Here is a 225,259-nt window from a genome sequence, read left to right on the forward strand (position 1 = left end):
CGGCATGCACGACCAGCCCCGCCCCCGCGGGCAGCAGCGCGATGTCGCGCACCAGTTCCTCACGCCGCGCGGCACGGGCGCCGGGAATGTCGATCATCTTGTTGCCCTTGCCCTTGGCCAGCTCGGGCAGTTGCTCCAGCGGGAACAGCAGCAGCCGCCCCTCGTTGGAGACCGCCGCCACCCAGATGTCCTCGCCCTCGGGCACGCGTACCGGCGCCATGACCCGGCAGCCCTTGGGTACCGAGAGCACCGCCTTGCCCGACTTGTTCTTGCCGATCAGTTCCTCGAGCCTGGCCACGAAGCCGTAGCCGCCGTCGCTGGCGAGCAGGTAGCGACTCTCGGGCGGGGCCAGCATCAGCCCGGCCATATGGGCGCCGGCGACCACGTTGACCCGCCCGGTGACCGGCTCGCCCTGGCTACGGGCGCTGGGCAGGTTGTGGGCGGCCAGGGTATAGGCACGCCCGGTGTCGTCGAGCAGCACCAGCGGCTGGTTGGTCTTGCCGCGGGCGGCCAGGGCGAAGCGGTCGCCGGACTTGTAGGAGAGTCCTTCCGGGTCGATGTCGTGGCCCTTGGCGGCACGGATCCAGCCCTTCTCGGAGAGCACCACGGTGATGGGGTCGGCGCCCATCAGCTCGACCTCTGAGAGTGCCTTGGCCTCCTCGCGCTCGACGATGGGCGAACGGCGCTCGTCACCGTGCTCGCGAGCCGCCTCGCGCAGCTCCTCCTCGATCAGGTCGGTGAGCTTGGCCTCGCTGCCGAGCAGCGCCTTCAAGCGCTTGCGTTCGGCTTCGAGCGCGTCCTGCTCGCCGCGGATCTTCATCTCCTCGAGCTTGGCCAGGTGGCGCAGACGCAGCTCGAGGATGGCCTCGGCCTGGCGGTCGGTGAGCCCGAAGGCGGCCATCAGCGCGGGCTTAGGCTCGTCCTCCTCGCGGATGATGCGGATCACCTCGTCGATGTTGAGGTAGGCGGCGAGCAAGCCTTCGAGGATGTGCAGGCGGTCCTCGACCTTGCCCAGGCGATGCTCCAGGCGCCGACGCACGGTCTTGCGCCGGAAGGTGAGCCATTCGCCAAGCAGCTCGGGCAGCGGCATCACCCGCGGCCGGCCGTCGAGGCCGATCACGTTGAGGTTGACGCGAATGTTCTTCTCGAGGTCGGTGGTGGCGAACAGGTGCGCCATCATCGCCTCGATGTCGACGCGGTTGGAGCGCGGCTCGATCACCAGCCGGGTCGGCTCCTCGTGGGTCGACTCGTCGCGCAGGTCGTCGACCATGGGCAGCTTCTTGGCCTGCATCTGGGCGGCGATCTGCTCGAGCACCTTGGAGCCGCTGACCTGGTAGGGTAGCGCGGTGACCACCACCTTGCCCTCCTCCATCACGTAGCGCGCGCGCAGCTTCACCGAGCCGCGTCCGCTCTCGTAGAGTTTGCGCAGGTCGTCGCGGGAGGTGATGATCTCGGCCGCGGTGGGGAAGTCCGGCGCCGGCAGATGTTCGACCAGGTCGGTGGTGGTGGCCTCGGGATGGCGCAGCAGGTGGCAGGTGGCCTCGACCACTTCGTGCACGTTGTGCGGCGGGATGTCGGTGGCCATGCCCACGGCGATGCCGGTGCCGCCGTTGAGCAGCACGTGGGGCAGACGCGCCGGCAGCACCACCGGTTCGTTCATGGTGCCGTCGAAGTTGGGGGTCCAGTCGACGGTGCCCTGGCCCAGTTCGGCGAGCAGCACCTCGGCGAACTTCGACAGCCGCGACTCGGTGTAGCGCATCGCCGCGAATGACTTGGGATCGTCGGGGCTGCCCCAGTTGCCCTGGCCGTCCACCAGCGGGTAGCGGTAGCTGAACGGCTGGGCCATCAGCACCATCGCCTCGTAGCAGGCGCTGTCGCCGTGGGGGTGGAACTTGCCCAGCACGTCGCCGACGGTACGCGCCGACTTCTTGTACTTGGCGCTGGCGTTCAGCGCCAGTTCGCGCATGGCGTAGACGATACGCCGCTGCACCGGCTTCATGCCGTCGCCGATGTGGGGCAGCGCCCGGTCGAGGATGACGTACATCGAGTAGTCGAGGTACGCCTTCTCGGTGTATTCGCGCAGCGAGAGGCGCTCGACGTCGCCCTCCGCCACCTGGATATCCATGGTCATACGATATGCCCTTGGTCAGGGTTCAATGTCTCTCGTTCCCGCCGCGGCTATCCCGGCGACAGGCCTTCGCGGAGGCGCTGTGAACCCATCCCTGGGCGCTACATTTGCCAGCCATGGCAAATGACCTCCGCTACGGCCTGCCCCCGGCGCCGCTCGTGCTGGCGCTATACTTCGATATCCGCCAGGTTGCCATAATCTTCGAGCCAGCTCTTGCGGTCGGCGGCGCGCTTCTTGGCCAGCAGCATGTCCATCATCTCCATGGTGCCGTCGCCGACCTCGCGGGTGAGCTGCACCAGGCGGCGGGTCTCCACCGCCATGGTGGTCTCGCGCAGCTGCAGCGGGCTCATCTCGCCGAGGCCCTTGAAGCGCTGCACGTTGGGGGTGCCGCGCTTGCCCTCGAGGCGGCGCAGGATCGCCGCCTTCTCGCTCTCGTCGAGGGCGTAGTGCACCTCCTTGCCCAGGTCGATGCGGTAGAGCGGCGGCATGGCGACGTAGACGTGGCCGGCATCGACCAGCGCCGGGAAGTGGCGCACGAACAGCGCGCACAGCAGCGTGGCGATGTGCAGGCCGTCGGAATCGGCGTCGGCGAGGATGCAGATCTTGTGGTAGCGCAGCTGGCTGAGGTCGTCGCTGCCCGGGTCCATGCCCACCGCCACGGCGATGTCGTGGACCTCCTGGGAGCCGTAGATGTCGTGGCTATCGACCTCCCAGGTATTGAGGATCTTGCCGCGCAGCGGCAGGATCGCCTGGGTCTCGCGGTTGCGCGCCTGCTTGGCGCTGCCGCCGGCCGAATCCCCCTCGACCAGGAACAGCTCGCCCTGGGCCGGGTCCTGGCCGGAGCAGTCGGCCAGCTTGCCGGGCAGCGCGGGGCCGGCGGTGACCTTCTTGCGCGCTACCTTCTTGGCGCTCTTCTGGCGCCGCTGGGCGGCGCTGATGACCAGCTCGGCCAGCGCCTCGGCCTGGTCGACGTGATGGTTGAGCCACAGCGAGAAGGCGTCCTTCACCACGCTGGAGACGAACGCCGCCACCGTGCGCGAGGAGAGGCGCTCCTTGGTCTGGCCGGCGAACTGCGGGTCGAGCATCTTCACCGAGAGCACGTAGGCGACCCGCTCCCACAGGTCCTCGGCGGTGAGCTTGACCCCCCGCGGCAGCAGGTTGCGGTACTCGCAGAATTCGCGCAGCGCCTCGAGCAGGCCCGAGCGCAGGCCGTTGACGTGGGTCCCGCCCTGGGGCGTGGGGATCAGGTTGACGTAGCTCTCCATCAGCGTCTCGCCGCCCTCGGGGAGCCACTGCACCGCCCAGTCCACGGCCTGCTCGTCGTCGGCGAAGTGGCCCACCAGCGGCGAGGCGGGCAATACCTCGAAGCCGTCGGTGGCCTGGGCCAGGTAGTCGCGCAGGCCGTCCTCGTACTGCCACACGCTCTCGGCGCCGTCGGCCTCAACCAGGGTGACCTTGAGCCCCGGGCAGAGCACCGCCTTGGCCCGCAGCAGGTGCTTGAGCCGCCCCAGGGCCAGCTTCGGGCTGTCGAAATAGGATTCGTCGGGCCAGAAGCGCACCAGGGTGCCGGTGGTGCGCTTGGCCACGCTGCCGATCTCGGCCAGCTCCGAGACCTTGTCGCCGTGCTCGAAGGCCATGGCGTGGCGGGCGCCGTCGCGCGACACCTCGACCTCCAGACGCCGCGACAGGGCGTTGACCACCGATACCCCGACGCCGTGCAGGCCGCCGGAGAAGCGGTAGCTGGACTGGGAGAACTTGCCGCCGGCGTGCAGCCGAGTGAGGATCAGCTCGATCCCGGAGACGCCATGCTCGGGATGGATGTCGATCGGCATGCCGCGGCCGTCGTCGGCGACCTCGATCCCGCCGTCCTCGAGCAGGCGCACGATCACTTCCCGGGCGTGGCCAGCCAGCGCCTCGTCGACGCTGTTGTCGATGACTTCCTGGGCCAGGTGGTTGGGGCGGGTGGTGTCGGTGTACATGCCGGGGCGCTTGCGCACCGGATCGAGACCGGAGAGTACTTCGATTGAGCTGGCACTGTACTGTGTCATGCGTGTCCCAAAGCCGTTACGAATTCGATGGCGCTCCCAGCGGTGTTGTCGCCTCTTCCCTGATGCCGCCCCGCGCCGGCGGGGTCAATCCGACGCCGGGATGGTCACGCGCCCCGGCGCCAGGCGGTGCCCCCCATGGGCGAGCACCGCCGGCAGGTACGCTTCCAGCATGCTGAACACGTGATCCCCGCCGGGATGCAGCAGGGTCCGGGCGCCGCGGTAGAGGGCGAAGGCGTCCGCCGGGTCCAGCGTCTCGTCGGCGGTCCCCAGCAGCAACAGGTAGCGCTCGGGGGTGACACGCCGCGGCGTCAGCGCTGTCAGCTCCTCGCGGTGCGCCGTCTCGACGACGAAGCGCTCGCCGGTGTGCTCATTGATGAAGGCCTCGCCGACCCACTCCGACACCAGCCTGGCCGGCCGCACCGCCGGGTTGACCAGCACCGCCGGGTGGTCGTGTCGCTCGGCCAGGCAGGTGACCAGGAAGCCGCCCATGGAGCTGCCGACCAGCAGCGGGTTCGGCCCCAGCGCCTCCAGCAGCGCCTCGGCCAGCTGCAGGGCCGCGGCAGGGCGGTGCGGCAGCTGCGGCGTCTCGCAGGGCAGTGCCAGCGCGGCACAGGCGGCTCGCATCAGCGCCGCCTTGGGCGAGCCATGGCCGCTGTTGAAGCCGTGCAGGTAGAGCAGGCCGCTGGCGGGCCGCGCTGCCAATGGCGCACTCAGCATACCGAACCCACTGTATACATTGCCAGCCCTTCCACGCTAACCCGTTTCTCCCTGCTTCAACGATCGCTCTCCCGCTCGGCCTCCCAGACCGCTTCGAGCAGCGCCCGGGTGGAGGCATCCATCTTCTCGTGGCCATGGTGGTCGGCCAGCATGCGCTCGGTTTCGCCGGCGATCTGCTTGCCCAGCTCCACGCCCCACTGGTCGAAGGGGTTGATGCCCCAGATGGTGGCCTGGACGAATACCTTGTGCTCGTAGAGCGCGATCAGCGCCCCCAGGGTGGCCGGGGTCAGGCGGTCGAGCAGCAGCGTGGTGGAGGGCTGGTTGCCGCGGTAGCGCTTGTGGCCGGGGCGCTCGCCCGGTTCGTCGATGGCGTCGTCGCCGAGCATCAGCAGGCGCGACTGGGCGAAGCAGTTGGCCAGGGTCAGGCGATGCTGCCCCATCAGGTGCTGGCGGGTCGCCGCATCCTCGACGTCGTCGTAGCGCTTGAGCGGGGCGATGAAGTCGCATACCACCGGCTGGGTGCCCTGGTGCAGCAGCTGGTAGAAGGCGTGCTGGGCGTTGGGGCCGAGCTGCCCCCACAGCACCGGGCAGGTGGAGTAGCTCACCTGGCGCCCGTCGTGGGTGGCCGACTTGCCGTTGGACTCCATCTCGAGCTGCTCGAGGTAGGCGGCGAAGTGCTCCAGGCGGCCGTCGTAGGGCAGGATCGAGTGAGCGCGAATGTCGAGAAAGTTGACGTTCCAGATCCCCGCCAGCGCCAGCAGCACCGGCAGGTTGTCGCCGAGAGGCGCCTCGGCGAAGTGCTTGTCCATGGCATGAGCCCCGGCGAGCAGTTCGCGGAAGTTGGCCATGCCGATCACCAGCGCGATGGGCAGGCCAATCGCTCCCCACAGCGAATAGCGGCCGCCGACCCACTCCCAGAACAGCAGCTGGTTGGCCTCGGCGATGCCCCACTCGCTCATCTTGTCGGGCTTGGCCGAGACGCCGACGAAGTGCTGGCGCATGACCATGTCCTCGTCGACCCCCTGGATGCCATCGTTCACCAGGCGCGCCATCAGCCAGTCGCGGGCGGTGCGCGCGTTGGACAGGGTATCGATGGTGGTGAACGACTTGGATGAGATCACGAACAGCGTGGTCTCGGGGTTGAAGCGGGTGAGATAGTCGGCGAGCTGCGAGCCGTCCATGGTGGAGGCGAAGTGCACCTCGACATGGTGGGCATCGGCGGGTCGGTAGTCGGCCAGCGCATGGGTCACCATCAGCGGGCCGAGGTCGGAGCCGCCCACGCCCAGGTTGACCACGTCGTGAATCGGCCGACCGGTGGCGCCGCGCCACTGGCGGGCGTGCAGGCGCGCGACCATGGTCGCCATGCGGTCCAACGTGGCGTGGACGCCCGGGACCACGTCCTCGCCGTCGACGGCCAGGGAGGCCTCGGGGGGCAGGCGCAGCGCCGTGTGCAGCGCCGGGCGATCCTCGCTGACGTTGACGTGCTCTCCCGCCAGCAGTGCCCGGATGCCCTCGGGCACGCCGGCTTCACGCGCCAGGTCGAGCAGCAGCGCAAGCGTCGTGTCGCTCCAGCGCTGTTTCGACAGGTCGAGGGTCAGCCCCGCCGCCTGCTGGGTGAAGGCGCGCCCCCGCGCCTGGTCGAGGAACAGTTCGCGCAGGTGGGTGGGGCGCATCTCCTCGGCGTGTTCCATCAGCCGCTGCCAGGCGCCGGTCTGGTCGATTGGGGCGTGGTTCATAGCAATCCTCCTTGACGTTGCGGGAACACCGCGTCGTTGACGGCCAGCGTGAGACGGGCGACATCCTTCGCCCACAGGCTAGCCTTGTATCCGCCTGTAAATCCACAGCGCAAATGCATCGCGTGGCGATGCACGGCAACGGCGCTGTCTCGCCGCCGCGCGGCGCGCCAACCGTGCAGGCGGCCGGCGGCCGGCGTAGAATACCGGCCTGATCCACGTAACCGGCCTGCTCATGAGTGACGCATCTTATCGCGACGCGATCTTTTCCACACCCCTGGACCGGGTCGCGCGCTTCTCCTTCGACGAGCGGGTGGTGGCCTGCTTCCCCGACATGATCCGCCGCTCGGTGCCCGGCTACGGCCAGATCCTCGGCATGCTGGGGCTGATCGCCGGGCGCCACCTGCGCCACGGCGCCCATGTCTACGACCTGGGCTGTTCGCTCGGCGCCGCCAGCCTGGCGCTGGCCGGCCAGCTGCCGCCTGACGCTTTCCGTCTCACCGCGGTGGACCTCTCCCCGGCCATGGTCGCCCGCGCCCGCGAGACGCTGGCGGCGGAGTGCCCACAGCATGCCATCGAGGTCATGGAGGGCGATATACGCTCCCTCGACTACCGGCCCTCAGGCATGGTGATTCTCAACTTCACCCTGCAGTTTCTGCCGCCGGAGGATCGCGAATCGCTGCTTGCACGTCTGTACGCCGCACTGGAACCGGGCGGCGTGCTGGTGCTCTCGGAGAAGGTGATCGACCCGGACGAGCGTGACAACGCCTGGCGGGTGGAGCGCTACCACGACTTCAAGCGTGCCAACGGCTACAGCGAGCTGGAGATCAGCCAGAAGCGTACGGCGCTGGAGAACGTGCTGGTGCCGGATACCCTTGAAGCCCACCATGCACGCCTGGCCCGGGCCGGCTTCCCGCGCTCGCTGACCTGGTTCCAGTACCTGAACTTCGCCTCGCTGATCGCGTTCAAGGAGGCCTGAAGTGGCGATTCCTCGTGAACAGCGCCCTCTTTATCGCGCCTTTATCGACCAGGGGCTGGAGAGCTGGCTGGCCCGCCTGCCGGAGCAACTGGCCCGCGGGCTAGACCGCCAGCGCCACGGCGACCTGCCGGCCTGGGAGAAGGCGGTGGCCAAGCTGCCCGCCCTGCCCGAGGCACGCGACGTCCAGTTGGATGTCGACACCGTGACGGTGGATTGCGCGCTCGACGACAGCCGGCGGCGGCAGTGCGAGAACCTGCTGAGGAAGCTCTCGCCGTGGCGCAAGGGCCCCTACCGGCTCGCCGGCATTCATATCGACACCGAATGGCGTTCCGACTGGAAGTGGCAGCGGGTCTCCCCCCACCTGGCCCCGCTGACCGGCAGGCGGGTGCTCGACGTGGGCGGCGGCAGCGGCTACCACGCCTGGCGCATGGCCGGCGCGGGGGCCGCCTTCGTGCTGGTGATCGACCCCTCGCCGCGCTTCTATTACCAGTTCCAGGCGCTGCGTCACTTCGTCGGCGACGCCGACGGCGGGCGCACCCACTTCCTGCCGGTGGGTATCGAGGACGTGCCCGAGCGGCTCGCCTTCTTCGACACGGTGTTCTCCATGGGCGTGCTCTACCACCGCCCCTCGCCGCTGGAGCATCTGCTGCAGCTGAAAGACGCCCTGCGCCCCGGCGGCGAGCTGGTGCTGGAAACGCTCGTCGTCGAAGGCGACGAGACCACCGTGCTGCTGCCCGGCGAGCGCTACGCCGCCATGCCCAACGTCTACTTCCTGCCCTCTGCCGCAGCGCTGTGCCAGTGGCTCGAGCGCTGTGGCTTCGTTGACGTGAGGGTGGTCGACGAGGCGGTCACCACGCCCGACGAGCAGCGCGCCACCGAATGGATGACCTTCCAGTCGCTGGCCGACTTCCTCGACCCGGCCGACCCGAGCAAGACCCGCGAGGGCTATCCCGCGCCGCGACGAGCGGTGGTGATGGCGACGAGACCGACGTAGCGTGCCGATGGCGCGTCAGGGAGTCCCGGCTTCCAGTTCGAGGCTCTCCGCCGCCAGGTCGCCGAGAATCGGGCACTCCGGGCGCTCGTCGCCATGGCAGTGCTTCACCAGGTGCTCCAGGGTACGGCGCATGCCCTGCAGCTTCTCGATCTTGTCATCCAACTCCTCGATGTGCGCCTGGGCGACGGCCTTGACGTCGGCGCTGGCCCGATGGCGGTCCTGCCACAGGGCGAGCAGGTTGCCCATCTGCTCCACCGAGAAACCCAGGTCACGGGCCCGGGAGATGAAACGCAGCGCGTGCACGTCCTGTTCACTGAAGATCCGATACCCCGACGCCGTGCGTCGCACCGGGGCAATCAGGCCGATGCTTTCGTAGTAGCGAATCATCTTTTCCGAGATGCCGGATGCCTTCGCCGCTTGGCCGATGTTCATCGATTACCTCCTCTTTCAGGAACGTGGCGCGAGAGATGCCCCGATTGCCGGGGGGCTCACGTCAGCGCTTGACCTTACAATAATGGGAAGGTTTATGCTGTTCAACACACCCACCACGAGGAAGCGCTCATGCCGAAATTCAACGTGCCGGACATGTCCTGCAACCACTGCGTCTCGGCGATCTCCACCGCCATCGAATCCGTGGACAGCGGGGCCAGCCTGGAATTCGACCTGGCGAATCGCCAAGTCAGCGTGGACAGCAGTGCGCCGGTCGAGGCGATCCAGGCAGCCATCGAAGCGGCCGGCTACCCCAACCAGGTGGTCTAGCGCCACCACCTTCCCATGACTGGAAGGTTTGAGACATCCTACTCCTCATCGTAACGGAGGCACAAGTCATGTCGAGCAACGAAGCCGCCCTGGCGGTTCGCAGTGATTCCAGCGGCAGCGAAACGTATTCCGTGGACATCGCAGGCATGAGCTGCGCCTCCTGCGTGAGCCGGGTCGAGACGGCGATCCGCGGTGTGCCGGGCGTCGTCGACGCCAGCGTCAACCTCGCCACCCAGCGCGCCCGGGTAGCGTTCGGCACCGGCCAGGCGGACTTCGCCGCGGTCGTGCAGGCGCTGGACGGTGCCGGCTACCCCGCCGTGACCGAGACCCTCGAACTGTCGGTCAAGGGGATGACCTGCGCCTCCTGCGTGGGCCGCGTGGAGCGCAGGCTCGCCGGCGTGCCCGGCGTGCTCGAGGCCAGCGTCAACCTCGCCACCGCGACGGCGACCCTGAAGGTGGTGGCCGGGGCCGTGACCCCGCAGCGCCTGATCGAAGCGGTGCGGGCCGCTGGCTACGAGGCCGAGGCCGCCAGCGACGCCGCGGATCGCAGCGACCGCGAGCGCGAGGCCCGCGAACGGGAAATCGCCGAGCTGAAGCGCGCGGTCACCCTCGCCGGGGTGCTCACCCTGCCCCTCGTCGTGCTGGAAATGGGCTCCCACCTGTTTCCGTGGCTCCATCACTGGCTGCGCATGAGCCTGGGGCAGCAGAACCTGTTCTACCTGTTCTTCGTGCTGGCCTCGGTCGTGCAGTTCGGCCCCGGCCTGCGTTTCTACCGCAAGGGCTGGCCCGCCCTGCTGCGCGGCGGCCCCGACATGAACTCGCTGGTCATGCTGGGCACCTCGGCCGCCTGGGGCTATTCGGTGGTGGCCACCTTCCTGCCGCAGGTGCTGCCGGCCGGCACGGTCAACGTCTACTTCGAGGCCTCGGCGGTGATCATCACGCTGATCCTCGTCGGGCGCTATTTCGAGGCGATCGCCAAGGGCCGCACCAGCGAGGCCATCAAGGCGCTGATGAAGCTCCAGGCCAAGACCGCCCGGGTGGTCCGCGACGGCCGTGAAATGGAGGTCGGCATCGATGAGGTGCGCCAGGGCGACGTGGTGCGGGTGCGACCCGGCGAGAAGGTGCCGGTTGACGGCGAGGTTATCGACGGCAGCTCCTACGTCGACGAGTCGATGATCACCGGCGAACCCGTCCCGGTGCTCAAGGAGGCCGGCACGGAGGTGGTGGGCGGCACCCTCAACAAGGTGGGCAGCTTCAGCTTCCGTGCCACCAAGGTCGGCGCCGACACCCTGCTGGCACAGATCGTGCGCATGGTCGAGCAGGCCCAGGGCTCGAAGCTGCCGATCCAGGCCTTGGTCGACAAGGTCACCCACTACTTCGTCCCGGCGGTGATCGCCGCCGCCCTGGCCACCATCGGCGTGTGGCTGCTCTTCGGCCCTGCCCCCGCGCTGACCTTCGCCCTGGTCAACGGCGTGGCGGTGCTGATCATCGCCTGCCCCTGCGCCATGGGCCTGGCCACCCCCACCTCCATCATGGTGGGGACCGGCAAGGCGGCGAAGATGGGGGTGCTGTTCCGCAAGGGCGAGGCGCTGCAGTCGCTGCGCGACGCCAAAGTCATTGCGCTGGACAAGACCGGCACCCTGACCAAGGGCCGCCCCGAACTCACCGACCTGGTCGTGGCCGATGGCTTCGACGAGGCCGAAACCCTGCGCCTGGTGGCCTCCGTCGAGCGTCAGTCGGAACACCCCATCGCCGAGGCGATCGTCAACGCGACCAAGGCTCGCGGACTGGAGCCTGGCGCCATCCAGGCCTTCGAAGCCGTCCCCGGCTACGGGGTCGCGGCCCGCGTCGAAGGCCACCGGGTAGAGGTCGGCGCCGACCGCTACATGCGCCAGCTGGGGCTGGACGTGGAGGCCTTCGCACAGGCCGCGCAGCGGCTGGCCGACGAGGGCAAGTCGCCGCTCTACGCCGCCATCGACGGCCGCCTGGCCGCCATCATCGCCGTCGCCGATCCGATCAAGGCATCCACCCCGGCCGCCATCCGCGCGCTGCACGCCGAGGGCCTGCAGGTCGCGATGATCACCGGCGACAACCGGCGCACCGCTGAGGCCATCGCCCGCCGGCTCGGCATCGACAAGGTAGTGGCCGAGGTGCTGCCCGACGGCAAGGTAGATGCGGTGAAGCAGCTACAGGCCGAGGGCAGCCTGGTGGCCTTCGTCGGCGACGGCATCAACGATGCCCCGGCATTGGCCCAGGCCGACGTGGGGATCGCCATCGGTACCGGTACCGACATCGCCATCGAGTCCGCCGAGGTGGTCCTGATGTCCGGTGACCTGCGCAACGTGCCCAACGCCATTGCGCTGTCCCGTGCCACCATCCGCAACATCAAGCAGAACCTGTTCTGGGCCTTCGCCTACAACACCGTGCTGATCCCGGTGGCCGCCGGCGCGCTCTACCCCGCCTTCGGCATCCTGCTCTCGCCGATCCTCGCCGCCGTGGCGATGGCCGCCTCGAGCATCTGCGTGCTGACCAATGCGCTGCGCCTCCGTGGCTTCCGGCCGCCGCTCGCGCTCGATGCGGATGAGGCCGCAGCGCCGCAGGTGGAGGTCGCTAGCCGGGCTGGCGCGTGAGGCATCACGGCGCGTCCTGGGTGGCCAACGGCTCTTCGACGGCTCGCCTGGTCGCCCAGGCGAAGCCGAGCAGCCCGACGATGGGGCCGGGAACAAGCAGCCAGGCGGCGCTCAACCCCACGTGCTCGAACAGCGCCGTGGTGGCGGCAATCGAGACCACGGTGATGGCAAAGCCGATGGAGTTCTGGATGGCCAGCGCGGCGCCGACCAGCTCGCGCGGGCAGGCCTGCGCCGAAAGGGCGGAGAACTGCGGTGAATCCGCAACCACGGTGGCGCCCCACAGCAGCAGGAGCAGGCCCAGCGCGACGGCCGGCAGCGCCTGCCAGAACAGCGCGAACACCACGGCGCAGGCGCCCGAGGAGGCCAGGGCGGCCAGCGCCACCCTGGCGCTGCCGTAACGCCGCGACAGCCGCCCGCCGATCACGCAGCCCAGCGCCCCGACACCGATGATGGCGAAGGCCATGCCGGACACGCCGAGGGCGCTGTAGCGGCTGGCCAGCACCGTCTGCGACACCAGCAGCGGCACCACCGTCCAGAAGGCGTACAGCTCCCACATGTGGCCGAAGTAGCCCAGAGCAGCCGCGCGGAAGCGATGGATCCGGAATGCGTCCAGCACCGTGGGCCGTCCTGTCGGGGAGTGAGCCGCTGCCCTGCGCTGGCGGGCGTCGGGAAGGTGGGGGCCATCGCCCAGGCGGTGGATCATCGCCGCGCCGAGCAGGGCGAGCCCGGACGAGGCGAGGATGACATATTGCCAGGGCAGATCGGCCCCTACCTGCCGCAGCCCGTGGGGCAGCGCCGTGCCCAGCGTCAGCATGGCGACCAACTGGGCCAGCGCCTGCCCGGTACGCTCCGGCGCCCAGCTGACGATCAGCTTCATGCCCACCGGATAGATGCCCGCCAGCGACAGGCCGACCAGGAAACGCAACACCAGGGCGCTGGCCAGGCCCTCCGGCAGCAGGGCGAAGCCGGCGTTGAACAGGGCGCCGGCCAGCGCGCAGCAGACGAAGATCCGGCTGGCGCGATAGCGATCCGCCAGGCCGCCGAGGGCCATCGTCAGGGTGCCGAGGATGAAGCCGACCTGCACCGCGCTGGTCATCCAGCCGATGTCCGCGGCGCTGACGTGCCAGGTGCGCATCAGGTCTTCCGCCGCGCTGTTGGCGCTGAACCACAGCGAGGTGCCGAACAGCTGGGCGATGGCGATCGTCGCCACGGGCCAGGTATCGCTTCTGGGGTTCCTCTCGTCGCAGCCGGACGTCATGACGGCACTCCGGTTCGTCAGGGACAGCGTGGAGGCCGCCCAGCCCGCGTGAAGGCGCGTCGATGCGATACGACAATCCCGCACTCCGCGCGCCCAATCGATCGATACACTATTGGCCGCTGCGCGGATGTCGTCAATGCCCGCCAGGCGGCGCAAGGGGCGCCACCGCCTGCCGGGCCACCTCAGACCCCGAAGGGATAGGTGTCGGGTGTCTCCTCCGGGTGCCACTGCTCGCCCGTGTCGAACGGCTCCACGGCGCGGGTCTCGTCGACATGGAAGACGGCGTCGAACTGCCGGGCCATGGAGGCCTTGAAGTAGTGGCTGATGCGCTCCGACTCGGGGCGGTAGATCACGCCGATGGCGCGCTCCCACAGCGGCTCCTTCAGGGGCGCCGCACCCTCGCCCAGCGGCAGGTAGAAGTCACCGAGGCCGCTGTCGTGGAACAGCCGCTCGACACTGCCCGCCATCGAGGGTCGCACCCGGCGATGTTCCACCGGGCCGTCCCAGTCGCGGGCCGCCGAGACGAAGCCGGTGTGGGTGGTGAACCCCACCAGCAGCGCCTGCTCCTCGCCGAAGCGGTGGCGCACCAGCTGACCGACGTTGTGCTGGCCGCGATGCCAGCCCATGTCGGTGAAGGCGGCATCGCCCAGGTGCGAGTTGTGTGCCCATACCACCAGCTTGCCCCGCCCGCCATGGCGGCGCAGGTGCTCGCGCAGCTCGGCGATGGTATCGGTCATGTGCTCGTCGCGCAGGTTCCAGGTGTCCACTCGCGAGCCGAACATGGCACGGTAGTAGTGCTCCGCGTTGACTACCACGCGGGCATTCTGCTCGGCAAAGAACTGCTCGTCCCGCGAACGACGGCCATCGCCGCGCAGGTAGCCGGTGGACTTCTCGAGCAGGTCGGCAAGCAGGCGCACGGCGGCGTCCTCGCAGATGCGGCTGAGGCCGAAGGCGGCATCGTGGCCGTAGCGCACCGGATCGCCGCCATGGTCGAGGCAGGCGTAGCCCTCGCGGGCGGTGCGCGCCTGCTCCGGGTCGATGCCTTCGAGGTACTCGATCACCGCGTCCGCCGAGCGGTGCAGGCTGTAGATGTCGAGGCCGTAGAAGCCCACCTGCTTCTCGATCTCCTTGCCGGCGTTGTGCTCCTCGAGCCAGCCGATGAAGTCGCGCACCTCGGTATTGCGCCACATCCACTGCGGGAAGCGCTGGAAATCGTCGAAGGCGGTCTTCAGGGTGTCGTCGCCTTCGCCGCGGACGTAGCGGTTGAGGCGCAGGGCATCGGGCCAGTCGGCCTCGACGATCACCGCCTCGAAGTCTTTCTCGCGAATCAGGCGCCGGGTGATCTCGGCGCGCATGCGGTAGAACTCGGCGGTGCCGTGGGACGCCTCGCCGAGCAGCACCAGTGAGCGCTCGCCCACCTGATCCAGCAGGTCGTCGTAATCCACACTGCGGCCGTCGAGCGGCCTGGCGTTACTGCGAATGTAGTCCTGGGGAGTCGTCATGATCGCACCTCCTCCATGAAGGCCCATGGTTACTCCCTGAACTCTAGAAACCCCTTCCGCTTGCACTCAAGGTCTGGTGGGGTCAGCGACGCAGGATCACCAGCCAGCGCCCCAGGTTCAGGATGCTCGCCAGCGAGGCGGCCACGTAGGTGAAGGCGCAGGCGGTCAGCACGTGGCGGGCGCCGGGCAGGTCGTAGGGCGGCACGTACTCGCGCAGCAGCGGAAGGGCGCGATTGAAGCTGGCGTCAAACTCCACCGGCAGGGTCACCAGGTGCACCAGCGCCGCCGTGCCGAAGCTGATCACCGCCGCCACGATGACGATGGCGAGCCCCCCGGGCAGGCGGGTCAGGATGAACAGGAAGGGAGCGGCCATCATCAGCAGCGCGCCGACCTTCTCGGCCCGCTGGGCCACCCCGACCATGCGCGCACGGGCCATCAGCGGTGCGTACCCCTCGTGGTGCTGGATGGCGTGGCCGACCTCGTGGGCGGCCACGGTCACCGCCGTCAGCGAGCGCCCCTCGTAGTGTTCGCGGGAGAGTCGCACCCGGCGCGCCTCGGGGTCGTAGTGGTCGCCCTGCTCGGTCAACTCCACCTTGACCCCCTCGATGCCCAGGCGGCGCAGCAGGTGGTCGGCCAGCTCGGCGCCGGTGCCGGGGTAGTCGTCGCGCCCGCGGGCATGGCGCGCCAGCACCCACTTGGCCCACGCGTTGGGCAGCACGAAGATGGCCAGCAGGAAGACGATCAGCAGCACGATCATGGCGTTCGGGGTCTCTTTGGGCGTCTTGAGGTTGGACGTAGCGTACCCGCTTCGGGTTCATGCTGTCGCGCTGCGCCCGACGCACCAACGACGCAGCCCCGGCCAGTTGGCCGGGGCTGCGCGGGGTCCAGCCGATATCAGGTCGTTGCGGGTTCCGGTTCTGCCTCGACATCCCGCATCATCGCCGCGAAGGGCACGCCGGCCCGGGTCGCGGGCGTGACGGACTGTACCTCACCGCCGCTGTCATGGTCGCGGGTCTTGGCATACTCCACCGCTTCGACGGCGCTCTTGCCATGGTCGATGGCCGCCAGCGCCCACTTCCAGCCGGTACCGTAGGCGACGGGGCCGTTGACCGGGATACGCACCAGCTTGTTGAACATCTCGTAGACCCCATCGGGGCCGGCGATGATCATCTCGACCCGCGTCACGTGGGGCTTGTCGTTACGTGGCGCCCCGGCATTGAGCCACTCCATGACCTCCCACCACTCCTGCTGCTCGCCGGCGAAGGCCACCCACTCGCCGTTGTCGAGCCGGAACAGTTTCTGCGCATGGTTGTAGGTCGAGCCATTGACACTGATCAGCGAATCCGTCGCGAGCGTCGTTCCGTCCCATACGATTGTGGTCATGTGAGTACCTCGGTGTAGATCGGGCGCAGGCCTCAACGAAAATTGGACGAGGCCCCTTGCGTCAGGCGCAGACTAAGATCGAAAAACGCAAGAAATCGACACACAGCCTAACGGTTTTGTAACCCGATCCATCCCTTCGTCAGGCGCCGGGGCCGGCGCCAAATCGAGCTATCGGAGCAGCGCCCGGCGCACCTCCTCCAGCCCTTCCTCGCCGATCAATCCCTGGTGCATGGCGTGCTCCGCCATGGCCAGGCTGTCGTCGGCCAGCACCAGGTCGCAGCCGGTATGGCCGATCTCGTCGCGCAGCAGCTCGATGGCGTGCTCGCGTTCGGGCTTGCGCTCGACCCGGCGGATGTACACCGCGCGGATGCGCTCGGGAAATTCGTGCACGATGCGGGCGTAGACCTCGGGATCGTGCTGGCCGCTGTCGCCGATCAGCACGCAGGGGAGCTCGTCGCGCATCGCCAGCATGTGCTGGATCATGTCGTACTTGTGGTCTTCGGCGCGGCGCGGCCAGGGCTTGCGCCAGGAGATGCCCCACTCGCGCAGGAACAGGATGGGCCCCACGGGGATGCGGTTGAGCTGGAAGAACTCTTCCAGCATCTCGTAGATGCTCCAGGGGCCGCGGGAAACGTAGAGGATCGGCCGCCTGGCGTCGCCGCTCCTGCCGTCATGCAGCGCCTGGTAGAACTCCGCCACGCCGGGGAAGGCCATGCGCTGGTGCGCCCGCTTGACGAACAGCCGGTGGAGCATGCGCAGCTTGTTGGCCACCCCGGTGTACATCACGGTGTCGTCGATATCGCTGATGATCAGCAGGTCGGCCTCGGCCGGCGGGATGTACACCTCGGTGAAGGAGTGCACCGGCTCCACGTCCGGCAATACCACGTGCAGTTCGGCATGGTGCCAGGTGGTCTCCCCCGGCAGGGGATGCTCGATGGCCATATGGACGTCGAAGTAGCCGTCACGATCGGTGGTCACGGTGGCCACGTTCTCGCCCAGGCTGACCCTGACGTCCACCTGGGGCAGGCCGTGGCGGAAGATGCGCCGCACGACGTCGGCCAGGTCGCGCAGCACGCCATAGCGCGGTATCACCTCGCCCAGCGTGGCCTGGCGGAATACCCGCCCCATGAGGAAAGCCTCGTGGCGGGAGCCGTAGCCGCGATAGGGGTGCACCACATAGCCGCCGCGCCCGCGGTCGCGCTGCATCGGGCGGGCGGCGATACGCAGCAGGCGCCTGACGAATCCCGTCATTCGCCCACCTGCCCGGCGTGCTCCAGCGGGCAGGCGTTGGTGCCGTGCACTCTCGGCCACTCCTGGCAATGCGCCATGGTCTCCTCCCTGACACTCGACAGGGCCCGGCAACTGCCGAGCCCTGTCCCTAGTGTGGAGGATGCTGTCGCAAGATCAACCGTCTATGGTTCGCCTGGCCCCTCGCCCCTAGCGCAACAAGTCGCGAACGTCCTTGGCCTGCCAATGCGGGAAGTGCTTGCGAATCAGGGCATTGAGTTCCAGCTCGAAGGCGGCCCAGTCGACCTCGCCACGCGCCTGGCCCGAGGCATCGGCGGCAGCGCGCACCATCCCCGCGCCCACGGTGACGTTGGTGAGCCGGTCGATGACGATGAAGCTCCCGGTGCCGGGGCTCTGGTCATAGGCGTCGAGCGGCACCTCGGCGGTCAGCTCGACCCGGCAGCGGGCGATGGCGTTCAGCTCCAGGCGCTCGGCCGGATGGCGCTCCAAGGTGTTGACGTCGATCTGGTGGTGGATGGCGTTCACCTGCCCCGCCACCGAGCGGCCGGCCAGGCGGATGTCGTACTGACGCCCCGGCACCAGCGGCTGCTCGTGCATCCACACGATGTCGGCATCGAAGGCGTTGGTCAGGGTGACCTCGGCATCCTCGGCGACGATCCAGTCGCCGCGGGAGATGTCGATCTCGTCCTCGAGCGTGACGGTCACCGCCTGGCCCGGCCAGGCCGCCTCCAGGTCGCCGTCATAGGTCACCACGCGCGCGACCCGGCTGCTCTTGCCCGAGGGCAGCGCCTTGACGGCGAGGCCGGGGCGCAGCACGCCGGCCTCCAGGGTGCCGGCGTAGCCGCGGAAGTCGAGGTTGGGGCGGTTGACGTACTGCACCGGGAAGCGCAGGTCGACGAGGTTGCGGTCGCGGGTCACCTCCACGGTTTCCAGCAGTTCCAGCAGCGCCGGGCCGGGCTCGCTCGCCTGGCGGTACCAGGGGGTGCGGTCGCTGCGGTTGACCACGTTGTCGCCCTCCAGCGCCGAGATCGGCACGAAGTGGAGGTCGCGCACCGAGAGCTGTTCGGCGAAGCGGCGATAGTCGGCAACGATCTCCTCGAAGCGCGCCTGGGAGAAACCCACCAGGTCCATCTTGTTCACCGCGATGACCAGGTGCTTGATGCCCAGCAGGTCGGCGATGAAGCTGTGGCGTCGGGTCTGGGTCTGCACGCCGTAGCGGGCGTCGATCAGGATGATCGCCAGGTTGGCGGTGGAGGCCCCGGTGGCCATGTTGCGGGTGTACTGCTCGTGCCCCGGGGTGTCGGCGATGATGAACTTGCGCTTGTCGGTGGAGAAGAAGCGATAGGCCACGTCGATGGTGATGCCCTGCTCGCGCTCCGACTGCAGGCCGTCGACCAGCAGCGCCAGGTCGACGGCGTCGCCGGTGGTGCCGCTCTTCTTCGAATCGCGGGTCAGTGCCGCCAGGTGATCGTCGAAGATCATCTTGGAGTCGTGCAGCAGCCGGCCGATCAGGGTCGACTTGCCGTCGTCGACGCTGCCGCAGGTGATGAAGCGCAGCAGGTCCTTGTTTTCGTGCTCGTGCAGGTACTGCTCGATGTTGTCTGCTATCAGAGAAGACTGATGGGCCATGATGACATCCCGAAAATCATTGATCAGACGCTGAGCGAAAGTCAGCCAGAGGCAGCGAGTTTTCGCCAGCGGCTAGAAGTACCCCTCGCGCTTCTTCTTCTCCATCGAGCCCGCCTGGTCGTGGTCGATGGCCCGGCCGCTGCGTTCGCTGGTGCGGGTCAGCAGCATCTCCTGGATGATCTCCGGCAGGGTGTCGGCCCGGGACTCCACCGCGCCGGTCAGCGGGTAGCAGCCCAGCGTGCGGAAGCGTACCCAGCGCTCCTCGGGTACCTCGCCGGGTTCGAGCGGCAGGCGCTCGTCGTCGACCATCACCAGCATGCCGTCGCGCTCCACCACCGGCCGCGGGGCGGCGTAGTAGAGCGGCACGATGGGAATCTGCTCGAGGTGGATGTACTGCCAGATGTCCAGCTCGGTCCAGTTGGAGAGCGGGAAGGCGCGGATCGACTCGCTCTTGTTGATCCGGGCGTTGTACAGGTTCCACAGCTCGGGGCGCTGGCTCTTGGGGTCCCAGCGGTGGTACTTGTCACGGAACGAGAACACGCGCTCCTTGGCGCGGCTGGCCTCCTCGTCGCGGCGGGCACCGCCGAAGGCGGCATCGAAGCCGTACTTGTCCAGCGCCTGCTTGAGCGCCTGGGTCTTCATCACGTCGGTATAGCCGCTGGAGCCGTGGTCGAAGGGATTGATGCCCGCGGCGCGCCCCTCCTCGTTGATGTGCTCGATCAGCTCCATGCCCACCTCGCCGGCCATGCGGTCGCGGAAGGCGATCATCTCGCGGAACTTCCAGGTGGTGTTGATGTGCATCAGCGGGAACGGCGGCGGCCCGGGGTAGAAGGCCTTGCGCGCCAGGTGCAGCATCACCGAGGAATCCTTGCCGATCGAGTAGAGCATCACCGGGTTGCGGAACTCGGCCGCCACCTCGCGGATGATGTGGATCGACTCGGCTTCCAGCTGCTGCAGATGGGTCAGCCGGTGCGGCGACAGGGAGGTCGGCGAACCGGCAAGCTGGGAGGCCGGCTGTTGCTCGGGAGCTTTGAGACTGGTCATCGGCCCGGGTACCTCGCATGACGATGGGCAGTAAGGATCATGCGCTACAGGTTAAGCCGTGACGGTAATAACGTAAAAGAATGATTACCTATCTTTTTAGATCGAAATCGAATCGTAGATCAGAGATCGATGCGCTCGACCCAGGTCAGCCACTCGTCGCCGCGCAGGTCGAGGATGCGAAAGCCCGGCCTCGACGCCTCGTCGATGGCGAAGTCGTCGGAGCCGGCCAGGAACTGGTCGGTGGTCGAGGGGCAGCCGTAGACCATGACCTCGCCGTGCTCGAGCCGCTGGCGCCCGGCGAAGGCCTGGTGGATGTGCCCGCAAAGCACGGCCTTGAGCTGCGCAAACGGCGCCAGCGCCTGCCACAGGGCATCGCGATCCTTGAGCCCGATCTGGTCGAGCCAGGCCGAACCGACCGCGAGGGGAGGATGATGCATGACCAGCAGCGTGGGGCGCTCGTCCTGCCGCAGCCGCTCGACCAGCGCGCCGATACGCGCCTCGCCAAGCTCGCCATGGGCATGCCCCTTGACGCAGCTGTCCGCGACCAGCAGCCGCCAGTCACCCAGGTCGATGTCATCGTGGATGGCCTTGACGTCCTTCATCAGCTCCTGCTGATCGTGGTTGCCGCCCAGCCAGAACCAGGGGCAGCCCAGCGTCGACAGGACCCGATGGGCGTGCTGGTAGGAAGCCGCCGTCTCGTCCTGGCTGACGTCGCCGCTGACGATCACCAGGTCCGGGCGCTCGGCGCGCACGGCCGCCACCACGGATTCGAGCTGGCGCAACGGGAAGCCGGCCCGGGAGCGGGCGGCGGGATCGGCATGCAGGTGGCAATCGCTGAGCTGGACCAGCCGCGTCATCCCGGCAGTTCCGTCACATTGGTGGGATGGCCGTGCTCCAGGCCGTGGGCCAGCCACTCCCCCAGGAAGCGGTTGAGCTGGAGCTTCTCGTCGGGCTGGAACATGCGCACGTTGGGGTAGCGGTAGCGCCCGTTGAAGTGGCGCTCGCGCTGGAAATCGGTGACCTCGGCCATGCGCACGTCGTGGTAGAGGTGCACGCGCATGCAGGGCGGCTCGATGACCGCATCCATCAGGCCGCTCTGGCTCACGCGGGCGATGGTGGTATAGGGCGCCCGCTCCAGCACCGACAGCCACAGGGTGCCGAAGCGGCCCCGCCCGCCGGAGAGCTCGAGTTCGCGCGTCTCGCCCGCACCCAGATCGCCCAGCAGCCGAGTCAGGCGCAGGTAGTTGGCGCTGCATTCACCCTGCAGGCCCTTGAGATCGGTGACATAGGCGGTTCTCGCCACGCTACCCCCTTGCTCGTAGAGAAGCTCGTTCGGACGCCAACCAGTAGAAGGCGATCAGACACATGGCATTGTCGAGTCGTCCAGCCTGCAAGAGTTCCCAGGCCTGATTGAACGGTAACACGTGAACGCGGATATCCTCATGCTCTTCGTCCAGGCCATGCACGCCGCCCAGCCCGCCGCAGTCGACCAGTGCGCAGAACAGCGTCACTCGCTCGGAGCAGGCGCCGGGGCTTGGGTAGTAGGTGTGCAGCTCGATCAGCTCACCGACCTCGCAGCCGGCCTCCTCCATGGCCTCGCGCCGGGCCACCTCGGCCGCGCTCTCGCCCGCGTCGACCAACCCGGCGACGATCTCGAGCTTCCACGGCGAGGCGGGGTCGTCCAGGGCGCCGGCACGGATCTGCTCGACCAGGGCCACACAGTCGCGCTCGACGTCGTAGAGCAGCACGCCGACGGCGTCATGCCGCACGTGCACCTCACGCACCATCTCGGCGCTCCAGCCGCCCTCGAAGAGGCGATGGCGAAGGTGCACCTCGTCCAGGCGAAAGAAGCCCTGGTGCAGGCAGCGGCGCTCGATCAGTTCGGCATCGGCCGCGCCGAAGCTGGGCAGGCGGGCGGCATCCCGGCCGCCATCATGGGTGTCGGACATGCCAACCTCCGAGTCTGCGAATGGCGACCATTATCATGACCGGAGCCGGCGATGCCAACCGCCGCAGGCGAATCCGTGCGCTGCATGCAACCAGGCGCACGGCGGAGCGGCCCTACAGCCGGGACAGCAGCGCCCTCGCCTCCTCGCGCAGCGCCTCGTCCGAGCCCTGGCGATCCTCGCGAGCGGTGCCGTCGACGGCACGCTGGGCATGCTCGCGCGCCTCGTCGCGGCGCCCCTCGTCCTCGAGGAAGGCGGCATAGTAGTAGTTGACGTCGATACCGTCGGGGCGAATCTCCAGGGCACGCTGGAACATGCGCTCGGCGGTCTCGCTGTTGCCGAAACCGATGGGCCTGCCCGGGGCGCGGTCGTAGAGCGCGCCCAGGGTCACGTAGGCCGAGCCGTTGCCGCCTTGTGGGTCAAGCTCGATGGCCCGCTCCAGGGCGGCGCGCGCCGAGCGGGCGCTGCTGAGCGCGCCCAGGCCGCTGCGCTCGCGGGCATGCGACGCCTCGATGATGCCGTACCAGATGAGCGGCTGTGCCTCGCCCTCATTGTTCTCGCTCAACTGTTCGGCTTCGCCGGCCAGCGACTTGAGCGCACCGCGGCGCTGCCCCTCGGCCTGCTGCGTGTTGATCTGTTCCCAGCGCTGCTTGAGGGACTGCACCTCCTCCTCCCAGGCCAGGGCGCCTGCGAACGGGGCGATGAGCAGGCCGGCCCCCAGGGCGGCGGCAAGTAACTGACGTCGTGGCATGTCCAGACTCCTTCCTTGCATTGAGCGGTTGTTGTTTGGCGGCGGCGAGGCCGCCCTCCAAAATGTAACGAACGTTTGAATGATACGCCAGTCCGATTGCCGCCCCCTGGCCTCGCGGCGACGAAATGGCGTATGTTGCCTCTCATGCAACCAGCTCGGAGGAGCGCGATCCCATGAAGGGCCGCAACATGACGCGCTGGCGCGATCCGGCCAAGGACCCGCGCCAGGAACCCAGGAGCAACCTCATCACCGCCGAGGGCGCGGCGCGCCTGCGCGGCATTCTCGACCATCTTTCCCGGGTCAAGCGCCCCGCCCTCTCGGCCAAGGTGGGCGAGGCCGCGGCGCTCGGCGATCGCAGCGAGAACGCCGACTACACCTACAACAAGAAGGAACTCAACCGGGTCATCGCGCGGATCCGCTACCTCACCCAGCGCCTCGACGAACTGCAGGTGGTGAACCGGCTGCCGGCGAATACCGACAAGGTCTACTTCGGCGCCTTCGTCACCCTCGAGGACGAGGAAGGCGAGGAGATTCACATCCGCATCGTCGGCCATGACGAGACCGACACCGCCAGGCGCTGGATCAGCATCGACGCTCCGCTGGCCAAGGCGCTGCTGGGCAAGTCGCTGGACGACGAGGTCACGGTCAAGGCGCCGGCGGGCGACACCACCTATATCATTACCGAAATTGCTTACCGGGATCCGCAGCAATAGCGAATGGAGGCAGTACTATGCCCGTCGTATTCCGCTACAAGGGAATTCGTTTCTTCTTTTACTCGAACGAAGGCAATCCCCTGGAGCCCATGCATATTCATGCAGAGAGCGGAGGCGGCGAGGCCAAGATCTGGGTCATGCCAGCTTGCGCAGCTCATGCAGTTGATAGAAGAAGAACACCGCAGCGAGATCGAGAGGGCCTGGAATGAGCATTTCTGCCAAGACCGTCAGCTTTGACGAACACACCATGTGGGCCGAGCTCAGCGATGGCCGGACGCTCGGCGTTCCCCTGGCATGGTTCCCCCGCCTGCTCCATGCCAGCCCTGCAGAGCGCGAGCAGTGCCGTATCAGCTATTCGGGTAAGGGACTGCATTGGGATGACCTCGACGAAGACATCTCCATTGAAGGACTCATTGCCGGTCGAGGAGACGTGGCCCGGCACCACGGACGAGTCGCCTGAATTTTTGTGTCCTCAGCCTCCTGCACTCCGAGACTTGTACACCCGAAACCGCCGGTCATCGGCCAAGATATCGAACCCACCGAAGGCGCTTTCCAGCAGGTCCGGATAGGGCAGGAAGGCGTTGGCCACGAGCAGCAGCGTCCCACCCGGCAGCAGATACGCCGGTGCCTCGCGGATCAGGCGCCCGGCCGGGCCGTAGTCGATGCTGCGCTCCTGGTGGAACGGCGGGTTGCTGACGATGGCGGCGAAGCGCCGGCCGTCGAGCGCCGAGTAGACGTCGCTGGCCAGCGCCTGCCCCGCCAGCCCGTTGGCCGCCAGGGTGCGCCGGGTGGCTTCCACCGCGAAGGCGTTGACGTCGACTGCCGTGACCCGGTGACCACGTCGCGCCAGCCAGGCGGCGAGGATGCCGTCGCCGCAGCCCATGTCGAGCACGTCCGGCGCCTTGTCAGGCCCCGGCAGTTCCGCTTCGAGCCGCTCGAGCAGCAGCCGCGTGCCCTCGTCCAGCTTGCCGTGGCCGAACACGCCGGGGTGGCTGACGAGCGTCAGCCCCTCGGCTTCGAAGGTGGTCCAGGCGGCCTCCGGGTCGATGCCGACTTTGCCGAGGCGCGTCTCGAACAGGATGCTGCGCCGCGCGCTGTCGCGCTTGCGACAGCCCAGCCCCAATGCCGCCAGCACCTTGAGCACGCGCTTGATGCCGCCCTGGTTCTCGCCCACCAGTTGCAACGGCGTGCCCGGCGGCAGGTTGGCGCACAGCCACAGCAGCCACCACTCGCCGAGTGCGTGGCTCTTGGGCCAGAACAGCACCGCCCCGGGCGGCTCCCCAGTCGGCAGGGCTTCGAACGGCGTGAAGGCCGGGCGGCCGTGTTCACGCCACGCCTGCAGCACGCCATGGTCGGCGCTCAGCACGCGGCCCTGCCCCGCCTCGAGCCAGGGATCGCGCGGCGGCGCCACCCATAGCCAGCCGCGATAGTCGGCGTCCTGGCGTTCCAACAACTGGCAGACCGGCGTTTCGGCACTCATCGGGTGCTCTCCTGGGACGGCGGCTCGCCCTCCTTCACCAGCGTGTAGAGCAGGTAGCGGCCCAGGCGCCAGTGCGGCTCGGCCCGGCAGTAGCGCCGCTCCAGCGCCACCAGGCGCTGCCAGTCGGCCTCGTTCGCCGGCGGCTGGCGCAGGTAGTCGTGGAACACACGAATGCCCGCCACGCCGCGGATCGACAGGCCGTGCTCGTGGCTCCAGGCGGCGATCTGGTCATGGCACAGCGGCGAGATCGGGGTCAGGCGCTGGCGCTTGCCGGTCCCCTCGAGACGGTCGTCCAGCGCCTTCTGCAGGTTGCCCTTGACCACGTTGGAGAGGCGCAGCGCATCGCGGTTGAACACCATCAGCGACAGCTGGCCATTCGGGGCGAGCCCCTCCGCCAGGGTGGCGAAGGCGCCACGCGGGTCGCTGAGCCATTCCAGCACGGCGTGGCAGGCGATCAACGGCCAGGGGCCGGGCGCACGCTCCGGCAGCGCCTGCAGCGGGGCCTGAACGAAGCTCACCGGCAAACCGCCCAGTGCCTCTCGAGCCTGGTCGAGCATGTCGCCGGCCGGCTCCAGCAGCGTAACCGCGTGGCCGTGCCGGGCGAACCAGGCGGAGAGCTGCCCGAGCCCGCCGCCGACGTCCAGCAGCGGCTGGCCGTCGAGTTCGAGCATGGCCGGCAGCAGCTCGTCGAGCATGGCCAGGCGCAGCGCGCCGCGCGGCCCACCGTAGAGGCTGCCGGCGAACTTCTCGGCCAGGCCGTCGAAATGGCGGTCACCGGCGGCGGAAAGAGGCGTGGGATCGGTCATGGCTGGGCTGCTTTCACGGGGTGTGGCGCGCATTCTACCCGTCTTGCCAGGGTCTGGGCAGGTGTCGGCCCCAGCCCACCTCGGCTTCGACCTGCGCCGCCAGCGCCAGCAGGCGCCTCTCGTCGCCCATGGCACCCAGCACCTGCACACCGACCGGCAGCCCTTGCGCGGTCATGTGCAGCGGCAGCGACATGGCCGGCTGACCGGTCAGGTTGGCCAATTGGGTGAAGGGCGTGCGGGCCAGAGCATCACGCGCCAAGTGTCCGAGCATGCCCGCCTTGAGCGCCAGTGCCGGCAAACCGGGTATCGCCAACAGCGACATCAGGCGCTGGTGCGCCGGCGGCGGATAGAGCTCACCCAGGCGTGGCGCCGGCGCCGCGGTCACCGGCATCAGCAGCACGTCATAGCGGCGGTGGAAGGCGCCCATGGCGCGTGCCGCCGAATTCCAGTCGCGCTTGGCCAGCTCGTAGTCGCGTACCGGCAGGCGCCGCCCCAGGCGGGCGATGGCGCGCGTCGAAGGCTCGATTTCTAGACGCGTGACGGGCACGCCGGTCTCGCGGGCGATCCAGGCCAGGTCGGCGCTGAGATGCCCCAGGTAGAGCGTCAGGTAGGCGGCCGCCAGGCGCTCGCCATCGACCGGCGGGTCGGCCCACTCGACGTGATGCCCGAGGTCCTCGAGCGTTGCGGCCGCTGCTTCCACCGCCTGGCGCACCTCGGCGTCGAGCACGCTGCCGAGCGGCTTGCCCAGCGGCTCACCCAGCGAGAGCGCCACGCGCAGCGGCTCGGGCGGGCGCTCGAGCGCCGCCAGATAGCCGGTTTCGCGCCTGACCGGATACGGCGCGCCCTCGTCCATGCCGTTGGTGGCGTCGAGCAGGGCGGCGCTGTCCCGCACCGAGCGGGTCACGGCGTGCTCCACCACGGCGCCCTGCCACACCTCGGCGTGGAGCGGGCCCAGCGGCACCCGCCCGCGCGAGGGCTTGAGGCCGAACAGCCCGCAGTAGCTGGCGGGAATGCGGATCGAGCCGCCGCCGTCGCCGGCCATGGCCAGCGGCACCAGGCCCGCGGCCACCGCGGCGGCCGCGCCGCCGCTGGAACCGCCGGGCGAATGCGACGGCCGCCAGGGATTGACGGGATGTGGAAAGGCGCGAGGCTCGGTGATCCCCATCAGCCCCAGCTCGGGAGTGGCCGTCTGGCCGAGGATGGCGAATCCCGCCTGGCGCAGGCGGGCAACCAGTGTCGAGTCCACCGGCGGCCTCCACTCCGCCAGGGCCGCGCTGCCGAAGGCCAGCGGCTCGCCCTCGATGGCCATCAGCAGGTCCTTGGTCAGGGTCGGCACCCCGGCAAACGGCGCCCTCGGGTCACCGGCCTCCACCTCGCGCCGAGCCCGCTCGAAGCGGGTGCGTACCACCGCCTGCAGCGAAGGATTGCCGCCCTCGATGGCCCGGCGAGCGGCGTCGAAGACCTCCTCGCGGCTCACCTCCCCCCGGCGAATCAGCTCGGCCAGGCCCAGGGCATCGTACCGACGGTACTCCTCGCTCTCCATTCGTCCCCCTTCCCCAACGATGACCCCGATGATGCCGGGGGAAGCCGTGCGAGGCAACGCAGCCCGGTGCGGTTTATCTCGACGCCACAAGCGCTTATAATGCGCAGCCGTGCGCCCCCTTAGCTCAGCTGGATAGAGCGTCCCCCTCCTAAGGGGAAGGTCTCAGGTTCGAATCCTGAAGGGGGCGCCAATCCTCAGGCTCTCGCAAGTGCCCTCCGCCGACCGGATTTCCCCGCCCCTGCCAGTCCCCCCGAGCCTTGTATCCCCGCAGCGTGCCATCTACCTTCTAGTGGCTGATGCTCCACGACGACGAGGCAACGGAATGCCCATGCCCATCGATGCTTCTTCCCTGGCCGCCGCCACTGCCCTGTTCGGCGCCTGCACGCTGGTGATCGGCATCGTGGGGACCCGGCTGGCCAGGATCGTCGACCAGCTCGCCGATCGCACGGGCCTGGGGGAAGCCATGGCCGGGGCGGTATTGCTGGGGATGGCCACCTCGCTTTCAGGCATCGTCGTATCGGTCTCGTCGGCCTGGACCGACAAGCCCGAGCTCGCCATGAGCAACGCCCTGGGCGGCATTGCCGTCCAGACGGTGTTTCTCGCCATTGCCGACATCGCGCACAGGCGGGCCAACCTCGAGCACGCCGCGGCCTCCCTGGGCAACATGATCCAGGGCGGGCTGCTGCTCTCCCTGCTCAGCCTGCTGCTGGTGGGGCGCTACGCCCCGCAGTGGACCTTGCTGCAGGTGCACCCGATCACGCCGCTGCTGTTCCTTGCCTACCTGTTCGGCCTGCACCTGGTCAGGTCGTCCCGCTACCGCCCCATGTGGAACCCCGCGAAGACTCGCGAAACGCGCGCCGACGAGCCGGAGGCGTCCTCCAACGAGCGCTCGCTGACGTTCCTGTGGCTGCTCTTCCTGCTGCTCGGGGCCAGCATCGGCATCGCCGGCTGGCTGCTCGAACGCAGCGCCACGGTCATCTCGGAGGAAACCGGCCTCAGCCAGGCGGCCGTCGGCGTGCTGCTCACCTCGGTGGCGACCTCGCTGCCCGAACTGGTCACGACGGTGGCGGCGGTTCGCCAGGGGGCGCTGACCCTCGCCGTGGCCGGCATCATCGGCGGCAACGCCTTCGACACCCTGTTCGCCGCCGCCTCGGACGTGGCCTACCGCGGCGGCTCGATCTACCACGCGATACCCGATCACGTCGCGCTGTGGATTGCGCTGTCGATCCTGATGACCAGCGTGCTGCTGCTGGGGCTGCTGTTTCGCCAGGAGCAAGGGCCCGGCCGCATCGGCTTCGAGAGTCTCCTGATCATCGCCCTGTACCTGGCCGGCATCGTCATGCTGATCGCCGGCTGATGCGCATCGAGACGCGCTGCCGCTGGGGCAGAATTCACGCCGTCCTCTCCTGCAGGTGCAGGTAGAGCGGGTCGAACTCCCCCGCCTGCTTCAGCCTCTCCCGGTCGAGCACGGCGAATCTCGTTTTCCTGCTCTCCACCAGCCCATCGGCACGCAGCGCCTGGAGCGTGCGGCTGACATGCACCGCGCTGATGCCGATCGCGTCTCCCAGCTCCTCCTGGGTGATCGGCAGCTCGAAGGCATTGCCCTCGACCAGCCCCACCGCCTCGAGTCGGACCAGTAACTCGCACAGCAGGTGGGCCATCCGGGTATAGGCGTTTCGCTGCCCGATGTTGAGCAGCCACTCGCGAAAGATCGAGGCGTCCACCAGGGTCTCGCGCCAGAAGGCGGCGGTGAGACGGGGATGCCGCTCGCAGGCCCGGCGCAGGTCGTCGTGCTGGATGAGCCCCACCGTGCACCGGCTGAGGCTGGCGAGGCTGCTGTCCATGACCGCCAGGTGCAGGCTCTGCAGGTCCGGTATGTCGCCGGGGACATGCAGTGCCATGATCTGGCGCCGGCCCTCGTAGCTCAGCTTGAAGACGCAGGAAAATCCATCAAGGACCAGGCAGCACTGGTGCGGCCGATCGCCGATCTGCACGATAGGTCGGTCGGGCTCGAGGTGCACCACCCGAACCGGCAACTCCCTGAGCGCCTGCCGCTCGTCGGCGGACAGGGGGAAGATGCTCTGCAGCTTGCGAATCATCAGGGTGTCGGGCCTGTGCGCCTCGGCGTTCATGCATCGCTCCGTGAAGGTCCAGAATCCACTGCCTTCACCCTAGTTCAAATGGACGCCGATTCGAGCGAAGGGGTCGAAGGCATTTCCCCCGGCCCGGCGTCATCGGCGGCAACGGGAAACGCGCGCGGACGGGAGCACGATACGTGGATCATGCACCGTAACACGCCGGCCACCACTTTCGTGTTAGGCTGGGATTCGCCAAACCGGCGAACTTTCAGGCAGGAGGCCAGAATGTTTCAACGCACAAGGAAAGTCGCGTGTCCCCACTGCAACGGCGCCAACTTCTGGCACGGCAACCCCAGGCCCACCGACGTGCTTCATTGCCGCTACTGCGACGCCGCCGTCATCCGCTACGACGATTATGTGGAGCAGGCCGCCCGGCGCGAGGCCGAGCGCTTGATTGCGGAATTCGTCGAGACCGACGTTTCCCGCGAACTCGCCCATCTCAAGGCCGTGCTGGCGGCCCCCGAGGGCCGGCCGGGCCAGTGAGCCGAGCCCTTCGCTCCACCCCGTCCCCCAAGCCATAGGCTTGAACGGCCACCCAGCGGGTGGCCGTCGCGTCGGCGCCGGCTGAGCCCACTGGCCGCGCCGTCCCGCCGAACCGGCCCCTCATCGAAGCTGTCGCTAGCGCCATGCCGCGGGGACGACACCGGCGCCAGGGCGAACGCCAGGCGTAAAAAAAAACCGGCCCCGAAGGGCCGGTTCTGTCGTCGATGACTCGACGTGTCGACTTGCTGTACCGCCAGGCTCGCTTAGAAGTGGTAGCGAGCGCCAACCAGCCAGTACATGTTGTCGCTGTTCTCTTCGACGTCGACGCCATCGGCAGTGCTGACGGTGATGTCACCCTGGTCGGCACGGTTCAGCTCACTGAACACGTCGAAGTTGCTGGACACCTTGTAGTAGGCGCCGGCGGCCCAGGCGGTACGATCGTCGCCGTTGTCCGGGCTGACGCGGTAGACGTCGGCGTTGAAGGCCCACTGACCCAAGGAGTAGGTAGCACCCAGGCCCCAGGTGTCATAGCCAGAGTACTGCTCTACGTCGCCGCCATCATCGATAGCGCCATCGTTGGTATCCTGGGTCTCGTAGCCCAGACGAGCAGAGAAGCTGTCGTTGAAGGCGTAGGAAGCAGTGGCACCGTAGATGTTCTCGTCGGCACCGCGCAGGTCCGCGCCAGTGTAACGATGACGGGTTTCGCGACCGCTCAGAGCATAATCATCGCTGTCCTCAGCGAAGCCGAGTGCCAGGCGCAGGCCAGCCATTTCGTACTTGACGCCACCCTGAACATTGATTTCAGAGGAGCGGCTCTCGCCATTCTCTTCCAGACCGTTGCCGGTGTAGTGCTTGCCCATCAGGAAAGCCTGGAAGCCGGACAGGTCGGGAGTGATATAGCCGAGAGAGTCGCCGCGGGCCTGCAGGTCGCCGCCGGCACCCTTGGAGAACTCGAGGCCGCGGTCGATGTAGACATCGAACGGGGCAGCGACTTGGCTGTTGTAGAAGCTGTCGAAGTTACCCGCCATCACGGTACCGAGGCCGGCACTCTCGAGGCCGATATAGCTGTGACGAACTTCCTGGAAACCAGCGTCCAGATCGCGCTCGTCGCCATTGAAACGCCACTCGATGCGACCGAAGGCCTTGAGATCGCTGTTGATCTGCTGGCTCATGGAGAGGCCGAGGCGCGAGTAGATGTTGCGGAACTCGGTACCGCCGGTCTTGGCTTCACCAGCCTCTGTGTCAGGCTCGCCGCCGCCGGAGATACCCAGGGCGATACGGCCGTTGACGATCAGCTGGGTGCCGTCCTGGTCGTAGACGGTGGCGGCCTGAGCGGCAGCGGAGGCGCCCAGGGCACCGGCAATGGCAGTCGCTAACAGTGTCTTTTTCATCGCGATAGTTCCTTTCACTAGCTTACTGTTTCGATCGTTGCTGCACGGATCGGTGATCGGTGCAGGTAGCTTGCCGGGCATGGGTCCCGCCGCGCTTGGCTCGGTTCCTTCTCAGGAAGCGCCTGGGCCGGTCATGACCTCAGCGAAGCCTTGTTATAGTCCAATGCTCGCAGGTAGAACTCTATACCGGGGAAAATCGGAACGCAATAAGAAAAAACACTGTTTTCCTTCGACGCCCGCCCCCCCGCCGGAACTTTTCCCTGCCGATGCGGTCCCGGGCGCTCCCGCCCCAGGGCCGCGTGCCGCAGGCAATGGCAGCAAGCTTGCCTGGCAGCGATGAGCCCGCACATCATGCCCCGCTCATTTAGCAGTGGCAAGGCCGGTTTTTTAACGCCGCAACGGCCGCAGCCCTCACTGCCCCTTCGCCTGGCCGTTGTGCTTGGCCAGCAGGGCCGAGAGCTTGGCCTCCATGCGCGCCTCGGGATCGGCCGGTGCGGCGGGCGGGTCGGTGGGTGCCGCCTGGGCCGTCGGAACGGCTCTGGCCTTGCGCGGCTGGCCCTTGGCGCCCTCGCGGCCGCGAACGGCCTTGTCGTTGCGTCGCGGGGGGCCGCCCGCCGTGCGGCCGCGCTCGCGCCGCTCGCTCTGCAGGCGTTCCAGCTTGCGCCTGGCGTGTTCGGCGGCCTGGGCATCGACGCTGCCGGCGGGCGCGCCGTCGAGATCGATGCGCTCGGCGCCCTCGCGCACGGCCTTGAGATAGCGCGGCAGGTTGACGTAGCCCGCCAGGGCCCGGCGCACCAGCTTTTCGGGCCAGGGCTCGCGGGCGGCGAGGTCGTGATGGATGCCCACCTTGAGCGGCCGGGTGTGGCCCTTGAAGAAGGTACTGGGATAGCGCTGGTACCACTCCCTGAGCAGCGCATCGGCGGAAGGCGCCTGTTCGATGGCAAGCCGCCCCTGGCGCGCGTCCGCGGTCGACGCGCCCTGCTGCGTCGAATCCTGCCGCTCGTGCCCCTCGTGCCGCCCTGGCTCGGGCTGGCCCGAAGGCTCGTCTGCCGCCGGTGCCTCCCGCTGAGCCGCGGATGCTTCGGGGGCCGCCTCGCCCGGCGAGGATTCGCTCGCAGGCGCCGCCTCGACCGCCGCGCCGCCAGCCGTTTCACGCGCGGTGCCGGCATGGTGGGCGTCGTCCCGCGGGCGCTGGCCCATCAGCGCCGCTAGCCCCTGGGCGCGCCGGGTCGCGCCGGGGAACACCGGGGCCGGCTCGCCCTTGCGCAGGCGCTCGCGCAGGCGGGCGTTGTCCTCCTCGAGTTCGCGATTCTGCTCGTCGAGCTCGCGGTTCTCCTCCATCAGCTCGAGGCGGGCCGCCTCCAGCTCCTGCCGCGCCGCCTCGGCCTCGCCCAGCTGGGCTTCCAGGCGTTCCAGCTGGGCGCGGCAGCGGTGCAGCTCCTCGAGCGCGCTGGCGGCACGCGACTCCAGGGCACTCAACAGGTGACGTGAACGTTGTTCGGTCAAACCAGCATCCTCCTGGCAGGCTCACGTGACGACACGGCGAGGGACACAGGTTGGTCAAGCGTCCATGATCCAGCAAGTGTGTGCCACAAGCGAGGCGCTGACAAATCTCAATCCGCCCGGCGCCGGTATTCGACGAAGCTGTAGGCCGGCTGGCCCGGGGCGGGCGTGCCCGGCACCCGCTGCACCTCTTCCCACTCGCGCTCGTCGAGCTCGGGGAAGCGCGCGTCGCCCTCCACCTCGACCGCCACCTCGGTCAGGTAGATGCGGCTGGCATGGCGCAGCGCCTGGGCGTAGATCTCGCCACCGCCCATCACCATGATCTCGTCGACGGCGTCGATGGTGGCCTGCTGATCGGCCAGGAACAACGCCGACTCGAGGTCGTGGCAGACCCGGACGCCGTCGTGGTGGAAGGTCTCGTCGCGGGTTACCACGATATTGAGCCGGCCCGGCAGCGGCCGACCGATGGAGGCGAAGGTCTTGCGCCCCATGATCAGGGGCTTGGCCTGGGTCATGCGCTTGAAGAACTTGAGGTCCTCGGGCAGGTGCCAGGGCAGCTTGTTGTCGATGCCGATCACGCCGTTGCGCGCCACCGCGGCGATCATCGCCACCGGCACCAGGGTCTCGTCCGTCATACCGCCACCTCCGCCTTGATGTGCGGGTGGGGGTCGTAGCCTTCGATGGCGATGTGCTCGAAGCGAAAGTCGAACAGGTCGTCGACCTCGGGGGCGAGCACCAGCCGGGGCGCCGGTCGCGGCGTGCGCGACAGCTGCAGCTCGGCCTGCTGCAGGTGGTTGAGGTAGAGGTGCGCGTCGCCCAGGGTATGCACGAAGTCGCCCGGCTCGAGCCCGCAGACCTGGGCGATCATCCGGGTCAGCAGCGCATAGCTGGCGATGTTGAACGGCACGCCGAGGAAGATGTCGGCGCTGCGCTGGTAGAGCTGGCAGGAGAGCCGCCCCTGGGCCACGTGGAACTGGAACAGGCAGTGGCATGGCGGCAGCGCCATCTCGTCGACCAGCGCCGGATTCCAGGCGGAGACGATCAGCCGCCGCGAGTGCGGCTGGGTGCGGATCTGCTCCAGCAGCCTGGCGATCTGGTCGACGTGGCCACCGCGGGGATCGGGCCAGCTGCGCCACTGGTAGCCATAGACCGGGCCGAGGTCGCCCTTCTCGTCGGCCCACTCGTCCCAGATGCTGACCCCGTTCTGCTTGAGATAGGCGATGTTGGTGTCGCCGCGCAGGAACCACAGCAGCTCGTGGATGATCGAGCGCAGGTGCAGCTTCTTGGTGGTCACCAGCGGGAAGCCGCGCGCGAGGTCGAAGCGCATCTGGTGGCCGAACAGCGAGCGTGTGCCGACCCCGGTGCGATCGGCACCGTCCACGCCCTGCTCGAGCACCTGGCGCATCAGGTCCAGGTACGGCTGTTCGAGAGCGGGCGGTTCGTGAGGGGACCTGGCGAGCGCGGTCTGGGCGTTGTCGTCAGACATCGTTGGCGAACTCTTCGAATAGGTGGGCGACAGGGCTGGGAGTTTACCGCTCTCTTCGGCTCACGTCCCATGCCCGCTCGTATCACTTCGTGAGGGCGTTCCCGACCCGCGGCTGGCGTCGCGACCAGGCGATCAGGGCAAGGCCGAAGGCGATCATCGGCAGGGTCAGCAGCATGCCCATGGTGAACCAGCCGAAGGCGAGATAGCCGATATGGGCATCCGGCAGGCGGAAGAACTCGACCAGGAAGCGGAAGGCACCGTAGAGCAGCAGGAACAGGCCGGACACCAGCCCACGGCGGCGCGGCGCGGCCGACACCCACCACAGGATGGCGAACAGCACCGCGCCTTCGAGCAGGGCCTCGTAGAGCGAGGTGGGGTGGCGCGGCTCGGGGCCCATGCCGGGAAACGGCATGCCCCAGGGCAGCTCGGTGACCCGCCCCGGCAGCTCGCGATTGATGAAGTTGCCGATGCGCCCGGCACCCAGGCCGATCGGCACCATGGGGGCGAAGAAATCGGTCAGGGTGAAGAAGGCCATGCGCTTCTTGCGCGCGAACCACAGTGCCGCCAGCAGCACGCCGATCAGCCCGCCGTGGAAGCTCATGCCGCCGTCCCACACGCGGAATACCCACAGCGGGTCGGCGGCCCACTGGCCCAGGCCGTAGAACAGGGCGTACCCCAGGCGACCGCCCACCACCACGCCGACGGCGGCGTAGAACAGCAGGTCGCCGACGTCGTCCCGGGTCAGGCCGAAGCGCTCGGCGCGCAGCCGTCCGAGCCACCAGGCACCGACGAAACCAACGACGTACATCAAGCCGTACCAGTGGACCTGGAAGGGACCGAGGGAGATGGCCACCGGGTCGATATCGGGATAGTTCATGCTTACCTCAGAACAGGAAACGGAGCCCCACGACCAGCAACAGCGCCGCGAAGGCGAGCCGCAGGACGCGGGCCGAGAGCACGTGGGCGAGGCGTACGCCCAGCCGGGCGAAAGGCACGCTGGCCAGCACGATGCCGAGGAAGGCGGGCCACATCACGAAGCCGGTGGCGCCCACCGGCAGCGAGGGGTGGTGCCAGCCCACCGCGATGAAGGTCAGCGCACCGAACAGGGCGATGGGCAGGCCGCAGGCGGCGGAGGTGCCCACCGCCTGGGTCATGCTGGCGCCGCAGCGGGACAGCCAGGGCACGCAGAGGGTCCCGCCGCCGATGCCGAACAGTGCCGATACGCCACCGATGACCGCTCCGGCGAGGCCCATGGCCAGCGGCCCCGGGGCCGCCCGGCCCGCCCTGGGGCCGACGCCCAGCGACAGCCGGAGCGCCACCAGCACCACGAAGACGCCGAACAGGGTGCCCAGCAGGCCGCCCGACAGCGCGCCGGCCACGAACACCCCGGCGATGGCACCCAGCACGAGACCGGGCAGCAGGGCGAGGAACCACTCGCGGCGGACGCTGCCACGCTGGTAGTGCGCCCAGGCCGAGGAGGCCCCGGTCACCAGGATGGTGGCCAGCGAGGTGCCGATCGCCAGGTGCAGGGCGACGCTGGGGTGCACGCCCTGCAGGTCGAAGGCGAACACCAGGGCCGGGACGATGATCAGGCCACCGCCGACGCCGAACAGCCCCGCCATGGTGCCGGCCGCCGCGCCCAGCGCCAGGTAGCCGAGTAGAGTGAGGAGGACGCTCATGTCGGTGAGGATTCCTCGAACGCATCGGGTCGCCAGCGCCGCAGGAGCTGGATCAGTTCGCGCGGACCGTAGGGCTTGGCCAGGTAGTCGTCCATGCCGGCCTCGTCGAAGCGGCGCCGGTCGCTCTCGCTGGCGTTGGCCGTCAAGGCCACCAGGATGCTGCGCCCGGCATCGGGCCGCTGCGCCTCCTGCTCGCGCCAGCGGCGGGCCGCCTCCACGCCGTCCATGCCGGGCATGAAGATATCCATCAGCACCAGGTCGTAGGCGTGCCGATGCTGCTGCTCCAGTGCCTCCAGGCCGCTGGCGACGCTGTCCACGCGCAGCCCCTGGCGCTCCAGCACCTGGCTCGCCAGCATGCGATTGACCGGGCCATCGTCGACCACCAGCACGCGCAGCGGGCCCGCCTGGCCGGAGGCGAGCCGCATCTCGCGCAGCGCCGTTTCGCCCTGCTCGCCGGTCAGGCTGCTGATCAGCAGCTGGATATCGGCGATGCGCTCGTTCAGGTGGGCGCTGCGGTGCGGGTCGACGCGAACCTCGTCGCTCTTCAACTCGCGGGCCAGTTCGGAGAGCAGCGGCTCCAGCTCGCGCTGCAGCAAAGTCAGGTAGCGCGACTTGAGGCGGGAATCCTCGCGGGCGCGCTCCCGGGCCGCCAGCAGCCCGCCGAGGTCATCGGCGCCGGCGCGGGCGAAGAGCAGGAGCTGGTAGGGGGACGCCTCGAGCCACTCGACCCGGAAGGAGCGCCAGCGGCCTTCCGCATCGAGCACCTGCACCTCGACCGGCTTGCTGCCGCTCGCCTCGCCGGCGACCAGGCGGGTTGCGGGGTCCTGCCCGGCCAGTGCCTCCTGGCTCTCCCCCAGCAGCTGCTCCATGGCCAGGTTGGCGCCGACGATGCGGCCGTGATAGAGCAACAGCGCGGGGCGCGGGCTGGCCATCAGCAGGTCGGCCGGGTTCGGCACCAGCCCGAGCCGGGACTGCAGCTCGAGCATGCCGTCGTGCAGCCGCTCCAACCGGTCGATCACCGTGCCCTCGCGGCCGGACGGCTGGCGGGGATCCCCCAGCCAGCGCGGCAGGCACTGCTCGGTTTCCTGCAGCAGCCGTTCGATGCGGGCGAGGCGGCCTTCGATCTGGCCCTCGCATTCGCGCAGGGTGTGCCGCAGCTGCAGGAGGAAGGCCGAGACGGTCAGGGTGGTGCCCACCAGCAGCGCCAGCAGCAGCCAGGCGGCTTCGGCCCAGGAGGTCGGATCGGGCGTGGCCAACCACAGCACCGCCCCCACCAGCAGGCACAGCAGCACCAGGGCGGCCTGGGCCAGCAGCAGCGGCCAGAGAAGCGGCCAGATCAGGTACGACCAGAAGCGGTCCTTGCGAGTTCCGACAGGCATTCGCATCCCTGTGCCAAGCAGTGTGGCTGTGAGTTTACGCCGACGGGCCCCGGCTGTCATGGCGGTGCGTGGCGCGTAAGTACGTGCGTTGCAGAGAGATTCCCTGGCGTGTCACGCCCTGTGAGGCGCCGCCGGGACCGTAGCGATGCTCCTCGAGCAGGATGACGCCCGCCTCGTCGTTCCACTCCAGCCAGGTCGTGGCCCGGGTGCCGTACTGCTCGCCGACGATGAAGGGCGCCGACAGCCGGCGCTCCAGCGCCAGGCCGACGCCGGTGTCCGGCAGCCGTTCGTCGTCGGCCGCTCGGTCGTCGGCCAGCGCCGCCAGGGCATCTTCCGGCCAGCGGCGGCGCAGTGCCGTCGCCAGCCCCTGCCGGGCGGCGATCAGCTTGGGCCAGGGGGTGTCGAGGGTGGCGTTCGACAGGCCGTGAATGCCGGGCGACACCGCCGCCAGCTGCAGCCGTTCAAGGCTGCGGTGCAGGTGCCACAGGCGATGGCCGTCGCCGGCCAGCAGGTTGAAGCCGGCATAGCGACAGCCGCCACCCTCGGCGAGCCCGGCCAGCCACCCGGGCAGGTCGTCGCACTCCAGTGCCTCGCGCACCAGCTGCCCCCGGCTCGGGGCGCCCGGCGCCACCCGAAGCCCCGGATCGCGCACGTTGGTCACCGCCGCGACCCGCCCGCGACGATGCGCCGCCAGCCAGCTGCCGCCGGCCTCGAGGTCGCGGCCGCCGACGATGTCGGGGGCGTCCTCCCACGCCTGGAGCGGTGCCGTCGCTCGCTGGTGGAATTCGTCGCGGTTGGCCACCAGCCGCAGCGGCAGCGGCGCCCCGGGGCGGAAGTCGAAGGCGATGAGGCACATGGGCTGGCGTTCAGTCCCGCGGCGGCAACAGGTGCGCCAGCTGCCACTCGCTCAGTCGCTCGAACAGGTGGCTGCGCACCGCACCCGGCGTGTTCAGCGCCAGGGTCTCGCTCACCAGGGCCTTGGCGGCTGCGAGGGAGACCCGGCGGATCGCCGCCCTGACCCGCGGCAGGCTGGGGGCGTTCATGGAGAGCGAGTCGAAGCCCATGCCCATCAGCAGCAGTGCCCCGGCCGGGTCCCCGGCCATTTCGCCGCATACGCATATCGGCTTCTTGAGCCGCTTGGAATCTTCGGCCAGCCTTGCCATGGCGCACAGCACGGCGGGATGGCAGGCGTCGTAGAGGCTTGCCACGCGAGGGTTGTTGCGGTCCACCGCCAGCAGGTACTGGGTCAGGTCGTTGCTGCCCACGGAGAAGAAATCGACGCGCTCGGCCAAGGCGTCCAACTGGTAGAGGGTGGCCGGCACTTCCAGCATCACGCCGACCTTGGGCCGCGGCGAGACGATGCCCTCCTCGCCCAGTTCGCGAATGGCGCGGTCGAGCATGCGCAGCGCATCGTCGACTTCGTCGACGTTGGTCACCATGGGCAGCAGGATCTGCATGTTGTCGAGCCCCTGGGAGGCGCGCAGCATGGCGCGCAGCTGCACCATCAGCACCTCGGGGTGGTCGAGGGTGACGCGGATGCCGCGCCAGCCGAGGAAGGGGTTGGCCTCCTCGATGGGGAAATAGGGCAGGTCCTTGTCGCCGCCGATATCCAGCGTGCGCATCACCACCGGCAGCGGCGCGAAGCTCTCCAGCTGGTCGCGGTAGAGCCGCGCCTGCTCCTGCTCGCCCGGGAAGCGCTCGGCGATCATGAACGGCACCTCGGTGCGATAGAGCCCCACTCCGCTGATGCGCTTCTTGAGCGATACCGTGGTGTCGATCGCCAGGCCGGTGTTGACCATCAATGGCATGACATGGCCATCCGGGGTCTCGCTGGGCAGGTCCTGCTCGTGCTCGAGCACCTCGACCAACGCCGCCTCTTCGGCGATCAGGCTCTCGTAGCGGGTCTTGAGCTCGTCCGAGGGCCGCACGAACAGGCGGCCGCGGTGCCCGTCGAGCACCACCTCGGCGCCGGAGAGCCGCGGCAGCGGCAGGTCGACCATGCCCAGCACGGTGGGCACCCCCATGGCGCGGGCGACGATCGCCACGTGGGAGGTGCTCGAACCGCGCACCGACACCAGCCCGGCAAGCCGGTCCCGCGGCACCTCGCCCAGCGTGGCGACGCTGATCTCGTCGCCCACGAGGATGGTGCTCTCGGGGAAGACATCGGGCACCTGCGGCGTCTCCTCCTGCAGATGGGCCAGTACCCGCCGGCCCAGGTCCCGCACGTCGGCGGCACGTTCGCGCAGGTAGTCGTCGTCGACCCGCTCGAGGTACTGCACGTGGCGGCGCACCACGTCGGCCAGGGCGCCGGGCGCCCACTGCCCCTCGCGGATGCGCTTCTCCACCTCGTGGGACAGCGCCGCCTCGCTGAGCATCTGCTGGTAGACCTCGAACAGCGCCAGCTCCTGGGCCGAGATGCGGTTGGCCAGGCGCTCGCCGGCGGCGCGGATCTCCTCGCGCACGCGCTCGATGGCCTCCTTGAGGCGCACGATCTCGTACTCGACGTCGGTCGGAATCAGGTCGGGAACGCTGTCCAGGTCGGCCAGCGGCGCCACCACCACCACTTCGCCGATGGCCATGCCGGGGGAAGCGGCCACCCCGGTGAACATCGCCTGGCCGCCCGGCAGGGCGGGCCGGCTGAGGCTGCCGGTGGCCAGCGCATGGGCCAGTACGCCGGCGAGCTGCGCCCCCATGGTGATGAGGAAGGCCTCGTCCTCCTCGTCGTAGCGGCGCTTCTCCGCCTGCTGTACCACCAGCACGCCGAGCATGCGGCGCTGGTGGATGATCGGCACCCCGAGAAAGCTGGAGTAGCGCTCCTCGCCGGTGGCCTCGAAGTAGCGGAAGCGCGGGTGCGAGGGGGCATCCTCGAGGTTGAGCGGCTCCTCGCGCTCGGCCACCAGGCCGACCAGGCCCTCGCCCACGCGCAGGCTCACTTGCCCCACCGCCTGGCTGTGCAGGCCGATGGTCTCCATCAGCACGAGCTCCTGGGTCTCCAGGTCATGGAGATAGAAGGAGCACACGTCGGTGTGCATGGCCTTGCGGATACGCCGAACCATGGTCGCCAGCGCCGCATCGAGATTGCGGGCCCCGTTGACCTCCTGAATGACCCGGCGCAGCACCTCCAGCATCGGCGTCTTGCTTTCCATTGTTCTGTTACCTCGCCTGGCTGAGGAATCAAGACCGAGCACCGTCACCCGAGGAGGACGAGGCTGCGTGACGGGGCCCTGCGCTGCCCCTCGTATCGTGTCCAGCCACCATGCCGTCGGTGGATGCCGGCAATCGGCGGATGCCTTCGATCAGCGGCCTTCGAGCGCCAGCCGCTGGGCACGCGGGGAGAGTTCGCTCAGCGCGCGGCGATACACCTCGCGCTTGAAGGGCACCACCTGGCCCAGCGGATACCAGTAGCTGACCCAGCGCCAGTTATCGAACTCGGGTTTTTCCGAGCCATCCATGCAGATGCGGTTCTCCTGGCAGCGAATCCGCAGCAGGAACCACTTCTGCTTCTGGCCGATGCAGACCGGCCTGGAATTCATGCGCACCATGCGTCGTGGCAGGCGATAGCGCAGCCATCCCCGGGTACAGGCCAGTAGCTCGACGTCATCGGCGGTCAGGCCGATTTCCTCCTCCAGCTCGCGGTAGAGCGCCTGCTGCGGTGTCTCGGTTGACTTGATGCCTCCCTGGGGAAACTGCCACGCATTCTGTCCCACCCGACGCGCCCAAAGCAGTTGCCCGCTGGCGTTGGCGATGATGATGCCAACGTTGGGGCGAAAGCCGTCAGCGTCGATCACGGACGTCACCTTGTGAAATTCGTCATTGCCTGCATTCTTCCACAATGGCGCGAAGCGCATCAATACAACGATCAGGGGAGCGGCCTCGCGCGGCCATTCCGCGGCACCGGAAAAAGCGCGACGGGGCTTAGCAGCGCAGGGCGTTGTCTGACATAATCGCCAGCTTTCACGCAATGCAGCATGACGTTACGACAATTCACCACAGCGCAAGGGGAAAGCCGTGAGTCTGGCCATCTTCGACCTGGACAACACCCTGCTCTCCATCGACAGCGACCACGCCTGGGGCGAGTTCCTGCTCGAGCAGGGGGCGGTGGATGCCGAGGCCTACCGTGAAGCCAACGATCGCTTCATGGCCGACTACGAGGCGGGCACGCTGGACATCCATGCCTTCCTGTCGGTGGCACTCCGGCCGCTGGCCGAGAACAGCCCCGAGCAGCTCGCCGCCTGGCACCAGCAGTTCATGGCCAGCAAGATCGAGCCCAGCATCCTGCCCAAGGGCGAGGAGCTGCTGGCGCGCCACCGCAGCCGCGGCGACACCCTGCTGATCGTCACCGCCACCAACCGCTTCATCACCGGCCCCATCGCCGAGCGCCTGGGCGTGGACCACCTGATCGCCGTGGAGCCGGAAGTGCAGAACGGCCGTTACACCGGCCGGGTCAGCGGCACGCCGAGCTATCGCGAAGGCAAGGTGAAGCGCCTGGAGGAGTGGCTGGCGGACAAGGACCTGACCCTTGACGACGCCTGGTTCTACAGCGACTCGCACAACGACCTGCCGCTGCTGCGGCTGGTAGAGCACCCGGTGGCGGTCGACCCCGACCCCACCCTGCGCGAAGAGGCGGAGAAGCGCGGCTGGCGCATCATGAGTCTGCGCGACTGATCGGCTACGGGCTACTGACTACGAGTTATGAGCTACGGGCGATCAAGCCCCCGGTCCAACTGGCTCGACAAAAGAACCCCCGCCAGGCGCGGCCTGGCGGGGTTCTTGTCGCTCGAAGCTCGTGGCACGCAGCCCGCGGCTGCTTCGCCTTAGTTCGATCAGCCCAGCAAATGCTCGACGGCGGCGCGCTCCTGGCGCAGCTCGTCTTCCGTGGCCTGCATCTTGGCACGGCTGAACTCGTCGATCTCGAGCCCCTGCACGATCTCGTAGTCGCCGTTCCGGCAACGCACCGGATAGGAGTAGATGATGCCCTCGGCGATGCCGTAGCTGCCGTCGGAGGGAATCGCCATGCTCACCACCTGGTCGGTACCCAGCGCCCAGTCGCGCATGTGATCGATGGCGGAAGAGGCGGCGGAAGCGGCGGAAGAGGCCCCGCGCGCCTTGATGATCGCCGCGCCGCGCTGCTGCACGGTGGGAATGAAGTCGTTCTCGTACCAGTCGCGCTCGACCAGGTCGAAGGCCGCCTGGCCGGCCACCTTGGTGTGGGCCAGGTCGGGGTACTGGGTGGCGCTGTGGTTGCCCCAGATGATCATGTTCTCGACGTCGGTGACGCGCTTGCCGGTCTTCTGCGCCAGCTGGGTCAGGGCGCGGTTGTGGTCCAGGCGGGTCATCGCGGTGAACTGGCGCGGGCTGAGGTCCGGCGCGTTGCACGAGGCGATCAGGGCGTTGGTGTTGGCCGGGTTGCCCACCACCAGCACGCGCACGTCGCGGCTGGCGTTGTCGTTGAGCGCCTTGCCCTGCACCGAGAAGATCGCCGCGTTGGCTTCCAGCAGGTCCTTGCGCTCCATGCCCGGGCCGCGGGGACGGGCGCCCACCAGCAGGGCGAAGTCGGCGTCCTTGAAGGCGACGTTGGGGTCGTCGGTGGCGACGATGTCCTGCACCAGCGGGAAGGCGCAGTCGTTCACCTCCATCACCACGCCGTTCAGCGCGTCCATCGCCTGGGGAATCTCGAGCAGCTGGAGAATCACGGGCTGATCCGGCCCCAGCATGTCGCCCGCCGCGATACGGAAGATAAGGGAGTAGCTGATCTGGCCGGCACCGCCGGTAATGGCAATACGTACGGGATCTTTCATCGTTGCTCCTTCGATTGAGCCGCCGTGAGGGAAACACTGCACGAAAGCCTGCGCGAGCGAATCGCCCAGCATTTCCCGAGGATGAGCCTTGCGAGCGCCTGCCCGCCCTGGCCGGGATTCGGACCGCAAGATGGTATGCTTGCGATGCACAAAACTCAATCCGACCTCCGGTTAGGGGGCGTGGCCGCACGCTGGCGACCCCAAGGCGACTGCTAGCTGCCGCTTCATGCGCTATCATGCTGTGCCGAATCAGCTAATGCAGGAATTTACCAGGGAAGGCCGCATGTCGAGACGTCCCCCCATTTCCGTCCTGTTGGCCGCCCTGGTGCTGCTGGCACTCCTGCTGTGGCTGGCGCTGGGTGACTTCCAGCGCTTCCAGCCACAGGCCCCGCCTGCCGAAGCCCCCCAGGAGGAGCGCCTGCCGAGGGTCGAGTATCGGGTCAGCGAGGCCGCCGCCTACCGGCCCCAGCGGGTGGTCCAGGGCCAGCTGCAAGCCTACCGCGAGGTCGAGCTGCGCAGCCGCCATGCCGGGCGGGTCGCCGAGCTGCCGGTGACGCAGGGCTCCGCGGTGGAAGCAGGCACGCCGCTGCTGGTGCTGTCACGCGACGCCCTCGAGGCCCAGCTCGAGCGCGCCGAGGCCCAGCTCGAGCTGGCCCGGGCCGAGCTCGCCGGCGCCGACGAGCTGCGCCAGCGCAACCTGATCTCGAGGCCCGAACAGCTGCGCCTGCAGAGCAGTGTCAGCGTGGCGGCGGCCGAGGTGGCCGAGCTGCGCCAGGCGCTCGACGAGACCCGCCCGGCGGCCCCCTTCGACGGCGTGCTCGACCGCCTCCACGTGGAACTCGGCGAGGTGCTGCAGGTGGGTGAAGCCTACGCCAGCCTGGTCGACGACCGGCGCCTGACCGCCAGCGCCTGGGTGGCCCAGCGCGAGGCCCAGGACCTGCGCCCGGGGCTGCCCGCCGAGGCCAGGCTGCTGGACGGCAGCCGGCTGAGCGGAGAGCTGACCCACGTGGCCAGCCGCGCCGACGAGGCCACTCGCTCCTTCTACGTCGAGGCCGAGTTCGACAACCCGGAGCGCCGACGCCTGGCCGGCGCCAGCGCCACCCTGGCGATCACCCTGCCGGAGCGCGAGGTGCACCGTTTCTCCCCCGCGCTGCTCGAGCTGGACGCAGAGGGACGGCTGCGGGTCAAGCACCTCGACGAGGACGATCGCGTGGTGAGCACCCCCGTCGGCCTGGTCAGCGCCGACGCCACGGCGGCCCGGGTCACCGGCCTGCCCGACACGATCCGCCTGATCACCCTGGGCGGCGGCTTCGTGGCGCCCGGCGACCGCGTCGAGCCGGTCGCCGAAGCGGACGCGGGCAGCGACGCCGCCGAGGAGTCGCCCTGAGATGCGCACCCTGATCGAGGCCGCGCTGGACCGCTCGCGCACCACGCTGCTGCTGCTGCTCGCGTTGCTGCTGGCCGGGATGGCCGCCTGGCAGGCGGTGCCCAAGGAGGCCAACCCCGACGTCCCCATCCCCATGATCTACGTCTCGCTGTCGCTCGAAGGCGTGAGCCCCGAGGACGGCGAGCGGCTGCTGGTGCGCCCCATGGAGCAGGAGCTGCGCACCATCGAAGGGGTGCGCAAGATGACCGCCCAGGCCACCGAGGGGCACGCCGCGATCACGCTGGAGTTCGACGCCGGCTTCGATGCGCGCCAGGCGCTGGCCGACGTGCGCGAACGGGTCGACATCGCCAACGCCGAGCTGCCCGAGGAGGCCGACGAGCCGCGCGTGGTGGAGGTCAACGTCGGCCTCTTCCCGGTGCTGACGCTGGGACTCTCCGGCCCCCTCGAGGAGACCCGGCGGCTGGCCATCGCCCGCCAGTTGCAGGATGCCATCGAGGGCCTGCCGGAGGTGCTCGAGGTCGAGATCGGCGGCGAGAGCGAGGAGCTGATGGAGATCGTCGTCGACCCGCTGGTGCTCGACAGCTACGGCGTCGATTTCGACGACCTGTTCGCCCTGATCACACGCAACAACCGGCTGGTGGCCGCCGGCAGCCTGGACACCGGCGCCGGGCGCAGCCCGGTGAAGGTCCCCGGCGTCATCGAGACCCTGGAGGACGTCTTCGAGATGCCGGTCAAGGTCGACGGCGACCGGGTGGTGACCTTCGCCGACGTGGGCTGGATCCACCCCACCTTCAAGGACCCCGAGGGCTACGCCCGCATCGACGACGAACCGGCGCTGGTCCTGGAGATCTCCAAGCGCGCCGGGGCCAACCTGATCGCCACCATCGAGGGCGTGCGCGAGATCCTCGCCGAGGCCGCCCCGCTGCTGCCCGAGGAGCTCTCCACCACCACCATCATGGACCAGTCGGTCACCGTCGAGCAGATGCTCTCGGAGCTGCTCAACAACGTTCTCACCGCCGTCGCCCTGGTGCTGATCGTGATCCTGGCGGCGATGGGGGTGCGCTCGGCCCTGATGGTGGGGCTGACCATTCCCGGCGCCTTCCTCACCGGGATCCTGCTGATCTGGGCGATCGGCTACACCCTCAACATCGTGGTGCTGTTCGCGCTGATCCTGGTCGCGGGGATGCTGGTGGATGGCGCCATCGTCGTCAGCGAACTCGCCGACCGCAACCTGCGCGAAGGCCAGCCGCCCCGCGCGGCCTGGATCCACGCCGCCACCCGCATGAGCTGGCCGGTCATCGCCTCCACCGCGACCACCCTGGCGGTGTTCTTCCCGCTGCTGTTCTGGCCCGGCGTGGTGGGCGAATTCATGAAGTACCTGCCGGCCACGGTGATCCTCTGCCTGCTCGCCTCGCTGGCCATGGCGCTGATCTTCCTGCCGACCCTCGGCGGGGTCTTCAGTGCGCGCACCGCCCGCCCCCAGCGCAGCGAGGAGATGGTGACGGCGGGCGGCCGGCTCTACCGCGCCACCCTCGCCCGCCTGCTGGCCCACCCCGGCATGACGCTGCTGGTCGCGCTGATGCTGATGGCCCTGATCTTCGTCGGCTACGGCCGCTTCAACCACGGCGTGGAGTTCTTCCCCGCGGTCGAGCCCGACAGTGCCCAGGTGATGATCCGCTCGCGCGGCGATTTCTCCACCGCCGAGAAGGACGCCATCGTGCGCCGGGTCGAGGCCCGCCTGGCCGGCATGAGCGAGGTGAAGGCGCTCTACGCGCGCTCCTACGGCGTGGCCAACGAGCAGATCGGCGGCGACGTGATCGGCGTGGTGCAGTTCCAGTTGATCGACTGGCAGCAGCGGCGTCCGGCGCGAACGATCATGAACGAGATGGCCGAGCGCACCGTCGACCTGCCCGGGGTGGTGCTGGAGTTCCGCGAGCAGGACATGGGGCCCGGCGCCGGCAAGCCCATCGTGCTCGAGATCAGTGCCGGCGACGAAGCCGCCGGCGAGGCCGCGGTGGAGACCATCCGCGCGCAGATGGAGCGGCTCGGCGGCTTCCGCGACATCGAGGACAACCGCAGCCTGCCGGGCATCGAGTGGCGGCTCAACGTGGACCGCGCCGCCGCCGCCCGCATGGGGGCCGATGTCGCCGCGGTGGGCAGCGCAGTGCAGCTGGTCACCACCGGCCTGCAGGTGGCGACCTACCGCCCCGCCTACGCCACCGACGAGGTCGACATCCGCGTGCGCCTGCCCGAGAGCTGGCGCAGCCTCGACCAGCTCGACCGGCTGACCCTCAACACGCCCCGGGGCCAGGTGCCGATCTCCCATTTCGCCAGCCTCGAGCCGGCGCCCAAGGTCGACACCCTGCACCGCATCGACGGCCGCCGCGCCATCACCCTGGAGGCCGACGTGGCCGAGGGCTACCAGCCCGACGAGCGCCTGCGTGCCCTGCTGGAAAGCCTCGGGCCGCCGCCGGAGGGCGTGCGGGTCGACGTGGCCGGCGAGCAGGAGGATCAGGAGCAGGCCAGCCGCTTCCTGGTCACCGCCTTCCTGGTGGCGATCGCGCTGATGCTGCTGATACTGGTCACCCAGTTCAACAGCCTCTACCAGGCCCTGCTGGTGCTCTCCGCCATCGTGTTCTCCACCGCCGGGGTGCTGATGGGACTGCTGGTCAACGGCCAGCCGTTCGGCATCGTCATGGTGGGCATGGGGATCATCGCCCTGGCGGGCATCGTGGTGAACAACAACATCGTGCTGATCGACACCTACAACGAGCTGCGCCGGGCCGGCCTGACGCCCCACGATGCCGCCCTGGGCGCGGGCGGCCTGCGCCTGCGCCCGGTGCTGCTGACCGCCATCACCACCGTGCTGGGTCTGATGCCGATGGTGCTGGAGATCAACGTCAACCTGTTCGCCCCGAGCCTGGGCATCGGCGCCCCCTCGACCCAGTGGTGGACCCAGCTCTCCAGCGCCATCGCCGGCGGACTGGTGTTCGCCACCGGGCTGACGCTGCTGCTGACCCCCTGCATGCTGGTGCTGTGGCAGCGCCGTTCGCGGGGTGAGGCGGCCAGGCCGGCCGAGGCGTGAGCGCCCCGGGGCGGCCCCCGGATACAGCGACGCCGCCCCGAACCTTGGCCCGGGGCGGCGTCGGAAAAAATCGGCCAGGCGGCTAGTCGGCCTGGGCTTCCTTCTGCGGCGTGTGGGCCGCGTGCAGGCGGGCGATCAGCTGGTCTTCCAGGGCGAAGCGCTCGGTCAGCCCCTTGGCCAGGCGATCGAGCCAGGCGGGCAGGCGCGGCAGGAAGTGCTGGCAGCGCACCGGGGTCGAGTAGTCGGCGTCGAAGGCCAGCACCAGCTCGGTGGAGAGCTCCAGCCGCTCGAGCAGCTTGCTGGCGATCTCCAGCGCGTCGTGATCGCCGAAGGCGTTGGCCTCCTCGCGCAGCTGCGGGTAGATCTCGAAGTGGCCGGCGCTGATGTAGTCCATCAGCAGCTCGCTGAAACGATCGATCTGCGGCTTGCTCACGGCCTCCAGCTCGGTGTCGCAGGCCTCCTTGAGCTCGATGAAACTGACCAGCAGCTCGCGACGCTCATCGAGCCATCGGTCGATGAGCTGATGCACGCCCCCCCAGCGCTCCCTGGCCGTCTTGCACTGTTCCAGCATCGTGAGCCTCCTTCCCCTATGAAGCCTGTTGCCGCTCGTCGGCCATTACCGAGCTCCGAGCCTGAAGCCCCAGACTCGCCGTTGCCAACCTGACTGTCAATCCTTGGAGCGGGGAAAAATTTCACTTCCGGCAATAAACTTCAAGCTTGAAATTTTAAGCTTGAACTATCTTCGTCGCGGGTCTAGCCTTCGTACAGGACAACAACGACAACGGTTCCTGCCCATGAGAATCGCCTGCCTCGGCGGTGGCCCCGCCGGCCTCTACTTCGCCATCAGCATGAAGCTGCGTGCGCCCTCCCACGACGTGGTGGTGCTCGAGCGCAACCGGCCCGACGATACCTTCGGCTGGGGCGTGGTGCTCTCCGACGAGACGCTGGACAACCTGGCCGCCAACGATGCCGTGAGCGCCGCGCGCATCCGCGAGCACTTCGCCTACTGGGACGACATCGCCGTGATCCACGACGGGGTGCGCACGGTCTCCACCGGCCACGGCTTCTGCGGCATCGGCCGTCACCGGCTGCTGCTGCTGCTGCAGCAGCGCGCCCGCGAGCTCGGCGTCGAGCTGCGCTTCGAGAGCGACGTGGCCGAGACGGACATCGACGCGCTGCGCCGCGAGTTCGACCTGGTGCTGGCCGCCGACGGCCTCAACTCGCGCACCCGCCAACGCTACGCCGAACACTTCCAGCCAGACATCGAGGTGCGCGCCTGCAAGTTCGTCTGGCTCGGCACCCACCAGACCTTCGACGACGCCTTCACCTTCATCTTCGAGAGGACCGAGCACGGCTGGGTGTGGGCCCACGCCTACCAGTTCGACGCCGACACCGCGACCTTCATCGTCGAGTGCAGCGAGCCCACCTGGCGCGCCTTCGGCTTCGGCGAGATGAGCAAGGAGCAGTCGATCGCCACCTGCGAGAGGATCTTTGCCCGGCACCTCGGCGGCCACGCGCTGATGAGCAACGCCAACCACATCCGCGGCTCGGCCTGGATCAACTTCCCCCGGGTGCTGTGCCAGCGCTGGAGCTTCGACAACGTGGTGCTGATGGGCGACGCCGCCGCCACCGCCCACTTCTCCATAGGCTCGGGCACCAAGCTGGCGCTGGAGAGCGCCATCGCGCTGGCCGACTACCTGCACAGCGAGCCCGACATGGCCAGCGCCTTCGCTCGCTACGAGGAGGAGCGTCGCACCGAGGTGCTGCGGCTGCAGTCGGCGGCGCGCAACTCCACCGAGTGGTTCGAGCAGGTGGAGCGCTACCTCGACCTCGACCCGGTGCAGTTCAACTACTCGCTGCTGACCCGCTCCCAGCGCATCAGCCACGAGAACCTGCGCCTGCGCGACCCCGAGTGGCTGGAGAGCGCCGAGCGCTGGTTCCAGGCCCGGGCCGGCAACGAGGGCTCGCGTCGCGCGCCGATGTTCGCCCCCTTCCGGCTGCGCGACATGACACTGCCCAACCGGGTGGTGGTCTCGCCCATGGCCCAGTACAAGGCGCTCGACGGCTGCCCCACCGACTGGCACTTCGTGCACTACGCCGAGCGCGCCAAGGGCGGAGCCGGGCTGGTCTACACCGAGATGACCTGCGTCTCGCCGCAGGGGCGCATCACCCCGGGCTGCCCCGGCTTCTACGCACCGGAACACGAGGCGGCGTGGAGGCGGCTGTGCGACTTCGTTCACGCCGAGACGCCGGCCAGGCTGTGCGCCCAGATCGGCCACTCCGGGCCCAAGGGCTCGACACAGCTCGGCTGGCAGGAGATGGACGCGCCGCTGGCCGAGGGCAACTGGCCGATCCTGGCGGCCTCCGCCGTGCCCTGGTCGGCACGCAACCAGGTACCGAAAGCGATGGACCGCGCCGACATGGAGCGCGTGCGCGACGAGTTCGTCGCCGCCGCGCGGATGGCCGAGCGTGCCGGCTTCGACATGCTCGAGGTGCACGCCGCCCACGGCTACCTGCTCTCCTCCTTCATCACGCCGCTGACCAACCGCCGCGACGACGAATACGGCGGCTCGCTGACGAATCGCATGCGCTATCCGCTGGAGGTGATTCGCGCGGTGCGCGCCGCCTGGCCGGCCCACAAGCCGCTGTCGGTGCGTATCTCGGCCAACGACTGGGTCGGCGACGAGGGGGTGACGCCCGACGAAGCCGTCGAGATCGCTCGCCTGCTGCAGGGCGCCGAGGTCGACATCGTCGACGTCTCGGCCGGGCAGACCTCGACCCGCGCGCGACCGCAGTACGGGCGCATGTTCCAGACGCCCTTCTCGGACCGTATCCGCAACGAGACCGGCATGGCCACCATGGCGGTGGGCAACATCTACCAGGCCGACCACGTCAACTCGATCCTGATGGCCGGCCGCGCCGACCTGGTGTGCCTGGCCCGGCCGCACCTGGCCGACCCCTACTGGACCCTGCACGCCGCCGCCGGCATCGGCGACGGCGAGTGCCACTGGCCGGCCCCCTACCTGGCCGGACGCGACCAGCTGCAGCGGCTGGCCGAGCGCGGCGAAGGATGGATGTGACCATGAGCCAGCTCGATGGAAAGCGCGTGGTGATCACCGGCGGCGGCAGCGGCATCGGCGCCGACATGGCGCAGGCCTTTGCCGAGGCGGGCGCCGACGTCGTCATCACCGGGCGCCGGGGCGGACCGCTCGAGGAGGTGGCCGCGCGGCATCCGTCGATCAGCTATGCCGTCGCCGACGTCACCCAGGAAGACGACATGGCATCACTGTTCGAGCATCTCGGCGAGGTCGATATCGTCATCGCCAATGCCGGGGCGGCCGAGAGCGCCCCGCTGATCAGAACCGAGCTGGAGCAGTGGCAGCGCATGCTCGAGGTCAACCTGACCGGCGTGTTCCTGACCCTGCGCGAGGGCCTGAAACGGCTGCGCGACGGCGGCCGGCTGATCGCCGTGGCCTCCACCGCCGGGCTCAAGGGCTACCCCTACGTGGCGCCCTACTGCGCCGCCAAGCATGGCGTGGTGGGTCTGGTTCGCGCCCTGGCCCAGGAGGTCGCGGGCCGCGACATCACCGTCAATGCGCTGTGTCCCGGCTTTACCGAGACCCCGCTGCTCGAGGCCAGCGTCGCCACCATCGTGGCCAAGACCGGCCAGACAGCGGAGCAGGCGCGCGCCCACCTGCAGTCCACCAATCCCGGCGGCCGGCTCGTGCAGCCCGCCGAGGTCACCGCCACGGCGCTGTGGCTGTGCGGCCCTCATAGCGGTGCCATCCACGGCCAGGCAATCTCGATCTCGGGAGGCGAGACATGACGGCGCCACGGTTGAAACCGGAAACCCTGAGCAAGGAGCGGCTGCGCCTGTGGCTGCGCATGCTGCGGGTCACGCGCCAGGTCGAGGCGGCGCTGCGCGAGCGGCTGCGCCTGGAGTTCGACTCCACCCTGCCGCGCTTCGACGTCATGGCGGCGCTGTTCCGCGACCATGACGGGCTCAAGATGAACGAGCTGTCCCGGCGGCTGCGCGTCTCCAACGGCAACGTCACCGGCATCGTCGACCGCCTGGCGGAGGACGGCCTGGTCGAGCGCATCGCCATCGAGGGCGACCGCCGCGCCACCCTGGTGCGCCTGACCGCCCACGGGCGCGACGCCTTCGGCCTCATGGCAAAAGCCCACGAAGGCTGGGTCGACGAACTGCTCGACGGCGTCAGCGCCGAGGATGCCCATCATATCGGCGAGCTGCTGCATCGCTTGCCGTCCGACACGGGAGCACAACGATGAAACTGGCCGACCTGGCGCCGCGCCATTTCCTGTGGCGCATGGAGGGCGAGGTGGCGGTGATCCGCCTGAATCGCCCCGAGCGCAAGAACCCGCTCACCTTCGACAGCTACGCCGAGCTGCGCGACACCTTCCGCGACCTGGTCTATGCCGAGGACGTCAAGGCCGTGGTGTTCGCCCCCAACGGCGGCAACTTCTGCTCCGGCGGCGACGTCCACGAGATCATCGCCCCGCTGGTCGGGCGCGACATGAAGGGCCTGCTCGCATTCACCCGCATGACCGGCGACCTGGTCAAGGCAATGCTCCAGTGCACCCGGCCGATCATCAGCGCGGTGGACGGCGCCTGCGTCGGCGCCGGTGCGATCATCGCCATGGCCTCCGACATCCGCTTCGCCACGCCCCGGGCCAGCACCGCCTTCCTCTTCACCCGGGTGGGGCTCGCCGGCTGCGACATGGGCGCCTGCGCCATGCTGCCTCGCCTCATCGGCCAGGGCCGTGCCGCCGACCTGCTCTACAGCGGGCGCAGCATGAGCGCGGAAGAGGGCCATCAATGGGGTTTCTACAACCGTCTGGTCGAGCCTGACGCGCTGGAGGCCGAAGCCATCGCCTACGCCACCCGCCTGGCCCAGGGGCCCACCTTCGCCCACGGCATCACCAAGACCCAGCTCAACCAGGAATGGTCGATGAGCCTGGAGCAGGCCATCGAGGCCGAGGCCCAGGCCCAGGCGATCTGCATGCAGACCCGCGACTTCGAGCGCGCCTACCGCGCCTTCGCCGCCAAGCAGAAGCCGGTCTTCGAGGGGGATTGATGAGCGATACGAGCTTTCTCGACTGGCCGTTCCTCGAGGCCCGCCATCGCGACCTGGCCAAGCGCCTGGAGGCGTGGTGCCGGCGTGAGCTGCCCCGCGACCACGCCGATGTCGACGCCGCCTGCATCCGGCTGGTGCGCGACCTGGGCAGTGCCGGCTTCCTCGAGGGCACCGCGGGCGATGCCATCGACGTGCGCAGCCTGTGCCTGATCCGCGAGACCCTGGCCCGCCACGACGGCCTGGCCGACTTCGCCTTCGCCATGCAGGGGCTCGGCACCGGGGCGATCAGCCTGTTCGGCAGCGCCGAGCAGAAGCGGTGGCTGGACAGGACCCGCCGCGGCGAGGCGCTGGCCGCCTTCGCCCTGAGCGAGCCGCGCTCGGGCTCCGACGTGGCCCAGCTCGACACCACCGCCGAACGCGACGGCGACGGCTACCGCCTCGACGGCGAGAAGACCTGGATCTCCAATGGCGGCATCGCCGATCTGTACACCGTGTTTGCCCGCACCGGCGAGGGGCCGGGAGCCAAGGGGCTCTCCTGCTTCCTGGTGCCGGTCGACACGCCGGGTCTCGAGATCCGCGAGCGCCTGGAGACGATCTCGCCGCATCCGCTGGCGCGGCTCGGCTTCAATGGCATGCGCCTGCCGGCCAGCGCCATGATCGGCCGGCCCGGACAGGGCTTTCGCATCGCCATGTCGGTGCTCGACGTGTTCCGCTCGACGGTGGGCGCCGCTGCGCTGGGCTTCGCCCGCCGCGCGCTGGACGAATCCCTCGACCGCGCCCGCAACCGCGAGCTGTTCGGCGCCAGCCTGGCCGACCTGCAGATGGTCCAGGGCCACCTGGCGGAGATGGCGCTCGACGTCGACGCCGCCGCGCTGCTGGTCTACCGCGCCGCCTGGACCAAGGACATGGGCGCCGAGCGCGTCACCCGCGAGGCGGCCATGGCCAAGCTCTTCGCCACCGACCGCGCCCAGGACGTGATCGACAAGGCGGTGCAGCTGCACGGCGGCGACGGCGTGCGCAAGGGGCACATCGTCGAGAGCCTCTATCGCGAGATCCGCGCGCTGCGCATCTACGAAGGCGCCTCGGACGTGCAGAAGGTGGTCATCGCGCGCAGCTGCCTGGCACAACAGGAGGGCATCAGAGACGTACAAAACGGTTAGAGAGACGCCAGCCCCGTATCCCCCTGTCGACGCACCAGCGCCGAACAACAACAACGACGTACGGAGAATGGTCATGAACGCACCGTCGGCCCACGCCGATACCTTCGCCCGGGACAACCTGCCGCCCGCGCAGGAGTGGCCCGAGTTCAAGCTCGACGGCTTCGACTATCCCGCGCGGCTCAACGCTGCGGTGGAGCTCTGCGACCGCTGGGTCGAGCGCGGCCACGGCGAGCGCGTGGCGCTGGTCGGCAACGGCCGTCGGCGCAGCTACCGCGAGCTGGCCGAGTGGACCAACCGCCTGGCCCATGCGCTGGTCGACGAGCTCGGCGTGCGCCCGGGCCACCGGGTACTGATCCGCTCGGCCAACAACCCGGCCATGGTGGCCTGCTGGCTCGCCGCCACCAAGGCCGGCGCGGTGGTGGTCAACACCATGCCGATGCTGCGCGCCGGCGAGCTGGCGCAGATCGTCGACAAGGCCGAGATCGGCCTGGCGCTGTGCGACACCCGCCTGCTCGAGGAGCTCGAGGCATGCGCGGCGGAGAGCGCCTACCTGAAACGCGTGGTCGGCTTCGACGGCACCGCCAACCACGACGCCGAGCTCGACCGCCTGGCGCTGGACAAGCCGAGCGACTTCACCGCGGTGGCCACCGCCGCCGAGGACGTGGCGCTGCTCGGCTTCACCTCCGGCACCACCGGCAAGCCCAAGGCGACCATGCACTTCCACCGCGACCTGCTGATCATCGCCGACGGCTACGCCCGCGAGGTGCTGCAGGTGACGCCGGACGACGTCTTCGTCGGCTCGCCGCCGCTGGCCTTCACCTTCGGCCTCGGCGGCCTCGCCATCTTCCCGCTGCGCTTCGGCGCCAGCGCCGTGCTGCTGGAGAAGGCCACGCCGCCCAACATGCTCGAGATCATCCGCGAGCACCGCGCCACCGTCGTGTTCACCGCCCCTACCGCGTATCGCACCATGCTCGCCTCGCTGGAGAGCGGCCAGGAGCTCGACAGCCTGCGTGTGGCGGTGTCGGCCGGCGAGACGCTGCCGGCACCGATCTACCACGACTGGATCGCCAAGACCGGCACGCCGATCCTCGACGGCATCGGCGCCACCGAGATGCTGCACATCTTCATCTCCAACCGCCTCGACGACCACCGCCCCGCCTGTACCGGCAAGCCGGTAGCCGGCTACGAGGCGAAGATCGTCGATGCCGAGATGAACGAGCTGCCGCGCGGCGAGATCGGCCGCCTGGCGGTGCGCGGCCCCACCGGCTGCCGCTACCTGGCCGACGCGCGCCAGCGCGGCTACGTGCAGCAGGGCTGGAACCTGACCGGCGACGCCTTCACCCAGGACGACGAGGGCTACTTCCACTTTGCCGCACGCAATGACGATATGATCGTCTCGTCCGGCTACAACATCGCCGGCCCCGAGGTGGAGGCCGCCCTGCTGGCCCACGAGGCGGTGGCGGAGTGCGCGGTGATCGGCGCACCGAATGGAGAGCGTGGGCAGATCGTCGAGGCCTTCGTGGTACTGTCTCCCGGTGTCGAGCCGGACGCGGCCTGTGTCGAGCGGCTGCAGGCCTTCGTCAAGCAGCGCATCGCGCCCTACAAGTACCCGCGTTCGGTCCGCTTCGTCGAGACGCTGCCGAAGACGGCGACCGGCAAGGTGCAGCGCTTCCGCCTGCGCCAGGAGCATTATCCTGACGGCGGGAAGGGCTGACAGCAGGGCATCACACGGCAGCAACGGCACCAGCGCCGGGCACGGCGCCAACGACCACAACAAACGAGAACGAAGAGGGTACATCCATGAAGAGACTAGCCAGCGTTGGCCTCGGCCTGCTGATGACCGCCACCCTGTCGGCGGCCCAGGCCCAGGAGGTCAAGATCGGCATGATTACCACGCTTTCGGGGGGCGGCTCGCACCTGGGCGTGGACGTACGCGACGGCTTCCAGCTGGCCATCGAGCGCGCCGGCCGCGACGACATCGAGGTGCTGGTGCAGGACGATGGCAACCGCCCCGACCTGGCGCGCAGCCTGGCCAACGAATTCATGCAGCGCGACGAGGTCGACATCCTCACCGGCATCATCTTCTCCAACCTGGCCATGGCGGTGGTGCCGGCGGCGGTGCGCCAGGGCACCTTCTACATCTCGCCCAACGCCGGGCCGTCGGACCTGGCCGGGCGCATGTGCCACGAGAACTACTTCAACGCCGCCTACCAGAACGACAACCTGCACGGCGCGATGGGCGCCTACATGCGCGAGCAGGGCTTCGAGAAGCCGATCATCATGGCGCCCAACTACCCCGCCGGCACCGACGCCCTGGCCGGCTTCAAGCACCTCTACGAAGGCGAGGTGGTCGACGAGATCTACACCCAGATGGGCCAGACCGACTACGCCGCCGAGATCGCCCAGATCCGCGCCAGCGACGCCGACAGCCTGTTCTTCTTCCTGCCCGGCGGCATGGGCATCTCGTTCATGAAGCAGTGGGACAGCTCCGGCATCGACATGCCCGTGTTCGGCGCCGCCTTCTCCTTCGACGAGACGATCATCAAGGCGGTGGGCAGCGCGGCGATCGGCGCCATGAACACCTCGCTGTGGGCCTACGACCTCGACAACGAGGCCAACCACGCCTTCGTCGAGGCCTTCCGCGAGACCTACGACCGTATGCCGACGCTCTACGCGGCCCAGGGCTACGATACCGCCAACCTGATCCTCAGCGCGCTGGAGAAGACCCACCCGGACGACCAGGACGCCTTCCGCGAGGCGCTGCGCGAGGCTGACTTCGACTCGGTGCGCGGCGAGTTCCGCTTCGGCCCCAACCACCACCCGATCCAGGACATCTACGTCCGCGAAGTGGTCGAGGGCGACGACGGCCAGCCCACCAACCGCCTGGTCGGCATCGCCGTGGAGGACATCCAGGACGTCTACCACACCCAGTGCGAGATGTGACGCCTCGCCGCCGGGCCATGCGGCCCGGCGGCGCTACTGCAACGCGCGACGGTTATCCATGACATGACGCTCTTCATCGAACAGCTCTTCAACGGCCTTCAGCTCGGCACCATGCTGTTCCTGATGGCCAGCGGCCTGACCCTGGTGTTCGGCGTGATGGGCCTGATCAACCTGGCCCACGGCTCCTTCTACATGGTCGGTGCCTATGCCACGGCGCTGGCCACCGCCGCCACCGGCTCCTTCCTGGTCGGCCTCGCCGCCGGCATCGCCGCGGCCGCCGCGGTCGGCGCCCTGGTCGAGCTGATCGTGATCCGCCGGCTCTACCACCGGCCGCACCTCGACCAGGTGCTGGCCACCTTCGCCCTGATCCTGATCTTCTCCGAAGGCACCCGCTGGCTGTTCGGCTCCTCGCCGCTGTGGCTCAACCCGCCGGCGCTACTGGCCGGTTCGGTGACCCTCCCCGGTGGCCTGCGCTACCCGCTCTTCCGCCTGGTGATCATCGCCGTGGGCGTGGCCGTGGCGGTGGGCATGTACTTCCTGATCTCGCGCACGCGGCTCGGCATGCGCATCCGCGCCGGCGAGAGCGACCGCGAGATGATCGGCGCGCTGGGCGTCGACATCGCCCGGCTCTACACCCTGGTGTTCGCCATGGGCGCAGCGCTGGCCGGCCTGGCCGGGGCCCTGGTCGGCGCCCTGCAGTCGGTGCAGGTGGGCATGGGCGAGCCGGTGCTGATCCTCGCCTTCGTGGTGATCGTGATCGGCGGCATCGGCTCGATCAAGGGGGCCCTCTACGGCGCCATCCTGGTCGGCGTGGTCGACACCCTGGGGCGGGTCTTCCTGCCGCTGTTCTTCCGCCAGTTCATGCCCTCCTCGGAGGCGGCGGGCGTCGGCGCGGCGATTGCCGCGATGCTGATCTACATCCTGATGGCCGTGATCCTGGCCTTCAAACCCAAGGGACTGTTTGCCGCCAATGAATAAGCCCGACACCCCGACCCTCGCCCCGCAGCCGGGGCTGCCGACGCCCGCGGCCAGCTGGCACGACCGCAAGGGGCTGGTGCAGATCGGCCTGCTGGCGCTGCTGCTGCTGGCGCCGCTGGCCGCCCACCTGCTGGGCCACGTCTACTACGTCAACCTGGCCTCGCGGGTCACCCTGGTCGCCATGGCCGCGGTGGGCCTCAACCTGGCCATCGGCTACGGCGGCATGGTGAGCTTCGGCCACGCCGCCTATTTCGGCCTGGGCGGCTACGTGGCCGGCATCAGCGCCTATCACGCCTTCGACTTCACCCCGGTGATCGCCTGGCCCATTGCCATCCCCGGCAGCGACAGCATGCTGGCGATCTGGCTCGCGGCGCTCGTGCTGTGCGGCCTGCTGGCGCTGGTCATCGGCGCCATCTCGCTGCGCACCACCGGGGTCTACTTCATCATGATCACCCTGGCCTTCGCCCAGATGATGTACTACTTCGCCAACTCCTGGCCCACCTACGGCGGCGAGGACGGCCTGCCGATCTACCTGCGCAACTCGCTGCCGTGGGTCGACACCAACGACGCCCTGACCTTCTTCCTGATCTGCTTCGCCGGTCTCGTGCTGTCGCTCGCCCTCACCTCGCGGATCATGAAGTCGCGCTTCGGCGCCGCCCTGACCATGGCCCGGCTCAACGACACCCGGCTCGCCACCGCCGGCATCGCGCCCTACCCCGTTCGCCTGGTCGCCTTCGTCATCTCGGCGATGATCACGGGGCTTGCCGGGGCGCTCTACGCCGACCTCAACGGCTTCGTCAGCCCCACCATGCTGAGCTGGCACATGTCGGGGGAGCTGATGGTGATCGTCATCCTCGGCGGCGTGGGGCGGCTCTACGGGCCGCTGGCCGGGGCCATCCTGTTCGTGATGATGGAGACCCTGCTGGGCGGGCTGACCGAGTACTGGAAGCTGTTCCTCGGCCTGGTGCTGCTGTTCGTGGTGCTGTTCGCCAAGCACGGCGTGATGGGCTGGCTGGCCGGGAGGGAACGCCATGAGTGACGTCGTGCTGAGCCTTGCCCACCTCAACAAGCGCTTCGGCGCCCTGCAGGCGACCCGCGACGTGTCGCTCGACCTGCGCCCGGGCGAGATCCACGCGCTGATCGGCCCCAACGGCGCCGGCAAGTCGACCCTGATCGGCCAGATCGCCGGCAGCCTCAGGCCCGACACCGGCAGCATCGTGCTGGCCGGCCAGGAGATCACCTCGCTCAGCGTGGCCCAGCGTGCTCGACTGGGGCTGGGCCGCAGCTTCCAGATCTCGTCGCTGGCCGAACCGCTGTCGGTGAAGCGCAACGTGATGATCGCCGTGCAGGCGCTGCAGGGGCACAGCTTCCGCTTCTGGAAGCCGGTGCACCGCGACGAGAGCCTGCTGGCCCCGGCCATGGCGGCACTCGAGCGCATGGCCCTGGCACACCGCGCCGACACCGCCGTGGCCGAGCTCTCCCACGGCGAGCGGCGCCAGGTCGAGGTGGCCTGTGCCCTGGCGCTCAAGCCGCGCGTGCTGCTGCTAGACGAGCCCATGGCCGGGCTGGGCCCCGAGGGGTCGGCGCGCCTCACCGAGCTGCTCGAGGCGCTCAAGCGGGAGGTGCCGATCCTGCTGATCGAGCACGACATGGACGCCGTGTTCCGGCTCGCCGATCGCATCTCGGTGCTGGTGGACGGGGCCGTGATCGCCCACGGCGACAGCGCGACGATCCGTGCCAATCCGCAGGTCCGCGAAGCCTACCTGGGGGAGACGACATGCTGAACGTCACCGCGATCGAGACCTTCTACGGCCCCTCCCAGGCGCTGTTCGGCGTCGACCTCAGCGTCCGGTCGGGCGAGATGGTGGCGCTGATGGGGCGCAACGGCATGGGCAAGACCACCACCATCCGCTCGATCTTCGGCCTCACCCCGGCGCGCAGCGGCAGCATCACCTTCGACGCCCACGACCTGCGGCGCCTGCCGTCGTACCGCATCGCCCAGGCCGGCCTCGGGCTGGTACCCGAGGGGCGGCGCTGTTTCCCCAATCTCACCGTGCGCGAGAACCTGATGGTCACCGCGCGCCCCGGCCACTGGACCCTGGCGCGCGTCGAGGCCCTCTTCCCGCGGCTGGCGGAACGCCGCCGCCAGCTGGCCCGCACCCTCTCGGGCGGCGAGCAGCAGATGCTCGCCATCGGCCGGGCGCTGATGACCAACCCCCGCCTGCTGGTGCTCGACGAGGCCACCGAGGGCCTGGCGCCGGTGATCCGCCAGGAGATCTGGGCCGCCATCCGCACGCTCAAGGCGCAGGGGCAGTCCACGCTGATCGTCGACAAGTCGCTCGCCGAGCTGCTGCCGCTGGCCGACCGCTGCGTCATTCTCGAGAAGGGGCGCACGGTCTGGTCCGGCGAGCCCGGCACACTCGACGATGCCACCCGCGACCGCTACCTGGGCGTATAAGAGGAAGCCGCCATGCCATTCATCACCCAGCGCAAGGTGCGCTTCCAGCACTGCGACCCGGCGGGCATCGTCTTCTACCCGCGCTACTACGAGATGCTCAACTCGGTGGTCGAGGACTATTTCGCCGAGTCGGTGGGCCACGACTTCAACCGCCTTCACGTGGAGACGCGCACCGGCGTGCCCACCGCACACATCGAGACCGATTTCCATGCCCCCAGCCGGCTGGGCGAGACGCTCACCTTCGAGCTGACGCTGCGCGACGTCGGCCGCACCAGCCTGACCCTGCGCACCGAGGTCCACTGCGGCGGCGACCCGCGCCTGACCAGCGACTCGACCCTGGTCTTCGTCGACCTGGGGAGCGGTCGCCCCCTGCCCTGGCCAGAGGCCATGCGCGCCCATTTCGCCAAGGACTGCCAACAAGGATAATCCGATGAACGACGCCACCCTGCACGAGCTGCTCCACCCCTCCCACTGGAAGGCCGCCGTGGGCTACGCCAACGGCGTGCTCGCCTCCGGCCGCACGATCTTCGTCGGCGGCCAGATCGGCTGGAACGGCGACCAGGTCTTCGAGAGCGACGACTTCGCCGCCCAGGTGCACCAGGCGCTGGCCAACATCGTCGAGGTCCTGAGGGAGGCCGGCGCCGGACCCGAGCATGTGGTACGGCTGACCTGGTACGTCACCGACAAGCGCGAGTACCTGGCGCGGCTGAAGGAGGTGGGCGCCGCCTACCGCGAGGTGATGGGCAAGCACTTCCCGGCCATGACCATGGTGCAGGTGGCCGACCTGATCGAGGACCGGGCGAAGGTGGAAATCGAGGCCACGGCGGTACTCCCCGAGGCCCGGTAGAGGGCGATCGAGCTCAGCGGCCGTGGAAGGCGGCGATACGCGCAACGAAGCGACCGCCCGGCGCGTAGTGATCGAGGATCGAGAAGTGGTCGTCGCCGGGCATGAGCTCATGGCTGACCGCCGCGCCCTGGGCCTCGAGGTGCTCGGCGTGGGCCTGCATCTGGCGCGCGAACTCGACCGACTCCTCGCCGCCCGCCACCAGCTGCACCGCCGCGGGTACCCGGCAAGGCTGAAACAGCGGGCTGTAGTCGGCGACGTCGCGCCCGGTGAGCTGCAGCTTGGGCTGCAGCCACGACCAGGGGAAGGGGCGCAGGTCGTAGAGCCCGCTGACGCATAGCGCGCCGCGGACCAGTTCGTCGGGCAGGCCGTACACGCCCGGCCAGTCGGTGGCCAGCAGCATGGCGCAGAGATGACCGCCGGCCGAATGCCCGGAGACGCTCGGCCGCGTCGTGTCGACGCCCAACGTTTCCCCCCGGGCATGCAGCCAGGCCAGCGCGGCACGGGCCTGGCGCACCACTTCGCCGAAGGTCACCGTGGGGCACAGCGCATAGTTGACCACTGCGACGCTGATGCCCGCCTCCACCAGTCCCTCGGCGACGAAGCCGAACTCCCGATGCCCCAGCGAACGCCAGTAGCCGCCGTGGAAGAAGACGTGCAGCGGCGCCCCCTCGTCCTCGGCGTGGTAGAGGTCCAGGCGCTCGGCGAGCGTGGGCCCGTAGGCGACATCCAGGGATACCCGGTGGCGCTCGCGCACCGCCTCGCTGCGCGCCTGCCAGCCGGCGATCAGGCCGCCCGGGTCGCGACCGCGCATGGGGTCGTACTCGCGGTCGATCGCTTCCTGGCTGGCGAAGTCGCGGTAGAGCATGCTTCCTCCTCTCGTCGGCAGGCTCAGGGCCTCAGCCCGCGCACGGCGCGGTACAGGATCCCCAGCGGGGCCAGCGCCAGCACGATGAAGCCGATCAGGGTCCAGCCGGGCAGCGAGATGCCGAGCAGCAGGAAGTCGATCTCGGCGCACTCGCCGGAGCCTGAGAGCACCGTGGCGACCACGTCGCGCATCGGCAGGATGTCCATCATGTAGTCGAGCCCGGGGCCGCAGCTCGGCACCTGGTCGGGCGGCAGCGACTGCAGCCACAGGTGGCGCGCGGCGACGCCGATGCCGACCCCCACCGCCGTCAGCGACAGCCCGCCGTAGACCACCGGCCCCAGCCGCCCCCGCGGGTTGTGGATCGCGGCGACGAGGAAGACTGCGGCGGCGGCGAGCACCGCCACGCGCTGGAAGATGCACAGCGGGCAGGGCTCGAGCCCGCCGATATGCTCCAGCCCCAGGGCGACCAGCATCATGAGGACAGAGAAGGCCAACCCGGCCAGGCTCCACTGGCGCACGGAAAGGCGCCGAAGTCCCGCTGCGCTCATCGCACGCCCCCCTGACCGGCCATGACCACACGGGGCTCGCGGGCGCTGGCGAAATAGTGCTCGAGGAACTCGTCGAAGCGCTGGGTATCGGCGGCCTCGATGTCGCGCTGCTGCTGGTGCGAAGTGCCGACCATCTGCTCGAAGGTCGCCTGCCGTGCCGGGTCGACGGGTTCGCGGCGCAGCCGCTCGGCATGCTCCTCGGCCAGGCTCAGAGTGGCCTCGACGAACTCCTCGCCGCTGGACTCCAGCCGGGCGAGCAGGCGGCCGGAGGGCGTCAGTGCCGGATCGGCGAGCCACGGCGTGAACGCCGCCACGGCATCGGCGTGGGGGCTGCCCTGCTCCAGCGCATCGAGCACTGCGGCGGCGCGGTCGAGTTCGGCGAAGATCTCGCCGCCCCAGTCGGCCACCGAGCGGCGCCGGCCGTCCTGCAACAGCCTCAGCGCCGGGTCGCGACCGCGCTCGACGACCAGGCGCCGGTTGTCGTCCAGCCGGTCACACTCTTCGTCGGGGATCCAGGGGCTCTCGGCGAGCAGGCACCACATCAGGAAGGTATCGATGAAGCGCAGGCGCCTCTCGTCGATGCCCAGCGTCAGGAAGGGGTCGAGGTCGAGGCAGCGCACCTCGATGTACTCGACGCCGCGCGCCTCGAGCGCCTGGCTCGGCGTCTCGTTGTGGCGGGTGACGCGCTTGGGCCGGATGTCGCTGTAGTACTCGTTCTCGATCTGCAGGATGTTGGCGTTGAGCTGCTGCCAGTCGCGCCCGTTCCTGACCCCCAGCGCCTCGTAGGCGGGCCAGGGCGTGGAAATGGCGTGGCGCAGGGTGCCGACGTAGTTGGAGAGCGAGTTGAAGCAGATCTTGAGCTGCTCCTGCACCTTGTTCTGGTAGCCGAGGTCGGACATGCGCAGGCTGGTGGCGTAGGGCGAGACCAGGGTATCGCGACCGTGTGCGTGCAGCTTGTCGGGGATGGTGCCATCCGGCAGAAAGCTGCGGTCCAGTGCCGGCGAGGCGCCGAACAGGTAGAGCAGCAGCCAGCTGTGGCGGCGGAAGTTGCGGATCAGGCCGAAGTAGCGGCTGGAGCGGTAGTCGTCGAGCGACATGTCGTCGGCAGCGTCGCGCTCGCGCAGCCGCTCCCACAGGTCGTCCGGCAGCGAGACGTTGTAGTGGATCCCGGCGATGGACTGCATGATCCGGCCATAGCGCACGTCCAGTCCCTTGCGATAGACGTGCTTCATGGTGCCGACGTTGGAGCGGCCGTAGTCGGCGATGGTCACGCTGTCGTTGCCGTCGAGCCTGGCCGGCATGCTGGCCGGCCAGATCAGCTCGTCGCCCAGGTGGCGGTAGCTGAAGCGATGGAGGTCGGCGAGGAAGTCGACGGCGTCGCCGGGGCGGCAGTAGACCGGCGTGATGTACTCCAGCAGCGCCTCGGAGTAGTCGGTGGTGATGTGCGGGTGGGTCAGCTTCGAGCCCAGCGCGTACGGATGCGGCGTGGCGGCGATCCGCCCCCGGCGGTCGACGCGCAGCCCCTCCTTCTCGAGGCCGCGGCGAAGGCGCCCGAAGCGCCCCTGGGCCGCCATCCCGGCGAAATGCGAAACGGTGGCAGAGTATGAATCAGACAAGGCGTGGACCCCATGTCTCGAAGGCCGTCGACGGGCCTCCCGGTCGATGCGTGCCGGCCGCCCGTGGCGGCCGGTCATGCGGTTTGTGTCGAGAGTATGGCGAGAGCCGCTCCGGGATCAAGATTTGCTCTTCTTCGCCGCCAGCAGGGCGGCTCCGAGCGCCCCCATCTGGCCGGGCTGAGACTGCTCGCGAGGGGCGCCCTTGCGCTGGGCCTTGCCCTGCCCGCCGCGCCGTTCGCCGCCGGCGTCGCGCGACGACTTGCCGCGGCTCCTGCCGCCCTCGGCCTCGCCCGGCTGGTCGTCGAGCCGCATGGAGAGCCCGATGCGCGCGCGCTCGAGATCCACGCTCATCACCTTGACCTTGACGATGTCGCCGGCCTTGACCACCGAGCGCGGATCCTCGACGAACTTGTCGGAGAGCGCCGAGATGTGCACCAGGCCGTCCTGGTGCACGCCGATGTCGACGAAGGCGCCGAAGTGGGTGACGTTGGTCACGCTGCCCTCGAGGATCATGCCCGGCGCCAGATCCTTGAGCGTCTCCACGCCCTCGCGGAACTCGGCGGCCTTGAACTCGGGGCGCGGGTCGCGGCCCGGCTTGTCGAGCTCCTTGAGAATGTCGCTGATGGTCGGCACGCCGAAGCGCTCGTCGGCGAACTCGGCCGGCTTGACCGCCTTGAGCGTGGCGCTGTCGCCGATCAGGCTCGCCACCGGGCGGCCGCTGCGGCTGGCGATGCGCTCCACCACCGGATAGGCCTCGGGATGCACGGCGCTGCCGTCGAGCGGGTTGTCGCCGTTCATGATGCGCAGGAAGCCGGCGCACTGCTCGAAGGTCTTGGGACCCAGGCGGCTGACGTCCAGCAGCTGCTGGCGGCTGGTGAAGGCGCCCTCGGCGTTGCGCCGCGCGACGATGGCCTCGGCCAGCGCCGGGTTGAGCCCGGCCACGCGCGACAGCAGCGCACTCGAGGCGGTGTTGAGGTCGACCCCCACCGCGTTGACGCAATCCTCGATCACCGCCTCCAGGCTCTTCGACAGCTGCAGCTGCGAGACGTCGTGCTGGTACTGGCCCACGCCGATGGACTTGGGCTCGATCTTGACCAGCTCGGCCAGCGGATCCTGCAGGCGCCGGGCGATGGAGACCGCGCCGCGGATGGTGACGTCGAGGTCGGGCAGCTCCCGGGAGGCGTACTCCGAGGCGGAGTAGACCGAGGCGCCGGCCTCGCTGACCATCACCTTGGAGAGCGCTCTTCGTCCGGCGAAGGCCTTGACCAGCTCGCCGGCCAGCTTGTCGGTCTCGCGGCTGGCGGTGCCGTTGCCGACGGCCACCAGCGCCACGTCGTGCTTCTCCACCAGCCTGGCCAGCTGCGCCAGGGACTCGTTCCAGGCGTTGCGCGGCGCATGGGGGAAGATCGTGGCATGCTCGAGGAACTGGCCGGTGGCGTCCACCACCGCCACCTTGCAGCCGGTGCGCAGGCCCGGGTCGATGGCCAGCGTGGCCTTCTGCCCCGCCGGGGCGGCCAGCAGCAGGTCCTTGAGGTTGGCGGCGAAGACCTCGATGGCGTCGAGCTCGGCACGTTCGCGCAGTCGCCCCATCAGTTCGGTCTCGAGATGGGTGTAGAGCTTGACCCGCCAGGTCCAGCGCACCACGTCGGCCAGCCACCTGTCGGCGGCGCGGCCCTCGTCGCGGATGTCGAAGTGCCTGGCGATGGCCACCTGGGCCGGATGGATCGGCGCCTCGTCCTCGCCGGGCAGGCGGATGGCCAGGGTCAGCACGCCCTCGTTGCGGCCGCGGAACATCGCCAGCGCGCGGTGCGACGGCGTCTTGGCCAGCGCCTCGTCGTGCTCGAAGTAGTCGGAGAACTTGGCGCCCTCGCGCTCCTTGCCGGCAAGCACCCGGGCGCTGAGCTCACCCTCGTTCCACAGCCGCTCGCGCAGCGCGCCGACCAGTTCGGGGTCCTCGGCGAAGCGCTCCATCAGGATCTGGCGCGCGCCGTCCAGCGCCGCCTTGGCGTCCTCGACGGCCGGGATGTCGCCCTCGGCGGGCCGCAGGTACTTGGCCGCCTCGGTGTCGGGGTCGAGGGCGGGATCGGCCAGCAGCGCCTCGGCCAGCGGCTCGAGGCCCGCCTCGCGGGCGATCTGAGCCTTGGTGCGGCGCTTCTTCTTGTAGGGCAGGTAAAGGTCTTCCAGGCGCTGCTTGGTGTCGGCGGCCTGGACCTGGCCTTCGAGCTCCGGCGTCAGCTTGCCCTGCTCGTCGATGGCGGCGAGCACGGCCACGCGCCGCTCCTCCAGCTCGCGCAGGTAACGCAGGCGTTCGTCGAGGCTGCGCAGCTGGGTGTCGTCGAGCCCACCGGTGACCTCCTTGCGGTAGCGGGCGATGAAGGGCACGGTGGCGCCGCCGTCGAGCAGCTCCACGGTGGCGGCGACCTGCTGCGGGCGAACGCCGAGTTCCTCGGCGAGGCGGGAAATGATCCGGGTCGTGGCGTCCATGGCTTCCTTGGTAGTGCGACAACGAAAGATCGCGCCAAGGTACCACAAACGCCACGCCGTCGCCGCCGCGATCAGCGTCGCCAGCCGACGTCGTCCCAGAAGTGGCGGCGCGCCTCGCGAACCGCCTGCTGGCGGGTCAAACCGATATCGCGCAGCTGTCTGTCGCTGAGTTCATGCAGTTGGGCGCGCTCGCGGCGCAGCTGCAGCAGATGCTTCACGCGACGTATCCAGGTCCAAGGCAGCGAGGTGGACAGCCAGGCTCGCCGGCCGCCTTCAGGCGCAGCACAGGATGACGAGTCGCAGCAAGTAGCGGGGGCTCTCATGGCACACTTCCTCCAGGTCATGTCGGCAATGGAGAAAGTCTCGACGGGACGCTAGAATCAATCCAACGAATACTTCTTATAACAAGCATCACCAACCATGATGGAATCGACCATGCTGCATACCATCGATCATGAGCTGCTGCGCACCTTCGTCGCCATCGTCGACCATGGCGGTTTCACCCGCGCGGCCCAGGCGGTCAATCGCACCCAGTCGGCGGTCAGCATGCAGATCAAGCGCCTCGAGGAGGACGTGATCCAGCGCCCGCTGTTCGAGCGCCAGGGGCGCCAGATGCACCTGACCAGCGAAGGCACCACGCTGCTCGGCTATGCTCGCCGGATCCTCGACCTGCAGGGAGAGGCGCTGAACCTGCTGCGTGAGCCGGAGATGGTGGGCAGGGTACGCATCGGTGTTCCCGACGACTTCGTCATGCGCTTCCTGCCCGGCATTCTCAAGTCCTTCTCACAGACCTGGCCGCTGGTCGACGTCGAGGTGCAGTGCGCCCCCTCCTCCGAACTGCTCGGTCGTCAGCAGGGCAGCCTCGACCTCAGCATCGTGACCCGCCAGGTCGGCCAAGAGATCGGCACCATCCTGCGCCGCGAGGAGACCGTGTGGGTGGTGGCGGAAAGCCATGCCATTCATCGCCAGTCGCCGCTGCCCCTGGCACTGTTCGAGGAACCCTGCTTCTGTCGTCAACACGCCTGCAACGCCCTGACCCGTGCCGGGCGTCCGTACCGCATTGCCTATTCGAGCCCCAGCCTGGCCACCCTGCAGGCGGTAGTGGGCGCCGGGCTCGCCGTCTCGGCGCTGATGAAGAGCCTGGTCACACCGGGCATGCGCGTGCTTGGCGAAGCGGATGGCTTCCCCCCGCTGCCGGACGGTTCCATCGTGCTGCTGCGCTCGCCCGAAGCCACGTCTCCCGCGGTGGACGGCCTGGCCCAGCATATCGTGGAGGGGTTCAGGTAGCCGCCGGCACGAAGGTCAGCGCCAGGCCGTTATTGCACCAGCGCAGGCCGGTGGGCTCGGGGCCGTCGCTGAAGACATGGCCCTGATGGCCGCCGCAGCGGGCGCAGTGATACTCGCGCCGCGGCCAGACCAGGCTGAAGTCGAGCTGGCTGAGCAGATGCCCCTCGATGTGATCGAAGAAGCTCGGCCAGCCGGTGCCGGAGTCGTACTTCATGGCGCTGTCGAACAGCGGCAGGTCGCAGCCGGCACAGTGGTACTCGCCATCGCGGGTCTCCTCGTCCAGGGGGCTCGAGAACGGTGGCTCGGTGCCGTGATCGCGCAAGATCTCGAACTGCTCGGGCGTGAGGCGCTCGCGCCACTCGTCGCGTGACAGCTCGAGGCGCTCGAGACCCGGCGCCGCTTCCAGCGACAGTCGCGGGAATCCCCAACCGACGCCGGGCACGAGCCCCGCCGCCCCGCCGACACCCAGCAGCCCCAGGAAAAGACGTCGTTTCATTGGACCCTCCCTCCTGGTCAGTCAACCGACATGCCAGGCCCACAATGAGAACGGGGAAGAGGCTTGCGCCCCTTCCCCGTTCAGACCGCCGCGGCAACCGCGGGTTCACCTCAGGTCAGGCTGGGCCCGGCCTTGACGATGGCCTCGCTGACGCCGTCGAACTTCTTGAAGTTGTCGACGAACTTGGCCGCCAGGTCGCTGCGCTTGCGGTCGTAGGCGGCCTTGTCCTCCCAGGTCTCGCGCGGGTCGAGCAGCCGGGAGTCGACGCCCGGCACCGATACCGGCACGTCCAGGTTGAGCCCCTCGATGCGCCGGGTCTCGATCTCGCGCAGCACGCCGGACTGGATGGCGCTGATGATGGCGCGGGTGGTGGGGATAGAGAAGCGCGAGCCGCCCTCGCCGTAGGCGCCGCCGGTCCAGCCGGTATTGACCAGGTAGACCTGGGCGTCCTTGGCCTCGACGCGCTTGATCAGCAGGTCGGCGTAGACCCGCGCCGGACGCGGGAAGAACGGCGCCCCGAAGCAGGTCGAGAAGGTCGCCGAGAGGCCTTCGGAGGAGCCCATCTCGGTGGAGCCCACCTTGGCGGTGTAGCCGGAGAGGAAGTGATAGGCGGCCGCTTCCTTGGACAGCACCGACACCGGGGGCAGCACGCCGGACATGTCGCAGGTCAGGAAGATGATGGCGTTGGGCTCGCCGGCACGGTTCTCCGGCACCCGCTTGTCGACGTGCTCCAGCGGATAGGCGGCACGCGAGTTCTGGGTCAGGCTGTCGTCGGTGTAGTCGGGCTCGCGGCGGTCGTCGAGCACCACGTTCTCCAGCACGGTGCCGAACTTGATGGCATTCCAGATCACCGGCTCGTTCTTCTCGGAGAGGTCGATGCACTTGGCGTAGCAGCCGCCCTCGATGTTGAACACGGTGCCGGGGCCCCAGCCGTGCTCGTCGTCACCGATCAGGTAGCGCGCCGGGTCGGCCGAGAGGGTGGTCTTGCCGGTGCCGGAGAGACCGAAGAACAGCGCGGTCTCGCCATCCTCGCCGACGTTGGCGCTGCAGTGCATGGGCAGCACGTCGGAGGCCGGCAGGAGGAAGTTCTGTACCGAGAACATCGCCTTCTTCATCTCCCCGGCGTAGCGCATGCCGGCGATCAGCACCTTCTGCTGGGCGAAGTTGAGGATCACGCAGCCGTCGGAGTGGGTGCCGTCGCGATCCGGGTCGCATTCGAAGAACGGCGCATTGAGGATGGTCCACTCCTGCTTGACCGAGGGGTTGTAGCCCTCGGGGCGCACGAACATGGTGCGGCCGAACAGGTTGTGCCAGGCCGTCTCGGTGGTCACCCGCACCGGCAGGTAGTGGGTCGGGTCGCTGCCCACGTGGAGTTCGGAAACGAAGCGCTCGCCGCTGGCCAGGTAGTCCTCGACACGCGCCCAGAGGGCATCGAACTTGCCGGCATCGAAGGGACGGTTGACGCTGCCCCAGTCGATATCGCCGCTGGTGGAGGGCTCGTCGACGATGAAGCGATCCGTGGGCGAGCGGCCGGTGCGCTGGCCGGTGTTCACCACCAGGGCGCCGTTCGCGGCCAGATGGCCTTCTCCGCGTGCCACGGCACGCTCGATGAGTTCGGCGCTGCTGAGATTGACGTGTGCTTGAGGAGCGGCTTGGGATGTGGTCATGTCGTTTCCTGGGCCTTGCGGCCGGTTCTCTCTCGTGTGCCAGGCGTCGTACGCCGTTGCGTTGCATTTCCGATCGTCCGTGTGCGGATGAATGCCGTCTTGTCGTCAGGCGATCGGCCTTGAGGCGGCGCCATTATGGCAAAAAGGGGGCCGCCAGGAAACGTTAACTTTGACCGAAGTTCTTGTAGTTTTACTACTACATCGAGGCATATCGCCGCAGGTTGACGTTGATCGGACTTGTGCATTGCAGCAATTCCAGGCACACGCACGAGCCCCCCCCCCGGGGCGCCTCGTGCGCTCCCGCGGGTGCCGGCCTCAGTGCAGCGTGGGGGGCGTTCCGTCCTGGCTGTCGAGCAGCGCCTCGATTTCGCGCCGGGAGAAGCGATAGTGGGTATGACAGAAATGGCACTGGGTCTCGATCTCGCCCTGCTCGGCCAGCACCTCGCGCAGTTCGTCGCCCCCCAGCGTCAGCAGGGCATCGCCGATGCGTTGCCGCGAGCAGGTGCAGCCGAAGCGCAGCGGCTTGGGCTCGAAGACCCGCACCGTCTCCTCGTGATATAGCCGCTGCAGCAGCTCGCGCTGGTCGAGCCCCAGCAGTTCCTCGGTGGTCAGCGTCCTGGCCAGCTGGACGGTGCGCTCCCAGGCATCGTCGTCCTGGTTCTGCGACGCGTCCGGCAGCCGCTGCAGCAGCAGCCCGCCGGCACGCCGCGCGTCGGCGCGCAGCCACAGCCGCGTGGGCAGTTGCTCCGACTGCGAGAAGTAGGCCTCGAGGCAGCCGGCCAGGCTGTCGTGGTCGAGCGCCACGATGCCCTGGTAGCGATTGCCCTCGCGCGGGTCGAGGGTAATCACGATGTGGCCGTCGCCGACCAGCTCGCGAAAGCCCGCCTCCCCGGCGGGCAGCGTGGCATCCTCCGCCACGCGGGCGATGGCGCGCAGCTCGCCGCCCGGGTTGGATTCGGCCATCAGCAGCGACAGCGCGCCCTGGCCACGCACCTCGATGCTGAGGATACCGTCGAGCTTGACGGTATCGGTGAGCAGCGCCACGGCGGCCAGCAGCTCTCCCAGCAGGCGATTGACGGCCGCGGGATAGCCGTGGCGGTCGAGCACGTCGGCGTAGGCGCGCTCGAGGGTGACGATCTCGCCCCGCACGTTGGTGCGGTCGAAGAGGAAACGCTGGATCTGGTCGGTCATGATCGATTCCGGAAGAGGTCGTTCAGGGTGGGCCGAGAGGCGGCATCGCTCACTCGTCTTGCTGGCGCTGGAAGCGCTGGATCTCGCGACGCTGCTTCTTGTCGGGCCGCTTGAGCGGATGCTGCATGGCCTGCTGGGTCAGGCGCCGACCCTCGGCCTCGCGCGCCCGGCGCTCGGCGCTCTCGGCCGTCTCGCGGTAGAGTTCGCGGGCCTGCGGGGCACCGCGACGCTGGTCGGAGAGGGCCACCACCTCCACCTCCCATACGTCCCAGCCCTGGGGCACCCGGATCAGCGCCCCCACCTCGACGTTCTTGCTGGTCTTGGCGCGCGCCCCGTTGTAGTGGACCTTGCCGCCTTCGATGGCCTTCTTGGCCAGCCCGCGGGTCTTGAAGAAGCGCGCCGCCCACAGCCACTTGTCGAGTCGTACGCTATCCAATCTCGCCTCCCTCCTCGCCGTGCACTCCGCTGTCGCTGCGTACCTCCGAGGGTAGCTGCTGGGGCAGGATCGTGGCGAAGCGGTCCAGGGCGATGAACTCCTCGAGCTCCTTCTCGGGCCGCGTGCTGTCGGGCTGCTTGATGCCGAGCAGATGTCGGATGCCGAACTCCCGGGCGCTCTCCAGCACCTCGGGGTTGTCGTCGATGAACAGGGTCCGTGCCGGGTCGAAGGGCTCGACCTCCTGCAGCGCGAACCAGAACGCCTGGGCCTCCTTGGGCACGCCGAGGTCGGCCGAGGAGACGATGGCATCCAGGTAGGCCTCGAGGCCGGTGAGCGGCAGCTTGAGCTCGAGGCTCTCGCGGTCGGCGTTGGTCGCCAGTACCACCCGGGGGTGGGCCTTGCGGAGCCACTTGAGGAAATCCAGCGCGTCGCTGCGCAGGCCGATCAGGTGCTGGATCTCGCGCTTGAGGGCCACGATGTCGACGCCCAGCTCACGGCTCCAGTAGGCCAGGCTGTACCAGTTGAGGGTGCCCCGCTCGCGCAGGATGCGCGCACGAATCTGCTCTTGGGTGGCCTCGTCGAGGCGATGCAGCTCGACGTAGCGCCGCGGCAGGTGCTCCAGCCAGAAATGGCTGTCGAAGTGCAGGTCGAGCAGTGTGCCGTCCATGTCCAGCAGGACGGTATCGATGGCGCGCCAGTCGATCATGGCGACTCCCGGTGGCATCTGAGCGGTGGCAGGCGTGGTATTGTACTCAATGGATACCGGCGGCGCATTCCCGGCACGCCCATGCCGACGCCCGCCCGCACGAAACGGAGCTTCCATGGCCGAGAAGAAGATCTTGCAGAAACCCCAGGTGCTGGCGCGTCAGTCCGTGGCCAGAAGCCGCCTGTTCCACATCGAGGCGCTGGAGCTGCGCTTCGCCAACGGTGCCGAACGCACCTTCGAGCGCCTGACCGGCAGCGACCAGGGCGCGGTGATGATCATCGCCATGCCCGACCCGGACCACGTGCTGCTGATCCGCGAGTACGCCGCGGGCTTCGAGGACTATGTGCTGACCCTGCCCAAGGGACTGGTGGATCCCGGCGAGGACATCGTCAGCGCGGCCAACCGGGAGCTGATGGAGGAGTGCGGCTACGGTGCCCGGCGCATCGAGCCGCTGGTGGAACTGTCGCTGGCGCCCAACTACATGCGCCACCGCATGCAGGTGCTGCTCGCCACCGAGCTCTACCCCAAGCGCCTGCCCGGGGACGAACCCGAGCCGCTGGTGGTCGAGACCCACGCCCTCGAGGAGCTGCCGGCACTGTTGATGCGCGACGACTTCCACGAGGCACGGGCCATCGCCGCGCTGTTCATCGCCCGCGACACCCTGCGCGAACGCCGCGGCAAGGAAGCCCCGCTGAGCTGGTAGCCGTGCCGCCACACGTGCTCAGCCGTGGCGATGCAGCTGTCGCAGGTTGCCGTTGCCCTCCTTGAGACGGATCCAGCGGCTCTGGCGATAGCTGTCCAGCCCGGCCTCCAGCAGGCTCATGACCTCGATCCCCTCCTCCACGCTGACCGGCACCGCTGCGCCGTTCGCGAGCGCCTCGACGACTCCCGCATAGTACGCCAGGTAGTCGCCGGGAAGCCCCGGGTACTCACGGGTGACCAGCCGGCCGTCGTCGCCTTCGGCCAGCGTCAGCTGACCGGGACGCGGGTCCACGCCCCAGTCCCGCGAGGGGGTACGCCCCTCTCTCAGCCAGTTCTCCTGCGGGTCGCGGCCATACTTGACGAAGCTGCCTCGGGTGCCGTGCAGGGCCTGCTGCGGCGTCGCCTCCGCGACCAGCGAGCTGGCTCGCAGGGTGACCCGCAGCGCGTCGTATTCGAGCAGCGCGTGGAACTCGTCATCGACCTCGGCGCCGTCGCGCGCCGCCATCAGGTCGAGCAGGATCGCCCGCGGCATGCCGAACAGCGTGCGGGCCTGGTCGAGCAGGTGCGACCCCAGGTCGTACCAGATGCCGCTGCCCGGCTTGTGCTGCTCGCGCCAGCGATCGGCCACGGCCGGCCGGAAACGGTCGAAGCGCAGCTCGAGCGAGACGGGCCGCCCCACGCCGCCCTCCTCGACCAGCGCCTGCAGGGTACGGAAATCGCAGTCCCAGCGACGGTTGTGAAAGACGCTGACCCGGCATTCGGCCTTGTCGGCCTCGGCCTTGAGCAGCCGTGCCTCGGACAGCGACACGGTGAAGGGCTTGTCGACCACCAGATGCTTGCCGGCGGCGAGTGCCGCCTTGGCCAGCGGGAAGTGGGTCGCGTTGGGGCTGGCGATGACCACCAGGTCGATATCGGGCCGGGCGAACAGCGCTGCGGCCTTGGGAAGCACCTCGACCTCGGGCAGGGCGTCATGCACCCGCTCGGGCGAGCTGCTGACCACGGCCAGCAGTTCCAGCCCAGGCGTGGCCTGGATCAGCGGGGCGTGGAAGATACGGCCGGCAGTGCCGAAACCGATCAGGCCGACACCGAAGGTCTGCTTGCGCATGTCGTGGTTCCTTACTGCTGCATGGAAAAGGCCCGCAACGACGAACCGGGCCTGGGCCCGGTTCGTCGATCGCGTCAGTCGAGCTTGGAGAGGTCGCGCACCGCGCCCTTGTCGGCGGATGTCGCCAGCAGGGCATAGGCCTTGAGCGCCGCCGAGACCTTGCGCAGGCGCTGGATGCGGGGTTTCCAGGCCTGGCTGCCGCGCGCCTCTTCCGCCTCGCGGCGTGACGCCAGCTCGCCATCGGAGAGCTTGACGTCGATACGGCGGTTGGGAATGTCGATGCGAATGACGTCGCCGGAGCGCACCAGGCCGATGGCCCCGCCCGCCGCCGCCTCGGGCGAGACGTGGCCGATGGAGAGGCCGGATGTGCCACCGGAGAAGCGCCCGTCGGTGAGCAGCGCACACGCCTTGCCCAGGCCCTTCGACTTCAGGTACGAGGTCGGGTAGAGCATCTCCTGCATGCCCGGCCCGCCCTTGGGCCCCTCGTAGCGGATGACGACGACCTCGCCCTCCTTCACCTCGCCCGCGAGGATGTGCTCCACTGCCTGGTCCTGGGACTCGACCACGTGGGCCGGCCCCTCGAAGACCAGGATGGCGTCGTCGACACCGGCGGTCTTGACCACGCAGCCGTCCACGGCGATGTTGCCGTAGAGCACCGCGAGGCCACCCTCCTGCGAGAAGGCGTGCTCGAGGTCACGGATGCAGCCGCCCGCGCGGTCGCCGTCGAGGCTCGGCCAGCGTGCGCTCTGGGAGAACGCCGTCTGGGTAGGAACGCCGCCGGGGCCCGCCTTGAAGAACTCCACCACCTCGGGCGTGGGGTTGCGCATGATGTCCCACTCGTCCAGCGCCGCCTTGAGGGTGTCGCCATAGACGGTGGGCACGCGGGTGTCGAGCACGCCGGCGCGGTCGAGCTCGCCGAGGATCGCCATGATGCCGCCGGCACGATGCACGTCCTCGATGTGGTACTTCTGGGTGTTGGGGGCCACCTTGCACAGCTGCGGCACCTCTCGCGACAGCCGATCGATATCGGCCATGGTGAAGTCGATCTCCGCCTCCTGGGCGGCGGCCAGCAGGTGCAGGATGGTGTTGGTGGAACCGCCCATGGCGATGTCCAGGGTCATGGCGTTCTTGAACGCCGCCTTGGAGCCGATGGCGCGCGGCAGCAGGTGCGCCTCGTCGCCCTCGTAGTAGCGCTTGGCCAGCTCGACGATGCGGCTTCCTGCGGTCTCAAACAGGCGGCGGCGGTCGGCGTGGGTGGCCAGCACCGTGCCGTTGCCCGGCAGTGCCAGGCCCAGCGCCTCGGTCAGGCAGTTCATCGAGTTGGCGGTGAACATGCCGGAGCAGCTGCCGCAGGTGGGGCAGGCGCTGCGCTCGACCTCGGCCAGGGTCTCGTCGTCCACCGAGTCGTCGGCGGCCATGACCATGGCGTCGACCAGGTCGAGGCCGTGGTCGAGCAACTTGGTCTTGCCGGCCTCCATCGGTCCGCCGGAGACGAAGATCACCGGGATGTTGAGGCGCATGGCGGCCATCAGCATGCCCGGGGTGATCTTGTCGCAGTTGGAGATGCACACCAGGGCGTCGGCACAGTGGGCGTTGACCATGTACTCGACGCTGTCGGCGATGATGTCGCGGCTCGGCAGCGAGTAGAGCATGCCGTCGTGGCCCATGGCGATGCCGTCGTCCACGGCGATGGTGTTGAACTCCTTGGCCACCCCGCCGGCCTTCTCGATCTCCCGTGCCACCAGCTGGCCCATGTCCTTGAGGTGGACGTGGCCGGGCACGAACTGGGTAAAGGAGTTGGCCACGGCGACGATCGGCTTGTGGAAATCCTCGTCCTTCATGCCGGTGGCACGCCACAGGGCGCGGGCGCCGGCCATGTTGCGGCCGGCGGTGGTGGTACGGGAGCGATATTCGGGCATGATGTCCTCTTTCTGCGCTGCTGCGCGATACGATTCGCGCCGTCTCGGGCCGCCTTGGGCAGCGACGGTCTCGGTGTCCAGATGAACCGTTGATTCTGTCATGCGGCTGGCTGCCAGGCTAGTAAGCCGATCACAGCACCAACGGGCTGCCGGCGGGGAGCGGCTCGGTGCCATAGAGCACCCAGACGTCCAGCGCCGGCCCCAGCGCCTCGATCAGGCGCAGCTCTCGCGGATGCTGCTCGAGCACCTCGAGGGCACAGATGCCCGCCTCGAAGCGTCCCGCCAGCAGCCCCTCGGCCACCGCGACGGTGGTGGCGGCATCGATCTCCTCCTCGAAGCCCGAGAGGTCGGTGTAGTAGCGGGTCGCCGGCTGGCGCGCCACCCGCCGCGGCGAGTCGACCCCGCGTCGCGCCAGCAGGGCCAGCGGATGGCTGCCGGCGACGAAGACGTCCACCGGAAAGGCACGATGCATGTAGCGCCCCACGCAGTCGGCGTGGCTGAAGTGGGCCGTGCACTGCAGCACCCGATCCACCTCCCCGGCCACCAGCGCCGCGAATGCCGCCGGGAAGTCGGCGAACGGCCTGATCTCGGCCCCGGCGGGTCCGCGAGCGTCGAGATAGCGGCGCAGCACCAGCAGGTGGTTGCTGCCCTCGGGTCCCAGCGTGGCAACGATCATTCCGTTCTCCTCCAGAGGGTCGGCTTACAGGGCGAAGATCACCAGCGCCCCCGCCCCCACCAGCCCCAGCCGCAGCCACACCGGACGCCGTGCGATCACGCCGTAGGAGATGGCGGCGAGGCCGAACGCGATCTTGAGCGCGTCGAACACGGCCCAGAGCGGGTCGAAGGCGAGGCGGATCACGTCGGGGTTGGCAACCATGGCCAACGGGATGAGGTAGAGCCCGATACCCAGCGCCATGGCCTTGAAGGCCACCTTGAGCCAGTTTTCCCCGACCATGCCGGCGGCGATGAACACACCCCCGCACACCGGCGGCGTGATGGTCGAGAGCAAGGCGAACCAGAACACGAACAGGTGGGCCAGCAGCGGCTCGAGGCCGAGCGAGGTGAGCGCCGGCCCCGCCACCGATACGCAGATCACGTAGGCGGCGGTGGTCGGTACCTCCATGCCCAGCACCAGGCAGGCGAGCGCGGTGAGCAGCAGCGCCGGCCACAGCATCTCGCCCGACAGCGAGAGGATGCCGGAGGTGATCTTGACCCCTAGCCCCGTCAGCGAGAGCACCCCGATCACCAGCGAGGCACAGATGATGATCGCGCCGATCACCGCCACCTGGCGACCGGCGGTGACCGCCGCCTCGGCCATGCGCGAAGCGAAACCGCGCAGGGAGAAGGCGAGGGTCACGTCGAGGAACAGCAGCAGCATGCCGGCGAAGATGGCGACGCTGGCCGCGTACTGGGGCGTGTAGCCGCCGAGGAAGATGCGCTCGAGCAGCAGCACGAAGGGCACGGCGAAGAACAGCGAGGTGATCGCCACCTCCTTGCCGCCGGGCCGGTCTGCCGCGGCCATGGGGCGCAGATCGTGGCGCGTGGCGTAGGCGTTGATGCCCATCCACACGGTAGCGAAGTAGAGAATCGCCGGCAGCAGCGCCGCGGCCATGATCTGGGTGTAGGGGGTGCCGGTGAGCTCGACCATGACGAACGCTCCCGCCCCCATCAACGGCGGCATGATCTGTCCGCCCGAGGAGGCCACCGCCTCGACGCCGCCGGCCAGGGCACGCGGATACCCCAGGCGCACCATGGAGGGAATGGTGATGGCACCGGTCGACGCCACGTTGGCCGAGGCCGAGCCCGAGATCGAGCCCATCAGCGCCGAAGAGATCACCGCCACCTTGGCCGCACCGCCGGTCAGGCGCCCGGCGCAGGCGCTGGCCAGGTTCATGAAGCCGCGCCCCGCCTCGCCGGCGTTGAGCACCGCGCCGAAGATGACGAAGATGGCCACCACGCCCACGCTGACCCCGGTGAGCGAGCCCCACAGCCCGCTCTCGGCGATGGTCAGGGTGCCGACGAAGCTCTCCATCGGCAGCCCCGGGTGGCCGAACTGGCCGGGGATGTGCGCGCCGAACACCGCGTAGGCCAGCGCCGTCAGTGCCACCAGGGGCAGCGGCCAGCCGATCGCCCGGCGCGCCGCCTCCAGCGTCAGCACGATCAGGAACACCCCCAGGGCCATCTGGTAGCCGTTGTCGATGAAGCCGTACTGGTCGGCCAGCGCCTCCTCGTTCCAGGCGATGTAGCCGCAGGCGGCCACGCCGAGCGCGGTCAGCAGCCAACCGCTCCAGCGCTCGAAGGGGGTGCGCGCCGGGAGGATCAGGATCCAGGGCAGTGCCAGCGCCATGTGGATCGGCCGGCTCACCAGCGCCGGCGCCAGGCCGTAGAAGATCAGCCCCAGGTGGAAGGTGACCGTGAGCGCACCGAGGAGCACCCAGGCCGGGTGGATCCGCGGCACGTCATTGCCCACGGTCGAGCCGGCCGTGGGTGAAGCGGAACATGTCGATAGCATAGATCAGGGAGCCTGTGACGCGGGGCCGGCACGGCGTGCGCCGTCACCGGCCCGGCAAGCCGGGGTTAACGCAAGTCGTCGGGGAAGTCGATTCCGGCTTCGTCGTAGTAGCGCACGGCACCGGGGTGCAGCGACCCGGCGATGTTGCCGATCATGTCCTGGGTGATGCTGCCCCACCAGGGAGACTCCTCGGCCATGGCATCGCGCCGTTCCCAGAAGGTCTTGGTCAGGGTGTAGGCGGTCTCCTCGTCCATGTCCGCGGTGGTGTAGGCGATCACCGGCAACGAGGTGGTCTCGACATCCTCGTCGACGCCGTTGTAGGTGCCGGCCGGGATGGTCTGGCGCGCCGCGCCGGTCCGCTCGATCTGCTCGTCGCTCAGGCTGACCAGGCTGATCGGCATGCTGGCGGCGGTCTCGATCACGTTGGGCGTGGGGAAGGAACTCGCCGTGACGAAGGCATCGATCTGACCGTTCTTCAGCGCATCGGGGCCGCTGCCGACCTCGGCATTGGCGACACGCACCCGCTCCAGCATGTCGAACAGCTCGAGATAGCGCTCCGCCTCGCGGGCACCGAAGGTACCGCGGCCGATCAGGATGTGCTTGTCCTCGAGATCCTCCAGGCCGATCACGCCCTCGTCGCCCGCCACCACGAAGTGCATGGTGATGGCGGGAATCGGGAACAGGCCACGAATCTCCTCGAAGCGCGGGCTCTGGCGCTCGGCGAAGGGCCCTTCGCCGGCCATGGCCTGCTCGACCAGCCCTGGCGGGGTGGTGAAGACATAGTTGCCCTGCCTCGCCATCACCTCCATGACGTTCTGCACCGAGCCCTGGCTCTCTTCCAGGGTCAGCTCCACCTCGCCATCGGTGCCCCGGCGAATCGCCTCGGAGAGCTCGACCCCCATCTGGTAATAGGCGGTACCGGCCGAGGCGGACTTGTAGGTCACGCGGGTCTCGGCCTGGGCGGATAGCGCGACGCTGCCCAGCAGCACGGCGGCAGCCGATGCCAGCAGGGTGCGGGTAAAGGCGTGCTTGGGATGCGGCATGTGATTCTCCCTCGAATGTCCAGCAGTCGTTGACGATGCACTTGTTGTAGTGATCCAGGATGACGCATTTATTAGGAAACATCCTGCAAAAGACTATAATGCCGATTTTTTGGCGCAAGGGAAATTAAGGATCAGCCATGCGTACCACGGCCGTACTGGGCGGCGCCGGAGGAATCGGCAGCGCCATCGTCGAACAGCTGCTCGCGGCGGGCGATTTCGTTCATGTCCTGGACCGCGAGGAGCGACGCACGACCGCGGCGCCCCTTGTCGACGCCTGGCCGCAGCGATGCGCCTTCGTCGGCTGCGACCTGGCCCGCCCCGAGGATATCTCCGCCGCCTTCGCCGGGATCGAGGCGCGGGGCGCCGGGCTCGAGGTGTTCGTCAATGCCGCCGGCGTGATCCAGCGCGGGCCTTTCGTCGAGGTGTCGGCCGACGCGCTCGACGCCATGCTGACGGTCAATGTCCGCGGCGCCTACCAGGCGCTGCAGGCCGCCGCCCGACTGATGCTCGCCCAGGGTGGCGGGCGCATCGTCATCGTCGCCTCGGCCCACGGCCTGCGAACCACCGCCGAGCGCTCGACCTACGCCATGTGCAAGGGCGCCATGCTGGCGCTGAGCCGGGCATTGGCGGTCGAGCTCGGCCCCCACGGCATTCTGGTCAATGCCGTGGCGCCGGGCCCGGTCAGTGCCGGCATGCAGGATGCCGGGGCGGAGTCGCGCCGCCGCTGGCAGGCCGCCACGCCGCTCGGCCGGGTCGCCGGCGCCGACGAGGTGGCCCGCGCGGTGGCCTTCCTGGCCGCGGCGGGCAACACCTTCGTCAGCGGCGAGACCCTGGTGGTGGACGGCGGCGCCAACGTCGCCCTGTAGCGCCGCCAGGCCGGCTTCAGAGGCCGAACGCCACCTTGGCCACGTCGCGATAGCGCTTGGCGAAGTGCACGTTCATGCCCGCCTTGAGGAAGTCGGGCAGCTCGTCGTAGTCGCGGCGGTTGGCCTCGGGCAGGATCACCTCGAAGATCCTGCTGCGCCGGGCGGCGATGATCTTCTCGCGAATCCCGCCCACCGGCAGCACCTTGCCGGTCAGGGTCAGCTCGCCGGTCATCGCCAGCGGCCGGTCGATGCCCTGGTGGCGCGCCAGGGACAGCAGCGCCGTGGCCATGGTCACGCCCGCCGAGGGACCGTCCTTGGGGGTGGCGCCCTCGGGCACGTGCAGGTGCACGAAGGCCGAGTCGAAGAAGTCGGTATCGACCCCGTACTCGGCGAGGTGCCCAAGCGTGTAGCTGTAGGCGATGTTGGCCGACTCCTGCATGACCTCGCCGAGCTTGCCGGTGAGCTTGAAGCCGCGGGTCAGCGAGTGCACCTTGCCGGCCTCGACGGGCAGGGTGGCACCGCCCATGGAGGTCCAGGCCAGGCCGGTGACGACGCCCTCGCCGCGGAGCACCTGCTCCTGGCGGAACAGCGGCGCGCCGAGGTATTCCTCGAGGTTCTTGACCGAGATGCGTACCGACGCCTGCTCGCCTTCGAGCAGCTTGACCGCGGCCTTGCGCACGATGCTGTGCAGCTGCTTCTCGAGCTGGCGCACGCCGGCCTCGCGGGCGTAGCCCTCGATCACCTGGCGCAGCGCCGCGTCGGTGAGGTTGATGCGCTTCTTCGGGATCCTGTCGCGCTCGAGCAGCTTGGGCCACAGGTGGTGCTTGGCGATGGCCACCTTCTCCTCGGCGATGTAGCCCGACAGGCGGATCTGCTCCATGCGGTCGAGCAGCGGCCCGGGGATGGTGTCCAGCGCGTTGGCGGTGCACACGAAGAGCACCTTGGAGAGGTCCAGGCGCACGTCGAGGTAGTGGTCGAGGAAGTCGACGTTCTGCTCGGGGTCGAGCACCTCGAGCAGGGCCGAGGCCGGGTCGCCCTGGAACGACTTGCCCAGCTTGTCGATCTCGTCGAGCATGATCACCGGGTTCTCGACCTCGACCTCCTTGAGCGCCTGTACCAGCTTGCCCGGCATGGCGCCGATGTAGGTGCGACGGTGGCCCTTGATCTCGGCCTCGTCGCGCATGCCGCCCACCGAGAAGCGGTAGAATTCGCGCCCCAGCGCCTCGGCGATGGAGCGCCCCACCGAGGTCTTGCCCACCCCGGGCGGGCCGACCAGCAGCAGGATGGAGCCGCCCACGTCGCCCTTGAAGGTGCCCTCGGCGAGGAACTCGATGATACGCTCCTTGACGTCCTTGAGGCCGTCGTGGTCGCGATCGAGGACCGTCCGGGCGTGGGCCAGGTCGAGCTGGTCCTGGCTGCGCACGCCCCACGGCATGGAGGTGAGCCAGTCGAGGTAGTTGCGCGTGGTGCCGTACTCCGGCGAGCCGGTCTCCAGCACCGAGAGCTTGTCGAGCTCCTCCTCGATGCGGGTCAGCACCTTGGGCGGCACGGTCAGCCCCTCGAGACGGTCGCGGAAGGTGTCGACGTCGTTCTCGCGGTCATCCTTGGAGATGCCCAGCTCGCGCTGGATCACCTTGAGCTGCTCGCGCAGGAAGAACTCGCGCTGGCGCTCCTGCATCTGGGCATTGACCTGCTCGCTGATCTCGGTCTGCAGCTGGGCGACGTCGATCTCCTTGCGCAGCAGCGGCAGCACCTTCTCCATGCGCGCCTGCACCGGCAGGGTCTCGAGCACCGTCTGCAGCTCGCGCCCCTTGGCCGAGGTAATGGCCGCGGCAAAGTCGGTCAGCGGCCCCGGCTCGTGGGGGCTGAAGCGATTGAGATAGTGCTTGAGCTCCTCGCCGTAGAGCGGGTTGATCGGCAGCAGCTCCTTGATGCCGTTGATGATCGCCATGGCATAGGCGCGGGTCTCGTCCTCGTCGGTCTTGACCGGCTCGCGCGGATAGCTGACCTCGACCAGGTAGGGCGGGGTCTTCGACAGCCAGCGCTGGACGCGGAAGCGACGCAGGCCCTGGGCGATGAACTGCAGCTGGCCCTCCTCGCCTTGCATCTTGTGCACCCTGACCGCGGTGCCGATCTCGGGAAAATGTTCATGACCGAGTTCATCCACCGACCTGTCGCCGACGTAGGCCACCCCCAGCGTCTGGTGCGGCGTGTTGCCCACGCGGCGCATGGTCTCCTCCCAGCGCTCGCGGTTGATGACCAGCGGCTGGACCTGGGCGGGAAAGAAGGGGCGATTGTGGATCGGCAGCAGGTAGATGCGCTCGGGCAGGTAGTCGCTGGCCGGAATCACCGCGTTGGCGACCTCGTCGACCTCGCCATCGGAGCCCAGCGCCTCATCGGCCTCCTTCCTCGCCCGCTGCCAGTTGTGTTCGTCCTGATCATGCTCGCTCATGAAAACCTCGTCCTGAAGCTGGGAAAGCCGGATACACACTGAGCTGAGCAATGCGGGCGACAGCGACCAACTTCAAGTCGGAGAGGTCATTTGCAGGCGAAGAGAGGCGTCGCGGCGCCCGTTCAGCGCCACAGCGGCGGCAGCGGACGACCGTTGACGCGGACCTGGCCCCGCCCGATGTCGACCTCGAGCGTGCGGGTATCCAACGGCAAGCCGAGCCACAGCGCGACGACCGTGGGCAGCTCGTGCCAGGTGAAGTCGCCATCGAGACGCTGCCGCCAACGCTCCTTGACGGCGGGCTCGTCGAGGTCGACCAGGCTCAGTGCCTCCACCCGGCGACCGTCGAAGAACAGCGCGCCGTCGACCCGGGCGGCCAGCCCCAGCATCGGGCTGTCCAGTTCGAGGCGTTTGAGGTCGAGGCGCGGCGAATCGCGCAGGGTCGCCAGCAGGTCGGGTTCGAGCTCGGCCAGCAGCGCATCGCGCCCGTCGCCGTGACGACCGCCGGCGGCCAGCTGGCGCAGTCGCGACATGGTGCCGCGAATCGCATCGGCGTTGAGCCGCGACAGCTCGGCTTCCACCTGACCGGTCAGCAGGAGCTGCTCGGCGGTGTGGATCTCGCCCAGGTCGAGGTCGAGCTGCATGCGCAGCTCCTGGTCGTCCAGGGTGATACGGTTCGCCAGGCGCAGGGCGCTGGCGTCGAGCTTGAGCTGCGGCTGTTGCCAGGAGAGCGACTCGACCTGCAGGCGATCGACCTGGGTGAAGGCGTGCGCCCCCTCGGTATAGGCGTACTGGCTATGCAGGATGGCGGGGCCGATCTCCAGTCGGGCGTCGCCGTCGCTGAGCGTCCACGCGTCCAGCTGGCCACGCAACCGCCAGTTGCCCTGCTCGCCCCTGAACCGCAGCCGGCCGCCTTCGAAGCTGAGTTCACGCTGCTGCTGGGTGATGCGCAGCGGCGACAGCTGGACACTGCCCTCGATGGTACCGCTCAGGGTGTGGTAGCTCGCTTCCCACTGGGGCGGAGAGGAGACCAGCGAATCGGCGAACGGATTCTCCCCGTCGGTGCCGTGACGCAGCATCGCCTCGCCGTCGAGATGGGTGCTGAGCACGCCGTGCCGGGCCTGATAGGTCAGCTCCAGCTGCCACGCCCGGCCGAGCAGCGGTGCCAGGCGAATGCGACCGGTCGAGGACCACCAGCCCTGCTCCACGTCCCCCCGCTTGATGTCGAGTTCCCCGCGCGCCTCCAGGTCGGCGAGCGTGCGCCGCATCTCGCGCTCGAACAGCCAGCTCGAGACGGCCTGCCCCGTCAGCCAGGCCAGCAGCAGCACGACCAGCAGCGGGACGATGAGCCGTTCCTTGCGCATAGCTTTCGCCTCCCTGTCCGTTTCCTTGCCCCGCCCGCTCTACAATATGCAACTTAGTGCAACCAGAGCCACAGGTGCATCGTGCTCCAGGCGTAGATGGCGGCGAGGACGTCGTCGATCATGATGCCGAACCCGCCCGCCACGCGCCGGTCGGCCCAGCGGATCGGCCACGGCTTGAACACGTCGAAGATACGGAACAGCACGAAGCCCCACAGCGCCGCCTCCCAGGAGAACGGCACGGCCGCCATGGTGATCCAGTAACCGACGAACTCGTCCCACACGATGCCGGAGTGGTCATGGACCCCGAGATCCCGCGATGTCTTGTCGCACAGCCACACCCCCGCCAGGAAGGAGACCGAAACCAGCGTCAGGTACCAGGTCAGCGGCAGTTCCGAGAGCAGCCAGTAGAAGGGGATCGCCGCCAGGGTTCCGAAGGTGCCCGGCGCCCAGGGCACGCCACCGCTGCCCAGGCCGAAGGCGAAGAAATGGACGGGGCGTCGCCAGACGCTCGGCGGACAGCGGTTCACGACTCGCCTCCGCGGAAGTGCTGCCAGCCATGGGTGCCATCGAGGTCGACCCCCGAGATCCCGGGCTCGCCACACACCGTGCCGACCTCGGTCAGCGCCAATCCTTGTGCCGCCAGGCGCCGCCTGGCTTCCTCCAGGGCGCTGCGAGGCAGGCTGACGAGCAGCTCGTAGTCGTCGCCACCGCACAGCGCGGCGCGATGTGCCGCCGCTTCTCCCAGCGCCGCGACCAGCCCCTCCGCCAGGGGCAGCGCCTCGGGCTCGAGCCTTGCCCCCGTGCCCGACGCCGCCAGGAGATGCTCGAGGTCCGCCAGCAGCCCGTCGGAGAGGTCGATGGCGGCGTGCGCCAGGCCGCGCAGCGCCAGGCCGGCGTCGAGCCGCGGGGCCGGCTTGAGGTAGCGCTTCAGCAGGGGGTGGCCGAGGTCGCGCTCGCCGCGCTGCCACAGCGCGAGCCCGCCGGCTCCGCCGCCGAGGGCACCGGTGACGGCCAGCACGTCGCCGGGGCGCGCGCCGCTGCGGCTGAGCGCCTCGCCGGCAGGGACCTCGCCCATCACCGTGACGCCGATGGCGAGCTCGCCTCGGGTCACGTCCCCTCCCACCAGGGCGACACGGCTGGCCCGGCACAGGGAGTGGAAGCCGCGTGCATAGGCCGCCAGCCAGGCATCGTCATCGCGCTCGAGCGAGAGCGCCATGAGGCACCAGCGCGGCTCGGCCCCCATCGCCGCCAGGTCGCTCAGGCTCACCGCCAGCGCCCGGTAGCCGATCGCCTCGGCCGGGGCATCGGCAGGAAAGTGCACGTTGGCGACCGAGGTGTCGACGCTGACCGCCACCTGCTTTCCCGGTCGCGGCGCGAGCAGCGCGCAGTCGTCGCCCACCCCCAGCGGCACGCCGGCCTCGGGGCCGGGTACAGCGGGGGTGAAATGGCGGGCGATCAGTTCGAATTCGCTGGCCACCGGAGGCACCTTCAGCCGCGACGCGCCCTGACCTCGGCGCTACGCAACCGGGCGGCCAGCTTGTCGAGAATGCCGTTGACGTACTTGTGCCCGTCGGTGGCGCCGAACGACTTGGCCAGCTCGACGCCTTCGTTGATCACGGCCCGATAGGGCACGTCCAGCCGGCGACTGAGTTCATAGGTGCCGAGGCGCAGGATGGCCAGCTCGATGGGGTCGAGGTCTTCCAGGCGGCGGTCGAGCAGCGGCTTGATGGAGGCGTCCAGGTCCTCGCGAAAGCGCACCACGTTGTGGAACAGCTCATGGAACAGCGCCAGGTCGGCGATCTGCATCACCTTGGTCCAGTTCTCGTGGTCCTCGAGGTCCTCGTCGGGCTGTTGGCTGCGAAACTCGGCCTCGATGGCGGTGGCCGACTTGCCGGTCATGTGCCACTGGTAGAGCCCCTGCACCGCCAGTTCACGGGCCGCTCGTCGCGCTTGCTGGCCCGCGGAGGGGGACCGCTGCGGGCGCGATGCACTCATGAGTCCGCTCCGCTCTGGTGGTCGCCGAAGCCGCGCAGCAGCGAGACCATCTCCATCGCGGCCATGGCCGCCTCGGCGCCCTTGTTGCCGGCCTTGGTGCCGGAGCGCTCGATGGCCTGCTCGATCGAATTGACCGTCAGCACGCCGTTGGCGATGGGTGTGTCGAACTCGAGCTGAAGGTTGCCGAGCGCCGCGTTGCAGCCACCCGCCACGTACTCGAAGTGCGGCGTGCCGCCACGGATCACCGCGCCCAGCGCGATCACCGCGTCGGGGCGTGCGACCTGCAGCGCGCGCTTCACCGCCAGCGGCAGTTCCCAGGCGCCCGGCACGTGGACGATATCGATATGCTCGGCATCCACACCGTGGCGCACCAGGCTATCCACGGCGCCTTCGACCAGGCTGTCGACGACGTGATGGTTGAAGCGCCCGACCACGATCACGTAGCGGCCGTCGACGTCGACGAAGTTGCCTTCCAGTTGAGACAGGGTATGCATCGTTGATTCCTGATGAAAATGGTCCCGCTGAAAACGCTAGGGATCCTGCTGAAGTCGAGCGGGCCGGCAGCTCGTGCCGGCCCCTTGCACAAGCGAAGAGGCGTCGGCTCAGCCCTCCTCGGCGCCCGCCCCCTCTTCGCCCGGCGCGATCAGCTCGACCACCTCGAGGTCGAAGCCGGAGAGCGCCGAGAACTTCCACGGCGAACTGAGCAGACGCATGCGCCCCACGCCGAGGTGGCGCAGGATCTGCGAGCCGGTGCCGATGGTCAGGTAGTTGCCCGCACCGTCGGAGTCGCTGGTCCGCGGCAGGCGACGGCGCTCCAGGAACACTTCCAGCTGATCGCGGAAGTCCTGGTGCGGGCGGCCGTCGTCGAGCAGCACGAACACGCCGTGCTCGACCCGGGCGATCTCCTCCAGCGCGCTGTGGGTCGTCCAGTTGCGACCCTCGCTCTTCTGCAGGCCCAGCAGGTCGCGCATGGTATCGGCCAGGTGCACGCGCACCGTGGTCAGGGCGTCGGGCCGCGGCTCCCCCTTCACCAGTGCCACGTGGTGGGCATTCTGAATCCGGTCGTGGAAGACGTGCAGGGTCAGCTTGCCCACGGCCGTATCGACCAGCGTGGACTCCACCGGCTCCACCGTCTGCTCGTTGTGGATCCGGTAGTGGATCAGGTCGGCGATGGTGCCCATCCTGATGCCGTGCTCGGCGGCGAAGCGCTCGAGTTCCGGGCGCCGCGCCATGCTGCCGTCGTCGTTCATGATCTCGCAGATCACGCCGCTGGGATCGAAGCCGGCCAGGGCGGCCAGGTCACAGGCCGCCTCGGTGTGCCCGGCGCGCCGCAGCACGCCGCCCGGCTCCGCCATCAGCGGGAAGATGTGGCCGGGCTGGACGATGTCCTCGGCACGCGCATTGCGCGCTGCGGCGACCCGCACGGTACGCGCGCGGTCGGCGGCGGAGATGCCGGTGGTGACGCCCTCGGCGGCCTCGATGGAGAGCGTGAACTTGGTGCCGAAGCCGGAGCCGTTGTCGCTCACCATCAGCGGCAGCTTGAGGCGCTCGCAGCGTTCGCGGGTCATCGGCATGCAGATCAGGCCGCGCGCGTGGCGCGCCATGAAGTTGATATGCTCGGCCTCGACCTTCTCGGCGGCCATGATGATATCGCCTTCGTTCTCGCGATCCTCATCGTCCATGAGGATCACCATCTTGCCCTGCCGAATGTCCTCGATCAGGTCTTCGATGGGAGCCAGGCCCCCGGGGGAAGATTGCACGCTGGAATCTCCGAATGTCGATCGACTTCCTGGGCGATAGTGCACCGCGGCACAACACTGCCGACAATATCGCACCACGTTGAATGGGCGTCAGAGTACATTGGCGCGGCGTCGGGCGCCAGTAGCGAGTACATTGGCGCGGCGTCGGGCGCCAGTAGCGAGTACATTGGCGCCCGGGGCCGCGCCATTCACTCCTGCCTTCGTCCCGGCCGCGCCGTGATCCGCCAGTCGCGCCCGACGGCGCGGATATCGAGGATCTCCAGAGGACGCTGCTGGGCCATGCGCGTCAGCCCCGGCAGGGCGAACAGCGGGCGCGCCTCGCCGCCGAGCAGCGTCGGCGCGACGAACAGCTGCATCTCGTCGACCAGGCCGGCGTCCAGCATGGCCCCGGCCAGCGTGGCCCCGGTTTCCAGCAGCACCTCGTTGACCAGTTCCTGTTCGGCCAGGTAGTGCATCAGCGCATGCAGGTCGACGCGCCCGTCGTCGCCGGCGCGCAGCACCACCACCTCGGCACCGGCCGCTTCCAGGCGCGCCCGCCGCTGCCTGTCGTGCCCGGGCACGGTCGCCACCAGGGTGCGTCCCGGCTCGCGCAGGCAGGCCGCGGCCTGGGGCAGGCGCAGCCGGGTATCGACCACGACGCGCAGCGGCTGGCGCGCGGCGATGGCCTCGCCATCGTCGAGGCCGAGCTGCGACGCCCGCACCGTGAGCCGCGAATTGTCGAAGATGATCGAGTCGACGCCGGTCATGACCGCACTGGCACTGGCGCGCAGCCGCTGTACCTCGGCGCGGGCATGCGGCCCGGTGATCCACTGCGATTCGCCCGACGGCATGGCGGTGCGGCCGTCCAGGCTCATGGCCATCTTCAGGCGCAGGTAGGGGCGCAGCCGGGTCATGCGCGAGATGAAGCCCGGGTTGAGGGCCCTCGCCTCTTCCTCGAGCAGCCCCACCTCCACCTCGACGCCCGCCTCGCGCAGCATGGCGACACCGCGTCCGGACACCTCGGGATTGGGATCCTGCATGGCCACCACGACCCGCCTGACGCCGGCTTCGATCAGTGCCACCGCACAGGGGCCGGTACGCCCCTGGTGGGAGCACGGTTCCAGGGTCACGTAGGCGGTGGCGCGACGGGCCGCCTCGCCCGCCATGCGCAGCGCATGGACCTCGGCATGCGGTTCACCGGCCCGCAGGTGCCAGCCCTCGCCGACCAGGCGACGGTGCTTGACCATCACGCAACCGACGCGGGGGTTGGGGTGGGTGGTATAGAGGCCGCGGCGGGCAAGCTGCAGCGCACGGGCCATCCAGGCGGCATCGGTCGGCTTGGCCATGGGACTCCTGCTGGCTAGTCGTCGGCGGTACCGGGGGGGAAACCGGGCTCCTGGGCGAGACGATCGATCTCGGCACGGAACTCATCGATATCCTGGAAGCGGCGATAGACCGAGGCGAAGCGGATGTAGGCCACCTGGTCCAGGCGCTTGAGCGCCTGCATCACGACATCGCCGATGTCGCGCGCCTGCACTTCGCGCTCGCCGCTGGCTCGCAGGCGATGACGAATCCGCTCCACGGCCGCCTCGATGGCTTCGGCGCTCACCGGCCGCTTCTCCAGCGCGCGCAGCATGCCGGCGCGCAGCTTGTGCTCGTCGAAGCTCTCGCGGGAACCATCGGACTTCACCACTCGCGGCATCACCAGCTCGGCGGTCTCGTAGGTGGTGAAGCGCTCGCCGCAATCGGTGCACTGACGGCGTCGGCGCACCTGATCGCCCTCCGCCACCAGGCGGGAGTCGGTCACACGGGTATCATGGGCGCCGCAAAAGGGGCAATGCATGGTATCGGTCCGAACGTGAAGCGGGGCGACCGCAGGGTCGCGCATGGTCACTGGTTGACCCGACATTGTACCCGCTCGCCCCTCCCCCGCCCAGCACAGCCGATCGCGCCTCGCGCTGGTGTCAGTGGCCGTGTCCCTGCCCATGGCTCCCCTCGTCGTCCACGACGATGCGCCTGACCGGGGCCTCGAGGCGCTGGGTATCGCCCGAGTCGAACCTCAGCTCGATCTCGACGGGCTCGCCTTCCGCCAGCGGTGCGGTCAGGCCGATCAGCATCATGTGCAGGCCGCCGGGAGCCAGCGAAGTGCTGCCACCCGCCGGCACGACGATCTGCGCCACCTGGCGCATCTGCATCACGCCGTCCGCGTCCTGGTGGTCGTGCAGTTCCGCCGCCTTCGCCACCGGGGTCTCCGCCGCCACCAGCACCACGTCACGCTGCCCCGGGTTGCGCAGCGTCATGAAGGCGGCGGAGGTCTGCGAGCCGGGCGGCACGGCGCGCACCTGCGCCTCCTCGACGACCAGCGGCTCGGCGGTAGCCGGCAGCGACACCAGCGACAGCCCGGTGGCGACAAGCAATGCACGGGGCAGCATCATAACGGGACTCCTTGTTGTATGGTTGGCAGGCACCAGGCTTGGGCAGCGAAGCACAGCATACTATGTGCTCCTCCTGGCGTATTCGATTGCGTCAACCCGACACGCTGCCCGTCCCCTGGCAGCCCGTTAATGGAACTCGCTCAAGGACACATACATGGGACTTCGTTTCACGCGGCTTGCGGCGGCGCTGGTTACCCTCGCCACAGCCACGGCCACCCTGGCAGAGGAGTGGCCGGCGCCCGTACGAGCGCTGATCGCGGAAGGGATCGAGATTCACGGTGAATTCCAGGCGCCAGGCGGCCTCACCGGCTATGCCGCCACCCATCAGGGCCGCGAGATGATCGTGTACGTGACCGCCGACGCCAAGCACGCCATCGTCGGCACCATGATCGATGCCGAAGGCAACGACCTCTCCGAGGCTCCGCTGGACGAGTTGATTCGCGCCCCGCAGGAAGGCGAGCTATGGCAGCGGCTCGAGGAGAGCCACTGGATCGCCGACGGCAGCGCAGACGCTCCCCGCATCCTCTACACCTTTACCGACCCGAACTGCCCTTACTGCCATCGTTTCTGGGAAGCCACGCGGCCCTGGGTGGAGGCGGGCGAGGTGCAGTTGCGCCACGTCATGGTAGGCGTATTGGAACCCGACAGTCCGGCAAAGGCCGCTGTCCTGCTGGGTGCCGAAGATCCGGAGGCCTCCCTGCAGCGTCACAACAGCGGTGATGACATTGCCGCCGAGGCCCAGCCCCGAGACATCGAGGACCAGGTCTACCGCAACAACCAGCTGTTCGAGGAACTGGGCTTCTACGCCACGCCGAGCACCCTGTACCTGCGTGATGGTCGGCTGGAACGGGTGGATGGGATGCCCGGCGAGGAGCGTCTGGTGGAGATGATGGGCGGCGAAGCACCTTGAGCAGGGCCGCAGGACGCCGCGTGGTTGACGCCGCGGCGACCTGCGGCGGCGCTCACGCTCGGGAGGGAATCGCCCTGGCCAGGAACCAGCCGGCGACCATCGCCACCAGCATGGCCAGCAGCGGCGCCGTCAACCCGACGACGGAGGCAAACGCCGGCCCCGGGCAGTAGCCGGAGAGCCCCCAGCCGACACCGAACAGCGCAGCGCCGCCGATCAGGCGGCCATCCAGGTCCTGGCGGGTCGGCAACTGGAAGGTCTCGCCCACGAGCGGGCGCGCCCGGCGCAGCACCAGCCGATAGCCGATGAAGGTGGTCGTCACGGCGCCGCCGAGGACGAACACCAGCGTGGGATCCCAGGCGCCGGCGAGGTCCAGGAAGCCCAGCACCCGGGCCGGATCGGTCATGCCCGAGACACCCAGGCCGAGGCCGAACAGCAGGCCGGCCACGTAGCCCATCAGCGTCCTCATGCGCCACCTCCGAACACGTGTCGAACCAGATAGACGGTGACGATCGCCGTCCCCAGAAAGGTGACCGTGGCCACCATCGAGCGCGGCGACAGCCGCGCCAGCCCGCAGACGCCATGGCCGCTGGTGCAGCCGCTGCCGAGCCCCGTGCCGACCCCCACCAGCAGGCCGGCGACCAGCATCAGCGCCACGCCACCGGCGGGGGCGCCGACCACCTCGCCCGGGAAACCGGCGACGTTGCCCAGGCTGCCACCCAGCAACAGCAGCAGGGCGGGGCCGCTGATCAGCCCGAGCAGGAAGGCGAAGCGCCAGGCGCTGTCGCCCCTGGGGCGCGCGGTGATCAGGTTGCCGATGATGCCGCTGATCCCGGCGATACGCCCCAGCGTGGCCATCAGCCAGGTGGCGGAGAGGCCGATCAGCACGCCGCCGATCAGTCCATGCAGTGTTGCGTTCCCGTCCACGTCTCTCTTGCTCCTCTTGCAATGTCGTCAGATACCATTCACCAGGCGGCCGCAGCGTTCCGCGGCGCCAGGCAACCTCACGCCGCCGGCTTCAGCGCAGCGGCAACCCGATGGCGCCGGGAGGCGACGGCGTGCCGTCGCTTTCGCCATGCAGCGCGCGCCAGGCGTCGTAGGTACTCAGGAACACCCGGCCGCTCATCTCGCGGCAGAACTCGGTATGCTGCAGGCGGTCCATCACCGGCCCCTTGACCTCCGCCAGGTGCAGCCGCACGTCGGCATCCCTGAGCCTGGCGTTGATCGCCTCGAGGCTCTCCAGCGCCGAGGCGTCGATGACATTGACCGCCTGGCAGGCGAGCACGATGTGGGCAAGCCCCGGCCGGCGTGCGGCCAGCTCCATCACCGTGTCCTCCAGGTAGCGGGCATTGGCGAAATAGAGGCTCTCGTCGATGCGCAGGATGGCCAGGCGCTCGTCGGTCTCCACGGCATGACGTTGCACGTTGCGAAAGTGCTCGGTACCTGGCACCCGGCCCACCACGGCGCTGTGGGGACGGCTGGTGTTGTAGAGATGCAGCGCCAGTGACAGCCCCACCCCGGCGAGGATGCCGCTCTCCACCCCGTGGCCGAGCGTCACGCCGATGGTGGCGATCATGGCCAGGGCATCGGAGCGTGAGTAATTCCAGGTGTGCCGGATGGCCTTGACATCCACTAGGGAGAGCACGGCCACGATAATGGTCGCCGCTAGCGTGGCGATCGGCAGGTAGGCGAGCAGCGGGGTCAGCAGCAGCGCGGCGATGGCGATGCCTACGGCGGTGAACGCGCCGGCGGCAGGCGTCTCGGCGCCGGCATCGAAGTTGACCACCGAGCGGGCGAAGCCACCGGTCACCGGCATGCCCCCGGTCAGGGAAGCCGAGATGTTGGAGGTGCCCAGGCCCAGCAGCTCCTGGTCCGGGTCGATGCGCTGGCGCCGCTTGGCGGCGAGGGTCTGGCCGACCGAGACCGATTCCACGAAGCCGACGATGCTGATCAGTAGCGCCGCCACCCACAGCTCCCGCCACAGGCCGACCTCGAAGCCTGGCAGGGACAGTGGCGGCAGGCCCGCAGGCACCGCTCCCACCACCGCCACGCCCCGCGCCTCCAGGTCCAGGCCCCAGGTGGCCAAGGTGGTGACGGCGACGGCCAGGATCGGCGCCGCCCTGGTCAGCATGTCCGCGGGCCGTGCGGACACGCCCAGTTTCCCAAGGCCGGGCTTGAGCCAACGGCGGGCGACATGGAGGAAAGCCAGCACGCAGAGGCCGATGACCAGCGTAGGCCCATTTACCCCCTCCAGGCTGCCACCCAGGCTGACCAGCAGCTCCAGCAGGTTATGACCGCGGGCCTCCACGCCCAGCACATGCTTGAGCTGGCTGATCGCGATGATCAGCCCCGAGGCGGTGATGAAGCCCGAAATCACCGGATGACTGAGAAAGTTGGCCAGAAAGCCCAGCCGTGCCAGCCCCATCAGGGTCAGGATGAGCCCCGACAGCAGCGTCAGCGTCAGCGCGGCGCCGAGGTACTCCGGCGAGCCCTGGGGGGCGACCTGCTCCACCGCCGCCGCCGTCATCAGCGCCACCACCGCCACCGGCCCCACCGCCAGGGTGCGGCTGGTGCCGAACACGGCGTAGACCATCAGCGGCGCGATGCTGGCATAGAGCCCCACCTCGGGCGGCAGCCCCGCCAGCATGGCATAGGCCAGCGACTGCGGGATCAGCATGACGGTCACGATGGCCGCGGCCAGCAGATCGCTTGCCAGGGTGGCGCGGCCATAGCCCGGCAGCCACTGCAGGATCGGCAGATAGCGCTTGGGACTCATCGCGGCGGCTCTCAGAACTTGTTGATCGGCACCTTGAGGTAGACCTGGCCGTTGTCCTCGGGCGGCGGCATGTGGCCGGCGCGCATGTTGACCTGTACCGACGGCAGGATCAGTCGCGGCATGTCGAGGGTGGCGTCGCGCTCGGTGCGCATGCGGACGAACTCCTCCTCGCCGATGCCTTCGTGAACGTGGACGTTATGGGCACGCTGCTCGGCCACGCTGGTCTCGTGCCGGTACTCCTCGCGCTCCGGCGCCTTGTAGTCGTGGCACAGGAAGAGTCGTGTCTCGTCCGGCAGGGCGAGCACCTTCTGGATGGAGCGATAGAGCGTGCGCGCGTCACCGCCCGGGAAGTCGCAGCGAGCGGTGCCGTAGTCGGGCATGAACAGGGTATCGCCGACGAAGGCCGCATCGCCGATCACATAGGTCAGGCAGGCCGGGGTGTGGCCCGGGGTGTGCAGCACGTATCCTTCGAGGTGGCCGATGGCGAAAGTGTCGCCCTCCTCGAAGAGACGGTCGAACTGGCTGCCGTCGCGGGCGAACTCGGTACCGGCGTTGAACGCCTTGCCGAAGATCTCCTGCACCTCGACGATGCGGGCACCGATGCCGGTCCTGCCGCCCAGCCTGTCGTGCAGGAAAGGGGCCGCGGAGAGGTGGTCGGCGTGCACGTGGGTCTCGAGAATCCACTCCACGGTCAGCCCCTCGCGCTGGATGAAGTCGACGATCGCCTCCGCCGAGCGCGTATCGGTGCGCCCCGCGGCGTAGTCGAAGTCGAGCACCGAGTCGAGGATCGCACAGGCGTGGCTGTCGGGATCCCTGACCACGTAGCTGAAGGTGTTGGTGGGTTCGTCGAAGAAGTGGGTCACGATGGGCTGGGACATGGGCCATGACCTCCCTTGGGTGTCGTTGGCTGTCAGATGGGGGCAGCATACCTCCTTTTCAGTTCTATCGTTAGATCTTTTTGTGATATAAAGTCGACCGTCTTGAAGCCAACGGCGATAGCCCGGCGAGCGGGGCGAGACGCGAGCCGAACCTTCAGCGCACCGCCTCGCGTCACCGCAGCCGATGACCTGTCTAGAGCTCGACGCGGTCGCCGTAGGCGGGAATCTCGGCCTCGATGCCGCTCGCGGCCAGGGCCGATTTCAAGATCTTCTGGGTGTCCGGCTCGCCGTGCACCAGGTAGAAGCGAGGGCGCTCTCGGAAGGCCCCGGCCCAGCCGATCAGCTCGCTCTGCCCGGCATGGGCGGAGAACCCGCCGATGGTATGCACCCTGGCCCTCACCGCCAGCTCCTGGCCCAGCACGCGCACCCGCTCGGCACCGTCGACGAGCTGACGGCCCAGGGTGCCGGCGGCCTGGAAACCGACGATCACGAGGCGGGTGCTGGTCTTCTCGAGGTTGTAGCGGAAGTGGTGGACAATGCGCCCGCCGGTGCACATGCCGGCCCCGGCGATGATGATCGCCCCGCCGTGGATGCGATTGATGGCCATGGACTCCTCCACCGAACGGGTCATGCGCAGGATCGGCAGGTAGCGGCTGGTGTCGCCGCTGGCGGCGACGTTGAGCACCTTCAGGTCGTCGGCATCCAGCGACTTGCGTGCGCGGTGGTAGAGTTCGGTGACCTTGATCGCCATCGGGCTGTCGAGGAACACCATCTGCTGGCGCAGCCGCCCCTCGTGATAGAGCACGCTCAGGTGATAGAGGATCTCCTGGGTGCGGCCCACGGCGAAGGCCGGGATGAGGACGTTGCCGCCGTCGGCATGGGCCTCCTCCAGCACCCGGGCGAACTCCTCGAGCGTCTCCTCGAGCGGCCGATGGTCGCGGTCGCCGTAGGTGCTCTCCATCAGCACCAGGTCGGCCTCGTGGAGCTTCACGGGCGCCTTCATCAGCACCGAGCCGGGGTTGCCCAGGTCGCCGGAGAAGACGAGGCGCTTCGTCAGCCCGCCGGAGGGGATCGCCAGCTCCACGATGCCCGAGCCCAGGATGTGACCGGCATCGTGGAATACCACGGTTGCGCCGCCCGGCAGCGCAACAGGCTGGCCGTAGCCATGGGACTTGCACAGCGCCAGCGTGCGTTCGACGTCCTCCAGCCCGTAGAGCGGCTCGGCCAGCGGCTTGTCGTTGCGCTTGCGCCACTTGTTCTCCCACTCGACGTCCTTGGCCATGATGAAGGCCGCGTCCTCGAGCATGATGTCGAGCAGGTCGCGCGTGCCACGGGTACAGTGGATCGGGCCGGCGTAGCCCTCGCGCACCAGCTTGGGCAACAGCCCAGCATGATCCAGGTGTCCATGGGAGATCACCACCGCATCGAGCTGCTTGGCCAGGGCGCCGAAGGGCGCCGCGTTGGCGCTATCCGCCTCCCTGCCGCCCTGGTGCAGTCCGCATTCGAGCAGGATGCGATAGCTGCGATCGGCGCCCTCCACCTCGATCAGGTAACGCGAACCGGTGACTTCCCCCACCGCCCCCTGGAACGTCAATGTCGACATCTGAGCTTGCCCCTTCGCCGTGGCTGTCCTGCCTTCAGCATAATGGAAGGCGGGCCCTGGGAGGCAGGCAAAACATGGATCTCGGTCAGCTCTGAGTCAAAAAGCCGATGCAAAACGCAGCGCCCTGCGCCGTCGTGTACGGCACAGGGCGCAAAGATGGAACCATTCCAGAGACTTTTTACCCCACGGGGCTCAGCGGTAGACCGGGAAGCGTGCGCAGACGCTCTCGACCTTGTCCTTCACCTCGGCCTCGATGGCGGCGGTGTCCTCGCCCTTGGCCATGGCGTCGAGGATGTCGCAGATCCAGCCGGCCAGTTCGCGGCATTCGTTCTCGCCAAAGCCGCGCGTGGTCACCGCCGGGGTACCGATGCGCAGGCCGGAGGTGACGAACGGGCTCTGCGGGTCGCCCGGCACGGCGTTCTTGTTGACGGTGATGTGAGCGCGGCCCAGGGCGGCGTCAGCATCCTTGCCGGTCAGGCCCTGCTTGATCAGCGAGAGCAGGAACAGATGATCCTCGGTGCCGCCGGAGACCACGTCATAGCCGCGCTCGATGAACACCCCGGCCATGGTCTGGGCGTTCTTCACCACCTGCTGCTGGTAGGCCTTGAACTCGGGTGCCATGGCTTCCTTGAAGCACACCGCCTTGGCGGCGATGACGTGCTCCAGCGGGCCGCCCTGGCCACCCGGGAAGACGGCGGATTGCAGCTTCTTCTCGATCTCGGCGTCGCCCTCGGCGGAGAGGATCAGGCCGCCGCGGGGGCCGCGCAGGGTCTTGTGGGTGGTGGTGGTGACCACGTGGGCGTGGGGCAGCGGGCTCGGGTAGTTGCCGGCGGCGACCAGGCCGGCGATGTGGGCCATGTCGACCAGCAGGTAGGCACCGATCTCGTCGGCGATCTGGCGGAAGCGGGCCCAGTCGATGATCTGCGAATAGGCGGAGAAGCCGGCGATGATCATCTTCGGCTGGTGCTCGCGGGCCAGCCGCGCCACCTCCTCGTAGTCGATGCGGCCGCTGTCGTCGATGCCGTACTGCACCGCGTTGTAGTGCTTGCCCGAGAAGTTGGGCTTGGCGCCGTGGGTCAGGTGACCGCCCGCGTCGAGGCTCATGCCCAGCACCGTGTCGCCCGGCTTGACCAGCGCCTGGAACACGGCGCTGTTGGCCTGGGAGCCGGAGTGAGGCTGGACGTTGGCGTAGCTGGCGTCGAACAGCTGCTTGGCATAGTCGATGGCCAGCTGCTCGACGATGTCGACGTACTCGCAGCCGCCGTAGTAGCGCTTGCCGGGGTAGCCTTCCGCGTACTTGTTGGTCAGCTGGCTGCCCTGCGCCTCGAGCACCCGGGGGCTGGCGTAGTTCTCGGAGGCGATCAGCTCGATGTGCGCCTCCTGGCGAGCGACCTCCTTCTGCATCGCATCGAACAGGGCGTCATCGAAACCGGCAATCGTCATGTCACGGCTGAACATCGGCGGCAAACCTCGCATCACGGGGAAAATCGGGATGCGCCATGATACCCCAGCCCCTGACGGCTTTCACATGAAAGGCCGTCATGGAGTGGTGCAGAAATTCTCATGCCGGGTTTAGCGGGTCTCGACTTTTATGTTGAGCTTCTCCGCCACCCCCAGCGGATCGGCCTTGTAGCTGCCGACGCTGCTCTCCGCAGGCAGGCTGGCGCGCACCTCCAGCTCCTCGGCGCTGCCTTCCAGCAGCTCCACCAGCCCCAGCAGCACCGCCTGCGCCTCCGGGCCGAACATCATGCCGATGCCCTGGGCCTGGGTGCGGGCCTGCTCGACGTACTGTGCCTCGGTGATACCCTCCATCGCCGCCCCGAGGGTGGCCATCCGCGCGAACAGGCCCTCGTCGGACAGGTTGAGACGCATGTCGCCACCCAGCAGGGTCGCGCGCTCCAGCCACGCGGTATCGGCAAAGGCGTCGGCGGGCGTCACCCCTGACGGCAGCTGCACCGGCAGGTTGACGTCGAACAGCAGGCGCAGCGCGTCCTGCACGTCGATCTCGCTGTCGCTGACCAGCACACTGTGGTCGCCCTTGTCCTGCCAGCTGCCGAGCAAGGCGGCATCCAGCCGCAGCTCGCCGCTGCCGTCGGTGAGCACGTTGCTGGCCATTCGCAGTTCGCTGCGCTCCTCCTCGGGCGCCAGCTCGATCATTCGCGCCAGGTCGACGTAGAGCCCCTCGAGCCGCAGGCCACCCTTGCCGTCGTCGAAATCGCCGTCGACGTCGAGCAGGTCCAGGCTGCCCACCAGCTCGCTGGCGTCCACGTCGAGGTCGTGCAACCGCAGCGAAGCCAGCGTCTCCTCGCCCTCGGTATCGATGCCGGTCAGGCCCTCGAGACGCAGCGAGGCCAGGGTGAAGGAGCCCGAGCCGATCTCGTCCAGCTCTTCGGCGGTACCTTCGATGCCGGTCAGCTCGAGCATGCCGATGGCGTCATGGGTCAGCGACTCGCCGCGGACCCGGTCGATGGTCATGCGACCCCGGCCGCGTTGCAGCGGCGTGTCGAGGAAGAGCTCCTCGGCCAGCTCGGAGGCGAGTTCGAGCACGATGCCGTCGATGGCGAGGCTGCCGACGCTCACCTCCTCCGGCGCCAGGTCGGCGTGCAGCGGGAACACGGCCCGCGAGGGCTCCCCCAGCACGATTCGCTCCGCGCTCATCAGGGTGAGATCGGTGAGACTGTCCTCGATGCGAATGCCCTCCAGGGTCACCTCGTCGGGCGCCTCGTAGTCGCCGCTGACGACATAGCGATCGATCAGCAGGCGCTCGCCCTCATCGGCCTCGAAGACGATCTCCTCGGCGGTCACGCGGGAGCGCAGCATGGCGCGCGAGACCTCGCCCAGCGAGAGGCTGCCGCCCTCGCCGAACAGCGCCCGCAGGTCGGCCTCGAGCCGCTCGGCGTCGTCGGCGGTAGCGATACCGCAGGCGCCCATGAGCGCGGCGAAGGCCACAAACTGACCCCAGCGAATCGGCCGGGAGCGGGGGGCGTGCATCGACATCACCTCCTGTGACGGGCTATGGGGATGGGCAGGCTGGCGGCGATGCCGCCAGCGCCCGATTGACACAGTGTAACCGCAAAGGCCTCGACGCCGCGGCCGAGGCATCGGCGCCGGCCAATGGCGATTCAACGCAATGGCCGGCGCCGCGAGCGAGGGGTCAGGCCTCGCCCAGCAGGCCGAGGCTCGCCGCCGGCGCCTGACGGCGCAGGCCGCGCGACAGGGCGTGGCCGATCGCCCCGACCAGCAGCGCACCGCCCACCGGCAGTACCAGCCATAGCCAGGGATGCAGCCGCGGCGCCAGGTCGAGCCAGGCGACGTAGATGCCGGCGGTGGCCAGCTCGGCCAGCAGCGCGCCCATCAGCCCGCTGGCCAGCCCGAGAATGGCGAATTCCGCCCCCTGCACGCGGGAGATCAACCCGCCCCCGGCGCCGAACACCCGCAACAGGCCGCTCTCGTGGGCCCGCGCGGGCCGGCTCGCGGTCAGGGCCGCGTAGAGCACGCTGACCCCGGCCAGCAGCACGAAGGCGAGCACCAGCTCCACCGCCCGGGTGACCTGGGTCACCACCTCGCGCACCTGGGCGAGGATGGCGTCGACGTTGAGCAGCGAGACCCCGGGGAAGCGCTGCACCAGCTGCCGAAGCGTCTCGCCCTGCCCGGCGTCGAGATGGAAGGCGGTGATGTAGCTGTGGCCGAAGCGTTCCAGCACGCCGGGCGGGAAGATGACGAAGAAGTTGGGACGGAAGCTGTCCCAGTCCAGGTTGCGCAGGCTCGCCACCTCGCCGACGATCTCCTCGCCGCCGATGGTGAAGCTCAGCCGGTCGCCCAGGACAAGGCCCAGGCGTTCGGCCAGGCCATCCTCCAGCGAGATGGGCACCGCATCGTCAAGGGGCTCGGCATCCACCGCGCCGAGCCAGCTGGACGACGCCTCGGTCGCTGCCAGCTCGTCGAACCAGCGACCGGCCACCACGCGATTGCCCTCCGGCAGGTCGGCCTGCCAGGTGAGGTTGAGCTCGCGCCGCAGCGAGCCGTCGCCGCGGGAATCCACCGGTACCGCGTCGCGGGCCTCCTCGCCGTTGATCGCGGTGAGGCGCCCGCGGACCATGGGGTAGAGCGCCGTGCGGTCGTCGGCGTTGGCCTCGAGGGCCTCGACGAACGCCTCGCGCTCGCCCGGCTGGATGTTGATGGCGAAGTAGTTGGGGGTCTCCTCGGGGAGCTGGGCCTGCCAGGTGGTGAGCAGGTCGCCGCGCACCAGGGCGATCATCGCCATGGCGAAGAAGGTCACCGCGAAGGCGAGCAGCTGGCCCAGGCTGGCGGCCCGCCGCCTGGCCAGCTGGCGCCCGCCCAGGCGCAGGGCGCGGGACAGCTGGCCCTGGCCGCCGCCGCCCTGGGGCAGGCGCGCCGCCAGGCGCAGCACCAGGCCGAGCAGCAGCGCCCCCAGGCCCCACAGCACCACCAGCATGACCAGCCCGCCGACCAGCAGCGCGGCCGCCAGGCCGAAGTCGCCGGAGTAGAGCCACAGCAGGCCGCCGAAGACCAGGCTGGCCACCAGCACCACCAGCCAGGCCGCGGCCGGCAGCGGATCGAGTTCGCGGCGCAGCACCTTGAGCGCGCTGACCCGCTTGAGGCGCAGCAGCGTGGGGCCGGCGAAGCCGACCAGCACCGCCAGTGCGGTCAGCACGCCAAGCCACAGCGGCAGCCAGCCCGGCGGCGGCAGAGCGAGTGGCAAGAAGGCGGTCAGCAGGGCCAGCAGCACGGCCTGCCCGGCCAGGCCCAGCAGCGCGCCGAGGAGCGAGGCCGCCAGCGCCAGCCACAGCAATTGCAGGGCGAACAGCCAGGTGAGGTCGCGCTGGGTGGCGCCGAAGCAGCGCAGCAGGGCGGCGGTGTCGAGGTGCCGCTCGACGTAGCGCCGCGTGGCCATGGCCACCGCCACCCCGGCCAGCAGCACGGCCGCGAGCCCGGCCAGGCTGAGGTACTTCTCGGCACGCTCCAGGGCGTTGCCGAGCCCCGGGCGGTCGCGGCGAACGTCGCGCACCTCGACGCCGTCGCGACGCAGCCGTTCGAGCAGCGGGCCGAGCGACTCCAGCGCCTGGGGCGGGCCGGCGGCGAGCAGCTCGAACTCCACCCTCGCGCCGGGCTGCACTAGGTCGGTGGCATCGAGATCGTCGACGTGGAGCATCAGGCGCGGATTGAAGTTGCCGAACCCGGCGGACTGGTCCGGCTCGCGCTCGATCAGGCCGGCCACGGTGAGCTCGCCCTCGCCGACCTGGACGCGGTCGCCCAGCTCGGCCTCGAGCAGCAGCGCCAGGCGCGGCGCCAGCCAGACCTCGCCGGGGGGCGGGCCGTGGGCCACGGTCTCGAGGCCCTCGCCGCGGTCGACCTGGATGCCGCCATAGTGGGGGTAGGTGTCGTCGACCGCCTTGAGGCTGGCCGGCTGGAAGGCGTCGCCGAGGCTGACCATGGTCACCATGTCGACCTGGTCGCTCAGCGTCATGCCGGCCTGCTCCAGGGTGCGCCGCAGCTCGTCGTCGAAGGGCCGGCCCTGCTCGAGCACCAGGTCGCCGCCGAGCAGCTGGCCGGCCTGGCGGGCCAGGCCGCGGTCGAGGCGATCGAGAAAGAAGCCGATCATGGTCGAGGCGGCCACCGCCAGCGCCAGCGCGACGAACAGCGCGCGCACGTCGCTGGCACGCAGGTCGCGCCGCAGCCCCCGGGCGGAGAGTCGCAGCAGGTCGGCCGCGGCCGCCTGCTGAGACGGACGGCTCATGCGTCCACCTCGTCGCGCACCAGTTCGACCAGCCGCCCCTCCTCGAGCCGCAGGCAACGGTCGCAGCGGGCCGCCAGGGCGTGATCGTGGGTCACCAGCACCAGGGTGGTGCCGGCCTCGCGGTTGAGCTGGAACAGCAGGTCGATGATGCGCCCGCCGGTGGCCTGGTCGAGGTTGCCGGTGGGCTCGTCGGCGAAGACCAGCTCGGCGCCGGTGACGAAGGCCCTGGCCAGCGCCACGCGCTGCTGCTCGCCGCCGGAGAGCTGCTTGGGCAGGTGCGCCATTCGCTCGCCGAGGCCGACCCGGGTCAGCCAGTCACGGGCCCGCGCCGCGGCATCGGTCAGCGGCGAGAGCTCCAGCGGCAGCAGCACGTTCTCCAGCGCCGTGAGGGTCGGCAGCAGTTGGAAGTTCTGGAACACGAAGCCCACCCGACCGGCCCGCAGCTGTGCGCGCCCGTCCTCGTCGAGCCGGTCGAGCGATTCGCCGAACAACGCCAGCTCACCGCCGCTCGGCTGGTCGAGGCCCGCCAGCAGACCGAGCAGGGTCGACTTGCCCGCCCCGCTCTGCCCGAGGATCGCCACGCTCTCGCCGGGGAACACTTCGAGTTCCAGACCACTCAGAATGGTGAGCCTCCGTTCGCCGCTCACGACCTGCTTGCTCAGCTGTCGAGCGTGTAGAATCGGTCGGAGTTCGCGCCCGGGAGCGGCGGCAAGCGTCACAGCGTCAGAAGTCGAGGAGTCGGTCATGGTGAAAGATGTCCCCAGTGGTCTGGTAAGAGAGTGTCACGCGCGCCTCGCCCGCTGGCGTTCCCGCCCCGTCGGCCTGGCCGGCACGCTGCTGCTCATGCTGTGGCTGGCGGCCTCGCCCGTCCCGGCCGACGAGCGGCCGGTGCTGCTGGTGATGGGCGACAGCCTGAGCACCGCCTACGGCATCGAGCGCGAAGCCGGCTGGGTCAGCCTGCTCGAGGAGCGGCTGGAGGGCCGCGCCCGCGTGGTCAACGCCAGCATCAGCGGCGAGACCAGCAGCGGCGGTGCCAGCCGCTTTCCCGAGCTAATCGGACAGCACGAGCCCGACATCGTTCTGCTCGAGCTGGGCGGCAACGACGGCCTGCGCGGCCTGCCGCCGGGCCAGCTCGAGACCAACCTGGCCGGCATGATCGAGGCCAGCCAGGAGACCGGTGCCGAGGTGCTGCTGCTCGGCATCGACATCCCGCCCAACTACGGTCCGGCCTACCGCCGTGCCTTCTCCGAGGTCTTCACGCGGCTGGCCGATACCTACGATACGCCACTGGTGCCCTTCCTGCTCGAGGGCGTGGCGCTGGAGGAGGGCCTGATGCAGGACGACGGCATCCACCCCACCGACGACGCCCAGCCGATCATCCTCGACAACGTCTGGCCGGCGCTCGAGCCGCTGCTGGAGAACAATGGCGCGGAACTCGCCGAATCCGCTCACGACTGATCCGCCGCGCTCGGGTTCTTCTGCCACTGCTGCAGGCCGAGTCCACCGAGGATCAGCACCAGCCCGACCAGGGTGGAGGCCAGGATCGGCTCGCCCACCACCATGTGGAGCAGCAGCAGCGACACCGGCGGCGACAGGAAGATCAGGTTGGAGACCCGGGCCGTGCGCGACACCCGATGCATGGCCAGTTGCCACAGCACGAAGGCGATCCCCATCTCGAACAGGCCGACGTAGACACCGGCCCCCACCGCCGCCCAGCCGGGCCAGGCGAAGCCCGGGCCGAACAGCATCAGCAGCGTGAGCACCGGCAGGCCGACGCCGAAGTTCTGCCACTGGGCGACCAGCGGCGGCCGCCGGTCGCGCACGTTGAGCAGCCAGTAGAGCGCCCACAGCAGGGTCGAGGCCAGCGCCAGCCCCACCCCCAGCGGGTCGGCGAAGGCCACGTCGAAGACCTGGCCGCGGGTGGCGATCACCCACACGCCCGAGTAGGCGATCAGGCCCGCCAACACGTCGACCCGCGTCAGCCGCTGGCCCAGGATGGGCACCGCGAGGAACGCCATGGCCAGCGCCCAGGTATAGTTGAGCGCCATGGCCTCCTGACCGGGCAGCCGGTCGTAGGCCCCGAACAGCACCAGGTAGTAGGCCACCGGATTCATCAGCCCGGCCCAGGCGGCGGTGCGCCAGCCTCGGCGCAATGCCGCGCCCAGCAAGCCCTGGCGGATCACCAGCCCTCCCATCAGCAGCCACGACACCAGCGACGCCAGCCACATCAGCTCGAGCGGCGACATCTGGCCCAGCGCCACCTTGAAGGCGGTGGCCACGGTCGACCACAGCGCCACCGCGCCCAGGCCGAAGAGAATCGCCTGGCGGTCCTGGCGGGGCACCGCTGCGCTCGCCGCCTCCGCCCTCATCGGTCGATGTGCCCCAGGTCGCGGTCGGGCGCCAGGCGGTCGCGTACCCGCCGCTTGAGCTGCTTGCTGTCGGGGAAGCCACCGTCGCGCTTGCGCTCCCACAGCGACTCGTCGTCGTAGAAGATCTCGAAATAGCCCCCGTGGGAGGGCACCAGGGCCACCTCCTCCAGCTCCTCGCCGAAGGTCGAGAGCAGCTCCTGGGCCAGCCAGGCGCTGCGCAGCAGCCACTGGCACTGGGTACAGTAATGGATGCGGATACGTGACATGGGGGCACCGTGTCGCAACAATGAAAACCCGATGATAGCAGCCCAGGAGCCCGAATTGGCCGAGCGCGAGATCAGCCAGACGCGTCTCTATGAATGGCTTACCGGCGACGAGGACAGTCGCCTGTGCCAGGACATCGCCGACGACGCCTGCCAGGAGCAGCCGCGAAACTTCTTTCTCCACCTGTTCGCCGCGCTGGGCAACAAGCTGGCCGACGAGCTCTCGAGCGCGCGGCTGGTGCTGCCCTGGCTGCTCGGGGTGATCGGCGCCCCGCTGTGGATGGTCGGGCTGCTGGTGCCGATTCGCGAGGCGGGTGCCCTGCTCCCGCAGCTGTTCGTCGCCGGCTTCATCCGGCTCAAGCCCCGGCGCAAGTGGGCCTGGGTGGCGGGCGGCTGCCTGCAGGCACTCGCCGCCGCGCTGCTGGCCCTGCTCGCGCTGTTCGGCCAGGGCGGACCCGGCGGCGCCCTGGTGCTGGCGACGCTGGTGGCGCTGTCGCTGGCCCGGGGGATCTCCTCCATCGCCACCAAGGACGTGCTGGGCAAGACCATCGCCAAGGGCCGCCGCGGCAACCTGATGGGCTGGAGCGGCAGCGTCGCCGGCGCCGTCACCCTGATCGCCGGCGGCGTGCTGATGCTGTTCGAGGAGCGCCCGGGCGAGCTGGCCCTGGCGACGCTTCTGGGCGTGGCGGCCCTCGGCTGGGCACTCAACGCCCTGTGCGCGGCACGCATCGCGGAGGTACCGGGCGCGGTGGAGGGCGGCGAGAACGCCTGGCGCAGCCTCCGGCTGGGGCTGCGCCTGCTGCGCGACGACCGCGATTTCCTGCACTTCAACCTGTCGCGCTCGCTACTGCTGGCGAGCGCCCTGGCGCTGCCCTACGTGGCGCTGCTCGGCCAGCAGCAGAGCGGCACCGAACTGGGCGGCCTGGGGGTGATGATCGTGGTGTCGGGGCTCGCCGGGATGGTGGCGAGCCCGATATGGGGCAAGCGCTCCGACGCCTCGAGCCGCCGCGTGCTGCGCGACACCGGCCTGGGCGCCGCCGCCGGCTGCCTGCTCGCCGCCGTCATCGCCTGGCTGCCCGGCGCCTGGAGCGCCAGCGTCTGGCCCTACGCGGCGGCCTATGCCCTGCTCACCATTGTGCACGCCGGGGTGCGCCTGGGCCGCAAGACCTACCTGGTCGATATGGCGGGCCAGGACCGGCGTGCGCTCTACGTGGCATTGTCCAATACTCTCACCGGCGCCATGATGCTGCTGGTGGGTGGGGCAACGGGCCTGCTGGCCCAGTGGCTGGGTAGCGACGGGCTGCTGGTGGCCCTGGCCGTCATGGCGCTGGCCGCCGCCGTCTCAGCCGCGCGCCTGCCGGAAGTCGAACGATAGCGGGCCGCCGGTGCGCGTGGGCGTTGTCAACGTGGCGCGGGCTGGCCATGATGTAGCATAGTGACATCGCGTTACCGCCAAGTCCCAGCCAGGAATACCTTGAATGAAACGCGCCCCATTGATCAGCCCGGAACTGCTCGAGCGCATCGTCGATGCCTCGGAGGATGGTATCGTGGTCGCCGAACAGGAAGGTGACGAGAACATCCTCATCTACGTCAACCAGGGCTTCGAGCGGCTCACCGGCTACAGCACCGACGAAATCCTCTACCAGGACTGCCGCTTCCTGCAGGGGCAGGATCGCGACCAGCCCGCGCTGGTCAATATCCGCAAGGCCCTCAGCGAGGGGCGCCCGTGCCGCGAAGTCCTGCGCAACTACCGCAAGGACGGCACCATGTTCTGGAATGAGCTGTCGATCACGCCGGTCTTCGATGCCGACGACAACCTGACCTACTACATCGGCGTGCAGAAGGATGTCACGGAACGCGTCGAGGCCCAGATGGAGCTGGAACGTCTCAAGCGCGAACGCGGGATCACCCGCTAGGTCTCGAGTGGCGCAAAAAAATTGCCGCAGGGACTTGCCCTCGGCTCCTCCCGGATATATATAGCCGTCAGGTACCGACCATCGGTGCCGATGGCGCTTCAGGTCCGTCGCTTCGGACGCGAAGCGGATGTGCGACACGTCGATCGCCGAGCGGTCGACACCGGGCCATGGGAGGATTCACATGAGCCATGAACCCCTTGTCAACGACACTCACGACGACGACCAGGACTTTCTCGAAGCGGTGAACGACGACGAGTACGTTCGCCCCCGCGCCTCCAGCCGCGCCGACACCCTGCGTGCCCGACGCCGCGTCGAGGCGCTGCTGGAAGAGCGACGCCTGCAGCGCGCCATCGAAGACGACTGGATGCTGCTCGGCGAAGAGGAGGAAGAGGAGGAGGAGTAGTCTCCCTCTCCCCTCGGTACGAGGCATCCGCGGATGCCTCGTGTCGCCAGCCACGCCATGGTTCCCCGCCCGAGTCTCCCGCATGGCGGCAGGTATCGCAGCGCTGGCCTTTGCCCGGCACGGCCACTATCATCGGGGCCACTGAAACCCTCAACTCCAGTGGAATTCCATGGCGCAATACGTCTTCACCATGAATCGGGTGGGCAAGGTCGTTCCGCCCAAGAAGCAGATCCTCAAGGACATCTCGCTGTCCTTCTTCCCCGGCGCCAAGATCGGCGTGCTGGGCCTCAACGGCGCCGGCAAGTCGACCCTGCTGCGCATCATGGCCGGCGTCGACAAGGAGTACGAGGGCGAGGCGCGGCCCATGCCCGGGATCAACATCGGCTACCTGCCCCAGGAGCCCCAGCTCGATGACGAGAAGAGCGTGCGCGAGACCGTGGAGGAGGCGCTGGGGGAAATCAAGGAGGCCCAGGCCAAGCTCGACGCCGTCTATGCCGCCTATGCCGAGCCGGACGCCGATTTCGACGCCCTGGCCGCCGAGCAGGCACGCCTGGAGAACATCATCGAGGCCGCCGACGCCCACAACCTCGAGCGCAAGCTCGAAGTGGCCGCCGAGGCGCTGCGCCTGCCCGCATGGGAGGCGCGGGTGGGCAACCTCTCGGGTGGCGAGCGCCGCCGCGTGGCGCTCTGCCGCCTGCTGCTCTCGGGCCCCGACATGCTGCTGCTGGACGAGCCCACCAACCACCTCGACGCCGAGTCGGTGGCCTGGCTCGAGCGCTTCCTGCACGACTACCCGGGCACCGTGGTGGCGATCACCCACGACCGCTACTTCCTCGACAACGTGGCCGGCTGGATCCTCGAGCTCGACCGCGGCCACGGCATCCCCTTCGAGGGCAACTACTCGCAGTGGCTGGAATCGAAGGAGAAGCGCCTCGAGCAGGAAGCCAAGCAGGAGGCCTCGCGCCAGAAGGCGATCAAGCACGAGCTGGAGTGGGTGCGCAGCAACGCCAAGGGCCGCCAGGCCAAGAGCAAGGCACGCCTCAACCGCTTCGAGGAGATGCAGTCGGGCGACTTCCAGAAGCGCAACGAGACCAACGAGATCTACATTCCGCCCGGCCCCCGCCTGGGCGACAAGGTGATCGAGTTCCACGGCGTGTCCAAGCGCTTCGAGGACAAGCTGCTCTACGAGGATCTCTCCTTCAACGTGCCCAAGGGCGCCATCGTCGGCATCATCGGCGGCAACGGCGCCGGCAAGTCGACCCTGTTCAAGCTGATCACCGGCAAGGAGCAGCCCGACAGCGGCGAGGTGGTGATCGGCGAGACCGTCGACATCGCCTACGTCGAGCAGCTGCGCGACGCGCTCGACGACAAGCAGACGGTGTGGGAGGCGGTCTCCGACGGCCAGGACATCCTCAACATCAACGGCTATGAGGTCTCCTCGCGCGCTTACGTCGGCCGTTTCAACTTCAAGGGCAACGACCAGCAGAAGTTCCTCAAGGACCTCTCCGGCGGTGAACGCGGCCGCCTGCAGCTGGCCCAGACCCTCAAGCAGGGCGCCAACGTGCTGCTGCTCGACGAACCGTCCAACGACCTCGACATCGAGACCCTGCGCGCACTGGAAGAGGCCCTGCTCGCCTTCCCCGGCTGCGCCCTGGTGATCTCCCACGATCGCTGGTTCCTCGACCGGATCGCCACCCACATCCTGGCGTTCGAGGGCGACTCCCAGGTGGTGTTCTTCGAGGGCAACTACACCGACTACGAGGCCGATCACCGCAAGCGGGTCGGCAGCGATACGCCGCATCGCATGAAGTACAAGCGCATCGACGCCTGAGGGGGACCAAGCAAGAGGCCTCGCCATTGGCGAGGCCTCTTGTCATTGTGCCCCACTCACCGCATCGGAGCAGGTCACGGCCGTCGACCGGTGACCAGCGAGACGATGAACAGCACGATGAACAGGAAGAACAGGATCTGGGCGATGGTGGTGGCCGCCCCGGCGATACCGGAGAACCCCAGCACACCGGCGATGATCGCAATGATCAGGAACAGCATGGCATTGCCGAGCATAGAAACCTCCTTGGTCGTGTCATGGCGCCATCCTTCGGCACCGCGTCCATGTCTCCCTTAGCGTTGCGTGAGCCCGGCGCAGCGTCAAGTTACAGAGGGTGAGTCGATGTAACTCGCACTCGTCCCGCCGCCCTCAATAGAGGCCCGGCTCCCCCCGCGGGCGCGTCTTGAAGCGGCGGTGGAGCCACAGGTACTGCTCCGGATGCTTGCGTATCGCCTCCTCGATGAAGGCGTTGATCCGCGTGGCGTCGGCCACCTCGTCGCCGCTGGGGAAATTCTCCAGCGGCGGGCGCCACTCGACGGTGTAGGTGCGCTCGTCGGGGTTGCGATGGAACATCAGCGGCACCACCGGCGCGCCGGTCATGCGGGCGATCTTGGCGGTCAGGCGGATCGACGCCGCCTGGACGCCGAAGAACGGGGCGAACACGCTGGCGTCGCGGCCGAAGTCCTGGTCCGGCGAGTACCACACGCTGTGACCCGCCTTGAGCCGGCGCACCACCCCGCGCAGGTCGTGGCGGTCGATCGCCTCGCCGAAGATCCGGCTGCGTGCCCGGGTCATGAAGCGATCGAACAGCGGGTTGTTGTGCGGCCGGTAGACGACGTCGGCGGGAAAGAAGAGCGAGTGCAGCGCTCCGCCGAGATCGAGGGTCGAGAAGTGGATTCCCAGGATCAGCACGCCCTTGCCCCGGGCCTGGGCTTCGGCCAGGTAGTGGGGGTTCTTGCCGGCGACGCGATGGCGCAGGTGACGGGGGTCGCGGCACCAGGCGGTGGCGGTCTCGAGAATGCCGATGCCGTTGGCGACGAAGGTCTGCTTGACCCGTTCGCTGCGCTCGCGTTCGTCGAGCTCCGGAAAGCACAGCCGCAGGTTGGTGTCGACGATATGCCGGCGGCGCGGGATCAACCGCCAGGCCAGCAGCCCGATGCCGCGCCCGATGGCGAGCTTCAGGCGCCATGGCAGCCAGGCGCCCACCCACATGGCGGCAATGGCCAGCCAGGCCGGCCAGTAGCGGGGGTGGACAAAGGAAGCGGGCCAGTTGCGCTTTGACATGCAGGATTCCGTTCGGCTCGTGTTGGGCGAAGACGGCCGGCGCTCAGGCGCGCTGCGCATGGCGTCGGGGCACTCGCGGCAGAACGCCGGTCAGCAGCGTATAGCTGATGGTGTCGCAGTGCCGGGCGACCTCGTCGACAGAGAGTACCGCGCCATGACGAGATCTTCCCCACAGCACCACCTCGGTGCCGATCTCGGCCTCGGGGATGTCGGTGACGTCCACCGTCAGCATGTCCATCGAGACCTTGCCGGCAATGGCCGAGCGCTTGCCGGCGACCAGTACCGGGGTGCCGTCGACGGCATGCCGATCATAGCCGTCGCCGTAGCCGCAGGCCACCACCGCGATGCGCGACGGCCGCGGCGCCCGCCAACGGCCGGCATAGCCCACCGGCTCGCCGGCGGCCAGGTCGCGCACGGCGATGATCTCGGAGCACAGCGTCATCACCGGCTGGAGACGGCGGCTCGCCTCGCTGGGCCGCTCCAGCGGATCGCTGCCATACAGCATCACGCCGGGGCGGACCCAGTCGCCGTGGGCCTGCGGCCAGGCCAGGGTCGCCGGTGAATTGGCCAGGCACAGCGGCGCATCGAGTCGAACGGCCAGCGCCCTCATGCAGGCCAGCTGGCTGTCGAAATAGGCGGAATCGACCGCGTCGGCGGTGGCGAAATGGCTCATCAGCAGAAGGCCGGTGGCGCATTCCGGCGCCGCCGCCAGTCGCCTCCAGACCGACTCTGCCTGCTCGGGCGGAAAGCCCAGCCGGTGCATGCCGGAATCGATCTTGAGCCAGACCGGGATCGGCCGGGCCGGCCGGTACGCCAGCAGTGCCTTCACCTGCCATTCGCTGTGCACCGCCATCCACAGGCCCAGCGCTTCGACACGCGCCAGCTCCTGCGCCTCGAAGATGCCCTCGAGCAGCACGATCGGCGCCTCGATCCCGCCATCGCGCAGGGCTTCGGCCTCCTCCAGGCAAGCCACGGCGAAGGCCGGTGGGCGACGGTCGGCCGGCAGCGACGCCAGGGCCCTGGCGCAGGCCACGGCACCGTGGCCGTAGGCATCCGCCTTGATCACCGCCAGGGCTCGGCTGTCGCCGGCCAGTTCACGGGCCAACGCGTAGTTGTGACGCAAGGCGTCGAGATCGATATCGGCAATCAGCGGCCTGGCCATGGCAACCTCATCACAGCGGTGAAATTACGCAAGATTATCTTGCATCGACAGCGTCATTTCACGAAGAAAACCACCGATTTCTCGGTGGCTTCTGGGGTATTTCACCAAAAAAACTTGTAATTTCAGCACATCAGGAAGGCGCCCGGGGACGCTCGCCGATGTTCATGACGGGGTTGTCGTTGGCCTCGTCGGGCAGTTCCAGCGATACCCGCTCCTCTTCGGAGAGCCAGGCGTTGACGGCCTGGATCGAGTCCGGACCGAGCAGCCCCGCCTGCTGCTGCAGCTGCAGCAGTCCAAGGATGTAGTCGTAGCGCGCCTCGGCATGCTCGGCGATGGCGTTGAACAGGCTCTGCTCGGCATTGAGGACGTCGACGATGTTGCGCGTGCCCACCTCGTAGCCCGAGCGCGTCGCCTCCAGGGCGCTCTGGTTGGAGACGATCGCCTGGCGCCGCGCCTCGACGGTCTCGACGTCATTGTTGACGCGGGTGAACAGCGAACGCACCTGCTGGATGGTATCGCGCCGCTGGGCCTCGAAGTCGTACTGGCTTGCCTCGAGCAGGAAACCGCTCTGGCGGATCTGCGCCTGGGTCGAGCCGCCGGTGTAGAGCGGCACGCTGGCGCGCAGGCCGACCTGACTCTCCGACTGGTGGTTGGTGCCGTCGCGGTCGCTGTCCGACCAGCCGTAGTTGGCGAAGGCCGAGAGCGTCGGCTGGCGCGCGGCGCGCGAGATGTCGACGCCGCTGCGCGCCACCTCGATGCCGGCCTCGGCCGACAGCACCAGGGGGCTGTTGTCCATGGCCAGCGCTACCCACTCCTCACGATCCGCCGGCTCGGGGCGGGCGATCGGCACCTCCTCGTCCAGCGCGTCGATACTGTCGTAACGGTGCCCGGTCAGCCGTTCCAGGGCCTCGAAGCTGACCTGCATGGCCCCTTCCGCGGCCAGGCGCTGGGCGCGGGCCAGGTCATAGGAGGCCTGGGCCTCGTGGACGTCGGTGATCGCGATCAGGCCCACCTCGAAGCGCTCCTGCGCCTGCTCCAGTTGACGCTCGATGGCGGTTTCCTGGGCGCGCCGGGCGCTCAGGACATCATGGGCACGCAGGATCTCGAAGTAGGCGTTGGCCACGTCGAAGAGCAGCTGCTGGGCTGCCGCATCGACTCCCAGCGCGTCCCGGTCGATCTCGCGCTCGGCCTGTTCCAGCTGAGCACGACGGCTCGGGTCGTAGAGCGCCTGTTCGGCATCCAGGTTCAGGCCGACGCTGTTGACTTTGTCCTCCTGCGACTCGCCCTGCTGAGGGAACGGGGCGCCCTGCTGGGCCTCGAAGGAGCTCGAGTAGACGCGCGAGTGCGCGGCCTCCCCGCCGATCGAGAGCTGCGGCAGCAGGGTGCCACGCTGCACGTCCCGAGCGGCCTCGGTAGCCCGGAAACCGGCCTGGGTGGAGGACAGTTCGGCATCGTTGGCCAGTGCATCCTGGGCGATGGTCCAGAGGTCGGCGGCCTGGGCATTGCCGAACACCAGGCAACCAACGAAAGCGGCCAGTCCGCGACGAGGAAGGCGACGTGCGAAAGGTGGGCGAAGCATGTGGTCTTTTCCCTTTTTCATCCCTGCATGGTAAGGAGGCTAATGATATCCGATCAGCATGCAGAAAATATGCAGCCGACCTGAAGGTCGGCTGCCTGTCTCCGGACGCAGCGGCTACTCGTTGAAGATGCTGTCCATCGAGAGTCCCTGCTTCTCGAGTACGCGGCGCAGCTTCTTCAGCGCCTCCACCTGGATCTGGCGCACCCGCTCGCGGGTCAGGCCGATCTCGTCGCCGACCTCTTCCAGGGTGGCCGCCTCGTGGCCGCGCAGCCCGAAGCGGCGTACCACCACTTCCATCTGCTTCTCGGTCAGCTCCGCCAGCCACTCGTCGACGTGTTGCTTGACGTCGACGTCGACCAGAGAAGACTCGGGGCCCTGCTCGTTGTCGTCGGCCAGGGTCTCGATCAGCGGCTTGTCGCTGTCGCCGCCCATGGGGTAGTCCACCGAGGAGACTCGCTCGTTGAGCCCCATCATCTTCTTTACCGCCTCGACCGGCTTGTCGAGATGGTCGGCGATCTCTTCCGGGGTCGCCTCGTGATCCAGCTTCTGGGTCAGCTCCCGGGCCGCCCGCAGATAGATGTTGAGTTCCTTGACGACGTGGATCGGCAGCCGGATGGTGCGGGTCTGGTTCATCAGCGCCCGCTCGATGGTCTGGCGAATCCACCAGGTCGCGTAGGTGGAGAAGCGGAAGCCGCGTTCGGGGTCGAATTTCTCCACCGCGCGGATCAGACCGAGGTTTCCCTCCTCGATCAGGTCGAGCAGCGTCAGCCCCCGGTTGAGGTAGCGCCGGGCGATCTTGACCACCAGGCGCAGGTTGGACTCGATCATCCTCGCCCGGCCCGCGGGATCGCCCTTCTGGGCGAGGCGGCCATAGTAGACCTCCTCCTCCGGGGTCAGCAGGGGCGAGAAGCCGATCTCGTTGAGGTAGATCTGGGTGGCGTCGAGACTATGGTGGTAGTGCTTGTCCTCGCGGCTCAGCGCCTTCTCGAAGGCGGCGTCTTCATCGTTGGCCGAATTGTCCGAATCCGTCTCGAGGTCCTGATCGGCCTCGGTGACGTCATCGAGATCCACATCCTGAAGGTCCCGTTCAAGCATGCTCATCGGTTGCTACCCCGTGGTTTCGTCCTGAAATGCCTGTTGCTCTGGCATGGCTTGCAGCACGCAGAGTTCTATTTGTTATGACTCCTCATGGTACCCTTCGGTACCAAACCCCTCCCGTGAAGCCCCGTCGGCGACTGCAGTACGGCTAGCGTTCCGGCAGGAATTCCAGGGGGTCCTGAGGCTGGCCATCCTTGCGCACCTCGAAGTGCAGCCTGGCGCTCTCGGCATCGCTGTCGCCCATCGTGGCGATCACCTGGCCGGCTTCGACCACATCGTTCTCCGTCACCTGGAGGCTGTCGTTGTGGGCATAGGCGCTCAGGTACTGGTCGTTGTGCTTGAGCAGGATGAGGTTGCCGTAGCCCCGCACCCCGCTGCCGGCATAGACCACGATACCGGGTCCGGCTGCCCTGACAGGTTGCCCCTTTTGCCCGGCGATATCAATGCCGGCGGTGATGCTGTCGCCTTCACCGAAACGGCCCACGAGTTCGCCGTCGGTGGGCCACTGCCAAGGCACCTCGTCCACCGGCGTATAGCTACGACCGTTGCTCTCGGGCTGGCGTTCCGGCTCCCCGGCCACCTGGGTACCGGCATCCGCCTGGGGTTCGGCTTCCGGCTCCTGCCGGGCCTCAGGCTCGGCCTCGGAATCAGGCTGGGGCTCGGTCTGCACGGCCGCGGCCGCGTCGGGATCCACGCCGGGTTCGGGCTCGGGTTCCGGCTGGGACTGGGACTGGGACTGGGACTGGGACTGGGACGGAGCCTCGGCGACACTCTGCGCCCCCTCGATCGCGCTACCGCTGGGAGCGCCCGCCTCTGCGGAGAGCGGTTCGGCCGTCAGCCGCCGGTTGCGCTCGATGGCCTCCTCGTCGGGCAGCAGCCAGTCGTCGTCACCCGACGGGCTCGCGCTGCCGCCGCCGAGTGCCGTAGCCGTCGCCACCTGGCCCTCCCCCAGTTCCTGCGAGCGGGACTGGCCGGACGGCGCTGCCCCATCGTCGCTCAGGCGCAGCTGCTGGCCGGGCTGGATGCGATAGGGCGGACCGATCTGGTTGAGCCGGGCCAGGTCGCGATAGTCCATGTCATGGCGCCAGGCGATGCCATACAGGGTATCGCCCTCTTCGACCGTGTACTGGCTGGCCGCATCCCGCTCGCGACTCGCCGACAGGTCACGCACCTGGGGCGAGGAATAGTCCTGCTGGGCGGCACAGCCGGCCAGGGTCATGGCGATGGCCGAGACGAGAAAAACCTTACGCATTGGAGCCCTCCTTCTTGTCGGATGATTTGCGAGAGCCGTTTCTCGCCTGCCCCCCCGAATGGCGCCCCAGCGCCAGCACCAGCGCGCCCCCTGCCAGCATGGCGATCGCCACCGGCACCAGCAGCCCGGGCTCGCCGGTCAGGTTGGCGTAGTCGCCGGGTGACAGGTAGCGGTACTCGAGCGGAATCAACTGGTCCTGGGGCCCGAGCTGATAGCGTATCAGCTCTCGCCAGGGCCACAGTACCGGCAGCGAGCCGACGATGAAGCCGATCAGCAGCTGCAGTGTCGCGGCGTGGTAATGACGCAACAGCCAGGAGAGCAGCCGCGAAAAGCCGAACAGCCCGATCAGGCAGCCCACCGCGAAGGTCGAGAGCAGCCCCAGGTCGAAGCTGCGAATCGCCTGCATCACGGTGCCGTAGAGCCCCATGGTCAGCAGCAGGAAACTGCCGGATACGCCGGGCAGCAGCAGGGCGCTGATGGCGATCGCGCCGCCGACGACCAGCACCAGCGAGGGGCTGCCCAGCTGAGTGACCAGCGGCATCAGCGATGGCAGCCCGTGGGCCAGCAGCAGCCCCACGATCAACGGGACCAGGTGCCACAGCTTCCAGTCGGCCGGGTGACGGCTCACCACGATGGCCGAGGCCGCCACCAGGCCGAAGAAGAAGCCGTTGAGCAGCAGCGGGTAATCCTCCATGAGCCAGACGACGAGATGCGCGACGCTGACCAGGCTGGCGCCGATGCCGAGCAGCAGCGGCAGCACGAAGGGCAGGTTGAGGTGGGCGACGAGCCCCGCCAGCCCGCCGCGGCGCCAGGCCGTGAAGGCACTCGGACCGAACTGCTTGATGGTGTGAATCAGCTCCTCGTAGATCCCCGTGACGAAGGCGATGGTGCCGCCGGAAACTCCGGGCACGGCATCTGCCGCCCCCATCCCGGCGCCCTTGAGGAAGACACTGAGTTGTCGCTTCAACGAATCACTCCTTGCAGCAGCGGCACGAAGCGCACTCGCTCCAGCCGCTGGACATCATGTTGAGCACCTGCGCGACGCACCCGGGTCAGCCACTGCTCGCCGTTCGGATCGGCCAGGGGCAGGATCATCACGCCCGTCTCGGTGAGCTGCGAGATCAGCACCTCGGGGAGCTCATGGGCACAGGCGGTGAGCAGCACGACGTCGAACGGTGCCGCCTCCTGCCAGCCGTGGCCGCCATCCGCCAGGCGCAGGCGCGCATTGTGTGCCCGCAACAACCGCAGCCGCTTGGCTGCCCGGTGGTGCAAGGCATTGATTCGTTCGACCGACCAGAGTTCCGGTACCAGGCGCGACAGGATCAGCGTCTGGTACCCCGATCCGGTGCCGATCTCCAGCACGCGTCCCGGTGCCTCCTGCATCACCAGCTCGGTCATGCGCGCCACCATCCACGGCTGCGACAGGGTCTGGCCATGGCCGATGGGCAGCGAGGTGTCCTCGTAGGCGCGGTGGGCCAGCGCCTCGTCGAGAAAGAAATGGCGCGGCTCGGCAGCCATCACGCGCAGCACTCGCTCATCGCTGATGCCTTGCCTGGCAAGGCGGGCCACCATGCGGTCGCGGGTTCGCTGCGAGGTCATGCCGACCCCGCGCAGCAGTTCAGGTAATCGTTCAGGTAAATGCATCCAGCCAGCCCTGCACATCCGCAATGGCCGCACGCTGCGTCAGGTCGGTCTGCAGCGGCGTGATCGAAACGTAGCCGGCCTCGATGGCGGCAAAATCGGTATCGGGCCCATCATCGGCATTCTCCCCCACGGCCGCAATCCAGTAGCGCAGTCGGCCCCGCGGATCGCGCACTTCCATCGGCCGTGCCGCCGGGCCGCGGTAGCCCATGCGGGTCACGCGAAAGCCCTGGATCTCCTCCCAGGGAAGGTCGGGCACGTTGACGTTGAGCAGGCTGCGCGGCGGTAGCGAGAGCTGGTCGGCCGCCCCCACCAGGCTCGCCGCCACGCGGCCGGCGGTATCGAAGTGGCGCGAGCCGACCAGCGACATGGCGATCGCCGGCATGCCCAGGTTGCGGCCCTCCATGGCCGCCGCCACGGTGCCGGAGTAGAGCACGTCGTCGCCCAGGTTGCCGCCGTGGTTGATGCCCGAGATGACCAGGTCGGGGCGCTCGTCCCACACCCCGTTGACGCCCAGGTAGACGCAGTCGGCCGGCGTGCCGTCGACACAGTGGAAGCCGTTGTCCAGTGCCGTCAGCGCCAGGGGGCGATTGAGGGTCAGCGAGTTGCTGGCACCGCTACGGTCGCGGTCGGGCGCCACCACGCGCAGCCGGGCATGGGGCTCCAGGGCCTCGTACAGGGCACGCAGGCCCGGTGCATGCACGCCGTCATCGTTGGAAAGCAGGAGTCTGCGCATTCGGTTAGCCCTCTACCGGAAGCGTCAAGGTGGGATGGTCGATGAGTTCGCGCAGCACCGCCGTGGCGAAGCTGCCGCGAGGCAGGTGGAAATCGAGCTGCGCCACGCCTTCGGCGCTTTCGAGCCGCGGCTGTCCCAGGCGCATGCGCAGGGCGCGCCGCGCCATGCGTACCCCGGCCTGCTCCAGCCCCTGGCAGAGATCGGCATGACGCTCGGCGAGGGCGCGTTCGTACTCCAGCGCCTGCCCCGAGGCCAGCGAGTCGCCCGTTCCCCACAGCACGCCGGAGGGGTGGAGGTCGAGGCGGTCGGCCCGCTCGCTCAGCTCGGCATCGACGACGACCACGCTGAACTGGCTTGCGCTGCCGTCGAGGATCACCACGTCCCCTGCCACCAGCCGTCGCCAGTTGCCATCGATCAGGCGCATGGCCGTCAGTTCGTTGAACAGGTAGCTGCGAGCCGCCGAGAGCAGCATGCCCTCGCGGTCATCGCGCTTGCGCCAGCCGCGCGCCAGCAGCGCCCTGGCCCGCGCCAGGTTGCGCCCCGCCGGGCCGAAGCGCTGGGGACCGAACAGGTTGGGCACACCACGACGGCACAGCCAGGCCCAGCGCGCCTCGAGGTCGTCGCCGATCGCTTCCCCCGAGAGGCGCAGCTGGAAACGGTTGGCCCGGTGCACGCCGCGCTTGAGCTTGCGCGGATGACGGACCTGCTCGTGGACATTCACGCCGCAGTCGGCCAACCGTGCAGCCAGGTCGTCCGGTGCCGACTGGCCCGGCAGGTGGACCGAGAGCCACTGCCGGGTCACGGCGATGCGATCCTTCATGCCCGAGTAGCCCACGGCACGCACCGGCACGCCGCAGGCCCGCGCCAGGTGGCGCACCGCCTCGAGGGTGGTGAGCCCGCGCTTCTCGATCCAGAGCCAGAGGTGCTCGCCCTGCCCTTCGGGCGCGAAGCCGAGGATCTCCTCCACCACGAAGTCCTCGGGCGCGGCGCGGAACTCCCCCCTCCGCGGGGGGCCGAACTCGGCTTCGGTGGCGCGCGGCCAGTCGCCCGGGCGGGTGAATTCGCTCACACGACGGCCTCCTCGTGGACGAGCAGCACCACGGCCTCGGCGGCAATGCCCTCGCCGCGGCCGGTGAAGCCCAATCGCTCGCTGGTGGTGGCCTTGACGTTGACCGCATTCAGGGCGAGCTCGAGATCCTCGGCGATGTGGATGCACATGGCGGCGACGTGGGGCGCCAGCTTCGGCGCCTGGGCGATCACCGTGGCATCGACGTTACCGACCCGGTAGCCGGCCTCGCGCACCAGCGCCAGCACGTGGCGCAGCAGGGCGCGGCTGTCGGCTCCGGCCCAGGCGGCGTCGGTATCGGGAAAGTGGCGGCCGATGTCGCCCAGGGCACAGGCGCCGAGCAGCGCATCACAGATGGCGTGCAGCAGGACGTCGCCGTCGGAATGGGCGACAAAGCCGCGGTCGAAGGGCACGGCAACGCCACCGATCATGAGATGGTCGCCGTCGCCGAAGCGGTGGACATCGAAGCCATGGCCGATGCGCAGCATTCAGGGTCTCTCCTCGTGCTCGTGCCCGGGACGCGAGCGGGGCTCGTCCCGCTGGGCGGCCAGGATATGGCCCGCCAGTGCCAGGTCTTCCGGGTGGGTGATCTTGATGTTGTCGCGCCGGCCGGGCACCAGCCGCGGCGTCAGGCCCAGCGCCTCCACTGCCGAGGCCTCGTCGGTGATCTCGCGCCCGAGCGCTCGTGCCTCGTCCAGCGCCCGGCGCAGCAGGCCCAAGCGAAAGCCCTGCGGGGTCTGCGCCTGCCACAGCCCGTCGCGCGGCTCCGTGCGCACCACATGGCGCTGGCCATCGTCGCGTTTCATGGTATCGGCCACGGGAGTCGCCAGCAGCCCGCCCACCGGGTCCTGCCGCAAGGCCGCGAGTAGCCGCATCAGGTCGTCGACCCTCACGCAGGGGCGCGCCGCGTCGTGGACCAGCACCCAGTCGTCATCGGCGGCCTCGTCGGCGATGGCCTCCAGCGCACGGCGCACCGAATCGGCGCGCTCATCGCCGCCCGCGCTGCGCCGCCAGCGCGCGAAGGGCACCCAGGCGGGATCGAAGCGGTCATCCTCCGGGTCGAGGCACAGGCACAGCCGAGCCTCCGGGAAGGCCTGATGCAGCCGGGCCAGGGTATGCGCCAGCACCGGTCGACCGGCCAGCGCCAGGTACTGCTTGGGCAGCGCGGCGCCCATGCGGCGCCCGCGCCCCGCTGCCGGCACCACCAGCCACAAGCGTTCACTCATTCGAGATTCCTGCCTGCCCGACGCCCTCGGTCGCGACGCCGGGCACCCAGTAGAACTGCTCATCGGTGCGCACCATGCCGATATCGCTGCGTGCGCGCTCCTCGATGGCATCGAGCCCCGTCTTGAGGTCGACGACCTCGGCGGCCAGGCGTTCGTTGCGGTCGCGCAGCGGTTTGTTGGCGGCCTCCAGGACCGCCACCCGTTCGCGGATGTCGCGCAACTCTCGAATGCCGCCGTCGCCGAGCCACAGGCGATACTGCAGCAGCGCCAGCAGCAGGAGCAGGGCGATGGCAAGCCACTTGAGCATCGACTGGCGTCCTCATGATTCTGAATGGCCGGCATTATGCCATCATCCCCCGCGCGGCTCACGCCCTGAACGCCTCATCGATTGAGCTCATCCCCCCTCATCTCCTGAACGGCAGGGCGGCCTCGGCGGCCCGGCAGTAGGCGTCGACGTGGCGACGCTCCTCGTCGCAGAAACGTGACAATGCCTCGCGCAGCCTCGGGTCGGCGATGTAATGCAGCGAGCGCAGCCGGCGAGGAGCGAAGCCGCGCGTGAGCTTGTGCTCGCCCTGGGTGCCGGGGTCGAAGCGGGTGAGGCCGTGCGCCAGGCAGTGCTCGACGCCCTGGTAGTAGCACGCCTCGAAGTGCAGGCAGTCGGCCAGCACCTCGCTGCCCCAGTAGCGGCCGTAGAGGGTGCGCGAGCCCTGCAGGCAGAGCGCGGCGGCCACCGGCTGGCTGCCGAGGTGCGCCTGGATCAGCACCAGCGCGTCGGGCATGCTGCGGCGCAGGCGACGGAAGAAGTCGAGATTGAGGTAGCCGTGGCGGCCGCGCTCGAGGTAGGTGATCTCGTAGCAGCGGAAGAAATGCTCGAGCTCGCGTTCGCCGATCGCCTCGCCCACCAGCCGGCGCAGCGCCAGACCCTGCTCGACCACCCGGCGGCGCTCGCGGCGGATGGTCTTGCGCCGCTTTGCCGTCAGGGCCCCGAGAAAGCCCTCGAAGTCGCCATAGCCGCGATCCTGCCACTGGAACTGCACCCCGTGCCGCTGCAGCAGGTCGGGCCGCGCGGCGAGCCACCCCTCGACCTCGGCGTCCTCGGCGAAGAGCAGGTGCCAACTCGACAGCGTGCTCTCCTCCCAGCCCGCGGCCAGCACCCGGCGCGCCAACAGCGGATCGACATCCTCGGCCAGCGCCAGCCTCGGCCCCGGCACCGGCGAGAACGGGATCGCCGTGAGGCCCTTCGGGTAGTAGCGACCGCCGGCGCTCTCCCAGGCGTCGGCCCAGGCCCAGTCGAAGACGTACTCGCCGTAGGAGTGGAACTTGCGGTAGTGCGGCATGATGCCGACCAGGCGCTCGCCGCGCCACAGCGTCAGGTGGTCCGGCACCCAGCCGGTCGAGCGTCCCACCGCCCCGCTCGCCTCCAGCGCGTGGAGGAACTCGTGGCGCAGAAAGGGGTGATCGTCGTCGACCAACGCATTCCATGGCGTCGCCGCCACTGCCTCGATGGCGGGCAGCCGCTTCAGAATCAGCTCGGACATGGTGTTCCCGTAAGGCAGGTGACCGAAGCGCCGGCTGACAACTGGCCGACGGCCGCCTACATTGTGCGCAGACCTACCAATCCTTTTCCATCGCCGTAATAAAACTACATACTTTCGGCCAGGCGCCTTCAAATTTGCCATGCGATGGGAGACAATTGTGTAAACTTACATTCATCGCCCAACGACGCGAGGTGCTTCCATGGCTCGCCCCACCGCACTAAACCCCACCGTCGAGCAGGTCACCGGTCGCATTCGCGAGCGCTCGCGCCAGCGCCGCAAACTCTACGAGGCGCACATGGCCGCACAGCACCAGCAGGGCGTGCATCGTGGCGAGCTCTCCTGCGGCAACCTGGCCCACGGCTTCGCCGGCTGCGACCACGCCGGCGACAAGGATCGCCTCAAGCTGACCAACAGCGCCAACCTTGGCATCGTCTCGTCATATAACGACATGCTCTCGGCCCACCGGCCGTTCGAAGACTACCCCGCCATCCTCAAGGAGGCCGCACGCGGCATGGGCAGCACCGCCCAGTTCGCCGGCGGCGTGCCGGCGATGTGCGACGGCGTCACCCAGGGCATGCCGGGCATGGAACTGTCGCTGTTCTCGCGCGATGTGATCGCCATGGCCACCGCCGTGGCGCTCTCCCACAACATGTTCGACGCCGCCCTCTACCTGGGCATCTGCGACAAGATCGTCCCGGGGCTGTTCATCGGTGCGGCGCGCTTCGGCCACCTGCCGGCGGTGTTCATCCCCGGCGGCCCCATGCCCAGCGGCCTGCCCAACGACGAGAAGGCCCGCGTGCGCCAGCTCTACGCCGAGGGCAAGGTGGGCCGCGAGGAGCTGCTCGAGGCCGAGTCGCGCTCCTACCACAGCCCGGGCACCTGCACCTTCTACGGCACCGCCAACTCCAACCAGCTGATGATGGAGATGATGGGCCTGCACCTGCCCGGGGCCTCCTTCGTCAACCCGGGCACCCCGCTGCGCGAGGCCCTGACCCGCTACGCCGCGGAGCAGGCGGTGCGCAACACCGAGCAGAGCGGCAACTACCGTCCCTTCTACCGGCAGATCGACGAGCGCGCCATCGTCAACGCCATGGTCGGCCTGCTCGCCTCCGGCGGCTCCACCAACCACACCCTGCACCTGGTGGCAATGGCCGCCGCGGCCGGCGTCACCATCGACTGGGACGACTTCACCGCGCTGTCGGCGGTGGTACCGAGCCTGACCCGGATCTACCCCAACGGCAGCGCCGACGTGAACCACTTCCAGGCCGCCGGCGGCATGAGCCTGCTGATCCGCGAGCTGCTCGGCGCGGGGCTGCTGCACGGCGACATTCCCACCGTGTTCGGCACCGACCTCACCGCCTATACCCAGGAACCCTTCCTCGACGACGGCAAGCTGGTGTGGCGCGAAGGGCCGACCGAGAGCCTCGACCGCGAGGTGCTGCGTCCGGTCGACGACCCCTTCGCCCCCACCGGCGGCCTGGTGGTGCTCGACGGCAACCTGGGCCGCGGCGTGATCAAGGTCTCCGCGGTCAAGCCGGCCAACCGCATCGTCGAGGCGCCGGTGCGCATCTTCGACGACCAGAACCAGGTCAAGGCCGCCTTCGAGTCGGGCGAACTCGACCGCGACGTGGTGGTGGTGGTGCGCTTCCAGGGCCCCAAGGCCAACGGCATGCCGGAGCTGCACAAGCTCACCCCCTTCCTCGGCGTGCTGCAGGACCGTGGCTACCGGGTGGCACTGGTCACCGACGGCCGCATGTCCGGCGCCTCGGGCAAGGTGCCGGCCGCCATCCACGTCACGCCGGAGGCCGTCGACCGCGGCCCGCTGGCACGCCTGCGCGAGGGCGACGTGGTGCGCCTGGACGCCGAGCGCGGCGAGCTGACCGCCCTGGTCGATGCCGCCGAGTTCGCCAGCCGCGGCATTATCGAACCCAACCTGGAGCGCTACCACTTCGGCATGGGCCGCGAGCTGTTCGGCGGCTTCCGCCACCTGGCCGCCGGCGCCGAGCTGGGCGCCGGGGTGTTCGGCGGCTTCGAGGCCGAGGTCCTGGCGCGGGAGCTGGAGAAGATCGGGCAGGAGGATCAATGACGCGACCGGCCCTGATCGGCGACATCGGGGGCACCAACGCCCGCTTCGCCCTGGTCACTCCCGGCGAGTTCGCGCCCCATGACATCCTCGCGCTGCCCTGCGCCGACTACCCCGGCCTGGTCGACGCCGTGCGCGACTACCTGGCCCGGGTCGGGCTGGACGCCGAAGCGGCACCGCGGGAGGCGTGCCTGGCCTTCGCCTGCCCCATCGGCGACGACCGCGTGACCATGACCAACAACCACTGGTCGTTCTCCCGGCGCGAGGTGCAGACCGCCCTCGGCCTCGAGCGCTTCAAGGCGATCAACGACTTCACCGCCCAGGCCCTGGGTGTTCCCCACCTCGCCCCCCACGAACTGGTCGAGATACACCCCGGCGTGGCCCGCGAACACGCCGCCTGCCTGGTCATCGGCCCGGGCACCGGGCTCGGCGTCGGCGGCATCTTCCCGGGACGGCGCGCCTGGATCCCGCTGCCCACCGAGGGCGGCCACGTCACCTTCGCCCCCACCGACGAACGCGAGCAGAACCTGCTGCGCCATTTCCGCAATCGCTACGGCCGGGTCTCGGTGGAGCGCATCCTGTGCGGCCAGGGGCTGCTCGATCTCTACCTGGCGCACTGCTCGCTGAAGGGAGCCAACCCCAGCTGCCAGGCGCCGGCCGAGGTCACCGCCGCGGCCGCGGGCGGCGACGGCATCGCCCGTGATACGCTGCTGAGGTTTCTCAAGATCCTCGGTGACGTCTGCGGCGACGCCGCCCTGACCATGGGCGCGCGCGGCGGGGTCTACCTGTGCGGCGGCATCCTGCCGCGGCTGCTCGACTGGCTGCCGCAGAGCCGCTTCGTCGAGGCCTTCACCGACAAGGGACGCATGAGCGGCTACACGGGCGCCATCCCGGTCCGGGTCGTCACCGCCCCCTGGCCGGGGCTGCTGGGCGCCGCCGAGGCCCTGCGCAACGAAGAAGTGGAATGACCGAGTGTCGCAAGGAGAGGAGAACGGAATGATTCCCGCAAGCCTGCGTGCCCTGCTCGACGAGACCGACGGCCGACGCGAGTGCGAGTGGGCCGACCGCCGCGTGTGGCTGGCTCGCGAACCCTGGGGCGAGCTGGCGGTGTGCCTGCAGGGGGCCCAGGTGCTGCACTATTTACCTTACGCGCCCACCCCCGCGCGAGCTGAAGGCTCCTCACCCGCGTCCGAAGCCACGCGTACTGACCTTCCCGCGCCCACCCCCGTGCGAGCTGGCGCGGCCGAGGCCATGGGCGAGGGGGAAGAAGCATTGGTGCCCGGCGGCTGGCTGTGGGTCACGCCGACGCCCCAGGCGCTGCCCGGCGCCATTCGCGGCGGCATTCCGCTGTGCTGGCCCTGGTTCGCCGACGAGCGCGGCGCCGACGAGAGCCCCGATCGCTCCGGCCCCATGCACGGCCCCGCGCGCAAGGCCCAGTGGCGACTGGACGCAGTGGACGAGCACGAGGGCGGCGTCGAGCTGCACCTGTCGCCCGCCGAGCGCCTGCACAGCCAGCTGGTACCGCGGACCGTGGTCCAGGCCAACGGCCGCCGCCTGCACGTGGAGCTGATCACCGAGCACGTCGGCGAGACGCCGGTCAAGCTCAGCGGCGCCCTGCACAGCTACCTGGCCGTGGCCGACAGCTTCGCCTGTCGCGTCGCGGGCCTGGCCGGCGCGCGCTACCTGGACAAGCTGGCGGGCTTCGCCGAGCGCGAGCAGCAGGGCGAGCTCGCCGTGCGCGGCGGGCTCGACCGCATCTATCACAGCAACGCCGAGGTGATTCTCGACGACGGCGACCGGCGCCTGCGCGTCGCCCGCCAGGGCAGCGACTCGGCGGTGGTCTGGCACCCGGGCGAGGCGCCACCCGACGACACGCCGGTCGTGGCCGCACGCCACTTCCTCTGCGTGGAGGCGGCCAACACCCGCCTCGACCCGGTATGGCTGGTGCCCGGCGCCCAGCACCTGCTGGGCACGACGCTGTCGCGGGAGGACGCGTCGACGTGAACGCCGCCCTCGACACCCCCTTCCTGCTGGGCATGATGCGTCTGCACGAGGCGCCGGACCTGCATGCGCCAGCGCGCCTGGCGGACTGGATCGAGGCCAGGCTCGACGCCGGGCTCGACTGGTTCGACCATGCCGACATCTACGGCGATACCCGGGGCGAGGCCCTGTTCGGCGCCGCCCTGCGCGCGCGCCCCGGGCTCGCGGCACGCGTCAGGGTCGTGACCAAGGCCAGCATCGTCACGCCGGAGCGCGACGCCTCGCCGCTGCGCGTCAAGCACTACGACAGTTCGCCGGCATACCTCGGCCGTGCCATCGAGGCGGCGCTGCAACGCCTGGGCGTGGAGCGCCTCGACCACTTCCTGCTCCACCGCCCCAGCCCGCTGATGGACGCCGAGGCCACCGGCCGTGCGCTGGACGATGCCATCACGGCGGGCAAGATCGGCGCCGCCGGGGTCTCCAATTTCCTGCCCGCCCAGTGGCAACGCCTGCAGGCGGCGATGCACCAGCGCCTCTCGGTCCATCAGCTGCAGCTCTCGCTCGACCATACCCAGCCGCTGTTCGACGGCAGCTACGACGCCCTGGTCGGCGATGGCCTGGTGCCGCTCGCCTGGTCGCCGCTCGGCGGCGGGCGGGTCTGCAGCGGCGTGGCCGGCGCCCTGCTCGAACGCCTCGCCGCCGAGCGTGGCGCCACGCCCGCCGGGCTGGCGCTGGCCTGGCTGCGCGCCCTGCCCGGCCGGCCGCGCCCCGTGATCGGCAGCCTGCGCGCCGAGCGCATCGCCACCTTGCAGGCGGACGCCGCGCTCGAGCTGGACCGCCCCAGCTGGTATGCCCTGCTCGAGGCGGCACGCGGACACGAGGTGGCCTGAACGCCGCTCAACCACCACAACGACAGATCGAGAGGACAGCGCATGACGCCCGTGATCGCCTTCGGCGAAGCCCTCGTCGACATGCTCTCCAGCCGCCTCGGCGAGACGGCCGGCGAGGCCGCCGAAACCTTCACCCCCTATGCCGGCGGCGCGCCGGCCAACGTCGCCGTGGCCTGCGCGCGGCTGGGGGTACCCAGTCGCTTCCTCGGCATGCTCGGCGAGGATCATTTCGGCGATTTCCTCGCCGCCGAGCTGGCCGCCCACGGGGTCGACCTCTCTGGCGTGGTGCGCACCCGCGAGGCACGCACGGCGCTGGCCTTCGTCTCCCGCGATGCCCATGGCGAGCGGACCTTCGATTTCTACCGCCCGCCGGCCGCCGACCTGCTCTACCGCCTCGAGCACCTGCCGCCCGGGGTGTTCGCCGACCCGGCCATCGTGCACTTCTGCAGCAACAGCCTGACCGAGCCGGAGATCGCCGACACCACCCTGGCCATGGCGGACATGGCCAGTCGCGCCGGCTGCCTGGTCAGCGTCGACGCCAACCTGCGCCACAATCTCTGGGCCGCCGGCGGCGCCGACATCGCCCTGGTCACCCAGCTCATCGACCGTGCCGCCCTGGTCAAGCTCTCCGGCGATGAACTCGACTACCTGCGCGCCGACCATCCGGCCGAGGCCTGGCTGGCCGAGCGGTTGGCCGCCGGGGTCAGGCTGGTGGTGATCACCGACGGCCCCGGCGAGGTACGCGTCCTGGGCGTGGGCAAGGAGCTGAGCCATACCCCGCCGGCCGTCGAGGCGGTGGATACCACCGCCGGTGGCGACGCCTTCATCGGCGGGCTGCTGGCCGAACTCGCCGAGCGCCTCGGGGAGCCGGAGCGAGAGGGGGAGTGGTACCAGGACGACGCCTTCCTGCGCCGCGCCCTGGGCACCGCCGCCAACTGCGGCGCCCACGCCGTGACCCGCCCCGGCGCCTATGCCGCCCTGCCCGACCGGAACGACCTGGCCCGGCTGCGCGGCTAGGCTAGACGCTCACGAGGCGAGCCTGGCCGGCAGCCGGCGCCTCAGGGTACGAGGTACGACCTGCTGGCCCACCCGGTAGTCGCCCCGCGAGGCCGCCAGGGCACAGGCCAGCGCCATCGACGCCATGCGGTCGTGGTCCTGCACCGCCGAATTGACCGGTAGCGGCAGGAAATCGAGCAGGCGGCTGTCGCCGAAGGTCGCCAGGCGCAGCGACTGCGGCAGCCCGCCCTCCTCCAGCAGCACGTCGAAGACGCCGTCGAGCAGGGTGTACGAGGCCGTGACCAACGCATCCGGCAGGCCGTGGTGCTCGAGCAGCTCGCGCATCAGCCGGGCGCCGTCGGCACGGTCGTAACGCTCGGCGCCGAGCATGTGCGGCGCCACGTCGCGCCCCGCCAGGGCCTGCCGGAAACCGCCCCGGCGTTCACGGCTGATCGAGAGCGCCGGTACCGCATCCAGCCAGGCGATGCGCTTCACCGACTCGTCGAGCAGCGAGCGGGTCAGCTGCTCGGCGGCCTCGCGGTCGTTGCTCACCACGCTGGCGAAGCGCCGCGGGTCGAAGCCGCGGTCCACCGCCACCACCGGCAGGCCTGCCTGCAGCAACTCGGCATAGAAGGGGTCGTCCATCGGCAGGCAGCTGGCGGTGATCAGCACCTCGCAGCGCTGGGCGCGCAGCGACAGCGCCAGGTCGCGCTCGGTGTCCGGCTGGTCGTCGGAGCCGACGATCAGCAACTGGTAACCCTGCTCGCGCGCGCCGCGCTCCAGGCGCTTGGCCAGGCGTGCATAGCTGACGTTCTCCAGGTCGGGAACGATCAGCCCCAGCGTACGGCTCGTGCCGCGCCGCAGCGCCGCGGCCTGGGCATCGACCCGATAGCGGTGCTCGCGCACCACTTCCATGACCCGGTCCACGGTGTCCTGGCTGATGCGGCGTTCGGCGGCCTTGCCGTTGATGACGTAGCTGGCGGTGGTGCGCGATACCCCGGCCAGGCGAGCGATTTCGGCGAGTGTCATGGCTGTCCTCGATGTGCTGGGGCCGATTCTACGTGAGCGCCGGCCCTTCCGCCCCCTTCGAAAGTCTAAGAAATGTCGCCTTGCGAAACCATGTGAATCGTTCCAGCATGGTGAACAACAAAGGTGACACGATTCAGCATGACGACCAACCTCGTGCCATGCCGATGCCAAGACGTGTCGTCTGCCAGCGATCAGGAGGACCCAAGATGCTCACGCTACGTCCCGAGGACATCCGCCTCGACTGTCAGGCCACCGACTGGCGCGTGGCGCTGGAGCAGGCCGCCGAGTCGTTGCACCGGGCGGGACTGACCGCGCCCGCCTATCGCGACGGCCTGTTCCAGCGCGAGGCGCAGTCCTCCACCTATCTCGGCAATGCCATTGCCATTCCCCACGGCACGCCCGAGAGTCGCGAGCACGTGCGCACCACCGGCGTACGCGTGCTGCAGTACCCGGCCGGGGTCGAATGGCACGACGGCCAGCGCGTGCATGTGCTGGTGAGCATTGCCGCCCAGAGCGACGAGCATCTCGACATCCTGCGCCAGCTCACCCACGTGCTCGACGACGACGGTGTCGGCCAGCGCCTGGCGCAGGCCCGCTCGGCCGACGAGGTCGCCGCCCTGCTGTCGAAGCCGGCGGTGGAGGCACGCCTGGACGCCGACACCCTGTGCCTCGACTTTCCCGCCCGCGACGCCGGCGAGCTGGCCCTGGCCGGGGCCGCCCGGCTGCGCCAGCTCGGCTGCGTGGGCAACGGGTTCGTTACCAGCGTGGCCGAACGCGAGCTCACCGCGCTCGGCCAGGGGCTGTGGCTTGCCAGCGCCGAGCGGGACGTGGAGGCGCCGGCGCTGGCCCTGGCGACCCCGGAGGCGGCACTGGAACAGCAGGACGCTGCGGTGCGCGGCGTGTTCTGCCTGGCGGCCCAGGGCGATGCCCATCGTGGCCTGCTGGAGCGCGTCCTGGCGCTGCTCGACAGCGGCGCCGCCGCCGAGCTGCCCGGTGCCGACGCCGCCACCGTGCTGGCGCGGCTGGCCGGCGAGTCCGCCGCGGCCCAGACTCGCCTGGCCCGGGTGCTCAACGCCCACGGTCTGCACGCGCGCCCGGCCAAGCAGCTGGTGCAGGTCGCCCGCCGGCAGGGCCTGCCCATCCAGGTGCGCCTGGCCGAAGGCGGCGCCGCCGCGGTGCCGGCCACCAGCCTGACCAAGGTGATCAACCTCGGCGCCCGGCGCGGCCAGCAGCTGGCCTTCTCCGCCGAGGGCGAGCAGGCCGCGGCGGCGCTCGACGCCGTGTGCCAGGCGGTGGCCGACGGCCTCGGCGAACAGGTATTGCCGTTCGACGAGAGCCGCGAGCGCCTCACGCCACTCGCGGATACCGCTCCCCCGGAGCCGCTGCCCGATGACACCCCCCACCAGGGCGTGGCGGCCTCGCCGGGGCTCGCCATCGCCCCGGTCTTCGTCTTGCAGACGCCACGTTTCGACTACCCCGCGCGTGCCGCCGACCCCGCTGAGCAGCAGCGCCGCCTCGAGCGCGCCATCGACGAGGGCGTGGCCCAGCTCGAGGCGCTGGAGCGCGAAGCCCGCGGCGGCGAGGTGGCACAGATCCTCTCCATGCACGAGGAGATGCTGCGCGACCCCGAGCTGTTCGAGGCGGCCCGCGAGGGCATCCAGGACGGGGCCTCCGCCGAGGCCGCCTGGTGGGAGGCCATCGAGACCGCCGCCCACGCCCAGGAGATGCTCGCCGACCGGCTGCTCGCCGAGCGCGCCGCCGACCTGCGCGACGTCGGCCGCCGCGTGCTCGGCATCCTGTGCGACGTGAGCCTGCCACAACCGCCCGCGACGCCCTACATCCTGGTCACCGACGACATCGGCCCCTCCGACGTGGCGCGCCTCGACACGCGCCGGGTGCGGGGGCTGCTCACCGCCCGCGGCGGCGCCACCGCGCACAGCGCGATCCTGGCCCGGGCGCTGGGCATCCCTGCCGTGGTGGGAGCCGGCGCAAGGGTGATGACGCTGGCGCCCGGCAGCGAGCTGATCCTCGACGGCGAGCGCGGCCGGGTGATCCCGGCGCCCTCCGCCGAGCGCCGCGCCGCCGCCGAGCAGCGCCTGGCAGAGCGCCAGCGGCGCGAAGCCGAGGCGTGGGAGGCGCGCTTCGAAGAGGCCCGCTGCCGCGACGGCCACCGCGTGGAGGTGGCCGCCAACCTGGGCAACACGGCCCACGCCGCCGACGCCGTGGCACGCGGCGCCGAGGGCGTCGGCCTGCTGCGCACCGAATTCCTGTTCATGGCCCACGCCCAGGAACCGGACCTCGCCACCCAGCTCGCCGAGTACCGCGAGGCGCTCGAGGCCCTCGATGGCCGCCCGCTGGTGGCGCGCACCCTCGACGTCGGCGGCGACAAGCCGCTGCCCTACTGGCCGGTACCCCGGGAGGACAACCCCTTCCTCGGCCTGCGCGGCATCCGCCTGGCGCTGACCCGTCCCGAGGTGCTCGAGACCCAACTGCGCGCGCTGCTGATGGCCGCCGCCCCCGACGAGCAGGGCGTGCAGAGGCCGCTGCGCATCATGCTGCCGATGGTCAAGGACGTGAGCGAATACCGCGCCGCCCGCGCCATCTTCGAGCGTCTGCTCGAGGAGATACCCGCCGCCGAACGCGCCAGCGACGTGCAGCTCGGGGTGATGATCGAGGTGCCCTCGGCCGCCCTGCTGGCGCCGACGCTGGCCGCCGAGGTCGACTTCTTCTCGGTGGGGACCAACGACCTGACCCAGTACGCGCTGGCCATCGACCGCGACCATCCGGCACTTTCGGCCCACGCCGATGGCCTGCACCCCGCGGTGCTGCGCCTGATCGAGATGACCGTGGCGGCGGCCCACGCCCACGGCAAGTGGGTCGGCGTGTGCGGCGAGTTGGCCAGCGACGCCCTGGCCGTGCCGGTGCTGGTCGGGCTCGGCGTCGACGAGCTCTCGGTGAGCGCGCGACAAGTCCCGCTGGTCAAGGCGCGGCTGCGCGAGTTCGACCTCGCCGAGGCTCGTGCCCAGGCCGAGCTGGCGCTGGCCCAGGCCACCAGCGAGGCGGTCCGTGACGCCCTGGAGGCACGCTGATGGCCCGTGTGCTCACACTCACCCTCAACCCCGCGCTGGATCTCTCCGTAGGCCTTGAGCGATTGGTGCCGGGTGAAGTCAACCGCACCCGCGAGACCCACCTGACGGCGGCCGGCAAGGGCGTCAACGTGGCCCGGGTGCTGGCCGGGCTCGGCCACGATGTCACCGTGTCGGGCTTTCTCGGTGGCGACAACGATGGCCCCTTCCTGCGCGCCTTCGAGGCCATGGACGTGGAGGACGCCTTCCTGCGCGTGCCCGGCGAGACCCGCATCAACGCCAAGCTCGCCGAGGCCGACGGCCGCGTCACCGACATCAACGGCCCCGGCACGGCGATCGACGTCGTGGCCTGGCAGCGGCTGCTCGACGGGCTCGACACCCGCATCGGCGATCCGCGGCGGCGGCCCGACGCGGTGGTGATCGCCGGCAGCCTGCCGCCCGGCGTAGCGGCGGACAATCTTGCCGAGCTGACCGCACGGCTGCGCGGCGCCGGGTTACCGGTATGGGTCGATACCAGCGGCGAGGCCCTCGCCCACGCCATCGACGCTCGCCCCACCGCGGTCAAGCCCAACGAGCAGGAGCTTGTCGCCTGGGCGGGCAACCCCCTCGATACCTCCGAATCGCGGCTGGCCGCGGCGCTGCGCCTCTACGCCGCCGGCATCGAGGAGGCCGTGGTCTCCGCCGGCCCCGCCGGCGTGCTGTGGGTCAGCCGGCGCGGTGCCTGGCAGGCCGTACCCCCGCGCCTGCCAGTGGCCAGCACCGTAGGCGCCGGCGACACCCTGCTCGCCGCACTGCTGCACGGCGTGCTCTCGGGCCACCCGCCCGACCAGGCGCTGCGCCTGGCCACCGCCCTCTCCGCCGAGTCGGTTCGCCACCTGGGCGTGGGCAACCTCCACGCCGCAGACTTCCCGCAACTCCAACAACAGACCCGCGTACGTCGCCTCAACGACGTCGACGCGGGGGGAGCCTTCGCATGAACGTGATCATCGTCACCGCCTGCCCCAGCGGCATGGCCACCACCTTCCTCGCCGCCCGTCGCCTCGAGCAGGCCGCTCGCCGGCTCGGCTGGCAACCCAGCGTCGAGATGCACAGCCAGCTCGAGACGCTCGAGCCCGTCTCGGCCGAGGCCATTGCCGCTGCCGACCTGATCGTGGTGGCCGCCGACCAGCTGCCCGCCGCCGAACGCTTCCGCGGCAAGCGCCTGTTCCAGGCCGCCATCGGCGAGGCGCTGCCCGACCCCGAGGCTTTCCTCGCCCGCGCCCAGCGCGACGCCGCCGAGTACACGCTGCCCGCCACGGCACCGGCCAGGGCCACCGAGGGAGCCACCGGCGGCAGCCGCATCGTCGCCGTAACCGCCTGCCCCACCGGGGTGGCCCACACCTTCATGGCCGCCGAGGCACTGAGCGAGGCCGGCAGGAGCCTGGGCCACGCCATCCGCGTCGAGACCCAGGGCTCGGTAGGCGCCCAGGACAAGCTGACGGAAGACGAGATCGCCGAGGCCGACGTGGTGATCCTGGCCTGCGACATCGAGGTCGACCCGACCCGCTTCGCCGGCAAGCGTATCTACCGCACCTCCACCGGCAACGCCCTCAAGAAGCCGCGCCCCACCATCGAGGCGGCGCTGGCCGAGGCCGAAGTGGAGGACGCCGCGGGGGCTTCACACCGCCACGAGGCGAAGAAGAGCCTCAAGGAGAAGGGGGTCTACAAGCACTTGCTCACCGGCGTCTCCTTCATGCTGCCCATGGTGGTGGCCGGGGGGCTGCTGATCGCCCTCTCCTTCGTCTTCGGCATCGAGGCCTTCGAGCAGGAGGGCACGCTGGCCGCGGCACTGATGCAGATCGGCGGCGGCACCGCCTTCGCCCTGATGATCCCGGTACTGGCCGGCTACATCGCCTACTCCATCGCCGACCGGCCGGGCATCGCCCCCGGCATGATCGGCGGCATGCTGGCGGCGGAGACCGGCGCCGGCTTCATCGGCGGTATCCTTGCCGGCTTTCTCGCCGGCTACGTGGCGCTGGCCGTGACCCGCCACGTGCGCCTGCCGTCGAGCGTCGAGTCGCTCAAGCCGATACTGATCATTCCGCTGATCGCCAGCCTGGTCACCGGGCTGACCATGATCTACGTGATCGGCGAGCCGGTGGCGGCCATTCTCGCCGGCCTGACCCGGTTCCTCGCGGCCATGGACTCGACCAACGCCGTGCTGCTCGGCATCCTGCTCGGCGCCATGATGTGCTTCGACCTGGGCGGGCCGGTCAACAAGGCGGCCTACACCTTCGGCGTCGGCCTGCTCTCGACCCAGACCTACGCGCCGATGGCGGCGATCATGGCCGCCGGCATGGTGCCGGCCATCGGCATGGGGATCGCCAGCTTCGCCGCCCGCCACAAGTTCTCCGAGCCGGAACGTGAAGCGGGCAAGGCCTCGTTCGTGCTGGGGCTGTGCTTCATCAGCGAGGGCGCCATTCCCTTCGCTGCCAAGGACCCGCTGCGGGTGATTCCGGCGTGCATGCTGGGCGGTGCCGTCACCGGTGCCCTCTCCATGCTGGCGGGCGCTCAGCTGATGGCGCCCCACGGCGGCATCTTCGTGCTGCTGATCCCCAACGCCATTAGCCCGGTACTGCTCTACCTTGGCGCCATCGTCGCCGGCTCGCTGATCACCGGTCTGGGCTACGCCGCGATCAAGCGCGGCGCCGCCCCGGTGGCCGTCGCCGCCAACGCCTGATACCCCGCTGGCAGGCTTCCAGTGCTGGTGCATGCCGTACAGGGGCGACATGCACCAGCGCTTTTTTCGTCGGCGCCCGCCCCAGGCCGGCGGATAAAAAAAGCCCGGCCAGAAGGCCGGGCACAACGACAGCGACTGGCTGCCGAGAGAGCACAACAAATAGGTCGGCGGGATCGCTCAGTGATGGAAACGCTGGGCGGCCTCGCGCGCGAGCTGACGAATGCCGGTCCAGTCCTCGGCGTCGACGAGGGATTTCGGCGTCAGCCAGGAACCGCCCACGCACATCACGTTCTTCAGCGCCAGGTAGTCCTCGGCGTTGTCGAGGGTGATGCCGCCGGTGGGGCAGAAGCGCGCCTCGGGAATCGGCCCGGCGAAGGCCTTCAGCGCCTTGACGCCGCCACTGGCCTCGGCGGGGAAGAACTTGAAGCGGCGGTAGCCGTACTGCCAGCCGGTCATCAGCTCGGACACCGTGGCCACGCCGGGCAGCATCGGCACCGGGCTGGTGACTCCATAGCGGTATAGCGCCTCGGTGGTGCCCGGCGTGACCACGAAATCGGCGCCCACCTGCTCGCTCTGGCGATACTGGGCCGGGGTCAGCACGGTGCCCACGCCGATGCTGGCCTGGGGCAGGGCCTCCTTGAGGCGACGCACCGCCTCGAGGGCGCAATCCGTGCGCAGGGTCACCTCCAGCACCGTGAGCCCGCCCTCGACCAGGGCGCGGCCCAGCGGCACGGCGTCCTCTATCCGCTCGATGGCCAGCACCGGGATGACCTCGGCCTTGAGGCAGATGCTGTCGAGTTCGGTGGTGCGCGTGGACGGCAGCTGTTTGTCGATGGTCATGAGCAAGACTCCAGTTCAGGGGGCCCAGTAAACGGCCAGCGGACAGGAAAGGAAGGCACGGATCGGCAGTTCGCGCGAGTCGTCGCCGGACATGGCCCGGGCCAGCACGCTGCGCTTGTCGTCGCCGGTGATGTGCAGCACGTGGCGCCGTGCCTGGTGCAGCCGGTCGGCGCTCAGGGTGATGCGCGCCTGGGGCTGGCTCGGCGTGCGCGCGGCCAGCACCGGGGCATCGGTGGTGAGGGCCAGCTCCAGCTCACGGCTGTCGGGAAACAGTGAGGCGGTATGTCCGTCGCCGCCCATGCCCAGCACCACCAGGCTGGCAGGCCAGGGCAGCGCCTCGATGCGCCGGGTGACCGCAGCGACGCCCTGCTCCGGGGTCTCGTCGGCGGTGGTCAGGGGCACGAAGCTGGCCGCCGCCGCCTCGCCCTGCAGCAGGTGGCGGCGTACCAGGCGGGCATTGCTCGCCTCGTCCGTCTCCTGCACCCAGCGCTCGTCGGCCAGGGTCACGTCGACTCGCTCCCAAGGCAACGCCTGCTTCGCCAGGGACTGGAAATAGGGCACCGGCGTCGAACCGCCGGAGAGCACCAGCAGTGCCCGCTCCTGCTGCATCAGGTCCTGGCGCAGCGCGGCCCCGGTGGCTTCGGCCAGCTGCTCGGCGAGCTGTTCGCGCGGCCCGGCGGCAAGATTCGTCATGTCAGTAATCCTCGTACCAGCTGCGCCCGTCCTGGGTGATCATGGCGATGGAGGCCACCGGCCCCCAGGAACCGGCGGGATAGCGCCGCGGCGGCTCGCCCAGCTCCTTCCAGGCGGCGATCAGGCTGTCGCACCAGTGCCAGGCGTGCTCCACCTCGTCGCGGCGCACGAACAGGTACTGGCGCCCCTTCATCACCTCCAGCAGAAGGCGCTCGTAGGCGTCGGGTATGCGGGTCTGGGGGAAGGCGCTGCCGAAGTCCAGGTGCAGCGGGCCACGGCGCAGGCGCATGCCGCGGTCCAGCCCGCTGTCCTTGGTCAGCACTTCCAGCGCGATGCCCTCGTCCGGCTGCAGGCGGATGACCAGCTTGTTGGCGGCCAGGCTGCGCTGGTCGGGGTCGAAGATGTAGTGGGGCTGCTGGCGAAAGTGCACCACGATCTGCGACAGCTTCTCGGGCATGCGCTTGCCGGTGCGCAGGTAGAACGGCACCCCGGCCCAGCGCCAGTTGGCCACGCCGGTCTTCATGGCGACGAAGGTCTCGGTCTCGCTCTCGCGGTTGGCGCCCTCCTCCTCGAGGTAGCCGGGCACCCCCTTGCCGTTGATGGTGCCGGCAATGTACTGGCCACGCACCACGTCGCGGTTGAGCCTGGCCTCGCTGAAGGGCTGCAGCGCCTTGAGCACCTTGACCTTCTCGTCGCGGATGGCGTCGGCATCGAGGTTCGCCGGCGGGTCCATGGCGATCAGGCAGACCAGCTGCAGCAGGTGATTCTGGACCATGTCGCGCAGCTGGCCGGCGCGATCGAAGTAGCCCCAGCGCCCCTCGATGCCGACCTGCTCGGCCACGGTGATCTCCACGTGGGAGATGTGGTTCTGGTTCCACTGGGTGCCGAACAGGGGGTTGGCGAAGCGCAGCGCGATCAGGTTCTGGACGGTCTCCTTGCCCAGGTAGTGATCGATGCGATAGACCTGGGACTCGGGGAACACCTCGCCGATGGCGTCGTTGATCTCGCAGGAGGATTCGAAGTCGTAGCCGATCGGTTTCTCGACCACCACCCGGGAGAGCTCGTCGAGACACCCCCCGCCCTGCAGATTGCGACAGATCTCGCCGTACAGGCTCGCCGGCACGGCGAGATAGACCACCAGGGGGCAGACCACGGTGTCGTGGCGCACGGCCTCGCGCCATTCGCTGATGCCGCGATAGCCCTCGGCGGTGGCGAAGTCGAGCTGCAGGTAGTCGAGGCGCGCGGTGAAGCGCTTGACGGCCTCGCGGTCGAGCTCCGCGGGCTTGACGTAGGTCTGCAGGGTCTCGGTGATGCGGCGGCGGAAGGCGTCCGGCTTCAGCTCCTGGCGTGCCAGCCCGAGGATTCGCGTATCGTCATGCAGCAGGCCCTCGCGATCGAGATGATAGAGCGCCGGATAGAGCTTGCGCAGCGACAGGTCGCCCAGGGCACCAAACAGCGCGAGATCGATGACCGGCCGACTCTCTTCCTCTGGCCGCGTGGTTGCCTTCATGTCCGCCCCCATCTGGTTAATTTACACAAAAAATACGGAAAAGCGGGCCTTCGATCAACAGATATTTTGTAATATTACACGCAAAATAGCCTGTGCCGATACATCAGTTCGCCCCCGACCGAGACTCCGCGATAGGATAGCCGGCGTTGATGTTGTTAAATCACTACATTACCAGCCTGAGAGAGTCCCATCCGCCATGGCCCATCACGACCTGCTGCAACGTATCCGTCAACGCCTCGAGGAGCTCAACCGCTCAGAGCGCAAGGTAGCAGACGTCATCCTGGCCGACCCGGCCCGGGCCACCGGCCTGAGCATCGCCAGCCTGGCCCAGGCGGCCTCGGTCAGCGAACCCACGGTGAACCGTTTCTGTCGCAGCTTCAATGCCAAGGGCTATCCTGACTTCAAGATCAAGCTAGCCCAGAGCCTGGCCGGCGGCACGCCCTATGTCAGCCAGTCGGTGGAGCCCGGCGATGCGGCGGCGGACTATACCCGCAAGATCTTCGGCGCCACCATCGCCGCCCTGGACGAGGCCAGCCGCACCCTCGACCCGGCGCGCATCGAGCGCATGGTGGACTACCTGATCCAGGCCAAGCAGATCCACTTCTTCGGCCTGGGTGCCTCCGGCGCCGTGGCCCAGGACGCCCAGCACAAGTTCTTCCGCTTCAACCTGCCGGTGACCTCCTACGTCGACGTGCTGATGCAGCGCATGGTCGCCTCGGCCTGCCACACCGGCGACGTGGTGGTGGTCATCTCCTGGACCGGGCGCACCCGCGAGCTGGTCGACATCGCCCGCCTGGCGCGCGAGAGCGGCGCCGTGGTGCTTGGCATCACCGCCCCGGGCTCGCCGCTGGCCGTCGAGTGCACCGAGACCCTCGAGGTCGCCACGCCGGAGGACACCGACGTCTACATGCCGATGACCTCGCGCATGATCCAGCTGACCCTGATCGACGTGCTGGCCACCGGCGTCACCCTGCGTCGTGGCGAGGACTTCCTGCCCCACCTGAAGAAGATCAAGGACAGCCTGCGCGACACCCGCTACCCGCCCCGCGGCTGAGCGCACCGCACCGCCAGCACGGCGCGAACCGCGTGTCAGGTCGACGCCTCGCCATCGGCGGCGCGCCAGGCCGCCACCAGGGCTCGGGCCTGCTCGCCCACCTGCGCGGGCGACTGCCCCGGCCGGTAGAGAGCGCTGCCCAGGCCGGCACCATCCACCCCCGCGGCTCGCCAGGCGGCAAAGTCACCCACGCCGATGCCGCCCACGGCGAAGAGCCGGCTCCCGTCGGGGAGTACCGCCCGCAGCGCCTGCATCCCGGCGATGCCCACCTGCACGGCGGGGAAGAGCTTGAGGCCGGTAGCGCCGGCCTCCAGAGCATCGAAGGCCTCCGAGGGCGTCAGCACGCCGGGCCAGCTGTGCATGTCGAGACGGCGGGTCGCCTCGATCACCGCGGGGCGGCAGTTGGGCGAGACCACCAGCCGACCGCCGGCGGCATGCACCTCGCTCACCTGGTTCGGGTGGAGCACCGTGCCGGCGCCCACCAGGGCGCGGTCGCCGAGCGCCTCGGCCAGCCGACGGATGCTTGCGAGCGGCTCGGGAGAATTGAGCGGCACTTCCAGGGTGGCGATGCCGGCGGCCAGCACCGCCTCGCCTACCGCCACCGCGTCGTCGGGGGTGATACCGCGCAGGATGCCGATCAGGGGCAGGGACATGGGGATTCTCCTTGCAGGTGTCATGGCGCGGCCTGGGCCAGGCCGAGGCCAGCCAGCACCGCCGCGTCGCCGTCGAGGCGGCGGCTGGCGTGGCCGAGCGCCTCGAGGGCCAGGGCGTAGCGGGCGGTGAGCGCCGCGCCACCAACCAGCGTGACGGGGGTAGACGACAGCTCGTTTGCCAGCCCGGCGAGTTCCAGGCCGATGACGAGCCCGGAGAGGCGAGCGCCCAGCCGCGCTTGCCGCGCCGCGCCGCTGGGCAGCGTGCCGTCGAGCAGGTCGGTGGCGCGCAGGCCGAACAGCCACTGGCTGAAGCCCCCGGGCGCGGCGGCTGCCTCGCGCACCGCGTTGACGAACGCCTCGCGGCAGCCCGCTGCATCCAGCCCGGCGTCGGCCACCGAGTGCCGCAGCACCGAGCGGCTGGCCAGCAGCTGGTAGAGCTCCCCGCTGAGCGCGGTGGTGAAGCGCATTACCCCGCCCGCCTCGAGCCAGGCCCACTTGGCGTGGGTGCCGGGCAGGCAGACCAGCCCCGTGAAGCCGGGCTCGCGCGCCACCAGGCCGGCCAACTGGGTCTCCTCGCCGCGCATCACGTCGAAGCCTCGCCCCGCCCCGTCGGCGTGCTGGCACAGCCCCGGCAGCAGGCGCACGGCCAGCCGCCGGTCGCGCACCGCCGGGGCGACGGCCCCGTGGGCCAGTTCGTCCAGGCGCGCCGGCACCGGCAGGTAGGCCGCCTCGTGCCAGCCCTGGCGGGCGCCGGCCATGCCGCAGACCCACACCGGCACACGCCCGGCAGCGGGCAACCAGCCAGCGACCGCCTCGAGCAGCGCGGGCTCGTAGCCCTCGGGCACCAGCGACAGCATGCCCCGGTCGCTGCCGCCGCGGGCCAGCACGTCACCCTGGGCATCCATGGCCCAGGCACGCAGGTGGCTCGAGCCCCAGTCGACGGCGACCCACGCCAGCCGTTCCGCTATTGCATCGCTCATCGCCGCTCCCTCACCATTCGGCGACGGAGCCGTCTTCATGGCTCCACACCGGGTTGCGCCAGCGGTGCCCCACCTGGGCGCGCTCCTCGACGAAGGCCTCGTCGATCTCGACGCCGAGGCCCGGCCCCTGGGGAATGGCACAGAAGCCCTCCTCGATGGCCAGCGCCGACTTGTCGACCAGGTAGTCGAGCACGTCGTTGTCGCGGTTGTAGTGGATGCCCATGCTCTGCTCCTGGATGAAGGCGTGGTGGCATACCGCATCCAGTTGCAGCGAGGCGGCCAGGGTCAGCGGGCCGAGCGGGCAATGGGGCGCCAGGGCCACGTCGTGGGCCGAGGCCAGCGCGGCGATCTTGAGCCCTTCGCTGATGCCGCCGCAGTGGGAGAGGTCGGGCTGGATGATGTCGACCATGCCGTCGGCAAGCAGGTCGCGAAACTCGAAGCGGGTATGCAGGCGCTCGCCGGTGGCCAGCGGGTAGCCCAGGCCACCGGCGATGTGCCTGAGCACCGGCAGGTGCTCGGGGGCCACCGGCTCCTCGACGAACATCGGGTGGAACGGCTCCAGCTCGCGCAGCAGCGCCTTGGCCATGGGCCGATGCACGCGGCCGTGGAAGTCGATGCCGATGCCGACCTCGGGACCGACCGCCTCGCGCGCCTCGGCCACCCGCGCCACCGCCTCGTCGACCTTGCGGTGCGAGTCGACGATCTGCAGCTCGGCGGTGCCGTTCATCTTGACGGCGGTGAAGCCTTGTTCGACCAACGCCCGGGCCCCTTCGCCCACCTCGCTCGGCCGGTCGCCGCCGGTCCAGGCGTACATGCGCATGCGCTCGCGCACCGCGCCGCCCAGCAGCTGGTGCACCGGCACGCCCAGGTCGCGGCCCTTGAGGTCCCACAGCGCCTGGTCGATGCCGGCGATGGCACTCATCAGGATGGGGCCGCCGCGGTAGAAGCCGGCGCGATAGAGAATGTTCCACAGGTGTTCGATGCGGTGCGGGTCCTGGCCGACGAGGTAGTCGGCGAGTTCGTGAACCGCGGCCTCCACGGTGGCGGCACGGCCCTCGATGACCGGCTCGCCCCAGCCGTAGCAGCCGCTGTCGGTCTCGATCTTGAGGAACAGCCAGCGCGGCGGCACCTGCCAGGTCCTGAGTCGGGTGATCTTCATGCGGAGCGCTCCTTGGCGTTGGGTTCGGCCACCGGGACGGTGGCGGGTCGGGAGGCCGCGTCGGCGACGATCCCCAGGTCGACGGCGGTGCGCCGCAGCACGTCGGCGGCGGCCGCTTCGGCGGCGTCGGCATCGCGGCCACGGATCGCCTCGAGCAGCCGGCCGTGGCGCACCAGGCTGTCCTCCAGGCCGTCCGGATGCGGCTGCAGGTGGGCCTGGGAGCGCTGGATCAGCGCGACGATGGAAGGCCGCAGCAGATGGCCCATCTGGCGCCACACCAGGTTGTGGCTGGCGCGGTAGATGGCGGTGTGGAAGGCCACGTCGTGCTCGGCATGCTGCGCACTGGCCTCCGGCCTGCCGGCGGTGCGCCGCATCCCCCGGTAGGCTACCTCCAGGCGCTCGAGATCTTCCGCTTCGGCAGCCTGGGCCGCCAGCCGCGCGACGGCGGGCTCCGCCGAGTGGCGAAAGGCAAAGATCTCGCGCAGCAGCTGGGCATCGGGCGTCTCGATATCGCTCATCCAGGCGCTGACCAGCGGATCGAGCAGGTGCCACTCGTCGATCTCGCAGACCACGCTGCCCCGTCCCGCGGTGCGCTCGATCAGCCCCAGCGCGACCAGGGTCGCCAGGGCGTTGCGCACCTGGTTGCGGCTGACCGCGAAGTGTTCGCAGAGGTCACGCTCGCGGGGAAAGGTCTCGCCGGGGCGCCAGCGCCCGGCCAGCAGGGCCTGACCCAATAGCCGGGCCAGGCCGTCGGCGCCGCCCTGATGGCGCGGCAGCGAAGCCAGTGTCATGAGGCCTCCTGGAAAAGCAAATGTCAGACATTTTACCGCGCCGCACGCCACCCCGCCAGCCTGCGGCACGTCGGGGCGGGCCGCTTCGCCACCCGCCCCGCAGGGGCTAGACCCCGGCGAAGGCCGCGTAGATGACGATCACCAGCACCACCAGCAGCAGGCCGACGGGCACGGCGCCGCGCCAGGGAGTGAGATCGACGTCGCCGGAATACTCGTGGACCCAGGCGGTCTCGCGCGGGCGCAGCTTGCCGATCAGCAGCATCATGGCCACCAGCAGCAGGAACACGCCGGCAACGAAGTGGAACTCGTGCATCACCACCGGCAGCTTGTTGAACGGCGGCACGAAGTAGCCCGCGGCGATCAGCAGGCAGCCGCCGACGAGGGCGATCTTGGCCGCCATGGGCGGCACGCGCGTGGTCAGCAGGCCGACGATCACCACCGCGAGGATGGGGATGAAATAGATCGCGTTCATCTTCTGCAGGTAGTCGAACAGGCTCTCCTGGCCGGCCAGCAGCGGCGCGATGGTCATGGTGGCGAAGGCCATGATCCAGCCGAACACCTTGCCCGACCTGACCACCTGCGCCTCGCTCGCCTGCTTGTTGAGCACCCCCTTGTAGAGCCCCAGGCTGAAGATGGTGGTGGTGCTGTTGAGCGCCGAGTTGAACGACGACAGGATGGCACCGACCATCACCGCGGCGAAGAAGCCGGTGAGATAGGGCGGCAGCACGTTGAACACCAGGTGGCCGTAGGCCTCGTCGGCCTGCACGCCCTGGTCGGCATAGAGGTGGTAGGCGATGATGCCCGGCAGCACCAGGTAGAGCGGGCCGAGCAGCTTGAAGAAGCCCGTCAGCAGCACGCCCTTCTGCCCCTCGGCGAGGTTCTTGGCGGCGAAGGTACGCTGGATGATCTGCTGGTTGGTGGTCCAGTAGAAGAGGTTGATCAGGAACACACCGGTGAACAGGGTCGAGAACGGCACCTGCTGGTCGGAGCCACCGATGGAGTTGAGCTTCTGCGGATCGCTCTCCTTGAGCACCTCCCAGCCGGCGAGCAGGCCGCCGTCATCGCTGACCGCCTGCAGCCCGAAGTAGACGATGACGAAGCCACCGATCAAGAGCCCGACACCGTTCAGCGTATCCGACACGGCGACGGTACGCAGCCCGCCGAACAGGGCGTAGACGGAACCGATGAGCCCCACCACCCAGACCGTCAGCCACAGCAGCAGCGTCGGCGATTCGATGCCGGTCAGGCCGGGGAGGTCGAGCATGCCGAGCAGCCCCATGGCGCCCGAGTAGAGGATGATCGGCAGCAGGATCACCGCGTAGGCGATCAGGAAGATGACGTTGCAGATCAGCTGGGTGCCGGCGTCGAAACGGATCAGCAGCATCTGCGGCAGGGTGGCGATGCCGCTGCGCAGGAAGCGCGGCAGGAAGAACAGCGCCAGCGCGACCAGGGCGATCACCGCCACCACCTCCCAGGCCATGACGCTCAGGCCGTCGCTGAAGGCCGACCCGTTGAGCCCCACCATCTGCTCGGTGGAAAGGTTGGTCATCAGCAGCGAGCCGGCGATCAGCGGGAAGGTCAGCGAGCGACCGGCGAGGAAATAGCCGCTGGTGCTCGCATGATCGTCGCGGCGGGTCAGGCGCCAGGTGATGAAGGCCACCAGGCCGGTGAAGAACAGGAACGACAACAGGGTCAAGGCATGCATGCGGGGACACTCCCTTGCGGATATCCAGCAATCCATTGCGTCAGCACAAAATGTCTGACATTGACGAATTCACTACATTCTAGGCAAACGTAGCGTTACCGACATGCGCCTTTGGTCGTAAATCCTCCTGTTGGTTATGGAATATTACTAACAAAACTTAATGCAAGCCCACCCCCTGCCCGCCGCGTCGGCGCCGGGGTTGCCAGCCGGGCGGCGCGGCACAACAATAGCGCCTCCACCTCCGCTGTCCTCAAGGATTCCCCATGCGCCGGATCGCCCTGACCCTCACGCTGCCTTCCATCGCCCTGACCCTGGCCGCCCCCGGGGCCCTCGCCGAGACCTTCCGCTTCACCGCCATCCCCGACGAGGACCAGGCCCGACTGGTGGAGCGCTTCTCCAAGGTGGCCGACTACCTGGAGGAGCAGCTTGGCGTCGAGGTGGAGTACGTGCCGATGAAGTCCTACGGCGCCGCCGTCAGCGCCTTTCGCAACGACCAGGTGCAGCTGGCCTGGTTCGGCGGCCTGTCGGGCGTGCAGGCGCGCCGCCTGGTGCCGGGCTCGCAGGCATTGGCCCAGGGCAGCGAGGACGATGCCTTCGTCAGCTACTTCATCGCCCACGAGTCGACCGGTCTCGAGCGCGCCGACGAACTCCCCGACGAGATCGGGGGCATGAGCCTGACGTTCGGCTCGCGCACCTCCACCTCCGGCCGGCTGATGCCGGAGCACTTCCTGCGCCAGCGCTTCGACGACACACCTCCGGAGGAACTCTTCTCGCGGGTGGGCTACTCCGGCGATCACTCGCGTACCGTGGCCCTGGTGGAGGCCGGCACCTACGACATCGGCGCGGTCAACTACACGGTGTGGGAGGCCGCCGTGGAGGACGGCCGGGTGGATACCGACAAGGTGAAGGTGATCTGGGCCACGCCGCCCTATCCCGACTACAACTGGACCCTGCGCGGCGACGCCGATGCGCGCTTCGGCGAGGGCTTCAGCGACAAGGTCCAGGCGGCGTTCCTGGAGATGGACGACCCGGAGCTGCTCGCCACCTTCCCCCGCGAGGCGTTCATCCCCGCCGACAACGACCTCTACGCCCCCGTCGAGGAGGTGGCCGAGGCGCTCGGCCTGCTGCGCTGATGGAGGGAGAGCAACGTCGCCTGCTGGTTCGCTTCACGGGCGAGGATATCGGTCACGGGACGCGGATCGTGCTGCCGCGCCTGAGCCTCGTCCTGCATGAGGGCGAGCGGGTCGCCCTGCTCGGCCAGAGCGGCGCCGGCAAGTCGACGCTGCTCGGCGAGTTGCGCCGGCGGCTCGACCGCCGGGCCGCCTGGTGCCCGCAGCACCACGGCCTGGTGCCCCAGCTCGCGGTGTATCACAACGTCTTCATGGGGCGCCTGCCGGAGCATTCGGCGCTGGCCAACCTGTGGAACCTGGTGCGTCCGCTGCGCCGCCCCTGGCGCGAGGTGGCCGCCCTGTGCGACGAGCTGGGCCTGGCCGGCCTGCTGCGCCGCCCGGTGGGCGAGCTCTCCGGCGGTCAGCGCCAGCGCGTGGCCATCGCCCGCGCGCTCTACCAGGCGCGCCCGCTGTTCCTCGGCGACGAACCGGTGGCCAGTGTCGACCCTCATCAGGCCCTGCGCCTGCTGGGCCTGATCGACGCCCGTCACACCACCTCGGTAATCGCCCTGCACCAGCGCGAGCTGGCGCTGACCCACTTCGACCGGGTGTGGGGGCTGCGCGACGGCCGCCTGTCGATCGACGCGCCGGTCGATCGGCTCACCCTGGCCGAGCTGGACGCGCTCTACCCCGACGCCGATGCCGCGAGGCGTGGCCCGGATGCGCTCGACGCCGATATCGGCGTGCCGGGCGTCGATGCTCTCCCCTGCCCTCGAGGGCGGTCGTGAACGACAGCCAACCGGCCCTGCCCCCGGCGGGGTGGAAAGCGTGGTGGCGCGGCCAGTCGCCCGGCCTGCGCCTGGCCCGGCACACCCTGGGCCTGGTGGCGCTGGCGGTGCTGCTGTTGCCCTTCGCCGATCTCGCCATCCACACCCGCGACCCCTGGGGCGAGCTCGGCCGCATGGCAGCCGGCCTGGCCTGGCCCGCCTGGGGCGCGCTGGAGTCGCCCTTCTCGGCGCTGGGCCTCACCGTGGCGGTGGCGCTGTGGGGTACGCTTGCCGGGGTGATCCTGGGCTTTCCCCTGGCGCTGCTGTTCGCCCGCTCGCGGCTGGTGCGCGCCGGCTGCGCCTTCCTGCGCGCCATCCACGAGCTGTTCTGGGCCTTGCTGTTCATGCAGGTGTTCGGTCTCTCGGCGCTCACTGCGCTGGCGGCGCTGGCAATTCCCTACGCCGGCATCTTCGCCAAGGTCTATGCCGAGATCCTCGAGCAGACACCGCCTGCGCCACGCAATGCCCTGCCACCCGGCAGCGGGCGGTTGGCGCGTTTCGTCTACGCCGAGCTGCCGCTGGCCTGGACCCAGCTCGCCGCCTATACCCGCTACCGCTTCGAATGCGGCCTGCGTGCCAGCGTGCTGCTCGGCTTCGTCGGCCTGCCGACCCTGGGTTTCCATCTCGAAACCGCCTTTCGCGAGGGGCGCTACGCCGAGGCCGGCGCCCTGCTGTGGCTGTTCTACGGGCTGATCGCCGGCCTGCCGTGGTGGGGACACAAGCGGCTGACCCCGCTGCTGCTGGTGGGCGGTGCCTGGCTGCTCGGCCCCTGGCCGAGCGTCGACGGCGCGCTGCTTTGGCGCTTCGTCTCCGAGGATATCTGGCCGGCGGCGCTGCTCGCCGGCGACTGGGCGGGGCTCGTCGAGTGGCTGGCGCGGATCCCGGCACTGGGGCCGGCCATCGGCAACACCCTGCTGCTGGGGCTTCTTGGTACCGTGGGGGCACTGGCGGTGGCGCTGGCGCTGTGGCCGCTGGCCAGCCGCCATTTCGGCAACCGTGCCACCCGCCTGGCCGGGCATGGCCTTCTCGTCCTGCTGCGCTCGACGCCGGAACTGATGCTGGCGTTCGTCTTCCTGCTGCTGCTCGGCCCGTCGCTGCTGCCGGCCTGGCTGGCCCTGGCGTTGCACAACGGCGCCCTGATCGCCTTTCTGGTGGCACGCCATGCCGACGCCATCGCCCCCGGCATGCCGGCGCTGCCCGCCAGCGGCCGGCTGGCCTACGAGCTGCTGCCGAGGGTCTACCCGGGGCTGCTGGCGCTGCTCTACTACCGCGCCGAGGTGATCCTGCGCGAGACGGCGATACTCGGCATGCTGGGCATCGCCACCCTGGGCTTCTACGTCGAGGAGGCCTTCGACTACCTGATGTTCGACGTGGCCTTGTTCCTGCTTCTCGTCACCGCCGCCCTCAACATCGCGGTGGACGCCCTCTCGCGGCGGCTGCGACCGCGAGCGGTACCGCTCGACGATCCCTGCGTTCGTTAGACCGCGTCCGGAAACCGTCGGCATTCGCTCATGCGGCGTTCACAAAGGCCCTTCGCTCGCCGAATTCCCAGCAACGTCTAGTAGCTGTATTCGCCACCGACGACCGCTGCCGTGACGGTGATCTCCACCCTGAGCTCGTCGGCGGGCATGGGCGCGCAGACGCAGGTGCGCGCCGGGGCGTGGCCGGTGGGCACCCAGGCATCCCACACCGCGTTCATGGCGGCGAAGTCGCCGCCTTCCTTGAGGTAGATCGTCGCCGTGAGCAGGTGCTCGCGGTCGGAGCCCACTTCGGCCAGCAGCGCATCGACCCGCGCCAGCATGCTCTCGGTCTGCTCGGTGATGTCGCCGTGGCGCGCCTCGGGGCCGGCCACCTGGCCGCACAGGTAGGCGATGCCGTGGTGGATCACGGCGCGGCTCATGCGCGCCTTGGTATCGTGACGGACGATGGTCATTGCGTCTCTCCTGAGTCATGGGCCGGCCGCTGGCGGCGCATCGCTGCGCCGCATCCGCCCGCGCCGTTGGGCGAAGCTGCTATCATGCCGGGCTCCGTTCTTGCCTGTCATCTTGCCATCGCTCAGGGAGGGCGTCATGGGCTATCGCACGCTGTTGCGGGATCACCGGGGGTTGCTCGGCATCTGCTTTCTGGCTCTGTTCACGTCGAGTCTCGGCCAGAGTTTCTTCATCGGTCTGTTTCAGGCGCCAATCAGCGAGCGCCTCGGGCTCACCCCCGGCCAGTTCGGCAGCGCCTATGCCGTAGTGACGCTGATCGCCGGTTTCGCCGTGCTGCGCCTGGGGCCAAGCCTCGACTGGGTGCCGCCACGCCGTTTCACCCTCAGCGTGATGGCGACGCTCGTCACAGGCGTGCTGCTGCTGACGCTCTCGCCCTGGTGGTGGCTGGGGCTGCTAGGCCTGGGACTGGTGCGCTTCTGCGGCCAGGGCATGATGACCCACCTCGGCAACACCCTGGCGGGACGTGAGTTCGTTGCCCTGCGTGGACGCGCCCTGGGATTGACGAGCCTGGGCATGATGCTCGGCGAGACGCTGCTGCCACCGCTGATTGCGGCCCTGCTGGTATGGCTCGGCTGGCGCGAGCTGTGGTGGCTGTTCGTCCTGGTGCTGGCGGGATGCTGGCTACCTTTGCTGCTGCGCGGCCCTTGGCCTGCCGCCCCCGGGCAGCGCCACGCCCGCGGCCAGCGACCCAACGGCCCCCGCCCCTTTCGCGATCCGCGCTTCTGGCGCCTGCTGCCGCTACTGATGATGCTGCCGATCACCATGACCGGGCTGTTCATCTACCAGGCGGCGATGACCCGCGACCTCGGCAGCACACTTGGCATCTACGCCCTGGCCCTGACCGGCATGGGCCTGGCCAAGCTGCCAGGCGCCCTGCTCGGCGGTCGCTTCGTCGATCGCCTGGGGCCGATACGCCTGGCGCGCCTCTACCTGCTGCCGTACGCCCTGGCCCTGCTGGTCGCCATCGTCTTCGGCGGCCACCTCGGCGTGTGGGCGCTCATGGTGGGCGGCGGGCTCGCCATGGGCTCGCAGGAGTCGATCGCCACCAGCCTGCTGGTACGCATCTGGGGCGCCGAACACCTCGGCACGGTACGCGCCACATTGAGCGCCAGCATGGTCTTCGCCACCGGGCTGGCCCCGGCAGTGCTGGGAGTCGCGCTCGATCTCGGGGCAAATTTTTCCCAGGTCCTGGCCGGGATGCTGGCGTTTCTCGCCTTCGGCTGGTGGCTGGCCCAGGGGCTCCTGCGGGATCAGGCAACCGTACGGAGCGGCTGAAGGTCGCGAAAAAAACGACCGAGTGGTCCGGCGGGGATACCTCGCGGGCGGTATGGCGCCCTCGGCGTGGGCTATGGCAACATACGGCGAATCGTTATATCTGAACGTATATGACGTAGCCCCGCCTGCGGCGACCGAAGGGACAGCAGTGGAGATCTCGTGTGCCTTATTCTCTCAGACGCCTGCTGGCGGGCCTCGCCTGCCTCGCCCTGAGCCTGGCATCGACCGCGGCCCAGGCCGGCGAGGAGCCGATGCGCATCGCCGCGGCCGCGGATCTGCGCTTCGTGATGGATGAGATTCTCGAGGCCTTCGCCGCCGATCATCCCGAGCTGCCGGTGGAGGTCGTCTACGGCTCCTCGGGGCGCTTTCGCAGCCAGATCGAGAACGGCGCCCCCTTCGACCTCTACTTTTCGGCCGATATCGCCTACCCACGGGCGCTGAAAGAGGCCGGTCACGCCGCAGGCGAGGTGACCCCCTACGCCGAAGGTCGGATCGTGCTGTGGAGCGAGGGCCTCGATGCCTCCGAGCTGACCCTGGAGTCGCTCGCCGACGCGCGCTTCCGGCGCATCGCCATCGCCAACCCCCGCCACGCCCCCTATGGCGCCCGTGCCCGGGAGGCGCTGGTCGCCAGCGGCCTGTGGGAGTCGCTCGAGCCGCGGCTGGTCTTCGGCGAGAACATTGCCCACACCATGCAGCTGGTGCAGAGCGGTGCCGCCGAGGTGGGCATCATCGCCCTCTCCCTGGCCCGCGGGCCGGCGACGACCGCCCGGGAGGAGTACCACCTGATCGACGATGCCCTCCACGCGCCCCTCGAGCAGGGGTTCATCATCACCCGGCGCGGCGCCGACAATCCCACCGCGACGCGGTTCGCCGAAGCCATGCAGTCGCCGGAGGCACGCGCCATCATGCGCGCCCACGGCTTCGTGCTGCCCGGCGAGCAGGCTCGATGACGCTGCTCGGCATCGGCGAGGCGGACTGGACCGCGCTGCAGCTGACCCTCAGGCTGGCGCTGACCAGCACCGCCCTGTTGCTGGTGCTGTGCCTGCCGCTGGCCTGGTGGCTGGCCCACACCCAGCGGCGCCTCAAGGTGGTGGTGGAGGCCCTGGTGGCGCTGCCGCTGGTGCTGCCGCCCACGGTGATCGGCTTCTACCTGCTGATCCTGCTTGGCCCCCGCGGCGCCGTGGGTGGCACGCTGGAGCGGCTTGGGGCCAGCCACCTGGCCTTCACCTTCACCGGGCTGGTGATCGGCTCGATGATCTATTCGCTGCCCTTCGTGGTGCAGCCGTTGCAGAACGCCTTCCAGGCCATGGGGCGACGCCCCCTGGAGGTGGCCGCCACCCTGCGGGCCGGGCCGCTCGACCGGCTGGTCTCGGTGGTGCTGCCCCTGTCGCGCCAGGGACTGCTCACCGCGGCCGTGCTCTCCTTTGCCCATACCCTGGGCGAGTTCGGCGTGCTGCTGATGATCGGTGGCGGCATACCGGGCCAGACCCAGGTGGCTTCCATCGCCATCTACAGCCACGTGGAGGCCATGGACCATGCCGCGGCGCATCGCCTGTCGCTGTTCCTGCTGCTGATGGCCTTCGCCCTGCTGGTCAGCGTCTATGCGCTCAACAAGCGCTTCAGGGTGGTCGGGGTCATGTCATGAGCGTGTCGGGCGCGCTGCGCCTGCGCCGCGGCGATTTCCAGCTGCAGGCCGAACTGGCACTCCCCGAGCGCGGAGTCACCGCCCTGTTCGGCCGCTCCGGCTCGGGCAAGACCACGCTGCTGCGCTGCCTGGCCGGCCTGGAGCGCGGCGACGGCTGGCTGACGGTCAACGGCTGTCGCTGGCAGGATCGGGACCATTTCCTGCCGGTGCATCGGCGCCCGCTGGGCTACGTCTTCCAGGAGGCGAGCCTCTTTCCCCATCTGCGGGTACGCGACAACCTGCGCTACGGCTATCGGCGAGTCGAAGCCAGCCAGCGCCGCGTCGACTTCGACGAGACGGTGCGGCTGCTCGGCGTCGAGGCACTGCTGTCACGCTACCCCCAGGCGCTCTCCGGCGGCCAGCGGCAGCGCGTCGCCATCGCCCGGGCCCTGCTGGCCAGCCCACGCCTGCTGCTGATGGACGAACCCATGGCGTCGCTCGACGTGGCGAGCAAGGCGGAAATCCTGCCCTACCTGGAGCGACTGCACGCGCATCTGGAGATTCCGGTGGTCTACGTCAGCCATGCCATCGAGGAAGTGGCTCGCCTGGCGGATCACATGGTGCTGCTGGAAGCCGGGAGCGTGCTGGCCGCCGGGCCGCTGCATGAGCTGCTGGTGCGCAGCGACCTGCCGTTGTCCCACGCCGACAACGCCGCCGCGGTGCTGGAGACACGTGTCGAGGGATACGATGCCGACCGGCAGCTCGTCGCGCTGACGTGCGGCGCCGGCCGGCTGTGGGTCTCGCGGGAAGCGGCACCGCCGGGCAAGCGGCTGCGCCTGAGCATTCGCGCCAGCGATGTGGTGATCAGCCTGACGCCGCCGCAGGATTCCAGCGTACTCAACTGCCTGCCGGCGCGGGTGGCCGAGATCAGCGACGACCCCCACCCGGGCCATCGGCTGGTACGCCTGGCGGTCGACGACGGGCAGATGCTGCTCTCGCGCATCGCCCACGACGCCTGCCAGCGCCTGGCGCTGCAGCCGGGGCAGGCGGTTTACGCCCAGTTGCGCGGGAGGGCACTGTCCTGAACCGCGGCGGGACTAGCGAGGTCGCTCGGGGGTGGCAGGCGGCTCGGCGATGAGCGCGGCGAAGGCCTCCATCTCCTCGGCCACGGCCTCGCTGGCGATACGCTGCATCCTTCGGTAGCGCTCGAGCACCTCCTCGCCGAGCGCGGTGACCTGCGCGCCGCCGCCGCCCTTGCCGCCCGTCGCGGTAGTCACGAGGGGCGCCTTGAAGCACTGGTTCATGGTGTCCACCAGCAGCCAGGCGCGCCGGTAGCTCATGCCCAGCTGGCGAGCCGCCGCGGAGATGGAGCCGCTGCCGGCAATGGCCTCGAGCAGTTGCGCCTTGCCCGGGCCCATGGCGATAGCGTGGCCCAGCTGGACGCGCAGGCGAGGAGTCGACGGATTCGGGGCTGACACGCTGGCCTCCTTGGAGCGTCATCGACCGGATGCTACCACCGCGCACGCTGCGCTGGCATCGGGACCCCGGCCGTCGGGAACCGCGCTCAGCGCAGCAGCAGGACCGGCACCTTGGCCCGGCGCAGCATGGCGGTGGTGGTGCTGCCCACCAGCAGGTGGCGGATGCGCGAGTGGCCGTAGGCCCCCATCACCAGCAGGTCGATGGCGTTCTCGGCCTGGTAGATGCGCAGGGTCTCCTCCACCTCGCCGGCACGGATCGTCCCTTCGGCCTCGTGGCCCGCCTCGCGCAGTGCAGTCAGCGCCCAGTCGAGCTGCGAGCGATTGTCGCCGGTCTCGGCACCGACGATCACCACGTGCACCGGAATGCCGTTGAACAGCGGGCTCCTGGCCAGCATCTCCACGCCCTTGCGCGTGGTATTGCTGCCGTCGAAGGCGAGCATCACCCGCTCGGGGCGCTTGAAATCGTTCGGCACCATCAGGATCGGCCGATGCAGGGTGCGCACCACCCGCTCCAGGTTGGAGCCCAGGTGCTCGCTCGCCTGATGGGCGGTCTCGCCGCGCTTGCCCAGCACCAGCAGGCGAATCTCGTCCTGCAGCTCGGCCAGGGTCTCGACCAGCGTACCGTTGCGCTGGCGCGTACCCGGTTCGGCCACACCATCCTCGACGGCCCGCTCGCAGGCCGCCTTGAGCATCAGCCGGCCCTGGTCCTGGGCCACCCTGGCGCGCTGCTCGTCGAGCTGCGAGAGTTCCTCCAGCAGGTGCTCGCGGGAGCCCAGCCCGATATTGCCGGAGAGATCCGCCTCGGCGGTCTGCGGGTGGTTGTCCACCACGTGGAGGAAGGTCAGCGGCGCCCCGAGCGCCAGGCTGGCCCAGGCGGCGTAGTCGCACACCGCGGGGGAGAACTGCGAGCCGTCGATGGCGGCCATTACCTGTTCTGTCATGGTGTCGTTTCCCAACAAGCTGGCATTGTCGTCGCAGCGTTCCGGCCACTGCGACGCTAGGTTGGCCCCAGCGGGCCGCGGCTCATCCAAGAGGAGCACCGCGCCGCGACTGGCGTCAATGGCCGCCCATCAACTTCTCCACGGCCGCGGGATCGTCATGGATGGCATAGCGGTCGACGATGGTGGCGCTGGCTTCGTTGAGGCCGATCAATTCCACCTCGGTGCCCTCGCGGCGGAACTTGATCACCACGCGGTCCAGCGTCTGCACGGCGGTGATGTCCCAGAAGTGCGCGCGCGACAGGTCGATGGTGACCTTCTCCACGGACTCCTTGAAGTCGAAGGCATTGCCGAAGCGCTCGGACGAGGCGAAGAACACCTGCCCGACGACCCGGTAGATGCGACGGCTGCCGTCGTCGGCCTCTTCGGAGCCGATGTAGAGGATATTGCCGACCTTGTTGGCGAAGAACATCGCCGCCAGCAACACGCCGACGAACACGCCGATGGCGAGGTTGTGCGTACCCACGGTGACGACCACGGTGGCCAGCATGACGATGTTGGTACTCAGCGGATGCTTCCTGAGGTCGCGAATCGAGGCCCAGCTGAAGGTGCCGATGGAGACCATGATCATCACCGCCACCAGCGCGGCCATGGGGATCTGCGACACCCAGTCGGCGAGGAATACCACCATGATCAGCAGCACCACGCCGGCGACGAAGGTGGAGAGTCGCCCGCGTCCGCCCGACTTCACGTTGATCACCGACTGGCCGATCATCGCACAGCCGGCCATGCCGCCCAGCAGGCCAGAACCGATGTTGGCGATGCCCTGCCCCTTGCACTCGCGGTTCTTGTCGCTCGGGGTATCGGTCAGGTCGTCGACGATAGTGGCGGTCATCATCGATTCCAGCAGGCCCACCACGGCGAGCATTACCGAGTAGGGCAGAATGATCCACAGCGTCTCGAGGGTCAGCGGTACGTCGGGCCACAGGAACACCGGCAGCGTGTCGGGCAGCTCGCCCATGTCGCCCACGCTGCGGATGTCCATTCCACTGATCATGTAGACAGCAGTAAGCACCACGATGCACACCAGCGGCGAGGGAATCGTCTTGCCGACCCGGGGCAGGCAGGGGAACAGGTAGATGATGCCGAGCCCGGCCGCCGTCATGGCATAGACGTGCCAGGTCACGCCGGTAAGCTCCGGCAGCTGCGCCATGAAGATCAGGATCGCCAGGGCGTTGACGAAGCCGGTGACCACCGAGCGCGAGACGAAACGCATCAGGTCGGCCAGCTTCAGGTAGCCGGCCGCGATCTGCAGCACCCCGGTGAGCAGGGTCGCGGCGAGCAGGTACTCGAGGCCATGCTCGCGCACCAGGGTGATCATCAGCAGCGCCATGGCGCCGGTTGCCGCCGAGATCATCCCCGGGCGACCGCCGGTGAAGGCAATGATCACGGCGATACAGAAGGAGGCGTAGAGCCCCACCTTGGGGTCGACGCCGGCGATGATGGAGAAGGCGATGGCCTCGGGAATCAGGGCCAGCGCGACCACGATGCCGGCGAGGGTGTCGCCCTGGATGTTGGAGAACCACTCTTGCTTGATGGATCGGATCATTCTTCGGTCCAGACGATGGGTTGCATACCAGCCGGCGCCAGCGCCGGAAAGTACCAGGGGTCGAGTCGCAAGCGTCCCTTGGCGTGGCGTCAAAGACACCGCCCTGGGGCTGATCAAGCAGGACTCAATGAAAAAAGCGGGTACGGGCGAGATGCCCGTGACATCGGATGATGTCGAGCGGTGGTGAGCCGAAGACGGCTACACCCGGGGGGGAGAACGCTAGGGCGGCGTGGCCAGCCCGGTCAGAGGAGTCAGCACGTAGCGTCGCATCCTTGGTCTGGGGAACTCGCGGGGCCCGGTTTTCAACCTGGCGCCCCCTCACGAGCGGCGCATGTTATCAGAGACCACGCTGCGCTGCACCCCGGGCCCGCAGGCGCCGCTCGAGGCGACGCTCGTACAGCCCCTTGGCCAGCAGCGTGCCGAGCACCAGGGCGCCGCCGGCCAGCGCCACCGGCGCCGGGCGTTCGCCGAGCAGCCACCACACCCACAGGGTGCCCACCACCACCTCGAGCAGCATCAGCAGCCCCACCTCGGCGGCCGGCAGGTAGAGCGGCCCGCGCTGGATCAGGGTGAAGCCCAGCGGCAGCAGCACCAGGCACAGCAGTCCCAGCAACAGCAGGCTGTCGGACGGTGGCAGCGCAATGCCGCCCCCGGCCAGGCCGAACAGCGCCGCCGTGGCGGCAACGATCAGCCCCGAGAGCGTGAGCATGGGGCTCATGTCGACTCCCGGGCGGGTGCGGCAGAGCGTGAAATTGGCGGCCAGCGCCGTCGCCGCCAGCAGCGCGAAGCCGTTGCCGATCCACGAGCCGACACCGGCGTCGTCGAGCACGATCAACGAGGTACCGAGCAGGCACAGCCAGATGGCGAGCCAGGTACGCCGCGGCAGTCGCTCGCCGAGGAACAGCCGCGACAGGAGCGCGGCGATCAGCGGCGCCCCGGCCAGGATCATCAGCACGTTGCCGCCCTTGGTGTACTGGTTGCCGAGCACGAAGCCGAAGGTGGAGCAGCTGAACAGCAGCGCCACACCGATGCCGGTCCCGCCGCAGCGGCGGTAGGCGTCGACGATGCCGGCACCGTGCCGGGCGAGCATGATGACGACGAAGCCCAGCGCGGTCAGCAGGCCCCGCCACACCAGGATCTCGCTGTCGGGCAGGCCGATCAGCTTGATCAGCAGGGCGTCGGGGGAAATGATCAGGGCACCGCCACCGGTCATGAGCAGGCCCTGGTGGCGGTGCGAAAGGGAGTGGAACAAGGCAACCTCGGCGTCCGTCGGGTCGCCTCAGGATGCCACGCCCGCGCGCGGGTGGCACGCCGGGATCAGCCCTCGCCCAGGTCGTTCGGCCGCCCTTCGCCGGTTCTCGCCCGCGCCGCCGGGGAGGCCTGCATGTGCCTGAACGCCTCCATGATGTCCATCGGCAGCGGAAAGACGATGGTCGAGGCGTTCTTGTTGCTCATGTCGCTCATGGTCTGCAGGTAGCGCAGCTGCAGCGCGGCGGAGTTCTCGGCCATCACGTTGGCCGCCTCGACCAGCTTCCTCGAGGCCTGCAGCTCGCCCTCGGCGTGGATCACCTTGGCCCGCCGCTCGCGCTCGGCCTCGGCCTGGCGGGCGATGGCACGGATCATGCTTTCGTCCAGGTCGACGTGCTTGATCTCGACGTTGGCCACCTTGATGCCCCACTCCTCGGTCTGGGCGTCGATGATCTCCTGAATGTCGTCGTTGAGCTTGTCGCGCTCGGAGAGCATCTCGTCGAGGTCGTGCTTGCCCAGCACCGAGCGCAGCGTGGTCTGGGCCAGCTGGCTGGTGGCAAGGGTGTAGTTCTCGACCTGGATGATCGCCTTCTCGGGGTCGACCACGCGGAAATAGAGCACGGCGTTGACCTTGACCGTGACGTTGTCCTGGGAGATGACGTCCTGCTCCGGCACGTCCATGGTGATCACGCGCAGGTCGACCACGCTCATCTGCTGGATGCCGGGGATGACGATGATCAGGCCCGGCCCCTTGACCGCCTGGAAGCGGCCGAGGAAGAAGATCACGCCGCGCTTGTACTCCGGCAGGATGCGGATCGATGCGGCGATCAGCATGAACAGCAGCACGATCGGCACGAGATAGGAAATCATCATGGCTCTTCTCCTTGCTGTGTCGGGCCTCGATGTGTCATGGGCCGGTTGGCACCTGTCGCGAATCCGTCACGCTCACTCCGCCGCCCGCTCGGCGGGCTCGACCACGAGCGTCAGTCCCTCCACCGCCACCACCCGAACCTCCTGGCCGCGCGTCAGGGCGGCGCTGCAGCGGGCGTTCCAGCGCTCCCCACGCAAGCGCACGTGCCCCTCATGCTGGAAATCCTCCAGCGCTACCGCCTGGCTGCCGACGAGCTGCTCCTGGCCGGTGCGGGCGGGCCGCCGGCGCAGGCCGGCGAAGCGGATCATCACCCACAGCATGATCCCCGCCGCCAGCAGGGCGATGCCACCGATCAGCGGCAGCGACACGGCCATCTGCTCGGCGTCCATCAGCATCACCGAGCCGATCACGAAGGCGACGATACCGCCCATGCCGAGGATGCCGAAGCTGGGCATCAGCGCCTCGCCCACGATCAGGCCCAGCCCGACCAGGATCAGTGCCAGGCCGGCGTAGTTGATCGGCAGCAACTGAAAGGCGAACAGGGCGAGCAGCAGGGAGATCACCCCAATGGTGCCCGGCACCAGGCTGCCGGGGCTGGAGAGCTCGAAGATCAGGCCGTAGAAGCCGATGATCATCAGGAAGTAGGCGACGTTGGGGTTGGTGATCACCTGCAGCAGCTCGGTGCGCCAGTCGGGATCGAAGCGCTCGAGGGCCAGGTCGGCCGTGTCCAGGGTGCGCTCGCCACGCTCCATCACCACCTCGCGGCCGTCGATCTGCTCGAGCAGGTCGTCGATATCGCGCGCCACCACGTCGATCACGTTCATCTCGAGGGCCTCGCGGGCGGTCAGGTTGACCGCCTCGCGCACCGCCTCCTCGGCCCAGTCGGCGTTGCGCCCGTGACGCTCGGCCAGGCTGCGAATGTAGTAGACGGCGTCTTCGAGCACCTTGCGCTCCATGGCGGTCTCGCCGCGCCGGCGGGTATCGCCCGGCGCCTCGCCGGCGCTCGCCTCCTCGTCGTCCGCCTCCTCCCCCGCCGCCTCGTCATCCGCCGTCTCCTCGCCGGCGTCGTCTTCCTGCTGTGGCTGGCTGGCGTCGTCGTCCTCATCCAGCCCGGGAAAGCCGCCGCCCATCTGTACCGGGGTGGCCGAGCCGAGGTGCGTCGCGGGCGCCATGGCGGCCACGTGGCTGCCGTAGAGCAGGTAGGTGCCGGCACTGGCGGCCCGCGCCCCGCTGGGAGCGACATAGAGGGCGACGGGCACCTCTGATGTCAGCATGGCGCGGATCATGCTGCGCATGGTGGCGTCGAGCCCGCCCGGAGTATCCATCTGCACCACCACGAGCTCGGCATCGCGTTCGGCGGCACGCCGCAGCCCGCGCTCAAAGTAGTCGCCGGTGGCCGGGCCAATGGCGCCTTCCACGGTCATCACCTGGGCGATGCGTTCGTCCTCCTGGGCCTGGCCCTGCCACGCCAGCATGCTCCCTGCGACCAGGCACAGCAGGCTCATCCACAGCACAAGGCGACGACAGAGGGCGACACGGCGTACGCTCATGATGACCTTTCCTCACGTCGTGATGAGGGTATGCTTGCAGGGTCAGCTGCTGATTCAGCATCTTCTGAATTCAGGTTAGCAGGCCGGACACAGAAAGCCGAACCCGCTGCCAGGCCATCGAGAGGAAGACGACGATGCCGATTCGCCCCCTTGCCGCCGCGCTTGCCCTCAGCTTCTTCGCCGCGGCGACCGCGCTAGCCGGCGACTGGCAGGCGGTGCTCGACGATGCCCGCGGCCAGACCGTGCACTGGCACGCCTGGGCCGGCGACACCCGTGTCAACGACTACCTCGACTGGGTCAAGGGGCGAGTGCGCGACGAATACGGGATCGAGCTCGTCCACGTCAAGATCGACGATACCGGCTCCGCCGTCTCGCGTGTGCTGGCCGAGCGCAGCGCCGGCAATCACGACGACGGCAGCGTCGATCTCATCTGGATCAACGGCGAGAACTTCGCCGCCATGCGCGAGAACGACCTGCTGTTCGGCCCCTTCGCCGAGCGGCTGCCGCACTTCGCGCTGACCCATCCCGAGCACAACCCCGAGGTGGTCACCGACTTCACGCTGCCCACCGAGGGGTTCGAGTCGCCCTGGGGCAAGGCGCAGATCACCTTCTACTACGACGCCGATACGCTCGAGGAGGAGCCGCCGCGCAGCATGGCGCAGCTCCTCGCCTGGGCCGAGGCCAACCCCGGGCGCTTCACCTACCCGCGCATTCCCGACTTCCTCGGCAGCACCTTCCTCAAGCAGGCGTTGATCGCCCTGGTCGACGACAGCGATGCGCTCTACGCACCGGTCGACCAGAGCGATTTCGCGGCCGTCAGCGCGCCGCTGTGGGAGTACCTCGATGCGCTGCATCCCCACCTCTGGCGTCGCGGCCGGCAGTTCCCCGCCAGCGGCCCCGAGATGCGCCGCCTGATGGGCGACGGCGAGCTGGAACTGGCCTTCACCTTCAACCCGGCGGAGCCGGCCGCCGCGGTGGCCGACCTCGAGCTGCCCGAGTCGACCCGCAGCTACGTGCTCGACGGCGGCACCCTGGGCAACGTGCACTTCGTCGCCATCCCCTTCAACTCACCGCACCAGGCGGCTGCCATGGTGGTGGCCGATTTCCTGCTCACCCCCGAGGCCCAGGCGCGCAAGCAGGACCTGGCCGTGTGGGGCGACCCCACCGTCCTCGACGTGGCGCGACTGGACGACGCCGATCGCGCACGCTTCGAGCAGGCATCGGACCACCCGGCCCTGCTGCCACCGCAGGCGCTGGCCGAGACCCTGCCCGAGCCGCACCCGAGCTGGATGACGGCCCTGCAGGAGGCCTGGCAGGCCCGCTACGTCGGCGGGCCCTGATGCTGCGCCTGGCCCCGCTGTTGATCGTCACGCTACTGGTCGCGCCGATACTGGCCGGGCTGACCATGGCGCTGCTGCCCGCCTTCGGCTACCTGCCGGCGCTGGGCGGCGAACGCCTCAGCCTCGCCCCCTGGCGCGAACTGCTCGCCCAGCCCGGGCTGGCACGCTCGGTGGCGGTCAGCCTGGCCAGCGGGCTGATCACCACGGCGGTGTCGCTGGGCGTGGTGCTGCTGTTCCTGGCCGGCGCCTCGGGCAGCCGGCTGGATCGCTGGATACGCCGGCTGGTGGCACCGCTGCTGTCACTGCCCCATGCCGCCGCGGCCTTCGGCCTGGCGTTCCTGATCGCCCCCTCGGGGCTGCTGGCAAGGCTGGTCTCGCCGGGCCTGACGGGCTGGGAGCGGCCGCCCGACCTGCTGCTCGTCAACGACCCCTGGGGGCTCTCGCTGATGGCCGGGCTGGTCGTCAAGGAGATCCCCTTCCTGCTGCTGATGAGCCTCGCCGCCCTGCCCCAGCTCGACCCCGACCGACGCATCGCCATGGCCCGTTCACTCGGCTATCGGCCGCTGACGGCCTGGTTCAAGGTGGTGGCGCCGGCGCTCTACCCGCTGATTCGCCTGCCGGTCTACGCGGTGATCGCCTACGCCACCGCGGTGGTGGATGTCGCCCTGATCCTCGGCCCGACGCTGCCGCCGACGCTCGCCGTGTCGATCCTGACCTGGTTCCACGACCCCGATCTGAGCCGGCGCTTCATGGCCTCGGCCGGCGCCGTGCTGCAGCTCGGCGTCACTGCCGCCGCGCTCGTTGCCTGGTGGTGCCTGGAGCGGGGCGCAACCCGGCTGGGGCGACACTGGCTCGCCCGCGGCGGTCGCGGCCAAGGCGAGCAGCCGCTGCGCCTGGCGGGCCGGGCGCTGATCCTGCTCGCCACGCTCAGCGCCTTCGTCGGCCTGGTGGGCCTCGCGCTCGGCTCCGTGGCAGGCTTCTGGCGCTTTCCCGAGGCCCTGCCCCAGAGCGTGACCGCCGCTCACTGGCTGCGCGCTCTGCCAACCCTGGCAGGGCCGGTCGCCACCACGGCGCTGATCGCCATCGGCGCCACGCTTTGCGCCCTGGTCCTGACGCTGGCGGCGCTGGAGAACGAGCAGCGCAGCGGACGCCATCCGGCTCAGGGGCGGTTGCTCTCGGCGCTGACGCTGCTCTACCTGCCGCTGATCGTGCCGCAGATCGCCTTCCTGTTCGGCCTGGTGGTGGTGATGGAGTCGCTGGGCATCCGGCCGCGTCCCTGGCTGGTGATGTTCGGCCATCTCCTGTTCGTGCTGCCCTACGTGTTCCTCTCGCTGTCGGAAGCCTACCGTCGACTCGACCCGCGCTGGTCGCAGCTCGCCTCGAGCCTGGGGGCCTCGCGCCACGCCGTGTTCTGGCGAGTGCGCCTGCCCCTGCTGCTCGCGCCGCTGCTCACCGCCGGCGCCGTGGGGCTCGCCGTCAGCATCGGACAGTACCTGCCCACCCAGCTGCTGGGAGCCGGGCGCATCGCCACGGTGACCACCGAGGCGGTGTCGCTGGCCGCCGGCGGCAATCGCCGGGTGATCGGCGTCTGGGCCCTGGTCCAGGCGTGCCTGCCGCTGGCGGGCTTCGCCCTCGCCGTGGGCCTGCCGCGGCTGATCTGGTCCCGCCGCCGCGGCATGCAGGGGGCGCCATGACCGCCGGGCATCGTTTGCGGCTTCAGGCCATCGAGATCAGCCTGGAGGGCGCGCCCCTGCTGCGGCTCGACGCCGCGGTCGGCCCCGGCGAGGTGCTTACCGTGATGGGCCCGTCCGGCTCCGGCAAGTCGACCCTGCTGGCCTACCTGGCAGGCTTTCTGGCGCCAGCCTTCCGCGCCAGCGGCCGGATCCTGCTCGACGGAAGCGACATCGGCCGACTGCCCGCGGAGCGGCGCCATATCGGCCTGCTGTTCCAGGACCCGTTGCTCTTCCCCCACCTCTCGGTCGCCGGCAACCTGCGCTTCGGCATGCCCCGGGACAAGGTCGACAAGGGCGAGCGGGTCGAAGCCGCTCTCGCCCAGGTCGGCCTCGCCGGCTTCGGCCCGCGCGACCCGGCCACCCTCTCCGGCGGCCAGCAGGCCCGCGTGGCGCTGATGCGCCTGCTGCTCGCCGAGCCGCGCGCCGTGCTGCTCGACGAGCCCTTCACCAGGCTCGACCTGCCCCTGCGCCATGAGATGCGCCGGCTGGTGTTCGATCGGCTGCGCCAGGCCGGCCTGCCCAGCCTGCTGGTGACCCACGATCCCCAGGACGCCGCGGCGGCGGGTGGCCCGGTCGTCGACCTGGCCGGGCAATGACCTGGCGTGCCGTTTCCACACCACCGGCCAAGAGCATCAACCGCAAACCGGGCGCATTATTGCCTCGACACCGCCACGGCATCACGCCGAAATCCGCCCACCTCGCACCAACGGTCAGATGGAAACCGGCAAGGCAACTTCGCTCTCACACTCACATGACATCGACGAGACCATAGTTAAATATCGTAATTTTGCACCACTCAAATAGCGAAATAATGGCGCCCACTCCCTCCTCATTTCCCCTGCAAATAGAGCGATTTTTCTGTTTTCTTACTGAGCCAACCCTGCCCAACCTTGCCTGGCATGTCTCGGACATTTCGTCCGCATGTGTCACAGGGGTTAAGGCGGGTTGCTGCAACGTAAAGCCGGGGACGAGGGAACCCGACCTCGATCATCGGGTCTCACTCTGGCCGGTCCATGCGCTGTCCCTTTACCCAGGTTATAGGTGAAATTCGTTTTTCCGAAGTAGGATTCATCGTCTATACCTAGGCAATGCCACCCTCTGCCATGCTTCTCTCGGGGCCAGGACAAGCCACAAGACAAGCGTTTCACCCGGGCAAAGGGGGCGAGCTGGGCAGCTTGGCCATGCCACTACAGGGAGGTCGGTCATCATGGGCAATGTGGCACTGAAGGGTATCGATTCCGAAACAAAAAATGACAGGCGGGGCCGCTCGATAGCATATGACGGCGGCCTGGCGATCGAGACGCTATATCACGCGAAGCGGGAGGCCCTCCCCGACGAGCCGCTTGCATCCGGCACGCCGAGCCACCCCTCCCAGCGCGTCCTGTTCGTTACCTCCGAGATCGCCGATTTCGTCAAGGTCGGGGGGCTCGGCGACGTCTCCTCGGCGCTGCCACGGGCGCTGGCGGCCCACCACGACATCCGCATCCTCGTCCCGGCCTACCGCGAGGTGCGCCAATCGGCCAGCGAGATCCGTCGTGTCGGTCGCCTTCCCGCTTACGCCGACCTGCCGGCCTGCGAAATCGGCGAGCTGACCTGTGCCGACGGCCTGGTGATCTACGTGCTGCTCTGCCCCGAACTCTACGAGCGCGACGGCGGCCCCTACGGCACCGGGCCGGGCGGCTACGGCAGCGGCGGCTGGGAGGACAACGACATCCGCTTCGCGCGGCTGTCGCTGGCGGCGGCGGAGATCGCCGCCGGCAGCGCCGGGCTCGACTGGCAGCCGCAGTTGCTGCACCTCAACGACTGGGCGTGCGGCCTGGCGCCGGCCTATCTGCACTGGCAGAGACGCCGCGTGCCCAGCGTGTTCACCATCCACAACCTGGCCTACCAGGGGCTCTTCGACAAATCGCGCTGCGCGGCGCTGGGCATTCCCGAGAGCGCCTTCCACATCGAGGGGGTCGAGTACTACGGCAAGCTCTCCTTCATGAAAGCGGGCATCGTCTACGCCTCCCACGTCACCACGGTCAGCGCCACCTACGCCCGGGAGATCACCACGCCGGAGTTCGGCTGCGGCCTGGACGGGCTGCTGCGCTGCAAGGCGGAGCAGGGGCGGCTCAGCGGCATCCCCAACGGTATCGACGACTCCTGGGATCCGCGCACGGATGCCCACCTGGTCCAGGCCTTCTCGGCCAACGACTGGCGCGGCAAGCGCGCCAACGCCGACTACGTGCGCCATCGCTTCGGCCTGGCGCCGAGTGCCGGGCCGCTGTTCGCCATGGTATCGCGCATGGTGCACCAGAAGGGGGTCGACCTGGTCATCGAGGCGGCGCCGAGCATCGTCCAGGCGGGCGGCCAACTTGTCTTCATCGGCAGCGGCGAACGTCGCGTCGAAGCCCAGCTGGATCGGCTGGCCGAGCGCTACCCCGGGGCCGTGGGCGCCTACATCGGCTTCGACGAGGACGAGGCGCGCTGCCTCTATGCCGGCAGCGACTTCCTGCTGATGCCGTCGCGCTTCGAGCCCTGCGGGCTGAGCCAGATGTACGCCCAGCGCTTCGGCTCCCTGCCCATCGCCCACCGGACCGGCGGGCTGGCCGACACCATCGAGGACGGCGTCACCGGCTTCCTCTTCGACGAGGTCGACCTGGCCAGCTTCATGCAGGCGATCCAGCAGGCCTTCTCGGTCTATCACTCCACGGAGCTGTTCTATGCCATGCGACGAGCGGCGATGACCGGACGCTACCACTGGCGGCAGTCCATCGCCCCCTATACGCAGCTCTACCAGGAGATCAGCGAACAAGCCGGCGTGGAGGCACGAGCCGCGGAATGAACGAAGCAGAGCGATTCCAGTACACCTTCGGCGCCCAGGTCATCGGTCCGCAGTGGACCCAGTTCGCACTGTGGGCGCCGAGCGCCGCTCGGGTCGAGCTCGAGGTGGAGGGCCTGGCCGCCGTCGCCATGACCCAGGCCGGGGAGGGGCGCTTCGTCGGCGAAGCGCCCTGCGACCACGGCGCCCGCTACCGCTTCCGCGTGTTCCTCGACGAGACCCCCGAGGGGGTGGCCGTTCCCGACCCGGCCGCGCGCGCCCAGGCGGGCGGCATCGAGGGGCCGAGCCTGGTGGTCGACCCCTACCGCCACGCCTGGCGCCATGCCGACTGGCAGGGCCGACCATGGCACGAGACGGTGCTCTACGAGCTCCACCTGGGTACCCTGGGCGGACTGCAGGCGGCGCGCCAATGGTTGCCCTACCTGGCCGGGCTTGGCGTCACGGCGGTCGAGCTGATGCCGGTCGCGGCCTTCCCGGGGGAGCGGAACTGGGGCTACGACGGCGTGCTGCCCTACGCCGTGGACGAGAGCTACGGCGACCCCGACACGCTCAAGGCCTTCGTCGACGACGCCCACGGCCTGGGGCTGATGGTCTTCCTCGATGTGGTCTACAACCACTTCGGCCCGGACGGCAACTTCCTGCCCCGCTATGCCGGCGCCTTCTTTCGCCAGGACCGGCAGACGCCCTGGGGGCCGGCCATCGACTTCCGCCAGCCCATGGTCCGCCGTTTCTTCATCGAGAACGCCCTGATGTGGCTCGACGAGTACCGCTTCGACGGCCTGCGCCTCGATGCGGTGCATGCCATCGCCGAGCGCGATTTCCTGGTCGAGCTGGCCGAGACCCTGCGCAGCCGCCTCGACCCGCGGCGTCACGTGCATCTGGTGCTGGAGAACGAGCACAACGACGCCGCGCTGCTCGAGCCCGGGCTGTTCGACGCCCAGTGGAACGACGACTGGCACAACGTCATGCACGTGCTGCTCACCGGCGAGCGCGAGGGCTACTATGCCGAATTCGCCGATGCCCCCACCGCCAAGCTGGTGCGCTGCCTGGGCGAGGGCTTCGTCTTCCAGGGCGAGGCCACGCAGAGCGGCGCCCCTCGCGGCAGCCCGAGCGGCCACCTGCCGCCGACCGCCTTCGTCGCCTTCCTGCAGAACCACGACCAGATCGGCAATCGTGCCCTGGGCGAGCGCCTGACCCGGCTCGCCGACCCGGAGGCGCTGGCGGCGGCCACGCTGCTGCTGCTGCTCTCGCCCATGGTGCCGCTGCTGTTCATGGGCGAGGAGTGGGCCAGCCGGCGTCCCTTTCTGTTCTTCACCGACCACCGCGACGCCCTGGCCGAGGCCGTGCGCGAGGGCCGCCGGGCGGAGTTCGCCGCCTTCCGCGCCTTCCAGGACCCGACGTCGCGCGCCGCCATTCCCGACCCCAACGACGCCGCCACCTTCGAGGCATCAAAGCCCGACCTCGCCGCTCGCGACACCGTCCCCCATGCCGACTGGCTGGCCCTCGTCCGCCGCCTGCTGGCGATCCGTCATGCCGAGATCGTGCCACGCCTCGACGGCACCTGCGCCCTCGGCGCCGAGGCACTGGGCGAGCGGGCCGTCGTGGCGCGCTGGCGCATGAACGACGACACCCAGCTGGTCATTGCCATGAACCTGGGCGAAGCGCCCGCCGCCACCAGCGCCTTCGGTATCGGCCGACACCTCTACGAGACCCGCGCGGGGGTGGCGGTTGCCACCGAGAGCGGCAGCCTGCCGGCGCGCTGCGCCGCGGCCTGGTTGCGCAGCGTGCCAGGCGACGAGGAGCTCTGCGCATGAGCGAGGCACGCCTGGAACGGCTGGCCGAGGCCGCCGGCATCGAGACGCGCTGGGAGGACAACGCGGGCACGATCCGGCACCCCTCGCCGGCCACCCTGCGCGAACTGCTGGCACGGCTCGGCTACCCGGCCGCTGGCGACAGCGAGATCGAGGCCAGCCTGGCGCGGCTGCGCGGTCCCGACTCGCCCCGGCAGTGGCCGCCGCTGATCACCGCCGTGCGCGGGACGAGCACGGCCCTGCCGTCGCCGCTTCCCGCCGGGACACGCTTTCGCCTGGTGCAAGAAGACGGCGAATGGCGTGAAGGGGCGCTGCGTGACGAGGGCCAGCTGCCTGCGATCGACGCCCCCGGCTATCACCGCCTGCAGATCGACGACACCGAGCTGACCCTCGCCGTGGCCCCGCCGCGCGGCTTCACCCTGGCGGATGCCTGCGACGGCGCGACGCCGCGCCTGTGGGGACTGGCGGTGCAGCTCTACGCCCTGCGCCGCCCCGGAGACGGCGGCATCGGCGACACCCTGGCGCTGGAGCGGCTGGCCCGCCGTGCCGCCGAGGCCGGGGCCGCGGCGCTGGCCGTGAGCCCGATGCACGCCATGTTCGGCACCGACCTCGAGCACTACAGCCCCTACTCGCCCTCGAGCCGGCTGCTCTACCATGCGCTGCACGTCGCCCCGGAGGCAATGCTCGGCGAGGACGCGGTCGCGGCGGCGGTCGAGCGCAGCGGCCAGGCCGCCAGCCTCGCGCAGCTGGAGGCCGCCGGGCGGGTCGACTGGCGCCGGGCGGGCGAGGCGAAGCTCGCCTGGCTGCGCATCCTGCATGACGACCTGACGCAGCGCGAGGACGGCCAGGCACAGCGGGCTCGCCGCGCCATGACGGCGTTTCGCCAGCGCGGCGGCGCCACGCTGGCGCATCATTGCCGCTTCGAGGCACTGATGGCGCACCTCGACGAGCGCGACTGGCGCCGCTGGCCGGCGGCGCTGCGCGACCCCTCGAGCGCAGAAGTGGCGCGCTTCGCCGAGCGGAAGAGCCACGAGGTCGATTTTCATGCCTTCCTGCAGTGGCTGGCCAACGAGGGGCTCGCTCGCGCTCAGGCCACCGCCCGCGAGGCCGGCATGCCGGTCGGGATGATCGCCGACCTGGCCGTGGGCGCCGACGCAGCCGGCAGCCAGGCCTGGAGCCGCCAGGCCGAGATGCTCGAAGGCGTGTCGATCGGTGCGCCGCCGGATGCCTTCAACGTGAAAGGCCAGGACTGGGGGCTCGCCCCCTTCTCGCCCCAGGGGCTGGTCCGCTCGGGGTTTCGCAGCTTCATCGACATGTTGCGGGCCGGCTTTGCCCACGCCGGCGGACTGCGCATCGACCATGTCCTCGGCCTGATGCGCCTGTGGCTGGTCCCCCATGGTGCCGCCCCTACCGAGGGCGCCTACGTGCGCTACCCGCTCGACGATATGCTGCGGCTGGTGGCGCTGGAGTCCTGGCGGCATCGCGCCATCGTCATCGGCGAGGACCTGGGAACGGTCGCTCCCGGCTTTCGAGAGCGACTGGCGCACCGCGGCATCCTCGGCATGCGCGTGCTGTGGTTCGAGCGCGACGACGAGGGCGACTTCCTGCCGCCGGAACGGTGGTCGCGGGAAGCCATTGCCACCAGCTCGACCCACGACCTGCCCACCATTGCCGGCTGGTGGGCCGGGCGCGACATCGAGTGGCGCAGCCGCCTCGGCCTGCTCGGTGACGACCGGGACGCCGACGACGAGCGGGCCGAGCGCCGCGTCGAACGCGCCCGCCTGGCCACGGCGCTGGGCCTGCTCGATCCGCAGGCGCCGGCCAGCGCGCTGGAGGCCGCCGACCTGCCCGCCTCGCGAGTGCTCGATGCCGGCGTGCGTCGGCTTGGGCTCACGGCGGCCCCGCTGACGCTGCTGCCGGTGGAGGATGCGCTGGGGCTGGAGGAGCAGGCGAATCTACCGGGTACGCTCGACGAGCACCCCAACTGGCGTCGACGCCTGCCCGACGATGCCGAGCGCCTGCTCACCTCACCCGAAGTGAGAAGCCGTCTGGCCGCTCTGGCCGAGGCACGCCGGGAGGGACACCACGACGCCCAGGGAGGGGGCACCGATGAGTGAGATTCGCGCCACCGTGCGCCTGCAGTTCCACCGCGGCTTCACCCTCGACGATGCCGCCGAATGGGTGGGCTATTACGCCAGGCTCGGTATCAGCCATGTCTACGCCTCGCCGCTGCAGATGTCGCGTCAGGGCTCGCCCCACGGCTACGACGGCATCGACCCCACCCGCATCGACCCGGAGCTCGGTGGCGAGGCGGCGCTGGAGCGGCTGGTGAACCGGCTGCGCGAGCACGGCATGGGGCTAATCCTGGACATCGTGCCCAACCACGTGGCGGTGGGCGGCTCGCAGAACCCCTGGTGGCAGGACGTGCTGGCCTGGGGCCAGGCCAGCCCCTGTGCCGACTTCTTCGACATCGACTGGCATACCGCCGATCCGAGCCTGCACGGCAGGCTGCTGCTGCCTTTCCTCGGCGCCCCCTACGCCGACACGCTGCATTCCGGTGCGCTCGCCCTGCGCCACCATGTCGAGAGCGCGAGTTTCCAAGTGGCCTACCACGAGCACCGATTCCCCATCGACCCGCGAAGCTACGGCGATATCCTGCGCCTGGCCGAACACGAGGCGCTGTGGGAGCTGGCGCCACGCTTCGATGCCCTGCGCCAGCGGAGCGACGCCTACACCGCGGTCGACGCATGCCGCCGCGAGCTGCGCCGGGCGCTGGCCGACGCCGCGGTCGAGCGCGCCCTGGCCCAGGCCCTGGCGCTGTTCGACGGCACCACCCGCGGCGGCGCCATCCGCCTGCACGACCTGCTGGAGCGGCAGCCCTATCGCCTGGCCTGGTGGCGCACCGGGAACGACGAGCTCAACTGGCGCCGCTTCTTCGACATCACCGAACTCGGCGGGCTGCGCATCGAGCAGCCCGAAGTGTTCGAGGCGGTGCATGCCCTGCCGCTGCGCCTGGTGGAACAGGGCTGGGTCGACGGATTGCGCATCGACCACATCGACGGCCTGGCCGACCCGCGCGGCTACTGCCGCCGCCTGCGTGCCCGCCTGGGCGAGTGCCAGAAGCACCGCCCGGCGGGCGTCGTCCGCCACGTGGCGATCTTCGTCGAGAAGATACTGGCCGCCGACGAGACCCTGCACCGCGACTGGGGGGTCGACGGTACCACCGGCTACGAGCTGATGAACGCGGTCTCCGGACTGCAGCACGATCCCGCCGGCGCTGCGCCGCTGGCCGCCCTGTGGCGCGACGTCAGCGGCCGGGAGCCGGACTTTCCCGCCGAGGTGCGCCAGGCGCGGCGCGAGGTGCTCGCCACCCTGCTGACCAGTGAATTCGAAGCCTGCGCTCGCGCCTTGCATGCGGTGGCTCGCCACTCGCTGGCGAGCCGCGACGTCAGCCTGGCGGCGGTGCGCCGGGCGCTGACAGCACTGATCGCGCATTTCCCGGTCTACCGCACCTACGCCGACGACGGCGGCCGCCCCGAGCTCGACGCACCCTTCTTCGACCAGGCCATGGCCGGCGCCCGCCTCGAGCTGAGCCCGCCCGATGTCAGCGTCCTGGAAGGGCTGGAACGCTGGCTGGGCGGCGAAGCGCCCGCCGATGCCGCGGACGTCGAAGAGCGCTGGCTGCGCCAGCGCGCCATCGTGCGCTTCCAGCAGCTCACCTCGCCGGTGGCGGCCAAGGCCGTGGAGGACACCGCCGGCTATCGCAGCGCGGTATTGATCTCGCGCAACGAGGTGGGCTTCGACGGCGAGCACTTCAGCCACTCGCCGCGCCGGTTCCACGACGCCAACGCCTGGCGTGCGCGTCACTTTCCCCATGGCCTGGTCGCAACGGCCACTCACGACCACAAGCGCGGCGAGGACGTTCGCGCGCGACTGGCCGCGCTGAGCGAGAATGCCAGCGACTTCACCACTCGGGTCGAGCGCTGGCGCGAATTGGCCGCTCCGCTGCGCCAGGCGCTGGCCGGCGACCCGGCGCCTTCCCCCGGGGATGAGCTGATCCTCTACCAGGTATTGCTCGGTGCCTGGTCGCCGACGCTGGCACGCGACGACGGAGAGGCCATGCAGGGCTTCGCCGAACGCCTTGCCGAGTGGCAGCAGAAAGCCCTGCGCGAGGCCAAGCTGCGCAGCCATTGGCTGTGGCCCGACGAGGCCTATGAGAAGGCCTGTCGCGACTATCTGCACGGCCTGCTGGCCACGCCCGAACTGTGCCGGGAACTCGAGGCGGCGGCCCGCGAACTGGACCTGCCGGGAGCGCTCAACGGCCTGACCCAGACGGCGCTGCGCCTGACCGTTCCCGGGATGCCGGACCTCTACCAGGGGTGTGAATTCTGGGACGACAGCCTGGTCGACCCCGACAACCGCCGCCCGGTCGACCATGGCGCGCGCCAGGTCGCCCTCGCCGAAGCCCCCGATCCCGCCACGGCACTGGCGCAGTGGCGGAACGGCCGCGTCAAGCAGGCGCTGATCGCCCGCCTGCTGGCCCTGCGGCACGCGCGGCGCGAGCTGTTCGTGCACGGGGACTATCGTGCGCTGGCGGTCGAGGGCGAGCATCGCGAGCGCCTGGTCGCCTTCTTGCGTCGCCACGGCGACCAGCGGCTGCTGGTGGTGGTGCCGCGGCTGGCCGCTGCGCTGCTCGACGGCGCCGAACGCCCCCAGGTGGCGCCATCGCGCTGGGGCGGCACCCGGCTGCGTCTGCCCGACGAGAGGGACGGCGCTTGGCAATGCGCGCTGACCGGTACCACCCTGAGAGTGACGAATGCACATGTCGCCGCCGGTGAAGCCCTGCAGGCCTTCCCCGTCGGCATCTATCTACGCGACACGCACAGGCAGAGGGAGAGCTAGGATGGCTGACGAAGAACGCGTACGGAACCTGGCCTACGAGATCTGGGAATCGGAAGGTCGCCCCGAGGGGCAGCAGCAGCGCCACTGGGACATGGCGCTGAGGATCGTTGCCGCCGAGCAGGAGGCCGGCGTCGACGCCGAACTCGATGAGGTCGGCGCGCCGGTGGACGAAGCGCCGATCCTCGAGGAGGACCTGCCGCTGGAGGATGACGAGACCGGCATCCAGGAGAACCGGCTGCCGCTGGAGTCCCCCGACGGCGAGCCCGACTTCGACGAACTGCCCTACCGCGACGACCGCGACGTGGCCCGGGACTTTCCGGTGCAGGACCGTGCCCACCCCGAACCGCCCCCGGAGCAGGACGAGCCCACCGCCGCCTCGACGCGTCCGCTGCCGGCCGAGGAGGCGACGAGCACCGGTGCCCAGGATCAGGCCACCGCCAACCGCGGCGGGCCGGAGGCGGCAGCGACCTCCCCCGACCCCGCCCCGGGGCCGCTGGAGCCGTTGCCGCCGCAGTCCGCCACCGTCCGGCGCACCCGCAAGCCGCGGCGTGACGACGACGGCCTGACCCAGCCCGACGCCACCGACACCTCCCGGGTGCCGGGCAAGAGCGCCCGAACCGTCGGCACCCGGCGCAGCGCCAAGAGCGCCGACAGCGGCAAGGTGACGAAATCCTCCACCGCCGCCAAGGCGGGAGCGTCGACGGGCCGGGGCGGTCGCGGCAAGCCCAAGGGATGACCGACACCGGACGAGAGACCCGCTTCATGGATGAAAGACGATGAACACGAGGCAGCCGCCACATCGCAGCGACCCCGCCGTGGCAGTCGACGAGCTGCCCGGCGTGATCCGTCGTTCGCGCGTGCGCGAGGGCTGGCCGTTCCCACTGGGCGCGACCTGGGACGGCCTGGGCGTCAACTTCGCCCTGTTCTCGGCCCACGCCACGCGGGTCGAGCTGTGCCTGTTCGACGCGACCGGCGGCGTGGAGGTGGAGCGCATCGAGCTGCCCGAGTACACCGACGAGGTGTGGCACGGCTACCTGCCCGACGCGCGGCCGGGACAGCTCTACGCCTACCGCGTCCACGGGCCCTATGAGCCGGAGGCGGGCCACCGCTTCAATCCGAACAAGCTGCTGCTCGACCCCTACGCCAAGCAGATTGTCGGCGAGCTGACCTGGGACGACGCGCTGTTCGGCTACACCCTCGGCCACCCCGACGGCGACCTCAGCTTCGACGAGCGCGACAGCGCCCCCTTGATGCCGCGCTGCCGGGTGATCGACCCGGCCTTCACCTGGGGTCGCTCGCGCGGCGTGCAGCAGCCGTGGGATCGCACCGTGATCTACGAGACCCACGTGCGCGGCTACACCATGCGCCACCCGGCGGTGCCCGAGGCGCTGCGCGGCACCTTCTCGGGTCTGATGGTCAACGAAGTGGTCGACTACATCCGCTCGCTCGGCGTGTCGTCGGTGGAGCTGCTGCCGATCCACGCCTTCGTCGACGACCCGCACCTGCTCGAGCGCGGGCTGCGCAACTACTGGGGCTACAACACCCTGGGCTTCTTCGCCCCGCATTCGCGCTATCTGTCGGGCGAAAGCATCAACGAGTTCAAGCAGTTGGTGGCGAGCTACCACGCCGCCGGTCTCGAGGTGATCCTCGACGTGGTCTACAACCACACCGCCGAGGGCAACGAACTCGGCCCGACCCTCTCGTTCAAGGGCATCGACAACGCCTCCTACTACCGCTTGCTGCCCGACGCGCCGCGCTACTACATCGACGACACCGGTACCGGCAATACGCTCAACCTGAGCCACCCGCGCGTGCTGCAGATGGTGACCGATTCGCTGCGCTACTGGGCCACAGAGATGCGCGTCGACGGTTTCCGCTTCGACCTGGCGACCATCCTCGGCCGCGAGCCCCACGGCTTCGACGAGGGTGGCGGCTTTCTCGACTCGTGCCGCCAGGATCCAGTGCTCAGCCAGGCCAAGCTGATCGCCGAGCCCTGGGACTGCGGCCCCGGCGGCTACCAGGTGGGCGGCTTTCCGCCGGGCTGGGCGGAGTGGAACGACCGTTTCCGCGACACCAGCCGCGCCTTCTGGCGTGGCGATCAGGGCCAGCTGGCCGACTTCGCCTCGCGCCTGATGGGCTCGGCGGATCTGTTCGACCGCCGCGGGCGGCGCCCCTTCGCCTCGGTCAACTTCGTCACCGCCCACGACGGCTTCACCCTGCACGACCTGGTCGCCTACAACGACAAGCACAACGAGGCCAACGGCGAGGACAATCAGGACGGCCACGATCACAACCTGTCGTGTAACCACGGCGAGGAGGGCCCCACCGAGGATCCTGGCATCCGCGCGCTGCGCCTGCGCCAGATCCGCAACTTCCTGGCCACGCTGCTGTTGTCCCAGGGCACGCCGATGCTGCTCGCCGGCGACGAACTGCTGCGTACCCAGCGGGGCAACAACAACGCCTACTGCCAGGACAACGAGACCAGTTGGCTCGACTGGAACCTGGAGGGCGACGCCCACGACACGATAGAGTTCCTGCGCCGGCTGATCGAACTGCGCCTGCGCTACCCCATCCTGCGCCGCGGGCGTTTCCTCTCCGGCGAGTACAACGAGGAGATGGGCCTCAAGGAGGTGACCTGGTTGGCCCCCGACGGCAGCGAGATGGACGTGGAACGCTGGGAGGACCCCGAGGCGCGCAGCCTCGGCCTGCTGCTCGACGGCCGCGCTCGCCCCTCGGGCATCCGCCGCGCCGGCGACGACCGCTCGCTGCTGCTCCTGTTCAACGCCAGTGCCGAGCCGATCGCCTTCCGCCTGCCCGACGTGCCCCGCGGCAACGGCTGGGTGTGCCGCCTCGATACCAGTCGCAGCGACGCCCCCGTCCCCGGCCTGCGCAACTTCGGCGAGGAGTACGCCGTGCCGGGACGCTCCCTGACGCTGCTCGAGCTGGAACAGGAGCCATGAATGGCAACAAGCCCTATGGAACCCGTCATGACGGAACTGAAGGACACGCAGCCCTGCACCGGCGCCTCGCACGCCGCCCTTCCCCGCGCCGACGCCGAGGCCCTGGCCCGCGGCCGCCACCCCGACCCCTTCGCGGTGCTCGGCCTGCACGCCCAGGCCGGGGCCTACGTGTTGCGGGCCTACCTGCCCGGTGCCCTGGCCGTGGAGGTGCTGGAGCGTGACGGCGGCCGGGTGCGCGCCGAGCTCGGCGAGACCGACACCCCGGGGCTGTTCGTCACGCCGCTCGACGACGCCTTCCCCTATCGCCTGCGCATCCGCTGGCCCGATGGCGTCCACGAGACGGAGGACCCCTACGCCTTCGGCCTGTTGCTGGGCGACCTCGACCTGCACCTGATCGGCGAAGGCACTCATCGCGACCTCGGCCGCTGCCTGGGTGCCCAGCCCATGGCGATCGACGGCGTGGCGGGCGTGCGCTTCGCCGTGTGGGCCCCCAACGCCCGGCGCGTCTCGCTGATCGGGGCGTTCAACGGCTGGGACGGCCGGCGCCACCCCATGCGCCTGCGCCACCCGGCCGGCGTCTGGGAACTGTTCGTGCCGCGCCTGTCGCCGGGCGAGTCCTACAAGTATGAGCTGGTGGATGCCCACGACCAGGTGGTGCACAAGGCCGATCCGGTGGCGCTGGCCAGCGAACTGCCGCCCGGCACGGCCTCGAAGGTGGCCGACCTCGAAGGCTTCGCCTGGCACGACGAGGCCTGGATGGCACGACGCGGCGACACGCTCGCTCCCGATCGCCCGATCGCGATCTACGAGGTGCACGCCGCCTCCTGGCGCAAGCACGGCGGCCACGAGGGTGAACTCTATGACTGGGCCGAGCTGGCCGAGAGGCTGATTCCCTACGTGCGGGAGCTGGGCTTCACCCACGTCGAGCTGCTGCCGATCATGGAGCACCCCTTCGGCGGCTCCTGGGGCTACCAGCCGCTGGGGCTCTACGCTCCCACCGCGCGGCACGGCTCGCCCGCCGGGTTCGCCGCTTTCGTCGATGCCTGTCACCAGGCGGGGCTCGGCGTGATCCTCGACTGGGTGCCGGCCCACTTTCCCACCGATGCCCACGGCCTGGCGCGCTTCGACGGCACCGCCCTCTACGAGTACGAGCACCCCTTCGAGGGCGTCCACCAGGATTGGAACACCTACATCTACAATGTCGGGCGGCGCGAGGTGCACGGCTTCCTGCTCTCGTCGGCGCTGCACTGGCTCAGGCACTACCACGTCGATGCCCTGCGCGTGGATGCCGTGGCCTCGATGATCTACCGCAACTACTCACGACGCGACGGCGAGTGGATTCCCAATCGCCACGGCGGCCACGAGAACCTCGAGGCGCTGGACTTCCTGCGCCACCTCAACGCCGTGGTCGCCGAGGAGTTTCCCGACGCGGCGATCATCGCCGAGGAGTCCACCGCCTGGCCCGGCGTGACCCGGCCGGTCGCCGAGGGGGGGCTCGGCTTCGCCTACAAGTGGAACCTGGGCTGGATGCACGACACCCTGAACTACATGCGCGAGGACCCGCTCCATCGCCGCCATGCCCACCACAACATGACCTTTCCCCAGGTCTACGCCTATTCGGAGCGCTTCGTGCTGCCGCTCTCCCACGACGAGGTGGTTCACGGCAAGCGCGCGCTGCTTGACAAGATGCCCGGTGACGAATGGCAGCAGTTCGCCAACCTGCGCGCCTACCTCGCCACGCTGTGGACCCAGCCCGGCAAGAAGCTGCTGTTCATGGGCGGCGAGTTCGGCCAGTGGCGGGAGTGGGACCACGACCGCGAACTCGACTGGTGGCTGCTCGACGCGCCCCGCCATGCCGGCCTGCGCCTGCTGGTAGGGGATCTCAACCGCCTGTATCGCGAGCTGCCGGCACTGCATCAGGGCGACTGCGATCCCGCTGGCTTCGTCTGGATCATCGGCAACGACGAGGCCAACAGCGCCTTCGCCTGGCTGCGCTGCGGCAACGCCGGCGAGACGCTGCTGGTGTTGGCCAACATGACCCCGCAGCCCCACGAGGGCTACCGGGTCGGGGTACCCCATGCCGGGGAGTGGCAGGAGATTCTCAACAGCGACGCGGAGTGCTACGGCGGCTCGAACCTGGGCAACCTGGGCCGGCTCGAGGCCGTCGAGGAGCCGCTGCACGGCCAGCCGGCGAGCCTGGCGCTGACACTGCCGCCGCTGGCGGTGATTCTTCTGCGCCCGGGGACAAAGGCGTGATCCTTCGCCGTGCCGGATGAGGCGGCCACGCGCGTTTCCCGCCAGCCCGCGCACGCCCTCCTCCCGGTGGGTAGCAAGCGGCTAGGGACGCCGTGACTCGCCCGCGCCGACAACCGTTCGACAAGGAGAGCACCATGCTGGCCATGCTGCAACCGGTCCGATCGATACTCTGGAGCGTCGCCCTGCTGCTGCTCGGCAACGGCCTGATCAACACCCTGCTGACCCTGCGCGGGACCGACGAGGGCTTTTCGTCGACGATGGTGGGCGTGATCATGTCCGCCTATTTCGTCGGCTTCACCTGCGGCACCTGGGTCAGCGGCCGGCTGATCCGCCGGGTCGGGCACATTCGCACCTTCGCCTTCTGTGCCGCGCTGTGCGCTTCCGGCGCGCTGCTGCACATCATCTTCGTCGATGCCTGGGTGTGGATCGTGCTGCGCTTCTTCTACGGCCTGGCCTTCGTCACCCTGATGACGGTGATCGAGAGCTGGCTCAACGGCCAGGCGGCGAGCCACGAGCGCGGGCGCATCTTCGCCACCTACATGCTGGTCAATCTGGGGGCGATCGCCGCGGCCCAGCAGATCCTGCGCCTGGATACGCCCGACGGTTTCCTGCTCTTCGCCGTCACCGCGATCCTGATCAGCTGGGCGCTGCTGCCGATCACCATGACCCGGCGCCAGCAGCCGACGGTGCCCGAGAATGCCAGGAGCAGTCTCAAGGCGCTGCTCGGCTTCGCCCCGCTGTGCGTCGCCGCTTCGGTGCTGTCGGGCCTGGCCATGGGCGCGTTCTGGGGCATGGCACCGCTCTATGCCCGCCAGCTCGGCTGGAGCGCCGGCGACGTGGGGATGCTGATGAGCATCACCATTCTCGGCGGCGCGCTGCTGCAGCTGCCCATCGGGCGCTTCTCCGACAAGCACGATCGGTCGCGGGTGATGACCTGGGTGGTGATCGTCGCCGCGGCACTCGCCGTGCTGATGCCCTTGGCGCCCAACCAGACGACGCTGATGGGGCTGTTCTTCCTGTGGGGCGGTTTCTCCTTCGCCATCTACCCGCTGGCGGTGGCCCAACTGATCGACCAGCTGCATCCCGAGGAGGTGGTCTCGGCCTCGGCGGACATGCTGGTAACCCAGGGGGCGGGCAGCGCGCTGGCCCCGATACTCGCCGGGGTGCTGATGGGCGCGCTCGGCCCCCAGGCGCTGCCGCTCTACATCGCCGCGGTGCTGGCCCTGCTCGGTGCCTATGCCCTCTATCGCCGGCGCCATGTCTCCGACCTGGTTCACGGCAACGCCCACTTCGAGCCGCTGACCCAGACCAGCCCGCTGTCGCTGGAGATGATCTTCGACGACAGCCAGCCCGACCTGTTCGACGACCCCAGCTTCTACGAGGAGCAGGAACGCCACCGCCTCGTCGAGGCCTTCCAGCAGCGCGAATAGGCTCGCCGCGGCGACGCGACCTCGAACTAGCCCAACCGCTCCGCCAGCGCGTCCAGGTCGGTGACGGTCAGGTCCGGCTCGACGCCCCAGGGGTCGAAGGGAGCGTCGAGGCTGCGCCGCACCCAGGCGGCGTGCAGCCCGGCATGCCGGGCGCCGATCACGTCGAAGGGGTTGCTCGAAATCAGCCAGGTATCGCCGGGGGCGACGTCCAGGCGGTGGCGCAGGTGAGCGTAGACGGCGGGGTCGGGCTTGAAGCGCTTGACCTCGTCGACGCTGATCACGCTCTCGAACCGCGCCAGGAGGCCGGCCTGCCCGAGCAGGCCGCTGACCGCATCATGGGTGCCGTTGGAGAAGGCCACGCAGCGCATGCCGGTGGCGGCCAGCCGTTGCAGCGCGGCGGCGGCCTCGGGAAAGGCCGGCAGGCGGGCATAGACCGCCATCAGGTGGTCCTTGTCGACATCGGACAGCTGGGTCTGCAGGGCGCGGTCGGTGAAGTCCAGCGACTCGCGGGTGCACTGATCGAAGGGCACGTAGGCGCCCATCAGGCCGCGGCGAAAGCTGTACTCCAGCTGCTTGTCGCGCCAGCGCCGCGAGAACTCGGCGGCCAGCTCCGCGCGGCCGCCCTTGCCGAGCCGCTCCTCGAGCTCGGTGACCACGCCATGGGTATCGATCAGGGTGCCATAGACATCGAAGGCAAGAACCGTTGCCATCTGCTGCGCTCCTCGTTGCGTTGTCATCGGTGCAGGATGGGGGCGGCCGGTTACCGGCTCAAGCCGGCTCATCCGGCGGCCAGTCGCGACAGGGCGAAGCTGGCGATGGCGGTGTCCTGCACCCCGGTACCGGTCAGGTCGCACACGGTGATGGCGGCATCCGACACCCTCAGGCGCTCGCCCCGCTCGATCACCCGGCCCAGCTCATGCACCTTGAACGGTGGCTCGCGCCCCTCGCCGGCAAAGACCTTGAGTTCGCCATTGTGCTCGCTCTGGGCACGGCTGTCGCAGACGAAGGCGTCGGCCCGGGTCAGCACCGACTCGTCGAGCTCGCGCTTGTCGGGACTGTCCGACCCCATGGCGGTGACGTGCACGCCCTCGGGCAGGTCGCTGGCCTGCAGCAGCGGCTCGCGCGACGGCGTCGCCGTCACGACGATGTCGGCCTGGGCGCAGGCGCCATGCGCGCTGTCGCGCACGGTGACGGTCAGCCCCTGGCTGCGCATGCGTTCGGCGTAGGCCTCGGCGCTCTCGCGGCGGCGCGCCCAGACGTCGATCGTGTCGATGTTGCGCACCAGGCGCAGCGCCTCGACCTGCCGCCGCGCCTGCTCACCGGCGCCGATCACCCCGACCCGCCGGCTGTCCTCGCGCGACAGGTGCTTGGCCGCGATCGCCCCGGCCACGGCGGTGCGCACCATGGTCAGGTAGCCTTCGTCGAACAGCACCGCCTCGACGAGCCCGGTTTCGGCGGAGAACAGTATCATCAGCCCGCTCAGGCTCGGCAGGCCGCGCCCGGGGTTGTCGAAGGCGCCGCTGCTGACCTTGATGGCGAAGCGCTCCCAGCCCTGGATGTGGGCGGTCTTGACGTCGACCTCGCTGCCGAACTCCTCCATCGCCATCGACAGGATCGGCGGCTGCACCACCTCACCGCGTCCCAGGGCGGCGAAGCCCGCCTCGACCTGGCGCAGCGCCTCGTCGTCGATACCCACCACCGCCTCGATCTCGTCGCGTTGATAGAGCTTCATCTCTCCTCCTTGGTTACGCACCTTGACTCAACGGTCGGCCAGCCGGCGTGCGCGATCCCAGGTCTCCAACGCCACGCCGTTGCCGGAGAGGATCAGCGCCACCCGCTGGCCGCGCACCTCGATGCCGTGCTCGGCCAGGGCGGCCAGCCCCACCGCGGCGGCACCCTCCACCAGCAGCTTCTCGTGCTCGAGGAGGTCGACCATGGCACGGGCGATGGCGACTTCCGAGACCTGGTAGTGGTCGTCCATCACCTCGCGCACCAGGCCGAAGGTGCAGCGATTGTCGAGGCCGATGCCGCCACCCAGCGAGTCGGCCAGGCTCTCGACCTCCTCCACCGCCACGGGCCGTCCCGCCTGCAGGCTCTGCCACATGGCCGCGCCCTGCGAGAGGCTGACACCGGTAAGGCGGGGCTCGGGGCGAATGGCCTTCACCGCCGCGCCGATACCGCCCAGCAGCCCCCCGCCGGAGAGCCCGACGATGACCCGGTCGAGATCCGGCGCGTCCTCCATCAGCTCCAGGCCGATGGTGCCCTGCCCGGCCGCGATCAGCGGGTCGTCGAAGGGCGGAATCAGCGTCATGCCACGCTCGCGCACCAACCGCTCGACCTCGCCGAAGGCCGCGTCCTGGCTCTCGCCCACGCGTCTGACCTCGGCGCCCAGCGCCTCGATGGCGGCCACCTTGTTGGCCGGCACCAGGCGTGACAGGCAGACCGTCGCCGGCACGCCGAGCCGGGCCGCGGCGTAGGCCACTGCGCGCCCATGGTTGCCGGTGGAGGCCGTGGTCACGCCGGCGGCCAGCGCGTCGCGCCCGTGGCGCTCGATCAGCGCGGCGATCATGTTGGTGGCGCCGCGCAGCTTGAAGGCGCCGGTCGGCTGCTGGGTTTCCAGCTTGAGCAGGATCTCGGCATCGAAACGCTCGGAGAGCGCATGGGAGCGGACCAGCGAGGTCCGTACCGCCTGGCCGGCGATGCGACGACGCGCTTGGTACACGGAAGCGAGGGAAACGCCGTGCTGGGGTTGCGACATGGCGATGCAGACTCAGCGGCTAGTGGCAGGGAAAAGGTGTTTCCAGACTAGAAAAGGTTGCCGGCAAGGGCCAAGAAAAAGGCCGCGGGTTCGATCCCCGCGGCCATTGGGTTCAGCTCAGGCGCGTTCAGCTGACCGACATGGAGGCCTTGATCACGCCCTCACGGACCAGCTGGTCGGTGACCTTGTTCACCGCGCGCTCGGCGCGGGCGACGATCTCGTCGACCTCGGCGCGGGTGGCGATCAGCGGCGGCGCGAAGCCGAGGATGTCGCCCTGGGGCATGGCGCGGGCGATCAGGTCCTCGTCCAGTGCCGCCGCGGCGATGCGCGCGCCGACCTTGTGCGCGGCGTCGAAGTGCTTGCGCCTGGCCGGGTCGACGGAGAACTCCAGCGCCGCCAGCATGCCCACGCCGCGCACGTTGCCGACGATGGGGTGGTCGCCGAAGGCGGCCTGCATCTGCTGCTGCAGGTAAGCACCGGTCTCGGCGGCATTCTGCGTCAGCCCCTCGCGCTCGATGATCGCCAGGTTGGCCAGCGCCGCGGCGCAGCCCAGGGCGTGGCCGGAGTAGGTCCAGCCGTGGCCGATGGGGCCGTACTGGCCGGTGCCCTGCTCCAGCACGTTCCACACGCGTTCGCCGACGATCACGCCGGAGAGCGGCTGGTAGGCGCTGGTCAGGCCCTTGGCGACGGTGATCAGGTCGGGCTTGATGCCGTAGAAGTGGCTGCCGAAGTCGGCGCCGATGCGACCGAAGCCGCACACCACTTCGTCGGCGATCAGCAGCACGTCGTACTTGGCCAGCACGACCTGGATCGCTTCCCAGTAGCCTTCCGGCGGCGGCACGATGCCGCCGGTGCCGAGCACCGGCTCGCCGATGAAGGCGGCCACGGTGTCGGGGCCTTCGGCCAGGATCATCTCCTCCAGTTTCTTCGCGCAGTACTGCGAGAACTCGCGCTCGCTCATGCCTTCCTGTTCGGCGGCGCGGTGGTAGTAGTACGGCGCCTCGGTGTGCAGGATGCCGGCCAGCGGCAGGTCGAACTGGTCGTGGAATGCCTTGAGGCCGGTCAGCGAGCCGGTGGCAAGCCCCGAGCCGTGATAGCCGCGCTGGCGCGAGATCACCTTCTTCTTCTGCGGGCGACCGAGCACGTTGTTGTAGTAGCGCACGATCTTGAGCTGGGTCTCGTTGGCGTCAGAGCCGCCGAGGCCGTAGTAGACCTTGGACATGCCGGGGCCGGCGAGCTCGATGATCTTCTCGGAGAGCGCGATCTGCGGCTCGTTGGAGTGGCCCACGTAGGTGTGGTAGTAGGAGAGCTCCAGCGCCTGCTGGTAGATCGCCTCGGCCACCTCGGTGCGGCCGTAGCCGATGTTGACGCAGTACAGCCCGGCGAAGCCGTCGATGAACTCGCGGCCGTCCTTGTCGACGATGTGAATGCCCTTGCCGCCGGTGATCACCCGGCCCGGCGCGTCGCCGTGGGCGAAGTCGCGCAGGTGGGTGGAGGCGTGGAAGGTGACCTTGCGGTCGCGCTCGATCAGATCGCGGTGCTGCTGGCTCATTGTGTTCTCTCTTCTCTTCAGGTCCCCGCCTCGGCGGGGAGATGTTCAATTCGTTATGACGCCGATGGCCTGGCGCCAGGGCAAACCATCAAGCGATATCTACCCAAGGGCGCTGGCGCAAGTGCAGCGGCGCGCGGCGATCGACAGGGATGTCGATCGAGGACGTGCGCGTCTGCGACCGGCACGAGGGACCTTGTTCCGGTCCGACGCGCAAGCCGCACGCAGCGTCAGGGTTTCGCCCTTGGGCATCGCGAGATGGGATGCGCTGGCGTTTCCTGTCGCTTCAGCTCCCCGATACGGAGCCCAAGGCACCCAGGCAGTAATACTTGGTCTCGAGATACTCGTCGATCCCGGTGATGCCGCCCTCGCGACCCAACCCCGACTGCTTGACGCCGCCGAAGGGCACGGGCGGGCCGGTCATCTTCACCGAGTTGACGCTGACCATGCCGTACTCCAGCGCCCGCAGCAGCTTCCAGATGCGGCGGATGTCGTGGGTGTAGACATAGGCCGCCAGGCCGTACTCGGTGTCGTTGGCCATCTCGATCACCTCGTCGTCGTCGCGGTAGGCGGTCACGCCGGCCACCGGGGCGAAGTTCTCCTCGCGCCATACCTTCATCTGCGGCGTCACGCCGGTGAGCAGCACGGGCATGAAGAAGTTGTCGCCCGGTGCCCGGGTCTGGTCGCCGGCCACCAGCGTCGCGCCGCGGGAGATGGCGTCGTCGACGATGGCCGCCGCCTTGTCCACCGCCTGGCGATGGATCAACGGCCCCAGGTCGACCTCGCTCTCCATGCCGTTGCCCACGGTCAGCGCCGCCATGCGCTCGGAGAAGTGCGCGACGAACTCGTCGTGGATCGACTCGTGCACCAGGATGCGGTTGGCCGCCAGGCAGTCCTGGCCGGCGGTCTGGAACTTGGCCGCCACCGCGGCGAAGGCCGCCTCCTTGGGGTCCATGTCGGGACCGACGATGAACGGCGCGTTGCCGCCCAGCTCCAGCGAGACACGCTTCACCGTCTGCGCGCTCTGCTCGAGCAGCAGCCGGCCGACCCGGGTGGAGCCGGTGAAGGATAGCGCCTTGACCCGCTCCTCGGCACACAGAATTTTCGAGACCTCGGCGGGCTCGCCCAGCACCACGTTGAACACGCCCGCCGGAATCCCGGCGCGCTCGGCCAGCTCGGCCAGCGCCAGCGCCGAGAACGGCGTCTCGCCGGCCGGCTTGACCACCACCGTGCAGCCGGCGGCCATGGCGGCGGCGGCCTTGCGCGTGATCATCGCCAGCGGGAAGTTCCACGGCGTGATCAGCGCGGCGATGCCCACCGGCTCCTTGAGCGTGCCCAGCGCGGCGTTGGGGATGTGGCTGGGGATGGTCTCGCCGAAGGTGCGCTTGCCCTCCTCGGCGAACCAGCGCACGAAGCTGGCGCCGTACTCCACCTCGCCGCGGGCGTCGGGCAGCGGCTTGCCCTGCTCCAGGGTCATGATGGTGGCGAGGTCCTCGCGATGGGCCTGCAGCAGGTCGTGCCAGGCCAGCAGGCGCTCGGCGCGCTCGTCGGCGCGCAGCGCCCGCCAGTGGGCGAAGGCCGCGTCGGCAGCGTCCACCGCCTCGCGGATCTGGTGCGCCTCGAGCCAGGGAATGTGGCCGATGGCCTCGCCGGTGGCAGGGTCGATCACCGTCTCTTCACGGCCGCCTTCGCCATGGGTCCACTTGCCGTTCACGTAGGCGTGTTCGCGGAACAGGCGTGGATCGTCGAGCTGAGCGGTCAGCGTCTTGGACAGTTTCATGGGCACCTCCCCTGACATCGGCTCGCTTGCTGGGCCGACTGTGGCAAAAACGAGGGAGCAGCCGGTGGCTGCTCGATGCGTACAGGGTAAGGGCAAAGCCGGGACGGGACTTTTCGTTAGCCCGCGAGACGAATGCGCTTTTTTTTGTCCTCCATGGCTAAGTTGCGTTTTTTTCTGTGCCAGGCGCTCAGGTCTCCGGCGGGGCCGCCAGCGCCTCTTCGGTGAACACGATCAGGCCCAGCTCCGGCCGGTAGCCGTGGATCTCCTTGACGTCAAGCGCCTGCAGGAAGACGAGGATCTCGTCGCTGACCACCTGCCCCGGCACCAGCACCGGGAAGCCCGGCGGATAGGGGATCACGAAGCTCGCCGAGACCACGTCGCGGCCGCCGCGCATCTCGGCCTGGAGTTCGCCGTTGTCGAAGCGCAGGTACTCGGTGTTCTCCTCGTCGTAGCTCAGGAAGTAGGCGCGGCGGATGTCGCCCTGGGGCGTCTCGCGGCACTGGCGGAAGGCGTCGTGGAAGCGGCTGAAGTCGGGCAGCGGCGGCAGCTCGCGGGTCAGCGAGTGCACCCGGCGCTCGATGATCTTGCGCTCGGGCCGGCTGCTCTCCTCCCAGCGGTACTCGAACTCCTTGGCCAGCTTGATCAGCACGTCGAGCAGGTAGGCGATGGAGCCGCGGGTGGTGCCGATGTTGGTCATGAACAGCACGGTATTGCGCGAGGTCTTGTTGATCTGGATGCCGTACTTGTTCATCAGGTACTCGTTCTTGAAGGCGTCGCCGTCGACCCCGGTGTTGCCGATGGCGATGGTCACCCGGGTGGGGTCGACGACGAACTCGTCCCGCGCCCAGGCCTCCTCCATCTGGTTCCAGCCGGTCACCGGGTCGAAGTAGGACTCCACCCCCGACTCGCGGAATTCGGCGGGCACCATGTCGCTGTTCTTGAGCACGCGGAAGTACTTCTGCAGCAGCGGATGGGTGTAGAGCTGCTCGCGCAGCGACAGCGCCGTCTCCACCTGGGCGTGGACCAGCTCGAAGCCCTCCATCTCGGCCTGCATGCGGCCCACGTCGAGCGAGGCGAGGATCTGGTAGTTGGGCGAGGTCGAGGTGTGGGTCATGTAGGCCTCGTGGAACGGGGCCTCGACGCGCTGGCGGAACTCCTGGTCGTAGACGTGGATCATCGAGCCCTGGCGCAGCGAGGTCAGGGTCTTGTGGGTGGAGTGGGTGGCGTAGGCGCGGATGCGTACCGCCTCGGGGTCGGGCAGCAGCCGCCGCTCGAGCCAGGTGGCGTCGTCGTCGGGGTCGAGCTTGTCGAACTCCTCCTTCCACGCCGCGTACTCCTCGCGGTAGGCCTCGCTGCGGTAGCGGTCGCGCAGTGTGCGTGCGGCGTGCATGGCCGTGCGTGGCCGGTAGGTGGGGTTGAAGGTGGCGAAGGCGAACCACGCCTCGTCCCACAGGAACACCAGGTCGGGCTTGATCGCCAGGCATTCCTCCATCACCCGACGCACGTTGTAGACCACGCCGTCGAAGGTGCAGTTGGTCAGCAGCAGCATCTTGACCCGGTGGAGCTCGCCGGCGCGCTTGTAGGCCAGCAGGGTCTTCTTGATCTCGTGCAGCGGCACCGCGCCGTACATCGAGTAGTCGTTGAGCGGATAGGAGTCCAGGTAGCTGACGTGGGCGCCGGCCAGCACCATGCCGTAGTGGTGCGACTTGTGGCAGTCGCGGTCGATCAGCACGATGTCGCGCGGCTTGACCAGCGCCTGAACCACGATCTTGTTGGCCGTCGAGGTGCCGTTGGTGACGAAGTAGCTCTGGCGTGCGCCGAACGCCCGGGCGGCGTACTCCTGGGCCTTCTTGATCGGCCCGTAGGGCTGCAGCAGGGAGTCGAGCCCGCCGGAGGTCGCCGAGGTCTCGGCGAGGAAGATGTTGATGCCGTAGAAGTCGATCATGTGCCCCGCCCAGTGCGAGCGGGTCACCGACTTGCCGCGCGAGATGGGCATGGCGTGGAAGACGCCGGTGGGCTTGCGGCTGTACTCGCGCAGGGCGTCGAAAAACGGCGTGCGGTAGCGGCTGTCGATGGCACGCAGGATGGTGTGGTGCTGCTCGATGTAGTCGGTCTCGCGGTAGAAGATGCGGTTGAAGTAGCGGATGTCGCGGCTCGCCGTGGCCTCGACGTCGCCGCTGGTGACCAGGAACTGGTCGATCTCGGGGCGCAGCTCGTGGATCATCGAGCTGAGCAGGATGCTGCGCTCCGCCTCCGACTGGTTCTCCAGTTCCTGCTCGGAGAGCCCCTCGAGGTAGTTGCGCAGGGCGCTGAGGTTGTACTTGGACTTGTAGGGAAACTCGTAGCGGATCAGGCAGGCCTGGATGTTGGGGTTGACCAGCACCGCGATCAGCGCGTCCTCGAAGCTGCGCACCGTCACCACGTCGTAGACGAAGCGATCCTCGGGCCGGCGCAGGTTGTGGAACGCCTCGCGCACCACCTCCTCCTCCTGGGGCGAGAGGTTGTCGACGATCAGCAGTTCGAAGTAGGGCTGCGCCGAGCTGTTGGAGGCGGGGTGGCCACGCCGCAGCTGGGCCAGGGCGTCGAGGGTCTCGAGGTCCTCGGCGTCGGCATCGGTCTCGGAGAGGTCGACGTGACGCCGCCGATAGGACTCGCTGATCAGCGCCCGCACCAGCCGCTTGACGACCTTCTCCAGCAGCACGTACTCCTCGCGATCAAACAGCGACCAGAGGTGACGAAAATCCTCCTTGGAGGGAAAGGCGTGGTAGTCCTCGATGATCTCGAGCCGCGTCAGCTTGACGTCGATCGCCTTGACCAGGTTGCGCGCCCGGCTCTCGTCGCCGAGCCGTACCAGCTGGCCGAGGTCGCGCTTGAGCGCGTTCCAGGTGTCGGCACGCAGTTGGGAGATCTTGTGATAGAAGCCCAGCGCGGTGTAGGGCGTTTCGGTATGGCTGCTCTCGTGCATGGCGATACCCGTCCTGTTGTTGTCGTTGTACGGCGGCCGCGGTGGCGAACCCGGGGCCGGCTACCTGGGACCGAAACGGACCCGCAGTTCCTTTTCGGGGAAGTGATCGAAGGTCAGCTCGAGGCGCTTTCCCGGCCAGCGATAGCTGACCCGCCCCGCCGCCGGCCAGTAGGCCGCGGTGTAGATGGTACCGAGCCCGCGGCCGTAGTCGCGGCGGAACAGCGGCGGCGCGGCGAAGGCCTCGAGCAGGCGCCCCTCGGTGGTGGCCGGATCGTCGACCAGGATCGACAGCTGGCGCTCGCGGATCAGGGTCTCCGAGGCCAGCGCGTGGGCGTACCACTCGATGCGCTTCTGGTGATTGGTGGCCACCGGCACCCGGCGAATGCTGGCCCGGCGATCGGGGGCGATCATCGCCGTGACGTAGCGCCCGGCGGCATCGGTCAAGGTGATGTTGTAGGCCATGTGGGTGGGCACCCGGGCCAGCACCTCGGCGGCCTCAGGGACGCCGTCGCAGAACTCCAGCAGGTAGCGCAGGATGATCGGGGCGCCGAAGCCCTCGCCCACCGCCTTGCGCCCGCCGAAGGCCAGCGACACGGCGAGCCCGCGGTCGTTCATGCCGTCGAGCACTCCCCACAGGCAGTCGGTCATGGCGATCACGCCGCGGCCGTTCCAGCGCGTGTGCAGCACCGTGCCCTCGCACAGTTCCGGCGGGTAGTCGTAGTTGCGCGCCAGCAGGCTGGCACCGTGCTGGGCCAGTACCGCCTGGGAGCAGCCGGTGATGTAGGGCGGTGGCTGGTAGAGGCTGAGGAAGCGTGCCGCCAGATCGCCGCCGCCGGCCAGCTCGCACAGCGCCCGGTAGGTATCGAGCAGTTCCGGCATGTGCCGGCGCAGAGCGTTGTAGCAGCTCAGGTAGCCCGGCCGCTCACGCTCGCCCTCGGCCAGGAACCAGGCCTCGTAGGCCGGCCAGTGGAGGTCGAACAGCGACCGCCACTTGGGTCCCGGCGCCGCCTCGTGCAGGGTACGGAACACCAGCGTTTTCTCCATTTCCACCTGCCGCGCCTCGTGCTGCCCTTCGACTCCGACGGTCACAGGATCTTGAAATTGCCGCCGCCGATGGCATGGGTCACGGCGACCTCCTCCACCACCGGGTCCTGCAGCGGCTGGCCGGCGTACTCGCCGCGGATGCCCTCGATCCAGGCACGCGCGCGCTCGGTGAGCTGGAAGTCGTCGTCCATCAGCCGCCCGCGGGTGATCAGGATGCCCAGATCGGCGCCCTCGTAGCGGAAGTCGCCCGGCCCGCTGATGCGCAGGAAGAAGGCCTCGCGCTCATTCTCGGCGGCGTGGGGGTGGTAGCTGTAGTGGTCGTAGGCGATGCGGTTGCCCTCGCCCAGGGTCCAGACCCCGGTGCGCGGTGCGCGGGTCAGCAGGTCGACGCTCTCGTCGGTGTGCTTGATCACCAGCTGGCTCCAGCTGTCGACGCTGTCCGGGTGCGACCAGCGCTCGTTGATCTCCTCGATGTCGAGATCGAAGTCGACCTCGGAGAACTCCAGCAGGTGGAACAGGAACAGCGGGATGTCGGAGTGGGCGAAGGCCGCGACGTTGGTCAGCGAGCTGGCCCCGGTGACGCGCGGGTTGAGCTCGCCCAGGTAGACCTCGCCGTTGTCCATGTCGATCAGGAAGTCGAGCTCGAAGTAGCCGCGGTAGCCCTCCTCGCGCAGCGCCTCGCCGAACTTGAAGGTGTACTCGCGCGCCTTGTCGCGGACCTCCTGGGAAAAGGCGCCGGCGAACATCTCGTTGCCGCACCAGCCACCCTTGTAGGGGGTCAGCGACTTGAAGCCCACCAGCTCGGTCATCAGCGGGCCGACCACGGTGCCGCAGCGGGTGGCACAGGCCTCGATGGCCGAGCCGCGGCAGTTGATGCGCTTCATGATCTTGACCTCGGGCTCGGCCTCGATCTCCTCGGCGTGCTTGTAGTAGTCCTCCTCGCTGGCGATGAAGAAGGTGGTGTGGCCGGAATCGCCGTAGGCGGTCTGCACCACCAGGTCGTCGCCCAGCTCGCGGCTCACCTCGAGCAGTTCCTGGTAGCTGCCGACCTTGGCCAGCACGTTGGGCACGCTGGGCACCCCGGCCTTGTTGCCGATCCGTACCGTCTCGATCTTGTTGTCCATGCGCGAGCGCAGCGCCGCCGGCGGGAATGCCACGCGCAGCCCAAGCTGGCGGCAGATCTCCTCGGTGTGCTCGTCGAACATCAGGAAGGCGGCCACCCCGGCGCCCTCGCCGGAGGCACGCGACTGGATGAAGTCGATCACCTCCTTGTGCTCGAGCAGGTAGTTGTTGATGTCCTCGATGCTCTCGAAGTCGCGGGGGAACTTCTCCTTGGGCACGAAGACGTTGCGCTGCTGGCCGTCGAAGCAGTCGATGTAGTTGATGTGGCGGAAGTTGCCCACCCAGTCCCCGATGCCGAGCAGGTTGAAGTTGGTGGCGGAGATGAAGTAGACGGGCTCCTTGTTGTTGCGGAAATGACGACGCACATCGGCAATGCTGGTGATCTTGTTCATTGTTGTCGCTCCATCGATGGCGGAAGGGGTGGCGACGGCGCGTCTCGGGCGGGCCGTCGCCGGGAGGGAGCCCCGGGTCCGGAAGCAGCGTTGCCACAGGCGAATCAGGAACTCCCGCATGACGACCTCCTCGGGTCAGTACTCCTCGATGTCGGTACGCTGGGGCTTGGCCAGCGGCCCCAGGCTGGCGAGAAACGGCGAGGGCCCCTGCTCGAAGCGATAGATGGAGAAATCCACCTGGCGATCGCGGAAGCTCTTGAGCGGCTGCCCCAGGCCGCGCAGGCCGGTCTCGCGCTCGCGCCTAACGCGGTTGAAATCCACTTCGACGGGCATGATCTCCTCGCCGGAACCGGCCTGGTGGATCACGTCGCCCGAGGGCCCCACGACGATGGAACGACCGTTGCCGATGGCCCCGGCGCCGTTGATGTCGAAGAAGTAGCACTGGTTGACCGCGGCGTTGGTCCGGGCGATGGAGAGCTCGATGTCGCGGTCGATGGTGTCGGTCATGGTCGGGTGGAGGATCACCTCGGCGCCCATCGCGGCGAGGGTCCGGGTGGTCTCGGGGAACCACATGTCGTAGCAGATCGACACGCCGAAGCGGCCGACGTTGGGCACATCGAAGAGCACGAACTCGCTGCCGCTCTCCACCCCCGCCTCGTAGGGGCGGAAGGGGAACATCTTGCGATAGCGCGCCACCACCTGCCCGCGCGGGTCGATCACCGACAGGGTGTTGTAGATACCGTGCTCGGTGCGCTCGAACATCGAGCCGGGAATCAGCCAGATACGATACTGCTCGGCGAGCTGGCAGAAGAATTGCTCGACGTGACTCGGCAGCGGGTGGGCATGGTGCGTCGAGGCGCCCAGCGGCATCAGCTCGCTGAACAGGACCATCTGCACCTGGGGGAAGCGGCTCATCAGCACATCGACCCGGTGGCGCATGGCCTCGGTGTTGTCGCCGTGATGCGGGGCCTGCATCTGCACCCCGGCGATGGTGAAGTAGGACATGGGCATCTCTCTGCGTCAGGCGATCTCGTCTCAGGGGCTATCCATCTCCTCCGGCACCGCTGCGCCATGCCGGAGGGATCGCCCGGCCGGGTGAGCTCCTGCTCACCTCGCCTTTAGCTTATGCCATGGATGCCGCCCGGGCATCAACGTTGAGTTCTCGTTGGTCGCCGTGAAGGACACGCCTTGGGCGGGTGTCAGGTAGAGAGGAGATCACCCCGCCCCAGGCCGGGTGCGGGGCGCTTGACCGTCTTGGTCACGATATAGGTGAAGTAGCGCTCGATGCCGGCGTCGGAGGTGAGCCACTCGTCGATCAGGCGCTGGTAGGCGTCCACGGAGTCGGCCTCGATCTTGAGCAGGTAGTCGACGCCGCCGCCCACTGCCACGCACTCGGTGACCTCGGGGGTCTCGTGGATCAGCGCCTCGAAGCAGGCGAAGCTTTCGGCGTTGTGCTGCTTGAGCTCGATCTGGACCCACACCGGGGTACGCTTGACCAGCGCCTGAGGGTTGATGCGGGCGCCGTAGCCCTCGATGATGCCGGCCTTCTCCAGCCGCCGTACCCGCTCCCAGCAGGGGCTGACCGAGAGGTTGATCGCCTCGGCCAGCTTCGACTTGGTGATGCGCCCGTCGCGGGACAGGATCTCGAGTATCTTCAGGTCATAGCGATCAAGCTTCATCGTTCTCTCTTCTTGTCGTCGAACGGGCGCAGCCGGAACCCGCCCTCAGCCCAGCGAATCCACCACCTCTGCGATCACCGCGATGGTGTCGCCCATGTTGACCAGCGCCGGGAAGCGGCGCGCGGCCAGGATGCCGTCGCGGCCCGCGCGATACTCCACCGGTGTGCTGCCGGTTCGCGTCATGTCGTAGATCCGGGCGATGACCTGCCCCTTCTCGACCCTGTCGCCCAGTGCCAGCGTCAACTCGAGCAGGCCGGTGTGCTCGCTCTGCACGTAGCAGCTGGCATCGGGCATGTCGAGATAGACCTGAGGCTCGGCGGGCATCTGCACCTCGCCCTCGACCAGGCCGAAATGGATCAGGAAGTTGCGCACGCCGCGCTCGGTGATGGCCAGGCTCTGCGGCGTCGAGGTGCCGCCGCCACCCAGCTCGGTGGCGACGAAGACCTTGCCCTGGCTCTCCACCGCGGTATCGAACAGCGCCGCGGCGTCGAGTTCGAACATCATCATGGCGTAGGGCGCGCCGAACGCCTTGGCGCCTTCCAGCGCCTGGCGCTGCTGCTCGGGGTCGTCGAGCACGTGGGAGGCGCCGAAGGGGATGATGTCCAGCGTGCGCCCGCCGGAGTGCAGGTCGAGCACCACGTCGCACTTCGGCACCAGCACGCGGGTGAAGTAGTCGGCGATCTTCTCGGTCACCGTGCCGTCGGGATCGCCGGGGAAGCTGCGGTTGAGGTTGCCTCCGTCCATCGGCGAGGTTCGCTTGCCGGCCATGGCGGCGGGCAGGTTCATCATCGGCACGATGATCACGCGCCCGCGCACCTCCTCGACACGCAGCTCCCCGGCGAGCTTCATCAGCGCGGTGATGCCCTCGTACTCGTCGCCGTGGTTGCCGCCGGTCAGCAGCGCCGTGGGGCCGTCGCCGTTCCTGACCACGGTGACCGGGATCATCACCGCCCCCCAGGCGGACTCGTCGGTGGAGATCGGCAGCTTGAGGAAACCGTGCTGGACGCCGTCGGCGTCGAAGTCCACGGTGGCGCTGATCGGGCTGGGTCGCTTGCTCATCTTGGCTCCTCTCCTCATTTCACGAACAGCTGGCGCGGGAAGCTGGCCAGCGATTCGCAGCCGGTGTCGGTGATCAATATGCTCTCGGTGATCTCGAGCCCCCACTCGTCCTGCCACATGCCCGGCATGAAGTGGAAGGTCATGCCGGGCTCGAGGATGGTCTCGTCCGAGGGGCGCAGGCTCATGGTCCGCTCGCCCCAGTCGGGAGGATAGCTGATGCCGATGGGGTAGCCGCAGCGCGCGCCGCCGCGGTCGAAGCCGTACTTGTCCATCGCCGCGCCCAGCGCCATGGCGATGTCGGCGGTGCGATTGCCCGGCTTGGCCACCGCCAGCCCGTTCTCGATGCCCTCGAGCAGTGCCGACTCGGCGCGCACGAATTCGCTGGGCGGGCGGCCGAGGAACACGGTGCGCGACATCGGCGCGTGGTAGCGCTTGTAGACCCCGGCGATCTCGAAGAAGGTGCCCTCGCCCTCGCGGAACGGGGTGTCGTCCCAGGTCAGGTGCGGAGCCGCCGCATCCTTGCCGGTGGGCAGCATGGGCACGATGGCGGGATAGTCGCCGCCGTGAACCTTGCCGTGCCCGTCGACCCAGCCCTCGATCCCGACGCGATAGATCTCGGAGACCAGCTTGCTCTTGGGCAGCCCCGGCTCGATCACCTCGAGGATTCGCGAATGCATGCCCTCGACGATCTTGCCGGCGATGCGCATGTAGGCGATCTCCTGCGGCGACTTGATCGCCCGGCACCAGTTGACCAGCGAGTTGGCGTCCATGAAGCGCGCATGGGGCAGCTCGCGCAGCAGGCTCTGGTAGGCCTTGGCCGAAAAGTAGTAGTTGTCCATTTCCAGCCCCACCACCCCTTCGTGCCAGCCGCGATCGGGCATGATCGACTGGGCCAGGTAGTCCATGGGGTGCATGTCCGGGTTCTGCACGTAGTAGTCGGGGTAGTAGGTGATGTTGTCGGGGTCGATCCAGCAGGTCCGCAGTGCCCCGTTGGCGTCCATGCGCCGCCCGTACCAGACCGGTTCGCCTTCCAGGCCCACCAGCACGCACTGGTGGACGTAGAAGGACCAGCCGTCATAGCCGGTCAGCCAGGCCATGTTGGAGGGATCGCTGATCACCAGCACGTCGATCCCGCGGAAGGCCATCTCGGCCCGCACCTTCCACAGCCGGTTGGCGTATTCTTCACGAGTGAAGGACAGGGATACCTGAGTCATTGGGGCCACTCGCCATCGCATCACCAAGAGCCAGCCGCCTCAGCAGGGAGAGGGCCGGGCCAAAGGGGTAGTCGGTCAAACAGCGGTCGGGAAAGGGGACCGCCTATAAATTGTCATGATCAATGAAGGCCAAAAGCATGACAATTACAAGCCAATACCGCTAAGCTGATAGTAGCACCCCCCCTTGGCTGGCGGTCAAAGGCTTTATTGCATCATGACAATTGATCTGACCCCGTACCTGACGGATACGGGCCCCAAGTATCTCGCCATCGCTCGCGCGCTCTCGGAAGCGGTGCGTCAGGGCGAGCTGGCGCCCGGCACACGGCTGCCGCCCCACCGGCAACTCGCCGAGAGCCTGGGCGTCAGCGTGCAGACCGTGTCGCGGGCCTACGCCCAGGCCGAGAAGATGGGGCTGGTGCAGGCGCGGGTCGGCAGCGGCACCTGGATCAACGCGCTGGACGATGCCCGCGAGTCGGCCTACTTGCGCGGCCACGAGGCGCGCCAGGAAAACCCGCTCATCGACCTGTCGATCGCCCATCCGGTGTGTACCCCAAGCCATCACCTGCGCTTTCGCCAGGCCCTGGCCGAGCTGGCCGAGCTGGCCAGCCCCGAGGTGATCACCGCCTGCCGGCCCATCGCCGGGCTTGCCCATCAACGCGAGCGCGCCAGCACCTGGCTGCAGTCCCGCCTGCACGTGCCCGGCGAGATGGACGACCGGATCCTCTGCAACGGCGCCGCCCACGGCCTGATGCTGGCGATCTCCAGCGTGGTCCAGCACGGCGACCTGGTACTGACCGAGGCGCTGACCGACCACGGCCTGATCGCCCTGTCGCGCACCCTGGGCTTCCAGCTGCGCGGTATCGCCATCGACCACGAGGGGATCGTGCCCGAGGCCCTCGACCTGGCCTGCCAGCGCTTCAAGCCGCGCGCACTCTACCTTACGCCGACCCAGCTCAACCCCACCGGGGCGACGATGAGCGAGGCGCGTCGCGACGCCGTGGCGGAGGTGCTGGCACGGCATCGGGTGTGGCTGATCGAGGACGACGTGCACGCGCTGCTGGAGGCACCGGGCCTCACGCCGGTGGCGGCGCGCATCCCGCAACTGAGCTTTCATGTCACCAGCCTGACCAAGGTGACCGTGCCGGGCCTGCGCGCCGGCTATCTGACCGTGCCCCGCGGCCAGCTGCACCACGTGCTGCCACGCATGCGCGCCACCACCTGGATGGCCACCTCGCTGGTGTTCGAGATCGCCGACCGCTGGCTGGCCGACGGCACCGTCGAGACGATGGCCGCCGAGCAGCGTAGCCTGCTCGACGAACGCCAGCGCCTTGCCCAGCGGCTGCTGGGCCATCACGCCCTGGAGTCGCGCCCCACCAGCCTGCACGTCTGGATCACGCTGCCCGACGCCTGGCGCGCCGAGGAGCTGCAGCAACAGGCCGAGCAGGAGGGCCTGGCCATCACCACCGCGGTGCCGTTCATGGTGGAGCAGACCCCGCCGCCGCGGCGCATTCGGGTAAGCCTCGGGGCCGAACAGGACATCGCCCGCCTCGAGGAGGGGCTCAAGCGCCTGGGACTTTTGCTCGACGAGGCACCGCCACCCATGATGCAGATCGTCTACTGAGAAAAGGGAGCCGTTATGCGCATACTGCTGCACATCGACGATATCGAGGCCTGGCGCGACGCCCTCGCCGAACGCCTGCCCGAGGCCGAGATCGTTACCGCCGACGACCCCGCCGAGCGGCGCCGCGACGCCGACTACCTGGCGGTGTGGAAACCACCGGAGGCGCTGCTCGCCGAGCAGAGCCGCGCCCGCGGCATCGTCAACCTGGGGGCCGGCGTCGATGCCCTGCTGAACAACCCCGCCCGCCCCGCGGGGGTACCCATCGTCAAGCTGCGCGATGCCGGCATGGCCGAGCTGATCGGCGACTACGTGCGCTACGGGGTGCTGCACTTCCAGCGCGACTTCGATCGCTATCGCCGTCAGCAGGCGCGCCGTGAATGGCGCGAGCACAGCCTGAGCGACAAGCGCGACTGGCCGGTAGGCGTGCTGGGCCTCGGCGCCATCGGCGCCAAGGTGGCCGCGATGGTCGCCGCCGACGGCTACCCGGTGCACGGCTGGAGCCGCTCGCCCAAGGCGCTGGAGGGCGTTACCTGCCACCATGGCAAGGCCGGTCTCAACGAGCTGCTCGGCCGGGTGCGCACCCTGGTGCTGCTGCTGCCGGGCACGAGATCGACCCGCCACCTCATCGACGCCGAGGCGCTGGCCGCGCTGCCCGAGGGGGCCAGCCTGATCAACCCCGGCCGCGGCAGCCTGATCGACGAAGCGGCGCTGCTCGAGGCGCTGGGCGAGGGTGAGCGCGAAGGCCGCCTGCGTGGCGCCCTGCTCGACGCCTTCGCCGAGGAGCCGCTGCCCGAGGGCAGCCCGCTGTGGCCGCATCCGCGCGTCTGGGTGACCCCGCACATGGCCGGTCCCACGCCGCTGCTCGATGCCGTCGATCAGGTGGTCGAGGCGATCCGCGCCTTCGAGGCCGGCGAATCGATCGAGACTGTCGATCCCGACGCCGGCTACTGAGCGGGCGGTCGAATCGCGCGGAACTGGCAGCGGCGGGCCCATGGGCCCGCCGCCGGGTGAAGTGAGGCTCGCGACGATCTCATGCCGGCTGCGGCAGTCGCTTGGCCTCGCGGTGGTCGAGCGCCATGACCTGCGCCACGTCGACCCGCGGGCGCTCCCGCACGTCGCTGACACGGAAACGCCCGATCAGCCGGGCCATCTCGCCGGCCTGGTCATCCAGCGAGCGACTGGCGGTCGCCACCTGCTCGACCAGTGCCGCGTTCTGCTGGGTGGTCGCCTCCAGCTGGGCCACGGCCTGGTTGATCTGCTCGATGCCCGCCGACTGCTCGCCGCTGGCCGACGAGATCTCCGCCACCAGGTCGGCGACCTGGCGCACCCCTAGTGAAATCGCCGTCAGCGCCTCGAAGGTCTGGCCCACCAGCCCGTTGCCTGCCTCCACGCGCAGGGTGGCATTGCCGATCAGCTGGCGAATGCGCTCGGCCTCCTCGGCGCTGCGGCTGGCCAGCTGACGCACCTCGCCGGCGACCACGGCAAAGCCGCGGCCGTGCTCGCCGGCGCGCGCCGCCTCCACCGAGGCGTTGAGCGCCAGCAGGTTGGTCTGGAAGGCGATGCCGTCGATGGCCTCGACGATGGCGGTGACCTGACGGTTGGCCTCGAAGATCTGCTGCATGGCCTGGCGCGCCTCCTCGGCGACCCGGCTGGCCTGCTCCGCCTGCGCCACGGCCTGCTCGCTCATGGCGCTGGCCTGGCGCGCGTTGTCGGCCGACTGGCGCACGGTGGAGGTCATCTGCTCCATGCTGGTGGCGGTTTCCACTAGCGAGGCGGACTGCTCCTCGGTACGGCTGGCCAGGTCCTCGTTGCCCTGGGCGATCTCACCGCTGGCCGAGCCGACGCCGCGGGCACCCTGCTGGATCGAGGCCACCAGCGCCTCCATGCTGGCGGTGGAGGCATTGAAGGCGCGGTAGAGCTGGGAAAGCTCGTCGCTGCCGGGCTCGGCCAGGCGGTGGGTCAGGTCGCCGCCGCGTGCCTCGATCTGGGTCAGGGCGAGCCGCAGCGGCGCCACCATGCTGCGCACCAGGACGATGGAGAGCAGTACCGCCATCACGATGGCCAGCGCCGCCAGCCCGGCGAAGGTCACGAGCCCCAGGCGCGCATCCGCCGCCAGCGCGGCGGCGCGCTCCTGCACGTGGCCGGCGAGGGCGAGCTCGACCTCGCGCAGCCGCTCGAGCTTGCCGGTCTGGGCCTCGAACCAGCGCTCGGGGCGGATGCCATAGCCGCCGTCGATGCCCTGACGCATGGCGATCTGGCGCATCATGTAGAGGTTGCCGTTCGCCTCGTGCTCCGTGGTCGCGGCGCGGTAGCGTGACGCGATGTCGGCATTCGCGAGTACCGTGAAGCTCTCCTCGTAGGCCGCCTCCTCGCCCAGCAGGCGCAGGAAGCGGTAGTAGACATCCGGCGACATGCGGTTGGCGGCGAAGGCGCTGGCCAGCAGCGCTCGCTCGATGCCGGCACTCTCCTTGATCTCGAGCAGGGCGTAGTAGGCGCCCAGGCTGCGGGTCAGCTCCCCGGCGCTGACGAGGGCGTTCAGCCTGCCGACCACCTCGGCCAGCCGCGAATTGATCTCGGTGTAGTATTCGAGCGCCTCCAGGTTCTCGATGGCCAGCGCGTCGACCTCGCGACGCATGTCGGCGAGCTCGACCAGCAGTTCCTCGACCTCCTGCTGGCGCTGACCGATGCCGGCGTCGCCGCTGGCGTCGAGCCCCTCGCGCACGTCGCGGTAGACGACCAGCTGCTCGTCGACCCGCTCGCGCTGGGCGTCGAGGCGATTGCCGAAACTCTCGCCCCGGCTGCCGAGGAAGCCGACCGAGAGGCCGCGTTCGACCTGCAGCTCGTGCATCAGGCCGCCCAGCTCTGCCGCCAGTCCGGCAAAGCGGTCGACCTGCTGCATGTCGGCGGCCAGGCGCTGGCGCTCGATGACGCCGCTACCCGCCAGCCAGACAATGATGACAAGCGGAAATGCCAGCGCCAGCATGAATTTGCGTGACACCGGAATGCGATGGAGAAGATTTTTCATGTTCGTTGATCCTGCCGAGCTCGGTTATATCGAAGGGTCGGGACATGGCTGGCGTGGCGGTGCCGTTGTAGTTGTGATATCCGTCGGCCGGGAAGCGAATGCGCCATATCAGCGTTCGCATGCCCGCTCTTTCGGCCGCCTGAGCCGCGGCTTGAGCTCGCCCCTTCCTCCTTTTCCCCTGCTTTGACCGAGGTCATGCTTTCGTCGTCGGGACGCATCCGTTCGCTCAGCGTCCGTTGCCGTCGCCGGGGAAATCTGTTTTCGGGCCCTTCAACAAGCTGCATGCAAGGCATACGCTGGTAAATGAGACACACCGACCTCGCTGGAGGTGCGTAATGGCCCTGATGCACTATGGACCGGGCGTCGCGCTGCTGGTCGTGGACATGCAGAACGATTTTTGCGAGGGCGGGGCGCTACCCGTGAGGGGTGGCAGTGCCCTGGTGCCGGGGATCAACGCCGAGATCGAGGCGGCACAGCGCGCCGGCGCGATGGTCGTGGCCTCGCGCGACTGGCATCCCGTCGACCATGTGAGCTTCGCGCATCGCGGCGGCCAATGGCCGGTGCACTGCGTGCAGGACACCCCAGGTGCGGCCTTTCATCCACAGCTGGCTCTGCCCGACGATGCCATACGCGTCAGCAAGGCCACCGCCTTCGATGTCGACGCCTATTCCGCCTTCGATGGCACCGGCCTGGCTGGCTACCTGCAGGAGCGCGGCATCACGCAGGTCGTGGTCTGCGGCCTGGCCATGGACGTATGCGTCAAGGCCACGGCGCTCGAGGCTCGGCACGAAGGCTTCGACGTGATTCTGCTCGACACTCTCACCCAGCCCGTCGCCCCCGAGGGGCGCGGCCATTGCCAACATGAACTTCAGGAATCAGGCGTCGAGGTCCGCCAATGAGCGAGTCGCCCCCCCTCTGTGTCGAAGATTGCGAGCTGGCCCTGCTGACCGACCTGTATCAGTTGACCATGCTGCAAGCCTACTGGAAGGAGCAGATGACCGGGCGGGCCACCTTCAGCCTGTTCTTTCGCAAGATGCCAGCGACACGACGCTTCATGCTCGCCTGCGGCCAACAGCATGCCGCGGCGCAGATTTGCCGGATTCGCTTCACGCCGGCCATGCTTCAGCGCCTGGCCGCGACCGCACGCTTCGATCATGCCTTCCTCGACTGGCTGGCCGAGTGGCGCTTCAGCGGCGATATCTGGACGCTTCCCGAAGGCACGCCGGTGTTCCCCAACGAGCCGCTGCTGGAGGTCGACGCGCCGATCGCTGAAGCGCAACTGGTGGAGAGCCTGCTCATGAACCTGGTGCAGCTCGAGACGGTGCTGGCCTCCAAGGCGGTGCGCATCGTGATGGCGGCCCGCGGTCGTCCGGTGGTCGACTTCGGCATGCGCCGCATGCACGGGATCGACGCCGCCGTGCGCGGCGTGCGCGCCTACCGTACGGCGGGTCTGGCCGGCACCAGCAATGTGCTGGGCGGCCTGCGACACGACCTGCCCCTGAGCGGCACCATGGCGCACAGCTACGTGCTGGCGCACGACAGCGAGACCGAGGCATTTCGGGCCTTTGCCCATCACTACCCCGGCACCACCTTGTTGGTGGATACCCACGATACCCTCGATGGCGTGCGCCAGGTCATCGAACTGCTGCGCAATGAGCCGCAGCTACGCGTCGATGCGATACGGCTCGACTCCGGCGATCTCGGCGAGCTCGCTCGCCGCTCCCGGGCGCTACTCGACGAAGCGGGGCACGGGCGAATCAGGATCATTGCCAGCAGCGGCCTCGACGAGCACCGGATTGCCGCCCTGATCGAAGAGAAAGCCCCCATCGACGCCTTCGGCGTCGGTACCCAGATGAGCGTTTCGGCCGATGCCCCGGTCATCGATCTCTCCTACAAGCTGGTGGAATATGCCGGCACACCGCGGGTCAAGCACTCCACGGGCAAGGTCAATCTGCCCGGGCGCAAGCAGCTGTTCCGGCGCCAGGACGAGCATGGCCGCTATAGCGGCGACGTGCTCGCCCAACGCGACGAGAATCTCCCCGACGCCGAGCCCCTGCTGGTGCCCCTGGTGCGTGACGGCAGGGTCGACGAAGGGCACCTGGCCGACGCTGGGCGCGCCCGCGAACGCGTGCCTAGCGTGCTGGCTCGCCTGCCTGACCGACTGCGCTGCCTCGAGCCCCGCCAGGATGGCCTGGACGACTTCCCGGTAGCGCTGAGCCGGGCCTTGCGTCGCCTGGCCGCGACCTGAGCGGCGCAACCGAGGAACAAGCGTGCACTGAGGAACCCCCCGGGCCTGCCGGGGCTCACAGTTACTGTCGCCCCTCAGCCAAGCGGTGCCCCGACATGCCCCTCTTCCCGCGCGCCCTCCTTCGCCTGCCGCTCATTGCCACGCTGCTGGCCTGGGCGACCGCCACGGCCATGGCTGCCCTGCCGGAACCCGAGGCGCTCATGCAGCCCTTCAGCGCCAGCTATCGCCTGGAGGTGAAGGGCTGGCCCAATGCCACCATCGAGCACCGCCTGACCCGCGAGAGCGGTCATTGGCAGAGCCGCATGGAGGCCGCCATCGCCGTGGCCCGCGGCAGCGAACGCAGTCGTTTCATCGTCACCCCGGAGGGCGTGCGCTCGGTGAACTACGCCAGCGGCTATTCGCTGCTGGGCGTGGGTGGCAACTACCGGCTGGGTGGCAGTGAACTGGCCAACCTGCCCGACCGCCAGGCGGCACTGGTCGAGCTGTCGCGACGCGCGCGGAACGACGACTGCAAGGCGACGCCCTGCCGCCTGGTCTACCTGGATCATCGCGGCCGCGAGGAGACCCTCGACTACCGACCGCTGGGGACGGAAGCGCTGCGGCTTCCCGCCGGCGAGTTCGAGGCGCTCAAGGTCGAGGTGAACGACCCCGAGACGCCCGAGCGCAAGATGCTGTTCCACTTCCATCCGCACTACCCCGGGCTGCTGCTGGCGATGGATTACCGACACGACGGCGAGCGTCGCAGCCGCCTCACGCTCACCTCGCTGTCGACCGAGGCACGCTGAGTACCGCCTGGAGGGCGGTTCCCCGGCGCGGCGTGCCAAAGGCTGGTACAGTTGGCGATTTTCGCCGCCCTGTGCGGCCTCGGTGAAGGGAATCGCGATGCTCTCGGGGCTTCTGATCGTGCTGCTGCCGCTGGTGCTGGGCTACCTGGTACCGGTTCGCCACACCGGCGTCATGTCGGCCGTCAACCGCGGCGTCAACGCCTCGGTCTACGTCATCCTGCTGCTGATGGGCATCGGCCTGGCGGGTCTCGACAATCTCGGCCGCGAGCTGACGCTCATGGGCGGTCAGGCCCTCTGGCTGTTCATGGTGGTCGGCACCTGCAACCTGCTCGCGCTGTGGTGGCTGTCACGCCGCCTCGGGCTGCGCCTGGCAGCCTCCCCGGTGGTGGCCAATGCCCCCACCACCAAGCTGGCGGCGCTGCTCGGCTCGCTGGCGCTGGTGGCCGTGGTCGCCGGCGGGATAATGCTGGGGCTGGCACTGGCCTGGCTGGCGGGCGACATCGTCTTCCGGCATGCCGAGCTGTGGGCCGAATGGGTGCTCTACCTGCTGCTGGCGCTGATCGGCTGCCAGCTGCGCAACTCGGGCATGCCACTGAGGCAGATCCTGCTCAACCGCCACGGCCTGGCGATTGCCACGACCCTGGCGTTCAGCTCCCTGGCCGGCGGTCTGCTCGCCGCGCCCCTGCTCTCGCTGCGCTGGAACGAGGGGCTGGCCCTGGCTTCCGGCTTCGGCTGGTATTCGCTCTCGGCGATCCTGGTCGGCGACCGGCTCGGCCCGCTGCTCGGCGGCGTGGCCTTCTTCAACGATCTCGCCCGTGAGCTGCTGGCCTTCATCCTGATTCCCTTGACCATCCGCCGCCATGCCCCGCTCGCCATCGGCTATGGCGGCGCCACCTCGATGGACTTCACGCTGCCGGTGATCCAGCAGCACGGCGGCGTGGCCTGCGTGCCGATCGCGGTGGTCAGCGGCTTCCTGCTCTCGCTGCTGTCGCCGCCGCTGATCCTGCTGTTTCTCTCCTGGTAGGGCCGGGGCGGGCCTGGGCTATGCTTCAGGGGGGAAGCATCGCCCCCTTAGCCGAAAGTCTAGGTTGAACTCGTCGAACAGAAGCGGCTAACTGAGCGCCGTAGGAACTTAATCGTTTAAGTTCGTTCAGCAGCCAGCGATAACAACAAGCCGACAAGGATTCCCAATGCTCAAGAAGACGTTGTTCCCGACCCTCGTCGTGGCGAGCGCCGCCAGCCTCGGCCAGGCCCAGGCGGCCGACCTGACCATCTCCTGCGGCGCGGTGGGCGCCGAACTCCAGCTCTGCCAGCAGGGCGTGGAGGCGTGGGAGGAGAAGACCGGCCACAGCGTCGACGTGGTCTCGACGCCCAACTCCTCCACCGAACGCCTGTCGCTCTACCAGCAGATTCTCTCCGCCAACTCCACCGACATCGACATCATGCAGATCGACGTGGTGTGGCCGGGCCTGCTCGCCAACCATCTGCTCGACCTGCGCGAGGTGCTGGGCGAAGACGCCGGAGAGGGCCACTTCTCGGCCATTATCGAGAACAACACCATCGACGACCGCCTGGTGGCCATGCCCTGGTTCACCGATGCCGGGGTGCTCTATTATCGCGCCGACCTGCTCGAGGAGTATGGCCACGAACCGCCCGAGACCTGGGAGGAGCTTACCGAGATCGCCCGCGAGATCCAGGACGCCGAGCGTGAGGCGGGCAACGAGCGCATGCACGGCCTGGTGTTCCAGGGGCGCGCCTACGAGGGGCTGACCTGCAACGCCCTGGAGTGGGTGGCCAGCCACGGCGGCGGTACGCTGGTCGACGGCGATGGCGAGATCACCATCGACAACCCGCAGGCGGCCGCGGCCCTCGATCTGGCCGCCTCCTGGGTCGGCGAGATCGCCCCCGAAGGCGTGCTCAACTACACCGAAGAGGAAGCTCGCGGCGTGTTCCAGGGCGGCAACGCGGTGTTCATGCGCAACTGGCCCTACGCCTGGGCACTGGCCCAGAGCGAGGACAGCGACGTGCGCGGCAAGGTCGGCGTGACCCAGTTGCCCCACAGCGGCGAAGGCAGCAGCGCCGCCACTCTGGGCGGCTGGAACCTGGCGGTGTCGCGCTACAGCGAGAACGCCGAGCTTGCCGCCGAGCTGGTGGCGTTCCTCGCCGGCGAGGAGGAGCAGAAGCGCCGCGCCATCGAGGGCGCCTACAACCCGACCCTCGAATCGCTGTATCAGGACGACGAGGTACTCGAGGCCGTACCCTTCTTCGGCGAGCTCTACGACACCTTCGTCAACGCCGTGGCGCGGCCGTCGGCCCCCACCGGCGACGCCTACGGCCGCGTCAGCAACGCCTTCTTCAGCGCCGTCCACGACGTGCTCTCCGGCAACCGCAGCGGCGAGCAGGCGGTCAGCGACCTCGACCGCGAACTGGCTCGCCTGAAGCGCCGCAACTGGTAACCCCCGGGAGCCCGAGATGTCGACACCCGTGAGCGAAAGCGCGCCGATCCCGGCGCGCCCCCTGCCGGTCAGCTACCGCAGCACCAAGGTGCGCCGGCAGCGGGTACGCGCCGCCTGGTACTTTCTGGCGCCGATGCTGGTGACGCTGACCATGGTGGCCGGCTGGCCGCTGTTGCGCACCTTCTACTTCAGCTTCACCGACGCCTCGCTGTCGGACTTGAGCGATACCCTGTTCATCGGCCTGGAGAACTACCTGGTCTACGACGACGGGCGCTGGTTCGGCGTGCTCGCCGACCCCGTCTGGTGGCGGGCGGTGTGGAACACCGTCTACTTCTCGGTGGTCTCGGTGTCGCTGGAGGTGATCTTCGGCGTCGTCGTGGCACTCATCCTCAACGCAGAGTTCAAGGGCCGGACCCTGGTGCGCGCCGCGGTGCTGATCCCCTGGGCGATCCCCACCATCGTCTCGGCGCAGATGTGGGCATGGATGCTCAACGACCAGTTCGGCATCATCAACCACCTGCTGATGGCGCTCGGCCTCATTGCCAGCCCCATCGCCTGGACCGCCGACGCCGGCTACTCGATGTGGGCGGTGATCATGGTCGACGTATGGAAGACCACGCCGTTCGTCGCCCTGCTGGTGCTGGCCGCGCTGCAGATGCTGCCCAAGGACTGCTACGAGGCCGCCGAGGTCGACGGCATCCATCCGCTCCGGGTGTTCTTCCGCGTCACCCTGCCGCTGATCACCCCGGCGCTGATGGTGGCGGTGATCTTCCGCCTGCTCGATGCACTGCGCGTGTTCGACGTCATCTACGTGCTGACCTCCAATTCCACCAGCACCATGTCGATGTCGATCTATGCCCGCCAGCAACTGGTGGAGTTCCAGGACGTAGGCTACGGCAGCGCCGCCTCGACCCTGCTGTTCCTCGTCATTGCCCTGGCCACCATCGCCTACCTCTATCTGGGCCGCAAGCAACTGCAACTGGGAGGTGAGTGATGACCTCGCGCCAACTCTCCAAGCTCACGGGACGCCTCGCCTTCTGGCTGCTGGTGGCGCTGGTCGTGGTGATCGCGGTATTCCCGTTCTACTACGCCGTGAAGACCTCCTTCACGCCCTCGAGCGAACTGTTCCGGGTCGAGCTGTGGCCGACGCGGGCGACGCTCGCCAACTACCTGCAGATCTTCGGCCAGCGCAGCTTCCTGCAGGCGATCTTCAACTCGGTGGTGGTCGCCACCAGCGTGGTGTTCATCGCCCTGCTGCTCGGCATCACCGCCTCCTACGCCCTGGGCCGGGTACGCTTCCGCGGCCGTACCACGGTGCTGCTGGTGATCCTCGGCGTGTCGATGTTCCCGCAGGTGGCGGTGCTGTCGGGGCTGTTCGAGGTGATCCGCGCGCTCAACCTCTACAACAACCCGGGCGGGCTGATCCTGAGCTACACCATCTTCACCCTGCCCTTCACCGTGTGGGTGCTGACCACCTTCATGCGCCAGTTGCCCATGGAACTCGAGGAGGCCGCGATCATGGACGGCGCCACGCCCTGGATCACCATCACCAGGGTATTCCTGCCGCTGATGTGGCCGGCCATGGCGACCACCGGGCTGCTCGCCTTCATCGCCGCCTGGAACGAGTTCCTGTTCGCCTTGACCTTCACCCTGACCGACGGCCAGCGCACCGTGCCGGTGGCGATCGCCCTGCTCTCCGGCGGCAGCGCCTACGAGCTGCCCTGGGGGCCGATCATGGCCGCCTCGGTGGTGGTCACGGTGCCGCTGGTCATCCTGGTGATCATCTTCCAGCGACGCATCGTCTCGGGGCTGACGGCCGGCGCCGTGAAGGGGTGACAACGCAACGGTTGAACCCGACACGGCCATCACGGTCCACCCCCGACGCACCCGACGAACCATGCACCAATCGAGGCTTGACCAAGGGAACCCCATGCAAGACAACACCTTCTGGTGGCGCGGCGGCGTCATCTACCAGATCTACCCGCGCAGCTTCATGGACAGCAACGGCGACGGCGTCGGCGACCTGCCCGGCGTCACCGCGCGGCTCGACTACGTCGCCTCGCTGGGCGTGGACGGCATCTGGCTGTCGCCCTTCTTCACCTCGCCGATGCGCGACTTCGGCTACGACATCAGCGACTACCGCGACGTCGATCCGCTGTTCGGCACCCTCGACGACTTCAAGGCGCTGCTGGAGCGGGCCCATGCGCTCGGCCTCAAGGTGATCATCGACCAGGTCATCAGCCACACCTCGGACCAGCACCCCTGGTTCCAGGAGAGCCGCATGACCCGCGGCAACCCCCGCGCCGACTGGTACGTGTGGGCCGACCCCAACCCCGACGGCACGCCGCCCAACAACTGGCTGTCGATCTTCGGCGGGCCGGCCTGGACCTTCGACAGTCGGCGCCAGCAGTACTACCTGCACAACTTCCTGTCGAGCCAGCCGGACCTCAACTTCCACAACCCCGAGGTGCGCACCGCCCAGCTCGACAACATGCGCTTCTGGCTGGAGATGGGCGTCGACGGCTTCCGCCTCGACACGGTCAACTTCTACTTCCACGACCAGCACCTGCGCAGCAACCCGGCGCTGACCATCGACGCCACGCGCACCATGGGCGCGCCCAAGGAGAACCCCTACACCTGGCAACGCCACCTCTACGACATCAGCCGGCCCGAGAACGTCGACTTCCTGCGTGAACTGCGCGCGCTGATGGACGAGTATCCCGGCACCACCACGGTGGGCGAGATCGGCGACGACACCCCTCTCGAACGCATGGCCGAGTACACCTCGGGCGGCGACAAGCTGCACATGGCCTACACCTTCGACCTGCTCAACTCGCCGCGCTCCCCGGCCTACATCCGCGGCGTGCTGCAGCGCTTCCAGCAGTTCGCCGGCGACGCCTGGCCGTGCTGGGCGCTGTCGAACCACGACGTGGTGCGCAGCGCGACGCGCTGGGGCAGCGAGGAGTGCGCCTTCGCCTACCCCCGGGTGGCGCTGGCCCTGCTCTTCTCGCTGCGCGGCAGCGTCTGCCTCTACCAGGGCGAGGAGCTCGGCCTGCCCGAGGCCGACGTGCCCTTCGAGCGCATCCAGGACCCCTACGGTCTGCCACTGTGGCCCGACTTCAAGGGCCGCGACGGCTGCCGCACGCCGATGCCGTGGGACGACACGCCGCTGGCCGGCTTCTCCACCATCGAGCCCTGGCTGCCGGTAGCCGAGCCGCACCTGCCGCTGTCGGTGGCGCGTCAGCAGGAGGACCCCGAGTCGATGCTCAACGCCACGCGCCGCCTGTTGCGCTTCCGCCACCGACATCCGGCGCTGTTCGACGGCGACATGACCCTCAACGAGCTGGGCGAGGCGCTGGTCGCCTTCACCCGCCAACGGGGCAGCGACAGACTGCTGTGCGTCTTCAACCTCACCGGCCAGCCCCAGACCGCGGCGCTGCCCGAGGTGCGCGAGGCACTGCAGCAACACGGTTTCCAGTACGAGGTCAGCGGCGGCACGCTGCATCTGCCGCCCTATCAGGCGGCGTACTTCCGCCTCTAGACCCGGTCTCGAGAACTCCGCACAACAACGACCGGCCGCGAGCGGCCGAGGATGGCACAAATGGCAAGCGTCTCTCTCAACAAGATCAACAAGGTCTTCGGTAGCACCCACATCATCAAGGACGTGGACCTGGCGATCGGCGCCGGCGAGTTCGTGGTCTTCGTCGGACCCTCGGGCTGTGGCAAGTCGACCCTGCTGCGCCTGATCGCCGGGCTGGAGTCGATCAGCGACGGCGAACTCGCCATCGGCGATCGCGTGGTCAACGAGCTGCCGCCGCGGGAACGCGGCGTGGGCATGGTGTTCCAGTCCTACGCGCTCTACCCGCACATGACGGTGTACGAGAACATGGCCTTCGGTCTCAAGCTGGCCAAGACCGCCAAGGAGACCGTGCACGAGCGGGTCATGGCGACCGCTCGCATCCTGCAGCTCGAGGAGCTGCTCGAGCGCAAGCCCAAGGCGCTCTCCGGCGGCCAGCGCCAGCGCGTGGCCATGGGCCGCGCCATGGCCCGCGAACCGCGCATCCTGCTGTTCGACGAACCGCTCTCCAACCTCGACGCCTCGCTGCGGGTGCAGATGCGCAACGAGATCGCCCGCCTGCACAAGCGGCTCGGCTCGACCATGATCTACGTCACCCACGATCAGGTCGAGGCGATGACCCTGGCCGACAAGATCGTGGTGCTCAACGGCGGCCGCGTGGAGCAGGTGGGCAGCCCCCAGGAGCTCTACCAGCGCCCGGCGACCAAGTTCGTGGCCGGCTTCATCGGCTCGCCGACGATGAACTTCCTGCCGGCCAGGCTGCTCGGCGCCGACGCCGGCGGCTGCCGGGTCGGCGCCGCCGGGCTGGCCGAGCTGGCGCTGCCCCATGACGCCGCGGCACATGCCCAGGGCGCCGAGCTGGCGCTGGGCATACGCCCCGAGCACCTGCGCCTCGCCGAGGCCCCGGACGGCGAAGGCTTCGAGATCGTCAACGTCGAGTACCTCGGCAACGAGGTCTACGTCTATCTCGAGCCGAAGGAGGGCGACACCCTGCTGATCCAGCGCAGCGAGGCTCCGACCCAGTGGTCGGTGGGCCAGCGCGTGGCGCTGGCGCCCGATCCCGAGCATGTCCACCTGTTCGACGCCCATGACCGGGCGCTGCCGATCGGGCCGGCAAGGGCCGCCGCCTGAGGCGGCGCTGCGGCATCGGCGGCGGGGCTGTCCCGGCCATGGCCGGGGCGGTATGCTTGGGGCATACTCATTAGCAGGGAAATCAACGTGTCGCCACCGATCCGTCGCATCACCCTCAAGGATCTGGCCCGCGAGCTCGGCGTCTCCACCGCCACCGTCTCCAACGCCTTCAACCGGCCGGACCAGCTCTCGCCCAACCTGCGCGAGCGCATCCTCGCCGAGGCCAAGCGGCTGGGCTACCGGGGGCCCGACGCCAAGGCGCGCAGCCTGCGCACCGGGCGCTCGCGAATCATCGCGGTGGTCCTCGCCGAGAGCCTCACCTACAGCCTCAACGACGCCGTCTCCAGCGAGTTCCTGTCGGGCGTGGCCGAGGTGCTCGACAGCCAGGGGCATACGCTGCTGCTGCTCTCCGCGCGCCAGGCCAAGTGCCAGCTGGCCGATGCGGCGAGCATGGCCGACGGCTTCATCGTCTACGGCCTGATGCCCTCGGAGGAGCTGTTCGACTCGCTGCCGCTCAATGCGGCGCTGGTGGCGGTCGACTTCAACGTCGCGGGACATCCCTCGGTCCACGTCGACAACGAGCCGGCCTGCTTCGAGATCGCCGATCGCGCCCTCTCCACCATGCCACGGCAGCGACCGGCTATCGTCAACCTGCGCCTCACGCGCGAACCCTGCAACGGCCGCATCGACACCGAGCACACCCTGCTGCCCGCCGAGCTCACCATCACCCGCTCGCGCCTGGCCGGTTTCCATCGCGCCCTGGTCCGGCATGGCTTCGCCGCCGCGCAGGTGCCGATGTGGAACGTGGAAGAGAACACTTTCGAGGTGTGCGCCCCGGTGATCGAGGAGATCCTCGACCTCCCCGCGAACGAGCGCCCCGACCTGCTGCTGTGCATGTCCGACCGCATCGCCCTGACCGCCCTGACGCTGGCCGAGAGCCGCGGCCTGCGCATTCCCGAGGACATCTGCCTGGTCGGCTTCGACGGCATCGCCGAGGGCCAGTACCGGGCGCCGCGGCTGACCACGGTGCGCCAGGAGAGCGGCGAGAAGGGACGCCTGGCGGCGCGTATGATCCTGGGCCTGGAGCCGGGCCATTCGCGCTTGCTGGGCACCGAGCTGATCCTGGGCGAAACCTGCCCCTGAGCCGCCTGCCGGCCCCGCTTGCACACTGCTTGCACGCTACGTGACCATTGGCTGCATCGCCTTGCGCGATGCTGGTGGACCCGTCGGTCGCCACGCCTCGCGCCGGCCCGCTGAATGATTCCGGCTCGCCGGACTTCGGCCTGCCGCTACCGCCTCGCCTCCGCCCGATACTGCTACCCTGCCTCTATCTGATGCTGGAAGGCCTGCGCGAGCGATGGGGACAGCCGACCAACGCCCACCCTACCCAGGAGCCGACTCGATGAGGTCTCGCTTCCCCCGTCCGCCCTTCTCGCGCCTGGGCGTCAAGCTGTTCGTCATCATCCTGTCGGTCAACGTGGTGATCGCCGGGCTGGTGTTCCTGGCGGTGTCGCGCAGCCTCGACCGTGGCTTCCTCGAGTACCTCGAGACCACCCAGGCCAACCGCGCCGAGACCCTGGCCGAGGGCCTGGGACAGGAGTGGGCGCGCCGCGACGGCTGGCAATGGCTGCGCAACTCGCCGCCGGCCTGGGAGCGCCTGGTGCGCCAGCAGCTGTGGCCCGGCGAACGCCCGCCCCACGGCATCGAGCGCCGCCTGGGTGACGCCCGCGATTTCGTGCTGCACGACGCCGAGGGGCTGCCGGTGATCGGCCCACCGCCGGACGACCGCGAGATGGCCGCCGAGCTGAACTGGCTGCCCATCGAGTACGAAGGCCGGCGGGTCGGCACCCTCGGCTATCGCCCGCCCGAGCAGCTGATGGCTCGCATGGATCGCATCTTCCTCTCCCGCCAGCAGCGCAACCTGGCCATCATCGTCGCCGCCCTGGGCCTGGCCTCGCTGCTGCTGGCCGGCGGCCTGGCCTGGTGGCTGGGGCAGCGCACGCGCAGCATGGCGCTGGCCACCCGCCGCCTGATCGAGGGCGACTACAGCGCGCGGCTGCCGGAGCGCGGCCGCGACGAGCTCTCGCGCCTGGCGCGCGACTTCAACATGCTGGCGGCCACGCTCGAGGCCAGCCGAGAGGCCCGCACCCGCTGGGTCTCCGATATCGCCCACGAACTGCGCACGCCGCTGGCGGTGCTGCGCGGCGAGATCGAGGCGATGCAGGACGGCATCCGCCCGCTCGACGAGGACAACCTGCGCTCGCTGTCGCAGGAGGTGGGCCAGCTCGAGCGGCTGGTGGACGACCTGCGGCTGCTGTCGCAGAGCGATGCCGGCGCGCTCGAAGTGCAGCTCGCCCCGCTCGACCTGGCGGCGAGCCTCACCTCGCGCCTCGAGGAGGCCAGCGGCTGGCTCGACGACTGTGGCATGAGCGTCTCCAGCTCGATACCGGGGCCGGCCTGGGTCCGCGGCGATGCCCGGCGCCTGCGCCAGCTGTGGACCAACCTGCTCGACAACAGCTGTGCCTATACCCGCTCGCCGGGGCTGCTCGAGGTGCGCCTGGTCCAGGCGCCGGGGCGGGTCCGCGTGACCTGGCAGGACAGCCCGCCGGGCGTGCCCGAAGCCGCGCTCGGCCGGCTCACCGAGCGGCTCTACCGGGTCGAAGGCTCGCGCAGCCGGGCCAGCGGCGGCAGCGGCCTCGGGCTCGCCATCGCCAGCGCCCTGGTCAAGAGCCACGGCGGCTCCATGCAGGCCTCGCCCTCGCCCCTGGGTGGGTTATGCTGGACCCTCGAGTTTCCGGCCCTGGATGCCGAAGATCGCACCCCATGAGGAACGTCGCCCATGCACGACCCCGAAGCCCCACGTGACACCCTGCTGATCGTCGAGGACGAGCCGAAGATCGCGCGCCTGGTCGCCGACTACCTGGAGGGCAGCGGCTTCGCCACCTGGCACATCGATCACGGCGACCAGGTGCTGCCCTGGCTGCAGAAGCAGCACCTCGACGAGCGGCTGCCGGCGCTGGTGCTGCTCGACCTGATGCTGCCCGGCATCGATGGGCTTACCCTGTGCCGGGAGATCCGCCAGCGCTGGCCGGGCGTGGCGATCATCATGCTCACCGCCCGGGTCGAGGAGGTGGATCGCCTGCTGGGCCTGGAGCTCGGCGCCGACGACTACATCTGCAAGCCGTTCAGCCCACGCGAGGTGGTCGCCCGGGTCAAGGCGGTGCTGCGTCGCAGCCAGGCGCTGCACGACCCCGCCGCAGCGCCCGCCAGCCAACTGGTGCTCGACGACGAAGGCTGGCGGGCGCTGGCCGACGGACGGGACCTCGGCCTCACCGCAGTGGAGTACCAGCTGCTCAAGGTGATGATGCAGGCACCGGGACGCATCTTCACCCGCGACCAGTTGATGGATCGCATGTACCGTGACCACCGCATCGTCTCCGAGCGTACCGTCGACAGCCACGTCAAGAAGCTCAGGCGCAAGATCGCCGACGTCTGGCCCGAACGCGAGATCATCCGCTCGGTCTATGGGGTGGGCTACAAGTACCAGCCCGAGGAGTGACCTCGATTCTTCCACGATTGCTGCAAGTTGGTTGCACAGCGCCCGACGACACTACCAGCATCCCCAACGCAAAGGAGTGACCGAGATGTGCCGTAACCTAACCCGCAAGCTGTTGATGCCCGCCCTGCTCGCCGTGGCCACCGCGCCCCTGTCGCTGGCGGCTGTCGCCTTCCCCGGCAAGAGCGAGGGCGGCTGGAGCGAGCAGCACCAGCAGCGCTTCGAGGAGCACCGCCAGGCCCTGTTCGAGCGCGCCGACCTGGACGAGGAGACCCGCAGCGCCCTGGAAGCGGCCCATGGCGAGCACCTGGAGGCCATGCGCGAGCTGCACGAGCAGCATCGCGAACGCATGGACGAGATCCTCGACGAGGAGCAGCGCGAGGCCCTGCGCGAGGCCAAGCGCGAGATGCGCCTGGAGATGCATGGCGAGCGTCATCGCGGCATGCAGGAGCGCCTGGCCACCCTGGTCGACAGCTGGGAGCTCTCCGACGCGGAGCGCGAGCGGCTGACCGAGCTGCGCGAGTCCCTGTATGCCGACATGCGAGCGCTGCGTGACCAGCAGTTCGACTCCCGGGAGGAGCGCCGCGAGGCCTGGCAGACGCTGCGCGACGAGCACCGCGAGGCCCTCGGCGAAGTCCTCAGCGAGGAACAGATCGCCGCGCTCGAGGCGTTCATGCAGCCCCGTCATCACAAGGGTCATGGCAAGCATCACGGCGCGCATCACCGCGGCTGATCGCTACGCGACGCCTCGTAACGGCATCGGGCCCGGCTTGCGCCGGGCCCGATGCGTTTTGCCGTCTCTTGCCTGCCTGTCTCAGTTATAGAGCACCCCCGGCAGCCAGAACACGATGCCCGGGACCAAGTAGAGGATGACCATGGCCACGAACACCAGCAGCAGGAAGGGGGCGATGCCGATGAAGATGTCGCCCAGCTGGATTCCCTTGGGCGCGATGCCCTTGAGGTAGAAGGCCGACATTGCCATGGGCGGAGTCAGGAACGAGGTCTGGATGTTGAGCGCCACCAGCACGCCGAAGAACAGCGGGTCGATGCCGAACATCGCCAGCAGCGGCAGGAAGATCGGCACGAAGATGATGATGATCTCGGTCCACTCCAGCGGCCAGCCGAGCAGGAAGATGATCAGCTGTGCCAGCAGCAGGAACTGCAGCGGCGTCAGCGACAGCCCGCTGATCCAGTGCTCGATCAGCGAATGGCCGTCTAGCAGCGAGAACACCGAGGAGAAGATCCACGAGCCGACGAACAGCCAGCACACCATGGCGCTGGTCTTGGCGGTGAGGAAAACCGCCTCCTTGAGCCGCTCCCAGGTCATCTGCCGGTAGGCTGCCGCCAGCACCATGGCGCCCAGCGCCCCGATGCCGGCCGCCTCGTGAGGCGTGGCGAGACCGAAGAGGATCGCCCCGAGCACCGACATGATCAGCACGAACAGCGGCACGAAGGAGGTCAGCAGACCCCAGTAGACCTCCTTAAGGGGCACGTCGAGCCTCTCCCGCGGCAGCGGTGGCGCCACCTTGGGATTGACCAGCGCCCGCCCCATCACGTAGAGGATGTAGAGCCCCGCCAGCAGTAGCCCGGGGATCAGCGCGGCGGCATACAGGCGCACCACCGAGACCCCCGCCATCGCCCCGTAGAGGATCAGCATGATGCTCGGCGGGATCAGGATGCCGAGACAGCCCCCGGCACAGATGACCCCGCTCGACAGGCGCTTGTCGTAGCCGGCGTTGAGCATCGCCGGCAGCGCCAGCAGCCCCATCAGGGTGACCACGGCGCCGACGATACCGGTGGCGGTGGCGAACAGCGCGCAGGTGATCAGGCTGGCCACCGCCAGCGACGCCGGCATGCCCCGCGCCGCGAGCTGCAGGCTCGAGAAGAGTCGGTCGAGAATGTTGGCCCGCTCCACCATGTAGCCCATGAACAGGAACAGCGGCACGGCGATCAGCACGTCGTTGGACATGACGCCGTAGGTGCGCTGCACCAGCAGCGAGAAGATGATGTCACCGATGGCGAAATAGCCGAAGACCACGCCCATGGCAACCAGGGTGAAGGCGATGGGGAAGCCGAGCATGATCAGCACGACCAGGCTGCCCAGCATCAGCATGCCGATTTCGGGGTTGCTCATGGCTGCCTGTCCTCTTGTTGCTGCTTGACCTCTTCCAGCTTCTGGATCGACTCGACCTCCTCGACGTCACCCAGCCGCGCGGGCCACTTGCCCTCGCGCAGGCAGATCACGCAGCGGCTGACCTCGGCCACGCCCTGGATCGCCAGCAGCGTCGCGGACAGCGGGATCACGAACTTGTAGGGCCATACCGGGGGGCCACCCGGCGTCATGGAGCTGTGCTCGTTCTGGCGGAACGAGACGGAGAAGAAATCCCACCCCACCCAGGCCAGGGCGAGGATGCCGGGATAGAAGAAGACGATATAGAGCAGCAGGTCCATGACGGCATGCACCCGCACGGGAAAATAGCGCGACAGCACGTCGGCCCGCACGTGGGCGCTCTGGGACAGGGCGTAGGCCCCGCTCATCATGAACAGGGTGCCATAGAGCATGTAGCTGGCGTCATAGGCCCAGGAGGAGGGCATGCGAAACACGTAGCGCATGAACACTTCCAGGCTGACCACCAGGGTCAGCAGGACGATGCACCAGGCGAAGACCTTGCCCACCCCGTGGCTGATGTGGTCGATGAAGAAGATGAAGCGCATGGCGGCCTCTCACCGACGAGCGCACCGCCTCCCGGTGGCGCGGTCGTGAAGCATGCCCGCTGCCTTCCTGGCACGGGGCCGTTCGACGGAGGCGCCCGCCAGGCGGGCGCCACGCCGCTTACAGCATCTCGGAGCTGTCGGTGGGCGCCTTGCCGAAGAAATGGCGATAGGCCGGTTCCTTGGGCGTGTTGCCCTCGAGGTGCCAGCCCACCACGCGCTCGCAGTACTCGCGCTGGTGATCGACCACCTTCTTGAAGAACGCGTCCTCCTCGGACTGGCGCTCGATGACCGTGTTCCAGGCCTCGAGCTGCGCCTCGAGCACGGAGTCGGGCGTGATGTAGGTCTTCACCCCCTGCTCCTCGCGCATCGCCTGCAGGTCCCTCGGGTAGCGTTCCATCGCCTTCCAGTACATCTCCGACGAAGCCGCCTTGGCGGCGTACTGCAGGATGGCCTGGAACTCCTCGGGCAGGCTGTCGTGCTTCTCCTTGTTGAACATGATCTCGAAGGACTCGCAGTCCTGGTGATAGCTGCGCAGCATCCAGGTCTTGCTGACGTCGGGGAAGCCCAGCAGGCGATCGGAGGAGGCGTTGTTGAACTCGGCGCCATCAAGCAGGCCGCGATCCATGGCCGGCACGATGTCGGGGCCGCCCATGATGGTCACCGCCGCCCCGACCTCGTCCATCAGGTCCGCGGCGAGGCCCACGGTGCGGTACTTCAGCCCGCTCAGGTCGTCCACGCTGCGGATCGGCTCCTTGAACCAGCCCAGCGCCTGGGTGGGCATCGGGCCGGTGAGGTAGCCGACCAGCGGCAGCTCGAGCATATCGAGCAGCTCCTGGTAGAGCTCCTTGCCGCCGCCGGTCCAGAACCAGGCCAGGAACTGATGGGCATCCCAGCCGAAGGGCGGCGGGGTGCCAAACAGCGAATAGGCCTTGTGCTTGCCGTACCAGTAGGCGCACACGCCATGGCCGCCGTCGAGGGCACCGGAGATCACCGCGTCCTGCAGCTCCAGGGCGCCGACCACGGCACCCGACTGCAACAGGTTGATCTCGAGGCGGCCACCGGACATCTCGTTGGCGATGCGTACGTAGTCCCTGGCGAACTCGTGGAAGATGTCCTGGTTGGGCCAGGTGCTCTGGAAGCGCAGCGTGGTGGTCTGGGCCACGGCGATGCTGGGGAAGCCCACCGCGGCGGCGGCACCCGCCCCCACGGCAGCCGCCGAGCCGGTGAGGAAGCGGCGGCGCGAGGTGCTGGTGGACTGGCTGTCGCTGGCGCTCTGGCCAGCGGCCTGGGTCGCGGGCGTATTCTTGTCTTGAGCCATTGGATACTCCAGAAATCTTTATCGTTGTACTTCTGGCGGCCGGACCGGCATCGGCCGGTCACGCCGTCGTCCCGAAGCCTCCATGCCTGCGCTGGCACAGCGCCGGCCCCTTCCCATAGGCGCAGTCGGTTACATCAGGTATAGCTGGAGTAACCGCAGGTGCAAGCATCGCTCTCCATGCTCAGTTAACGCTTCTCCTGCCTCTGTTAACGCAGGGTTGAAGGGCCGGCACAAAGCGCGTATTTTATTTGAACGTTCATTCAAAAAAAACAAGGAACGGCTTCCCGCCGAAGTCGTCGGCCCCTGATCCCTCTTCCGTCACCCGCGGGCGCCCTGGCCAGCAAGGCCGTGTGCGGCTGCGTCAGGTCTGGAACATCGGGCTATTCTCAGGCGTGCTTTCGATTGTGAGGAACAATCCTCAGCGCGCCTCGGCAGGGCACTTGGCGGGAGGGTTCATTCACTCGCACAGGAGTACGCCTGCATGGCGCGGAACCTACCCTCGAACGACAGACGCGACCGGCTCAACCCCGTGGTGTTCCACGGCTCGGTGGCCGGCATCCTGGTCTTTCTCGTCCTCACCATGACCTTCACCGAACAGGCCGGCGCCTTCTTCGACGCCGGACTGGCCTGGGTCAGCAAAACCTTCGGCTGGTACTACATGCTGGCCGTGATGGCCTACCTGGTGTTCGTCATCGCCATCGGCCTGTCGCGCTTCGGCCGCATCCGCCTCGGCCCCGACCATTCACGGCCGGAATTCTCGACCCTGTCGTGGGCCTCGATGCTGTTCGCCGCCGGTATCGGCATCGACCTGCTGTTCTTCAGCGTTGCCGAGCCTGTGGCTCACTACCTGGCCCCGCCGGACCTGGCACCGGAAAGCCAGGAGGCGATGCGTGCCGCCGTGGTCCAAACCTTCATGCACTGGGGGCTATCCGGCTGGGGGCTCTACGTGCTGATGGGCATGGCGCTGGCCTACTTCAGCTACCGTCATCGCCTGCCGCTGGCCATTCGCAGCGCGCTCTACCCGCTGCTGGGCAAGCGCATCCACGGCCCCATCGGCAACGCCGTGGACATCACCGCGGTGATCTCCACCGTGTTCGGCATCGCCACCAGCCTGGGCATCGGCGTGATGCAGCTCAACTACGGGCTCAACTACATGTTCGCCGTGCCCGAGAGCCTGTCGGTGCAGGTGATACTGATCGTGCTGGTGGTGGTGCTCGCTACCATCTCGGTGGTCAGCGGCGTGGAGAAGGGCATTCGCCGGCTGTCCGAGTTCAACATGCTGCTGGCGCTGGCCTTGCTGCTGTTCGTGCTGTTCCAGGGCCATACCCTGCAGCTGCTCGACATGGCGGTGAACAACGCCGGCGACTACCTCTCCGGGTTCGTCGCCAAGAGCTTCGACACCTATGCCTTCGCCGGCGACGAGGCCAACGAGTGGAAGATGTGGTGGACGATCTTCTTCTGGGGCTGGTGGATCGCCTGGACGCCGTTCGTCGGCCTGTTCCTGGCGCGCATCTCGCGCGGCCGCACCATCCGCCAGTTCGTCGCCGGCGCCCTGTTCATCCCGCTGGCGTTCATGATGGTGTGGATGTCGGTGTTCGGTAACAGCGGCATCGAGCTGGTGGCCAACCAGGGCGTCACCGAGCTCGGCGAGCAGGCCTTGAACACGCCGCAGACCACCATGTACACGCTGCTCGAACACTACCCCTGGGTCGGCGTCACCGCGGCCGTGGTCACCGTGCTGGGCATCGTGTTCTTCATCACCTCGGCGGATTCCGGTGCGCTGGTGCTGGCGAACTTCACCTCGATCCTCTCCGACGTCAACCACGACGCGCCGATCCGGCTGCGCATCTTCTGGTCGGCGGTGATCGGCCTGATCACGGTGGCGCTGCTGATGGCCGGCGGCCTGGCGGCACTGCAGAGCGCGGTGGTGATCACCGCCCTGCCCTTCTCGCTGGTGATCTTCGCCATCATGCTGGGCATGTACCAGGCGCTGAAGCTCGAGGGCAGCAAGGCCGAGGCGCGCCGGCGCATCGCCGGCACCGCCCCGGGCGGCGACTGGCGCGAGCGCCTCGATCGCGCCCTCGATGTCTCCAACCGCGCGGGCGCTGCCGCCACCCTCGAGCATGCCATCCGCCCGGCGCTGACCCAGTTCGCCCAGGAGCTCGAGAGCCGCGGCCAGGAGGCCAACGTGACCGAACAGCCGCTCGAGGGAGAAACGCTGCCCAGCCTGACCCTGCAGGTGGACCTGGAGAACGCGGCAAGCTTCGTCTATCAGGTCAGCCCGCACCGCATGCGCACGCCGAGCTTCCTGCCGGCGGACGACGACTACTATGTGCGGCTCGACGTCCACCTGGCCGAAGGCGGCCAGGACAAGGACCTCAATGGCTTCACCCGCGGCCAGGTGATCGCCGACGTGCTCTCGGAATACGAGCGCCACCTGCACTTCCTGGCGCTGGCCGGACAGGGCGGCAGCGTGCAGGCCATGCCGGGGGCGGTGGGCGAACCGCCGGCGGACGCCAGCCCAGCCTGATTCTCCCTGCAGCCCGGCACACGGCGGCACCCTTCGGTGTCGCCATTTTTTTGTTGCGTCATCGACCATGGCCGGCTTGTGGCAGCGCAATATGCAGGAGTAACGTTATCGTTACCTTGCTCACGTTCGGTACCGCCATGGCTCGCACAAGACGCTCCCCTCGCTACCGGCCCCCGCGACCCGGCACTGCCCTGCTCGCCGCCTGGCACCAGGGCTACGGGCTGGCCGAACTCAAGCGCGACCTGCTCGCCGGGCTGACTCTCGGCATCGTCGCGGTGCCGCTCTCCATGGCGCTGGCCATCGCCACCGGGGTACCGCCCCAGCACGGCCTCTACACCGCCATCGTGGCCGGGGCCGTCATCGCCCTGACCGGCGGCTCACGCTTCAATATCTCCGGCCCCACGGCGGCCTTCGTGGTGATCCTGTTCCCCATCGTCGCCAGCCATGGCCTCGGCGGCCTGCTGATCGCCACGCTGATGGCGGGGCTGATCCTGGTGGCGCTGGGGCTGGCGCGGCTAGGCAACCTGATCCAGTTCGTGCCCTACCCGGTGGTGCTCGGCTTTACCGCCGGCATCGCCGTGGTGATCGCCCTGCTGCAGCTGCCCGACTTCCTCGGGCTCGAAGGCGTCGCGCTCGGCGACAGCACGCTGCACAACCTGGCTGCCATCGTCCGTGCCACGCCCTCGCTGGCCCCCGCCGAGCTGGGTATCGGGCTGCTCACCCTGGCCGCGCTGATCCTGTGGCCACGGCTGAAGCTGCCGTTGCCGGCACCGCTGGTCGGCCTGGCGGTGGGTACGCTGGCGGCGCTTGCCGTGGCGCCGCTGGGGGTGGAGATCGAGACCATCGCCTCGCGCTTCAGCTGGGAGCATCAGGGCCAGGCGGGCAGCGGCATCCCGCCCTTCGCCCCGGGCCTGCTGCTGCCCTGGCGCCTGCCCGGGGCCGACGGCGCACCGCTCACGGTGGACTTCGCCCTGATCCGCGAACTGCTCGGCCCGGCGCTGGCCATCGCCATGCTGGCGGCCATCGAATCGCTGCTCTGCGCGGTGGTCGCCGACGGCTTGACCCGCACCCGCCACGACCCCAACGCCGAGCTGATCGGCCAGGGCCTGGGCAACCTCGCCGCGCCCTTCTTCGGCGGCATCACCGCCACCGCGGCGCTGGCGCGCACCGCCACCAACATCCGCAGCGGTGCCGTCTCGCCGCTGGCCGCGGTCGTCCACGCGCTGGTCGTGCTGCTGGCGGTGGTGGCGCTGGCCGGCGTGCTCGCCCTGGTGCCGATGGCGGCGCTCGCCGCGCTGCTGTTCGTCATCGCCTGGAACATGAGCGAGGCGCGCCACTTCGTGCACACCCTGAGGAGCGCACCGGGCAGCGACGTGGCGATCCTGGTGATCTGCTTCCTGCTCACGGTGGTGTTCGACATGGTGCTGGCGGTGGCGGTGGGCATCGGCCTCGCCGCGGCGCTGTTCATCCGCCGCATGGCCGACCTGACCCACGCCCGCCGCCTCGAACCCGGCAGCGACGACGCGAGCCGCGACCTGCCGCGCCAGGTGGCGCTCTACGACGTCAACGGCCCGCTGTTCTTCGGCGCCGCCGAGAAGGCCGTGTCGTCGCTGCGGGTGGTGGATCCCGAGGTGCGCGTGGTGATGCTCGACATGCGCGACGTGCCGAGCCTGGACGCCACCGCCATCGTCGCCCTGCAGTCGCTGGTCGAGGAACTGCGCGCGCGCCAGGTGGGGCTGATCTTCGTCGGCATGCCGGCGCGCATGGTGCTCAAGCTCCGGCGCGCCGGCGTCAGGCGTCAGGCAGGCCGCCTGGCCGCCGTGCGCCAGGCGGAGCGCGCCCGGCGACTGGCCGAGCGCTGGCTGGCCGTGATGCCCGAGTAAGGCGGGGTTCTACTCCCCCTGCAGCGTGGCGAGCAGCCGCCGCGCACCGCCATGGTCGCGATGCTCGCCGAGCCAGACGCCTTGCCAGGTGCCCAGTGCCAGGCGCCCGTCGCGCACCGCCAGGGTGAGCTGAGTGCCGAGCAGGCTGGCGCAGACGTGCGCCGGCATGTCGTCAGGCCCTTCGAGGGTATGGCGGAAATAGGGCAGGTCGCCTGGCGCCAGCCGGCGCAGGAAGGCGTCGAGGTCGTGGCGCACGTCGGGGTCGGCGTTCTCGTTGAGGGTCAGCGAGGCCGAGGTATGCAGCAACTGCAGGTGCAGCAGCCCCACCCTCACCTCGCGCAGCTCGCCCAGCGCCGAGACCACTTCGTCGGTGATCAGGTGAAAGCCGCGCGAACGCGGTGCCAGGCGCAGTTCCTGCTGGTGCCACATGGCGTGTCCTCCTCGATGGTTCAGGCCTTGCGCTCGAAGCGGGCCAGCTGCGTCGGCTGGCCCAGCTCGGGATGCCATTCGCCGATGCCCGAAGTCGCCACGCAGTAGCCGTTGCGACGGGCAACCCCCCGGACCCAGTCGCGAAAGCGGTCCCGGGTCCATTCGAAGCGGTGGTCGCTATCGCGGAACTCGCCGCGGGCGAGCCCGAAGAGGGGATTGTAGTCGTGATTGGGGGTGGTCAGCACGAGCAGGCCGGGGCGCAGGGTGCCGAAGACGGCACGCTCCACCCGCGAGAGGCTGGCGGGAGGCACGTGCTCGATGGTCTCGATCATCGCGGCGGCATCGAAGCCGGCCAGCGCAGCGTGCGGCTCGACATAGGAACCGCAGACCAGGGTGAGTCGCCGGCGGCACGCCGCCGGCAGCCGCTCCAGGCGCATCTTGGCCTGGGCCAGCAGCTCGCCCGACCGCTCCAGCCCCGCCACCTGTTCGAACTGGGTCTCGCGCAACAGGTACTGCAGCAGCCCGCCGGTACCGCAGCCGAGATCGAGCACGCGGCGCGCGCCGCTCCCCTTCAGCAGGGAGGTGGCCCGCAGCCAGCGCTGATGATGCAGGTCGAGACTTTCCAGTGGCGTGCCCTCCTTCCGGCGTCGCGCTGAGGGCATGATGCCGCAACCCGGCGCCGACGAGTAGAGGCGAGCGAAAGGCCCGCGCGACCGACGCCGCGCGGGCCGGGGCACGACTCGCGGCTCACTCGCTTGCCACCGTGGTGGGCTGGTCCTGTGCCGCGGCGAAGACCACCAGCACCTTGGCCTCGCTGTCGGTCACGTTGAAGAGCTGGTGATCGCGGTTGAGCGCCTCGACATAGGCCTCTCCCGTGCCGTAGGTATGGGGGTCACCGCCCTCGGTGCGCAGCTCGACCTCGCCCTCGAGCACATAGACGTAGACGGGCACCGGGTGCTGATGCAGAGGCGTCCGGCCGCCCGGTTCGATGGTGCCGATGACGGAGACGATTTCCGGCGTCCCGTCGGGCCAGGCGATGGCATCGCCGTCGCGGGTGACGTTCGTCTTCAGTACCGGGGCGGTCTCGAAACCGGCCGGCAGGGCGTCGTCCTGGGCGAAGGCGGTGAAGATGGGCAGGGCCGCCGCCAGCCCCAGGGCCAGTGCGATAGGTGCGATGGGTTTCATGTTGCTTCACTCCTCTACAATAGGCTGCGCTGCACTCAGGCCTTGACCGCCAGCAGCGAGATGCTCTTGACCCCGAAGGTGGCGCTGGCGCCCTGCGCCGAGTCGGTCAGGAAGCGGTACTCGGGATGCTCGCGCCAGGTCTCGATGACGAAGCCGGCCGCCTCGATGGCCGCACGATAGTCGTCCTGCTGCAGCGCGCCGCCGATGCAGGCGGCCCACAGCGTGGCGTTGCACGAGACGCTCTCCGGCAGCGCCTTCTCGGTGACGATGTCGGCCAGCGCCAGGCGTCCGCCACGGCGCAGCACCCGCGCCGCCTCGGCGAAGACCCTCGGCTTGTCGGCGGAGAGGTTGATCACACCGTTGCTGATCACCACGTCGACGCTGCCATCGGCGAAGGGCGGCGACTCGATGTAGCCGGCGTGGAAGCTGACCTGGCCGAGCCCCGCCTCGCGGGCCAGCCGCTCGGCCTTCTCGCGCTGGGCCGCGGTCATGTCGAGCCCCAGCACCTGGCCGCCGGGGCCCGTTGCCAGGGCCGCCAGCAGGCTGTCCATGCCGGACCCGCTGCCCAGGTCGAGCACCGTCTCGCCGGGCTGGATGACGGCCAGGTCGAGGAAATGGCCGACCCCGGCGAAGGAGTCGATGGCGGCGGCGGGGATGCGGTCGAGGGCACGGGGGGCGTAGCCCAGCCGCTCGGCCAGGGCGCGGCCCATCTCGAAGTGGAATTCCCCGTGTGGCGCTTCGGCCACCTCGCGATACATCGCCTTGACGCGTGCCTCGAGCTCCTGCTTGTCCACTCCGGCGCTGGCCGGCTTTGCCGTGATTGTCATTGTCTTGCTCCTCTTGGCTGCTCACGACGACACCGAACGGTGCCGTGTGCGCCAGGACGCCGCCAACGCCAAAAGGGTTCCCGGGCAAATATCGTCGACCACCTCAGGCGTTACCGGGGGGGATGGCGTTGTGATCCAGATAGACGGGGCTGGCATGGCGTAAGGGGATTCATGTCTCAGGGGGTCCAGAGACTTGGCTGGCCAGCTGTGATTTGGCTTTCAAGCCGAACCAGAGAGTGGCCAGGGCCACCAGCAGGATCAGCGGCACCATGGCCAGGTTGAGGGCTTCCCATCCCAGGTGGTGAAACAGTCGCCCGGCCATCAGCGAGCCGATGGCCACCAGCGTGAAGATGATCGGGTCGTTGATGCCCCGCACCTTGCCCCGCTCGGCCTCGCTATGAACCGTGGAGAGCATGGCGCTGCCACCCGCGAACGGGAAGTTCCAGCCCACGCCCAGCAACCCCAGTGCCACCCAGAAGTGCGCCAGGCTGGTGACGAGATTGGCGACCAGTACCGTGCCGATGAGCAGCGTCGCCCCGCCGATCAGGATGCGTTGCGCGCCGAAACGGGCGATCACCAGATAAGGCCCACCGGAGAGCACGCCGATGAAGCCGGTGGCGGCGCTGGCGTTCCAGGGCCGAGGAAGGCGGCGGCCACGCCGCCGGCCATCACGAAGAAGATTGAGATCGTTTGGTTGGGGCTAGAACACCAGCACCTTGTCGGCCTGCTCGGTGGCTTCCGCCAGGGCATCCATGGTGCTGCGCTCGGCGCCATCCACTACCTCCTCGTCGGTAAGCCCGCGGGCATCCATGCAGGTGCCACACAGTAGCACGCGTCCCTTGGTGGTGACCCGCTTGACCATGCGCTCGGCGTTGTAGAAGCCATCCGGGGTCTTCTGTCCCGCCTTGGCTCCGGACACGGCATCCCCCATCAGGAAGACGGTGACGTCGCCTTCACGCTTCAGCAGCGCATGGGCCAGGCGCAAGCCGTTGTAGAGACGTTCGGTACCGTAGGGAGGATCGTTGACGATGATGAGGGTCTTCATGGTGCTCCCTTGCTATCATTCAATGAATTGATAGAATAATGGCTAGAGATAGCTTCGCCTGTCAAGTGCACGCTGTTCTGCTGACGCCCCCCGGAGAGACCCATGCCCTCGCAACAGGACCTTCTCGATATGCTGGCCCAGGTCGCACGCGCCTTGGGTAATGGGCATCGTCTGGCGTTGCTGGAGCGCCTGGCCCAAGGTGACGCCGCGGTCGAAACCTTGGCCAATACCAGCGACCTGACGATCGGCAATGCCTCCCAGCACCTGCAGCATCTGCGCCGGGCGGGGCTCGTCACGGCCCAGCGCTCCGGCAAGCAGATGATCTACCGCCTGACCGATGAGCGGATCGTCAACCTGCTGGGCCTGCTCAGGCAGGTGGCCGAGACCAACCTGGCCGAGATGGAGCGCCTGGTCAGTCGGCTGTTCGCGGAGGATGACGCCGATGGCGTTCTGGAGGCGGTCAGCCGGGACGAGTTGCTGGCAGGGCTCGCCAGCGGCGAGGTGACACTGCTGGATGTGCGCCCCGAGGAGGAGTACGAAGCCGGCCACCTGCCCGAGGCGATCAATATCCCACTGGAGCAGCTGGACGACATGCCGGGCAAGCTGCCCAAGGACAGGGAGATCGTTGCCTACTGCCGTGGCCCCTATTGCGTCCTGTCGCACGAGGCCGTACAACGCCTGCGTCAACTCGGCTATCGGGTCCGACGCTTCGAGGAAGGGTATCCGGAGTGGAAAGCGGCGGGGCTGCCCATCGCTTGACCCGAGGAAGGAGTGGGAACCGAGACGGTAGCTGCTGCGTCCCTGCGATGTCCGGCCACTTGCCCAGCGGGGGCGAGCGGACCATGCTCGAAGAGGTGTCGCCATGTCGTGGGCAGGTTCACTTCTTGACCAACCACTGTCGCAGCCACGCGTCCCGTCTCGGGTCGCCACGGGGGCCAGCATGCGTTTCGACGAAGCCGCCAGCCGGCGGGCGTGGTTCGAGGAGCGCCTGGCGCCGCTGATGGACCGGCTCTACGGCACGGCGCTGCGGCTCACCCGCCACCCCGCCGACGCCGAGGACATCGTCGCCGAGGCGGTGACCAAGGCCTGGACACAGCTCGATCGACTACGCGATCCCCAGCGCTTCGAGGGCTGGCTGTTCCATATCCTGACCAATACCTTCCTCAGCGAATGGCGCCGGCGGCGCTGTCGCCCGCAGGGTGCCGACGGCGAGGCCATCGAGCCCGCCGAGCTGGACAGCGCCCGCTTCGCGCTGTTCCAGCAGCTGCACCAGCCCTTCCTGCTGTGGTGGGGCAGCCTCGAGGAGCAGTTCTTCAACGGCCTGCTGCAGGAGGACCTGGAGCGAGCCCTCGACGCCCTTCCCGATGCCTACCGGGTGGCGATTGTGCTGGTCGAGGTGCAGGGCTATACGTATGAGGAGGTCGCGAGCCTGCTCGGTATCCCGCTGGGCACCGTGCGTTCGCGGCTGAGCCGGGCACGTTCGCAGTTGCAGAAGCGGCTCTGGGAGCAGGCCAGGGAGGCGGGCATGGTAGCCGCCAAGGGTACGGGAGGAGCGCAGGAATGAGCCCGAGAGCACTGAGCTGCGAAGAGGTCATCGAGCGTCTCTTCGACT

General features: G+C 69.1%; 201 protein-coding genes and 1 tRNA gene (2 of these 202 only partly in view). 82 read left to right on the forward strand and 120 right to left on the reverse strand.

Features of this window, described 5'->3' with window-relative positions; genetic code table 11:
- From parC to pgi, 4 genes are all read right to left on the reverse strand, one after another.
- Nucleotides 1-2,131, reverse strand: the 5' portion of a protein-coding gene (parC, locus tag DIS04_RS11025; RefSeq protein WP_111413832.1) for a DNA topoisomerase IV subunit A. It extends 122 nt beyond the left edge of the window; 2,131 of the gene's 2,253 nt are visible here — the first part of the coding sequence; its start codon is at nucleotides 2,129-2,131; the stop codon falls past the left edge of the window.
- Nucleotides 2,132-2,295: 164 nt separating this feature from the next.
- On the reverse strand, nucleotides 2,296-4,176 hold the full coding sequence (parE, locus tag DIS04_RS11030) for a DNA topoisomerase IV subunit B (RefSeq protein ID WP_111413833.1): 1,881 nt from the start codon (nucleotides 4,174-4,176) through the stop codon (nucleotides 2,296-2,298).
- 84 nt (nucleotides 4,177-4,260) lie between these two features.
- Entirely contained in the window at nucleotides 4,261-4,878 is a 618-nt protein-coding gene (locus DIS04_RS11035) for a YqiA/YcfP family alpha/beta fold hydrolase (protein WP_245904545.1), read from the reverse strand.
- A gap of 71 nt (nucleotides 4,879-4,949) precedes the next feature.
- Entirely contained in the window at nucleotides 4,950-6,629 is a 1,680-nt protein-coding gene (gene pgi, locus DIS04_RS11040; protein WP_111413835.1) for a glucose-6-phosphate isomerase, read from the reverse strand.
- Between the two features lie 232 nt (nucleotides 6,630-6,861).
- On the opposite strand from pgi, the gene cmoA reads away from it, so the two are divergent.
- Together cmoA and cmoB are read left to right on the forward strand one after the other, a co-directional pair.
- Nucleotides 6,862-7,605, forward strand: a complete 744-nt coding sequence (cmoA, locus tag DIS04_RS11045) for a carboxy-S-adenosyl-L-methionine synthase CmoA (RefSeq protein ID WP_111413836.1) — start codon at nucleotides 6,862-6,864, stop codon at nucleotides 7,603-7,605.
- A gap of 1 nt (nucleotide 7,606) precedes the next feature.
- On the forward strand, nucleotides 7,607-8,599 hold the full coding sequence (gene cmoB, locus DIS04_RS11050; RefSeq protein ID WP_111413837.1) for a tRNA 5-methoxyuridine(34)/uridine 5-oxyacetic acid(34) synthase CmoB: 993 nt from the start codon (nucleotides 7,607-7,609) through the stop codon (nucleotides 8,597-8,599).
- A 15-nt stretch (nucleotides 8,600-8,614) separates the two neighbouring features.
- On the opposite strand, the gene cueR is transcribed toward cmoB, so the two are convergent.
- Nucleotides 8,615-9,031: a Cu(I)-responsive transcriptional regulator gene (gene cueR, locus DIS04_RS11055; RefSeq protein ID WP_111413838.1), complete on the reverse strand. Its 417-nt coding sequence runs from the start codon at nucleotides 9,029-9,031 to the stop codon at nucleotides 8,615-8,617.
- 129 nt (nucleotides 9,032-9,160) lie between these two features.
- Between cueR and DIS04_RS11060 the strand changes: the two genes are divergently transcribed.
- The gene (locus DIS04_RS11060; protein WP_111413839.1) at nucleotides 9,161-9,358 is read left to right on the forward strand and encodes a heavy-metal-associated domain-containing protein; all 198 of its coding nucleotides are present in this window, start codon (nucleotides 9,161-9,163) and stop codon (nucleotides 9,356-9,358) included.
- 68 nt (nucleotides 9,359-9,426) lie between these two features.
- Nucleotides 9,427-11,988, forward strand: coding sequence for a heavy metal translocating P-type ATPase (locus tag DIS04_RS11065; RefSeq protein ID WP_162623046.1), 2,562 nt, complete (start codon nucleotides 9,427-9,429; stop codon nucleotides 11,986-11,988).
- A 4-nt stretch (nucleotides 11,989-11,992) separates the two neighbouring features.
- Here DIS04_RS11065 and DIS04_RS11070 read toward each other — a convergent pair whose 3' ends face one another.
- From DIS04_RS11070 to DIS04_RS11120, 11 genes are all read right to left on the reverse strand, one after another.
- Complete coding sequence (locus tag DIS04_RS11070) at nucleotides 11,993-13,246, reverse strand: MFS transporter (protein ID WP_111413840.1); 1,254 nt, start codon at nucleotides 13,244-13,246, stop codon at nucleotides 11,993-11,995.
- 182 nt (nucleotides 13,247-13,428) lie between these two features.
- The gene (locus tag DIS04_RS11075) at nucleotides 13,429-14,748 is read right to left on the reverse strand and encodes an erythromycin esterase family protein (RefSeq protein WP_111413841.1); all 1,320 of its coding nucleotides are present in this window, start codon (nucleotides 14,746-14,748) and stop codon (nucleotides 13,429-13,431) included.
- 82 nt (nucleotides 14,749-14,830) lie between these two features.
- Complete coding sequence (locus DIS04_RS11080; protein WP_111413842.1) at nucleotides 14,831-15,505, reverse strand: zinc metallopeptidase; 675 nt, start codon at nucleotides 15,503-15,505, stop codon at nucleotides 14,831-14,833.
- 137 nt (nucleotides 15,506-15,642) lie between these two features.
- Nucleotides 15,643-16,131 (reverse strand): 20S proteasome subunit A/B, encoded by a 489-nt coding sequence (locus DIS04_RS11085; protein WP_111413843.1) that lies wholly within the window; start codon nucleotides 16,129-16,131, stop codon nucleotides 15,643-15,645.
- A 168-nt stretch (nucleotides 16,132-16,299) separates the two neighbouring features.
- On the reverse strand, nucleotides 16,300-17,382 hold the full coding sequence (locus DIS04_RS11090) for an App1 family protein (RefSeq protein WP_111413844.1): 1,083 nt from the start codon (nucleotides 17,380-17,382) through the stop codon (nucleotides 16,300-16,302).
- 186 nt (nucleotides 17,383-17,568) lie between these two features.
- Nucleotides 17,569-19,008 (reverse strand): sulfate adenylyltransferase subunit CysN, encoded by a 1,440-nt coding sequence (gene cysN, locus DIS04_RS11095; protein ID WP_111413845.1) that lies wholly within the window; start codon nucleotides 19,006-19,008, stop codon nucleotides 17,569-17,571.
- 72 nt (nucleotides 19,009-19,080) lie between these two features.
- Nucleotides 19,081-20,052: a sulfate adenylyltransferase subunit CysD gene (cysD, locus tag DIS04_RS11100; protein ID WP_422667857.1), complete on the reverse strand. Its 972-nt coding sequence runs from the start codon at nucleotides 20,050-20,052 to the stop codon at nucleotides 19,081-19,083.
- 119 nt (nucleotides 20,053-20,171) lie between these two features.
- Nucleotides 20,172-20,909: a metallophosphoesterase gene (locus DIS04_RS11105; RefSeq protein ID WP_111413846.1), complete on the reverse strand. Its 738-nt coding sequence runs from the start codon at nucleotides 20,907-20,909 to the stop codon at nucleotides 20,172-20,174.
- The gene (locus DIS04_RS11110; protein WP_111413847.1) at nucleotides 20,906-21,355 is read right to left on the reverse strand and encodes a DUF1249 domain-containing protein; all 450 of its coding nucleotides are present in this window, start codon (nucleotides 21,353-21,355) and stop codon (nucleotides 20,906-20,908) included. Before DIS04_RS11110 ends, DIS04_RS11105 begins: the two co-directional genes overlap by 4 nt.
- A 1-nt stretch (nucleotide 21,356) precedes the next feature.
- Nucleotides 21,357-22,001, reverse strand: a complete 645-nt coding sequence (locus tag DIS04_RS11115) for an NUDIX domain-containing protein (RefSeq protein ID WP_111413848.1) — start codon at nucleotides 21,999-22,001, stop codon at nucleotides 21,357-21,359.
- A gap of 112 nt (nucleotides 22,002-22,113) precedes the next feature.
- A complete protein-coding gene (locus tag DIS04_RS11120; protein WP_111413849.1) occupies nucleotides 22,114-22,749 on the reverse strand; it encodes a TRAP transporter TatT component family protein in 636 nt (211 codons plus the stop codon).
- A 173-nt stretch (nucleotides 22,750-22,922) separates the two neighbouring features.
- On the opposite strand from DIS04_RS11120, the gene greB reads away from it, so the two are divergent.
- The 3 genes from greB to DIS04_RS11135 are packed head-to-tail and all read left to right on the forward strand — an operon-like array spanning nucleotide 22,923 to nucleotide 23,922.
- Nucleotides 22,923-23,462 (forward strand): transcription elongation factor GreB, encoded by a 540-nt coding sequence (greB, locus tag DIS04_RS11125; protein WP_111413850.1) that lies wholly within the window; start codon nucleotides 22,923-22,925, stop codon nucleotides 23,460-23,462.
- Between the two features lie 17 nt (nucleotides 23,463-23,479).
- Nucleotides 23,480-23,671 (forward strand): DUF4160 domain-containing protein, encoded by a 192-nt coding sequence (locus DIS04_RS20945; protein WP_111413851.1) that lies wholly within the window; start codon nucleotides 23,480-23,482, stop codon nucleotides 23,669-23,671.
- Nucleotides 23,668-23,922: a DUF2442 domain-containing protein gene (locus DIS04_RS11135; RefSeq protein WP_111413852.1), complete on the forward strand. Its 255-nt coding sequence runs from the start codon at nucleotides 23,668-23,670 to the stop codon at nucleotides 23,920-23,922. The genes DIS04_RS20945 and DIS04_RS11135 overlap by 4 nt, the downstream gene beginning before the upstream one ends.
- A gap of 12 nt (nucleotides 23,923-23,934) precedes the next feature.
- On the opposite strand, the gene DIS04_RS11140 is transcribed toward DIS04_RS11135, so the two are convergent.
- The 3 genes from DIS04_RS11140 to DIS04_RS11150 are packed head-to-tail and all read right to left on the reverse strand — an operon-like array spanning nucleotide 23,935 to nucleotide 27,291.
- Entirely contained in the window at nucleotides 23,935-24,942 is a 1,008-nt protein-coding gene (locus DIS04_RS11140) for a methyltransferase (RefSeq protein ID WP_111413853.1), read from the reverse strand.
- A complete protein-coding gene (locus DIS04_RS11145; protein WP_111413854.1) occupies nucleotides 24,939-25,748 on the reverse strand; it encodes a methyltransferase domain-containing protein in 810 nt (269 codons plus the stop codon). Before DIS04_RS11145 ends, DIS04_RS11140 begins: the two co-directional genes overlap by 4 nt.
- Before the next feature lie 34 nt (nucleotides 25,749-25,782).
- Nucleotides 25,783-27,291: an amidase gene (locus DIS04_RS11150; protein ID WP_111413855.1), complete on the reverse strand. Its 1,509-nt coding sequence runs from the start codon at nucleotides 27,289-27,291 to the stop codon at nucleotides 25,783-25,785.
- Between the two features lie 113 nt (nucleotides 27,292-27,404).
- Here DIS04_RS11150 and DIS04_RS11155 point away from each other — a divergent pair.
- Nucleotides 27,405-27,481: transfer RNA gene (locus tag DIS04_RS11155), tRNA-Arg, on the forward strand.
- A 132-nt stretch (nucleotides 27,482-27,613) separates the two neighbouring features.
- Nucleotides 27,614-28,648, forward strand: a complete 1,035-nt coding sequence (locus tag DIS04_RS11160; RefSeq protein ID WP_111413856.1) for a sodium:calcium antiporter — start codon at nucleotides 27,614-27,616, stop codon at nucleotides 28,646-28,648.
- Between the two features lie 34 nt (nucleotides 28,649-28,682).
- Here DIS04_RS11160 and DIS04_RS11165 read toward each other — a convergent pair whose 3' ends face one another.
- Complete coding sequence (locus tag DIS04_RS11165; RefSeq protein WP_111413857.1) at nucleotides 28,683-29,423, reverse strand: Crp/Fnr family transcriptional regulator; 741 nt, start codon at nucleotides 29,421-29,423, stop codon at nucleotides 28,683-28,685.
- Nucleotides 29,424-29,654: 231 nt separating this feature from the next.
- On the opposite strand from DIS04_RS11165, the gene DIS04_RS11170 reads away from it, so the two are divergent.
- Nucleotides 29,655-29,912 (forward strand): hypothetical protein, encoded by a 258-nt coding sequence (locus DIS04_RS11170; RefSeq protein WP_111413858.1) that lies wholly within the window; start codon nucleotides 29,655-29,657, stop codon nucleotides 29,910-29,912.
- Between the two features lie 263 nt (nucleotides 29,913-30,175).
- Here DIS04_RS11170 and DIS04_RS11175 read toward each other — a convergent pair whose 3' ends face one another.
- The 10 genes from DIS04_RS11175 to DIS04_RS11220 all read right to left on the reverse strand — a co-directional run bounded on the left by DIS04_RS11175 (nucleotide 30,176) and on the right by DIS04_RS11220 (nucleotide 41,138).
- On the reverse strand, nucleotides 30,176-31,303 hold the full coding sequence (locus DIS04_RS11175; protein ID WP_111413859.1) for a porin: 1,128 nt from the start codon (nucleotides 31,301-31,303) through the stop codon (nucleotides 30,176-30,178).
- A gap of 411 nt (nucleotides 31,304-31,714) precedes the next feature.
- On the reverse strand, nucleotides 31,715-32,809 hold the full coding sequence (locus tag DIS04_RS11180) for a ProQ/FINO family protein (RefSeq protein WP_245904546.1): 1,095 nt from the start codon (nucleotides 32,807-32,809) through the stop codon (nucleotides 31,715-31,717).
- Between the two features lie 107 nt (nucleotides 32,810-32,916).
- Nucleotides 32,917-33,441: a dihydrofolate reductase gene (locus tag DIS04_RS11185; protein WP_111413860.1), complete on the reverse strand. Its 525-nt coding sequence runs from the start codon at nucleotides 33,439-33,441 to the stop codon at nucleotides 32,917-32,919.
- Nucleotides 33,438-34,292, reverse strand: coding sequence for a thymidylate synthase (locus tag DIS04_RS11190; protein WP_111413861.1), 855 nt, complete (start codon nucleotides 34,290-34,292; stop codon nucleotides 33,438-33,440). The genes DIS04_RS11185 and DIS04_RS11190 overlap by 4 nt, the downstream gene beginning before the upstream one ends.
- Before the next feature lie 82 nt (nucleotides 34,293-34,374).
- Complete coding sequence (lgt, locus tag DIS04_RS11195; protein WP_111413862.1) at nucleotides 34,375-35,169, reverse strand: prolipoprotein diacylglyceryl transferase; 795 nt, start codon at nucleotides 35,167-35,169, stop codon at nucleotides 34,375-34,377.
- 7 nt (nucleotides 35,170-35,176) lie between these two features.
- Nucleotides 35,177-35,971, reverse strand: a complete 795-nt coding sequence (locus tag DIS04_RS11200; protein WP_111413863.1) for a sulfite exporter TauE/SafE family protein — start codon at nucleotides 35,969-35,971, stop codon at nucleotides 35,177-35,179.
- Nucleotides 35,968-37,350, reverse strand: coding sequence for a response regulator (locus DIS04_RS11205; protein ID WP_162623047.1), 1,383 nt, complete (start codon nucleotides 37,348-37,350; stop codon nucleotides 35,968-35,970). The genes DIS04_RS11200 and DIS04_RS11205 overlap by 4 nt, the downstream gene beginning before the upstream one ends.
- Nucleotides 37,351-37,384: 34 nt before the next feature.
- Nucleotides 37,385-38,206, reverse strand: coding sequence for an NRDE family protein (locus tag DIS04_RS11210; RefSeq protein WP_111413865.1), 822 nt, complete (start codon nucleotides 38,204-38,206; stop codon nucleotides 37,385-37,387).
- 10 nt (nucleotides 38,207-38,216) lie between these two features.
- Nucleotides 38,217-40,478: a phosphoenolpyruvate--protein phosphotransferase gene (ptsP, locus tag DIS04_RS11215; protein WP_111413866.1), complete on the reverse strand. Its 2,262-nt coding sequence runs from the start codon at nucleotides 40,476-40,478 to the stop codon at nucleotides 38,217-38,219.
- Between the two features lie 168 nt (nucleotides 40,479-40,646).
- Nucleotides 40,647-41,138: an RNA pyrophosphohydrolase gene (locus DIS04_RS11220; RefSeq protein WP_218938158.1), complete on the reverse strand. Its 492-nt coding sequence runs from the start codon at nucleotides 41,136-41,138 to the stop codon at nucleotides 40,647-40,649.
- Nucleotides 41,139-41,358: 220 nt separating this feature from the next.
- On the opposite strand from DIS04_RS11220, the gene DIS04_RS11225 reads away from it, so the two are divergent.
- Nucleotides 41,359-42,015 (forward strand): histidinol-phosphatase, encoded by a 657-nt coding sequence (locus DIS04_RS11225; RefSeq protein WP_111413868.1) that lies wholly within the window; start codon nucleotides 41,359-41,361, stop codon nucleotides 42,013-42,015.
- A 158-nt stretch (nucleotides 42,016-42,173) separates the two neighbouring features.
- On the opposite strand, the gene DIS04_RS11230 is transcribed toward DIS04_RS11225, so the two are convergent.
- The gene (locus DIS04_RS11230; RefSeq protein WP_111413869.1) at nucleotides 42,174-43,148 is read right to left on the reverse strand and encodes a malate dehydrogenase; all 975 of its coding nucleotides are present in this window, start codon (nucleotides 43,146-43,148) and stop codon (nucleotides 42,174-42,176) included.
- Nucleotides 43,149-43,431: 283 nt separating this feature from the next.
- Here DIS04_RS11230 and DIS04_RS11235 point away from each other — a divergent pair, with 283 nt between their 5' ends.
- Nucleotides 43,432-44,535, forward strand: a complete 1,104-nt coding sequence (locus DIS04_RS11235) for an efflux RND transporter periplasmic adaptor subunit (RefSeq protein WP_111413870.1) — start codon at nucleotides 43,432-43,434, stop codon at nucleotides 44,533-44,535.
- A gap of 1 nt (nucleotide 44,536) precedes the next feature.
- The gene (locus DIS04_RS11240) at nucleotides 44,537-47,620 is read left to right on the forward strand and encodes an efflux RND transporter permease subunit (protein WP_111413871.1); all 3,084 of its coding nucleotides are present in this window, start codon (nucleotides 44,537-44,539) and stop codon (nucleotides 47,618-47,620) included.
- A gap of 82 nt (nucleotides 47,621-47,702) precedes the next feature.
- Here DIS04_RS11240 and rsd read toward each other — a convergent pair whose 3' ends face one another.
- Nucleotides 47,703-48,191 carry a sigma D regulator gene (gene rsd, locus DIS04_RS11245; protein WP_111413872.1) on the reverse strand — a complete coding sequence of 163 codons (489 nt, stop codon included), beginning with the start codon at nucleotides 48,189-48,191 and terminating at the stop codon, nucleotides 47,703-47,705.
- Nucleotides 48,192-48,414: 223 nt separating this feature from the next.
- Here rsd and DIS04_RS11250 point away from each other — a divergent pair, with 223 nt between their 5' ends.
- From DIS04_RS11250 to DIS04_RS11310, 13 genes are all read left to right on the forward strand, one after another.
- A complete protein-coding gene (locus tag DIS04_RS11250; protein ID WP_111413873.1) occupies nucleotides 48,415-50,700 on the forward strand; it encodes a bifunctional salicylyl-CoA 5-hydroxylase/oxidoreductase in 2,286 nt (761 codons plus the stop codon).
- Between the two features lie 2 nt (nucleotides 50,701-50,702).
- Entirely contained in the window at nucleotides 50,703-51,446 is a 744-nt protein-coding gene (locus DIS04_RS11255) for an SDR family NAD(P)-dependent oxidoreductase (protein ID WP_179951256.1), read from the forward strand.
- Nucleotides 51,443-51,910, forward strand: a complete 468-nt coding sequence (locus DIS04_RS11260; protein ID WP_111413875.1) for a MarR family winged helix-turn-helix transcriptional regulator — start codon at nucleotides 51,443-51,445, stop codon at nucleotides 51,908-51,910. Before DIS04_RS11255 ends, DIS04_RS11260 begins: the two co-directional genes overlap by 4 nt.
- Nucleotides 51,907-52,716 carry an enoyl-CoA hydratase family protein gene (locus tag DIS04_RS11265; RefSeq protein WP_111413876.1) on the forward strand — a complete coding sequence of 270 codons (810 nt, stop codon included), beginning with the start codon at nucleotides 51,907-51,909 and terminating at the stop codon, nucleotides 52,714-52,716. Before DIS04_RS11260 ends, DIS04_RS11265 begins: the two co-directional genes overlap by 4 nt.
- A complete protein-coding gene (locus tag DIS04_RS11270) occupies nucleotides 52,716-53,876 on the forward strand; it encodes an acyl-CoA dehydrogenase family protein (RefSeq protein ID WP_111413877.1) in 1,161 nt (386 codons plus the stop codon). Before DIS04_RS11265 ends, DIS04_RS11270 begins: the two co-directional genes overlap by 1 nt.
- Before the next feature lie 73 nt (nucleotides 53,877-53,949).
- Complete coding sequence (locus tag DIS04_RS11275; protein ID WP_111413878.1) at nucleotides 53,950-55,590, forward strand: benzoate-CoA ligase family protein; 1,641 nt, start codon at nucleotides 53,950-53,952, stop codon at nucleotides 55,588-55,590.
- An 86-nt stretch (nucleotides 55,591-55,676) separates the two neighbouring features.
- Nucleotides 55,677-56,819 carry an ABC transporter substrate-binding protein gene (locus DIS04_RS11280; protein ID WP_111413879.1) on the forward strand — a complete coding sequence of 381 codons (1,143 nt, stop codon included), beginning with the start codon at nucleotides 55,677-55,679 and terminating at the stop codon, nucleotides 56,817-56,819.
- A 63-nt stretch (nucleotides 56,820-56,882) separates the two neighbouring features.
- Nucleotides 56,883-57,797, forward strand: a complete 915-nt coding sequence (locus DIS04_RS11285; protein WP_111413880.1) for a branched-chain amino acid ABC transporter permease — start codon at nucleotides 56,883-56,885, stop codon at nucleotides 57,795-57,797.
- Nucleotides 57,790-58,836, forward strand: coding sequence for a branched-chain amino acid ABC transporter permease (locus DIS04_RS11290; RefSeq protein ID WP_111413881.1), 1,047 nt, complete (start codon nucleotides 57,790-57,792; stop codon nucleotides 58,834-58,836). The genes DIS04_RS11285 and DIS04_RS11290 overlap by 8 nt, the downstream gene beginning before the upstream one ends.
- Entirely contained in the window at nucleotides 58,829-59,581 is a 753-nt protein-coding gene (locus DIS04_RS11295; RefSeq protein ID WP_111413882.1) for an ABC transporter ATP-binding protein, read from the forward strand. Before DIS04_RS11290 ends, DIS04_RS11295 begins: the two co-directional genes overlap by 8 nt.
- Nucleotides 59,575-60,255 (forward strand): ABC transporter ATP-binding protein, encoded by a 681-nt coding sequence (locus DIS04_RS11300; RefSeq protein WP_111413883.1) that lies wholly within the window; start codon nucleotides 59,575-59,577, stop codon nucleotides 60,253-60,255. Before DIS04_RS11295 ends, DIS04_RS11300 begins: the two co-directional genes overlap by 7 nt.
- Before the next feature lie 12 nt (nucleotides 60,256-60,267).
- The gene (locus tag DIS04_RS11305; RefSeq protein ID WP_111413884.1) at nucleotides 60,268-60,681 is read left to right on the forward strand and encodes an acyl-CoA thioesterase; all 414 of its coding nucleotides are present in this window, start codon (nucleotides 60,268-60,270) and stop codon (nucleotides 60,679-60,681) included.
- Nucleotides 60,682-60,685: 4 nt separating this feature from the next.
- Nucleotides 60,686-61,102, forward strand: a complete 417-nt coding sequence (locus DIS04_RS11310) for a RidA family protein (RefSeq protein WP_111413885.1) — start codon at nucleotides 60,686-60,688, stop codon at nucleotides 61,100-61,102.
- Between the two features lie 13 nt (nucleotides 61,103-61,115).
- On the opposite strand, the gene DIS04_RS11315 is transcribed toward DIS04_RS11310, so the two are convergent.
- From DIS04_RS11315 to DIS04_RS20770, 5 genes are all read right to left on the reverse strand, one after another.
- Entirely contained in the window at nucleotides 61,116-61,967 is an 852-nt protein-coding gene (locus DIS04_RS11315; protein WP_111413886.1) for an alpha/beta hydrolase, read from the reverse strand.
- 23 nt (nucleotides 61,968-61,990) lie between these two features.
- A complete protein-coding gene (locus DIS04_RS11320) occupies nucleotides 61,991-62,515 on the reverse strand; it encodes a disulfide bond formation protein B (RefSeq protein WP_111413887.1) in 525 nt (174 codons plus the stop codon).
- On the reverse strand, nucleotides 62,512-64,089 hold the full coding sequence (gene gshA / locus DIS04_RS11325) for a glutamate--cysteine ligase (protein WP_111413888.1): 1,578 nt from the start codon (nucleotides 64,087-64,089) through the stop codon (nucleotides 62,512-62,514). The genes DIS04_RS11320 and gshA overlap by 4 nt, the downstream gene beginning before the upstream one ends.
- Before the next feature lie 159 nt (nucleotides 64,090-64,248).
- A complete protein-coding gene (locus DIS04_RS11330; protein ID WP_111413889.1) occupies nucleotides 64,249-66,615 on the reverse strand; it encodes a Tex family protein in 2,367 nt (788 codons plus the stop codon).
- Nucleotides 66,616-66,686: 71 nt separating this feature from the next.
- The gene (locus DIS04_RS20770; RefSeq protein WP_245904547.1) at nucleotides 66,687-66,833 is read right to left on the reverse strand and encodes a DUF1127 domain-containing protein; all 147 of its coding nucleotides are present in this window, start codon (nucleotides 66,831-66,833) and stop codon (nucleotides 66,687-66,689) included.
- Nucleotides 66,834-67,050: 217 nt separating this feature from the next.
- Here DIS04_RS20770 and DIS04_RS11340 point away from each other — a divergent pair, with 217 nt between their 5' ends.
- Nucleotides 67,051-67,902, forward strand: coding sequence for a LysR substrate-binding domain-containing protein (locus DIS04_RS11340; RefSeq protein WP_111414042.1), 852 nt, complete (start codon nucleotides 67,051-67,053; stop codon nucleotides 67,900-67,902).
- Here the strand turns inward: DIS04_RS11340 and msrB are convergent.
- The 5 genes from msrB to yrfG all read right to left on the reverse strand — a co-directional run bounded on the left by msrB (nucleotide 67,895) and on the right by yrfG (nucleotide 72,398).
- Nucleotides 67,895-68,398 (reverse strand): peptide-methionine (R)-S-oxide reductase MsrB, encoded by a 504-nt coding sequence (gene msrB, locus DIS04_RS11345; RefSeq protein WP_111413891.1) that lies wholly within the window; start codon nucleotides 68,396-68,398, stop codon nucleotides 67,895-67,897. The genes DIS04_RS11340 and msrB overlap by 8 nt on opposite strands.
- 110 nt (nucleotides 68,399-68,508) lie before the next feature.
- Nucleotides 68,509-70,065: a phosphoenolpyruvate carboxykinase gene (locus DIS04_RS11350; protein ID WP_111413892.1), complete on the reverse strand. Its 1,557-nt coding sequence runs from the start codon at nucleotides 70,063-70,065 to the stop codon at nucleotides 68,509-68,511.
- A 315-nt stretch (nucleotides 70,066-70,380) separates the two neighbouring features.
- The gene (gene hslO / locus DIS04_RS11355) at nucleotides 70,381-71,256 is read right to left on the reverse strand and encodes an Hsp33 family molecular chaperone HslO (RefSeq protein WP_111413893.1); all 876 of its coding nucleotides are present in this window, start codon (nucleotides 71,254-71,256) and stop codon (nucleotides 70,381-70,383) included.
- Between the two features lie 49 nt (nucleotides 71,257-71,305).
- On the reverse strand, nucleotides 71,306-71,692 hold the full coding sequence (locus DIS04_RS11360) for an RNA-binding S4 domain-containing protein (protein WP_111413894.1): 387 nt from the start codon (nucleotides 71,690-71,692) through the stop codon (nucleotides 71,306-71,308).
- A complete protein-coding gene (gene yrfG / locus DIS04_RS11365) occupies nucleotides 71,685-72,398 on the reverse strand; it encodes a GMP/IMP nucleotidase (protein WP_111413895.1) in 714 nt (237 codons plus the stop codon). The genes DIS04_RS11360 and yrfG overlap by 8 nt, the downstream gene beginning before the upstream one ends.
- A gap of 115 nt (nucleotides 72,399-72,513) precedes the next feature.
- On the opposite strand from yrfG, the gene nudE reads away from it, so the two are divergent.
- Nucleotides 72,514-73,101, forward strand: coding sequence for an ADP compounds hydrolase NudE (nudE, locus tag DIS04_RS11370; RefSeq protein WP_111413896.1), 588 nt, complete (start codon nucleotides 72,514-72,516; stop codon nucleotides 73,099-73,101).
- 18 nt (nucleotides 73,102-73,119) lie between these two features.
- Here nudE and DIS04_RS11375 read toward each other — a convergent pair whose 3' ends face one another.
- From DIS04_RS11375 to DIS04_RS11395, 5 genes are all read right to left on the reverse strand, one after another.
- The gene (locus DIS04_RS11375) at nucleotides 73,120-74,205 is read right to left on the reverse strand and encodes an oxidoreductase (protein ID WP_111413897.1); all 1,086 of its coding nucleotides are present in this window, start codon (nucleotides 74,203-74,205) and stop codon (nucleotides 73,120-73,122) included.
- A gap of 74 nt (nucleotides 74,206-74,279) precedes the next feature.
- A complete protein-coding gene (gene ilvD, locus DIS04_RS11380) occupies nucleotides 74,280-76,124 on the reverse strand; it encodes a dihydroxy-acid dehydratase (RefSeq protein WP_111413898.1) in 1,845 nt (614 codons plus the stop codon).
- Nucleotides 76,125-76,254: 130 nt separating this feature from the next.
- Nucleotides 76,255-76,800: a hypothetical protein gene (locus tag DIS04_RS11385; RefSeq protein WP_111413899.1), complete on the reverse strand. Its 546-nt coding sequence runs from the start codon at nucleotides 76,798-76,800 to the stop codon at nucleotides 76,255-76,257.
- A 24-nt stretch (nucleotides 76,801-76,824) separates the two neighbouring features.
- On the reverse strand, nucleotides 76,825-78,636 hold the full coding sequence (locus DIS04_RS11390; protein ID WP_245904548.1) for a TRAP transporter permease: 1,812 nt from the start codon (nucleotides 78,634-78,636) through the stop codon (nucleotides 76,825-76,827).
- A gap of 65 nt (nucleotides 78,637-78,701) precedes the next feature.
- Nucleotides 78,702-79,679, reverse strand: a complete 978-nt coding sequence (locus tag DIS04_RS11395) for a TAXI family TRAP transporter solute-binding subunit (protein ID WP_111413901.1) — start codon at nucleotides 79,677-79,679, stop codon at nucleotides 78,702-78,704.
- Nucleotides 79,680-79,816: 137 nt separating this feature from the next.
- Here DIS04_RS11395 and DIS04_RS11400 point away from each other — a divergent pair, with 137 nt between their 5' ends.
- Nucleotides 79,817-80,545, forward strand: coding sequence for an SDR family NAD(P)-dependent oxidoreductase (locus tag DIS04_RS11400; protein WP_111413902.1), 729 nt, complete (start codon nucleotides 79,817-79,819; stop codon nucleotides 80,543-80,545).
- 16 nt (nucleotides 80,546-80,561) lie between these two features.
- Here DIS04_RS11400 and lon read toward each other — a convergent pair whose 3' ends face one another.
- From lon to DIS04_RS11450, 10 genes are all read right to left on the reverse strand, one after another.
- Nucleotides 80,562-82,997 carry an endopeptidase La gene (gene lon, locus DIS04_RS11405; RefSeq protein ID WP_111413903.1) on the reverse strand — a complete coding sequence of 812 codons (2,436 nt, stop codon included), beginning with the start codon at nucleotides 82,995-82,997 and terminating at the stop codon, nucleotides 80,562-80,564.
- Between the two features lie 122 nt (nucleotides 82,998-83,119).
- Nucleotides 83,120-84,358: a DUF945 family protein gene (locus DIS04_RS11410; RefSeq protein WP_111413904.1), complete on the reverse strand. Its 1,239-nt coding sequence runs from the start codon at nucleotides 84,356-84,358 to the stop codon at nucleotides 83,120-83,122.
- A 53-nt stretch (nucleotides 84,359-84,411) separates the two neighbouring features.
- Nucleotides 84,412-84,885 carry a phosphatidylglycerophosphatase A family protein gene (locus DIS04_RS11415; RefSeq protein ID WP_111413905.1) on the reverse strand — a complete coding sequence of 158 codons (474 nt, stop codon included), beginning with the start codon at nucleotides 84,883-84,885 and terminating at the stop codon, nucleotides 84,412-84,414.
- Nucleotides 84,882-85,835 carry a thiamine-phosphate kinase gene (thiL, locus tag DIS04_RS11420; RefSeq protein WP_111413906.1) on the reverse strand — a complete coding sequence of 318 codons (954 nt, stop codon included), beginning with the start codon at nucleotides 85,833-85,835 and terminating at the stop codon, nucleotides 84,882-84,884. Before thiL ends, DIS04_RS11415 begins: the two co-directional genes overlap by 4 nt.
- An 11-nt stretch (nucleotides 85,836-85,846) precedes the next feature.
- Entirely contained in the window at nucleotides 85,847-86,353 is a 507-nt protein-coding gene (nusB, locus tag DIS04_RS11425; protein ID WP_111413907.1) for a transcription antitermination factor NusB, read from the reverse strand.
- Nucleotides 86,350-86,847 (reverse strand): 6,7-dimethyl-8-ribityllumazine synthase, encoded by a 498-nt coding sequence (gene ribH / locus DIS04_RS11430; RefSeq protein ID WP_111413908.1) that lies wholly within the window; start codon nucleotides 86,845-86,847, stop codon nucleotides 86,350-86,352. The genes nusB and ribH overlap by 4 nt, the downstream gene beginning before the upstream one ends.
- 108 nt (nucleotides 86,848-86,955) lie before the next feature.
- Nucleotides 86,956-88,113, reverse strand: a complete 1,158-nt coding sequence (gene ribBA / locus DIS04_RS11435) for a bifunctional 3,4-dihydroxy-2-butanone-4-phosphate synthase/GTP cyclohydrolase II (RefSeq protein ID WP_111413909.1) — start codon at nucleotides 88,111-88,113, stop codon at nucleotides 86,956-86,958.
- A gap of 188 nt (nucleotides 88,114-88,301) precedes the next feature.
- Complete coding sequence (ribD, locus tag DIS04_RS11440; RefSeq protein WP_111413910.1) at nucleotides 88,302-89,438, reverse strand: bifunctional diaminohydroxyphosphoribosylaminopyrimidine deaminase/5-amino-6-(5-phosphoribosylamino)uracil reductase RibD; 1,137 nt, start codon at nucleotides 89,436-89,438, stop codon at nucleotides 88,302-88,304.
- Nucleotides 89,439-89,452: 14 nt separating this feature from the next.
- Complete coding sequence (gene nrdR / locus DIS04_RS11445) at nucleotides 89,453-89,935, reverse strand: transcriptional regulator NrdR (RefSeq protein WP_111414043.1); 483 nt, start codon at nucleotides 89,933-89,935, stop codon at nucleotides 89,453-89,455.
- Nucleotides 89,936-90,056: 121 nt separating this feature from the next.
- Entirely contained in the window at nucleotides 90,057-90,527 is a 471-nt protein-coding gene (locus DIS04_RS11450; RefSeq protein WP_111413911.1) for a copper chaperone PCu(A)C, read from the reverse strand.
- A gap of 154 nt (nucleotides 90,528-90,681) precedes the next feature.
- Here DIS04_RS11450 and dsbG point away from each other — a divergent pair, with 154 nt between their 5' ends.
- Complete coding sequence (gene dsbG, locus DIS04_RS11455; protein ID WP_111413912.1) at nucleotides 90,682-91,437, forward strand: thiol:disulfide interchange protein DsbG; 756 nt, start codon at nucleotides 90,682-90,684, stop codon at nucleotides 91,435-91,437.
- Between the two features lie 52 nt (nucleotides 91,438-91,489).
- Here the strand turns inward: dsbG and DIS04_RS11460 are convergent, their stop codons facing one another.
- From DIS04_RS11460 to DIS04_RS11500, 9 genes are all read right to left on the reverse strand, one after another.
- Entirely contained in the window at nucleotides 91,490-91,903 is a 414-nt protein-coding gene (locus DIS04_RS11460; RefSeq protein WP_111413913.1) for a DUF6691 family protein, read from the reverse strand.
- Complete coding sequence (locus tag DIS04_RS11465; protein ID WP_111413914.1) at nucleotides 91,900-92,361, reverse strand: YeeE/YedE family protein; 462 nt, start codon at nucleotides 92,359-92,361, stop codon at nucleotides 91,900-91,902. Before DIS04_RS11465 ends, DIS04_RS11460 begins: the two co-directional genes overlap by 4 nt.
- A 91-nt stretch (nucleotides 92,362-92,452) precedes the next feature.
- Nucleotides 92,453-94,210 (reverse strand): SulP family inorganic anion transporter, encoded by a 1,758-nt coding sequence (locus DIS04_RS11470; protein WP_111413915.1) that lies wholly within the window; start codon nucleotides 94,208-94,210, stop codon nucleotides 92,453-92,455.
- Between the two features lie 11 nt (nucleotides 94,211-94,221).
- Entirely contained in the window at nucleotides 94,222-95,088 is an 867-nt protein-coding gene (locus DIS04_RS11475) for an MBL fold metallo-hydrolase (RefSeq protein ID WP_111413916.1), read from the reverse strand.
- Nucleotides 95,089-95,281: 193 nt separating this feature from the next.
- Nucleotides 95,282-96,691 (reverse strand): MBL fold metallo-hydrolase RNA specificity domain-containing protein, encoded by a 1,410-nt coding sequence (locus DIS04_RS11480; protein ID WP_111413917.1) that lies wholly within the window; start codon nucleotides 96,689-96,691, stop codon nucleotides 95,282-95,284.
- Nucleotides 96,692-96,883: 192 nt separating this feature from the next.
- A complete protein-coding gene (gene glyA / locus DIS04_RS11485) occupies nucleotides 96,884-98,149 on the reverse strand; it encodes a serine hydroxymethyltransferase (RefSeq protein ID WP_111413918.1) in 1,266 nt (421 codons plus the stop codon).
- Between the two features lie 114 nt (nucleotides 98,150-98,263).
- The gene (locus DIS04_RS11490; RefSeq protein WP_245904549.1) at nucleotides 98,264-99,682 is read right to left on the reverse strand and encodes a hypothetical protein; all 1,419 of its coding nucleotides are present in this window, start codon (nucleotides 99,680-99,682) and stop codon (nucleotides 98,264-98,266) included.
- Between the two features lie 163 nt (nucleotides 99,683-99,845).
- Entirely contained in the window at nucleotides 99,846-102,449 is a 2,604-nt protein-coding gene (locus DIS04_RS11495) for an ABC transporter permease (RefSeq protein ID WP_111413920.1), read from the reverse strand.
- Complete coding sequence (locus tag DIS04_RS11500) at nucleotides 102,446-103,195, reverse strand: ABC transporter ATP-binding protein (protein WP_111413921.1); 750 nt, start codon at nucleotides 103,193-103,195, stop codon at nucleotides 102,446-102,448. The genes DIS04_RS11495 and DIS04_RS11500 overlap by 4 nt, the downstream gene beginning before the upstream one ends.
- Here DIS04_RS11500 and DIS04_RS11505 point away from each other — a divergent pair.
- Nucleotides 103,194-103,907 carry an arylesterase gene (locus DIS04_RS11505; protein ID WP_111413922.1) on the forward strand — a complete coding sequence of 238 codons (714 nt, stop codon included), beginning with the start codon at nucleotides 103,194-103,196 and terminating at the stop codon, nucleotides 103,905-103,907. The two genes, DIS04_RS11500 and DIS04_RS11505, sit on opposite strands and share 2 nt — an antisense overlap.
- Here DIS04_RS11505 and DIS04_RS11510 read toward each other — a convergent pair.
- Both DIS04_RS11510 and DIS04_RS11515 read right to left on the reverse strand, forming a co-directional pair.
- Nucleotides 103,898-104,818 (reverse strand): DMT family transporter, encoded by a 921-nt coding sequence (locus DIS04_RS11510; protein ID WP_111413923.1) that lies wholly within the window; start codon nucleotides 104,816-104,818, stop codon nucleotides 103,898-103,900. The genes DIS04_RS11505 and DIS04_RS11510 overlap by 10 nt on opposite strands.
- Nucleotides 104,815-105,084, reverse strand: coding sequence for an Rdx family protein (locus DIS04_RS11515; RefSeq protein ID WP_111413924.1), 270 nt, complete (start codon nucleotides 105,082-105,084; stop codon nucleotides 104,815-104,817). Before DIS04_RS11515 ends, DIS04_RS11510 begins: the two co-directional genes overlap by 4 nt.
- A 55-nt stretch (nucleotides 105,085-105,139) precedes the next feature.
- On the opposite strand from DIS04_RS11515, the gene DIS04_RS11520 reads away from it, so the two are divergent.
- The 4 genes from DIS04_RS11520 (at nucleotide 105,140) to ettA (ending at nucleotide 109,231) form a co-directional block, all read left to right on the forward strand.
- Nucleotides 105,140-106,456 (forward strand): MFS transporter, encoded by a 1,317-nt coding sequence (locus tag DIS04_RS11520; protein ID WP_111414044.1) that lies wholly within the window; start codon nucleotides 105,140-105,142, stop codon nucleotides 106,454-106,456.
- Between the two features lie 103 nt (nucleotides 106,457-106,559).
- The gene (locus tag DIS04_RS11525) at nucleotides 106,560-106,997 is read left to right on the forward strand and encodes a PAS domain-containing protein (protein WP_111413925.1); all 438 of its coding nucleotides are present in this window, start codon (nucleotides 106,560-106,562) and stop codon (nucleotides 106,995-106,997) included.
- Between the two features lie 181 nt (nucleotides 106,998-107,178).
- Nucleotides 107,179-107,400: a PA3496 family putative envelope integrity protein gene (locus DIS04_RS11530; RefSeq protein WP_111413926.1), complete on the forward strand. Its 222-nt coding sequence runs from the start codon at nucleotides 107,179-107,181 to the stop codon at nucleotides 107,398-107,400.
- A gap of 169 nt (nucleotides 107,401-107,569) precedes the next feature.
- Nucleotides 107,570-109,231 (forward strand): energy-dependent translational throttle protein EttA, encoded by a 1,662-nt coding sequence (gene ettA / locus DIS04_RS11535; protein WP_111413927.1) that lies wholly within the window; start codon nucleotides 107,570-107,572, stop codon nucleotides 109,229-109,231.
- Between the two features lie 74 nt (nucleotides 109,232-109,305).
- Here ettA and DIS04_RS11540 read toward each other — a convergent pair whose 3' ends face one another.
- From DIS04_RS11540 to DIS04_RS11605, 14 genes are all read right to left on the reverse strand, one after another.
- Nucleotides 109,306-109,464, reverse strand: coding sequence for a DUF1328 domain-containing protein (locus DIS04_RS11540; RefSeq protein ID WP_111413928.1), 159 nt, complete (start codon nucleotides 109,462-109,464; stop codon nucleotides 109,306-109,308).
- A gap of 133 nt (nucleotides 109,465-109,597) precedes the next feature.
- Nucleotides 109,598-110,512 (reverse strand): LpxL/LpxP family Kdo(2)-lipid IV(A) lauroyl/palmitoleoyl acyltransferase, encoded by a 915-nt coding sequence (lpxL, locus tag DIS04_RS11545; protein ID WP_111413929.1) that lies wholly within the window; start codon nucleotides 110,510-110,512, stop codon nucleotides 109,598-109,600.
- Nucleotides 110,513-110,555: 43 nt separating this feature from the next.
- Nucleotides 110,556-111,674, reverse strand: a complete 1,119-nt coding sequence (gene alr / locus DIS04_RS11550) for an alanine racemase (protein ID WP_111413930.1) — start codon at nucleotides 111,672-111,674, stop codon at nucleotides 110,556-110,558.
- Nucleotides 111,675-111,804: 130 nt separating this feature from the next.
- Nucleotides 111,805-113,253 carry a TolC family outer membrane protein gene (locus tag DIS04_RS11555; RefSeq protein WP_111413931.1) on the reverse strand — a complete coding sequence of 483 codons (1,449 nt, stop codon included), beginning with the start codon at nucleotides 113,251-113,253 and terminating at the stop codon, nucleotides 111,805-111,807.
- A gap of 114 nt (nucleotides 113,254-113,367) precedes the next feature.
- Nucleotides 113,368-114,354, reverse strand: a complete 987-nt coding sequence (gene rpoS / locus DIS04_RS11560; RefSeq protein WP_111413932.1) for an RNA polymerase sigma factor RpoS — start codon at nucleotides 114,352-114,354, stop codon at nucleotides 113,368-113,370.
- A gap of 145 nt (nucleotides 114,355-114,499) precedes the next feature.
- The gene (locus DIS04_RS11565; protein ID WP_111413933.1) at nucleotides 114,500-115,603 is read right to left on the reverse strand and encodes a peptidoglycan DD-metalloendopeptidase family protein; all 1,104 of its coding nucleotides are present in this window, start codon (nucleotides 115,601-115,603) and stop codon (nucleotides 114,500-114,502) included.
- Nucleotides 115,596-116,570 carry a DUF368 domain-containing protein gene (locus DIS04_RS11570; protein ID WP_111413934.1) on the reverse strand — a complete coding sequence of 325 codons (975 nt, stop codon included), beginning with the start codon at nucleotides 116,568-116,570 and terminating at the stop codon, nucleotides 115,596-115,598. The genes DIS04_RS11565 and DIS04_RS11570 overlap by 8 nt, the downstream gene beginning before the upstream one ends.
- Nucleotides 116,567-117,247 (reverse strand): protein-L-isoaspartate(D-aspartate) O-methyltransferase, encoded by a 681-nt coding sequence (locus DIS04_RS11575; protein WP_111413935.1) that lies wholly within the window; start codon nucleotides 117,245-117,247, stop codon nucleotides 116,567-116,569. The genes DIS04_RS11570 and DIS04_RS11575 overlap by 4 nt, the downstream gene beginning before the upstream one ends.
- Nucleotides 117,234-117,980 (reverse strand): 5'/3'-nucleotidase SurE, encoded by a 747-nt coding sequence (surE, locus tag DIS04_RS11580; protein WP_111413936.1) that lies wholly within the window; start codon nucleotides 117,978-117,980, stop codon nucleotides 117,234-117,236. Before surE ends, DIS04_RS11575 begins: the two co-directional genes overlap by 14 nt.
- A 4-nt stretch (nucleotides 117,981-117,984) precedes the next feature.
- On the reverse strand, nucleotides 117,985-119,049 hold the full coding sequence (gene truD / locus DIS04_RS11585; protein WP_111413937.1) for a tRNA pseudouridine(13) synthase TruD: 1,065 nt from the start codon (nucleotides 119,047-119,049) through the stop codon (nucleotides 117,985-117,987).
- Nucleotides 119,046-119,534 (reverse strand): 2-C-methyl-D-erythritol 2,4-cyclodiphosphate synthase, encoded by a 489-nt coding sequence (gene ispF, locus DIS04_RS11590; RefSeq protein ID WP_179951258.1) that lies wholly within the window; start codon nucleotides 119,532-119,534, stop codon nucleotides 119,046-119,048. The genes truD and ispF overlap by 4 nt, the downstream gene beginning before the upstream one ends.
- Entirely contained in the window at nucleotides 119,535-120,272 is a 738-nt protein-coding gene (ispD, locus tag DIS04_RS11595; protein ID WP_111413938.1) for a 2-C-methyl-D-erythritol 4-phosphate cytidylyltransferase, read from the reverse strand.
- Nucleotides 120,265-120,579, reverse strand: a complete 315-nt coding sequence (ftsB, locus tag DIS04_RS11600; RefSeq protein ID WP_111413939.1) for a cell division protein FtsB — start codon at nucleotides 120,577-120,579, stop codon at nucleotides 120,265-120,267. Before ftsB ends, ispD begins: the two co-directional genes overlap by 8 nt.
- A 97-nt stretch (nucleotides 120,580-120,676) precedes the next feature.
- Nucleotides 120,677-121,810: a GNAT family N-acetyltransferase gene (locus tag DIS04_RS11605; RefSeq protein WP_111413940.1), complete on the reverse strand. Its 1,134-nt coding sequence runs from the start codon at nucleotides 121,808-121,810 to the stop codon at nucleotides 120,677-120,679.
- 199 nt (nucleotides 121,811-122,009) lie between these two features.
- On the opposite strand from DIS04_RS11605, the gene edd reads away from it, so the two are divergent.
- Genes edd through DIS04_RS11630 form a run of 5 tightly spaced genes read left to right on the forward strand, consistent with a single transcriptional unit; the run spans nucleotide 122,010 to nucleotide 127,780 of the window.
- Nucleotides 122,010-123,896: a phosphogluconate dehydratase gene (edd, locus tag DIS04_RS11610; RefSeq protein ID WP_111413941.1), complete on the forward strand. Its 1,887-nt coding sequence runs from the start codon at nucleotides 122,010-122,012 to the stop codon at nucleotides 123,894-123,896.
- Entirely contained in the window at nucleotides 123,893-124,861 is a 969-nt protein-coding gene (glk, locus tag DIS04_RS11615) for a glucokinase (protein WP_111413942.1), read from the forward strand. Before edd ends, glk begins: the two co-directional genes overlap by 4 nt.
- A 28-nt stretch (nucleotides 124,862-124,889) precedes the next feature.
- On the forward strand, nucleotides 124,890-125,897 hold the full coding sequence (locus DIS04_RS11620) for an aldose epimerase family protein (RefSeq protein ID WP_111413943.1): 1,008 nt from the start codon (nucleotides 124,890-124,892) through the stop codon (nucleotides 125,895-125,897).
- Between the two features lie 32 nt (nucleotides 125,898-125,929).
- Nucleotides 125,930-126,763 carry an aldo/keto reductase gene (locus DIS04_RS11625; RefSeq protein ID WP_422667920.1) on the forward strand — a complete coding sequence of 278 codons (834 nt, stop codon included), beginning with the start codon at nucleotides 125,930-125,932 and terminating at the stop codon, nucleotides 126,761-126,763.
- A gap of 42 nt (nucleotides 126,764-126,805) precedes the next feature.
- Complete coding sequence (locus DIS04_RS11630; protein WP_111413945.1) at nucleotides 126,806-127,780, forward strand: carbohydrate kinase family protein; 975 nt, start codon at nucleotides 126,806-126,808, stop codon at nucleotides 127,778-127,780.
- 9 nt (nucleotides 127,781-127,789) lie between these two features.
- Here the strand turns inward: DIS04_RS11630 and cra are convergent, their stop codons facing one another.
- A complete protein-coding gene (gene cra / locus DIS04_RS11635; protein WP_111413946.1) occupies nucleotides 127,790-128,788 on the reverse strand; it encodes a catabolite repressor/activator in 999 nt (332 codons plus the stop codon).
- A 206-nt stretch (nucleotides 128,789-128,994) separates the two neighbouring features.
- Between cra and ptsP (DIS04_RS11640) the strand changes: the two genes are divergently transcribed.
- The 3 genes from ptsP (DIS04_RS11640) to DIS04_RS11650 are packed head-to-tail and all read left to right on the forward strand — an operon-like array spanning nucleotide 128,995 to nucleotide 134,593.
- Nucleotides 128,995-131,877, forward strand: a complete 2,883-nt coding sequence (gene ptsP, locus DIS04_RS11640) for a phosphoenolpyruvate--protein phosphotransferase (RefSeq protein WP_111413947.1) — start codon at nucleotides 128,995-128,997, stop codon at nucleotides 131,875-131,877.
- Nucleotides 131,877-132,851, forward strand: a complete 975-nt coding sequence (gene pfkB / locus DIS04_RS11645; RefSeq protein ID WP_111413948.1) for a 1-phosphofructokinase — start codon at nucleotides 131,877-131,879, stop codon at nucleotides 132,849-132,851. Before ptsP (DIS04_RS11640) ends, pfkB begins: the two co-directional genes overlap by 1 nt.
- Nucleotides 132,848-134,593: a PTS fructose-like transporter subunit IIB gene (locus DIS04_RS11650; protein WP_111413949.1), complete on the forward strand. Its 1,746-nt coding sequence runs from the start codon at nucleotides 132,848-132,850 to the stop codon at nucleotides 134,591-134,593. Before pfkB ends, DIS04_RS11650 begins: the two co-directional genes overlap by 4 nt.
- A 177-nt stretch (nucleotides 134,594-134,770) precedes the next feature.
- On the opposite strand, the gene DIS04_RS11655 is transcribed toward DIS04_RS11650, so the two are convergent.
- From DIS04_RS11655 to zwf, 3 genes are read right to left on the reverse strand one after another with little or no spacing between them, the layout of a single operon-like run.
- Nucleotides 134,771-135,433, reverse strand: a complete 663-nt coding sequence (locus DIS04_RS11655) for a bifunctional 4-hydroxy-2-oxoglutarate aldolase/2-dehydro-3-deoxy-phosphogluconate aldolase (RefSeq protein WP_111413950.1) — start codon at nucleotides 135,431-135,433, stop codon at nucleotides 134,771-134,773.
- 15 nt (nucleotides 135,434-135,448) lie between these two features.
- Nucleotides 135,449-136,126 (reverse strand): 6-phosphogluconolactonase, encoded by a 678-nt coding sequence (gene pgl / locus DIS04_RS11660; RefSeq protein WP_111413951.1) that lies wholly within the window; start codon nucleotides 136,124-136,126, stop codon nucleotides 135,449-135,451.
- 1 nt (nucleotide 136,127) lies between these two features.
- Nucleotides 136,128-137,636, reverse strand: a complete 1,509-nt coding sequence (zwf, locus tag DIS04_RS11665; protein WP_111413952.1) for a glucose-6-phosphate dehydrogenase — start codon at nucleotides 137,634-137,636, stop codon at nucleotides 136,128-136,130.
- Nucleotides 137,637-137,832: 196 nt separating this feature from the next.
- On the opposite strand from zwf, the gene DIS04_RS11670 reads away from it, so the two are divergent.
- The gene (locus DIS04_RS11670) at nucleotides 137,833-138,690 is read left to right on the forward strand and encodes a MurR/RpiR family transcriptional regulator (protein ID WP_111413953.1); all 858 of its coding nucleotides are present in this window, start codon (nucleotides 137,833-137,835) and stop codon (nucleotides 138,688-138,690) included.
- A gap of 35 nt (nucleotides 138,691-138,725) precedes the next feature.
- Here DIS04_RS11670 and DIS04_RS11675 read toward each other — a convergent pair whose 3' ends face one another.
- The 5 genes from DIS04_RS11675 to DIS04_RS11695 all read right to left on the reverse strand — a co-directional run bounded on the left by DIS04_RS11675 (nucleotide 138,726) and on the right by DIS04_RS11695 (nucleotide 143,978).
- The gene (locus tag DIS04_RS11675) at nucleotides 138,726-139,343 is read right to left on the reverse strand and encodes a 2-dehydro-3-deoxy-6-phosphogalactonate aldolase (protein WP_111413954.1); all 618 of its coding nucleotides are present in this window, start codon (nucleotides 139,341-139,343) and stop codon (nucleotides 138,726-138,728) included.
- 20 nt (nucleotides 139,344-139,363) lie between these two features.
- Nucleotides 139,364-140,323 carry a 2-dehydro-3-deoxygalactonokinase gene (locus DIS04_RS11680; protein ID WP_111413955.1) on the reverse strand — a complete coding sequence of 320 codons (960 nt, stop codon included), beginning with the start codon at nucleotides 140,321-140,323 and terminating at the stop codon, nucleotides 139,364-139,366.
- Nucleotides 140,324-140,333: 10 nt separating this feature from the next.
- Nucleotides 140,334-141,482, reverse strand: a complete 1,149-nt coding sequence (dgoD, locus tag DIS04_RS11685; protein WP_111413956.1) for a galactonate dehydratase — start codon at nucleotides 141,480-141,482, stop codon at nucleotides 140,334-140,336.
- Nucleotides 141,479-142,273 (reverse strand): FadR/GntR family transcriptional regulator, encoded by a 795-nt coding sequence (locus DIS04_RS11690; RefSeq protein WP_111413957.1) that lies wholly within the window; start codon nucleotides 142,271-142,273, stop codon nucleotides 141,479-141,481. Before DIS04_RS11690 ends, dgoD begins: the two co-directional genes overlap by 4 nt.
- A 106-nt stretch (nucleotides 142,274-142,379) precedes the next feature.
- Nucleotides 142,380-143,978 carry a solute:sodium symporter family transporter gene (locus DIS04_RS11695; RefSeq protein ID WP_111413958.1) on the reverse strand — a complete coding sequence of 533 codons (1,599 nt, stop codon included), beginning with the start codon at nucleotides 143,976-143,978 and terminating at the stop codon, nucleotides 142,380-142,382.
- A 263-nt stretch (nucleotides 143,979-144,241) separates the two neighbouring features.
- Between DIS04_RS11695 and DIS04_RS11700 the strand changes: the two genes are divergently transcribed.
- Genes DIS04_RS11700 through DIS04_RS11710 form a run of 3 tightly spaced genes read left to right on the forward strand, consistent with a single transcriptional unit; the run spans nucleotide 144,242 to nucleotide 147,395 of the window.
- Nucleotides 144,242-145,111, forward strand: a complete 870-nt coding sequence (locus DIS04_RS11700) for a putative selenate ABC transporter substrate-binding protein (RefSeq protein ID WP_111413959.1) — start codon at nucleotides 144,242-144,244, stop codon at nucleotides 145,109-145,111.
- A complete protein-coding gene (locus tag DIS04_RS11705) occupies nucleotides 145,111-145,875 on the forward strand; it encodes an ATP-binding cassette domain-containing protein (RefSeq protein WP_111413960.1) in 765 nt (254 codons plus the stop codon). The genes DIS04_RS11700 and DIS04_RS11705 overlap by 1 nt, the downstream gene beginning before the upstream one ends.
- A complete protein-coding gene (locus DIS04_RS11710; protein WP_245904550.1) occupies nucleotides 145,872-147,395 on the forward strand; it encodes a PhnE/PtxC family ABC transporter permease in 1,524 nt (507 codons plus the stop codon). Before DIS04_RS11705 ends, DIS04_RS11710 begins: the two co-directional genes overlap by 4 nt.
- Before the next feature lie 77 nt (nucleotides 147,396-147,472).
- On the opposite strand, the gene DIS04_RS11715 is transcribed toward DIS04_RS11710, so the two are convergent.
- On the reverse strand, nucleotides 147,473-147,847 hold the full coding sequence (locus DIS04_RS11715; protein ID WP_111413961.1) for a RidA family protein: 375 nt from the start codon (nucleotides 147,845-147,847) through the stop codon (nucleotides 147,473-147,475).
- A gap of 136 nt (nucleotides 147,848-147,983) precedes the next feature.
- On the opposite strand from DIS04_RS11715, the gene DIS04_RS11720 reads away from it, so the two are divergent.
- The 4 genes from DIS04_RS11720 (at nucleotide 147,984) to modC (ending at nucleotide 151,889) form a co-directional block, all read left to right on the forward strand.
- Nucleotides 147,984-149,180: an MFS transporter gene (locus DIS04_RS11720; protein WP_111413962.1), complete on the forward strand. Its 1,197-nt coding sequence runs from the start codon at nucleotides 147,984-147,986 to the stop codon at nucleotides 149,178-149,180.
- A gap of 161 nt (nucleotides 149,181-149,341) precedes the next feature.
- Nucleotides 149,342-150,130: a molybdate ABC transporter substrate-binding protein gene (gene modA, locus DIS04_RS11725; RefSeq protein ID WP_245904551.1), complete on the forward strand. Its 789-nt coding sequence runs from the start codon at nucleotides 149,342-149,344 to the stop codon at nucleotides 150,128-150,130.
- Nucleotides 150,127-150,825: a molybdate ABC transporter permease subunit gene (modB, locus tag DIS04_RS11730; RefSeq protein ID WP_179951260.1), complete on the forward strand. Its 699-nt coding sequence runs from the start codon at nucleotides 150,127-150,129 to the stop codon at nucleotides 150,823-150,825. The genes modA and modB overlap by 4 nt, the downstream gene beginning before the upstream one ends.
- Nucleotides 150,822-151,889, forward strand: a complete 1,068-nt coding sequence (gene modC / locus DIS04_RS11735; RefSeq protein ID WP_111413963.1) for a molybdenum ABC transporter ATP-binding protein — start codon at nucleotides 150,822-150,824, stop codon at nucleotides 151,887-151,889. Before modB ends, modC begins: the two co-directional genes overlap by 4 nt.
- A gap of 12 nt (nucleotides 151,890-151,901) precedes the next feature.
- On the opposite strand, the gene DIS04_RS11740 is transcribed toward modC, so the two are convergent.
- The 6 genes from DIS04_RS11740 to DIS04_RS11765 all read right to left on the reverse strand — a co-directional run bounded on the left by DIS04_RS11740 (nucleotide 151,902) and on the right by DIS04_RS11765 (nucleotide 158,498).
- On the reverse strand, nucleotides 151,902-152,282 hold the full coding sequence (locus DIS04_RS11740) for a winged helix-turn-helix domain-containing protein (protein ID WP_218938159.1): 381 nt from the start codon (nucleotides 152,280-152,282) through the stop codon (nucleotides 151,902-151,904).
- 86 nt (nucleotides 152,283-152,368) lie between these two features.
- Nucleotides 152,369-153,223 (reverse strand): universal stress protein, encoded by an 855-nt coding sequence (locus DIS04_RS11745; protein WP_111413964.1) that lies wholly within the window; start codon nucleotides 153,221-153,223, stop codon nucleotides 152,369-152,371.
- 115 nt (nucleotides 153,224-153,338) lie between these two features.
- Nucleotides 153,339-154,829 carry a SulP family inorganic anion transporter gene (locus DIS04_RS11750; protein WP_111413965.1) on the reverse strand — a complete coding sequence of 497 codons (1,491 nt, stop codon included), beginning with the start codon at nucleotides 154,827-154,829 and terminating at the stop codon, nucleotides 153,339-153,341.
- Between the two features lie 337 nt (nucleotides 154,830-155,166).
- Complete coding sequence (locus tag DIS04_RS11755) at nucleotides 155,167-156,081, reverse strand: DMT family transporter (protein WP_111413966.1); 915 nt, start codon at nucleotides 156,079-156,081, stop codon at nucleotides 155,167-155,169.
- Nucleotides 156,082-156,146: 65 nt separating this feature from the next.
- Nucleotides 156,147-156,950: a slipin family protein gene (locus DIS04_RS11760; RefSeq protein WP_111413967.1), complete on the reverse strand. Its 804-nt coding sequence runs from the start codon at nucleotides 156,948-156,950 to the stop codon at nucleotides 156,147-156,149.
- Between the two features lie 72 nt (nucleotides 156,951-157,022).
- On the reverse strand, nucleotides 157,023-158,498 hold the full coding sequence (locus DIS04_RS11765; RefSeq protein ID WP_111413968.1) for an NfeD family protein: 1,476 nt from the start codon (nucleotides 158,496-158,498) through the stop codon (nucleotides 157,023-157,025).
- Between the two features lie 134 nt (nucleotides 158,499-158,632).
- Here DIS04_RS11765 and DIS04_RS11770 point away from each other — a divergent pair, with 134 nt between their 5' ends.
- From DIS04_RS11770 to DIS04_RS11820, 11 genes are all read left to right on the forward strand, one after another.
- Nucleotides 158,633-159,838: an ABC transporter substrate-binding protein gene (locus tag DIS04_RS11770; protein ID WP_111413969.1), complete on the forward strand. Its 1,206-nt coding sequence runs from the start codon at nucleotides 158,633-158,635 to the stop codon at nucleotides 159,836-159,838.
- Nucleotides 159,838-161,532 (forward strand): ABC transporter permease, encoded by a 1,695-nt coding sequence (locus DIS04_RS11775; protein WP_111413970.1) that lies wholly within the window; start codon nucleotides 159,838-159,840, stop codon nucleotides 161,530-161,532. Before DIS04_RS11770 ends, DIS04_RS11775 begins: the two co-directional genes overlap by 1 nt.
- Nucleotides 161,529-162,167: an ATP-binding cassette domain-containing protein gene (locus DIS04_RS11780; protein WP_111413971.1), complete on the forward strand. Its 639-nt coding sequence runs from the start codon at nucleotides 161,529-161,531 to the stop codon at nucleotides 162,165-162,167. The genes DIS04_RS11775 and DIS04_RS11780 overlap by 4 nt, the downstream gene beginning before the upstream one ends.
- 611 nt (nucleotides 162,168-162,778) lie before the next feature.
- Nucleotides 162,779-164,398: a glycogen synthase GlgA gene (glgA, locus tag DIS04_RS11785; protein WP_111413972.1), complete on the forward strand. Its 1,620-nt coding sequence runs from the start codon at nucleotides 162,779-162,781 to the stop codon at nucleotides 164,396-164,398.
- Nucleotides 164,395-166,209 (forward strand): malto-oligosyltrehalose trehalohydrolase, encoded by a 1,815-nt coding sequence (gene treZ / locus DIS04_RS11790; RefSeq protein ID WP_111413973.1) that lies wholly within the window; start codon nucleotides 164,395-164,397, stop codon nucleotides 166,207-166,209. The genes glgA and treZ overlap by 4 nt, the downstream gene beginning before the upstream one ends.
- A complete protein-coding gene (malQ, locus tag DIS04_RS11795; RefSeq protein ID WP_111413974.1) occupies nucleotides 166,206-168,323 on the forward strand; it encodes a 4-alpha-glucanotransferase in 2,118 nt (705 codons plus the stop codon). The genes treZ and malQ overlap by 4 nt, the downstream gene beginning before the upstream one ends.
- Entirely contained in the window at nucleotides 168,316-171,108 is a 2,793-nt protein-coding gene (gene treY, locus DIS04_RS11800; RefSeq protein WP_111413975.1) for a malto-oligosyltrehalose synthase, read from the forward strand. The genes malQ and treY overlap by 8 nt, the downstream gene beginning before the upstream one ends.
- Nucleotide 171,109: 1 nt before the next feature.
- The gene (locus DIS04_RS11805) at nucleotides 171,110-171,844 is read left to right on the forward strand and encodes a DUF2934 domain-containing protein (RefSeq protein ID WP_111413976.1); all 735 of its coding nucleotides are present in this window, start codon (nucleotides 171,110-171,112) and stop codon (nucleotides 171,842-171,844) included.
- Nucleotides 171,845-171,884: 40 nt separating this feature from the next.
- The gene (gene glgX / locus DIS04_RS11810) at nucleotides 171,885-174,068 is read left to right on the forward strand and encodes a glycogen debranching protein GlgX (protein ID WP_111413977.1); all 2,184 of its coding nucleotides are present in this window, start codon (nucleotides 171,885-171,887) and stop codon (nucleotides 174,066-174,068) included.
- A gap of 27 nt (nucleotides 174,069-174,095) precedes the next feature.
- Complete coding sequence (gene glgB, locus DIS04_RS11815) at nucleotides 174,096-176,324, forward strand: 1,4-alpha-glucan branching protein GlgB (protein ID WP_111413978.1); 2,229 nt, start codon at nucleotides 174,096-174,098, stop codon at nucleotides 176,322-176,324.
- A 134-nt stretch (nucleotides 176,325-176,458) separates the two neighbouring features.
- Complete coding sequence (locus DIS04_RS11820) at nucleotides 176,459-177,754, forward strand: MFS transporter (protein ID WP_111413979.1); 1,296 nt, start codon at nucleotides 176,459-176,461, stop codon at nucleotides 177,752-177,754.
- A 26-nt stretch (nucleotides 177,755-177,780) separates the two neighbouring features.
- Here the strand turns inward: DIS04_RS11820 and DIS04_RS11825 are convergent, their stop codons facing one another.
- The 12 genes from DIS04_RS11825 to doeA all read right to left on the reverse strand — a co-directional run bounded on the left by DIS04_RS11825 (nucleotide 177,781) and on the right by doeA (nucleotide 193,316).
- Complete coding sequence (locus tag DIS04_RS11825) at nucleotides 177,781-178,464, reverse strand: haloacid dehalogenase type II (protein WP_111413980.1); 684 nt, start codon at nucleotides 178,462-178,464, stop codon at nucleotides 177,781-177,783.
- Between the two features lie 68 nt (nucleotides 178,465-178,532).
- Complete coding sequence (locus tag DIS04_RS11830; RefSeq protein ID WP_111413981.1) at nucleotides 178,533-179,486, reverse strand: cyclodeaminase; 954 nt, start codon at nucleotides 179,484-179,486, stop codon at nucleotides 178,533-178,535.
- A gap of 27 nt (nucleotides 179,487-179,513) precedes the next feature.
- A complete protein-coding gene (eutB, locus tag DIS04_RS11835; RefSeq protein ID WP_111413982.1) occupies nucleotides 179,514-180,512 on the reverse strand; it encodes a hydroxyectoine utilization dehydratase EutB in 999 nt (332 codons plus the stop codon).
- Nucleotides 180,513-180,639: 127 nt separating this feature from the next.
- Nucleotides 180,640-182,064, reverse strand: coding sequence for an aminotransferase (locus tag DIS04_RS11840; RefSeq protein ID WP_111413983.1), 1,425 nt, complete (start codon nucleotides 182,062-182,064; stop codon nucleotides 180,640-180,642).
- A 283-nt stretch (nucleotides 182,065-182,347) separates the two neighbouring features.
- Nucleotides 182,348-183,841 carry an NAD-dependent succinate-semialdehyde dehydrogenase gene (locus DIS04_RS11845; protein ID WP_111413984.1) on the reverse strand — a complete coding sequence of 498 codons (1,494 nt, stop codon included), beginning with the start codon at nucleotides 183,839-183,841 and terminating at the stop codon, nucleotides 182,348-182,350.
- A 187-nt stretch (nucleotides 183,842-184,028) separates the two neighbouring features.
- Nucleotides 184,029-186,806, reverse strand: a complete 2,778-nt coding sequence (locus tag DIS04_RS11850; protein ID WP_111413985.1) for an aminotransferase class I/II-fold pyridoxal phosphate-dependent enzyme — start codon at nucleotides 186,804-186,806, stop codon at nucleotides 184,029-184,031.
- 60 nt (nucleotides 186,807-186,866) lie between these two features.
- Nucleotides 186,867-187,850: a C45 family autoproteolytic acyltransferase/hydrolase gene (locus DIS04_RS11855; RefSeq protein WP_179951267.1), complete on the reverse strand. Its 984-nt coding sequence runs from the start codon at nucleotides 187,848-187,850 to the stop codon at nucleotides 186,867-186,869.
- Nucleotides 187,851-187,891: 41 nt separating this feature from the next.
- Complete coding sequence (locus DIS04_RS11860) at nucleotides 187,892-189,364, reverse strand: biotin carboxylase (RefSeq protein WP_111413987.1); 1,473 nt, start codon at nucleotides 189,362-189,364, stop codon at nucleotides 187,892-187,894.
- A 135-nt stretch (nucleotides 189,365-189,499) separates the two neighbouring features.
- The gene (locus DIS04_RS11865) at nucleotides 189,500-190,369 is read right to left on the reverse strand and encodes a carbon-nitrogen hydrolase family protein (protein ID WP_179951261.1); all 870 of its coding nucleotides are present in this window, start codon (nucleotides 190,367-190,369) and stop codon (nucleotides 189,500-189,502) included.
- A 194-nt stretch (nucleotides 190,370-190,563) separates the two neighbouring features.
- Nucleotides 190,564-191,043, reverse strand: coding sequence for an Lrp/AsnC family transcriptional regulator (locus tag DIS04_RS11870; RefSeq protein WP_111413989.1), 480 nt, complete (start codon nucleotides 191,041-191,043; stop codon nucleotides 190,564-190,566).
- Between the two features lie 45 nt (nucleotides 191,044-191,088).
- The gene (doeB, locus tag DIS04_RS11875; protein ID WP_111413990.1) at nucleotides 191,089-192,102 is read right to left on the reverse strand and encodes a N(2)-acetyl-L-2,4-diaminobutanoate deacetylase DoeB; all 1,014 of its coding nucleotides are present in this window, start codon (nucleotides 192,100-192,102) and stop codon (nucleotides 191,089-191,091) included.
- Between the two features lie 14 nt (nucleotides 192,103-192,116).
- The gene (gene doeA, locus DIS04_RS11880; protein WP_111413991.1) at nucleotides 192,117-193,316 is read right to left on the reverse strand and encodes an ectoine hydrolase DoeA; all 1,200 of its coding nucleotides are present in this window, start codon (nucleotides 193,314-193,316) and stop codon (nucleotides 192,117-192,119) included.
- A gap of 214 nt (nucleotides 193,317-193,530) precedes the next feature.
- On the opposite strand from doeA, the gene ehuR reads away from it, so the two are divergent.
- Nucleotides 193,531-194,937: a MocR-like ectoine utilization transcription factor EhuR gene (gene ehuR, locus DIS04_RS11885; protein ID WP_111413992.1), complete on the forward strand. Its 1,407-nt coding sequence runs from the start codon at nucleotides 193,531-193,533 to the stop codon at nucleotides 194,935-194,937.
- Between the two features lie 15 nt (nucleotides 194,938-194,952).
- The gene (locus DIS04_RS11890) at nucleotides 194,953-195,888 is read left to right on the forward strand and encodes a 2-hydroxyacid dehydrogenase (protein WP_111413993.1); all 936 of its coding nucleotides are present in this window, start codon (nucleotides 194,953-194,955) and stop codon (nucleotides 195,886-195,888) included.
- 79 nt (nucleotides 195,889-195,967) lie between these two features.
- Here DIS04_RS11890 and DIS04_RS11895 read toward each other — a convergent pair whose 3' ends face one another.
- The gene (locus DIS04_RS11895) at nucleotides 195,968-197,962 is read right to left on the reverse strand and encodes a methyl-accepting chemotaxis protein (RefSeq protein WP_245904552.1); all 1,995 of its coding nucleotides are present in this window, start codon (nucleotides 197,960-197,962) and stop codon (nucleotides 195,968-195,970) included.
- Between the two features lie 335 nt (nucleotides 197,963-198,297).
- Between DIS04_RS11895 and DIS04_RS11900 the strand changes: the two genes are divergently transcribed.
- The 13 genes from DIS04_RS11900 to DIS04_RS11960 all read left to right on the forward strand — a co-directional run bounded on the left by DIS04_RS11900 (nucleotide 198,298) and on the right by DIS04_RS11960 (nucleotide 212,448).
- Nucleotides 198,298-198,861 carry a nicotinamidase gene (locus tag DIS04_RS11900; RefSeq protein WP_111413994.1) on the forward strand — a complete coding sequence of 188 codons (564 nt, stop codon included), beginning with the start codon at nucleotides 198,298-198,300 and terminating at the stop codon, nucleotides 198,859-198,861.
- Entirely contained in the window at nucleotides 198,858-200,210 is a 1,353-nt protein-coding gene (locus tag DIS04_RS11905; protein WP_111413995.1) for a nicotinate phosphoribosyltransferase, read from the forward strand. The genes DIS04_RS11900 and DIS04_RS11905 overlap by 4 nt, the downstream gene beginning before the upstream one ends.
- A gap of 95 nt (nucleotides 200,211-200,305) precedes the next feature.
- Entirely contained in the window at nucleotides 200,306-200,995 is a 690-nt protein-coding gene (locus DIS04_RS11910) for a DUF2790 domain-containing protein (protein WP_111413996.1), read from the forward strand.
- Nucleotides 200,996-201,092: 97 nt separating this feature from the next.
- Nucleotides 201,093-202,019: a LysO family transporter gene (locus tag DIS04_RS11915; RefSeq protein ID WP_111413997.1), complete on the forward strand. Its 927-nt coding sequence runs from the start codon at nucleotides 201,093-201,095 to the stop codon at nucleotides 202,017-202,019.
- 166 nt (nucleotides 202,020-202,185) lie between these two features.
- The gene (locus tag DIS04_RS11920) at nucleotides 202,186-203,451 is read left to right on the forward strand and encodes an ABC transporter substrate-binding protein (RefSeq protein WP_111413998.1); all 1,266 of its coding nucleotides are present in this window, start codon (nucleotides 202,186-202,188) and stop codon (nucleotides 203,449-203,451) included.
- Nucleotides 203,452-203,467: 16 nt separating this feature from the next.
- Nucleotides 203,468-204,445, forward strand: a complete 978-nt coding sequence (locus DIS04_RS11925) for a carbohydrate ABC transporter permease (RefSeq protein WP_111413999.1) — start codon at nucleotides 203,468-203,470, stop codon at nucleotides 204,443-204,445.
- Entirely contained in the window at nucleotides 204,445-205,287 is an 843-nt protein-coding gene (locus tag DIS04_RS11930) for a carbohydrate ABC transporter permease (RefSeq protein ID WP_111414000.1), read from the forward strand. The genes DIS04_RS11925 and DIS04_RS11930 overlap by 1 nt, the downstream gene beginning before the upstream one ends.
- A gap of 94 nt (nucleotides 205,288-205,381) precedes the next feature.
- Nucleotides 205,382-206,992 (forward strand): alpha-glucosidase, encoded by a 1,611-nt coding sequence (locus tag DIS04_RS11935; protein ID WP_111414001.1) that lies wholly within the window; start codon nucleotides 205,382-205,384, stop codon nucleotides 206,990-206,992.
- A gap of 60 nt (nucleotides 206,993-207,052) precedes the next feature.
- Nucleotides 207,053-208,159, forward strand: a complete 1,107-nt coding sequence (locus DIS04_RS11940; RefSeq protein ID WP_111414002.1) for an ABC transporter ATP-binding protein — start codon at nucleotides 207,053-207,055, stop codon at nucleotides 208,157-208,159.
- An 87-nt stretch (nucleotides 208,160-208,246) separates the two neighbouring features.
- Nucleotides 208,247-209,302: a LacI family DNA-binding transcriptional regulator gene (locus tag DIS04_RS11945; RefSeq protein ID WP_179951262.1), complete on the forward strand. Its 1,056-nt coding sequence runs from the start codon at nucleotides 208,247-208,249 to the stop codon at nucleotides 209,300-209,302.
- Nucleotides 209,303-209,561: 259 nt separating this feature from the next.
- On the forward strand, nucleotides 209,562-210,986 hold the full coding sequence (locus DIS04_RS11950; RefSeq protein ID WP_111414003.1) for an ATP-binding protein: 1,425 nt from the start codon (nucleotides 209,562-209,564) through the stop codon (nucleotides 210,984-210,986).
- Nucleotides 210,987-210,998: 12 nt separating this feature from the next.
- Nucleotides 210,999-211,718, forward strand: coding sequence for a response regulator (locus tag DIS04_RS11955; RefSeq protein WP_111414004.1), 720 nt, complete (start codon nucleotides 210,999-211,001; stop codon nucleotides 211,716-211,718).
- Between the two features lie 85 nt (nucleotides 211,719-211,803).
- Nucleotides 211,804-212,448 (forward strand): hypothetical protein, encoded by a 645-nt coding sequence (locus tag DIS04_RS11960; protein WP_111414005.1) that lies wholly within the window; start codon nucleotides 211,804-211,806, stop codon nucleotides 212,446-212,448.
- Nucleotides 212,449-212,529: 81 nt separating this feature from the next.
- Here DIS04_RS11960 and DIS04_RS11965 read toward each other — a convergent pair whose 3' ends face one another.
- The 3 genes from DIS04_RS11965 to DIS04_RS11975 form a co-directional block, all read right to left on the reverse strand.
- On the reverse strand, nucleotides 212,530-213,849 hold the full coding sequence (locus DIS04_RS11965) for a TRAP transporter large permease (RefSeq protein WP_111414006.1): 1,320 nt from the start codon (nucleotides 213,847-213,849) through the stop codon (nucleotides 212,530-212,532).
- Entirely contained in the window at nucleotides 213,846-214,430 is a 585-nt protein-coding gene (locus DIS04_RS11970) for a TRAP transporter small permease subunit (RefSeq protein ID WP_111414007.1), read from the reverse strand. Before DIS04_RS11970 ends, DIS04_RS11965 begins: the two co-directional genes overlap by 4 nt.
- Nucleotides 214,431-214,548: 118 nt before the next feature.
- A complete protein-coding gene (locus tag DIS04_RS11975) occupies nucleotides 214,549-215,748 on the reverse strand; it encodes a TRAP transporter substrate-binding protein (protein ID WP_111414008.1) in 1,200 nt (399 codons plus the stop codon).
- A 481-nt stretch (nucleotides 215,749-216,229) separates the two neighbouring features.
- Between DIS04_RS11975 and betT the strand changes: the two genes are divergently transcribed.
- Nucleotides 216,230-218,278, forward strand: coding sequence for a choline BCCT transporter BetT (gene betT, locus DIS04_RS11980; protein ID WP_111414009.1), 2,049 nt, complete (start codon nucleotides 216,230-216,232; stop codon nucleotides 218,276-218,278).
- A gap of 137 nt (nucleotides 218,279-218,415) precedes the next feature.
- Nucleotides 218,416-220,161 (forward strand): C4-dicarboxylic acid transporter DauA, encoded by a 1,746-nt coding sequence (gene dauA / locus DIS04_RS11985; RefSeq protein WP_111414052.1) that lies wholly within the window; start codon nucleotides 218,416-218,418, stop codon nucleotides 220,159-220,161.
- Between the two features lie 9 nt (nucleotides 220,162-220,170).
- On the opposite strand, the gene DIS04_RS11990 is transcribed toward dauA, so the two are convergent.
- From DIS04_RS11990 to DIS04_RS12020, 6 genes are all read right to left on the reverse strand, one after another.
- A complete protein-coding gene (locus DIS04_RS11990; protein WP_111414010.1) occupies nucleotides 220,171-220,590 on the reverse strand; it encodes a secondary thiamine-phosphate synthase enzyme YjbQ in 420 nt (139 codons plus the stop codon).
- A gap of 20 nt (nucleotides 220,591-220,610) precedes the next feature.
- A complete protein-coding gene (locus DIS04_RS11995) occupies nucleotides 220,611-221,252 on the reverse strand; it encodes a methyltransferase domain-containing protein (protein ID WP_111414011.1) in 642 nt (213 codons plus the stop codon).
- Between the two features lie 85 nt (nucleotides 221,253-221,337).
- The gene (locus DIS04_RS12000; protein ID WP_111414012.1) at nucleotides 221,338-221,775 is read right to left on the reverse strand and encodes a cupin domain-containing protein; all 438 of its coding nucleotides are present in this window, start codon (nucleotides 221,773-221,775) and stop codon (nucleotides 221,338-221,340) included.
- Between the two features lie 35 nt (nucleotides 221,776-221,810).
- On the reverse strand, nucleotides 221,811-222,602 hold the full coding sequence (locus DIS04_RS12005; protein ID WP_162623048.1) for a methyltransferase domain-containing protein: 792 nt from the start codon (nucleotides 222,600-222,602) through the stop codon (nucleotides 221,811-221,813).
- 169 nt (nucleotides 222,603-222,771) lie between these two features.
- Nucleotides 222,772-223,179 carry an MFS transporter gene (locus DIS04_RS12015; protein WP_179951263.1) on the reverse strand — a complete coding sequence of 136 codons (408 nt, stop codon included), beginning with the start codon at nucleotides 223,177-223,179 and terminating at the stop codon, nucleotides 222,772-222,774.
- A 123-nt stretch (nucleotides 223,180-223,302) separates the two neighbouring features.
- Nucleotides 223,303-223,647 (reverse strand): DsrE/DsrF/TusD sulfur relay family protein, encoded by a 345-nt coding sequence (locus tag DIS04_RS12020; RefSeq protein WP_111414014.1) that lies wholly within the window; start codon nucleotides 223,645-223,647, stop codon nucleotides 223,303-223,305.
- 102 nt (nucleotides 223,648-223,749) lie between these two features.
- Here DIS04_RS12020 and DIS04_RS12025 point away from each other — a divergent pair, with 102 nt between their 5' ends.
- From DIS04_RS12025 to DIS04_RS12035, 3 genes are all read left to right on the forward strand, one after another.
- Nucleotides 223,750-224,406 (forward strand): ArsR/SmtB family transcription factor, encoded by a 657-nt coding sequence (locus DIS04_RS12025; protein WP_111414015.1) that lies wholly within the window; start codon nucleotides 223,750-223,752, stop codon nucleotides 224,404-224,406.
- A 181-nt stretch (nucleotides 224,407-224,587) separates the two neighbouring features.
- Nucleotides 224,588-225,211, forward strand: a complete 624-nt coding sequence (locus DIS04_RS12030) for a sigma-70 family RNA polymerase sigma factor (protein WP_218938160.1) — start codon at nucleotides 224,588-224,590, stop codon at nucleotides 225,209-225,211.
- On the forward strand, nucleotides 225,208-225,259 hold the start of the coding sequence (locus DIS04_RS12035; RefSeq protein WP_111414016.1) for an anti-sigma factor family protein. The gene runs 206 nt beyond the window's last position; only the first 52 of its 258 coding nucleotides appear in the window; the start codon lies at nucleotides 225,208-225,210; the stop codon falls past the right edge of the window. Before DIS04_RS12030 ends, DIS04_RS12035 begins: the two co-directional genes overlap by 4 nt.

Source organism: Billgrantia lactosivorans (assembly GCF_003254665.1).
GTDB classification, from domain to species: domain Bacteria; phylum Pseudomonadota; class Gammaproteobacteria; order Pseudomonadales; family Halomonadaceae; genus Halomonas; species Halomonas lactosivorans.

Excerpts from the sequence above, each read along its gene's own strand:
- parE (WP_111413833.1), bottom strand. The coding sequence starts at position 4,176 with ATGACACAGTACAGTGCCAGCTCAATCGAAGTACTCTCCGGTCTCGAT.
- pgi (WP_111413835.1), bottom strand. The coding sequence starts at position 6,629 with ATGAACCACGCCCCAATCGACCAGACCGGCGCCTGGCAGCGGCTGATG.
- cmoA (WP_111413836.1), top strand. The coding sequence starts at position 6,862 with ATGAGTGACGCATCTTATCGCGACGCGATCTTTTCCACACCCCTGGAC.
- cueR (WP_111413838.1), bottom strand. The coding sequence starts at position 9,031 with ATGAACATCGGCCAAGCGGCGAAGGCATCCGGCATCTCGGAAAAGATG.
- DIS04_RS11060 (WP_111413839.1), top strand. The coding sequence starts at position 9,161 with ATGCCGAAATTCAACGTGCCGGACATGTCCTGCAACCACTGCGTCTCG.
- DIS04_RS11065 (WP_162623046.1), top strand. The coding sequence starts at position 9,427 with ATGTCGAGCAACGAAGCCGCCCTGGCGGTTCGCAGTGATTCCAGCGGC.
- DIS04_RS11070 (WP_111413840.1), bottom strand. The coding sequence starts at position 13,246 with ATGACGTCCGGCTGCGACGAGAGGAACCCCAGAAGCGATACCTGGCCC.
- DIS04_RS11075 (WP_111413841.1), bottom strand. The coding sequence starts at position 14,748 with ATGACGACTCCCCAGGACTACATTCGCAGTAACGCCAGGCCGCTCGAC.
- DIS04_RS11080 (WP_111413842.1), bottom strand. The coding sequence starts at position 15,505 with ATGATCGTGCTGCTGATCGTCTTCCTGCTGGCCATCTTCGTGCTGCCC.
- DIS04_RS11085 (WP_111413843.1), bottom strand. The coding sequence starts at position 16,131 with ATGACCACAATCGTATGGGACGGAACGACGCTCGCGACGGATTCGCTG.
- DIS04_RS11090 (WP_111413844.1), bottom strand. The coding sequence starts at position 17,382 with ATGACGGGATTCGTCAGGCGCCTGCTGCGTATCGCCGCCCGCCCGATG.
- cysN (WP_111413845.1), bottom strand. The coding sequence starts at position 19,008 with ATGGCCCATCAGTCTTCTCTGATAGCAGACAACATCGAGCAGTACCTG.
- cysD (WP_422667857.1), bottom strand. The coding sequence starts at position 20,052 with ATGACCAGTCTCAAAGCTCCCGAGCAACAGCCGGCCTCCCAGCTTGCC.
- DIS04_RS11105 (WP_111413846.1), bottom strand. The coding sequence starts at position 20,909 with ATGACGCGGCTGGTCCAGCTCAGCGATTGCCACCTGCATGCCGATCCC.
- DIS04_RS11115 (WP_111413848.1), bottom strand. The coding sequence starts at position 22,001 with ATGTCCGACACCCATGATGGCGGCCGGGATGCCGCCCGCCTGCCCAGC.
- DIS04_RS11120 (WP_111413849.1), bottom strand. The coding sequence starts at position 22,749 with ATGCCACGACGTCAGTTACTTGCCGCCGCCCTGGGGGCCGGCCTGCTC.
- greB (WP_111413850.1), top strand. The coding sequence starts at position 22,923 with ATGAAGGGCCGCAACATGACGCGCTGGCGCGATCCGGCCAAGGACCCG.
- DIS04_RS20945 (WP_111413851.1), top strand. The coding sequence starts at position 23,480 with ATGCCCGTCGTATTCCGCTACAAGGGAATTCGTTTCTTCTTTTACTCG.
- DIS04_RS11135 (WP_111413852.1), top strand. The coding sequence starts at position 23,668 with ATGAGCATTTCTGCCAAGACCGTCAGCTTTGACGAACACACCATGTGG.
- DIS04_RS11140 (WP_111413853.1), bottom strand. The coding sequence starts at position 24,942 with ATGAGTGCCGAAACGCCGGTCTGCCAGTTGTTGGAACGCCAGGACGCC.
- DIS04_RS11145 (WP_111413854.1), bottom strand. The coding sequence starts at position 25,748 with ATGACCGATCCCACGCCTCTTTCCGCCGCCGGTGACCGCCATTTCGAC.
- DIS04_RS11150 (WP_111413855.1), bottom strand. The coding sequence starts at position 27,291 with ATGGAGAGCGAGGAGTACCGTCGGTACGATGCCCTGGGCCTGGCCGAG.
- DIS04_RS11160 (WP_111413856.1), top strand. The coding sequence starts at position 27,614 with ATGCCCATGCCCATCGATGCTTCTTCCCTGGCCGCCGCCACTGCCCTG.
- DIS04_RS11165 (WP_111413857.1), bottom strand. The coding sequence starts at position 29,423 with ATGAACGCCGAGGCGCACAGGCCCGACACCCTGATGATTCGCAAGCTG.
- DIS04_RS11170 (WP_111413858.1), top strand. The coding sequence starts at position 29,655 with ATGTTTCAACGCACAAGGAAAGTCGCGTGTCCCCACTGCAACGGCGCC.
- DIS04_RS11175 (WP_111413859.1), bottom strand. The coding sequence starts at position 31,303 with ATGAAAAAGACACTGTTAGCGACTGCCATTGCCGGTGCCCTGGGCGCC.
- DIS04_RS11185 (WP_111413860.1), bottom strand. The coding sequence starts at position 33,441 with ATGACGGACGAGACCCTGGTGCCGGTGGCGATGATCGCCGCGGTGGCG.
- DIS04_RS11190 (WP_111413861.1), bottom strand. The coding sequence starts at position 34,292 with ATGTCTGACGACAACGCCCAGACCGCGCTCGCCAGGTCCCCTCACGAA.
- lgt (WP_111413862.1), bottom strand. The coding sequence starts at position 35,169 with ATGAACTATCCCGATATCGACCCGGTGGCCATCTCCCTCGGTCCCTTC.
- DIS04_RS11200 (WP_111413863.1), bottom strand. The coding sequence starts at position 35,971 with ATGAGCGTCCTCCTCACTCTACTCGGCTACCTGGCGCTGGGCGCGGCG.
- DIS04_RS11205 (WP_162623047.1), bottom strand. The coding sequence starts at position 37,350 with ATGCCTGTCGGAACTCGCAAGGACCGCTTCTGGTCGTACCTGATCTGG.
- DIS04_RS11210 (WP_111413865.1), bottom strand. The coding sequence starts at position 38,206 with ATGTGCCTCATCGCCTTCGACTTCCGCCCCGGGGCGCCGCTGCCGCTG.
- ptsP (WP_111413866.1), bottom strand. The coding sequence starts at position 40,478 with ATGCTGGAGGTGCTGCGCCGGGTCATTCAGGAGGTCAACGGGGCCCGC.
- DIS04_RS11230 (WP_111413869.1), bottom strand. The coding sequence starts at position 43,148 with ATGAAAGATCCCGTACGTATTGCCATTACCGGCGGTGCCGGCCAGATC.
- DIS04_RS11235 (WP_111413870.1), top strand. The coding sequence starts at position 43,432 with ATGTCGAGACGTCCCCCCATTTCCGTCCTGTTGGCCGCCCTGGTGCTG.
- DIS04_RS11240 (WP_111413871.1), top strand. The coding sequence starts at position 44,537 with ATGCGCACCCTGATCGAGGCCGCGCTGGACCGCTCGCGCACCACGCTG.
- rsd (WP_111413872.1), bottom strand. The coding sequence starts at position 48,191 with ATGCTGGAACAGTGCAAGACGGCCAGGGAGCGCTGGGGGGGCGTGCAT.
- DIS04_RS11250 (WP_111413873.1), top strand. The coding sequence starts at position 48,415 with ATGAGAATCGCCTGCCTCGGCGGTGGCCCCGCCGGCCTCTACTTCGCC.
- DIS04_RS11255 (WP_179951256.1), top strand. The coding sequence starts at position 50,703 with ATGAGCCAGCTCGATGGAAAGCGCGTGGTGATCACCGGCGGCGGCAGC.
- DIS04_RS11260 (WP_111413875.1), top strand. The coding sequence starts at position 51,443 with ATGACGGCGCCACGGTTGAAACCGGAAACCCTGAGCAAGGAGCGGCTG.
- DIS04_RS11265 (WP_111413876.1), top strand. The coding sequence starts at position 51,907 with ATGAAACTGGCCGACCTGGCGCCGCGCCATTTCCTGTGGCGCATGGAG.
- DIS04_RS11270 (WP_111413877.1), top strand. The coding sequence starts at position 52,716 with ATGAGCGATACGAGCTTTCTCGACTGGCCGTTCCTCGAGGCCCGCCAT.
- DIS04_RS11275 (WP_111413878.1), top strand. The coding sequence starts at position 53,950 with ATGAACGCACCGTCGGCCCACGCCGATACCTTCGCCCGGGACAACCTG.
- DIS04_RS11280 (WP_111413879.1), top strand. The coding sequence starts at position 55,677 with ATGAAGAGACTAGCCAGCGTTGGCCTCGGCCTGCTGATGACCGCCACC.
- DIS04_RS11285 (WP_111413880.1), top strand. The coding sequence starts at position 56,883 with ATGACGCTCTTCATCGAACAGCTCTTCAACGGCCTTCAGCTCGGCACC.
- DIS04_RS11290 (WP_111413881.1), top strand. The coding sequence starts at position 57,790 with ATGAATAAGCCCGACACCCCGACCCTCGCCCCGCAGCCGGGGCTGCCG.
- DIS04_RS11295 (WP_111413882.1), top strand. The coding sequence starts at position 58,829 with ATGAGTGACGTCGTGCTGAGCCTTGCCCACCTCAACAAGCGCTTCGGC.
- DIS04_RS11300 (WP_111413883.1), top strand. The coding sequence starts at position 59,575 with ATGCTGAACGTCACCGCGATCGAGACCTTCTACGGCCCCTCCCAGGCG.
- DIS04_RS11305 (WP_111413884.1), top strand. The coding sequence starts at position 60,268 with ATGCCATTCATCACCCAGCGCAAGGTGCGCTTCCAGCACTGCGACCCG.
- DIS04_RS11310 (WP_111413885.1), top strand. The coding sequence starts at position 60,686 with ATGAACGACGCCACCCTGCACGAGCTGCTCCACCCCTCCCACTGGAAG.
- DIS04_RS11315 (WP_111413886.1), bottom strand. The coding sequence starts at position 61,967 with ATGCTCTACCGCGACTTCGCCAGCCAGGAAGCGATCGACCGCGAGTAC.
- DIS04_RS11320 (WP_111413887.1), bottom strand. The coding sequence starts at position 62,515 with ATGAGCGCAGCGGGACTTCGGCGCCTTTCCGTGCGCCAGTGGAGCCTG.
- gshA (WP_111413888.1), bottom strand. The coding sequence starts at position 64,089 with ATGGCGGCCCAGGGGCGCTTCGGGCGCCTTCGCCGCGGCCTCGAGAAG.
- DIS04_RS11330 (WP_111413889.1), bottom strand. The coding sequence starts at position 66,615 with ATGGACGCCACGACCCGGATCATTTCCCGCCTCGCCGAGGAACTCGGC.
- DIS04_RS11340 (WP_111414042.1), top strand. The coding sequence starts at position 67,051 with ATGCTGCATACCATCGATCATGAGCTGCTGCGCACCTTCGTCGCCATC.
- msrB (WP_111413891.1), bottom strand. The coding sequence starts at position 68,398 with ATGAAACGACGTCTTTTCCTGGGGCTGCTGGGTGTCGGCGGGGCGGCG.
- DIS04_RS11350 (WP_111413892.1), bottom strand. The coding sequence starts at position 70,065 with ATGACCACATCCCAAGCCGCTCCTCAAGCACACGTCAATCTCAGCAGC.
- hslO (WP_111413893.1), bottom strand. The coding sequence starts at position 71,256 with ATGACCGACCAGATCCAGCGTTTCCTCTTCGACCGCACCAACGTGCGG.
- yrfG (WP_111413895.1), bottom strand. The coding sequence starts at position 72,398 with ATGATCGACTGGCGCGCCATCGATACCGTCCTGCTGGACATGGACGGC.
- nudE (WP_111413896.1), top strand. The coding sequence starts at position 72,514 with ATGGCCGAGAAGAAGATCTTGCAGAAACCCCAGGTGCTGGCGCGTCAG.
- DIS04_RS11375 (WP_111413897.1), bottom strand. The coding sequence starts at position 74,205 with ATGCGCAAGCAGACCTTCGGTGTCGGCCTGATCGGTTTCGGCACTGCC.
- ilvD (WP_111413898.1), bottom strand. The coding sequence starts at position 76,124 with ATGCCCGAATATCGCTCCCGTACCACCACCGCCGGCCGCAACATGGCC.
- DIS04_RS11385 (WP_111413899.1), bottom strand. The coding sequence starts at position 76,800 with ATGATCGTTGCCACGCTGGGACCCGAGGGCAGCAACCACCTGCTGGTG.
- DIS04_RS11390 (WP_245904548.1), bottom strand. The coding sequence starts at position 78,636 with ATGCTATCGACATGTTCCGCTTCACCCACGGCCGGCTCGACCGTGGGC.
- DIS04_RS11395 (WP_111413901.1), bottom strand. The coding sequence starts at position 79,679 with ATGCCGCATCCCAAGCACGCCTTTACCCGCACCCTGCTGGCATCGGCT.
- DIS04_RS11400 (WP_111413902.1), top strand. The coding sequence starts at position 79,817 with ATGCGTACCACGGCCGTACTGGGCGGCGCCGGAGGAATCGGCAGCGCC.
- lon (WP_111413903.1), bottom strand. The coding sequence starts at position 82,997 with ATGAGCGAGCATGATCAGGACGAACACAACTGGCAGCGGGCGAGGAAG.
- DIS04_RS11410 (WP_111413904.1), bottom strand. The coding sequence starts at position 84,358 with ATGCGCAAGGAACGGCTCATCGTCCCGCTGCTGGTCGTGCTGCTGCTG.
- nusB (WP_111413907.1), bottom strand. The coding sequence starts at position 86,353 with ATGAGTGCATCGCGCCCGCAGCGGTCCCCCTCCGCGGGCCAGCAAGCG.
- ribH (WP_111413908.1), bottom strand. The coding sequence starts at position 86,847 with ATGCATACCCTGTCTCAACTGGAAGGCAACTTCGTCGACGTCGACGGC.
- ribD (WP_111413910.1), bottom strand. The coding sequence starts at position 89,438 with ATGGCCAAGCCGACCGATGCCGCCTGGATGGCCCGTGCGCTGCAGCTT.
- nrdR (WP_111414043.1), bottom strand. The coding sequence starts at position 89,935 with ATGCATTGCCCCTTTTGCGGCGCCCATGATACCCGTGTGACCGACTCC.
- DIS04_RS11450 (WP_111413911.1), bottom strand. The coding sequence starts at position 90,527 with ATGATGCTGCCCCGTGCATTGCTTGTCGCCACCGGGCTGTCGCTGGTG.
- dsbG (WP_111413912.1), top strand. The coding sequence starts at position 90,682 with ATGGGACTTCGTTTCACGCGGCTTGCGGCGGCGCTGGTTACCCTCGCC.
- DIS04_RS11460 (WP_111413913.1), bottom strand. The coding sequence starts at position 91,903 with ATGAGGACGCTGATGGGCTACGTGGCCGGCCTGCTGTTCGGCCTCGGC.
- DIS04_RS11470 (WP_111413915.1), bottom strand. The coding sequence starts at position 94,210 with ATGAGTCCCAAGCGCTATCTGCCGATCCTGCAGTGGCTGCCGGGCTAT.
- DIS04_RS11475 (WP_111413916.1), bottom strand. The coding sequence starts at position 95,088 with ATGTCCCAGCCCATCGTGACCCACTTCTTCGACGAACCCACCAACACC.
- DIS04_RS11480 (WP_111413917.1), bottom strand. The coding sequence starts at position 96,691 with ATGTCGACATTGACGTTCCAGGGGGCGGTGGGGGAAGTCACCGGTTCG.
- glyA (WP_111413918.1), bottom strand. The coding sequence starts at position 98,149 with ATGTTCAGCCGTGACATGACGATTGCCGGTTTCGATGACGCCCTGTTC.
- DIS04_RS11490 (WP_245904549.1), bottom strand. The coding sequence starts at position 99,682 with ATGCACGCCCCCCGCTCCCGGCCGATTCGCTGGGGTCAGTTTGTGGCC.
- DIS04_RS11495 (WP_111413920.1), bottom strand. The coding sequence starts at position 102,449 with ATGAGCCGTCCGTCTCAGCAGGCGGCCGCGGCCGACCTGCTGCGACTC.
- DIS04_RS11505 (WP_111413922.1), top strand. The coding sequence starts at position 103,194 with ATGGTGAAAGATGTCCCCAGTGGTCTGGTAAGAGAGTGTCACGCGCGC.
- DIS04_RS11500 (WP_111413921.1), bottom strand. The coding sequence starts at position 103,195 with ATGACCGACTCCTCGACTTCTGACGCTGTGACGCTTGCCGCCGCTCCC.
- DIS04_RS11510 (WP_111413923.1), bottom strand. The coding sequence starts at position 104,818 with ATGAGGGCGGAGGCGGCGAGCGCAGCGGTGCCCCGCCAGGACCGCCAG.
- DIS04_RS11515 (WP_111413924.1), bottom strand. The coding sequence starts at position 105,084 with ATGTCACGTATCCGCATCCATTACTGTACCCAGTGCCAGTGGCTGCTG.
- DIS04_RS11525 (WP_111413925.1), top strand. The coding sequence starts at position 106,560 with ATGAAACGCGCCCCATTGATCAGCCCGGAACTGCTCGAGCGCATCGTC.
- DIS04_RS11530 (WP_111413926.1), top strand. The coding sequence starts at position 107,179 with ATGAGCCATGAACCCCTTGTCAACGACACTCACGACGACGACCAGGAC.
- ettA (WP_111413927.1), top strand. The coding sequence starts at position 107,570 with ATGGCGCAATACGTCTTCACCATGAATCGGGTGGGCAAGGTCGTTCCG.
- DIS04_RS11540 (WP_111413928.1), bottom strand. The coding sequence starts at position 109,464 with ATGCTCGGCAATGCCATGCTGTTCCTGATCATTGCGATCATCGCCGGT.
- lpxL (WP_111413929.1), bottom strand. The coding sequence starts at position 110,512 with ATGTCAAAGCGCAACTGGCCCGCTTCCTTTGTCCACCCCCGCTACTGG.
- alr (WP_111413930.1), bottom strand. The coding sequence starts at position 111,674 with ATGGCCAGGCCGCTGATTGCCGATATCGATCTCGACGCCTTGCGTCAC.
- DIS04_RS11555 (WP_111413931.1), bottom strand. The coding sequence starts at position 113,253 with ATGCTTCGCCCACCTTTCGCACGTCGCCTTCCTCGTCGCGGACTGGCC.
- rpoS (WP_111413932.1), bottom strand. The coding sequence starts at position 114,354 with ATGAGCATGCTTGAACGGGACCTTCAGGATGTGGATCTCGATGACGTC.
- DIS04_RS11565 (WP_111413933.1), bottom strand. The coding sequence starts at position 115,603 with ATGCGTAAGGTTTTTCTCGTCTCGGCCATCGCCATGACCCTGGCCGGC.
- DIS04_RS11575 (WP_111413935.1), bottom strand. The coding sequence starts at position 117,247 with ATGCATTTACCTGAACGATTACCTGAACTGCTGCGCGGGGTCGGCATG.
- surE (WP_111413936.1), bottom strand. The coding sequence starts at position 117,980 with ATGCGCAGACTCCTGCTTTCCAACGATGACGGCGTGCATGCACCGGGC.
- ispF (WP_179951258.1), bottom strand. The coding sequence starts at position 119,534 with ATGCTGCGCATCGGCCATGGCTTCGATGTCCACCGCTTCGGCGACGGC.
- ispD (WP_111413938.1), bottom strand. The coding sequence starts at position 120,272 with ATGAGTGAACGCTTGTGGCTGGTGGTGCCGGCAGCGGGGCGCGGGCGC.
- ftsB (WP_111413939.1), bottom strand. The coding sequence starts at position 120,579 with ATGCTCAAGTGGCTTGCCATCGCCCTGCTCCTGCTGCTGGCGCTGCTG.
- DIS04_RS11605 (WP_111413940.1), bottom strand. The coding sequence starts at position 121,810 with ATGTCCGAGCTGATTCTGAAGCGGCTGCCCGCCATCGAGGCAGTGGCG.
- edd (WP_111413941.1), top strand. The coding sequence starts at position 122,010 with ATGGCTCGCCCCACCGCACTAAACCCCACCGTCGAGCAGGTCACCGGT.
- glk (WP_111413942.1), top strand. The coding sequence starts at position 123,893 with ATGACGCGACCGGCCCTGATCGGCGACATCGGGGGCACCAACGCCCGC.
- DIS04_RS11620 (WP_111413943.1), top strand. The coding sequence starts at position 124,890 with ATGATTCCCGCAAGCCTGCGTGCCCTGCTCGACGAGACCGACGGCCGA.
- DIS04_RS11625 (WP_422667920.1), top strand. The coding sequence starts at position 125,930 with ATGATGCGTCTGCACGAGGCGCCGGACCTGCATGCGCCAGCGCGCCTG.
- DIS04_RS11630 (WP_111413945.1), top strand. The coding sequence starts at position 126,806 with ATGACGCCCGTGATCGCCTTCGGCGAAGCCCTCGTCGACATGCTCTCC.
- cra (WP_111413946.1), bottom strand. The coding sequence starts at position 128,788 with ATGACACTCGCCGAAATCGCTCGCCTGGCCGGGGTATCGCGCACCACC.
- ptsP (WP_111413947.1), top strand. The coding sequence starts at position 128,995 with ATGCTCACGCTACGTCCCGAGGACATCCGCCTCGACTGTCAGGCCACC.
- pfkB (WP_111413948.1), top strand. The coding sequence starts at position 131,877 with ATGGCCCGTGTGCTCACACTCACCCTCAACCCCGCGCTGGATCTCTCC.
- DIS04_RS11650 (WP_111413949.1), top strand. The coding sequence starts at position 132,848 with ATGAACGTGATCATCGTCACCGCCTGCCCCAGCGGCATGGCCACCACC.
- DIS04_RS11655 (WP_111413950.1), bottom strand. The coding sequence starts at position 135,433 with ATGACCATCGACAAACAGCTGCCGTCCACGCGCACCACCGAACTCGAC.
- pgl (WP_111413951.1), bottom strand. The coding sequence starts at position 136,126 with ATGACGAATCTTGCCGCCGGGCCGCGCGAACAGCTCGCCGAGCAGCTG.
- zwf (WP_111413952.1), bottom strand. The coding sequence starts at position 137,636 with ATGAAGGCAACCACGCGGCCAGAGGAAGAGAGTCGGCCGGTCATCGAT.
- DIS04_RS11670 (WP_111413953.1), top strand. The coding sequence starts at position 137,833 with ATGGCCCATCACGACCTGCTGCAACGTATCCGTCAACGCCTCGAGGAG.
- DIS04_RS11675 (WP_111413954.1), bottom strand. The coding sequence starts at position 139,343 with ATGTCCCTGCCCCTGATCGGCATCCTGCGCGGTATCACCCCCGACGAC.
- DIS04_RS11680 (WP_111413955.1), bottom strand. The coding sequence starts at position 140,323 with ATGAGCGATGCAATAGCGGAACGGCTGGCGTGGGTCGCCGTCGACTGG.
- dgoD (WP_111413956.1), bottom strand. The coding sequence starts at position 141,482 with ATGAAGATCACCCGACTCAGGACCTGGCAGGTGCCGCCGCGCTGGCTG.
- DIS04_RS11690 (WP_111413957.1), bottom strand. The coding sequence starts at position 142,273 with ATGACACTGGCTTCGCTGCCGCGCCATCAGGGCGGCGCCGACGGCCTG.
- DIS04_RS11695 (WP_111413958.1), bottom strand. The coding sequence starts at position 143,978 with ATGCATGCCTTGACCCTGTTGTCGTTCCTGTTCTTCACCGGCCTGGTG.
- DIS04_RS11700 (WP_111413959.1), top strand. The coding sequence starts at position 144,242 with ATGCGCCGGATCGCCCTGACCCTCACGCTGCCTTCCATCGCCCTGACC.
- DIS04_RS11705 (WP_111413960.1), top strand. The coding sequence starts at position 145,111 with ATGGAGGGAGAGCAACGTCGCCTGCTGGTTCGCTTCACGGGCGAGGAT.
- DIS04_RS11715 (WP_111413961.1), bottom strand. The coding sequence starts at position 147,847 with ATGACCATCGTCCGTCACGATACCAAGGCGCGCATGAGCCGCGCCGTG.
- DIS04_RS11720 (WP_111413962.1), top strand. The coding sequence starts at position 147,984 with ATGGGCTATCGCACGCTGTTGCGGGATCACCGGGGGTTGCTCGGCATC.
- modB (WP_179951260.1), top strand. The coding sequence starts at position 150,127 with ATGACGCTGCTCGGCATCGGCGAGGCGGACTGGACCGCGCTGCAGCTG.
- modC (WP_111413963.1), top strand. The coding sequence starts at position 150,822 with ATGAGCGTGTCGGGCGCGCTGCGCCTGCGCCGCGGCGATTTCCAGCTG.
- DIS04_RS11745 (WP_111413964.1), bottom strand. The coding sequence starts at position 153,223 with ATGACAGAACAGGTAATGGCCGCCATCGACGGCTCGCAGTTCTCCCCC.
- DIS04_RS11750 (WP_111413965.1), bottom strand. The coding sequence starts at position 154,829 with ATGATCCGATCCATCAAGCAAGAGTGGTTCTCCAACATCCAGGGCGAC.
- DIS04_RS11760 (WP_111413967.1), bottom strand. The coding sequence starts at position 156,950 with ATGATGATTTCCTATCTCGTGCCGATCGTGCTGCTGTTCATGCTGATC.
- DIS04_RS11765 (WP_111413968.1), bottom strand. The coding sequence starts at position 158,498 with ATGAGCGTACGCCGTGTCGCCCTCTGTCGTCGCCTTGTGCTGTGGATG.
- DIS04_RS11770 (WP_111413969.1), top strand. The coding sequence starts at position 158,633 with ATGCCGATTCGCCCCCTTGCCGCCGCGCTTGCCCTCAGCTTCTTCGCC.
- DIS04_RS11775 (WP_111413970.1), top strand. The coding sequence starts at position 159,838 with ATGCTGCGCCTGGCCCCGCTGTTGATCGTCACGCTACTGGTCGCGCCG.
- DIS04_RS11780 (WP_111413971.1), top strand. The coding sequence starts at position 161,529 with ATGACCGCCGGGCATCGTTTGCGGCTTCAGGCCATCGAGATCAGCCTG.
- glgA (WP_111413972.1), top strand. The coding sequence starts at position 162,779 with ATGGGCAATGTGGCACTGAAGGGTATCGATTCCGAAACAAAAAATGAC.
- treZ (WP_111413973.1), top strand. The coding sequence starts at position 164,395 with ATGAACGAAGCAGAGCGATTCCAGTACACCTTCGGCGCCCAGGTCATC.
- malQ (WP_111413974.1), top strand. The coding sequence starts at position 166,206 with ATGAGCGAGGCACGCCTGGAACGGCTGGCCGAGGCCGCCGGCATCGAG.
- treY (WP_111413975.1), top strand. The coding sequence starts at position 168,316 with ATGAGTGAGATTCGCGCCACCGTGCGCCTGCAGTTCCACCGCGGCTTC.
- DIS04_RS11805 (WP_111413976.1), top strand. The coding sequence starts at position 171,110 with ATGGCTGACGAAGAACGCGTACGGAACCTGGCCTACGAGATCTGGGAA.
- glgX (WP_111413977.1), top strand. The coding sequence starts at position 171,885 with ATGAACACGAGGCAGCCGCCACATCGCAGCGACCCCGCCGTGGCAGTC.
- glgB (WP_111413978.1), top strand. The coding sequence starts at position 174,096 with ATGACGGAACTGAAGGACACGCAGCCCTGCACCGGCGCCTCGCACGCC.
- DIS04_RS11820 (WP_111413979.1), top strand. The coding sequence starts at position 176,459 with ATGCTGGCCATGCTGCAACCGGTCCGATCGATACTCTGGAGCGTCGCC.
- DIS04_RS11825 (WP_111413980.1), bottom strand. The coding sequence starts at position 178,464 with ATGGCAACGGTTCTTGCCTTCGATGTCTATGGCACCCTGATCGATACC.
- DIS04_RS11830 (WP_111413981.1), bottom strand. The coding sequence starts at position 179,486 with ATGAAGCTCTATCAACGCGACGAGATCGAGGCGGTGGTGGGTATCGAC.
- eutB (WP_111413982.1), bottom strand. The coding sequence starts at position 180,512 with ATGTCGCAACCCCAGCACGGCGTTTCCCTCGCTTCCGTGTACCAAGCG.
- DIS04_RS11840 (WP_111413983.1), bottom strand. The coding sequence starts at position 182,064 with ATGAGCCAGCAGCACCGCGATCTGATCGAGCGCGACCGCAAGGTCACC.
- DIS04_RS11845 (WP_111413984.1), bottom strand. The coding sequence starts at position 183,841 with ATGAAACTGTCCAAGACGCTGACCGCTCAGCTCGACGATCCACGCCTG.
- DIS04_RS11850 (WP_111413985.1), bottom strand. The coding sequence starts at position 186,806 with ATGCACGAGAGCAGCCATACCGAAACGCCCTACACCGCGCTGGGCTTC.
- DIS04_RS11855 (WP_179951267.1), bottom strand. The coding sequence starts at position 187,850 with ATGGAGAAAACGCTGGTGTTCCGTACCCTGCACGAGGCGGCGCCGGGA.
- DIS04_RS11860 (WP_111413987.1), bottom strand. The coding sequence starts at position 189,364 with ATGAACAAGATCACCAGCATTGCCGATGTGCGTCGTCATTTCCGCAAC.
- DIS04_RS11865 (WP_179951261.1), bottom strand. The coding sequence starts at position 190,369 with ATGTCCTACTTCACCATCGCCGGGGTGCAGATGCAGGCCCCGCATCAC.
- DIS04_RS11870 (WP_111413989.1), bottom strand. The coding sequence starts at position 191,043 with ATGAAGCTTGATCGCTATGACCTGAAGATACTCGAGATCCTGTCCCGC.
- doeB (WP_111413990.1), bottom strand. The coding sequence starts at position 192,102 with ATGAGCAAGCGACCCAGCCCGATCAGCGCCACCGTGGACTTCGACGCC.
- doeA (WP_111413991.1), bottom strand. The coding sequence starts at position 193,316 with ATGACTCAGGTATCCCTGTCCTTCACTCGTGAAGAATACGCCAACCGG.
- ehuR (WP_111413992.1), top strand. The coding sequence starts at position 193,531 with ATGACAATTGATCTGACCCCGTACCTGACGGATACGGGCCCCAAGTAT.
- DIS04_RS11890 (WP_111413993.1), top strand. The coding sequence starts at position 194,953 with ATGCGCATACTGCTGCACATCGACGATATCGAGGCCTGGCGCGACGCC.
- DIS04_RS11895 (WP_245904552.1), bottom strand. The coding sequence starts at position 197,962 with ATGAAAAATCTTCTCCATCGCATTCCGGTGTCACGCAAATTCATGCTG.
- DIS04_RS11900 (WP_111413994.1), top strand. The coding sequence starts at position 198,298 with ATGGCCCTGATGCACTATGGACCGGGCGTCGCGCTGCTGGTCGTGGAC.
- DIS04_RS11905 (WP_111413995.1), top strand. The coding sequence starts at position 198,858 with ATGAGCGAGTCGCCCCCCCTCTGTGTCGAAGATTGCGAGCTGGCCCTG.
- DIS04_RS11910 (WP_111413996.1), top strand. The coding sequence starts at position 200,306 with ATGCCCCTCTTCCCGCGCGCCCTCCTTCGCCTGCCGCTCATTGCCACG.
- DIS04_RS11915 (WP_111413997.1), top strand. The coding sequence starts at position 201,093 with ATGCTCTCGGGGCTTCTGATCGTGCTGCTGCCGCTGGTGCTGGGCTAC.
- DIS04_RS11920 (WP_111413998.1), top strand. The coding sequence starts at position 202,186 with ATGCTCAAGAAGACGTTGTTCCCGACCCTCGTCGTGGCGAGCGCCGCC.
- DIS04_RS11925 (WP_111413999.1), top strand. The coding sequence starts at position 203,468 with ATGTCGACACCCGTGAGCGAAAGCGCGCCGATCCCGGCGCGCCCCCTG.
- DIS04_RS11930 (WP_111414000.1), top strand. The coding sequence starts at position 204,445 with ATGACCTCGCGCCAACTCTCCAAGCTCACGGGACGCCTCGCCTTCTGG.
- DIS04_RS11935 (WP_111414001.1), top strand. The coding sequence starts at position 205,382 with ATGCAAGACAACACCTTCTGGTGGCGCGGCGGCGTCATCTACCAGATC.
- DIS04_RS11940 (WP_111414002.1), top strand. The coding sequence starts at position 207,053 with ATGGCAAGCGTCTCTCTCAACAAGATCAACAAGGTCTTCGGTAGCACC.
- DIS04_RS11950 (WP_111414003.1), top strand. The coding sequence starts at position 209,562 with ATGAGGTCTCGCTTCCCCCGTCCGCCCTTCTCGCGCCTGGGCGTCAAG.
- DIS04_RS11955 (WP_111414004.1), top strand. The coding sequence starts at position 210,999 with ATGCACGACCCCGAAGCCCCACGTGACACCCTGCTGATCGTCGAGGAC.
- DIS04_RS11960 (WP_111414005.1), top strand. The coding sequence starts at position 211,804 with ATGTGCCGTAACCTAACCCGCAAGCTGTTGATGCCCGCCCTGCTCGCC.
- DIS04_RS11965 (WP_111414006.1), bottom strand. The coding sequence starts at position 213,849 with ATGAGCAACCCCGAAATCGGCATGCTGATGCTGGGCAGCCTGGTCGTG.
- DIS04_RS11970 (WP_111414007.1), bottom strand. The coding sequence starts at position 214,430 with ATGCGCTTCATCTTCTTCATCGACCACATCAGCCACGGGGTGGGCAAG.
- DIS04_RS11975 (WP_111414008.1), bottom strand. The coding sequence starts at position 215,748 with ATGGCTCAAGACAAGAATACGCCCGCGACCCAGGCCGCTGGCCAGAGC.
- betT (WP_111414009.1), top strand. The coding sequence starts at position 216,230 with ATGGCGCGGAACCTACCCTCGAACGACAGACGCGACCGGCTCAACCCC.
- dauA (WP_111414052.1), top strand. The coding sequence starts at position 218,416 with ATGGCTCGCACAAGACGCTCCCCTCGCTACCGGCCCCCGCGACCCGGC.
- DIS04_RS11990 (WP_111414010.1), bottom strand. The coding sequence starts at position 220,590 with ATGTGGCACCAGCAGGAACTGCGCCTGGCACCGCGTTCGCGCGGCTTT.
- DIS04_RS11995 (WP_111414011.1), bottom strand. The coding sequence starts at position 221,252 with ATGCCCTCAGCGCGACGCCGGAAGGAGGGCACGCCACTGGAAAGTCTC.
- DIS04_RS12000 (WP_111414012.1), bottom strand. The coding sequence starts at position 221,775 with ATGAAACCCATCGCACCTATCGCACTGGCCCTGGGGCTGGCGGCGGCC.
- DIS04_RS12005 (WP_162623048.1), bottom strand. The coding sequence starts at position 222,602 with ATGACAATCACGGCAAAGCCGGCCAGCGCCGGAGTGGACAAGCAGGAG.
- DIS04_RS12020 (WP_111414014.1), bottom strand. The coding sequence starts at position 223,647 with ATGAAGACCCTCATCATCGTCAACGATCCTCCCTACGGTACCGAACGT.
- DIS04_RS12025 (WP_111414015.1), top strand. The coding sequence starts at position 223,750 with ATGCCCTCGCAACAGGACCTTCTCGATATGCTGGCCCAGGTCGCACGC.
- DIS04_RS12030 (WP_218938160.1), top strand. The coding sequence starts at position 224,588 with ATGCGTTTCGACGAAGCCGCCAGCCGGCGGGCGTGGTTCGAGGAGCGC.